211 protein-coding genes, 8 tRNA genes and 5 pseudogenes (2 of these 224 cut by a window edge) are annotated in these 230,686 nt (G+C 26.9%); 102 read left to right on the top strand and 122 right to left on the bottom strand.

What is annotated here, in order from left to right; genetic code table 11:
• The 23 genes from asnB (CKV87_RS03395) to ispG all read right to left on the bottom strand — a co-directional run.
• Positions 1-1,842, bottom strand: the 5' portion of a protein-coding gene (gene asnB / locus CKV87_RS03395; RefSeq protein WP_012012446.1) for an asparagine synthase (glutamine-hydrolyzing). It extends 57 nt beyond the left edge of the window; only the first 1,842 of its 1,899 coding nucleotides appear in the window; it begins with the start codon at positions 1,840-1,842; the stop codon falls past the left edge of the window.
• Positions 1,830-2,960 (bottom strand): glycosyltransferase, encoded by a 1,131-nt coding sequence (locus CKV87_RS03390; protein ID WP_012012445.1) that lies wholly within the window; start codon positions 2,958-2,960, stop codon positions 1,830-1,832. The genes asnB (CKV87_RS03395) and CKV87_RS03390 overlap by 13 nt, the downstream gene beginning before the upstream one ends.
• Positions 2,957-4,963, bottom strand: a complete 2,007-nt coding sequence (locus tag CKV87_RS11675) for an acyltransferase family protein (RefSeq protein ID WP_012012444.1) — start codon at positions 4,961-4,963, stop codon at positions 2,957-2,959. Before CKV87_RS11675 ends, CKV87_RS03390 begins: the two co-directional genes overlap by 4 nt.
• Positions 4,964-4,966: 3 nt before the next feature.
• Complete coding sequence (locus CKV87_RS03380) at positions 4,967-6,667, bottom strand: ABC transporter ATP-binding protein/permease (RefSeq protein ID WP_012012443.1); 1,701 nt, start codon at positions 6,665-6,667, stop codon at positions 4,967-4,969.
• Positions 6,668-6,751: 84 nt separating this feature from the next.
• Positions 6,752-7,927: a glycosyltransferase gene (locus CKV87_RS03375; protein WP_012012442.1), complete on the bottom strand. Its 1,176-nt coding sequence runs from the start codon at positions 7,925-7,927 to the stop codon at positions 6,752-6,754.
• Entirely contained in the window at positions 7,927-9,441 is a 1,515-nt protein-coding gene (locus CKV87_RS03370; RefSeq protein WP_012012441.1) for a hypothetical protein, read from the bottom strand. The genes CKV87_RS03375 and CKV87_RS03370 overlap by 1 nt, the downstream gene beginning before the upstream one ends.
• Positions 9,438-10,199, bottom strand: coding sequence for an AglZ/HisF2 family acetamidino modification protein (locus tag CKV87_RS03365; RefSeq protein WP_012012440.1), 762 nt, complete (start codon positions 10,197-10,199; stop codon positions 9,438-9,440). Before CKV87_RS03365 ends, CKV87_RS03370 begins: the two co-directional genes overlap by 4 nt.
• A 2-nt stretch (positions 10,200-10,201) precedes the next feature.
• On the bottom strand, positions 10,202-10,819 hold the full coding sequence (gene hisH, locus CKV87_RS03360) for an imidazole glycerol phosphate synthase subunit HisH (protein ID WP_012012439.1): 618 nt from the start codon (positions 10,817-10,819) through the stop codon (positions 10,202-10,204).
• Complete coding sequence (locus tag CKV87_RS03355; protein ID WP_012012438.1) at positions 10,816-11,988, bottom strand: N-acetyl sugar amidotransferase; 1,173 nt, start codon at positions 11,986-11,988, stop codon at positions 10,816-10,818. Before CKV87_RS03355 ends, hisH (CKV87_RS03360) begins: the two co-directional genes overlap by 4 nt.
• Positions 11,988-12,506, bottom strand: coding sequence for an acyltransferase (locus tag CKV87_RS03350; RefSeq protein WP_080504830.1), 519 nt, complete (start codon positions 12,504-12,506; stop codon positions 11,988-11,990). The genes CKV87_RS03355 and CKV87_RS03350 overlap by 1 nt, the downstream gene beginning before the upstream one ends.
• Entirely contained in the window at positions 12,499-14,496 is a 1,998-nt protein-coding gene (gene asnB, locus CKV87_RS03345; RefSeq protein WP_012012436.1) for an asparagine synthase (glutamine-hydrolyzing), read from the bottom strand. The genes CKV87_RS03350 and asnB (CKV87_RS03345) overlap by 8 nt, the downstream gene beginning before the upstream one ends.
• A 1-nt stretch (position 14,497) precedes the next feature.
• Positions 14,498-15,688 carry a DegT/DnrJ/EryC1/StrS family aminotransferase gene (locus CKV87_RS03340; RefSeq protein ID WP_012012435.1) on the bottom strand — a complete coding sequence of 397 codons (1,191 nt, stop codon included), beginning with the start codon at positions 15,686-15,688 and terminating at the stop codon, positions 14,498-14,500.
• 4 nt (positions 15,689-15,692) lie between these two features.
• Positions 15,693-16,676, bottom strand: coding sequence for an SDR family NAD(P)-dependent oxidoreductase (locus CKV87_RS03335; RefSeq protein ID WP_228126924.1), 984 nt, complete (start codon positions 16,674-16,676; stop codon positions 15,693-15,695).
• Entirely contained in the window at positions 16,666-17,844 is a 1,179-nt protein-coding gene (gene lhgO / locus CKV87_RS03330) for an L-2-hydroxyglutarate oxidase (protein ID WP_004510721.1), read from the bottom strand. Before lhgO ends, CKV87_RS03335 begins: the two co-directional genes overlap by 11 nt.
• Positions 17,844-18,932, bottom strand: a complete 1,089-nt coding sequence (locus CKV87_RS03325) for a DegT/DnrJ/EryC1/StrS family aminotransferase (RefSeq protein WP_012012433.1) — start codon at positions 18,930-18,932, stop codon at positions 17,844-17,846. Before CKV87_RS03325 ends, lhgO begins: the two co-directional genes overlap by 1 nt.
• Positions 18,933-18,934: 2 nt before the next feature.
• The gene (locus tag CKV87_RS03320) at positions 18,935-19,513 is read right to left on the bottom strand and encodes an acyltransferase (protein WP_004510719.1); all 579 of its coding nucleotides are present in this window, start codon (positions 19,511-19,513) and stop codon (positions 18,935-18,937) included.
• 4 nt (positions 19,514-19,517) lie between these two features.
• Positions 19,518-20,486, bottom strand: coding sequence for a Gfo/Idh/MocA family oxidoreductase (locus CKV87_RS03315; RefSeq protein ID WP_012012432.1), 969 nt, complete (start codon positions 20,484-20,486; stop codon positions 19,518-19,520).
• Between the two features lie 2 nt (positions 20,487-20,488).
• Positions 20,489-21,733 carry a Vi polysaccharide biosynthesis UDP-N-acetylglucosamine C-6 dehydrogenase TviB gene (gene tviB, locus CKV87_RS03310; protein WP_012012431.1) on the bottom strand — a complete coding sequence of 415 codons (1,245 nt, stop codon included), beginning with the start codon at positions 21,731-21,733 and terminating at the stop codon, positions 20,489-20,491.
• The gene (locus tag CKV87_RS03305) at positions 21,730-22,821 is read right to left on the bottom strand and encodes an NAD-dependent epimerase (RefSeq protein WP_012012430.1); all 1,092 of its coding nucleotides are present in this window, start codon (positions 22,819-22,821) and stop codon (positions 21,730-21,732) included. Before CKV87_RS03305 ends, tviB begins: the two co-directional genes overlap by 4 nt.
• A gap of 10 nt (positions 22,822-22,831) precedes the next feature.
• Complete coding sequence (locus tag CKV87_RS03300) at positions 22,832-23,998, bottom strand: nucleotide sugar dehydrogenase (protein ID WP_012012429.1); 1,167 nt, start codon at positions 23,996-23,998, stop codon at positions 22,832-22,834.
• A 65-nt stretch (positions 23,999-24,063) separates the two neighbouring features.
• Entirely contained in the window at positions 24,064-25,506 is a 1,443-nt protein-coding gene (locus CKV87_RS03295; protein ID WP_004510714.1) for a replicative DNA helicase, read from the bottom strand.
• A 62-nt stretch (positions 25,507-25,568) separates the two neighbouring features.
• Positions 25,569-26,870, bottom strand: a complete 1,302-nt coding sequence (locus CKV87_RS03290) for a diguanylate cyclase (protein ID WP_012012428.1) — start codon at positions 26,868-26,870, stop codon at positions 25,569-25,571.
• Positions 26,870-27,931, bottom strand: coding sequence for a flavodoxin-dependent (E)-4-hydroxy-3-methylbut-2-enyl-diphosphate synthase (ispG, locus tag CKV87_RS03285; protein WP_012012427.1), 1,062 nt, complete (start codon positions 27,929-27,931; stop codon positions 26,870-26,872). The genes CKV87_RS03290 and ispG overlap by 1 nt, the downstream gene beginning before the upstream one ends.
• 98 nt (positions 27,932-28,029) lie before the next feature.
• Between ispG and CKV87_RS03280 the strand changes: the two genes are divergently transcribed.
• From CKV87_RS03280 to CKV87_RS03215, 14 genes are read left to right on the top strand one after another with little or no spacing between them, the layout of a single operon-like run.
• Positions 28,030-28,734, top strand: a complete 705-nt coding sequence (locus CKV87_RS03280; protein ID WP_012012426.1) for a CvpA family protein — start codon at positions 28,030-28,032, stop codon at positions 28,732-28,734.
• Between the two features lie 12 nt (positions 28,735-28,746).
• Positions 28,747-30,261: a lysine--tRNA ligase gene (gene lysS / locus CKV87_RS03275; protein WP_012012425.1), complete on the top strand. Its 1,515-nt coding sequence runs from the start codon at positions 28,747-28,749 to the stop codon at positions 30,259-30,261.
• Between the two features lie 13 nt (positions 30,262-30,274).
• Entirely contained in the window at positions 30,275-31,537 is a 1,263-nt protein-coding gene (locus tag CKV87_RS03270) for a serine hydroxymethyltransferase (protein WP_012012424.1), read from the top strand.
• A gap of 25 nt (positions 31,538-31,562) precedes the next feature.
• The gene (locus CKV87_RS03265) at positions 31,563-32,591 is read left to right on the top strand and encodes an SPOR domain-containing protein (protein WP_012012423.1); all 1,029 of its coding nucleotides are present in this window, start codon (positions 31,563-31,565) and stop codon (positions 32,589-32,591) included.
• Positions 32,592-32,601: 10 nt separating this feature from the next.
• Positions 32,602-34,017: an anthranilate synthase component I family protein gene (locus CKV87_RS03260; RefSeq protein ID WP_012012422.1), complete on the top strand. Its 1,416-nt coding sequence runs from the start codon at positions 32,602-32,604 to the stop codon at positions 34,015-34,017.
• A 9-nt stretch (positions 34,018-34,026) separates the two neighbouring features.
• Positions 34,027-34,812, top strand: a complete 786-nt coding sequence (locus CKV87_RS03255) for a pyridoxine 5'-phosphate synthase (protein ID WP_004510707.1) — start codon at positions 34,027-34,029, stop codon at positions 34,810-34,812.
• Complete coding sequence (gene pdxA / locus CKV87_RS03250) at positions 34,805-35,740, top strand: 4-hydroxythreonine-4-phosphate dehydrogenase (RefSeq protein WP_012012421.1); 936 nt, start codon at positions 34,805-34,807, stop codon at positions 35,738-35,740. Before CKV87_RS03255 ends, pdxA begins: the two co-directional genes overlap by 8 nt.
• A complete protein-coding gene (locus CKV87_RS03245; protein ID WP_012012420.1) occupies positions 35,737-36,804 on the top strand; it encodes an ATP-binding protein in 1,068 nt (355 codons plus the stop codon). Before pdxA ends, CKV87_RS03245 begins: the two co-directional genes overlap by 4 nt.
• Positions 36,805-36,860: 56 nt before the next feature.
• Positions 36,861-37,568 carry a UMP kinase gene (gene pyrH / locus CKV87_RS03240; RefSeq protein WP_004510703.1) on the top strand — a complete coding sequence of 236 codons (708 nt, stop codon included), beginning with the start codon at positions 36,861-36,863 and terminating at the stop codon, positions 37,566-37,568.
• Between the two features lie 22 nt (positions 37,569-37,590).
• A complete protein-coding gene (locus CKV87_RS03235) occupies positions 37,591-37,809 on the top strand; it encodes a DNA-directed RNA polymerase subunit omega (protein WP_004510702.1) in 219 nt (72 codons plus the stop codon).
• 33 nt (positions 37,810-37,842) lie between these two features.
• Complete coding sequence (locus CKV87_RS03230) at positions 37,843-39,987, top strand: RelA/SpoT family protein (RefSeq protein ID WP_012012419.1); 2,145 nt, start codon at positions 37,843-37,845, stop codon at positions 39,985-39,987.
• Positions 39,988-40,005: 18 nt separating this feature from the next.
• On the top strand, positions 40,006-41,214 hold the full coding sequence (gene tyrS / locus CKV87_RS03225) for a tyrosine--tRNA ligase (RefSeq protein ID WP_012012418.1): 1,209 nt from the start codon (positions 40,006-40,008) through the stop codon (positions 41,212-41,214).
• A 12-nt stretch (positions 41,215-41,226) separates the two neighbouring features.
• The gene (locus tag CKV87_RS03220; protein ID WP_041644888.1) at positions 41,227-42,306 is read left to right on the top strand and encodes a nitronate monooxygenase; all 1,080 of its coding nucleotides are present in this window, start codon (positions 41,227-41,229) and stop codon (positions 42,304-42,306) included.
• Positions 42,307-42,311: 5 nt separating this feature from the next.
• The gene (locus tag CKV87_RS03215; RefSeq protein WP_012012416.1) at positions 42,312-43,772 is read left to right on the top strand and encodes an N-acetylmuramoyl-L-alanine amidase family protein; all 1,461 of its coding nucleotides are present in this window, start codon (positions 42,312-42,314) and stop codon (positions 43,770-43,772) included.
• On the opposite strand, the gene CKV87_RS03210 is transcribed toward CKV87_RS03215, so the two are convergent.
• The 4 genes from CKV87_RS03210 to CKV87_RS03195 are packed head-to-tail and all read right to left on the bottom strand — an operon-like array spanning position 43,735 to position 46,361.
• On the bottom strand, positions 43,735-44,181 hold the full coding sequence (locus tag CKV87_RS03210) for an NUDIX domain-containing protein (protein WP_012012415.1): 447 nt from the start codon (positions 44,179-44,181) through the stop codon (positions 43,735-43,737). The genes CKV87_RS03215 and CKV87_RS03210 overlap by 38 nt on opposite strands.
• A 13-nt stretch (positions 44,182-44,194) precedes the next feature.
• Positions 44,195-45,262 carry an LptF/LptG family permease gene (locus tag CKV87_RS03205; RefSeq protein ID WP_012012414.1) on the bottom strand — a complete coding sequence of 356 codons (1,068 nt, stop codon included), beginning with the start codon at positions 45,260-45,262 and terminating at the stop codon, positions 44,195-44,197.
• A gap of 2 nt (positions 45,263-45,264) precedes the next feature.
• A complete protein-coding gene (pth, locus tag CKV87_RS03200; RefSeq protein ID WP_012012413.1) occupies positions 45,265-45,816 on the bottom strand; it encodes an aminoacyl-tRNA hydrolase in 552 nt (183 codons plus the stop codon).
• 8 nt (positions 45,817-45,824) lie between these two features.
• A complete protein-coding gene (locus CKV87_RS03195) occupies positions 45,825-46,361 on the bottom strand; it encodes a 50S ribosomal protein L25/general stress protein Ctc (RefSeq protein ID WP_012012412.1) in 537 nt (178 codons plus the stop codon).
• A gap of 147 nt (positions 46,362-46,508) precedes the next feature.
• Here CKV87_RS03195 and folD point away from each other — a divergent pair, with 147 nt between their 5' ends.
• From folD to CKV87_RS03175, 4 genes are all read left to right on the top strand, one after another.
• Positions 46,509-47,372, top strand: coding sequence for a bifunctional methylenetetrahydrofolate dehydrogenase/methenyltetrahydrofolate cyclohydrolase FolD (folD, locus tag CKV87_RS03190; protein ID WP_004510693.1), 864 nt, complete (start codon positions 46,509-46,511; stop codon positions 47,370-47,372).
• Positions 47,366-48,148 carry a signal peptidase I gene (gene lepB / locus CKV87_RS03185; RefSeq protein ID WP_012012411.1) on the top strand — a complete coding sequence of 261 codons (783 nt, stop codon included), beginning with the start codon at positions 47,366-47,368 and terminating at the stop codon, positions 48,146-48,148. The genes folD and lepB overlap by 7 nt, the downstream gene beginning before the upstream one ends.
• Positions 48,148-48,603: a ribose 5-phosphate isomerase B gene (gene rpiB, locus CKV87_RS03180; protein WP_012012410.1), complete on the top strand. Its 456-nt coding sequence runs from the start codon at positions 48,148-48,150 to the stop codon at positions 48,601-48,603. The genes lepB and rpiB overlap by 1 nt, the downstream gene beginning before the upstream one ends.
• Before the next feature lie 261 nt (positions 48,604-48,864).
• Entirely contained in the window at positions 48,865-50,094 is a 1,230-nt protein-coding gene (locus tag CKV87_RS03175) for an HD domain-containing protein (protein ID WP_004510687.1), read from the top strand.
• 24 nt (positions 50,095-50,118) lie between these two features.
• Here CKV87_RS03175 and CKV87_RS11820 read toward each other — a convergent pair.
• From CKV87_RS11820 to CKV87_RS03150, 6 genes and pseudogenes are all read right to left on the bottom strand, one after another.
• Positions 50,119-51,030, bottom strand: a pseudogene (locus CKV87_RS11820) (methyl-accepting chemotaxis protein); the annotation flags it as partial.
• 567 nt (positions 51,031-51,597) lie between these two features.
• Positions 51,598-52,125: pseudogene (locus tag CKV87_RS11815) on the bottom strand (MCP four helix bundle domain-containing protein); the annotation flags it as partial.
• 113 nt (positions 52,126-52,238) lie between these two features.
• Positions 52,239-54,542, bottom strand: coding sequence for a HAMP domain-containing methyl-accepting chemotaxis protein (locus CKV87_RS03165; RefSeq protein ID WP_012012408.1), 2,304 nt, complete (start codon positions 54,540-54,542; stop codon positions 52,239-52,241).
• Between the two features lie 188 nt (positions 54,543-54,730).
• Positions 54,731-57,712 (bottom strand): PAS domain S-box protein, encoded by a 2,982-nt coding sequence (locus CKV87_RS03160; RefSeq protein ID WP_012012407.1) that lies wholly within the window; start codon positions 57,710-57,712, stop codon positions 54,731-54,733.
• 4 nt (positions 57,713-57,716) lie between these two features.
• Entirely contained in the window at positions 57,717-58,409 is a 693-nt protein-coding gene (locus CKV87_RS03155; RefSeq protein ID WP_012012406.1) for a response regulator transcription factor, read from the bottom strand.
• Positions 58,410-58,521: 112 nt separating this feature from the next.
• A complete protein-coding gene (locus tag CKV87_RS03150; RefSeq protein ID WP_004510682.1) occupies positions 58,522-58,707 on the bottom strand; it encodes a hypothetical protein in 186 nt (61 codons plus the stop codon).
• A 542-nt stretch (positions 58,708-59,249) separates the two neighbouring features.
• Here CKV87_RS03150 and CKV87_RS03145 point away from each other — a divergent pair.
• A complete protein-coding gene (locus CKV87_RS03145; protein ID WP_012012405.1) occupies positions 59,250-60,347 on the top strand; it encodes a GIY-YIG nuclease family protein in 1,098 nt (365 codons plus the stop codon).
• 92 nt (positions 60,348-60,439) lie between these two features.
• Positions 60,440-61,831 (top strand): methyl-accepting chemotaxis protein, encoded by a 1,392-nt coding sequence (locus CKV87_RS03140; RefSeq protein WP_012012404.1) that lies wholly within the window; start codon positions 60,440-60,442, stop codon positions 61,829-61,831.
• A gap of 51 nt (positions 61,832-61,882) precedes the next feature.
• On the opposite strand, the gene CKV87_RS03135 is transcribed toward CKV87_RS03140, so the two are convergent.
• A complete protein-coding gene (locus tag CKV87_RS03135; protein ID WP_041644885.1) occupies positions 61,883-64,024 on the bottom strand; it encodes a TonB-dependent copper receptor in 2,142 nt (713 codons plus the stop codon).
• 117 nt (positions 64,025-64,141) lie between these two features.
• Positions 64,142-66,124, bottom strand: a complete 1,983-nt coding sequence (locus tag CKV87_RS03130) for a TonB-dependent receptor (protein WP_012012402.1) — start codon at positions 66,122-66,124, stop codon at positions 64,142-64,144.
• Between the two features lie 160 nt (positions 66,125-66,284).
• On the opposite strand from CKV87_RS03130, the gene CKV87_RS03125 reads away from it, so the two are divergent.
• The gene (locus CKV87_RS03125; RefSeq protein WP_012012401.1) at positions 66,285-66,695 is read left to right on the top strand and encodes a hypothetical protein; all 411 of its coding nucleotides are present in this window, start codon (positions 66,285-66,287) and stop codon (positions 66,693-66,695) included.
• Positions 66,692-67,336: an endonuclease III gene (gene nth / locus CKV87_RS03120; RefSeq protein WP_012012400.1), complete on the top strand. Its 645-nt coding sequence runs from the start codon at positions 66,692-66,694 to the stop codon at positions 67,334-67,336. Before CKV87_RS03125 ends, nth begins: the two co-directional genes overlap by 4 nt.
• Positions 67,337-67,342: 6 nt before the next feature.
• Here the strand turns inward: nth and CKV87_RS03115 are convergent, their stop codons facing one another.
• From CKV87_RS03115 to greA, 4 genes are all read right to left on the bottom strand, one after another.
• Complete coding sequence (locus tag CKV87_RS03115) at positions 67,343-69,226, bottom strand: methyl-accepting chemotaxis protein (RefSeq protein WP_012012399.1); 1,884 nt, start codon at positions 69,224-69,226, stop codon at positions 67,343-67,345.
• Between the two features lie 90 nt (positions 69,227-69,316).
• Positions 69,317-71,290 (bottom strand): excinuclease ABC subunit UvrB, encoded by a 1,974-nt coding sequence (gene uvrB, locus CKV87_RS03110; protein ID WP_012012398.1) that lies wholly within the window; start codon positions 71,288-71,290, stop codon positions 69,317-69,319.
• Positions 71,291-71,301: 11 nt separating this feature from the next.
• Positions 71,302-72,000 (bottom strand): UDP-2,3-diacylglucosamine diphosphatase, encoded by a 699-nt coding sequence (locus CKV87_RS03105; protein WP_012012397.1) that lies wholly within the window; start codon positions 71,998-72,000, stop codon positions 71,302-71,304.
• A 12-nt stretch (positions 72,001-72,012) separates the two neighbouring features.
• The gene (gene greA, locus CKV87_RS03100; protein WP_004510671.1) at positions 72,013-72,498 is read right to left on the bottom strand and encodes a transcription elongation factor GreA; all 486 of its coding nucleotides are present in this window, start codon (positions 72,496-72,498) and stop codon (positions 72,013-72,015) included.
• 62 nt (positions 72,499-72,560) lie between these two features.
• Between greA and CKV87_RS03095 the strand changes: the two genes are divergently transcribed.
• A complete protein-coding gene (locus CKV87_RS03095) occupies positions 72,561-73,220 on the top strand; it encodes a tRNA threonylcarbamoyladenosine dehydratase (RefSeq protein WP_004510670.1) in 660 nt (219 codons plus the stop codon).
• Between the two features lie 50 nt (positions 73,221-73,270).
• A complete protein-coding gene (locus CKV87_RS03090; protein WP_012012396.1) occupies positions 73,271-74,179 on the top strand; it encodes a chemotaxis protein CheV in 909 nt (302 codons plus the stop codon).
• Positions 74,180-74,198: 19 nt separating this feature from the next.
• Here the strand turns inward: CKV87_RS03090 and argH are convergent, their stop codons facing one another.
• Positions 74,199-75,599: an argininosuccinate lyase gene (gene argH, locus CKV87_RS03085; RefSeq protein WP_012012395.1), complete on the bottom strand. Its 1,401-nt coding sequence runs from the start codon at positions 75,597-75,599 to the stop codon at positions 74,199-74,201.
• A 74-nt stretch (positions 75,600-75,673) separates the two neighbouring features.
• On the opposite strand from argH, the gene CKV87_RS03080 reads away from it, so the two are divergent.
• Positions 75,674-76,921, top strand: coding sequence for a GGDEF domain-containing protein (locus CKV87_RS03080; RefSeq protein ID WP_012012394.1), 1,248 nt, complete (start codon positions 75,674-75,676; stop codon positions 76,919-76,921).
• A gap of 1 nt (position 76,922) precedes the next feature.
• On the opposite strand, the gene CKV87_RS03075 is transcribed toward CKV87_RS03080, so the two are convergent.
• The 3 genes from CKV87_RS03075 to CKV87_RS03065 form a co-directional block, all read right to left on the bottom strand.
• A complete protein-coding gene (locus CKV87_RS03075) occupies positions 76,923-77,546 on the bottom strand; it encodes a CBS domain-containing protein (protein ID WP_012012393.1) in 624 nt (207 codons plus the stop codon).
• A gap of 130 nt (positions 77,547-77,676) precedes the next feature.
• Positions 77,677-78,657, bottom strand: coding sequence for an iron-sulfur cluster assembly scaffold protein NifU (locus tag CKV87_RS03070; protein WP_012012392.1), 981 nt, complete (start codon positions 78,655-78,657; stop codon positions 77,677-77,679).
• Positions 78,658-78,687: 30 nt separating this feature from the next.
• The gene (locus tag CKV87_RS03065; protein ID WP_004510664.1) at positions 78,688-79,884 is read right to left on the bottom strand and encodes a NifS family cysteine desulfurase; all 1,197 of its coding nucleotides are present in this window, start codon (positions 79,882-79,884) and stop codon (positions 78,688-78,690) included.
• A gap of 229 nt (positions 79,885-80,113) precedes the next feature.
• Between CKV87_RS03065 and sufB the strand changes: the two genes are divergently transcribed.
• The 7 genes from sufB to CKV87_RS03030 all read left to right on the top strand — a co-directional run bounded on the left by sufB (position 80,114) and on the right by CKV87_RS03030 (position 86,994).
• Positions 80,114-81,550: a Fe-S cluster assembly protein SufB gene (gene sufB / locus CKV87_RS03060; RefSeq protein ID WP_004510663.1), complete on the top strand. Its 1,437-nt coding sequence runs from the start codon at positions 80,114-80,116 to the stop codon at positions 81,548-81,550.
• A 3-nt stretch (positions 81,551-81,553) separates the two neighbouring features.
• Positions 81,554-82,324 carry a Fe-S cluster assembly ATPase SufC gene (sufC, locus tag CKV87_RS03055; protein WP_004510662.1) on the top strand — a complete coding sequence of 257 codons (771 nt, stop codon included), beginning with the start codon at positions 81,554-81,556 and terminating at the stop codon, positions 82,322-82,324.
• Positions 82,311-83,342 (top strand): SufB/SufD family protein, encoded by a 1,032-nt coding sequence (locus CKV87_RS03050; protein WP_012012390.1) that lies wholly within the window; start codon positions 82,311-82,313, stop codon positions 83,340-83,342. Before sufC ends, CKV87_RS03050 begins: the two co-directional genes overlap by 14 nt.
• Positions 83,335-84,519 carry an aminotransferase class V-fold PLP-dependent enzyme gene (locus CKV87_RS03045; protein ID WP_012012389.1) on the top strand — a complete coding sequence of 395 codons (1,185 nt, stop codon included), beginning with the start codon at positions 83,335-83,337 and terminating at the stop codon, positions 84,517-84,519. The genes CKV87_RS03050 and CKV87_RS03045 overlap by 8 nt, the downstream gene beginning before the upstream one ends.
• A gap of 1 nt (position 84,520) precedes the next feature.
• Positions 84,521-84,931, top strand: a complete 411-nt coding sequence (locus CKV87_RS03040; protein ID WP_004510659.1) for a SufE family protein — start codon at positions 84,521-84,523, stop codon at positions 84,929-84,931.
• A 9-nt stretch (positions 84,932-84,940) separates the two neighbouring features.
• Positions 84,941-85,294 (top strand): metal-sulfur cluster assembly factor, encoded by a 354-nt coding sequence (locus CKV87_RS03035; RefSeq protein ID WP_012012388.1) that lies wholly within the window; start codon positions 84,941-84,943, stop codon positions 85,292-85,294.
• 248 nt (positions 85,295-85,542) lie between these two features.
• Positions 85,543-86,994, top strand: a complete 1,452-nt coding sequence (locus CKV87_RS03030; protein WP_004510654.1) for an acetyl-CoA carboxylase biotin carboxylase subunit — start codon at positions 85,543-85,545, stop codon at positions 86,992-86,994.
• Positions 86,995-87,184: 190 nt separating this feature from the next.
• Here CKV87_RS03030 and CKV87_RS03025 read toward each other — a convergent pair whose 3' ends face one another.
• Both CKV87_RS03025 and CKV87_RS03020 read right to left on the bottom strand, forming a co-directional pair.
• A complete protein-coding gene (locus CKV87_RS03025) occupies positions 87,185-88,057 on the bottom strand; it encodes a DMT family transporter (protein WP_012012387.1) in 873 nt (290 codons plus the stop codon).
• 27 nt (positions 88,058-88,084) lie between these two features.
• On the bottom strand, positions 88,085-88,309 hold the full coding sequence (locus CKV87_RS03020) for a DUF2798 domain-containing protein (protein ID WP_004510650.1): 225 nt from the start codon (positions 88,307-88,309) through the stop codon (positions 88,085-88,087).
• 132 nt (positions 88,310-88,441) lie between these two features.
• Here CKV87_RS03020 and CKV87_RS03015 point away from each other — a divergent pair, with 132 nt between their 5' ends.
• The gene (locus CKV87_RS03015; RefSeq protein ID WP_012012386.1) at positions 88,442-89,980 is read left to right on the top strand and encodes a methyl-accepting chemotaxis protein; all 1,539 of its coding nucleotides are present in this window, start codon (positions 88,442-88,444) and stop codon (positions 89,978-89,980) included.
• Here CKV87_RS03015 and CKV87_RS03010 read toward each other — a convergent pair.
• On the bottom strand, positions 89,977-91,245 hold the full coding sequence (locus CKV87_RS03010) for a methyl-accepting chemotaxis protein (protein WP_041644883.1): 1,269 nt from the start codon (positions 91,243-91,245) through the stop codon (positions 89,977-89,979). The genes CKV87_RS03015 and CKV87_RS03010 overlap by 4 nt on opposite strands.
• A 9-nt stretch (positions 91,246-91,254) precedes the next feature.
• On the bottom strand, positions 91,255-91,638 hold the full coding sequence (locus CKV87_RS03005; RefSeq protein ID WP_041644882.1) for a PAS domain-containing protein: 384 nt from the start codon (positions 91,636-91,638) through the stop codon (positions 91,255-91,257).
• A 144-nt stretch (positions 91,639-91,782) separates the two neighbouring features.
• Here CKV87_RS03005 and CKV87_RS03000 point away from each other — a divergent pair, with 144 nt between their 5' ends.
• A complete protein-coding gene (locus CKV87_RS03000) occupies positions 91,783-92,031 on the top strand; it encodes a helix-turn-helix domain-containing protein (RefSeq protein ID WP_012012385.1) in 249 nt (82 codons plus the stop codon).
• Positions 92,032-92,094: 63 nt separating this feature from the next.
• Here the strand turns inward: CKV87_RS03000 and CKV87_RS02995 are convergent, their stop codons facing one another.
• Positions 92,095-92,418 carry a cupin domain-containing protein gene (locus tag CKV87_RS02995; protein WP_012012384.1) on the bottom strand — a complete coding sequence of 108 codons (324 nt, stop codon included), beginning with the start codon at positions 92,416-92,418 and terminating at the stop codon, positions 92,095-92,097.
• Between the two features lie 138 nt (positions 92,419-92,556).
• On the opposite strand from CKV87_RS02995, the gene CKV87_RS02990 reads away from it, so the two are divergent.
• Positions 92,557-92,988, top strand: a complete 432-nt coding sequence (locus CKV87_RS02990; protein WP_012012383.1) for a MarR family winged helix-turn-helix transcriptional regulator — start codon at positions 92,557-92,559, stop codon at positions 92,986-92,988.
• Positions 92,989-93,040: 52 nt separating this feature from the next.
• On the opposite strand, the gene CKV87_RS02985 is transcribed toward CKV87_RS02990, so the two are convergent.
• Genes CKV87_RS02985 through CKV87_RS02960 form a run of 6 tightly spaced genes read right to left on the bottom strand, consistent with a single transcriptional unit; the run spans position 93,041 to position 100,190 of the window.
• On the bottom strand, positions 93,041-94,723 hold the full coding sequence (locus tag CKV87_RS02985) for a tetratricopeptide repeat protein (protein WP_012012382.1): 1,683 nt from the start codon (positions 94,721-94,723) through the stop codon (positions 93,041-93,043).
• A gap of 2 nt (positions 94,724-94,725) precedes the next feature.
• Positions 94,726-96,015 (bottom strand): hypothetical protein, encoded by a 1,290-nt coding sequence (locus CKV87_RS02980; RefSeq protein ID WP_012012381.1) that lies wholly within the window; start codon positions 96,013-96,015, stop codon positions 94,726-94,728.
• 39 nt (positions 96,016-96,054) lie between these two features.
• Positions 96,055-96,513 carry a low molecular weight protein-tyrosine-phosphatase gene (locus CKV87_RS02975; RefSeq protein WP_012012380.1) on the bottom strand — a complete coding sequence of 153 codons (459 nt, stop codon included), beginning with the start codon at positions 96,511-96,513 and terminating at the stop codon, positions 96,055-96,057.
• The gene (locus CKV87_RS02970) at positions 96,510-97,073 is read right to left on the bottom strand and encodes a rhomboid family intramembrane serine protease (protein WP_012012379.1); all 564 of its coding nucleotides are present in this window, start codon (positions 97,071-97,073) and stop codon (positions 96,510-96,512) included. Before CKV87_RS02970 ends, CKV87_RS02975 begins: the two co-directional genes overlap by 4 nt.
• 3 nt (positions 97,074-97,076) lie before the next feature.
• On the bottom strand, positions 97,077-99,494 hold the full coding sequence (gene lon / locus CKV87_RS02965) for an endopeptidase La (RefSeq protein WP_012012378.1): 2,418 nt from the start codon (positions 99,492-99,494) through the stop codon (positions 97,077-97,079).
• A gap of 42 nt (positions 99,495-99,536) precedes the next feature.
• A complete protein-coding gene (locus CKV87_RS02960) occupies positions 99,537-100,190 on the bottom strand; it encodes an outer membrane protein assembly factor BamD (RefSeq protein ID WP_020847509.1) in 654 nt (217 codons plus the stop codon).
• A gap of 96 nt (positions 100,191-100,286) precedes the next feature.
• Here CKV87_RS02960 and CKV87_RS02955 point away from each other — a divergent pair, with 96 nt between their 5' ends.
• From CKV87_RS02955 to CKV87_RS02940, 4 genes are read left to right on the top strand one after another with little or no spacing between them, the layout of a single operon-like run.
• Positions 100,287-101,051: a pyrroline-5-carboxylate reductase gene (locus tag CKV87_RS02955; RefSeq protein ID WP_012012376.1), complete on the top strand. Its 765-nt coding sequence runs from the start codon at positions 100,287-100,289 to the stop codon at positions 101,049-101,051.
• A complete protein-coding gene (locus CKV87_RS02950) occupies positions 101,038-101,325 on the top strand; it encodes a type IV pilus modification PilV family protein (RefSeq protein ID WP_012012375.1) in 288 nt (95 codons plus the stop codon). The genes CKV87_RS02955 and CKV87_RS02950 overlap by 14 nt, the downstream gene beginning before the upstream one ends.
• On the top strand, positions 101,315-101,656 hold the full coding sequence (locus CKV87_RS02945; protein WP_012012374.1) for a hypothetical protein: 342 nt from the start codon (positions 101,315-101,317) through the stop codon (positions 101,654-101,656). Before CKV87_RS02950 ends, CKV87_RS02945 begins: the two co-directional genes overlap by 11 nt.
• On the top strand, positions 101,653-101,973 hold the full coding sequence (locus CKV87_RS02940) for a hypothetical protein (protein WP_012012373.1): 321 nt from the start codon (positions 101,653-101,655) through the stop codon (positions 101,971-101,973). Before CKV87_RS02945 ends, CKV87_RS02940 begins: the two co-directional genes overlap by 4 nt.
• Here CKV87_RS02940 and CKV87_RS02935 read toward each other — a convergent pair.
• Positions 101,963-102,562 (bottom strand): non-canonical purine NTP pyrophosphatase, encoded by a 600-nt coding sequence (locus CKV87_RS02935; RefSeq protein ID WP_012012372.1) that lies wholly within the window; start codon positions 102,560-102,562, stop codon positions 101,963-101,965. The two genes, CKV87_RS02940 and CKV87_RS02935, sit on opposite strands and share 11 nt — an antisense overlap.
• A gap of 77 nt (positions 102,563-102,639) precedes the next feature.
• On the opposite strand from CKV87_RS02935, the gene CKV87_RS02930 reads away from it, so the two are divergent.
• Complete coding sequence (locus tag CKV87_RS02930) at positions 102,640-103,953, top strand: MFS transporter (protein WP_012012371.1); 1,314 nt, start codon at positions 102,640-102,642, stop codon at positions 103,951-103,953.
• 6 nt (positions 103,954-103,959) lie between these two features.
• Positions 103,960-104,814 carry a LapD/MoxY N-terminal periplasmic domain-containing protein gene (locus tag CKV87_RS02925; RefSeq protein ID WP_012012370.1) on the top strand — a complete coding sequence of 285 codons (855 nt, stop codon included), beginning with the start codon at positions 103,960-103,962 and terminating at the stop codon, positions 104,812-104,814.
• 37 nt (positions 104,815-104,851) lie between these two features.
• Here CKV87_RS02925 and CKV87_RS02920 read toward each other — a convergent pair whose 3' ends face one another.
• From CKV87_RS02920 to CKV87_RS02910, 3 genes are all read right to left on the bottom strand, one after another.
• Positions 104,852-105,046 carry a YwbE family protein gene (locus CKV87_RS02920; RefSeq protein ID WP_012012369.1) on the bottom strand — a complete coding sequence of 65 codons (195 nt, stop codon included), beginning with the start codon at positions 105,044-105,046 and terminating at the stop codon, positions 104,852-104,854.
• Positions 105,047-105,206: 160 nt separating this feature from the next.
• Positions 105,207-106,025 carry a hypothetical protein gene (locus tag CKV87_RS02915; RefSeq protein WP_012012368.1) on the bottom strand — a complete coding sequence of 273 codons (819 nt, stop codon included), beginning with the start codon at positions 106,023-106,025 and terminating at the stop codon, positions 105,207-105,209.
• A gap of 27 nt (positions 106,026-106,052) precedes the next feature.
• A complete protein-coding gene (locus CKV87_RS02910; RefSeq protein ID WP_012012367.1) occupies positions 106,053-108,668 on the bottom strand; it encodes a valine--tRNA ligase in 2,616 nt (871 codons plus the stop codon).
• A gap of 185 nt (positions 108,669-108,853) precedes the next feature.
• Between CKV87_RS02910 and CKV87_RS02905 the strand changes: the two genes are divergently transcribed.
• A complete protein-coding gene (locus tag CKV87_RS02905) occupies positions 108,854-109,528 on the top strand; it encodes a rhodanese-like domain-containing protein (protein ID WP_012012366.1) in 675 nt (224 codons plus the stop codon).
• Positions 109,529-109,551: 23 nt separating this feature from the next.
• Here the strand turns inward: CKV87_RS02905 and CKV87_RS02900 are convergent, their stop codons facing one another.
• Positions 109,552-110,604 carry an HD-GYP domain-containing protein gene (locus tag CKV87_RS02900; RefSeq protein WP_012012365.1) on the bottom strand — a complete coding sequence of 351 codons (1,053 nt, stop codon included), beginning with the start codon at positions 110,602-110,604 and terminating at the stop codon, positions 109,552-109,554.
• A gap of 89 nt (positions 110,605-110,693) precedes the next feature.
• Between CKV87_RS02900 and CKV87_RS02895 the strand changes: the two genes are divergently transcribed.
• On the top strand, positions 110,694-111,611 hold the full coding sequence (locus CKV87_RS02895) for an MBL fold metallo-hydrolase (protein ID WP_012012364.1): 918 nt from the start codon (positions 110,694-110,696) through the stop codon (positions 111,609-111,611).
• Between the two features lie 74 nt (positions 111,612-111,685).
• Positions 111,686-112,252, top strand: a complete 567-nt coding sequence (locus tag CKV87_RS02890; RefSeq protein WP_012012363.1) for a DJ-1/PfpI family protein — start codon at positions 111,686-111,688, stop codon at positions 112,250-112,252.
• Between the two features lie 30 nt (positions 112,253-112,282).
• On the opposite strand, the gene CKV87_RS02885 is transcribed toward CKV87_RS02890, so the two are convergent.
• The 17 genes from CKV87_RS02885 to CKV87_RS02805 all read right to left on the bottom strand — a co-directional run bounded on the left by CKV87_RS02885 (position 112,283) and on the right by CKV87_RS02805 (position 128,491).
• On the bottom strand, positions 112,283-113,074 hold the full coding sequence (locus CKV87_RS02885) for an alpha/beta fold hydrolase (RefSeq protein WP_012012362.1): 792 nt from the start codon (positions 113,072-113,074) through the stop codon (positions 112,283-112,285).
• Between the two features lie 17 nt (positions 113,075-113,091).
• Positions 113,092-113,532: a DsrE family protein gene (locus CKV87_RS02880; RefSeq protein ID WP_012012361.1), complete on the bottom strand. Its 441-nt coding sequence runs from the start codon at positions 113,530-113,532 to the stop codon at positions 113,092-113,094.
• 3 nt (positions 113,533-113,535) lie between these two features.
• Positions 113,536-113,970, bottom strand: coding sequence for an MOSC domain-containing protein (locus CKV87_RS02875; RefSeq protein WP_012012360.1), 435 nt, complete (start codon positions 113,968-113,970; stop codon positions 113,536-113,538).
• A complete protein-coding gene (locus CKV87_RS02870; protein ID WP_012012359.1) occupies positions 113,967-114,761 on the bottom strand; it encodes a thioredoxin family protein in 795 nt (264 codons plus the stop codon). The genes CKV87_RS02875 and CKV87_RS02870 overlap by 4 nt, the downstream gene beginning before the upstream one ends.
• Positions 114,762-114,847: 86 nt before the next feature.
• Positions 114,848-116,614 carry a thiosulfohydrolase SoxB gene (gene soxB / locus CKV87_RS02865; RefSeq protein ID WP_012012358.1) on the bottom strand — a complete coding sequence of 589 codons (1,767 nt, stop codon included), beginning with the start codon at positions 116,612-116,614 and terminating at the stop codon, positions 114,848-114,850.
• A 131-nt stretch (positions 116,615-116,745) separates the two neighbouring features.
• Positions 116,746-117,165, bottom strand: coding sequence for a hypothetical protein (locus tag CKV87_RS02860; RefSeq protein WP_012012357.1), 420 nt, complete (start codon positions 117,163-117,165; stop codon positions 116,746-116,748).
• A gap of 13 nt (positions 117,166-117,178) precedes the next feature.
• Entirely contained in the window at positions 117,179-118,093 is a 915-nt protein-coding gene (gene soxA, locus CKV87_RS02855) for a sulfur oxidation c-type cytochrome SoxA (protein ID WP_012012356.1), read from the bottom strand.
• A 37-nt stretch (positions 118,094-118,130) separates the two neighbouring features.
• Positions 118,131-118,436 (bottom strand): thiosulfate oxidation carrier complex protein SoxZ, encoded by a 306-nt coding sequence (gene soxZ, locus CKV87_RS02850; protein ID WP_012012355.1) that lies wholly within the window; start codon positions 118,434-118,436, stop codon positions 118,131-118,133.
• Positions 118,437-118,493: 57 nt separating this feature from the next.
• On the bottom strand, positions 118,494-118,946 hold the full coding sequence (gene soxY / locus CKV87_RS02845; RefSeq protein ID WP_012012354.1) for a thiosulfate oxidation carrier protein SoxY: 453 nt from the start codon (positions 118,944-118,946) through the stop codon (positions 118,494-118,496).
• Between the two features lie 15 nt (positions 118,947-118,961).
• Positions 118,962-119,315 (bottom strand): sulfur oxidation c-type cytochrome SoxX, encoded by a 354-nt coding sequence (gene soxX, locus CKV87_RS02840; RefSeq protein ID WP_012012353.1) that lies wholly within the window; start codon positions 119,313-119,315, stop codon positions 118,962-118,964.
• Positions 119,316-119,329: 14 nt separating this feature from the next.
• Complete coding sequence (locus tag CKV87_RS02835) at positions 119,330-120,514, bottom strand: c-type cytochrome (protein ID WP_012012352.1); 1,185 nt, start codon at positions 120,512-120,514, stop codon at positions 119,330-119,332.
• On the bottom strand, positions 120,483-121,817 hold the full coding sequence (soxC, locus tag CKV87_RS02830; protein WP_012012351.1) for a sulfite dehydrogenase: 1,335 nt from the start codon (positions 121,815-121,817) through the stop codon (positions 120,483-120,485). The genes CKV87_RS02835 and soxC overlap by 32 nt, the downstream gene beginning before the upstream one ends.
• 241 nt (positions 121,818-122,058) lie before the next feature.
• Positions 122,059-123,216: a cation:proton antiporter gene (locus CKV87_RS02825; protein ID WP_012012350.1), complete on the bottom strand. Its 1,158-nt coding sequence runs from the start codon at positions 123,214-123,216 to the stop codon at positions 122,059-122,061.
• A 46-nt stretch (positions 123,217-123,262) separates the two neighbouring features.
• Positions 123,263-125,308: an ATP-dependent helicase gene (locus CKV87_RS02820; RefSeq protein ID WP_012012349.1), complete on the bottom strand. Its 2,046-nt coding sequence runs from the start codon at positions 125,306-125,308 to the stop codon at positions 123,263-123,265.
• Positions 125,309-125,557: 249 nt separating this feature from the next.
• The gene (locus CKV87_RS02815) at positions 125,558-126,124 is read right to left on the bottom strand and encodes a protein-methionine-sulfoxide reductase heme-binding subunit MsrQ (RefSeq protein WP_012012348.1); all 567 of its coding nucleotides are present in this window, start codon (positions 126,122-126,124) and stop codon (positions 125,558-125,560) included.
• Positions 126,124-127,050: a protein-methionine-sulfoxide reductase catalytic subunit MsrP gene (msrP, locus tag CKV87_RS02810; RefSeq protein ID WP_012012347.1), complete on the bottom strand. Its 927-nt coding sequence runs from the start codon at positions 127,048-127,050 to the stop codon at positions 126,124-126,126. The genes CKV87_RS02815 and msrP overlap by 1 nt, the downstream gene beginning before the upstream one ends.
• 250 nt (positions 127,051-127,300) lie before the next feature.
• Positions 127,301-128,491 (bottom strand): NnrS family protein, encoded by a 1,191-nt coding sequence (locus tag CKV87_RS02805; protein WP_012012346.1) that lies wholly within the window; start codon positions 128,489-128,491, stop codon positions 127,301-127,303.
• A gap of 82 nt (positions 128,492-128,573) precedes the next feature.
• Between CKV87_RS02805 and CKV87_RS02800 the strand changes: the two genes are divergently transcribed.
• Positions 128,574-129,551: an arsenic resistance protein gene (locus tag CKV87_RS02800; RefSeq protein WP_012012345.1), complete on the top strand. Its 978-nt coding sequence runs from the start codon at positions 128,574-128,576 to the stop codon at positions 129,549-129,551.
• Between the two features lie 19 nt (positions 129,552-129,570).
• Here CKV87_RS02800 and CKV87_RS02795 read toward each other — a convergent pair whose 3' ends face one another.
• The 6 genes from CKV87_RS02795 to CKV87_RS02770 form a co-directional block, all read right to left on the bottom strand.
• On the bottom strand, positions 129,571-130,299 hold the full coding sequence (locus CKV87_RS02795; protein WP_012012344.1) for a tetratricopeptide repeat protein: 729 nt from the start codon (positions 130,297-130,299) through the stop codon (positions 129,571-129,573).
• Positions 130,300-130,410: 111 nt separating this feature from the next.
• Positions 130,411-130,950 (bottom strand): thiol peroxidase Prx-SUH, encoded by a 540-nt coding sequence (gene prx-suh / locus CKV87_RS02790; protein ID WP_012012343.1) that lies wholly within the window; start codon positions 130,948-130,950, stop codon positions 130,411-130,413.
• A gap of 80 nt (positions 130,951-131,030) precedes the next feature.
• Positions 131,031-131,855: a CvfB family protein gene (locus CKV87_RS02785; RefSeq protein WP_012012342.1), complete on the bottom strand. Its 825-nt coding sequence runs from the start codon at positions 131,853-131,855 to the stop codon at positions 131,031-131,033.
• Between the two features lie 23 nt (positions 131,856-131,878).
• Complete coding sequence (locus tag CKV87_RS02780; RefSeq protein ID WP_012012341.1) at positions 131,879-132,679, bottom strand: metal ABC transporter permease; 801 nt, start codon at positions 132,677-132,679, stop codon at positions 131,879-131,881.
• A 13-nt stretch (positions 132,680-132,692) separates the two neighbouring features.
• Complete coding sequence (locus tag CKV87_RS02775; protein WP_012012340.1) at positions 132,693-133,433, bottom strand: metal ABC transporter ATP-binding protein; 741 nt, start codon at positions 133,431-133,433, stop codon at positions 132,693-132,695.
• Between the two features lie 56 nt (positions 133,434-133,489).
• Positions 133,490-134,236, bottom strand: a complete 747-nt coding sequence (locus CKV87_RS02770; protein WP_012012339.1) for an ElyC/SanA/YdcF family protein — start codon at positions 134,234-134,236, stop codon at positions 133,490-133,492.
• Positions 134,237-134,433: 197 nt separating this feature from the next.
• Between CKV87_RS02770 and CKV87_RS02765 the strand changes: the two genes are divergently transcribed.
• Positions 134,434-134,661 carry a FeoA family protein gene (locus tag CKV87_RS02765; RefSeq protein WP_004510618.1) on the top strand — a complete coding sequence of 76 codons (228 nt, stop codon included), beginning with the start codon at positions 134,434-134,436 and terminating at the stop codon, positions 134,659-134,661.
• On the top strand, positions 134,651-136,759 hold the full coding sequence (gene feoB, locus CKV87_RS02760) for a ferrous iron transport protein B (RefSeq protein WP_012012338.1): 2,109 nt from the start codon (positions 134,651-134,653) through the stop codon (positions 136,757-136,759). Before CKV87_RS02765 ends, feoB begins: the two co-directional genes overlap by 11 nt.
• A 27-nt stretch (positions 136,760-136,786) precedes the next feature.
• On the opposite strand, the gene hemH is transcribed toward feoB, so the two are convergent.
• Positions 136,787-137,716: a ferrochelatase gene (hemH, locus tag CKV87_RS02755; protein ID WP_012012337.1), complete on the bottom strand. Its 930-nt coding sequence runs from the start codon at positions 137,714-137,716 to the stop codon at positions 136,787-136,789.
• Positions 137,703-138,305: an ATP-binding cassette domain-containing protein gene (locus CKV87_RS02750; RefSeq protein ID WP_004510615.1), complete on the bottom strand. Its 603-nt coding sequence runs from the start codon at positions 138,303-138,305 to the stop codon at positions 137,703-137,705. The genes hemH and CKV87_RS02750 overlap by 14 nt, the downstream gene beginning before the upstream one ends.
• A gap of 199 nt (positions 138,306-138,504) precedes the next feature.
• On the opposite strand from CKV87_RS02750, the gene CKV87_RS02745 reads away from it, so the two are divergent.
• Positions 138,505-138,795 (top strand): c-type cytochrome, encoded by a 291-nt coding sequence (locus CKV87_RS02745; protein ID WP_012012336.1) that lies wholly within the window; start codon positions 138,505-138,507, stop codon positions 138,793-138,795.
• Between the two features lie 29 nt (positions 138,796-138,824).
• Here CKV87_RS02745 and ccoS read toward each other — a convergent pair whose 3' ends face one another.
• Complete coding sequence (ccoS, locus tag CKV87_RS02740) at positions 138,825-139,052, bottom strand: cbb3-type cytochrome oxidase assembly protein CcoS (RefSeq protein WP_004510613.1); 228 nt, start codon at positions 139,050-139,052, stop codon at positions 138,825-138,827.
• A 16-nt stretch (positions 139,053-139,068) separates the two neighbouring features.
• Positions 139,069-141,507 (bottom strand): heavy metal translocating P-type ATPase, encoded by a 2,439-nt coding sequence (locus CKV87_RS02735; RefSeq protein WP_012012335.1) that lies wholly within the window; start codon positions 141,505-141,507, stop codon positions 139,069-139,071.
• A gap of 96 nt (positions 141,508-141,603) precedes the next feature.
• On the opposite strand from CKV87_RS02735, the gene CKV87_RS02730 reads away from it, so the two are divergent.
• The gene (locus tag CKV87_RS02730) at positions 141,604-143,229 is read left to right on the top strand and encodes an EAL domain-containing response regulator (RefSeq protein WP_012012334.1); all 1,626 of its coding nucleotides are present in this window, start codon (positions 141,604-141,606) and stop codon (positions 143,227-143,229) included.
• Here the strand turns inward: CKV87_RS02730 and gmk are convergent, their stop codons facing one another.
• From gmk to rpsB, 5 genes are read right to left on the bottom strand one after another with little or no spacing between them, the layout of a single operon-like run.
• Positions 143,230-143,847: a guanylate kinase gene (gene gmk / locus CKV87_RS02725; RefSeq protein WP_004510609.1), complete on the bottom strand. Its 618-nt coding sequence runs from the start codon at positions 143,845-143,847 to the stop codon at positions 143,230-143,232.
• Positions 143,844-144,665, bottom strand: a complete 822-nt coding sequence (locus tag CKV87_RS02720) for a hypothetical protein (RefSeq protein WP_012012333.1) — start codon at positions 144,663-144,665, stop codon at positions 143,844-143,846. Before CKV87_RS02720 ends, gmk begins: the two co-directional genes overlap by 4 nt.
• Complete coding sequence (locus tag CKV87_RS02715) at positions 144,662-145,342, bottom strand: ABC transporter ATP-binding protein (RefSeq protein WP_004510607.1); 681 nt, start codon at positions 145,340-145,342, stop codon at positions 144,662-144,664. Before CKV87_RS02715 ends, CKV87_RS02720 begins: the two co-directional genes overlap by 4 nt.
• A gap of 45 nt (positions 145,343-145,387) precedes the next feature.
• The gene (gene tsf, locus CKV87_RS02710) at positions 145,388-146,434 is read right to left on the bottom strand and encodes a translation elongation factor Ts (protein ID WP_004510606.1); all 1,047 of its coding nucleotides are present in this window, start codon (positions 146,432-146,434) and stop codon (positions 145,388-145,390) included.
• Positions 146,434-147,231 carry a 30S ribosomal protein S2 gene (rpsB, locus tag CKV87_RS02705; protein ID WP_004510605.1) on the bottom strand — a complete coding sequence of 266 codons (798 nt, stop codon included), beginning with the start codon at positions 147,229-147,231 and terminating at the stop codon, positions 146,434-146,436. Before rpsB ends, tsf begins: the two co-directional genes overlap by 1 nt.
• 242 nt (positions 147,232-147,473) lie before the next feature.
• Here rpsB and CKV87_RS02700 point away from each other — a divergent pair, with 242 nt between their 5' ends.
• On the top strand, positions 147,474-147,971 hold the full coding sequence (locus CKV87_RS02700) for a putative metalloprotease CJM1_0395 family protein (protein WP_012012332.1): 498 nt from the start codon (positions 147,474-147,476) through the stop codon (positions 147,969-147,971).
• The gene (locus tag CKV87_RS02695; RefSeq protein ID WP_004510603.1) at positions 147,955-148,194 is read left to right on the top strand and encodes a hypothetical protein; all 240 of its coding nucleotides are present in this window, start codon (positions 147,955-147,957) and stop codon (positions 148,192-148,194) included. The genes CKV87_RS02700 and CKV87_RS02695 overlap by 17 nt, the downstream gene beginning before the upstream one ends.
• Positions 148,195-148,196: 2 nt before the next feature.
• Here CKV87_RS02695 and CKV87_RS02690 read toward each other — a convergent pair whose 3' ends face one another.
• Both CKV87_RS02690 and CKV87_RS02685 read right to left on the bottom strand, forming a co-directional pair.
• Entirely contained in the window at positions 148,197-148,697 is a 501-nt protein-coding gene (locus CKV87_RS02690; protein WP_012012331.1) for a 2-thiouracil desulfurase family protein, read from the bottom strand.
• On the bottom strand, positions 148,694-149,479 hold the full coding sequence (locus CKV87_RS02685) for a tRNA 2-thiocytidine(32) synthetase TtcA (RefSeq protein WP_004510601.1): 786 nt from the start codon (positions 149,477-149,479) through the stop codon (positions 148,694-148,696). Before CKV87_RS02685 ends, CKV87_RS02690 begins: the two co-directional genes overlap by 4 nt.
• A 107-nt stretch (positions 149,480-149,586) precedes the next feature.
• On the opposite strand from CKV87_RS02685, the gene CKV87_RS02680 reads away from it, so the two are divergent.
• The 3 genes from CKV87_RS02680 to CKV87_RS02670 are packed head-to-tail and all read left to right on the top strand — an operon-like array spanning position 149,587 to position 151,914.
• Positions 149,587-149,784, top strand: coding sequence for a hypothetical protein (locus tag CKV87_RS02680; RefSeq protein WP_012012330.1), 198 nt, complete (start codon positions 149,587-149,589; stop codon positions 149,782-149,784).
• Positions 149,785-149,794: 10 nt separating this feature from the next.
• Positions 149,795-151,015, top strand: coding sequence for a molybdopterin molybdotransferase MoeA (locus CKV87_RS02675; RefSeq protein WP_012012329.1), 1,221 nt, complete (start codon positions 149,795-149,797; stop codon positions 151,013-151,015).
• Positions 151,015-151,914 carry a DMT family transporter gene (locus tag CKV87_RS02670; RefSeq protein WP_012012328.1) on the top strand — a complete coding sequence of 300 codons (900 nt, stop codon included), beginning with the start codon at positions 151,015-151,017 and terminating at the stop codon, positions 151,912-151,914. The genes CKV87_RS02675 and CKV87_RS02670 overlap by 1 nt, the downstream gene beginning before the upstream one ends.
• Positions 151,915-151,926: 12 nt before the next feature.
• Here CKV87_RS02670 and CKV87_RS02665 read toward each other — a convergent pair whose 3' ends face one another.
• From CKV87_RS02665 to CKV87_RS02650, 4 genes are read right to left on the bottom strand one after another with little or no spacing between them, the layout of a single operon-like run.
• Positions 151,927-153,126, bottom strand: coding sequence for a DNA recombination protein RmuC (locus CKV87_RS02665; RefSeq protein ID WP_004510597.1), 1,200 nt, complete (start codon positions 153,124-153,126; stop codon positions 151,927-151,929).
• A complete protein-coding gene (locus tag CKV87_RS02660; RefSeq protein WP_012012327.1) occupies positions 153,123-154,343 on the bottom strand; it encodes a M48 family metallopeptidase in 1,221 nt (406 codons plus the stop codon). The genes CKV87_RS02665 and CKV87_RS02660 overlap by 4 nt, the downstream gene beginning before the upstream one ends.
• Before the next feature lie 39 nt (positions 154,344-154,382).
• Positions 154,383-154,853, bottom strand: coding sequence for a phospholipase D-like domain-containing protein (locus CKV87_RS02655; RefSeq protein WP_012012326.1), 471 nt, complete (start codon positions 154,851-154,853; stop codon positions 154,383-154,385).
• A gap of 9 nt (positions 154,854-154,862) precedes the next feature.
• The gene (locus CKV87_RS02650) at positions 154,863-155,225 is read right to left on the bottom strand and encodes a YbgC/FadM family acyl-CoA thioesterase (RefSeq protein ID WP_012012325.1); all 363 of its coding nucleotides are present in this window, start codon (positions 155,223-155,225) and stop codon (positions 154,863-154,865) included.
• A gap of 155 nt (positions 155,226-155,380) precedes the next feature.
• Between CKV87_RS02650 and CKV87_RS02645 the strand changes: the two genes are divergently transcribed.
• Positions 155,381-157,282, top strand: coding sequence for a methyl-accepting chemotaxis protein (locus tag CKV87_RS02645; protein ID WP_012012324.1), 1,902 nt, complete (start codon positions 155,381-155,383; stop codon positions 157,280-157,282).
• Positions 157,283-157,424: 142 nt separating this feature from the next.
• The gene (locus CKV87_RS02640; protein WP_012012323.1) at positions 157,425-157,826 is read left to right on the top strand and encodes a hypothetical protein; all 402 of its coding nucleotides are present in this window, start codon (positions 157,425-157,427) and stop codon (positions 157,824-157,826) included.
• A gap of 62 nt (positions 157,827-157,888) precedes the next feature.
• On the opposite strand, the pseudogene CKV87_RS11870 reads toward CKV87_RS02640, so the two are convergent.
• The 6 genes and pseudogenes from CKV87_RS11870 to CKV87_RS02620 all read right to left on the bottom strand — a co-directional run.
• A pseudogene (locus CKV87_RS11870) lies at positions 157,889-158,194 on the bottom strand (CZB domain-containing protein); the annotation flags it as partial.
• A 120-nt stretch (positions 158,195-158,314) separates the two neighbouring features.
• Positions 158,315-158,998: pseudogene (locus CKV87_RS11865) on the bottom strand (methyl-accepting chemotaxis protein); the annotation flags it as partial.
• A 348-nt stretch (positions 158,999-159,346) separates the two neighbouring features.
• Positions 159,347-160,363, bottom strand: a pseudogene (locus CKV87_RS11860) (cache domain-containing protein); the annotation flags it as partial.
• Positions 160,364-160,718: 355 nt separating this feature from the next.
• Positions 160,719-162,206: an inorganic phosphate transporter gene (locus CKV87_RS02630; RefSeq protein ID WP_012012321.1), complete on the bottom strand. Its 1,488-nt coding sequence runs from the start codon at positions 162,204-162,206 to the stop codon at positions 160,719-160,721.
• A gap of 69 nt (positions 162,207-162,275) precedes the next feature.
• A complete protein-coding gene (locus tag CKV87_RS02625; RefSeq protein WP_012012320.1) occupies positions 162,276-163,295 on the bottom strand; it encodes an aldo/keto reductase in 1,020 nt (339 codons plus the stop codon).
• 39 nt (positions 163,296-163,334) lie between these two features.
• On the bottom strand, positions 163,335-164,312 hold the full coding sequence (locus tag CKV87_RS02620) for an SLAC1 anion channel family protein (protein WP_012012319.1): 978 nt from the start codon (positions 164,310-164,312) through the stop codon (positions 163,335-163,337).
• Between the two features lie 47 nt (positions 164,313-164,359).
• Here CKV87_RS02620 and CKV87_RS02615 point away from each other — a divergent pair, with 47 nt between their 5' ends.
• Positions 164,360-164,569: a hypothetical protein gene (locus CKV87_RS02615; RefSeq protein ID WP_020847465.1), complete on the top strand. Its 210-nt coding sequence runs from the start codon at positions 164,360-164,362 to the stop codon at positions 164,567-164,569.
• A 74-nt stretch (positions 164,570-164,643) separates the two neighbouring features.
• Here CKV87_RS02615 and CKV87_RS02610 read toward each other — a convergent pair whose 3' ends face one another.
• The 4 genes from CKV87_RS02610 to ileS all read right to left on the bottom strand — a co-directional run bounded on the left by CKV87_RS02610 (position 164,644) and on the right by ileS (position 169,671).
• Positions 164,644-165,933 (bottom strand): UDP-N-acetylmuramoyl-L-alanyl-D-glutamate--2,6-diaminopimelate ligase, encoded by a 1,290-nt coding sequence (locus tag CKV87_RS02610; RefSeq protein WP_012012318.1) that lies wholly within the window; start codon positions 165,931-165,933, stop codon positions 164,644-164,646.
• Complete coding sequence (locus CKV87_RS02605) at positions 165,911-166,507, bottom strand: hypothetical protein (RefSeq protein WP_004510585.1); 597 nt, start codon at positions 166,505-166,507, stop codon at positions 165,911-165,913. Before CKV87_RS02605 ends, CKV87_RS02610 begins: the two co-directional genes overlap by 23 nt.
• Positions 166,508-166,509: 2 nt before the next feature.
• On the bottom strand, positions 166,510-166,788 hold the full coding sequence (locus tag CKV87_RS02600; RefSeq protein ID WP_004510584.1) for a NifU family protein: 279 nt from the start codon (positions 166,786-166,788) through the stop codon (positions 166,510-166,512).
• Between the two features lie 123 nt (positions 166,789-166,911).
• Positions 166,912-169,671 (bottom strand): isoleucine--tRNA ligase, encoded by a 2,760-nt coding sequence (ileS, locus tag CKV87_RS02595; protein ID WP_012012317.1) that lies wholly within the window; start codon positions 169,669-169,671, stop codon positions 166,912-166,914.
• Between the two features lie 267 nt (positions 169,672-169,938).
• Between ileS and CKV87_RS02590 the strand changes: the two genes are divergently transcribed.
• The 28 genes from CKV87_RS02590 (at position 169,939) to CKV87_RS02455 (ending at position 193,282) form a co-directional block, all read left to right on the top strand.
• The gene (locus tag CKV87_RS02590) at positions 169,939-171,297 is read left to right on the top strand and encodes an FAD-dependent oxidoreductase (RefSeq protein WP_012012316.1); all 1,359 of its coding nucleotides are present in this window, start codon (positions 169,939-169,941) and stop codon (positions 171,295-171,297) included.
• A gap of 96 nt (positions 171,298-171,393) precedes the next feature.
• Positions 171,394-171,900 (top strand): CinA family protein, encoded by a 507-nt coding sequence (locus CKV87_RS02585; RefSeq protein WP_012012315.1) that lies wholly within the window; start codon positions 171,394-171,396, stop codon positions 171,898-171,900.
• Positions 171,901-171,964: 64 nt separating this feature from the next.
• Positions 171,965-172,040 (top strand) — tRNA-Lys (locus CKV87_RS02580).
• A 22-nt stretch (positions 172,041-172,062) separates the two neighbouring features.
• Positions 172,063-172,137 (top strand) — tRNA-Glu (locus CKV87_RS02575).
• 19 nt (positions 172,138-172,156) lie between these two features.
• A tRNA-Val gene (locus tag CKV87_RS02570) sits at positions 172,157-172,232 on the top strand.
• 63 nt (positions 172,233-172,295) lie between these two features.
• A tRNA-Asp gene (locus tag CKV87_RS02565) sits at positions 172,296-172,372 on the top strand.
• 17 nt (positions 172,373-172,389) lie between these two features.
• Positions 172,390-172,465: transfer RNA gene (locus CKV87_RS02560), tRNA-Lys, on the top strand.
• 22 nt (positions 172,466-172,487) lie between these two features.
• Positions 172,488-172,562, top strand: a tRNA-Glu gene (locus CKV87_RS02555).
• A 19-nt stretch (positions 172,563-172,581) separates the two neighbouring features.
• Positions 172,582-172,657 (top strand) — tRNA-Val (locus tag CKV87_RS02550).
• 20 nt (positions 172,658-172,677) lie between these two features.
• Positions 172,678-172,754, top strand: a tRNA-Asp gene (locus tag CKV87_RS02545).
• Positions 172,755-172,829: 75 nt separating this feature from the next.
• Positions 172,830-174,413, top strand: coding sequence for a sensor histidine kinase (locus tag CKV87_RS02540; RefSeq protein WP_012012314.1), 1,584 nt, complete (start codon positions 172,830-172,832; stop codon positions 174,411-174,413).
• Positions 174,394-175,056 (top strand): response regulator transcription factor, encoded by a 663-nt coding sequence (locus tag CKV87_RS02535; protein WP_012012313.1) that lies wholly within the window; start codon positions 174,394-174,396, stop codon positions 175,054-175,056. The genes CKV87_RS02540 and CKV87_RS02535 overlap by 20 nt, the downstream gene beginning before the upstream one ends.
• Before the next feature lie 75 nt (positions 175,057-175,131).
• Entirely contained in the window at positions 175,132-175,386 is a 255-nt protein-coding gene (locus CKV87_RS02530) for a DUF4212 domain-containing protein (RefSeq protein WP_004510577.1), read from the top strand.
• Between the two features lie 5 nt (positions 175,387-175,391).
• Complete coding sequence (locus CKV87_RS02525) at positions 175,392-177,161, top strand: VC_2705 family sodium/solute symporter (RefSeq protein WP_012012312.1); 1,770 nt, start codon at positions 175,392-175,394, stop codon at positions 177,159-177,161.
• Positions 177,162-177,180: 19 nt separating this feature from the next.
• Positions 177,181-179,001 carry a DUF294 nucleotidyltransferase-like domain-containing protein gene (locus tag CKV87_RS02520; protein ID WP_012012311.1) on the top strand — a complete coding sequence of 607 codons (1,821 nt, stop codon included), beginning with the start codon at positions 177,181-177,183 and terminating at the stop codon, positions 178,999-179,001.
• Complete coding sequence (locus CKV87_RS02515) at positions 179,001-179,612, top strand: 3'-5' exonuclease (protein ID WP_004510573.1); 612 nt, start codon at positions 179,001-179,003, stop codon at positions 179,610-179,612. The genes CKV87_RS02520 and CKV87_RS02515 overlap by 1 nt, the downstream gene beginning before the upstream one ends.
• 128 nt (positions 179,613-179,740) lie before the next feature.
• Positions 179,741-180,052, top strand: a complete 312-nt coding sequence (locus CKV87_RS02510; RefSeq protein ID WP_020847456.1) for a DUF485 domain-containing protein — start codon at positions 179,741-179,743, stop codon at positions 180,050-180,052.
• A complete protein-coding gene (locus CKV87_RS02505) occupies positions 180,052-181,701 on the top strand; it encodes a cation acetate symporter (protein ID WP_012012309.1) in 1,650 nt (549 codons plus the stop codon). The genes CKV87_RS02510 and CKV87_RS02505 overlap by 1 nt, the downstream gene beginning before the upstream one ends.
• 226 nt (positions 181,702-181,927) lie before the next feature.
• Positions 181,928-182,242, top strand: a complete 315-nt coding sequence (locus tag CKV87_RS02500) for a DUF485 domain-containing protein (protein WP_004510570.1) — start codon at positions 181,928-181,930, stop codon at positions 182,240-182,242.
• Entirely contained in the window at positions 182,242-183,909 is a 1,668-nt protein-coding gene (locus CKV87_RS02495; RefSeq protein ID WP_012012308.1) for a cation acetate symporter, read from the top strand. The genes CKV87_RS02500 and CKV87_RS02495 overlap by 1 nt, the downstream gene beginning before the upstream one ends.
• 50 nt (positions 183,910-183,959) lie before the next feature.
• On the top strand, positions 183,960-185,801 hold the full coding sequence (locus CKV87_RS02490) for a putative nucleotidyltransferase substrate binding domain-containing protein (RefSeq protein ID WP_012012307.1): 1,842 nt from the start codon (positions 183,960-183,962) through the stop codon (positions 185,799-185,801).
• On the top strand, positions 185,794-186,402 hold the full coding sequence (locus CKV87_RS02485; protein WP_004510567.1) for a 3'-5' exonuclease: 609 nt from the start codon (positions 185,794-185,796) through the stop codon (positions 186,400-186,402). The genes CKV87_RS02490 and CKV87_RS02485 overlap by 8 nt, the downstream gene beginning before the upstream one ends.
• A gap of 20 nt (positions 186,403-186,422) precedes the next feature.
• Positions 186,423-187,613 (top strand): acetate/propionate family kinase, encoded by a 1,191-nt coding sequence (locus CKV87_RS02480; RefSeq protein ID WP_012012306.1) that lies wholly within the window; start codon positions 186,423-186,425, stop codon positions 187,611-187,613.
• A gap of 57 nt (positions 187,614-187,670) precedes the next feature.
• Positions 187,671-188,609 carry a cation diffusion facilitator family transporter gene (locus tag CKV87_RS02475; RefSeq protein ID WP_012012305.1) on the top strand — a complete coding sequence of 313 codons (939 nt, stop codon included), beginning with the start codon at positions 187,671-187,673 and terminating at the stop codon, positions 188,607-188,609.
• A 103-nt stretch (positions 188,610-188,712) separates the two neighbouring features.
• Positions 188,713-189,903: an acetate/propionate family kinase gene (locus CKV87_RS02470; RefSeq protein ID WP_004510564.1), complete on the top strand. Its 1,191-nt coding sequence runs from the start codon at positions 188,713-188,715 to the stop codon at positions 189,901-189,903.
• Positions 189,904-190,146: 243 nt separating this feature from the next.
• Complete coding sequence (pta, locus tag CKV87_RS02465) at positions 190,147-191,142, top strand: phosphate acetyltransferase (RefSeq protein WP_012012304.1); 996 nt, start codon at positions 190,147-190,149, stop codon at positions 191,140-191,142.
• A gap of 26 nt (positions 191,143-191,168) precedes the next feature.
• On the top strand, positions 191,169-192,383 hold the full coding sequence (locus CKV87_RS02460) for an acetate/propionate family kinase (protein WP_004510562.1): 1,215 nt from the start codon (positions 191,169-191,171) through the stop codon (positions 192,381-192,383).
• A 236-nt stretch (positions 192,384-192,619) separates the two neighbouring features.
• Positions 192,620-193,282 (top strand): hypothetical protein, encoded by a 663-nt coding sequence (locus tag CKV87_RS02455; protein WP_012012303.1) that lies wholly within the window; start codon positions 192,620-192,622, stop codon positions 193,280-193,282.
• Between the two features lie 82 nt (positions 193,283-193,364).
• Here the strand turns inward: CKV87_RS02455 and sppA are convergent, their stop codons facing one another.
• Genes sppA through aroQ form a run of 3 tightly spaced genes read right to left on the bottom strand, consistent with a single transcriptional unit; the run spans position 193,365 to position 195,964 of the window.
• The gene (gene sppA / locus CKV87_RS02450) at positions 193,365-194,249 is read right to left on the bottom strand and encodes a signal peptide peptidase SppA (RefSeq protein ID WP_012012302.1); all 885 of its coding nucleotides are present in this window, start codon (positions 194,247-194,249) and stop codon (positions 193,365-193,367) included.
• Entirely contained in the window at positions 194,242-195,465 is a 1,224-nt protein-coding gene (mqnF, locus tag CKV87_RS02445; RefSeq protein ID WP_041644876.1) for an aminofutalosine deaminase family hydrolase, read from the bottom strand. Before mqnF ends, sppA begins: the two co-directional genes overlap by 8 nt.
• Before the next feature lie 4 nt (positions 195,466-195,469).
• Positions 195,470-195,964 (bottom strand): type II 3-dehydroquinate dehydratase, encoded by a 495-nt coding sequence (gene aroQ, locus CKV87_RS02440; protein ID WP_012012300.1) that lies wholly within the window; start codon positions 195,962-195,964, stop codon positions 195,470-195,472.
• Between the two features lie 77 nt (positions 195,965-196,041).
• Here aroQ and CKV87_RS02435 point away from each other — a divergent pair, with 77 nt between their 5' ends.
• The 4 genes from CKV87_RS02435 to mnmA (CKV87_RS02420) are packed head-to-tail and all read left to right on the top strand — an operon-like array spanning position 196,042 to position 199,783.
• Entirely contained in the window at positions 196,042-197,067 is a 1,026-nt protein-coding gene (locus tag CKV87_RS02435; protein ID WP_012012299.1) for a M24 family metallopeptidase, read from the top strand.
• Between the two features lie 30 nt (positions 197,068-197,097).
• On the top strand, positions 197,098-197,583 hold the full coding sequence (folK, locus tag CKV87_RS02430; protein WP_012012298.1) for a 2-amino-4-hydroxy-6-hydroxymethyldihydropteridine diphosphokinase: 486 nt from the start codon (positions 197,098-197,100) through the stop codon (positions 197,581-197,583).
• A 47-nt stretch (positions 197,584-197,630) separates the two neighbouring features.
• On the top strand, positions 197,631-198,734 hold the full coding sequence (gene mnmA, locus CKV87_RS02425; RefSeq protein WP_012012297.1) for a tRNA 2-thiouridine(34) synthase MnmA: 1,104 nt from the start codon (positions 197,631-197,633) through the stop codon (positions 198,732-198,734).
• An 11-nt stretch (positions 198,735-198,745) separates the two neighbouring features.
• Positions 198,746-199,783, top strand: coding sequence for a tRNA 2-thiouridine(34) synthase MnmA (gene mnmA / locus CKV87_RS02420; RefSeq protein WP_012012296.1), 1,038 nt, complete (start codon positions 198,746-198,748; stop codon positions 199,781-199,783).
• 45 nt (positions 199,784-199,828) lie between these two features.
• Here the strand turns inward: mnmA (CKV87_RS02420) and CKV87_RS02415 are convergent, their stop codons facing one another.
• Positions 199,829-201,010: an Opr family porin gene (locus tag CKV87_RS02415; protein ID WP_012012295.1), complete on the bottom strand. Its 1,182-nt coding sequence runs from the start codon at positions 201,008-201,010 to the stop codon at positions 199,829-199,831.
• A 263-nt stretch (positions 201,011-201,273) separates the two neighbouring features.
• Between CKV87_RS02415 and CKV87_RS02410 the strand changes: the two genes are divergently transcribed.
• Together CKV87_RS02410 and CKV87_RS02405 are read left to right on the top strand one after the other, a co-directional pair.
• Positions 201,274-202,206: a ribose-phosphate pyrophosphokinase gene (locus CKV87_RS02410; RefSeq protein ID WP_004510552.1), complete on the top strand. Its 933-nt coding sequence runs from the start codon at positions 201,274-201,276 to the stop codon at positions 202,204-202,206.
• Between the two features lie 79 nt (positions 202,207-202,285).
• Positions 202,286-203,302: an OmpA family protein gene (locus tag CKV87_RS02405; RefSeq protein ID WP_012012294.1), complete on the top strand. Its 1,017-nt coding sequence runs from the start codon at positions 202,286-202,288 to the stop codon at positions 203,300-203,302.
• A 65-nt stretch (positions 203,303-203,367) separates the two neighbouring features.
• On the opposite strand, the gene CKV87_RS02400 is transcribed toward CKV87_RS02405, so the two are convergent.
• Together CKV87_RS02400 and CKV87_RS02395 are read right to left on the bottom strand one after the other, a co-directional pair.
• Positions 203,368-205,887, bottom strand: a complete 2,520-nt coding sequence (locus CKV87_RS02400; RefSeq protein WP_012012293.1) for a heavy metal translocating P-type ATPase — start codon at positions 205,885-205,887, stop codon at positions 203,368-203,370.
• Between the two features lie 11 nt (positions 205,888-205,898).
• Positions 205,899-206,165, bottom strand: coding sequence for a metal-sensing transcriptional repressor (locus tag CKV87_RS02395; protein ID WP_004510548.1), 267 nt, complete (start codon positions 206,163-206,165; stop codon positions 205,899-205,901).
• Between the two features lie 174 nt (positions 206,166-206,339).
• On the opposite strand from CKV87_RS02395, the gene lepA reads away from it, so the two are divergent.
• Positions 206,340-208,127: a translation elongation factor 4 gene (gene lepA, locus CKV87_RS02390; protein ID WP_012012292.1), complete on the top strand. Its 1,788-nt coding sequence runs from the start codon at positions 206,340-206,342 to the stop codon at positions 208,125-208,127.
• A 141-nt stretch (positions 208,128-208,268) separates the two neighbouring features.
• Here lepA and CKV87_RS02385 read toward each other — a convergent pair whose 3' ends face one another.
• Positions 208,269-208,676, bottom strand: coding sequence for a hypothetical protein (locus CKV87_RS02385; RefSeq protein ID WP_012012291.1), 408 nt, complete (start codon positions 208,674-208,676; stop codon positions 208,269-208,271).
• Positions 208,677-208,825: 149 nt separating this feature from the next.
• Here CKV87_RS02385 and CKV87_RS02380 point away from each other — a divergent pair, with 149 nt between their 5' ends.
• The 5 genes from CKV87_RS02380 (at position 208,826) to CKV87_RS02360 (ending at position 213,570) form a co-directional block, all read left to right on the top strand.
• Positions 208,826-209,398 carry a phosphoribosyltransferase family protein gene (locus CKV87_RS02380; RefSeq protein ID WP_012012290.1) on the top strand — a complete coding sequence of 191 codons (573 nt, stop codon included), beginning with the start codon at positions 208,826-208,828 and terminating at the stop codon, positions 209,396-209,398.
• A gap of 42 nt (positions 209,399-209,440) precedes the next feature.
• The gene (gene hisH, locus CKV87_RS02375; RefSeq protein ID WP_012012289.1) at positions 209,441-210,049 is read left to right on the top strand and encodes an imidazole glycerol phosphate synthase subunit HisH; all 609 of its coding nucleotides are present in this window, start codon (positions 209,441-209,443) and stop codon (positions 210,047-210,049) included.
• A gap of 20 nt (positions 210,050-210,069) precedes the next feature.
• On the top strand, positions 210,070-210,921 hold the full coding sequence (locus CKV87_RS02370) for a TIGR01777 family oxidoreductase (protein WP_012012288.1): 852 nt from the start codon (positions 210,070-210,072) through the stop codon (positions 210,919-210,921).
• 11 nt (positions 210,922-210,932) lie between these two features.
• Entirely contained in the window at positions 210,933-211,640 is a 708-nt protein-coding gene (hisA, locus tag CKV87_RS02365) for a 1-(5-phosphoribosyl)-5-[(5-phosphoribosylamino)methylideneamino]imidazole-4-carboxamide isomerase (protein ID WP_004510542.1), read from the top strand.
• A gap of 70 nt (positions 211,641-211,710) precedes the next feature.
• Positions 211,711-213,570, top strand: coding sequence for a GGDEF domain-containing protein (locus CKV87_RS02360; protein ID WP_012012287.1), 1,860 nt, complete (start codon positions 211,711-211,713; stop codon positions 213,568-213,570).
• A gap of 8 nt (positions 213,571-213,578) precedes the next feature.
• Here CKV87_RS02360 and qhpG read toward each other — a convergent pair whose 3' ends face one another.
• From qhpG to peaA, 7 genes are read right to left on the bottom strand one after another with little or no spacing between them, the layout of a single operon-like run.
• Complete coding sequence (gene qhpG / locus CKV87_RS02355; RefSeq protein WP_012012286.1) at positions 213,579-214,904, bottom strand: flavin-dependent monooxygenase QhpG; 1,326 nt, start codon at positions 214,902-214,904, stop codon at positions 213,579-213,581.
• Complete coding sequence (qhpE, locus tag CKV87_RS02350) at positions 214,901-215,530, bottom strand: subtilisin-like serine protease QhpE (protein ID WP_012012285.1); 630 nt, start codon at positions 215,528-215,530, stop codon at positions 214,901-214,903. Before qhpE ends, qhpG begins: the two co-directional genes overlap by 4 nt.
• Positions 215,523-217,160 carry an ABC transporter ATP-binding protein gene (locus tag CKV87_RS02345; protein ID WP_012012284.1) on the bottom strand — a complete coding sequence of 546 codons (1,638 nt, stop codon included), beginning with the start codon at positions 217,158-217,160 and terminating at the stop codon, positions 215,523-215,525. Before CKV87_RS02345 ends, qhpE begins: the two co-directional genes overlap by 8 nt.
• A 14-nt stretch (positions 217,161-217,174) precedes the next feature.
• Positions 217,175-218,308 carry a quinohemoprotein amine dehydrogenase subunit beta gene (gene peaD, locus CKV87_RS02340; RefSeq protein ID WP_012012283.1) on the bottom strand — a complete coding sequence of 378 codons (1,134 nt, stop codon included), beginning with the start codon at positions 218,306-218,308 and terminating at the stop codon, positions 217,175-217,177.
• Between the two features lie 17 nt (positions 218,309-218,325).
• Entirely contained in the window at positions 218,326-218,646 is a 321-nt protein-coding gene (qhpC, locus tag CKV87_RS02335) for a quinohemoprotein amine dehydrogenase subunit gamma (protein ID WP_004510536.1), read from the bottom strand.
• 10 nt (positions 218,647-218,656) lie between these two features.
• The gene (gene peaB / locus CKV87_RS02330) at positions 218,657-220,030 is read right to left on the bottom strand and encodes a quinohemoprotein amine dehydrogenase maturation protein (RefSeq protein WP_012012282.1); all 1,374 of its coding nucleotides are present in this window, start codon (positions 220,028-220,030) and stop codon (positions 218,657-218,659) included.
• Positions 220,031-220,039: 9 nt separating this feature from the next.
• Positions 220,040-221,647: a quinohemoprotein amine dehydrogenase subunit alpha gene (gene peaA, locus CKV87_RS02325; protein ID WP_012012281.1), complete on the bottom strand. Its 1,608-nt coding sequence runs from the start codon at positions 221,645-221,647 to the stop codon at positions 220,040-220,042.
• 181 nt (positions 221,648-221,828) lie between these two features.
• On the opposite strand from peaA, the gene CKV87_RS02320 reads away from it, so the two are divergent.
• From CKV87_RS02320 to CKV87_RS02300, 5 genes are all read left to right on the top strand, one after another.
• Complete coding sequence (locus tag CKV87_RS02320) at positions 221,829-222,641, top strand: DUF6597 domain-containing transcriptional factor (RefSeq protein WP_012012280.1); 813 nt, start codon at positions 221,829-221,831, stop codon at positions 222,639-222,641.
• A gap of 90 nt (positions 222,642-222,731) precedes the next feature.
• Positions 222,732-223,328 carry a TetR/AcrR family transcriptional regulator gene (locus CKV87_RS02315; RefSeq protein ID WP_012012279.1) on the top strand — a complete coding sequence of 199 codons (597 nt, stop codon included), beginning with the start codon at positions 222,732-222,734 and terminating at the stop codon, positions 223,326-223,328.
• A 10-nt stretch (positions 223,329-223,338) separates the two neighbouring features.
• Entirely contained in the window at positions 223,339-224,559 is a 1,221-nt protein-coding gene (locus CKV87_RS02310) for a TolC family protein (protein ID WP_012012278.1), read from the top strand.
• A gap of 1 nt (position 224,560) precedes the next feature.
• Positions 224,561-225,253: an efflux RND transporter periplasmic adaptor subunit gene (locus tag CKV87_RS02305; RefSeq protein ID WP_012012277.1), complete on the top strand. Its 693-nt coding sequence runs from the start codon at positions 224,561-224,563 to the stop codon at positions 225,251-225,253.
• Position 225,254: 1 nt separating this feature from the next.
• A complete protein-coding gene (locus CKV87_RS02300; RefSeq protein ID WP_012012276.1) occupies positions 225,255-228,281 on the top strand; it encodes an efflux RND transporter permease subunit in 3,027 nt (1,008 codons plus the stop codon).
• Positions 228,282-228,320: 39 nt separating this feature from the next.
• Here CKV87_RS02300 and CKV87_RS02295 read toward each other — a convergent pair whose 3' ends face one another.
• Positions 228,321-230,686, bottom strand: the 3' portion of a protein-coding gene (locus tag CKV87_RS02295) for a MutS-related protein (protein WP_041644871.1). 592 nt of this gene lie beyond the right edge of the window; only the last 2,366 of its 2,958 coding nucleotides appear in the window; its start codon lies off the right edge, out of view — the gene reads right to left on this strand; it ends in the stop codon at positions 228,321-228,323.

Here is a 230,686-nt window from a genome sequence, read left to right as displayed (position 1 = left end):
ACCTAAATCTTCTTCTTCAAAAAATCTTTTTTTCAAAATATTAATTTCTTTTATATCAAAAATATTTTCATCAAGTTTTGTATCATCTAAATATTTTAATACTAAAGGTTTAAGCTCGCCCCTAAGCCATTCATTTAGAGGTATTTGAAATCCTGATTTAGGTTTATCAACCATTTCTTTTGGAAGGTACTTATAAAGGATTTGTCTTAATAGATATTTTCCTTGCTTATTTCTATATTTTATATCTAACGGTACTCTTGCCATATATTCAATAATTCTATGATCTAATAAAGGTTCACGTCCTTCTAAACTAACACTCATTGTAGCACGATCTACTTTTGTAAGTACATCATCATTCATAAAAAGTTTATAATCAATTGCCATCATTTGATCTAAAAATTCAATATTTTCTATTTTATTCCACTTTTTGAATAAATCTTCATTTTTATTAATTTTCAAAAACTTTACTATTTCTTTTTTATCCACATAACTACTTGCATTTTGGAACATCTCTTCCAAACTTTTACTATTTATAGCTCTTTGAAATTTTATGTATTTATCTTTAATATTTGTTTGTTTTAGATTTTTTGGTAATTTATTATTTATATAGTCAAGTATATTTGGATTAAAAAAATTTAAACCAATTTTCAAAAGTTCTTTTTTTAAAGTATTTGAAAAAATATTTTGAAATTTATTTAAAAAAAAGTATTTGCTATATCCACAAAAAGCTTCATCTCCACCATCTGCACTAAGCGCTACTGTTACACTCTTTCTAGCTAATTTTGATACTATCATCGTTGGTAATGCTGAGCTGTCTCCAAATGGTTCGTCATAATAAAAAGGTAAACTTTCAACTAAATCTAACATATCGCTATTTCTCATGTAATATTCAGTATGATTTGTTCCTAAATATTCAGCTATAGTTTTAGCATGTTCTGCTTCATTATATTTCTTATCATCAAAACCTATAGTAAAAGTATTGATTTTCTTACCTTGTTTTTTAGCCAATATTGAAGCTACTAAAGAACTATCATATCCTCCGCTTAAAAATACTCCAACAGGTACATCAGATACCATTCTTAAATCAATTGCATTATCAAGTATTTTTTCTATTTCTTCTAAAATCTCATTTTCATTTTTATTAAATTTATCTTCTAAATAAAAATCATTTACATCCCAATACTTAACTATTTTAAATTCAGAGTTCTCAATATAATATTCTAGATAATGTCCAGCTTCAAGTTTAAAACAATTTTTAAATATTGTATATGGAGCAGGAATATATCCAAATTGAAAAAAACAAGGTAAGACACTTAAATTTTGCTCTTTTCTAAAAATAGGATGTTTATGAAAAGATTTAATTTCAGATGAAAACATAAATTGATTTCCAACTTTATAGTAATATAGTGGTTTAACTCCTGCCCTATCTCTAACTAAAAAAAGTTTATTATTTAGTTTATCTAAGATAGAAAAAGCGAACATACCTATAAATTTATGAATACAATCTATACCCCATTGTTTATAACTGTAAAGTATAACTTCTGTATCACTATTAGAAATAAAGTTATAACCTAAATTTTGAAGTTCAGTTTTAATAATCTTAAAATTATAAACTTCACCATTAAATACTATAATATAATTTCCACAATCACTTACAAAAGGTTGATGTCCATGAGAAGTTAAATCTTGAATAGATAAACGATTGTGACCAAGATGAATACCACTTTTTTCATCAAAATAAACCCCACTATCATCAGGACCTCTGTATGATTGAATTTTAAGCATATCATTTAGAGTATCTATATTTTTATTTTTGTCTATAAATCCAACTATTCCGCACATAAAATTCTCTCATATTGTTTTATTATTTTTTCAATTTTAAAATCATTAGCTCTAAAATTTCCTTTTTCTTCATAATCTTTTCTTAAATTTTTATCATTTATAAGTAAATTCATAGCTTCTTTTAACTTTTCAACATTCTTTATTGGTACCAAAATGCCATACTCGGCAAACTCTATTTTATCTTTTAATTGAAAGGAAATATTACTAGTTGGGGCTAGTATTTCCCTTGGTCCACTTTGACAATCAGTACTTATAATAGGCAGCCCACAAGCTAAAGCCTCAACTAATACATTGGGAAAACCTTCATAATTTGAAGAAAATACAAAACAATCCGCTTTTGATAAAAATGAGAAAGGATTTTCTTTTTTACCAAGCAAATATACTTTATCATTTAAATTTAATTCGTTTATATATTTTTGAAGTCCTTCTTTTAATTCACCATCTCCAATTATCCATAAATCCGCATTAAAATCTTTTACAGCTTCAATAAGAAGCTTATGATTTTTCCCACTATCAAGTCTTCCGACTGTAACAAATGTAAATCTTTTTTTTTGAAATTCGATATCTTTTTTAGATAACTCTTCAATTGTCTCAATATCAAATAGATTATGAATATACTCTATTTTCACAACATTAAAATTATTCTTTAAATCCATCATATTCCCATAAGAGTTTGATAAACATAAACATGCTCTTGGGTATAAAGTTTTTATTAAAATTTTGTTTATTTTTCCATTTATACCATATTCATATTGAAGTGACGGCATTGCTCTTTCATTTATTATAGTTTCATGCTTAATTAAAATATTTGATAATATATTTATATAATTTGATCTACTAAGAAAACTAATCACTTGATCAAATTTATATTCTTTGATTAATTTACTCAACTTATAAGCCAAAATAGGAAGTCTTAAAAACTTTTTAATTCCTAATAAATTTTTTTGTTCATTTAAATTTAAAATCTTTACTCTACTATCTAAAGTATAAAAAATATTTTTGTGAATAAGGATTAAATAACAATCATATCTATCTACAAAATCATTTAATAAATTGCTTACAACTCTTTCTGCGCCACCACTTTCAAGAGAATTTATTAAAATTACTATTTTTCTCATTTTTTATTAATAATCTCCAATATTTCAGATTTAAAACCTTCAATTACCTCAATTGAACCATATTTACTTAGATGACTTGAATCTGAATAAATTAGATATTTTCTTTTATCTAGATTTCTACAAATATTATCTTTACATAAAATATCAGAAGGATTAAGAAAAATAAACTTTTCACTTTCTAATGATGCTTTTTCTAAATAACTATTAAATTCTTTTATTTCTTCTTTTAAATTTGAAGTAAAATTTTTTTCTAATTCTTTATTGTCACCAAAAATAGGATTGGGTCTAGTAAAAACATCATACAAATTATTATCAGCTCCAGGTACTTGTCCGATTATAATCAATTTTTTTTCTCCAATTATTTTTTTTAGCTCAAAAATAGCTTTTAAGATATCTTCTCTATTTACACTTACATTCTTTCTCTTAGCATTTTCATCTAATAAATCAGCTCTACTCATTTGACTAATCCACGAGGCAGAAACTATCAAAATCGAATTTTTATTTCCTTGATCTAAATATTGTAACCCTTTATTAAGTTGTTCTACACATATTTTATCCCAATTATTTCCCTCAGTAATTCTTGTAAAGTTAGGTAATGTTATACAACTAGTACCAGAACTACTATATAAATTTAAATTGTACGGTTTTGCTATAACTTTATAAATACCTTCCAAATAATGACTACCATGAGAATCTCCTATTAAAACAATATCTGCAGGATTTTGTGTATTAATAGCCCCAGAAGAGTATCCCTCTCCTCCATAAAACTTTTTATGGAAATTTTTGCTATCTCCTACATTTTCAAAATTAACGATACTATTAACTCTCCAAGTCCATCCATTTGAGAAGTACATACTCAAACCAACAATATTTATAATTAAAAATAATGATATTAAAATATTTTTTATTCTTTTTTTACTCATATCAATAGTTTTATTTCTAAATGGCTGTTCTATATATTTATAGCTTAACATTGCTAAAAATAAACAAATTATTAAAATAGCAAAATTATCAGATATTGTCACATTATCTGATAAATAGTTCCAAATCACAATCACAGGCCAATGAACAAGATAAAGAGAGTAACTGATTAAACCAACTTTTATAAATAACTTATTTTCCAAAACAAAATTAAATCTGCTATGTATAGATGAATATATTACAAGAAAAGTTCCTAAAGTAGGAATAATAGCATTATAATAAGGGAAAATCATATTTTCATCGAAAAAGAAAATCGAATATAAAATAAAAATTAATCCTATAAAAAAGATCATATCATAATAAAATCTTTTTGATAATCTATAATGAATAAACCAAACTAAAATAGCACCAAATAGAAATTCGAAAAATCTAAAAGGAAGCAAAAAGAATATTGTTGATTTTCCATCTGAAAATAAATCTTTTGCAAATGGGGAAAAATGATTTATTAATGCAATTTGTCCATCTTTAAAAATATAAGTAAGAATAAGTGTGATCAAAATAGTCAAAATAAATAAAATAAAAATTCTTGATTTTCTTTTTATCTTTACTAAAAAAAGTAAAGTAATTGGCCAAATTAAATAAAATTGTTCTTCAATACTCAAAGTCCATGTATGAAGTAAAGGTTTAACTTTAGATGAAACATCAAAATAATCAGACTCTACCCAGAAAAAAAAGTTTGAAACACTTAATAAAGAAGTAACTAATGAACCACCATAACTGCTTAAATGAGTAGGAGAAAAAATAAAAGCAACTATAATTGTAGTTATAGCTAAAGTAACAAATAAAGCAGGAAACAATCTTCTTATCCTACGAATATAAAAATTTTTAAAATCAAAAGAAGAAGTTTCTTCTATCTCTTTTTTTATAATACTTGTAATGAGAAAACCACTTATTACAAAAAATATATCAACACCTACAAAACCACCACTAAGATATTTTGCATCCAAATGAAAAATTAAAACGCTTAAAATTGCAATAGCTCTTAAACCATCTATATCTGCTCTATATTTAATTTTACTCAACTATTACCTACTATTAACTATTTCTATTTTTTTATTATTGATTCTATAGACTTTTTCACATCCATTTATAGTACTTAACCTATGTGCTATTATAATCAAAGTTTTATTTTCGCTTATTTCATATATTTCATCCATTATCTCTTTTTCTATTGCTTCATCTAAGGCAGATGTTGCTTCATCTAAAATTAAAATTTCTGGTTCTTGATATAAAGCTCTTGCGATAGCTATTCTTTGTTTTTGTCCACCACTTAATTTTATACCACCTTCACCTACAAAAGTATGAATACCTTCTTGATGTATTTCTAAAAAATCTAATATTTTAGCTTTTTTTAATACCTCAATAACTTTTTGTTCGTTGTAAGAACAACCAAAAGAAATATTTTCTGCGACTGTACCATCAAAAAGATAAACTTGTTGAGGAATGTACCCTATTTTTTTCCGCCATTTTTTAATATTTTTTAATGATAACAAACAACCATCCACTAACAATTGTCCTGATGTAGGTAAATATAACCCAATAATAATATCTACCAAAGTACTTTTACCACTACCACTAGGACCAATAAAAGCAATTTTTTCATTTTTCTTAATTTTTAAATCTAAATTATCTATGATAGATTTATCATTATAAGAAAATGATATGTTTTTTAACATTATTTCATTCTGAAATGTAATACTATTTTCACTAAGAGTTTCTATTTTATGACTTAATTTGTCATAAATTAAATCCAGTGCTTTGTGATAATACATTATTTGATTATAACTAGTTAATAATCTATTTGCAGAAGGCATTAAACGATATAAACCTAATATAAACATAGATAAAATGCTCATTACACTTGAAATATCATTATTCTGTATGTATATCAAATAAACAATAATTAAAGTCACAATAGAAAAACCTAAAGTTTCTAAAAAAACTTTAGGAAAATAATATAAAGATTCAAAAATTACTGCACTTTTTTTAAAACCTTCACTAGCTTCAGTAAATTTATCCACAACTATATTATCATTCGATTGTAACTTGATTATTTTATAATTTCCAAAAGAACTATTTAAAATTTCATAAAATTTCTTTTGATATTCTTCTCTTTTTATTCCCTGTTTTTTTATAACTTTTGAAATTTTTTTAATTAAAAAAAATCCATTTAATAATAAAAAAATTGTAATTACTAATGTTATTTGATAATTCATATAAATCATAACTGTATAAATAAAAATTATTACAAACACCTCACTTATCAATAATAATACTGCATTGATTAAGACAGCTAGATTATGAGTTTCATTAATTAAAATTTTTGATAATTCACTACTATTTTTATTAACATAATCCTTATAACTAAAGCCTAAAAAGTTTTTAAATAGTTGAATACTTATACTGTGAATTAGTCCTTTAGAAAATTTTGCAAGTAAATATAAATAAAATAGATTAAAAAAAGCTCTTATAAAATAAAAAATTACTAATCCTATTCCTAAAAATAAAACAAATTCTAAAGGAGTATTAAAATTAAAAATATTATATATATAGTTATAATATTTATTTGATATAACTAAATCAAAATTACTTGCAACCGAAATAAAAGGCATTAATGCAGTAACACCTATAGTTTCTATTATTGCAATGAATATGGAAAAAAGGATTAATAAAAAAAGGTTTCTTTTATCTTTTTGTTTTAATAAGTAACTAATTTTTTTATACATAATTTACCTTTCAATAATTGAATATTCAAATAAAAGTAAACCACAAACATTACTGGCAAAAATATAAATATAAATTCATAACTATTAAAGAGCATTAATAACTTTCATATATATCTCAACTATTTCTTTAGAATGCTCTTCAATTGTTGGAAATTCTTTTTCAACAAATTTTCTACCTTCTATTCCTATGTTATGTAATTTTTCTCTTTTATAAAATGATTCTATTAATTTATCTTTTAATTCTTTTTTAATCTGATTTTCTTCTGTATTTGACAAATTAGTAGATTTCTTTATATTTTTTGCCAAAACGAAAACTGCTGGACAATCTTTAAAAATACTATTTACTTCTCCATATTCATATGTAATTACAGGAACTTCATTTTGTAAAGATTCAATTATTGGATTATATGCAGTCAAAGAAATTGATAAATCTGAATTGTGTAACTTTTCTTCTATTTCAGAATATTGTAGATTTTGTTCAATAAATACATGATTTTCTAATCCATAAAGATTAATATTATTAACTAAATTCATTTCATAATCTTTGTCATCTATTATACCAATTATATCAAATTGAATTAATTCAAAAATATCTGGTCTTTCCTTCTTTATATCAATAATTACATCAATAACTAAATGTATTTTTTTCCATGAATTAATCCTTCCAATTTGAACTATATTAAATGTCTGTCTTTCTTTACAATTTGTTTTTTTTAAATTAATATTTTCAGTTCTTTGGTTCTTAACTATATAAAATTTATTTTTAAGAATTTTTAATTTATCTAAAAATAAAGTACTATTTGCACAGCCGTCTTCAGTACAAACTATTGCTTTACAACCATTCGAACTTGCAATTAGCTTATGTAATAATAGCTTTAATAAAATTTTAGGATTAAAATAATTTTTAAAATTTAAATCATCATTAAATGTAGTTCCAAATTGTCTCCAAATAAATGGTGTTCTCCTGAATAAATAATATAAATATGCAGCAATTGAAGCATTAAAAGTTTCAGCTATTAACAAATCATATTTACTATTTACTTTGATTAAAAAAAGAAATGCTTTGATAGGATTCGAATTTGCATCTTTATTTAAATAATTTATATGAGGAACATTTAATTTAGCATCCCTTAATTTATAATAATTAAGAAAGCATTCCTTTTGATAGTGTAAAATTTCAAAAATCTTTCTCATTCTCAAATTAGTTGAGTTATTTTTTTCATCTAATCCTGTATTGCCTAAAATAAGTAATTTAATCATTATTTTTTCCTTATATATGCAATATATTCATTATTTTCATACAATACTTCAAATTTATCAAAATTGTATTTCATGTCACTATATAGGTATTTTTTATTAGCTACAATAATATTAACTCCATATTCATTATATAAATATTCAAAATCGTTTGTATATATTCTGTCATTTGGCATAATTTTTTTATTCATTGCTAAATCAAATACATAGTTAGTCTCTATTGCTAAAGATTTTAAACCAGTTAAAACAGATAAAGGATAGTTTATATATGCCCCTAAAATTCCATGGATAACGTAATCATTTTTATTTTTAATATTATCTTTAATGAAGTTCATAATTTCAATAAAATCTTTTCCATAATTATCTGATGAATTAAAAAATATATATAAAGTAAATAAATATAATACTACTTGGAAAAGAATGATTATATAAAGATAACTTGTAGGCAGATACGTTATCATTATAAAAACTGAAAAAACAACTAGATAATCTAAATATCTATCTGATTCTCCTAAAAAAAGAAATGGTTTAAAAGAAGTTAAAATAAAAATTATAAAAAATGCTACAAATATTGAGAAAATAAATATATCTACATTTTTAGCAAATATCAAGACAAAAAACGCCACTAAAATATCTATATTTTTATAAAAAATGTTTATAAATGTTAAATCTGACATAAAAACTGAATATGCCAATTTAAACTCCCTATTTTTCAAATATTTAGAAAATAATACATATTGTTTAATCTTATTTCTATTTTTTACTGCAGGATGATTAAATTGACCATATGTTGCATACTTATAACTATATTTTAATTGTTGCAATAGTATATTTTTATAATGCCCAAAACTCATAATATATGCAAAAACAATGCTTAATATAAAAGAAAGGAAAGGAATAAAAGAACTTAGTAATATACTCAATAAACAAGAAGAAAGAATTAAAACTTGAGAACCAAAAGTTGATGTATTTAACGCCAATGCCGAAAATAAAATTGCTAAAAAAATAAAATATACATTATTAGTAATAAAATATAAATGGATAGAAATAAAAAAAATAAAAATAAATAATTCACCAAAAATTCTTGGAGTAAAACTATATATTCTTGGTCCAGTTGAAATTTTAATCATAGATAATGAAAAAATCATCAATAAAAAATATTTAAATGTAAAATTGTCAATTTCAATTGAATAAAAATTTATCACAAATTTCAAATAAAAAAAACCAATTGTTATATAGATAGTATCAACTAAAGGTGAAATATATTTTTCTAATTTTAATATTTTTGAACCTACAAATAAAGATGTTAACCAATGTGCAAAAAAAGGATAATCATAGTTACCACCCAAAATAAAACCAAAATTACATTTAGGAATTTTATATTTATTTTTAATAATAGAATTAACAGAAGATATATGATACCAAGTATCTGTATCTATTTTTAGTGGTCTAATTAATCGTGGGAAAAGCCTAATAAAAAAAGTTATAAAAATAAAAAAGAATATTTCAAAAATCAAGATATTATCCTTTTCAATTCTTTTTTATCTGGAAAATTTACTAAAACTCCCATCCCTTTTTTCTGATACACAACCATACTACCAACTGCACAGGCAGAAGCATTAGCTTTTTTTACAACTTCACTTATATGTTCTATTTTACCACATCCACCATTTGCTATTATGGGTACTTGAACATTTTTTGTAATACTTTTTATAAGTTCCACATCATACCCTTCCCAACTACCTTCTTTATCAATAGAAGTAATAAGCAGTTCTCCTACTCCAGCATTTTCAAGTTGTTTTGCCCATGATATAACATCTAAATTTTGCTTTTTTTTACCATGATGTGAATAAACTTTTTGTCCACCAAAAAAAGATTTTTTAACATCAATAGAACCTACTATACTTTGGTTTCCAAAGTATTTTGCTATCTCTTCAATCAATTTTAAATTATTAAAAGCATTTGAGTTTATAACAACTTTTTCAAAACCTATCTCGAATATTTTTTTTGCATCTTCTAAGCTTCTTATATTTCCACCATAACTAAGAGGCATAAAACACTCATTTGATATATCTTTTAGTATTTTAATATTTATATTTCTATTTTCTTTTGAAGCAAAAATATCTAAAAACATCAGTTCATCTACTTCAAGTTCATTAAATATTCTTACAGTATTTATAGGATCTCCTATGTAGTTATATTCTTTGAATTTTACTGTTTTTACAAGGCTTTCATTTTTTAAAAGTAAACATGGTATTACTCTAGTTCTTAACATCTCTATATCCTTGCAAAGTTTTCAAAAAGTTTCATACCAAATTTGTGGCTTTTTTCGGGATGAAACTGAGCACCAAAAATATTATCTCTTTGTATAGCACTATCAAACTCTACACCATAATTTGTTTTTAGTATAGAGTTTTTTTCATCTTCCACTTTTACAAAATATGAATGTACAAAATAAAATATTACCTCATCAAAATTATCAAAATCTTTTGTAAGTAAACTATCATTTGACTTATTTACAAGATTCCAACCCATATGAGGAACTCTATAGTTTTTATCAATTCTATCTTTAAAACTCATAGTTTGAGCTTCTATCCATCCAAGTCCAGATATACTTCCTTCTTCACTACTTTTTGTCAAAAGTTGCATTCCAAGGCAAATACCTAAAACTGGAACTTGCTCTTTCAAAGCTTTTTCATTTAGTACTTCTTTTAAATCACTTTCATTTATCTTTTTCATAGCAGTATCAAAAGAACCAACACCTGGAAGAAGTATTTTTGAAGCATTTTTTATCTTATCTACATCACTTTCTATAGTAGTTTCTATTCCTATATATTTAAACATATTTTTTATAGAACCTAAATTTCCCATCCCATAATCTACAATTGTAATCATTTTTTATCATCCTTTGGCATTGGAAAACAATATTTTAAATAAAAACTCATAGGTACTAAATTTGCTTTAGCTAAAATTTTAAAAAGAGGTCTTAAAAGCTCAAATGTTTTTTTATATGTAGGATATTCTGTCCAAGATTTTGGTTTTCTTGCCATGATTTTTTCATACTCTTCATCACTTAGTTCAAGTCTTTTTTTAAAGTATTCTAACAAGTCTTTTTCTATGTGGGGAGGTGTGTTATACTCTTTCCAAGCTTCTAATCTATCCCTTTTACCATTTCTTACAAGTGCAGATAAGGTATTATTTCTCATATCCGTATTAAACTTTTGAGGTAAATAAATACTATGAAAAAAAGCAGTCATCCTATTTTCAAGATGATGACCACCATAATACTTCCAATCATATTCTTTTTCTAAAAACTTTTTTGCATCATCTTTATTATAATCAATATACCAAAATGGTCTTATTTTCTGAATTTTTGCAAACATACTCCAAAATAAAAATCTAGTTATTGTCATAAGTGGATATGATTTCATAGGAAGTTTTCCAAACATTTTATGAATAGATTTTATATATTTCCCATCAAAATAGTTTCGTCCAACAGGAGTTATACCTTCTTCCATAAAAGAATGTCCTTCTAGTACATACTTTACTTTATATTTCCATGCAGCTCTATACATTACTTCTGCAAGTGCTAAATCTGTAGAAGCTTCTATTTCTGCCACATCTGCATAAAAAAAAGAACGGAAAATATCATCTGCTTCCTTATTATCAGTTACATGTGTATAAAGGTCTATATCAAGAGCAGTCAATACCTTTCTTATATTTTCTGTTGCTATTGCACTATTCCAAGTATTATCATAGTGAACAGCAAGTGGTCTTAATCCCCATTGTTTAGCAAGATATAACATATATGAAGAATCCGTACCACCACTTACGCCTATGATACAATCATATTTTTTATTTTTACCATCTTTTTTAATTTGTTCAATTATTTTTATAAATTGTTTTTCACCTTTTGTAGTGGCTGTTCCATAATCATTCTTTAAGTTTTCAAGTTGATGACAGTAATTGCAAACACCATTTTCATCAAAAGATATATAAGAAACTCTTTCATCATAAATACACTTTGAACAAATTTTTACTTCTATATCTAATTCCTTTTTCATTAAATTATTTTTCCTTTAATCTCGATGGGTGTTCCAAAAGCTTTACTTTTTTCTGGTATATTCTTATTTACAAAACTATTTGTTCCAATTATAGAACCTTTGCCAATAGTTATTCCTTTTTGAATAATTACATTTGGAGCTATATAACAATTATCTTCAATAATTGTTTTAGCATATTCATAAGATTCTTTTCCACCACTTATGGCCCAATTTACACTGTCATGTGAATATATTTGTACACCTGCTGAAATAGAACAATTAGATCCAATTTCTAGCCCTCCACTACCATCTAATACTACATTTGGACCTATCCATGTATTTTTACCAACTTTTACATCTCCTAAGATTAAAACACTATCGTAAACACTTGTACCTTCTCCAAATCCTAAATATTTAGCCTTTTCCCATCTATCACTAAAGTAATCACCAAAAGGAAGTACTCTTTTAAATTTTATATATGTCTCATTTCTTTTTTTATGAAATGCACAAATAATTTCTGAAATAATATTTTTAATCATAGATACTACTCCATTCTTCAAAATTAAGTAAACTCCAAACAAATAATCTTCTATTCTGTTTACCTTCTAAATGTTCATTTATAAGTTTTTGGGTAGCAGCTTTATCCATATATTTGTATATATTTGCATCAGAGTTTAAAAGTTTTGCTTTTACAAAATCTATACTTTCACCTTTAAACCAGCTATTATCAGGAGAACTAAAACCTTGTTTTACAGCTTTATGAATATCTTCTGGAATATATTTACTCATAGCTTTTCGCAAAATAACTTTTCCATCATTTGTTTTTTGCATTTTACCTATTTCATTCTCATCCATTTTTATAACTTTATTTAAATTTGCTAATTTAAACTTAACTGGTATTTTTTGAGCGAAATCTACTAAATCATTGTCTAAAAAAGGAACTCTTGTCTCTAAACTATGTGCCATAGAAAGTTTATCATCTACTACAAGTAAACCATGTAAAAATGTCTTTGCTTCAAAGTATAAAGAGTGATTTATATATTCTTCTGGTGTTTGAACATTAACTGGAGTTTTAAATACACTTGCAAAAATATCTTTTGTCCATACTTTTGTATCTTTTAAAATTGGAGAAAATACATTTTGAATATCTTTATTTGGAATAAGTCTTTTCCAAAATCCATAATATTTATCTATATAATTATCAAAACTATCATTATTTACAGCTTTATAGTATCTCCAAGGATAACCAGCAAAAAGCTCATCTCCTCCTGCACCACTAAGAACTACTTTTACAAACTTACTAGCAAGTTTTGAAGCATAATAGTTTGGATAACTCTGTCCTACTCGTGGTTCTTCTAAATGATATGCAAAATTATTCATACATCTTTCCATATCACCAGATTTTAAAACCATTTCATAATGCTCTGTTTTAAACATATATGACATATATTCAGACTTTGCTCTTTCATCAAAGCTAAGCTCCATACCACTAGCACTAGATAAATCAAAACCTACAGTAAAAGTTTTTAGAAAATCATTTGATTTTTGAAAGTGATTTGAAGCTATAGCAGTTATTGAACCACTATCCATTCCTCCACTTAAATAACTTCCAACTGGTACATCAGATATTAATTGTCTTTGTACAGCTTGAGTAAAAAGTCTATCAAGTTCTTCAATATATTCTCTTTCATCTTTAATAGTTTCAGGCTGACTAAAATCAAAATCCCAATATTGTTTTTTTTCTATTTCTTTACTTAATAAATCAATTTCAAAATAGTGTCCAGCTTCAAGTATTTGAATATCTTTATGTAGTGTTTTATTTGTAAATATATTCTGAAATGTAAAATATTCCAGTAAAGCTTCTTTATCTACTTCACTTTTATAATCTTTATACTCCAAAATAGATTTTATTTCACTAGCATATATAAATGTTTTATCTTGTGTAATATGATAATAAACTGGCTTTATACCATATCTATCTCGACATAAATAAAATTTCTTATTAAAGTTATCATAAAGAGAAAAAGCAAACATACCATTAAATCTTTTGATACACTCTATTCCCCATTCTATATATGCATATATTATTACTTCTGTATCTGTTTGACTTTTAAATCTATGTCCAAGTTCTTCTAACTCTATCTTTAACTCTTTGAAGTTATATATTTCACCATTGTAAGCTATCCAAATATTTTTAGATAAATCACTCATTGGTTGATGACCTGCATAACTTACATCCAAAATCGACAATCTTCTATGCCCCATATAAAGGTCATAATCATGAGAATGTAACTCTCTTTGAGCCGAATTTGATTCAATAGTAGGAAGCATATCTTCTATATTTTTAAATTTTTCATCTGTTAAATTTTGATAAAAAGATATTTTTTCATTATGTCTAGCACCAGTATGAAAACAAAGATAACCTGCATCATCTGGTCCTCTATGAGCAATTTTATCAGCCATAGATTTAATATAATTTACATTTATAGTTGGTCTATTTAGAGATAAGGCTCCTACTATTCCACACATATTATTTCAATGCTTCTTTAATATTTGAAATAACATAATCAAACTCTTCATTTGTCATTCCCGCATATAATGGAAGAGCAATAGATAATCTATCTGCTGCATAACTCATTAAAAAATCTTCATCTTTAAAATTATTTTTATTTTTGTAGTAACCTAAAGTATGGACAGCATGAGTTCCTTGTCTTGTAGCTATTGTCATTTCTTCGAGTTTTTCCATAAAAATATTTCTTTTTATATTAATTCTATCTATCTGCTCTTTTGTTAGATTTGATATATCTTCCCCATCTGTAAATATACAAACATAAGATTGGTATCCGTGTCTATAATTTTCTGGAATATACGGTGTTATAAGCTGTGCTATTTCTTTAAGTGCGATATCGTATTTATTAGCTACTTCTCTTCTACCATTCATAATATAATCTTTTTTATTCATTTGACAAACTCCAAGAGCTCCTTGCATATCTGTCATTCGATAGTTATATCCTCTCATTGTAAAATCAGGAAGTAAAGAACCTCCTTTTTCTTTATGTCTTTGAAGATCAGATTTGCTAGCTCCATGATCTTTTAATTGAGATACTTTAGAAGCTATATTTTCATCATCTGTGATAAGCATTCCACCTTCACCTGTACAAATAGATTTTCTAGGATGAAAAGAAAAGCATCCACAATCTCCAAAAGTACCAGAGTGTTTATCTCCAATCCATCCATCAAATCCGCATGCACTATCTTCTATAACTTTCAGATTATATTTTTTAGCCAATTCCATAATATATGGCATATTTGCACATAATCCAAAAAGATTTACAGGCATAATTCCTTTTATTGAACTATCTTTTTTAATCATTTCTTCAAGTTTCGTTTCATCAATATTAAAAGTTTTTAAATCTATATCACAAAAAACTACTTCAGCACCTGTATATTCAACAGCATTTGCGCTTGCTACATAGGTAAAAGAAGGCACTATTACTTTATCACCTTTTGTAATACCCATAGCTTCAAGACCAAGATGAAGTGCTGTAGTACAATTACTTGATGCATGAGCATATTTACTTCCTGTAAAATCTGCAAACATAGTTTGAAATTTTGCTACATTTGGACCTTGTACCACCCAACCTGTTTCAAGAGGTTTAACTATAGCTTCTTTTTCTTCATCACCAAAAATTGTTTTTGTAATAGGTATATTCAGTTTCATGGTATTATCCTCTAATCCCTTTTTCTTCTCTCCATGCAATCAACTTTTTAAGTCCATCTTCCAAAGAATATTTATATTTAAATCCTAGTTCTTTTTCTGCTCTTTCTCTTGAACCTATTCTATTTTGAACTAATTGTCTTGCATCATCTGCACTATATGGAACGTAATTAATTTTTAAATCAGAATTTTTTAGTTTTAGCATAGTGTCGCAAAGTTGTTTTATACTTGTTTGTATTTCCGTACCTACATTATAATAACCAAGTTTTACATCTGATTTTGCAGCTGCAATATTACATCTTGCAATATCTTCAACATATATAAAATCATAAGCTTGACTTCCATCTCCATTTACACTTGGTGCTTCATTTCTATCAATTTTATTTAAAACAATTGGTACTACTCCACTATAAACCGCATGTTGGTCTTGTCCTGGTCCATATACATTCATATATCTAAGACCTACTATCTCCAAACCATATCTATCATTGTATGCTGTACACATAGCTTCACCTGCTATTTTTGTGGCACCATAAAAATTCTTATTGTTAAAAGGATGATCTTCTGTCATAGGTACTTGAACTGCATCTCCGTAAACTGAAGCAGATGAACTATATATAAGTTTTTTAACTTTATGTTTAACACAAGCCTCAAGTACATTAAAAGTACCTGATATATTCACATCAAAAGCTGTTCTAGGAAAATCTTTACAATGCAAAAGCCACATAGCAGCAAGATGAAATACATAATCTACACCTTCCATTGCTTTATCCAAAACATCAATTTCTCTTACATCTCCACCATAAGGAAAAATTGAGCATCTTGGATCTTTTAGACTATCTTCAATATTTTCCATTTTTCCACGAGTAAAATTATCATAGATAATCACTTCTTTAACCTGTTCTTTTAATAATTCACTTACTACGAAACCACCAATAAATCCAGCTGCACCAATTACTAAAACTCTTGCATTCTCTAATTTATTTGACATTATTATTTTCCTTCTTATTTTCATTTATTTCATTAACTACATATTTTGCAAATGCAAAACTACATGTAAATGCAGGACTTACTGCATTTAACACATGTGTTGAATTTACTCCATGCTCTATTACAAAATCTTGAACTAACTCATTTGTTTTTGTATTTAAAAGTTGGGCTCTAATTCCAGCTGGAATTGGTTTAAAATCATTTCCAATATTCTTTACCATATTTTTTGCTTTTTGTATAAATATTTTAGAACTATAGTTTTTAATTTCCTCTATTGCTAAATTTCTAAAATTAAAACTATTAAATAAAAAAAGTTTTACTTCATAATAAAGTATTTCTATCATCTCTTGCAAATTGAAATTTCTAAAATTTTCATAATTCTCTCTCCAAAAAGCAGGTATTGCTGTTGGTCCTATTTTTATACTTCCATCACTTGTAATAGTATAATGTACTCCTAAAAAAGGATTTGCTAAATTTGGTACTGGATATATATTCGTCTTTATGTCAGTTTTATTTGTCATATATTTAAGATATATACCCTTAAATGGAAGCATTGTGTAATTTTTTGCTAAACCAAATTTTTGCGCAATCTTATCAGCATAAGCTCCTGCACTATTTATAAGATATTTATACTCTAACTTACAATCTTCAAATGAAGTATTAAAGAAAAATTTAACACTTTTTTCTTTTAGAATATCTCTTAATTTATAACAAACTTCTTTAGGATCTACACTTGCTGTATTTGGTGAAAAAAGTGCTTTTTTATATGTTTTTATATTTGAATCTATTTTTAAAACTTCTTCTTCCCCAATAACTTTCGTATCAACTCCATTGATTTCTGCTCTTTTTTGAAGTTCATAGATTCCCTCTAATTCTTTTTCATCTTTAGCCACTACTATTTTTTGCGTTGATTTAACTGCTATATCATAATTGCTACAAAATTCTTTCATAAATTTATTACCATCTACTGTAAATTTTGCTTTTAAACTATTTGCTGTATAATAAAAACCTGCATGTAAAACTCCACTATTTCTTCCACTTGCATGTTTTGCAACATTGTCTTCTTTATCAATAATTGCTATTTTTAAAGAATTGTTTTGATTTATTAGTTCATACGCTATAGTCATACCTATGATTCCAGAACCAACTATTAAATAATCATATTCCATTATAACTGTTCACTAATATAATTTATTTCTTCGTCTGTTACATAAGGATTCATAGGTAAACTCATAATTTCTTCTGATACTATCTCAGAAATAGGAAAATCACCTTTTTTATATCCAAGATATTTAAAACACTCTTGAAGATGAAGTGGCATAGGATAGTGAACTGCAGTTGGAATTCCAGCTTCTTTTAATCTATTTTGAACTTCATCTCTATTTTTTACTCTTATAGAGTATTGAGCCCAAGCTGATGTTGCTTTTTTATCCACAAAAGGAAGTACCAATCCTGATTTATTCTCTAAAGCTTTTGTATATTTTGAAGCTACTTCAGCTCTTTTTGCCAAGTCTTTTGGATAATATTTTAGTTTTACATTAAGCACAGCTGCTTGTATAGTATCAAGTCTTCCACCCATACCAATATATTTATGATGATATCTTTTTGATTGACCATGAAGTCGTAAACTTTTCATTTTATTTGCTATTTCTTCATCATTTGTGAAAACAGCTCCTCCATCTCCATAACAACCAAGTGGTTTTGCAGGGAAAAATGAAGTTGTTGAAATATCAGCAAGTGCAGAATCTGTAATGCCATCATAAGTAGAACCAAAACTTTGTGCACCATCTATAATTACTTTTAAGTTATACATTTTGGCTATTTGGTTTACTTTATCCATATCAGCAGGTTGTCCATAAAGTGATACAGGAATGATAGCTTTTGTTTTTGAAGTGATTTTTTCTTCTATTAAATCAGGATTAATATTATAAGTTTTTTCATCAATATCTACAAATACAGGAATTGCACCTAAAAATGCTATCATTTCAGCTGTTGCTATAAAAGTAAAAGGAGTAGTTATTACTTCATCGCCTGGTTTTATATCAAGTGCCATCATAGCAAGAAGTAATGCATCTGTTCCATTACTACAAGATACAGCGTATTTTGCACCAGTAAATTCTTCAAGACTTTTTTCAAGTTCTTGTACTTCATTTCCCATGATAAAGTTGCAATTTCTTGTCACTTTTAAAATAGCATTTTCTATTTCATCTTTGTATAATTGATGTTGATATTGTAAGTTTGCAAAATCTATCTTCATTTTTACTCTTCTATTAAAATTAAATTATTATTTTGGATTTTATATTTACTATTATCAAAAGTATCAACTGCTTCATCATTTTCATCAAATTTCAGTGTATTTCCAGCTTTTGATACCCATCCAATTTGCTTTGCAGGGACTCCAACCATAAGTGCATACGGTTTTACATCCTTATTTACAACAGCTCCTGAACCAATTAATGCAAATTCTCCAATAGTTACACCACAAACAACAGTAGCATTTGCTCCAATGCTACAGCCTTTTTTAAGAACTGTTTTTTTGAATTCTTCACGTCGAACTATAAAAGCTCTTGGATTTATAACATTTGTAAATACCATAGAAGGACCAAGAAAAACATCATCTTCTACTTCAACACCTTCATAAATAGAGATATTATTTTGAACTTTTACGCCATTTCCTATATTTACTTTTGGTCCAACTACACAATTCTGCCCAAATGAACAATTATTCCCGATATTTGAACCACTTAAAATATGCGAAAAATGCCAGATTTTCGTATTCTCACCTATAGTTACATTTTCATCAACATAGCAAGATTCATGTGCAAAAAAAGAAGCCATAACTTTAACCTAATATTTTTTTACAAAAAGGATGATAGTCTCCTACTAGTCCAATAGGATTAAGTTTTCTTATTTCAGAAACTATATTGATTGAATTTCTAGCTTCTTTTAATCCAAAACCTTCACCATTTAATATATGTTGGTAACTTTTTGTATGTAAATCAGTAAAACCATCACTAAATTCAAACTCCTCACCATCAACTATTATACTTCTAAATGTTCTTTTTCCTGTATCTTTTATTTCATCTGGAATATAATCATAATTCACCGATAAAAACCATCTAACATTAGCATTTTTTAGTTTCATATAACCGGCATTTGCATCTGCTTGTTTTAAATGAACAATATTTTCTTCTATTGGACCAAATATCCAAGATAACATATCAAAAAAATGAACTCCAATATTTGAAGCTATTCCACCAGATTTTGATTCATCACCTTTCCACGATACAAAATACCATTTCCCACGGCTTGTTAAATATGTCAAATCAATATCATATATTTTATTTGGATCTTTTTCTAACTCTTTAGAAATTTTTTCTTTTAATGCAATTATAGAATCATGAAGTCTTAACTGCAATATATTATAAACTTTTTTGCCAGTCTCTTTTTCAATTATTTCAAGCTGATCTATATTATGAGGATTTAATACTAAAGGTTTTTCACAAATTGCATGAGCTCCACTTTTTAATGCAAATCTTATATGACTATCATGTAAATAGTTTGGTGTAGTAATAGCCATATATTCTATTTTTTTATTTCCATCTCTATGCCATTTGTCAACAAATCTGTCAAATCTTTCAAATTCAGTAAAAAAAGAAGCTTCTGGAAAATTACTATCCATAATACCAATGCCATCATAAGGATCAAGTGCTGCTACAAGTTCATTACCTGTATCTTTAATAGCCTTCATATGTCTTGGTGCGATATAACCACTTGCCCCAATAAGTGCAAAATTCTTTTTATTTGACATATTTATAATCTCCCGTCTGTTTCATCCAAAATAGATTTAATATCAAATACTACATTATTATCTGTCTTAAGTTTTAATTCTTTAAATTCATTGTGAGCTACAGCTAAAACTATTGCTTCATATTTAGCTATGTTTAACTCTTTTATTAGTTTTAAATTATATTCATGTTCCACTTCTTTTGCATCTGCCCATGGATCATAAATATCTATATTACATCCAAACTCTTGTAATTCTTCTATTACATCTATTACTCTACTATTTCTTATATCTGGACAATTTTCTTTAAAAGTAATTCCAAGTACTAATACTTTTGAACCTTCTATTTTGTGACCTTTTTTTATCATAAGTTTTATTACTTGATTAGCTACATAGATTCCCATATTATCATTTAGTCTTCTTCCTGCTAGTATGATTTCAGGGTTGTAACCTATACTTTGAGCTTTATGAGTAAGATAGTATGGATCTACACCAATACAATGTCCTCCAACTAATCCCGGTCTAAATGGTAAAAAATTCCATTTAGTTCCAGCAGCTGCTAAAACATCATTTGTATTGATACCAAGTTTATTAAAAATAATTGCTAATTCATTTACAAAAGCTATATTTATGTCTCTTTGAGAGTTTTCTATAACTTTTGCAGCTTCGGCAACTTTTATTGTAGGTGCGAGATGAGTACCAGCTGTTATGATACTAGCATATAGTTCATTTACTTTTTTAGCAATTTCAGGAGTACTTCCTGAAGTTACTTTTAATATTTTAGTAACAGTATGCTCTTTATCTCCAGGATTGATTCTTTCTGGGCTATATCCACAGAAGAAATCAACATTAAATTTTAAATTTGAGAATTTCTCAAGCACAGGAACACAGTCTTCTTCTGTTGCACCTGGATAAACTGTTGATTCATAGATAACTATATCATCTTTTTTAAGAACTTTTCCTACTGTTTCGCTAGCTTTTATTAAAGGAGTTAAGTCAGGTCTTTTGTTTTTATCTATTGGCGTCGGAACCGTTACAATATAAATATTACAATCTTTTATATCATTTATATCTAATGAAAATTTCATACCATTTTTTATTGCTTCTTTTACTTGATTCTCTGTTAGTTCTAATGTTCTATCATATCCAGTCGAAAGTTCGTCTATTCTCCATTTTGATATATCAAAACCTACCACTTCATATTTAGCACTAAAAGCATGAGCTAAAGGAAGCCCTACATATCCAAGACCAATTACACAAATTTTACTCATTTTATTTTATTTCCTTTCTTATCATATCCAAAAAATTCCAAATACCAATCCACAAAATTATCTACTCCTTTTTGTATAGGAGTAGCTGGTTTATATCCTAAGTTTTCAACTAAATCACTAACATCTGCATAAGTTGCAGGAACATCTCCTGCTTGTATTGGCATCATATTTTTTTCTATAATTTTACCTAATTTATTTTCAATAGCATTTATAAAGTCCATAAGTTTAACAGGATTATTATTTCCTATATTATAGATTTTATATGGAGCAGATGAAGTTGAAGTTTCTCCAGTTTTTCCATTCCAATTTTTGTCAGATTTTGCAGGATTATCTATAACTCTTATTACACCTTCAACAATATCATCTATATAAGTAAAATCTCTTAACATTTCACCATTATTAAATACATCTATTTTATTTCCTTCTAGTGCAGCTTTTGTAAATAAAAATAGTGCCATATCAGGTCTTCCCCATGGTCCATAAACAGTAAAAAATCTCAAACCTGTTGTAGATATTCCAAAAAGATGGCTATAAGTGTGAGCCATAAGTTCATTTGATTTTTTACTGGCTGCATAAAGACTAATAGGATGATCTACATTGTGATTTGTTGAAAAAGGAAGTTCTTCATTTAATCCATAAACAGATGAACTACTTGCATAAGATAAATTTTTTACATTATTATGTCGACAGGCTTCTAAAATATTCATAAATCCTATAATATTACTATCCATATACGCATCAGGATTTGTTAAACTATATCTTACTCCTGCTTGAGCTGCTAAGTTACAAACCGCATCAAATTTTTCTGTTTCAAAAAGTTTCATCATAGAATTTTTATCTTCAAGATTTATTTTGATAAATTTATATTTAGGATTTGTTATAGAAGTTATTAGTTTTCCATAAGGTATATTTTTACCATCTTCTATATTATTTATTATCCCAGTCCTTTGAAGTCTTCCATATTTTACATTTTGATCGTAGTAATCGTTTATATTATCAAGCCCTACTACTTCATCTCCTCTTTCAAGTAATTTTATAGCTAGATGGCTTCCTATAAATCCGGCTGTTCCTGTAACTAATATCTTCAATTATTTCCCCTTAATCATTTCCAAAAATGTCTCTAGTATAAACTTTGTCTTGTACATCTTTTAAAATATCACTTAGTCTATTTGCTACTATTACATCCGATATCTTTTTAAACTCACTTAAATCTTTTATTACTCTTGAATTAAAAAATGTATCTTCATTTAATACTGGCTCATATACTACTACTTCTATACCTTTTGCTTTTATTCTTTTCATTATTCCTTGTATTGCAGAACTTCTAAAATTATCACTTCCAGTTTTCATCACAAGTCTATAAATACCAACTATTTTTGGATTTTTTCTAATAATACTATCTGCTATAAAATCTTTTCTTGTAGAGTTTGATTTTACAATAGCTTCTATTAGATTACTTGGTACTTCACTATAATTTGCTAAAAGTTGTTTTGTATCTTTTGGCAAACAATATCCACCATATCCAAAACTAGGATTGTTATAATGCGTTCCTATTCTTGGATCAAGTCCAACACCATCAATTATCTGTTTTGTATCAAGATTATGAGCAGACGCATAAGAGTCAAGTTCATTAAAATATGCAACTCTCATCGCAAGATAAGTATTTGAAAATAGTTTTATAGCTTCAGCTTCAGTTGAATCTGTAAATAATACTGGAATATCTTTTTTTATAGCACCTTGCTCTAATAATTTTGCAAAAGTTTCAGCTCTTTTTGATTGTTCACCTACGATTATTCTGCTTGGATATAAGTTGTCATATAAAGCTTTTCCCTCTCGTAAAAATTCTGGTGAAAAAATAATATTAGAAGTTTCAAATCTTTCTCTTACTTCTTTTGTATATCCAACTGGCACTGTTGATTTGATAACCATTGTAGCATTTGGATTTATTTCAAGTACATCTTTTATAACTGCTTCAACAGATTTTGTATTAAAATAGTTAGTCTTTTCATCATAATCAGTTGGTGTTGCGATAATTATAAAATCAGCATCTTTATAAGCTTCATTTTTATCTAAAGTTGCTTTAAAATTTATATGATCTTTTTTTAGATACTCTTCTATCTCTTTATCTTCTATTGGTGACATTTTATTATTTAGCATTTCAACTTTTTGTGGAACTATATCAAGTGCTATTACTTCATTGTATTGAGATAGAAGTAAGCCATTTGATAAACCTACATAACCTGTTCCTGCTATTGCTATTTTCATACTTATCCTAAATAAATTAATAACTTTTATTTTACTACAAATTAGCTTATAATTATTACAAATAATTATAAAATATTTGGTATATCTATATTTGTTTCTTTTTCTATATCTGCTACATTTTCAAAGATAACTTCTATTGGAGCAGCACCATGTTCATTTTCTTTATCCAAAAACTTAGTTAAGTTTTTATGGAAATCAAGTTTTACAGTACCTATTGGTCCATTTCTTTGTTTTCCTATTATTATTTCAGCTTCTTCTATTGGTTTATTTATAAATTTTGATTTATAATCTTCACCTTTATCTTTTGCTTCTTTCTCTTTTCTTGCTTCATCTCTTTCTTTATAAACATCATCTCTATAAACAAACATGATAATATCAGCATCTTGTTCAATAGCTCCAGACTCCCTTAAGTCACTTAACATTGGTCTTTTATCAGGTCTACTTTCAAGTCCACGATTTAGCTGAGATAAAGCAATAATAGGGATTTTAAGTTCCCTTGCAAGCATCTTAAGACCTCTTGAGATATCTGAAACTTCTTGATGTCTATCTTTTGTACCAATTCCTTGCATAAGTTGAAGATAATCGATAATTACAAGTTTTATATTATTATCTTCATTTTGAGCTAGTTTTCTCACTCTTGCTCGAAGTTGATTAATATTTACACTTCCACCATCATCAACAAAAAGTTTTTTTGTATTTAAGCTATCAAAAGCTGAACTCAAATTTGACCATTGAGCATCATCCATATCACCTTTTCTTAAGTTTTGTAATGGAATAGAAGTTTTAACAGATAACATCCTAAGCATTAGTTGCTCTGCTGGCATCTCAAGAGAGAAAAATATTACACCTTTTCCTCTTTCTACATTTTTTAATGCCATATTTAAAACAAGGGCCGTTTTCCCCATTGCAGGACGCGCTGCAATTATTACTAAATCCCCTTCATTAAAACCTGTTGTTCTTCTATCAAGTGCATCAAACCCAGTTGTTTCACCAATTAAGTGTTTATTACCAAGTTTTTTCATTTTTTCAATATAAGATAGAGTTGAATGAGTAATTGATTGCATATCTTTTAGTTCAGAAGTTGCACTATCAGTTGAGATTTTATATAACTCACCTTGAATAGTATCTAGTGCTTCATTTGCACTTACTTCATCTTCAATAGCAACTTTTTTTATAGTTGTTGCCAATGAAGCTAGTTCTCTTTTAACTGAACTATCTTTTATTTCTCTTACATAGGCTAAAGTATTTGTAATTGGATTTGCAGATAGTATTTCAAGAAGTATAGAATCATCTACATCTTTTGAATTTACTTTATTTCTAATAAAATCTTCGTCAATTGGCATACCTTCATCATGAAGTTTAACCATTACTTCAAAGATTTTTTTATGTGCAGGTAGATAAAAATCTTTTGGTTTTAAAATTCCTAAAATATCTTCTAACTCTTCAGGATTAAAAAAAATCGAACTTAAAACAGCTCTTTCTATATTTATACTATAAACACTATCCATTTTTACTCCCAATAATAAAAGATGGATATTTTAGCCAAAACTAAGTTAGGGCTAAATAAATATCAACAAATAGTATTTCTTCCGCTATTTTTTGCTTCATATAATTTTTTATCTACCAATGAAATAGTATTTTCAAAATCTTTGAAATAACTATTATTTCCATTTTCTGGATAGATTTCTATCATTCCGATACTAATAGTTGCTGATATTTTATTTCCGTCCAAGTTTAAAACAAAATTAGCAATATCTTCTCTAATTTTATTTAAAATATCTTTTGCCTTTTTTGTATTTATTGCAGGAAGAATTATCATAAACTCTTCACCACCATATCTTATGATTATATCTGAAGTTCTTAGATGTTTTTTTGCAATATGTACAAAGCTTTTTAACATTTTATCACCAGCTAAATGTCCAAAAGTATCATTTATATTTTTGAAGTGGTCAAAATCACACATTGCAATAACAAAAGGCTCAAAAGTTGCAAATGAGATTTCTAATTGATTTTGATACAACTGACTTAATCTTTGTCTATTTAAAGCTCCAGTTAATGGATCTTTTGAAGCTTCAGAATTTATCAAAGTATTATCTATTAATGCAAGTTCTGTTCCTAAAGATAAAGATATCATTTCACATTTTTCTAAATAAATCAAAATAATATGATTATTACCTTGCGTTTCAATAAGACAATTTTTAATCTGTTTTGCAAAAAAGTGTAAATTTTCATGAAGTTTAGAAATATTTTTATACTTAGAACTATTTTTTATAATTTCTAAACCTTCTTTATCTAACCACTTTCCAAAAGTACATAAATTATGATTTATTTCTGGAAAAATATTTATATCTGCTAAAACAATAGCTTTAGCTAAATCTTCCAACCACTCTAAATGCATTTTGTAGTAATAAATTATATTGCTTTGAGAAATTCCACTTAAATTTGATAAGCTAAAATTATTTTTTTTATTCAAATCAACTATATATTTATTTAGATATGTTTTTGCTATCATATCTTCAAAAAACAAATGTAGTTTATATAACTGCATAAGTTCATCTCTTACATCTTTATAAATTAATTTTTCCATTATAATTTTTTTAAGATTTATAAGTTCATAAGTTAGCATTATATAAGGTATATCTAGTTCAATATTATAATCTATCAAATCTTTATAAATTGAAGTGGCACTTTTTATATCACCACTACAAATTGATTTGATGATTAAAGTAAAGAAATTTTCTATTTTTTGTGATTCTTCATCTTCTATTTTTCTAAAATTTATAATATATTTTCTCAAAAATTCATCAATTATTATCTCTTCTTCATCTTTTAAAAATTTTTGAAAATTTGATATATCTAAAATAGAATCCATTAACTTCTCTTTTTGGCCTCAAATTCAACTTCTTCAATAAATTTATTTATTAAAGCTTCGCCAGAAAGTTTTTCTATAATTTCACCTTTTTTCATCACTAATCCACTACCTTTTCCAAAAGCTATTGCAACATCTGCACTTTTAGCTTCTCCAATAGCATTTACAACACATCCCATAACTGAAACATCAAGTGGAGTTTTTATGTGTGCTGTTCTTTTTTCTATTTCAGATACTGCACTTACTAAATCCGCTTCAATTCTTCCACATGTTGGACAAGAAATAATATTTAAACCCTCTTTTGCAATTCCAACATCTTTAAGTATTGCTCGCCCTACTTTTATCTCTTCTTCTAACTCACCTGTCATAGAAACTCTTAAAGTATCACCTATTCCATCAAGTAATAAAGCACCTAAAGCAATAGAAGATTTTATAGTTGAATGAAATTGTGTTCCAGCTTCAGTAACTCCTAAATGGAAAGGATAATTATTCATCGGTCTTAATTTTCTATAAGCTTCAACAGTCCTTTGAACATCACTTGCTTTTAGTGAGACTTTAATATCTGTAAACCCTAAATCTTCAAGATATTTGATATTATAATCCGCACTTGCAACCATACCTTCTGGTGTTTGCCCATATTTATCTTCAAACTCTTTTTCAAGCGACCCAGAATTTACTCCAATTCTAATAGGTATATTTCGCTGTTGACAAGCACGAACAACTTCTTGAACTCTTTTTTTATCACCAATATTTCCTGGATTTATTCGTATACAATCCACAACTTCAGCCGCAATTAAAGCTAATTTGTAATGAAAATGTATATCAGCAACAAGTGGTAATTGAACTTGTGATTTTATCTCTTTTAATGCATCAGCAGCTTCTTTATTTGGAACTGCAACTCTTACTATGTCTGCTCCTGCAAAGTGCAATCTTGTGATTTGATCAACTGTTGCTTTGACATCTGATGTTTTAGAAAATGTCATTGATTGTACTGGGATTGGTGCATCACCACCAATAGGAATATTTCCTACGTATATCTGTTTTGTTGGGTATCTTTTTATCATAAACAAAATTTTATCCAAAAGAATATTTAATTTACTTAAACTTCTATTTTGAAAAAATTCGGTAAAATTCACGGATTATTGAAAAAAGGATTATCTTTATGCAAAATATTGCAATTTTTGATTTAGTTATAATTACTATTACTCTTTTATTAGGATTAAAAGGACTTTTTAGAGGAATTATCAAAGAAATATTTGGAATTATAGGCATAATCGGAGCAATTTTTGTAGCTTCAAGAATTTCTACACAAACAGGAGAATTAATCGCTCCTGTATTGGTTTTAGAAAATCAAGCTACTATTAAACTTATTGGATTTGTAATTGCTTTAGTTATTGTTTGGCTTATTGCTTATAGTGCTGGAGTTGTTGTAAGCAAAATATTTTCAGCTAGTGGATTAGGAATAATCGATAGATTTTTTGGGTTTTTATTTGGAATGGCAAAAATATTTTTAATATTTTCTGTTATTGCTTATGCACTTTATCAAGTTAATTCATTTAAAAAAGTTATTGATGAACAATTTAAAACTTCTATTTTGATGCCTTACTTGCTTGATGTTGGTTCTGTTATCATTAAACTTGACACAACTGCTTTGACAAATAATATTGATAAGGCAATTGAAACAGTTACTGATACTCCTTCAACTATTCAAAATACAACTCAAGAGATAAAACAAGAAGTTGATTCAACTTTAAACAATGTTCAAGAAGTTGTTGAAGATGGTGTAAAAGATGCAGTTGAAGAAGAAGTGAAAACAACAAAAGATAAACTAAAAGATATTGCAAATAAAAATGAAAATAATCAATAAAGGATTTTAAAATTGTTTGAGAATATATACATACAACAAAGAATAGAAAAAGCAAATAAATTAAGAGAAGATGGAATTAATCCATACTCAAATGAAAGCTCAAGAAACTGTACTATTTCAAAATATCTAAATGTAAATAGTGATATTTTTCAATTAGAAGAAAAAAGAGATGAAAATCGAAACTACACAGTTGCAGGTAGAATTAAATTTTTTAGATTAATGGGAAAAGCAAGTTTTTTAAAAATTGAAGATGAAAGCGGAATGCTTCAAATTTATGTAGCAAGAGATAACTTGCCAGAAAATTTTTATAATGAAGTTTTCAAAAAAAATATTGAAGTTGGTGATATTATAGAAATTTCTGGTTATCCATTTGTAACTGGACACGGTGAGCTTTCACTTCATGCTGATAGTTTAAAAATCCTTACAAAAGCAATCTCTCCACTTCCTGAAAAATTCCATGGAATTCAAGATAAAGAGTTAAGATATAGACAAAGATATTTAGACTTAATTATGAATAGTGAAGTGAGAAAAACTTTTCATATTAGAAGTAAAGTTATAAGTTTAACTAGAAGATTTTTTGAAAACAAAGGTTTCTTAGAAGTTGAAACTCCAATGATGCACCCAATTGCAGGTGGAGCAAATGCTAAACCATTTGTTACTCATTTCAATGCTTTAGGTGTTGATAGATTTTTAAGAATTGCACCAGAACTTTATTTAAAAAGATTAATAGTTGGTGGATTTGAAGCAGTTTTTGAAATAAATAGAAACTTTAGAAATGAAGGAATGGATGCTACACACAATCCTGAATTTACTTCAATTGAATTTTATTGGGCATATAAAACTTATAAAGATTTAATTGTTTTAACAAAAGAGTATTTTGAATATTTATTTGAAAATTTAAATTTACCAACAATTCTTCCTTATGGAGAATTTAAAATTGATTTTAATAAATTTAGTGAAATTCCACTAATTCAATCTTTATATGAAATTGGTGGTGTTCCACAAGATATAGTTGAAGATAAAGATAAAATTCTTGCTTTCTTAAAAGCTAATAATCTTGAAGCTAATGCTAATTTAAATCTTGGTCAACTTCAAGGTGAATTGTTTGATGAGTTTGTTGAAGCAAAACTTATAAATCCAACATTTATTACAGAGTATCCAGTTGAAATTTCACCACTAGCAAGAAGAAGTGATGAAAAACCTCATTTAACAGATAGATTTGAGTTATTTATTGCAGGAAAAGAGATTGCTAATGCTTTCAGTGAGTTAAATGATCCAATAGATCAACTTCAAAGATTTGAAGGACAAATTGCTGCTAAAGAAGCTGGTGATGATGAAGCACATGAAATGGATGAAGATTTTGTAAATGCTTTATCTTATGGTATGGCTCCAACAGCTGGTCAAGGAATAGGTATTGATAGACTTGTAATGATGCTAACAAATGAACACTCAATTAGAGATGTTTTATTGTTTCCAGCAATGAAACCAATAAAACAAGAAATAGATTTATATTCAGAAGAAAAATAAAAAGGAGAAAGAGATGAGATATATAACAGAAGCGAAGTTAAAAGAGGCAGATGTAGAAGTATATAATATCATAGAAGAGGAGTTGAAAAGACAAACAACTCACTTAGAGATGATAGCAAGTGAGAATTTCACATCTCCAGCAGTAATGGAAGCAATGGGAAGTGTATTTACAAATAAATATGCAGAAGGTTATCCATATAAAAGATATTATGGAGGATGTGAACAAGCTGATAAAGTAGAACAATTAGCAATTGATAGAGCTTGTGAAATATTTGGATGTAAATATGCAAATGTTCAACCACACTCAGGAAGCCAAGCAAATGGAGCAGTATATGCTGCATTAATAAAAGCTGGTGATAAAATCTTAGGTATGGATTTATCTCATGGTGGACATTTAACTCATGGTTCTAAACCATCATTCTCTGGACAAAATTATCAAGCATTCTATTATGGAGTTGAACTTGATGGAAGAATTAATTATGATAAAGTTGAAGAGATAGCAAAAATAGTTCAACCAAAAATAATCGTTTGTGGTGCTTCTGCATATGCAAGAGAAATTGATTTCAAAAGATTTAGAGAAATAGCAGATTTGGTTGGTGCTATTTTATTTGCAGATATTGCACATATTGCAGGTCTTGTAGCAGCTAATGAACATCCAAGTCCATTTCCTCATGCACATATAGTTACAACTACTACTCATAAGACTTTAAGAGGTCCAAGAGGTGGTATGATAATGACAAATGATGAAGAGATAGCTAAAAAAATAAACTCAGCTATTTTCCCAGGACTTCAAGGTGGACCACTTGTTCATGTAATAGCAGCAAAAGCAGTAGCATTTAAAGAGATACTTGATCCAAAATGGAAAGACTATGCAAAACAAGTAAAAGCAAATGCAAGAGTGTTAGGAGAAGTTCTAACAAAAAGAGGATATGATATAGTAAGTGGTGGAACAGATAATCACTTAGTATTAGTAAGTTTTTTAAATAAACCATTTTCAGGGAAAGATGCAGATGCAGCTTTAGGAAATGCTGGTATTACAGTAAATAAGAATACAGTACCAGGAGAGACAAGAAGTCCATTTGTAACATCAGGGATTAGAATAGGATCTCCAGCATTAACAGCACGAGGGATGAAAGAAAAAGAGTTTGAATTAATAGCAAACAAAATATGTGATGTATTAGATGACATAAATAACACTAGTTTACAAGCTAAGATTAGCAAAGAGTTAGAGGAATTATCTAGCAATTTTGTTATTTATAATCAAGCTTCATATTAAAGGCTTTAACAAATAAGGATATATTATGCAAATAAAAGGTGAAGATTTTTTAAAGAAAGTTCAACTTCAACAAGAAAAAGAAGAATTAGAACGAAAATTAACAGAACTTGATGAATCAAGAATATCGATTAATAGCATTAATTTGGGAAATAATCTTAATAACGCGTATAGAAATATTGAAGAAGAGACTCCTTCAATTAACCTAAATAGAAATTCTATGAATAATCAATTTGAAGATGAACCTCATGAATTTGATAATATTATGCTAGAAAACCCAACTTTTGGAACAACAGGCGAAGATAATAAGAAAAAATACCTAATTTTAGGTATTTTACTTGTTGTATTATTTTTATTAACTATTATTATAATCCGTCTTTTAACAAGCGATTCAAAAAAAGAAGATCAATTTACATCAAATAATAACTCTTCAGAAATGAGAACATTATCTGAGAATAGTAATGCAATTGATGCAAATTATCAAAAAATAGTTGATACAGATAGAGCAAGAAAAGAGTCAAATGAAACTATGGTTCCATTACCAAATGCTACTTCAACTGATAGTAAATTAAATGCAATTGCTGAAACAAATCAAGCAAATACTCCTTCAGTAAATGAAACTTATCAAGCTGAAGCAAAAAACTCTATTTCAAATCAAGAAATGGATGATACTATCAAAAAAATCGAAGAAAAAAAAGCAAATAAAAAAGAGGAAACTGTTCAAAAAACTCCTACTGCAAAAACTGAATCAAAAAAATCTATAAAAGATTTAGTTGAAGGAAATTCAACTTCATCATCAACTGCTCAAAACTTTTCATCAGGAGCAAATGGTTATTTTGTACAAATTGGTGCTTTTTCTAAAAGACCAAGTGAAAGTTATTTAAATAGCATTACAAAAGAAGGATTTAAGTATAAAGTTATTCAAGAAGAGGTAAAAGGTACAATGTACAATAAACTTCTAATTGGTCCTTATTCATCAAGTTCAACAGCAGCTTCTAGTGTTTCTTCTATAAAAGAGAAACTAAATGTAACAAGTGCTTTTGTAGTTAAATATTAAAAGAGAAATTATGAATTTTTATAGCAAAGAGCTTTTTTTAGACCAATTTACTCCAGTTTCAATTTATGAAAGAATAAAATCTATTTATAAAGATGAGATTACTTTTTTATTTGAAAGTACAATAAATTCGAGTGCAAGCGATGGAAATTATTCTTATATAATTATTGGTGCAAGAGAAAGAGTTTGGTATGAAAATGAGACTTGCTATTTTAAAAATGAACTAGGAAAAGTTGAAGTTGTAGAGTCTAATCCTTTGAGATTTCTACAAAAATATTATAAAAATTTTGACAAAAAAATATATAAAGAAAAAGCTTTAGAATTAGGTATTGGATTAATTGATGGATTTATAGGTAATGTTGGTTATGACATGGCTAAAGAGTTTGAACCTAAATTAAATGCCTATATGAAAAATCTAAAAGATCAAATTGAAATTCCTGATTTAGATTTGATTCGTCCAAATATTATTTTAGCTTTTTCACATAAAACATCAAAACTTGTTTTACTAACATCTGTTGAATCAAAAAAAGATGAATTAAAAACAATTGAAGATTTATTAATTGGCTCTTACAACTATTTACCAATTAAAAAAGCTACTATTTTAGATGAAGGAAAATTTAACTTTACAAAAGAAGAATTTTTTGAAAAAGTTGCTAAATCAAAAGAGATGATAAAAGCTGGTGATATATTTCAAATTCTAATTTCAAATAGATTTATTCAAAAAGCAATTGTTGATAATCTTAGTTTTTATAGAGTTTTAAGAAGTAAAAATCCAAGTCCTTATTTATATTTATTAGAATTTGAAGAGTTCTGTATTGCAGGAAGTTCACCAGAAGTTATGGTAAGACTTATAGATGGTCATATTCTATTAAGACCAATTGCAGGTACAAGAAAAAGAGGAAAAACTTTAGAAAAAGATTTACAGATGGAAAATGAGCTATCAAATGATGTAAAAGAAAAAGCGGAACATTTGATGCTTGTTGATTTAGGAAGAAATGATGTAGGTCGTGTTGCACATCCAGGAAGTGTAAAAGTAACTGATTTAATGCGAGTTGAAAGATATTCTCATGTTATGCATATGGTTTCAGATGTTGAAGCAATTATTGATAATAAATACGATATGTTTGATCTATTTATGGCAACATTTACTGCTGGAACTATGACAGGAGCTCCAAAAATTAGAGCTATGGAATTAATTGCTTATTATGAAGGTATTAAACGAAGTTTTTATTCAGGAAGTATCGCTTATTTTGGATTTGATGGAAATATGGATAGCGCAATTACGATTAGAACAACTATGATTAAAAAAGATAGTGTTATTTTCCAAGCAGGAGCGGGTGTTGTTGCTGATTCAATACCAGAACTTGAATATTTAGAAGTTCAAAATAAATTGGCTGCAAACATTGCAACATTAAAAGATTTATCATAAAGGATTACTTTGTTACTTGGTGTAAATATTGATCATATAGCTGTTTTAAGAGAAGCTAGAAAGATAAATGATCCAAATCCATTAGATGCTTTAAGTATTTGTAAATTAAGTGGTGCAGAGCAAATAACTATTCACTTAAGAGAAGATAGACGTCATATCCATGATAATGATGCAAAAGCAATTATAGAACAATCATCACTTCCAGTAAATTTAGAATGTTCAATAAATAGTGATATTATTGATATTGTTTGTAAATTAAAACCTTCAAGAGCAACTTTAGTTCCTGAAAATAGAAATGAAGTAACAACAGAAGGTGGTCTTGATATAAAAGGAAACTTTGAAAAACTTCAAAAAGTAATAGATAAACTTCATGCAAATGAAATTGAAGTTTCACTTTTTATTGACCCAAAAGATGAAATAATTGAACTTTCAAAAGAACTTGAAGTTGAATGGATAGAACTTCATACAGGAACATTTGCTAATATTTATGCAATGCTTTATTCAAATTTAGCTTCAACTCACCATTCTATAAAAGAGTTAGAACTAAGTAAAAGTGAACTAAAAACAAAACTTTCTAAATCAATAAAACAGATAGAAACTTCTTCAAAACTTGCAAAAAAGTTAGGACTTAAAGTCGCTGCTGGTCATGGACTAAATTATCAAAATGTTACACTTATTTCAAAAATTCCTGAAATTGAAGAGTTAAATATTGGTCAAAGTATTATCGCTCGTTCAGTATTTACAGGTTTAAAACAAGCTATTATTGATATGAAAGAGTTAATAAAAAATGATTAAAGAATTACCAAAAATAGCTATAAGCATTGGTGATTTAAATGGTATTGGAATAGAAATTGCTCTAAAATGTCATAATCAAATTTCTAAAATTTGCCAACCAATTTATTGTATAAATAATAAAATGCTAACTCAAGCTTCAAGCTTATTAAAAATAAGAATTCCAGAAAATTTTGAATTATTTAAAACAAAAGGTGATTTTGAAATCAAACCTGGAACAGTTTCAAAAAAATCAGGGAAATACTCATTCAATTCTTTTATGGATGCAATAAATTTAGCTAATAAAAAAGAAGTAGATGCTATTTGTACACTTCCTATAAATAAAGAGTCTTGGAATAAAGCAGATATAAAATACAAAGGTCATACTGAAGTTTTAAGAGATTATTTTGGAAAACATGCAATTATGATGTTAGGATGTGAAAAAATGTTTGTAGCGCTTTTCACTGAACACATCGCATTAAAAAAAGTTCCAAAAAAAATAAATGAAGAAGATTTAACAAAGTTTTTAATTGATTTTTATAAAAATGTAAAATCTGAAAATATTGCTGTACTTGGATTAAATCCGCATGCAAGTGATAATGGTGTTTTAGGAGATGAAGAAGTTGAAATATTTAAAGCAATAAAAAAAGCAAATAAATATTTTCAAAAAGACATTTTCAAAGGTCCAATGGTTCCAGATACTGTTTTTTCACCGCTTTCAAGAAAAAACTTTAAATATTTTGTTGCTATGTATCATGATCAAGGACTTGCTCCTTTAAAAGCTTTATATTTTGAAGAAAGCATTAATGTAAGTTTAAATTTACCTATTATTAGAACTTCTGTTGACCATGGAACAGCATTTAATATAGCTTATAAAAATGAAAATGTAAACACTCAAAGTTACATAAATGCAATAAAAGAAGCAATAAATTTAATACAAAATAAAAAATGAATATTTTAGAATCTTGTTATGAAATACACTTTTCTAAAATAAATTTTATTGAAAGAAAAGTAAAAATTACAAATCCAAAAACCATACTATATGGTGCTCCCAAAACTGGTAAAAGTTTCTTAATTTATGATTTCTTATCAAATTTTAAAAGTGAAGAGTATCTGTATATTGACTTTTCTGATTTAAGAAATGATGAAAACTTAACATCACATGACTTAGAAGAATTTATAAAAAATAACCAAATTAAAACTCTAGTTTTAGAAAATTTTGACTTCCAATTTTTGATTCCTAAATGTGAAAACATTATAATATCAACAATGTATCCAAAAGAGATTCAAGGTTTTGAAACTATAAATCTAACAGCTTTAGATTTTGAAGAATATTTACTTCATGATAATAAATACCAAAATATCACTCAAAGCTTTAATAACTATCTTAAATTTGGTAATCTACCTGAAATTATCCATTTAGATGAATACAAAAAAATCCATAGATTACAAGAAATTATAAAATTATCTTGTAAAGATGAAACAATTTATGAAATACTAAAAATAATAATAGAAAATATTGACGAAAAGAAGTCTCTTTTTCAATTATTTAACTCTTTGAAAACTAAAATAAAAGTTTCAAAAGATAAATTCTATGAAGTTTGCAAAAATTTTGAAGAGAATAAAATAATATATTTTTTACCAAAATATAACCAAGAAAAATCTGCTAAAAAAATTTTTTGTTACAATTTTTCATTTTTTAAATCGATTACTCACACAAAAAAATTTAAAAATGAATTTTCAAATATGATTTTTTTGGAATTAATCAATAAATATGAAGATATTTACTATCTTGATAATATTGATTTTTATATAAAATCAAAAAAACTTGCCATTATATCTATTCCTTTTTTTAACTCATTTTTAAATGCCTCTTTAATCAAAAAGATTATAAAAAATGCACTTGAATTTGATATTGAAGAAATTAATATAATCACTATTTCAAATAATGAAAAAATTTCTGACCCAAAAATCAAAATAATTGCTACTCCTTTTTATGAATGGGCATTAAGCTAAGTTTTTGTTAATACTTTTTTAGATAAAATCCAAAAATTATTGAAGGAAAAAAGTAGATGAACAAACGAGTACTTGTTAAATTTTCTGGTGAGGCATTAGCTGGTGCAGAGGGTTATGGTATTGATACAAAAATATTAGATTATATAGCTGAAGAGATAAAAAGTTTAGTTGAAAATGGTATTGAAGTTGCCATTGTTATTGGTGGGGGAAACATAATCAGAGGTGTTACAGCTGCTGCTGATGGTGTTATAAAAAGAACAAGTGCAGATTATATGGGAATGCTTGGAACAGTAATCAATGGTGTTGCTATGCAAGAAGCCTTAGAGTATAAAGGTCTTAGTGCAAGATTACAAACTGCCATAAAAATGGAACAAATTGCAGAACCATTCATAGTTAGAAAAGCTATGAGACACTTTGAAAAAGGAAGAGTTGTAATATTTGGAGCAGGAACTGGAAATCCTTATTTTACAACAGATACTGGTGCAACTTTAAGAGCAACAGAAATTGGTGCTTCAATGTTAATAAAAGCTACAAAAGTAAATGGTGTTTATGATAAAGACCCAATGAAATATCCTGATGCACAAAAACTTGAAACTTTATCTTATGATAGAGCATTAGAAGATCAAATCAAAGTTATGGATGATACGGCAATTGCTTTAGCAAAAGACAATAAACTTCCAATAGCTGTTACAAACATGAATGAAAAAGGTAATCTTTTACGAATTGTAAAAGGTGATTATAGTAAGTGTTCTATAGTAAAATAGATATTTAATTAAAGGAAAAATTATGATTAGATTAGAAGAAAGAATTTCAAAAGCTTTAAAACAAGTTGACAATGATAGATATATTTTAGCAATTGCAGTAGGTCAAAGAGCAGATGAATTAAGTAAAGGTGCAAAACCACTTTTAGAGCAAAACACTCAAAAAATGAAATATACAGATATCGCAATAGATGAAATTGCTGCTGGTCTTTTAAAAATTGAAGGTTTAGTTGATAAAAAATAAGTTTGCTAATTTAATATTTTTATCTGAAAATTTATGAATCAATTTTTTAAAGAAATTCAACATATAAACAGTGTTGAAGATGCTATAAACAAATTAAAAACTCTGATTGATATTTCACCAAAACTTTATGAAATAATAAATTTTATAATAGAAGCACATGAAGGTCAATTTAGAAAAAGCGGTGAACCTTACTGTGTTCATCCAATATTGGTTGCTTGTGTAACTGCTAGTTTTTCAAAAGATGAAGCAGTTATTGCAACTGCCCTACTTCATGATGTTGTAGAAGACACTTCTTACACTTTAGATTTTGTAAAAGACAAATGGGGTAGCGATATAGCCCATATGGTTGATGGTCTTACAAAAATAGTTGAAATACGAGAACACGAATTTGTAACTCCCAAAGATGCAACTAACTCAAAAATAATCTCTTCAGCTTTAACTTTTAGAAAAATGTTAATTGCGTCTATTGATGATGCAAGAGTTTTAATAGTAAAACTTTGTGATAGACTTCATAATATGCTAACACTTAGTGTTTTACCAGACCATAAACAAAGAAGAATAGCTGAAGAAACTTTAGTAGTTTATGTTCCTATTGCAAATAGACTAGGAATTTCAACTTTAAAAAATGAACTTGAAGATTTAGCATTTTTTTATATTTACCCTGATGAATACAAAAAAATTGACGATTTTTTAAAGCAACATGAACACTCTATGCAACTTAGCTTTAATAATTTTATAGCAACAACAAAAAATCTTTTAGAAAAAAATGGCTTTGAAGCAGACAAAATAAAAATTTACTCAAGAATAAAACACCATTACTCAATCTACTTAAAAATGCAAAGAAAAGGTATTTCTATTGACGAAGTTTTAGACCTTTTTGCTATTAGAATTTTAGTTGAAACTCCAATAGATTGTTATAAAGTTTTAGGATTTATGCATCTTGAATTTAAACCTTTAGTTTCAAGATTTAAAGATTATATTGCAACACCTAAAGAAAATGGTTATCAAACAATTCATACAACAGTATTTTATAACTCTAAAATTTATGAAATACAAATTCGTTCATTTGATATGAATAGCGTTGCAGAATATGGAATTGCGGCTCATTGGCAATATAAATCTGGTGTGAAAAACTCAACAAATCTTAATTGGTTAAAATCACTAGAATTTTCAAATGAAAATATCGAAGAATTTTACGCTGATGCAAAAGAAAATTTATTTAATGATGAAATAATAGTATATTCACCAAAAGGTGAAGTTTTTATTCTTCCTGTTGGTTCAACTGCTTATGACTTTGCTTTTGCAGTACATACAAACATAGGTAAAAAAGCTATTTCTTGTTATATAAATAAAATTAAAAAACCTCTATTAACTGTTTTAAAAAGTACAGATATCGTGCAAATTGAACTTGGAGAAGAAGTGGTTGTAAGATGTTCTTGGATGGAAATGGTAAAAACTTCAAGAGCAAAAAAACAGATAAAAATACTTTGTACTCAAAGACAAAAAGAGATAGATGAATTATCAGGGAAAAATATAATAAATACTGTTTTTTCAAGATATTATGAAAGTATAACTGACACTTTTCCTATTGGAAATTTATATAAAGTTCCAACTGTCTTAAGCTTTTTTAAACACACAAAATTATTACTTGAAAAAAAGATAGCAAAAGATAAAGGTTTGATGGCTAGATTTAAAATTTTAACAAGTAAAATAAAAGAATTTAAATTTGATAATATGCTAATATACTCTAATTTCAGTATAAATTCTGTATCATTTGACCATTGTTGTCATCCAAAATTTGGAGATGATATTGTTGCGTTTAGAAATGGTCACGAAGCCATTATTCATCACAAAATGTGTGATAAAGCTTACAATAGAATAAAAACAAATCAACAAATGCTCTTTTGTACATGGACTAAAAATAGTGTTTATCAGTACAAAATGCTAATAAGTATCCCAAATACTAGAGGTGAATTAGCAAGAATATTCACTTATCTTTCTCAAAATGAGTTTTATATTTTGGGAGTATCATTTGGAAGACAAAAGCATACATATATTCAATACTGTGAAATAGAGTTTGAAACAAATAAATCAAATATTGATGAAGTAAAAAAAATTGTAGAAAAAAGAATAAAAGTTATAGAGTTCTTTTCAAAAAAAGATGCTTATAACAAATAATTTAAAGGTTAAAAAACAATGGATAATAGAGTTTTAGAAGCATTAAATGAGATAAAAAGAGGAGTTGCAGAAATTATCGATTTTGAAGCAATAGAAAAATTAATAAAAAGATATTTTGAAACTGGTGAAAATTTTTATGTAAAAGCAGGATTTGATCCAACTGCACCAGATATTCACTTAGGACATACAGTTTTAATTCAAAAGCTTGCACTTTTCCAAAAATTTGGTGGAATTGTACAGTTTTTAATTGGTGACTTTACTGCAACAATTGGTGATCCAACAGGAAAAAGTGAAACTAGAAAAGTATTAAGTAGAGAACAAGTTTTAAATAATGCAGAAACATATAAACAACAAGTATTTAAAATTTTAGATGAAAATAAAACACAAGTAGTATTTAATAGCTCATGGTTAAATGAATTAGGAACTGCTGGACTTATAGCTTTAGCTTCAAATTTAACAGTTGCTAGAATGTTAGAACGAGATGATTTTTCAAAAAGATATAGTTCAAATACTCCAATAGCAGTAAGTGAATTTTTATATCCATTACTTCAAGGGTATGATTCAATTGCATTAAATTCAGATGTTGAGTTAGGTGGAACAGACCAAAAATTCAATTTATTAATGGGAAGAACTTTACAAAAAGCATATAACTCTAAAAAGCAACAAGCTGTTTTAATGATGCCAATTTTAGAAGGATTGGATGGTGTTCAAAAAATGTCTAAATCTTTAGGTAACTATATTGGTGTTACAGATGAACCTTTTGATATGTTTGGAAAGATTTTATCAATTTCTGATGAACTTATGTGGAGATATTATGAACTACTTTCATCAAAATCTTTAAAAGAGATTGAAGAATTAAAAATTAATGTAGAAAATGGTTCAAAACATCCTAAAAAAGTAAAAGAAGAACTTGCAATGGAAATTGTTGATAGATTTCATGGAGCAGGATTTGGAGAAAAAGCTAAAGATGAATTTGAAAAAGTATTTGCAAAAAAAGATATTCCAACAGAGATAGAAGAGTTTCACTTTGAAAAAGAGATTTGGATTTGTCAAGCTTTAGTTGATTCAAAATTAGTAGATTCAACTTCTCAAGCAAGACGAGATATTAAAGCAAATGCAGTTTCTATAAATCAAGAAAAAATAAATGATGATAAACTAATTTTAGAAAAAGGTGAATATATTTTACAAAAAGGTAAAAAAAGTTTCGCTAAGATATTAATAAAATAAGAAGGGCTAATTGTGAAAATAGGAAAATATGAAATAAGGCATCCAATTATTCAAGGTGGAATGGGTGTAGGAATAAGTTGGGATCAATTAGCTGGAACTGTTAGTTTAGAAGGTGGTCTTGGTGTAATCTCTGCTGTTGGTACTGGTTATTACAAAAATTTAAGTGAAAAAGTTCACATAATTACAAAAAGAGATAAACCTAAAGATGTAATAAACTTTTATAGTAAAGATGCATTAAAAGAGATTTTTGATAATGCAAGAAAAATCTGTGGAAAACTTCCTCTAGCATGTAATATTTTATATGCAATAAATGATTATGGAAGAGTAGTAAAAGATGCTTGTGAAGCAGGAGCAAATATCATAATTACAGGAGCTGGAATTCCTACAAATATGCCTGAATTTACAAAAGATTTTCCAGACGTTGCACTTGTTCCAATTGTTTCAAGCGCAAGAGCTTTAAAACTTATTTGTAAAAAATGGCAAAGATACAATAAAATTCCTGATGCAGTAATCGTTGAAGGACCTTTAAGTGGTGGGCATCAAGGATTTAAGTATGAAGATTGTTATAAAGAAGAGTTTCAATTAGAAAATATTGTTCCTCCTGTTATTGAAGAAGCTAAAAATTGGGGAGATATTCCAGTTATTGCAGCTGGTGGAATTTGGGACAAAAAAGATATTGATAAATTCTTAGGTCTTGGTTGTGTTGGTGTTCAAATGGCAACTAGATTTATAGGAACATTTGAATGTGATGCAGATGCAAAATTTAAACAAGTTTTATTAAACGCAAAAAAAGATGATATTCAACTAATGAAATCTCCGGTTGGTCTTCCAGCACGAGGAGTTAGAACAAATCTACAATTTTCAATAGAAAACCACACAGCTCCAAAAGTTCAATGTGTTTCTAATTGTGTTGCACCTTGTAACAGAGGACATGAAGCAAAAATCGTTGGTTACTGTATAGCAGATAGATTGGGTGCAGCATATCAAGGTGATGTTGAAACTGGTTTATTCTTTTCTGGTTCAAATGGCTATAAAATAGATAAAATAATTTCTGTAAAAGAACTAATGGAAAAATTAGTTAAAGGAGAGTAAAAATTTTGAGATTTTTTTTTCTCCTTATCTTTTCTTTTAATTTACTCTTCTCAGCGGCTAATACTAGTCTTGAGCAGCAGTACCGTGATGCAAAAATAGATTTTCTAAAAGCATCACTAAAAGATAATGATGATGAAAAAATAACAGAACTACAAAAAATCATAGATTTAGGTAAAAAACTAAAAAAAGATACTCGTCCTGATGAAAAAAAACTTGAAGTTTTAAGATCTAAAAATTTAGGGAAACCTATTACAAAGAATAGTACAAAATCAAATCAAACTCAAAATGTACAATCACAAACAAAATCTGAAGAGAAAAAAAACTCACAAAATGTTTTATATTCTATAAAATCTGTTTATACTTCAAATAACACAGTTGTAATTGATTTTAATGTTGATATTAGCCAGAACGATGTGAAATACTTTAAACTAAATCCTAACCCATCTTATAGAGATGTTTTTGATATAAATGGTTATTTTAAAGATGCTGTTAATACAAAATTATCATTAGATGAAGTCGAAAATATTGTTGTAGGACAAAATCAACCAAATGTTTTAAGAATTGTTTTTTCTAATAAAACAAGCCCAAATATAACATATACAATAAGTAAAAGACAAATTATAATAATAGTAAATGGAAATAGCTCAAATAAAAAAGTTTCTAAACAAGAAATAAAAAATGAACCTAAACAAACTTCATCTCAAAATAAAACAAATTCAAAACAAAATTCTGAAGTAACTACTAAAACAACAACTCCCACAAAAGTTACAACTCCAAAAAATAGTATAAATAAAACTATAGTTATAGATGCTGGTCATGGTGGTGATGATGTTGGTGCAGTAGGACCAAATAAAAGATATGAAAAAGTTATAAATTTAAATGTAGCAAAATATTTAGAATCAATTTTAAAACAAAGAGGTTACAAAGTATATCTTACAAGAAGTACAGACGTTTTTATTAAAGTTATGGATAGAACAGTTTTAGCAAATGAAAAAAATGCAGACCTTTTCATCTCTATTCACACAAACTCTATGCCAAAAGAAAAAGCGAATAGTACAAGCGGTATTGAGACATTTTTCTTAAGTCCTGCTAGAAGTGAAAGAGCAAAAAAAGTTGCTGCTTTAGAAAATAAAGATGATATTAGAGAGATGAATGAATCATCAAAAAGTGCATTTTTAGAAAGCCTTAATCGTCCAAGAATAACAGCTTCTCATAAGTTTGCAATAGATGTTCAATCTGGTTTGTTACAAGCAGCTAGAACAAAGTATAAAGATGTAAATGATTCAGGAGTAAAAGAAGGACCTTTTTGGGTTTTAGTTGGAGCTCAAATGCCATCAATTTTAATAGAAGTTGGATTTATTTCTCACCCTGAAGAGAGTAGAAGACTTTATGAAAAAGATTATCAACAACTTTTAGCAAATGGTATTGCTAATGGTGTAGATTCTTACTTTTCAAAAAATCCTTAATTTCATTTATTAAATCTTGCTGTTTCTTTTTTATTTTAGGAAGATTATTTAAAGAAAAGAATTTTACTTTTGAATTTTCCCAAGATAAATATTGTTCTTTTAAAGTATCATTTATAAAATATTTTTCTATATTTTCTATATTTTTAAAATTTACTAACCAAACTCCAACATCTTTATCATCATTTAATTGTTCAAAATACTCTTCAAATAGTGCGACATCAACACTTATTGAACTCTCTTCAAAGAATTCTCTTTTTGCACACTCATATGCAGTTTCATTTCTAGTTTTTGTACCTTTTAAGCAGCCCCATCTATCTTTACTTGCTACAGATTTGCACAATAATATCTTTATATCATCCCCTTTTACATAATAAGGAACGATTCCATAAGCTTTAACCAAAGATGCCATATTTTTTAGCCTTTTAAGAATTTATCTTTTTATTATAAAAGTAAATAGAAAAAATTACCCAAATAAACATAGTTAAAAGCATAGATATTTCAGGAATAACAGTACCAGAACTTGTAAGTCTAAATACTAAAAAGAAAAATCCCCATACAATCAATGTTCCAAAAATTGAAAAGGATACAAATTTTGCCATATTAAAAAATCTACTATTTAATGAAGCAAATGAATAGACTAAAATAAGGATAGGAATTACAAAAAATGGAATAATTAATTGATTATATAAAATAGTTCTTATTTTTTGAGTATTCATGCCTTGATCTTTTAATAAAATTAAAGCTGATACTGCATCCATAATAGAAAAATCTGATTTACTTTCATATACATTATCTAAAATTTTTGGTTTAAAACCTTCTAATGTATGTAAAAATTTTTCATATCTAACATCAAGTTTTGAGTTATTAATATCTATATTTTCAGGTTTATTTATAACTTTTACATCAACAACATACCATTTATCATTTTGAAAGTATGCTTTTTCACCAATAATTGTTTCAACTAAATTATCGCCCTTAACTTTGTAAATATGAATGTTTTCTGCCTTTTTTTCTAAAGGTAATAATTTTTGAAAATATACATAGTATTCATTATATTTTAAAAAAATATCACTTTTTGTATTTGAGAAATATTCATCATTTAATATTTTTCTTTTTTGTTCGTAAGAGTAAGCTAACGGTGTCATTTGTAAAAAAATCAAAGTAATTAATAAAGATATTGAGACAATAACAACTGGCATAAAAATATTTTTTCTTGTTGCACCAAGCGCATTAAAAGCTACAAATTCATTATTTTTAATAAATAAAACTAAAGTTACAATCCAGCCAAAAACTATCGATAAAGGCAAGGCTAAAGTTAAAGTAAAAAAGCTATTATATAAAATATAAAGTAACTGTAAGTTTGCAGAAGCAGGAATATTTTTAAAATTTTGTAAATAATCTATTCCAACAAAAAAAAGTTCTAATGAAATTAAAACTATTATAAAGTTAATTAAATATTTTTTTAAAATGTACTTGCTTAATATACTCATGATTACTTCAATGTGAATTTAGATTTTACTTCATCAATGTCAGCAGTTTTAAGTGCTTCAATTGCATTTATAGTATGTTTTATTATATCTTCTAATTTATTTAACTCTTCTTTTGAAAAATCACTTAATACAAAATTTGCAACATCATCTTTATTTTGTGGCTTTCCAATACCAATTCTTACACGAATATAATCTTTTCCAATGTGAGAATCTAAAGATTTTAAACCATTATGTCCACCATGACCACCACCAATTTTAAACTTAACTGTTCCAAATGGTAAATCTAAATCATCATGAATTACAATAATATTTTCTAAATCAATTTTATAATACTCTTTTATACTATGAACTGCAACACCAGAATTATTCATATATGTTGTTGGTTTTGCAAAAAGGTTATAACCAGATTTAAGTAATGTTGATTGAAAGTTTGAATTATTTACGTTTGAAGTTTGTAAGTTTTTAGCCATCTCATCGATAACTAAAAAACCTACATTATGTCTTGTATATTGATATTTTTCACCAATATTTCCAAGACCAACAATTAAATACATAGTTTTAATTATTTAGCTTTAATAACACCAACAACTGGTACTCTTGGGTCTAAATAACAATCTACATTTGCAGGGAATTGAATATCTCTAATTAAAATATTGTCACCTGTATCTAAATTTGTAACATCTAAAACTATTTCATTTGGTAAATTTTCAATAGTTGATTTTACAGGAATTCTTCTTGTATGAACCATTAAAAGACCTTTATTTTTAAGACCTTTTGCAGTTCCAACAGCTTTAACTGGAATACTATAAGAAGTTCTAACTCCAGCTTGTGCAACCATTAAATCAACGTGTAATAACTCTGAAGTTAATGGACATTTTTGATACTCTTTTACTACAACTTTTAATACATTTCCACCTAATTTAACATCAAATGCTAAAGTTTCTTTGTTTCTTAAAAATTTGATAAACTCATTTTTTTTGAATGCTGCAGCAACGTTTTCTAAACCTTTACCATAGATATTTGCGATTAAATATCCTTCTCTTCTTAAAGTTTTAGTAGCTTGTTTTGTCATACTATCTCTGATGATACCCTCTAACATAACGATTCCTTTGTTTTAATTTTAAATTGAGTCGGGATTATATTTTAATTTAACTAAATATTTGTTGAAGTTTTTATTTAACTCTTGATTAATTCAAATTTAGCTATTATATTAACCTTAATTAATCAAAAATATAAGGTAAATCCAATGATATTATTAGATGGAAAAGCATTATCTGAAAAAATCAAAGCAGAAGTAAAACTAGAAGTTGAAGAAATAGTAAAAGAAAAAGAGATAACTCCAGGGCTTGCAGTTATTTTAGTTGGAAATGACCCAGCAAGTGCAACTTATGTAGCTAGCAAAGCAAAATCATGTGAAAATGCTGGAATTTATTCAGTAGTTCATAAAATGCCAGAAACTATTACTCAAGAAGAACTACTTCAAACAATAGCAATGATGAATAAAAATCCAAAACTTGATGGTATTTTAGTTCAATTACCTCTTCCAAAACAAATTGACACAACTGTTGTTTTAGAAGCTATTGATCCATTAAAAGATGTTGATGGATTTCATCCATATAATGTAGGAAGAATGGTTTCAAATCTTGATGCATTTTTACCTGCAACTCCATTTGGTGTTATGAGAATGTTCGAAGAGTATGGTATAGAACTTAGTGGAAAAAATGTAGTTGTTATTGGAAGTAGCGATATTGTTGGAAAACCAATGGCTTCACTTTTAATAAACGCAAAAGCAACAGTTACAGTATGTAATAGTAGAACAAAAGATTTAAAAGCTCATACATTAGCAGCTGATATAGTTGTAATTGCTGTTGGTGTTCCTTTCCTTTTAAAAGAAGATATGGTAAAAGATGGAGCAATAGTAATTGATGTTGGTATAAATAGACTTGATACAGGAAAACTTGTTGGTGATGCTGATTTTGAAGGATTAAAAAATAAATGTTCTTTTTTAACTCCAGTTCCAGGTGGTGTTGGTCCAATGACAATAGCAATGCTTTTAAAAAATACAATAAAAGCTTCTAAATTAAGAGAAAAAAGAGAAAATAGATGTTAAAAAAAGTTTATAACTGGTCATCTTCTTGGACTGGTACAATAGTAATTGTTCTTGCAATTATCTTCTTTATCGCACAAGCATTTGTAATTCCTAGTGGAAGTATGAAAAATACGCTTTTAGTTGGAGATATGCTTTTTGTAAAAAAATTTTCTTATGGAATACCAACACCAAGAATTCCTTGGTTAGAAGTTAAAGTTCTTCCAGATTTTAATGATAATGGACATTTAATAGAAGGAGAAAGACCAAAACGTGGTGATATCGTAGTATTTAGATATCCGCATAATGAGTCAATTCACTATGTAAAAAGAGCAGTTGCGACTGGTGGAGATATTGTTGCACTTAAAGATAAACACTTATATTTACATCCTAAAGAAGGAAATGAGTTTGTAAAAGCTAATTATCCTGCTGAAAATATTGTAGAAATTGATGATAAACTTTGGGTTGTTGATCCATATAAAAAAGAGCATCCAGGAATTCACACAGATCCAAGTGTTACAAACAATGGATATAATCCAAAAGAGTTATTTAACATGCATCCAATTGTTATTCCAGAAGATGAAACATTTATGATGGGGGATAATAGAGATCACTCAAATGATTCAAGATTTTGGGGAACAGTTCCATATAAATATATAGTTGGGAAACCTTGGTTTATCTATTTTTCATGGGATGATGATTATAAAATTAGATGGGATAGAGTATTCAAATCTGTTGATAGTCTAGAAAAAAATATTGATGCAAACACTCAAATTAATCATGAAGAAGGAATCTACTAATGAAATATTTTATAGGTGCAGATCATGCAGGAATTGAGATTAAAGCTTTTGTAAAAGATTTATTTGAGCAAAGAGGACATCAAGTAGAAGATTTAGGACCATTTAATAAAGATAGAGTTGATTATCCAGATTATGCATCAAAAGTATGTAAAAAAGTTCTTGAAAATGAAGGAACTATGGGAATTCTAATTTGCGGTTCAGGTTTGGGAATGAGTATGGCTGCAAATAAATTTGATGGGATAAGAGCAGCACTTTGCCACAATGAATATAGTGCAAGAATGGCTAGAAAACACAATGATGCAAATGTTATTTGCTTAGGTGAAAGAGTAAGTGGCGAAGGTATGATTGAAGCTATTATAAAAGCTTGGGATAAAGCAGAATTTGAAGGTGGAAGACACGAAGGTCGAGTTGCTAAAATAAATGCTTTAGGAAAAATGGGAAGTTGTAGAGCATAATTTTATGCTCCACTTTATCATCAATATAAATTACTAAAAAATCATCTTCTATCCATAATAATTATTTATCAATCTTTTTTCATAAAAAATGCCATTCATATTATAAGTGCCTATTTATCAATATTATGAGATAATCAAAACAAATTTAAAAGGCATATTTATGAGTGATTGGCAAGTATATTTAATGATGTTAGTTATTGTAGGATTAATGCTACTTGGTAAAAAAATGATGTTTTTTGATGACAATAAAAAGGATAAAAATTGATAAATCCAAAGATTATAGATTATATTTTTTCAAGTGCTTCTATTCAAAGATGGAATGACTATCCAAGAATGGTAGATTTAGTAGAGCTTGATAAACAAGCTCATAAATTCATCATCGCATACTTTATAGCAAAATTTGAAAATGATATAAATTTTACACACTTAATAGAGGCTGGTATTTTTGAGTTTTTAAGACGAGTAGTTGTAACTGATATAAGACCAGATGTTTTTAGAAAAGCTTTACAAAAAAAATCAAAAGAGATAAATTCGTGGGTTATTTCAAAATTAAAGCCATCAATTGAAACTATTGACAATGGTGTATTTTTACAAAAATTTGAAGAGTTTTTAAACAATCCTGAAATTTATAAAAAAGAGAGATTTATCTTAAAAGCAGCTTCATATCTTGCTACAAAATGGGAATTTTCAATAGTTTATCAAACAAGTCAATTTTTAAGTGATATTGAAGATGTAAAAAAAAGTGTAGATGAAGAACTTGAAGATTATTATGAATTAATTGCTGTTAGAAAAATAGCTTTAAATAAAAAACTATCAAAAATTGTAGATTTAAGTGGAAGATTAAGATTTCAAAAAAGATGGGCACAAACTCCAAGGATTCCCGAAACTTCAGTTTTAGGACATATGTTAACAGTTGCTATTTTTTCATATTTTTTTAGTCTTGAAGTAAAAGCTTGTGATAAAAGACTACAAAACAACTTCTTTACAGCTTTATTTCACGATTTACCTGAAGCTTTAACAAGAGATATAATAAGTCCTGTAAAATATAGTGTTGATGAGTTATCTGAAATTATTGCAGAGTATGAAGTTGAAAAAATAGAAGATGCTATTTTACCAAATATTCCTGAAAATATAAGAGATGAATTTTCATATATTTTAGGTATTTATGATGGAATAAAAGAAGAGTTTGCAAATAAAATAAAAATTGATGGAAAAATAGAAATAGTTGATGATATTTCAAAATATAATATTGATAAATATGAAGCGATTGATGGTCTTGCATTAAAACAATGTGATAAACTTTCTGCTTTTGTAGAAGCTAGTTTATCTATCTCTCATGGAATAAAATCAAAAGAATTAATAAGTGGTAAAAAAGAGATTTTAAAAAGCCTAAAAGAAGTTCAAGGAGTTGATTTTAAAACTATTGCAAATTTAATAGATAATGAATTTGGAACAACAGGACAAACTCAAGCTAGAATGGATTTTGAATAAACTTATTCAAATAGAAGAGAAAGCCTAAAAGCTTTCCCATTCATTGTCGTTAGTTTTAGATGATACTACTTTTGTATCTTTTTTTGTTGGTGTTACAGTTCTTTTCTCTACTTCATGTATTTGTTTATTATTAGTTCCAACATTTACATTTTTAGCTTTAACATCATGTTTACCAACAAACTCTTTTGAATCTGCATCACTTACTATTAGTTTTGATATCTCATCTGTTATCAATGCTACATCATGTGTTTGACTTGCTATCATTGCATTTTGTTGTGTTTGTCTATCTAATTGTGTTACTGCATCATTTATTTGTTCAATTCCAAGCAATTGTTCTTTACTTGCGTTTTGTATATCACTTATCAAGCTTATTGTTTGAGAGATATTTTGATTTAACTCTTTATATCCTTCTATCATATTTGTTGCGATACTTTTACCTTGATTTGCTTTACTTGTTGCATTTTCAACTATTGTTTTTATTTCTCTTGCTGCTTCAGCGCTCCTAGATGCTAGATTTCTTACTTCTCCTGCAACAACTGCAAATCCTTTTCCTGCTTCACCTGCTGTTGCTGCTTCAACAGCTGCGTTTAAAGAAAGGATATTTGTTTGGAATGCTATATTATCAATAACACCTATTGCTTCATTAATCAAATTAACTTGATTATTTATTTCATCCATAGCAACTGTTGTTTCATTTGCTAATTTCTCACCTTGACTTGCAGAAGCTGTTACTTCTGTTGATAGTTTTGCCATTTGTGCTATATTTTGTGTATTATTTCTTACATTTGAAGTTACTTCTTCTAATGCTGCTGCTGTCTCTTCTAAACTTGCTGCTGCTTCATTTGAGCTTAGGTTTAATTTATCTACATTTGCTAATAATACATTTGAGCTTTTATCCAATGTTAATCCATTTGTTTTATTCTCTACTAGCATTTGTGTCAATGTTTGTTGTAAAGTATTTAATCCATTTACTAAAGTTTCAAATACTCCACCTCTTTCATCATTTGCTTCCATTTTTAAAACTGGTATAAAATTATTTTTAGAATAACTAGTTAATACTTCATTTACATGTACAAATCTATTTTTTGTATTATCTATCATTTTATTTACATTATTTTTAAACTCTTCTAATGAAGCATTTGAAGTTGATTTCTCTATAAACTGTCCATACCATCCATTATTTACTCTACTCATTACTACTTTTGCATCTTCTATTAATGCTACATCTTCTTCTATTAATTTTTTAGTTTTTGCAATATTCTCATTTATAACTATTGCCATCTCTCCAAACTCATCTTTTGAGTTTATATCTAGTAAAGTTACATCATTTTTCTCTTTATTTAAGAATGAGAAGAAGTTAAGTAATTCTGTTTTTACTTTATCTAATTTTTTAATAATATCTGAGATAATTGAATATGATAAAAGAGTAAGAACTACAAATGAAATGACAATTGTTAAGATTATAGTTGTTTTACTTGAAGAGTAAATCTCTGCTGCAACATCAGTTTCATTTTTTGCAACATCTAGTTGAAGTTTTATTAATTCTGATACTTTTTCACTAATTGGATCAATATTTGGATAAAGTTCTTCTATTGTTATTTTTGTGATACTATCTATATCTTTATTTTTACATGATTGTTTTATTTTATTTGTTACTTCATCACCTTTTGCTACAAATGATTTTAAGCTATCAACTAAAACTTTCTCCTCTTTTGTTAACTCTGTTGATAAGTATTTTTCTAAATTTAATTTAATTTTAGTTTGAGCTTCATCAATATTTGAAACACATTTATCAAAATTAAAATTTCCATTTCTTGTTTGGTGTGTTGTATCAACTATATTAACTGCATATTCATCTGCAATAATTTTTAATTGTTCTAATGGAAGAACTCTATCATTATATACTCTTACTAATCCATTATTTACTTGTTTTAATTGAACTGTACCTAATATTCCTAATATTAATATTGCTAATAAGGCTATAAAAGAAAGTATTGATAACTTCGCTTTTGTTTTTAGATTTTGTAACATCTCTTATTCCCTGAATTATATTTTATATTGTAATTTTACGACATTTTATATTCAAAAGAAATAATAGCTTAAAAAAGAGGAAGAAGAAGGAAGAGGATATCTCTTCCTTCTTCCTAGAAGTTCTCCCATTCATCAGATTGCTCTGATCTTTTTGAACTCTTTTTATTTATAAATGGTGAATCTAACGATTTCTCTTTTTGATTATTATTCAACTCTTTATTTTTATTAATATCTTTACCTTTTACTTTATCTTTCCCTACAAACTCTTTTGCATCAACATCACTTACTACTAATTTTGCTATCTCATCTGCTACTATTGCTATATCTTGTGTTTGTGTTGCGATACTTGCATTTTGTTGTGTTTGTCTATCTAATTGTGTTACTGCATCATTTATTTGTTCTATTCCTGACAGTTGTTCTTTACTTGCGTTTTGTATATCATTTATTAAGTTTATTGTTTGAGATATACTATGATTTAACTCTTTATATCCTCCTATCATATTTGTTGCAATACTTTTACCTTGATTTGCTTTTATTGTTGCGTTTTCAACTATTGTTTTTATATCTTGTGCAGCTTCTGCGCTTCTTGATGCTAGGTTTCGCACTTCTTGTGCAACAACTGCAAATCCTTTTCCTGCTTCACCTGCTGTTGCTGCTTCAACTGCTGCGTTTAAAGAAAGGATATTTGTTTGGAATGCTATATTATCTATTATACTTATTGCTTCATTTACTAAGTTTACTTGATTATTTATTTCATCCATTGCAACTGTTGTTTGATTTGCAAAGTTTTCTCCATCATTTGCCAATTTTGTTACTTCACTTGACAGTTTTGCCATTTGTGCTATATTTTGAGTATTATTTCTTACATTTGAAGTTATCTCTTCTAAGGCTGCTGCTGTTTCTTCTAAAGATGCTGCTGCTTCATTTGAGCTTAAGTTTAATTTATCTACATTTAGAAGTAATTCACTTGAACTTTTACCTAAAGTCAATCCATTTGTTTTATTATCGATTAACATTTGTGTTATTGAATCACCTAAGCTATTTACACCACTTGCTAGTTTTAAAAGGTGTTCTTTTAAACCTTTTTGGTCTATTTTATTTAAGTAATTATAATTTGAATATTGTTCTAATACTTTTAATACATTATCTATATTATTTTCTAAATTAGAAGCCATATTATTTAAAACTTCTTTTAACTGCATCAATGCTGGGTTTGAAACACTTAGGTTTAATCTTTGGCACAAGTCACCTTGTTCAAATTCACCTAATACTGCTATTGTTTCATCTATTAGTTTTCTATCTTCTTCTATTCCTTTTTGTGTTTTTACTATATTTTCATTTACCACTTTTGCCATTTGTCCAAATTCATCTTTTGAATCTAGATTTATTAATTCTGCTTTTGTTGATTCTCGGTTTAGGTACGCAAAGAAACTAAATAGTCCATCTTGGAATGTATTTAGAAGATTATTTATATTTCTTGGAAGAATAATAGCTATAAAAATACAAATTACTAAAATAATTATAGAAATAATCGATACTAATGATTTTATATTATTATTTAGCTCAGATACTTTTGGTCCAAGTGCATTTTGATCTTCTTTTATTGATATTATCATTTCTTCTGATAAATCGCCAATTTTAGGACCAATTTTATAAAGCTCCCCTTCAACAATACTATTTCTTTCATTAATTGTTGTATGAATCTCCTTTATAGCACTTTTGTATATATTCAAATATTCTAAAACTTCTTTTAATTCTGAAGAATCTGTTGTTTTTAATATTTTTATTTTTTCTTCAAGATTTGAAAACTCTTTATTTACTCTGTTATAATGTTCTTCATTTTCAGACTCTATAAACTTCATAACATAAATTCTTGCTAGAAGAAAATCTTTTAGAAATTTTGAATATTGTAAAGAAATATCTGATTTGCCATTTTCTTGATTTCTATTTATAAAAGTAGAAAGTTTATTATCAACCTCTTTTCCGTTTTTATCTATTTGCTCTTCTAAAATCTGATTCTCTTTTTTCATAAGATTTACAACATTAAAAAAAGACTCTTTATATTTTGGAAGTAAAGAGTTAATCTCTTCTATTAAACGAATTCTCTGGGGATCAGTTATATTAGCTTTTGACTCTTTTGCTAAAGATTCAGTTTCTAAATAAAATTTATTAAAGCTATCTATATATTTTGATTCCTCAAGATTTAAAAAGTTTGCAATACTTAATCTCATCATAAACATACTATTTTCAAGACTCGAAATTATAAGAGAATTTTTTGCAATTCTTCGATAATCACTAAAACCATCTGCTGATTTACTAATCGAATAGTTACTGTATATTGATAACATTACAATAAGTAAAGTAATCACTGAAAAAGATAAAATCAACTTAAATCTTATAGATAAATTTTTATACATATTTTCCCCTTTTTTATAAATAATTTTATTATTGTTATTGTATTGAAGTATGGGTCAGGAATTGGTCAAATAATTTTTTATAAAAGTGACTATAAAACGACTTATTAATTATTAATATTAACAAATTACCAATTATTTGTTATTTTAAAGATTATTTATGTGATATTTGAATTTTAAAAAAGAAGGTGTTAGATTTTTTTTACAATAGATAATCTTAAATCCATATCATTATAAGTAAATTTTGTGATAGTTACTTCGATATCTAAAATATCTCCATATTTTGTTTGATGTTTAGTAAAAAAAGTTCTTTTACCAAATTTTTCAACATCTTCTCTAATTCTTTTTAGTTTTTCTAAAGATGTATGTTTATCAATTTCTTTCATATTTTTAGACAATAATTCTTCATAGTTATATCCTAACATTTCACAAGAAGTTGTATTTATATACTTTATATTTAACTCATCATCAATTACATAAATTGCTTCTTTTGAACTATCTATTGCTTTTTGTAATACAGTTAATTTTTCTTGCATTTTATATTGATTTGTTAAATCTCTTATAAGATATAAAATATACTCTTTATCATCATATAAAAAATAATTTGCAACAATTTCTGCTGGAAATAAAGTCTCATCTTTTTTTACTAAATTTGATTCAAATAAAAAAATTCTTTTTTCTTTTATTTTTTCCCAATGTATATTCCAATTTCCAAATTGATTTGGAATATTGTGGGTATCACCAAAATTCTCTAAAGCTATTAAATTTCTAAAGACTACTTTATTTTCTTTATCAACTAGAAAAATAGCTTCACTAATATGATTAATCATAAATTGTTTTAAATGAAGTCTATTTTTTATCTTTTCTTGTTCACTTATATCTTTTATATTTGCAACATAATAAAGAATTTCATTGTTTTCATTTTTTATAACATTTATATCTATTTGTACAGGAAAAGTTGTACTATCTTTTTTTATACTTATTATTTCAGTTGAAGAGAAGCTTTTTTCAAAAGCTTCTCTTCTTTTAAGTTCAAACTCAAGTTTTGAATCTTTAAAAAAAAGATTGTCTATATCTATTTTATCTATCTCATCAGTCATATAACCATACATTTTGTGAAAAGCTGGATTTACCATCTTTATATTTGAAGTCATACCAAAAAAAACTATTACTGTCCAATAAGTTTGATTAAAAATGTTTTCCCAATGCTTTATATTATTTTCTAATTCTTCTTGTTTTTCAACTTTTTTTTCTAAAATTGATATTCTTTCTAAAGTTGATTTTTCCAATTCATAAAATGATTTATTTTCATTATTTAAAATATATTCTTCATTAAAAAACTCGATTATAAAAAGAGCTCCATTTACACTATTCTCAACTGAAATCTTTCCTTTCATTCTCTCTTCAATTATTCTTTTTGTAATAAATAATCCTAATCCAATATTATTCTTTTTTGATGATACTCCAAAATCAAAAATTTTAGAAATAGGAGTTTGTTTTATTCCTTTTGCATTATCTTCAATATAGATTTTAAAACTATTTTTATTCGATGATGTTTTGATTTTTATCCAAGGATTTTTTATTTTTCTTTTTATTAAAGTATCTTTTGCATTTAAAACTATATTTAACAAAGCATTTATAAACTCATTTTTATCACCTAAAATAAAAATATTTTCATCTACTTCACAATCAAACCTAATATTTTCAGTTTTAAAAATATAAAAAACTAATTTTTCAATATTTTCTATCTCTTTTTTTAAATTAAATTTTGAATTAATACTATCTTCATTTTCTAAAATTCTATAAAAAACATCGATTGTACTTGAAAGATATTGGATAATACTATTATTTTGTTCCAACAAATCTAAAAGTTTATTTTTATTTAAATTTGGTTCTAAAAGAAGTGAAGCTTTCATATTAGTTTGAATTGCAGCAACTTCAGAAAGCGGTTCTCTCCATTGATGAGTAACATTTCCAACTAATTCTCCCAAAGACAGCTTTTTAGATTGGAAAAACAAAATTTTTTCTTGAATTTTAGATTTTAAGGTAATTTCATTTTTTTCTAAAACAATTTTTTTGATAATATCATTTAAAGTAATAGCTAGAAAAATCATCAACCAAATTCCTCCAAAAACATAAGCATTTTTAAAAAAGAAATTAATTGGTAGTAAATTTTCATACATCAAATAACTTATAAGTGCACCTAAAATATAACCAATTAATGCAATAAAATAAGGAATTGATGGAGAATAATTTTTAAAGATATTTGTATTTATTATAAAAAAATATAAAATAATCAATAAAAAAAGAAAAAATATTTTTAACCAAAAATTATCAGTATTAATAACTATATTTAAAAAAATGTAAAATAAAACAAATATTAAAAAAAGTGTCCAAAAAGAGAGTTTACTTTTTGAGTTATTTTTATTATAAAAGTGCAGATTAAATAGATTTAAAAATAAAAATGCACTACTAAAAATAAATACTTTTACTAAAGGTAAAAAGACTTTATTTATTTCAATAAAGCCATCAATAATAATCTCCAAAATTAATATAATCAATAAAGTTAGTGAATAAAAAATATATGCTTTTTCTTTAATTTGGAAATATTGTATTGTGCTATAAATAAATAAAGATAAGAAAATCCCAAAATATACACAAGAAAGTAGAATATTTGGTAAGTATTGAATTAGTATTTCATCTTTTTGCAATATTAGAAATGATGTAATGTAAGGGATAAAAGAGTCAATGCTGATAAGATAAGTAATTGGTGTATCATTTTTTTCTAAAAAAATGTGAGGAGTAAATCTATCTAAATAATCATTTCTTTCTTTAGAAATATTTATTAATTCATTTTCTTTATATTTATAAAAATCTATTTTGCTATCTGATATATTTATAAAACTCAAATATAAATTTTGTTCATTTTGATTTTTGATTTCAAAACAAAACCAAGTTACTTCAGGATCTTGTTCTGAACTCATAGCTTTAGATGGAAGGATAGAAAACTGATTATTTTTGCATTTTGAATATGCTTCTTGTGCAGATAAATCAGCTTTGTAAAAACTTGGTTGTTTTGTCATTTCTATTTTATAATCTGATTTTGATATTAGTGTATCATAAGCAAATAAATTGCTAAAAAGAATCAAAAAGATAAAAATCGTTTTTATCATATATTTAATTATTTAGAATTTCTAATCTATAACCTAAACCTCGAACAGAAACTATTATCTCTTGTTCAATTTTTTTTCTAATTCTCAATATTAGATTTTTTATTGATGATTCAGAAATTTCATCATAAGACCAAAGTGCAGAATATATCTCATCTTTTGTTACAGTTTTAGGATAATTCTCGATTAATAATTTTAAAAGCTCTAACTCTTTAACACCTAAATGTACAACACAATTTTTATAATATAGTTCTGAAGTTGTAAAGTTAAAGAATAAATCTTCTGCAAGGAAAAATTGCTCACTATTTTTTAAGTTTCTTTGTAAAGATTTTTTTATAGTAGTAATAAAATTATTAAATTCAAAAGGTTTTAAAATATATCCATCAACAGATAAATTTGCAGCATTTAATAAATACTCTTTTTCATTAAAATTTGTTAATAAAATTATTGGTGTATTATAATCATCATTTCGTATTTTTTCAGCTAAAGATAATCCATCCATTATTGGCATTTTTATATCTGAGATTATTAAATCTGGTGAATGAAGTTTATATAATTCTAATCCATCTTTACCGTTATCTGAAGTAAAAACCTCATCAAATAGCATTGATAAAACTTCACTAATCTGATTTTTGATAATATTGTCATCTTCTATAAACAAAACAGTTTTTTGTTTAAAAAGCATTAAATCTTTAGTCAAATGTAAAATCCTAAGTTGATTTTTATAAAAAGTAGTTCAAAAGCTTTCGATTATATCTTAGAAATTGTAAAAAAGGATTTAAAGATTTTATATAAAATATTTTAGAACTATTTTAGATGTTATTTTTTTCTTTTTCATTTAAATTTTCATGTACTTGCCTTCTTATTTCATGCAAGTGAGTCAAAATATCTTTTAATAACCTTTTTTTTAAAAGATACTCTTTTTTATTTTTATGTTTATCACATTCTACTTCTATATTTTTTATACTTATAACCAACAAATCATAAATATTATTCATTCTTCTTCCTTGTTATAATACATTTTTATTTAAATACAAATTATTTATTTTATATTTTTATATCATTTTTTTTTAATTAAATAAAAATATTTTCTTCAAAATAAATAAAATCTCTAACCCCTAATTATATCTAACATCATTTATTTTTTATACAAATAAAAAATTATTTATTAAATATATATTTTTCTGTAATTATAATAAATCTTATTTTATGGTAAACTTAATGCAAATACAAATGATAATAATTTATTATTTTTAAAAAACTGATTATTTTAAAAACATACATTTAAAATATTCTTTCATAATTATTAATTCTAAAATATATAAATTTTTTAAATATTTATATATTAATTTTAATTTATATTTATTAGACGATAAAAATTATTTTATAAAAAAAATTATTTATTAAATATTTTCATTATTAATATTATCTATTTTTATAAAAATTATTTTTTAAGATTTTTTAATGTATTTTTTGATATACTTCGAGCCTTGTGTTTATTTAGCAATTTATATCACTTATATTTTTATCAAAATGAAAAATGAAAAAAATCCCATTTTATTTACTTACAAACAAACTTTATACAATGAGTTTTAAAAATTATTTAAACTATTTAAAAGAAGATATTTTATCTAGTAGTTGGTTTAAAGAAAACTGCAAAAACAAGAATATTAAGGTAAAAATCTTATCTAAAGATTATTGTTCTAAAGAGACAAAAAATTGTTATTTTATATACAAAGAAGAGAAAGTTTATTTTTATAAACTTTTTTTATTGAAGTTTGAATATAAAAAAGAGATAAAAAACAATTATCACTTGAAGTTACTAAATATAAATATTAAACATGAAACTTTATTTAATCTAATAACAATGTTATTCTCTTCACAAAAATTATTTTTAGATACTGGACACTATCCAAATATAAATTTTTTGGATAGAAAAGTGTTTATTGAAACTTATGTAAAAGAATACAACTCTTATTTAGATTTATCGGTTTTATCAAAGATTTTGAATAATACTCACTATGAACAAGATGGTTATATTTATAAATTGAGTCATTTATTTCCTAAAAAAACTTTTATTTATTCTTTATACATAAAAATCTTATTAAGTACTAAAATTGATTTGAAAAATGACTTAGAAATAGCAAAACAACTATTTGAAATATATAATGTAAAAATATCAAGAAGAACAGTTTGCGATATTAGAAATAAATATTTAATTCCCAATATAAAAAAAATTGAAGAAAAAAATCTCACCTTGTACTTTAATAATTTTAACAATAATAGAAGACTTTTAAATAAAGAGAATATTTCTACAATAGAAAATAATCTAAAAGGCGTATATGAATTATCTTCAAATGAGAAGATTTTTTACCCTTTTGCAGAGAACAAAGTCATATATATTGGTTCATCAAATAACTTAAAAAAAAGACTAAAAACATATACTTCAAAAACTGCACATACAAACGATATTAAAAATTTTATAAAAGACAATGAAAAAATATATTTTAGAATAATCAAAACTTTTGATTATCAAGAGTATGAAAAAAAGCTAATTGATACTTTTATAAATCTTTATGGTGATTTACCAAGGCTTAATACTCAAAGAATTTTAAAAGAATTTATTATCGCAAAATAGCCTCTTCATAGGATAAAATAGTATTGACCATAATCAAGATAATATTTATCCTATTTTAATATACTTCGATTTTAAAATTATTAAGGAAAAGAATGTTTAATTTAAAATCATTATATTTTAGGATGACAATAGTGCATTATTTGGGAATAATAATACTTCCTTTAAATGCTATTTTATTTACAACCTCCACTATTTCTCAAATTGTTCAAATTATTATTACTTTAGCTTTAATTGTGCATGAATTAGATGAGAGAAAAAATGGAAAATTATTATCAAAAGAGTTGGTTAATTTTTTAAAAAATATGGATAATAAAAATGTTAGTTTTGAAATAAATACTTCAATGGCAAGTGAATATTCTGAAATCAAAGATGTTATTGATAAAAGAGAAAAAGAGCTTTTACAAAAAGAGAAAGAAGAATCACTTTTAATTGAAGAGGCTAAAATAGTAATGACTCAAGTAAAACACGGGATTTATTCTCAAATAATAACTTCTATTAGCTCAAATAATTCACTTGAAGAGTTTAAAAAAAGTGTTAATGAAATGATAGTTGAAACAAGAGAACACTTTTTAAATATCAATTCTATTTTGGAAAAATATACAAATTATGATTATAAAAAAAAGTTAGAACTAAAAAGAATCTCAAGTAATGGAGAATTTCAACATTTAGTTGATGCTATAAATAAACTAAAAGAGGCGATTACTCAAATGTTGGTTGAAAATAAAATAAATGGTATAACTCTTCAAAATTCATCTAAAATTTTATTAACAAATGTTGATAAATTAAATTTATCTTCAAATGAAGCAGCAAATAGTTTGAAAAATACATCAACAGTTTTAAGTGAAATAACTCAAAATGTTGATAAAACTTCAACTCAAACTATTCAAATGTCAAGTCTTGCAAATGCAGTTATTGGTTATTCAAAAGAGGGATTAAATTTAGCGCAGAAAACAACAACTGCAATGGATGAAATAAATGAAAAAGTAAGTGCAATTAACGAATCAATAACAATCATCGACCAAATAGCTTTTCAAACAAATATCTTAAGCCTAAATGCAGCAGTTGAAGCTGCAACTGCTGGAGAAGCTGGACGTGGATTTGCTGTTGTTGCACAAGAGGTGCGAAATCTTGCAAATAGAAGTACACAAGCTGCATATGAGATAAAAAAACTTGTTGAATCAGCAAATATAAAAGCAAATAATGGAAAAACTATCGCAAATGAGATGATAGAAGGTTATACAGTTTTAAATACAAATATTGATAAAACAATAGAGTTAATAAGTAGTGTTGCAGATATTTCAAAAGAACAACAAGTTGGAATTGTACAAATAAATAGTGCAATAAATATTTTAGAACAACAAATAAAAGCAAATGCTGAAGTTTCATCTCAAGCAAATAATATAGCAATAAAAACTTCAAATATTGCAAATACAATCGTAGATACAGCAAATCAAAAAGAGTTTGAAGGAAAAGAAAATATTTAAAAAAGAACCCAAGAAAACTAAAAATATTTAGTTTTCTTGGGATAATATATTTTAGAATTTAGTTTTTAATTCAAACCAAAAATTTCTACCTGGTTCATATATTCTTTCTTGAGCCATAAAAGTTGTAGCACTTGAAACATCTGAATTACTTAAGTGTTCCATATATGCTTTATCAAATAAGTTATCAACTCCAAAATTAAGTGAAACATTTTTATTATATTTATATCCACCATTTATAGAGAAGATTGAAGCACCTGGAGTTTCACCTTTGTCAACACCATTCATAACTATACTTCCTGCTCCAATATCATATCTGTCTTGTTTTGAAATAAATCTTGCAAGAATTCCAGCTGAATATTTTCCATTATCATACATAGCAGATATTTTACCTTCAAGTGGTGGTTGTTGTGCTAAAGGTTTATCATCTGTATCATTTTTCCCAATAACATGTGTTAATGATCCTATAATTTTATAATCGCTTGTTATTTGATAACTTGCACTTAATTCTCCACCATAAATAGTTGCATCAATATTAGATACTGTTGTATATGATGTTCTACCCATTCCATATGGAACAGTCATTGTATTTCCATTTTCATCAAACCATCTATTTAAAATATAGTCATCAACTTTACTATAAAACATAGAAGCTGAAGTTGTTAAATCACCATTTGTCCAACTAGCACCAATATCAATTTGATTTGTTTTTTCAGGTTCTGGAATATCTATTGAAGTTATCGCATTTGGATTTGCTTTATTTGAATTATTTATACCTTCAAGGTTATATTTTGTTCTTTCCCAATAATCAGCAAATCTTTCAGAGTGTCCAAATCCGATATATGTTTTTAAACCATAATCTGGAATATCTTTTTCATATCTTAAAAATCCACTTGGCAAAGTCTCTTTATCTGTTTGATTATAATTTGGATTGTTATAAATTAACATTCCTAGTTTTGTTCTTTTATCAATTACTTCATGTTTATCTAATCTAAGTCCAGCAACAATTCTATTATCTTCATTTATATCAATAGTAGATTCATTAAAAAATCCAACTTGAGAAAAATCAAAATCTGTTTGTCTTGGAGCAGAACGCATATCACTATCCGCTATTGAAGAAGATGTTTTCATCATAGCACTTCTTGCTGTATGTTCATCTTCTTTAAAATCTATACCAGATACATTTGTCAATAAAAGAGATGGTATTTCAGTAGTAACTTTTAGATTTCCTCCAATTGTTGTTCTATCTGGATTCATACCTGAATATACTTTTTTACCTGTCATAGAACTAATAGGAGCTTCTCTTAGTGAGTAATTATCCATGATATGGTCAACATAGTTTCTATAAACTTGCATTTCAACTTTTTCTACATTTTTTGCAAGATTATATTTTATTACTTTTAATGAAATATTTTCTCTAAGTAATTTTGAAGCATCCATTGTTCTATCAGCATATTTTGCTTCACCATCACCTTTTGAACCTGAAATTTCAAAAGTAGTATCATCTGTAGGTGTATATCCTAAAGTAAGACTTGTATTCCATCTTGTATATTCAGAATTTACAATATCACCTTTACCATCTTTATAATCATTTGAATGTGAACGAGTTGCAATTAACTGAGCATATCCTAAAGGTCCACCACCACTAACATCAAGAAATTGATCACTTCTTCCAAAACTTCCTTGTTTAAAAGAAGAATATATATCATAATCAGGTGTAGAATAATATTTAGGATTTTTTTCAAATTGCACTACACCAGCAGAAAAACCAGAACCTGCTAATACAGTTTGAGGACCTTTTGTAATAACTACACTATCGTATGATTCAGGGAAAATATATGCAGTAGGTGGATCCATTCTTCCTCCACATCCTCCATATACCTCTTGTCCATCTGAGAATATTCCAAGTTTAGAACCAGACATTCCTCTAAATATTGGATCTCCATCTGTTCCACCTTTTCTTTTAACAGAAAAACCTGGTATATTTTTCAAAAAATCAGCTCCATCACTAGCTGGAATTGGTTGAATTGGATTTTTAGGGTCCGTTATAACTTTTAATGGATTGTCAGATTCAACAATAGAAACAACTTCTATTTTTTCTAAAACAGATGTCTCTTTTTTTTCAGTAGCTTTCTCTTCTGATAAGAGTAAACTTGTACATAAAGATAAACATAAAATAATCCTCTTTCTATTCACAATAAATTCCTTCACTAAAAATTTGACTTATTTTAGGAAAGAGGTGTTAATTTTCTGTTAATTTATTATTAATTTTTATATTTTTTATTAACTAATCTAATAATTTAAAATATAGCCTTAAAAGCTATATTTTAAATTTACGTATCCATATCTTCCTGGATCATTAAATAAAACTCTATCTCCAGCAACTTCAACATATGTAATATCTTGGTAAGTATTTGTAGAGTTATAAACTTTATCAAATAAATTATCAACTCCTAAAGTTACTTCAAAATGTTTAAACAATGCTTGAGTATATTTTAAATTTACTACTGCATATCCAGCAAGTTCTTGTTCTTTTGCACTTGCATCATAACTATCCCATCTATCAACAGCAATTACTTCTGCTTTAAATTTAGATTTTGCATATTCATAATTTACTGCAAAATTTGCTTTTAATGGTGTAATTTCTGCTAAATCTTTATCATTTCCTGTATATTTCCCATCTTTTTTACCTTTTAAGTAAGCAACTCCATAATCAAAAGATAAATCTTCAGTTAAATAATAAAATCCACTAACATCTAATCCATAAATTTTTGCATCAATATTTTCAAATGAACCACTGTTATAAATATAATCTTTTAACTCTGAATAAAATATTTTTGGTTTTATAAAGAAACTTCCAATCGTTTTTTCAAATCCTAAATCTGCTTCATAGTTTTTTGTATCTTCTAAATTTGGATTTGAAGCTGTTGTTTGTTGATAAAGTTCTCTTGCATCTGGAACTCTTGAAGATTTTCCAATACCAGCAAAAACTTTACTTTCATCATCTATGTTATATGCACCAAAAACATATCCATTTAAACTTGAATATTTATTATCATCAACATTTGGTCTTTGAGTTTCTACATCTGTGTAGTCATATCTCATTCCTGCTTCTAAATCTAAAGCACCAAATGATTTTTCAATTTTTGTAAATACAGCTTTATTTGTTGTATCTGTAGAGTACATACGATTAGTATCACTTGGCGTAGTCACACCAGTATTTATATTTGTACTATACATACCTCCTCGCCAATTTCTAACACTCGTATCAAGTCCAACTGTAACTAAAGAGTCTCCAACATCTAAAGAGTTTTTAACTGTTGTTCCCCAAACAGAAGTTTTTAATTGATTTGTCATATACATATTTCTCATCATAGCATTCGAATTTAAGAAAAAGTTTCTCTCTTTTGTGCTCATAGGATGATCAACTTTTGAATAATAGTAGTCTAAATCAAGCTGTTTTGATAAACTTCCTAATTCTCTAATTGTATATCCTAAAGTATAAATATCACTATCATCATAATCAGCATCCATTGGACCTGCTGGATATAAAATACCATCACTTCTATTTGCTGTATATGATAGTTTTAAATCTTGGTCATCTGTAAGATTAAATTGAAGTTTTGATAAAACACTCTTTTTTTCAAAACCATCTAAGTCTTTATTCTTATATTGTTGTACTTTTGGAACTCCTCTTTTTATTTGTTGTTGTAAGAAGTTATCGCCATTTCCATCTTTGTATTGTTCACCTTTTTCAGTTGATGCTGAAATTAAAGCTTTAACAAAATTATTTCCTCCACTGATTGTTGTACTAGCTTTTTTATATCCAAAACTACCCGCATTTAGATTTATTTCCCCATTAAATCCCTCTTTTGGTTCAACTGTATCAACTTTTACTAATCCACTTAAAGTTCCAAAATTTTCGACATCATAAGGACCTTCAATGATTTTTACACTCTCTATATTATTTGTAACAATATGAGAAGTTGGTGGATCCATTCTATTTGGACAAGCTCCATAAATTTTTGCACCATCAATTAAAATATTGATATTATCCTTTTTTTGCCCTCTTAAAATAATATCATTTGCTATACCATTTCTTCTTACTATTGAAATATTAGGAGAATTTTTCATCAAAGCATCAGCTAAATCTGCACTTTTTAATTCTTCATTACTAATATCTTTTATAAGCTCTGAATTTGCTTTTTCAACTACATTTATGTCTTTTAAAGTTGTAGTTTCATTTGCACCTAATATAGCAGTTGCAATAAGAGACAAAGAGATGATTTTCTTCATAAATTTTCCTTCTACATATAAAATTTATATAAGTATTGCAAAGAGGTGTTAATTTAGTGTTAAATAAAAAAAGAGATTTTGCCAAACTATTGATTTTAGAAGCTTTTTGTAAAGCTTTGATATAATAAAAACAGATGAATTAATAAGGAATAAAAAATATATGCAAGTTATTATTAGTATTGCCATTTTTATTGTAGTTGTTACAGTAATAATTTATAAAATAAATGACCGATTTGAGAAAAGAGAGTTTATAATCTTTTTATTAATCATAATCTTTACAACTATTGGTTTTATATATTATGAAAATTCTGTTAATAACTTCTTTCCAAAAATGTTTAAAGAAAAATATGAAAAAGAAAAAAATACTCAAATTGAAAGTTTAGAAGCCCAACTTTTAAATAATAAAGTTGTTAGTTCAAAAGATAAGTTTATTTACAAATTTACATATTTGGTAAAAAAAGATAATAAAGAGTTTTTATGTACGATGAATAATGTTGAAATAAATAAAATCCAAAAAGAGTTTATTTTTAAAGATTTTGCAAATTTACAAGAAGAATGTATTGAAAAATGAAAAAAGCAACAAAAGAAGATATACAAATAATCAAAGAAGCTTTTTTAGAACATTATAAAGAAGCTGTTACAGAGTTAAATTATAAAAATGATTATGAACTATTAATAGCAATTATTTTAAGTGCACAATGCACAGATAAAAGAGTAAATATCATAACACCTGCTTTATTTGAAAAATATCCAAGTGTAAAAGAGTTAGCGGTTGCCGATTTAGGAGATGTTAAAGAGTTACTAAAAAGTTGTTCTTTTTTTAATAATAAAGCACAAAATATTGTAAAAATGGCACAAAGTGTTGTGATGAATTATGATGGAAATATTCCTCACAATCAAAAAGAGTTGATGAAACTAGCAGGTGTTGGAAATAAAACTGCAAACGTTTTTATGATTGAATTTGAAGGTGCCAATCTTATGGCTGTTGATACACATGTTTTTAGAGTTTCTCATAGATTAGGACTTAGTGATGCTAAAAATGTAACATTAACAGAAGCTGATTTAGTAAAAAAATTAAAAGGGGATTTACATATCTTTCACCAAGCTATGGTTTTATTTGGAAGATATATTTGTAAAGCTGTAAAACCTGAATGTGATAAATGCTATTTCCCTCAAGTTTGTAAAAGTAAAAGTGGATTTAAACCAGCTTAGTTTAAACTAAGCTCCACTTTTAATATTTTCTTTTCCAATAAACTCTTTATTGTTTGCATCTTCTACTATAAGTTTTGCTATTTTATCAGTATTAATTGCAATTTCTTGAGTTTTATTAGCTACAGTAGCATTTTGTTGAGTCTGTTTATCTAAAGATGATATAGAATTATTTATCTGTTCAATTCCTTGTAATTGCTCTTTACTAGAATTTTGAACATCATTTATCAAAGAGATAGTTGAAGTTATATCTTGATTTAATTTAACATATCCATTTATCATCTCATCTGCTACATCTTTACCTTCTGATGTAATTTCTTTTGCTTTTTCTACAATATCTTTTATCTCTTTTGCAGCTTGAGCACTTCTATTTGCAAGATTTCTCACCTCACCAGCAACAACAGCAAATCCTCGCCCTGCTTCTCCAGCAGTTGCAGCTTCAACAGCTGCATTTAAACTTAAGATATTTGTTTGGAAAGCTATTTGATCTATAACACTTATTGCTTCATTTATTAAATCTACTTGATTGTTTATATTTGACATTGAATTTGTAGTTTTATGAGCTAGTTTTTCACCATCATTAGAAGATTTTTCTAAATTTGAAGCTAAACAGGACATATCTGATATATTTTGAGTTGATTGTCTAATATTATTTGTAATCTCTTCTAATGCTCCTGCTGTTTCTTCTAAGGCAACTGCTGCTTCATTTGAAGATTTGTTTAAAAGATTTACATTATTTAAAAGAATATTTGAACTTTTTTCTAAACTCAATCCATTTTTCATACTATTTGATAACATATTTGTTATTTCAGAGCCTAAATTGTTTATTCCTAAAACAAGTTTTCCAATCTCTCCTTGTAAATCTTTATTTTTTATATTATTAGTAAAATCATATTTTGAATATTTTTCTAAAATCTCTAAAATGCTTGTTATATTTGTATTTAGCATAAAAACCATTTTATTAAATACATTTTTTAGTTCACTAAGTTGTGGATTTGATGCTTCTAAATTTATTTTGCCATTTAAGTTTCCTGATTGAATCTGATTAGAAATATTTACAAACTCATTTACAATATTATTATCAGCAATTATCCCTTTTTCTATAAAATCAATATTTTCATTTATAGTTTTTGCCATTATTCCAAATTCATCAAGCTGTTTTATTTCAAGATAACTTGCTTTTTGTCTTTTCCTTGATAAAAAATCAAAGAAATCTAAAATTCCCTTTTGTGTAGAATTTATCTTTTTACCAATTGAATTACTCATTAAATATGCAAATATTATTGCAATTGCCTGAATTAAAAGTGTAATTAAAACAGTATCAATCAAAATACTATTTAAAGCTTTTTGAATAAAACTTAATTCTATATCTGCACCAATTAAATATATTTTACCAGTTGGCGACTCTTTTGATATAATTAGTGTATAAAAATGCCCATATTTATCAATAGTATTTTCAAAAAATTCATTATTCTTTTTAAATCCATTTTGCACCATCTCGCTAGCATCGTATTCAATCATAAATTCATCATATTCACCACTTTTTAGTTCTTCATCTGTTGCACTAGATATTGCTGTATGAACTTTATTATCTGATTCTTTTGTCATTACATAGATATATTCTAAATTGATTTTTTTAGCAAACTCACTCAATTTTTTGATGTAATTTAAATGTAAATCAGCATCTATAGGATTATCAAGTGTATATTTATCAACAAAATCTTCCCCTAGATATAAAGATGTTGCGTTGATTCCTGCTCTTAACTGATTTTGCATAGAATCATAAAAAGTATTCTTTTGACTATAATATATGAATATCCCAAAAGAGATACTTGCAAATAAAGATATAGTCATTAAAGAGATAAATATCTTCTGTTTTACACTAATAACCATTTTGTTTCCTACTTAAAAATTTTTTTATTTTACTTAATAAATTCTTAATTTAATAATAATTATAAATATTTATTATAAGAAACTTTTATCTTAGATATCTTTTATTTTTGCGATTTCATCTCTTAATCGTATTGCTTCTTCAAAGTTCAAATCACTCGCAGCTTTTTTCATCTGTTTATTTAACTCTATTAAGATTTTTTTACGCTCACTTGCTGGCATTTTTTCTAGTTTTTGTTTTTTCCAAGCAACATCATCATACTCCTCAAGTTTTAGATTTTCATCAAGTTTTCTTTTTGTAGATTTTGGAGTAATATTGTGCTCTTTATTAAACTCTTCTTGAAGTTTTCTTCTTCTATTTGTCTCATCAATTGCAAATTGCATTGAGGCTGTAATTCTTTTAGCAAATAAAATAACTCTTCCATTTTCATTTCTAGCAGCTCTTCCAATTGTTTGAATAAGAGAAGTTTTACTTCTTAGAAATCCTTCTTTATCAGCATCTAGAATTGCAACAAGTGAAGTTTCTGGAATATCTAAACCTTCTCTTAAAAGATTGATACCAATTAATACATCAAATGTTCCAAGTCTCAACTCTCTTATGATTTGATTTCTTTCAATTGCATCAATTTCAGAGTGCATATATTTTACTTTTATTCCTAAATCAGCATAATAAGAAGCAAGTTCTTCTGCCATTTTTTTAGTTAAAACTGTTACTAAAACTCTTTCATTTTTTGCTATTACTTTTTTTATCTCATCATGTAGTTTTTCAACTTGAAATTCACTATCTATTATGTCGATAATTGGGTCAAGTAATCCTGTTGGTCTTATAATTTGTTCAGCAACAACTGAACTCATTTCAAGTTCAAGTTCATTTGGAGTTGCACTTACAAATACATAATGTGGTGCTTTGTTGATAAATTCATCAAATTTAAGTGGTCTATTATCAAGTGCGCTTGGAAGTCTAAATCCATACTCAACTAAAACTTCTTTTCGGCTTCTATCAGCTGCATGCATTCCACGAAATTGTGGTAAAGATACGTGTGATTCATCAACAACAAGTAAAAAATCTTCATCCATTTGTTCAAAATAATCTAAAAGAGAGTATGGAGTTTCTCCAGCTTTTTGACCTGTTAAATGTCGTGCATAGTTTTCTATTCCTTTACACATTCCAGTTCCTTCAATCATCTCTAAATCAAACTCAACTCTTTGTTTAAGTCTTTGATACTCAACAAGTTTTTGCTCTTTTTGGAAAAAATCAAGTCTTCGCTCTAACTCTTCTTCGATTTCTTTTACAGCACGACCAAGATTTTCTTGTGTTACAACGAAAGGATTTACTGAATAAATAATTACTTCATTTAAATCTTTTGTTTTTGTATTTGTTATATATTCGTGTTTTGTAATAGATTCAACCTCATCACCAAAAAACTCAACCCTTATAAATTCATCTTCAAAATATGCTGGAAAAATATCTATTACATCTCCATTTACTCTAAAATCTGCTCTATCAAAAAATTTATCATTTCTTTTATATCCCATTTCTATTAGTTTTAATAAAAACTCTTTTTGAGAATAATTAAATCCAACTTCAACTCTTTGAACCATCGCTTTATATTCGCTTGGATTTCCCAAACCATAATTTGCTGATACTGAAGCAATTACAATTACATCATCAAATGATAAAAGTGAAGCAGTTGCACTAAGTCTTAATCTTTCAAGTTCATCATTTATTGAACTATCTTTTTCTATAAACAAATCGCTTCTTGGAATATAAGCTTCTGGTTGATAATAATCGTAGTAAGATATAAAATATTCAACATGATTATTTGGGAAAAATTGTTTAAACTCTGAGTATAACTGAGCAGCCAAAGTTTTATTATGTGTCATAATCAAAGTTGGCTTTTGAACTTTTTCTATAACTTTTGCAATAGTATAAGTTTTACCACTTCCAGTTACTCCTAAAAGTGTGTTGTATTGATTACCAGCTTTTATTGAGCTACTTAATGCTTCTATAGCTTTTGGTTGATCTCCACTTGGTTCATAATCACTTACTACTTTAAATTTTGCCAAAAATTATCCTTTTAAATCATTTCTTTTATAAATTCATCATTTTTAAATCTTAAATACTCTTTTTGACAACAAAGAGATGCAATATTTATATATTTTTGATTTTTAAAAATTAGAGTTTTACCTTGATGATAATGTCCTTCGATAATAATATCATCACTATAATTTTTTACTCTTTTTTCTACAATATTCTCGAAGTTTAAAATATTATGACAAATGTTTTTGTTTAATAAAGCTTGTTCAAGTTTTTTTGAAATAAAAAAATTTATATCTATAAAATTCATAAACTTTAAAAATATACTATTTCTTATTAGTTTACAAAATAGTTCATATTTCCAATCTAAAAAATTATCTCCATGAGATAAAGCAACTTTTTTTTCTTCTATTTTTACAAAAAAAGGTTGATTCTCTCTTTTTATTACTTTTATATTTGAAAAAAGATTTTGTAGATTAAAATCGTGGTTTCCTTCTAAGTAAATAATTTCTATATCATTAGATAATTTATTCAAAAGAGTTATAACTTCAATATTTTGTTTTATAAAATATTTACATTCACATGATAAGAAATCAAAAATATCACCCATTAAAAAAAGTTGCGAAATATTTATCTCTTTATTTTCAATTTTTTTTAATAATTGTAAAAACTCTTGATTTTTTTGATTGAAGTGAGAATCAGCTACAAAAATAGCCTCATCTTTAATTTGAAGATTCATCGGCTATTTTCTTTATAAACTTATCTCTTTGTAGTAAACTTTTAAGATTTCAAAAGTTTTAGCTCCGCCAGGAAGTGTTGCGTTTAATTCATCACCTGCTTCTTTTCCCATAAGTTGTTTTGCTAAAGGTGAATTAAAAGATATCATTCCTTTTTCAGCACTTGATTCTACTCCACCAACTATTGTGTAAGTAAATTCTTCATCTGTATCGACATCAACTAAGTCAATAGTTGACCCAAAACTTACTCTATCATGAGGTAAAGTTGTTGGATCAATAATAACTGCCTTTGAAATTACTGCATTTAACTCTGCAATTTGAATGTCAATTAACTTTAATTTTTCTTTTGCAGAGTGATATTCGGCATTTTCTTTTAAATCGCCTAACTGTCTAGCTTCATCTAATGCAATTACAGTTTCAGGTCTTTCTGTTTTTTTCAAAAAATCTAATTCTGCTGTTACTTTATTATAACCTGCTAGGGTCATTGGTTCCTTTTCCATCACATCTCCAATAAATATATTTGTGATATAATAGCCAAAAATTTGTAAAGAAGAAGTTTAGTATGAAATATGATAGAACAATAAAACTATTTGGACAAGAAACATTTGATAAGTTTAAAGATGTAAAGTTAATATTATTTGGTGTTGGGGGAATTGGAAGTTTTGCTCTTGATGCACTTTACAATACTGGAATTACAAATATCACAATAGTTGATTTTGATACTTATGAAGATTCAAATATGAATAGACAATTGGGAAGCCACGGAAATATAGGAAGAATAAAAGTTGAAGTTTTAAAAGAAAAATATCCAGAAGTTACTCCAATTCATGTAAAAGTTACTCCTGAATGGATTGATAACTTCGATTTTTCATCTTATGATTATATTTTAGATGCAATTGATGATATAAAACCTAAAGTTCATTTGATTAAAAAGCATTTTACAAAAGTTATAAGTACAAGTGGAGGAGCAAAAAGAATAGATGCTACTAAACTTGAATATATATCTATTTGGGATACTTATAACGACCAATTTATAAAAAAAGTAAGAACTGAATTAAAAAATCAAGGCTTTAAAAAGAAGTTTAAAGTTGTCTTTTCATCAGAAGTTCCTTTATGTGTAGAAAAAGGAAGTTTTGAAGGAGTTACTGCTTCTTTTGGGTTAATGATGGCATCTGTAACAGTTCAGAAACTATTAAAAAAAATGAAAAAAGCTAAAGATTAGTTAAAGTTTTAAAATTATATAATAATTAACTTACACGATAAAGGATTTTCATGAGCGGTATTAGTGGTAGTGTTGAACAAATGACACAAGGACATTTGAGAAATGTTCAGCAATTAGCAGTATTTTACACTGGTCATAATAATATTTACGCAATTAATATAGCAAAAGTTAAAGCTTTTATAATAACTGAAGAGGTGGCGATAAATGATACACCTAAAGATTCAGATATAATCGCAGGAATTGCGACAATTAGAGGTGAACCTGTAACGTTAATCAATCTTGACGCTTGGCTTGGATTAAAAGCTTTAGATGTTAGAGATTACAAACTAATTATTTTTTGTGAATTCAATCATAAAAAAATTGGTTTTTTAGTTAAAGATATGCTTGATATAGTTGAAAAAACAACTCAAGATTTAAGACATACAGAAGAAACAAACTCTAAAATCACATATACAACTTATGTTAAAGTAAATAACAAAGATGAGTTATGTACTGTATTTAATGCTGAACAACTTTTAAGAGACATTAAATGGACAGATGATGGAGATGATGATGTTAGAAAATATGTCGGAGAAGAACTACACTCAAATAAAGTAGTTTTAGCTGCTGAAGACTCTGGAGTTGCAAGAGAAGTTTTAACTAAATTCTTCCAAAAAACTGGAGTTAAATATGAAGTTTATGCAAATGGTGGACTTTTAATTTCAAGATTAGAAGAGTTAAATCCTTCTGAAGTTGGGATGGTAGTTACAGATATTGAAATGCCTGGAACTGATGGTTATCAAGTAGCTTCATTTATCAAAAATAACAGTAAATATTCTCACATTCCTGTAGTTGTAAATTCATCTATGACAACAGATGCAGTAAGAGGGAAAATGAACCAAATTGGAGTTGATGGATTTGTTGGGAAAACTGACATTTCAACTTTATATGACCTAACAAAAAGATTTCTTATAAGATGAGTTTTTTCTCATCTTATTTCTATTTATTCTCTAGCCACTTTTTAAAATATTCTATTTGACTTTCTGTTTGTTTTGTTGATGTTCCCCCAAAAGAGTTTCTAGCATTCATTGAATTTTTTAAATCTAAATATAAAACGATATCTTCATTTATATTTTTTAACTCATCATTTGCTTTTCTAATTTCATCAATTGAAAGTTCACTAATATCTTTATTTAAACTATTTGCAAGAGCAACAACATCTTTTGTAATATAATAAGCAGTTCTAAATGGCATATTTTGTTTTTGAACTAAATAATCAGCTAAATCAGTCGCTGTTAAGTGACCTATTTTGCAAGCATTTTGCATTTTATCTACATTTACTATCATTGTTTTGATAACTTCATTTAAAATTGAAATAGAAATTTCAACAGTTTTAACTGAATCAAAAACCCCTTCTTTATCCTCTTGCGTATCTTTATTATAAGCTAATGGTAAACCTTTCATTACTGTTAAAAGTGAAATTAAATTTCCATAAACTCGACCTGTTTTTCCTCTTAATAATTCAGGAACATCTGGATTTTTCTTTTGTGGCATAATAGAGCTTGTAGTTGCGTATTGGTCACTCATTCTTACAAATTGGAATTCATAAGATGACCATAAAATAAGTTCTTCTGAAATTCTACTAATATGCATCATAGTTGTACTTATATTAAATAAAATTTCAAGTGCAAAATCTCTATTTGAAACTGTATCCATAGCATTTAAAGTTGGAGCAGTAAATCCTAAAGTTTGTGCAGTTAGTTCTCTATTTATATTATGAGGAGTTCCAGCAAGTGCTGCACTTCCTAAAGGAGAATAGTTATTTCTTTCAAAAGAACTTTCAAATCTTTCATAATCTCTTTTAAACATATTTGCATAAGCTAATAAATGAAATCCAAAATTAAGCGGTTGTGCATGTTGTAAATGTGTCATTCCCGGAATTAGCGTAGTTGTATGAAGACTAGCAATATCAACAAAAGTTGCTACCAACTCTTTTAATTGTTCTTTGATGCTCAAAGTTTTATCTTGAACATATAATGTAAAATCTGTACAAACTTGGTCATTTCTACTTCGTGCTGTATGAAGTTTTTTTCCAGGCTCTCCAATAATTTCAGTAAGTCTAGTTTCAACTGCCATATGAATATCTTCATAAGCTAAAGAAAATTTAAATTCACCACTTTCAATTTCACTTTTAACTTGAAAAAGTCCTTTTTCTATAGCTTTTTGTTCTTCATTTGTTAAGATACCTTGAGAAGCTAACATTTTTGAATGAGCAATAGAACCTTTTATATCTTGTGCATAAAGTTCTTTATCAAACATAATTGAAGCATTAAATTCATCTAAGATTTGTGCATTTGTATTTTTTAAAATTTGATTATTTTGATTATTTTGATTTGACATTCGCTTTCCTAATAAAAATTAAGTTATCATTATAACACAAGTTTATAATATAAATTTAAAGGCTAAATTGCTTTATGGAAAATATTAAAGAGATAACAAAAAATACGCTTTCCGAATTAAAAAATCAGGATTTAGAGACAACTCCTGAAAATTATTTTATAGAATTTAAAAAGCAAGCTGATATTCTAGATATAAAATTAGATGAATTTAAACTTTTTGATAAAATTAAAAACTCTTTAACAACAGATGAAAAAAGCCAATTAAAAGTTGATTCATTCAATAAATTATCTAGTATTTTAACAAAAAGAACAACTGCGGAAGAACTAAAAGCATTAATTGAAGTTTTTAATGATATTTTAACTCCTTCTATAAATTTTGATTACATAGAAAATATAGAAGATTTTATTTGTGAAATTATGAAAAATCCTAAAAAACTTACAAATAAAAATACTATTTTTAAACTAAAAGAGTTTGCAAGTCAAAGAATTGATGCTGATAGAAAAGTTTTAAAAGATAAAACAAACGATATTGTAAAATTAACTTCTTTGATGAGTAGATATTTTGATAAAACTTTAAATGATAGTGATTCTTCAACAGATGAAATTGTAAGAATAAAAGATGATTTAATAAATCTAAATATTTCAAACTCTTCGCATAGAGAGTTAAGAGTTGTTCAAAAAAAACTTATAGATACAATATATAAAATAGAAAATTCAATAAAAGAAAATAATAAAATTCTTTCAAATAATATAGAAAAATTTAAATTTTTAAATAGACAAATAGAAGAGTTACAAAAAGAACTTATTTTAGTAAAAGAAGAGCAACAATTTGATTTTTTAACTTCATTACTAAATAGAAGAGCTTATCAAGAAGAAGTGAAAAAAGTAGAAAAACAGTTCACTATTTTTGGTTCAGATTTTGCGATAGTTTTTATTGATATTGACCATTTTAAAAATATAAATGATGTTTATGGTCATGCTTGTGGTGATGCAATATTAAAAAATTTTGCAACAATTTTAAAAGATTTAACTAGAAAAGAAGATATCATATCACGATATGGTGGGGAAGAGTTTGTTGCACTTGTAAATTATCAAAGTGAAACAGAAATCCAAAGATATATAAAAAGAGTAAAAACTGCTTTACAAAATCATGTTTTTATATATAAAACTCAACAATTACAAATAGAATTTTCAGCTGGAGTGGCTTTTAGAAATAAGTACCACTCATTTGCTGAAGCAGAAGCTAGTGCAGATAAATTACTTTATAAAGCGAAAAATAAAGGTAGAAATAAAGTAATTTTTGATGATGAAATAGAGTTGTAATTTATGACCAAAGTTGCAATTTTGGAAGATGGGAAACTGCTTTTAAAATATCTGTTTTAGAAACAATACCCATCAAAACATCATTTTCATCAACTATTGGAATAGCATCAAGTTTTAAATCAAGCATAATTTGAACAACTTTTCTAACATCAGATTCTGGTTCTGCTGTTAAAATCTCAGGAAGATAAATGTCTTCTATTTTTCTTTTCAAAATCTCTTGAGCGTTTTCAATATCATTCATTAAAAGATTTAATATAACTTTTTTGTTTACAATTCCGATTATTTTTTTGCCAAAAGCTGTAATAGGGATTTGATGAACTTTTTTACTTCTAATAGTATTATATACATCTTCAACCGTTGATTTATTGTCCATATAAATTACATCTTTAGTCATAATATCTTTTATTTGATAAACTGGTTCTAAAGTATCAAGATTTGCTATCTTTTTATAAGACTCTAAAAAATCTTGTTTATGTTGTTTATTTAACTCATTTGAAAAATCTTGAACTAATCCATCTTTTGGTTCAAATCTAACAGGTTCAGCTTCTTCAACAGTTTGTAAATTATATAAATTGTCTGATGTACTTCTAAATCCAACTGTACCATTATTGTATATAGTAAACACATAAAATCCTTTTTTGAAGATTATTGAATATGATAATATAAATTACTTAATCTACAATTAATAATACAAAAACAATAAAAAAGGGAAGCTACAAATGTAACTTCCCTTTCTAAACTAAGACATAATCTACTTAAATTGGTAAAACTCTTATATTATCATCAATTTTTTGTTGTAAAATTGACTCGATTGCATATAAAGTTCCAGTACTTCCAGAAGCACAACCAGAACAAGAACCTAAATATCTAATATATAAATCATAATGTGGTAAATTTTCTTTTATATCAATAATTTCCATATTTCCACCATCCATTACAAGCATAGGTCTAATATCTTCATCAAGAACACTATCAATTGCTTTTATTCTTTGAACTAATGTCATTTCACTAAAAGATATAGTTCCAGCAGCACTTGCATTTGCAGCATTTTTAAGTTTTTCTTGTTCCATTTCTGCTCTTACATCTCTTAAAACATCAACTAAATATATATCTTTTTCTTCATGTCCACCAGGTCTAATACATGATTTACAAAATGCTCCAGCTTTTGTGTAATCAGTTATTTCTTCAACTGTTTTTAAATCATTTATTCTAATAACTTCTTTTAATGTTGCTAATGAAACTCTTGCACACTCACAAACAATTTGTTCTTCTTCAAAAGAGTCAATATCAACACCTTTATATTCTGCTGCTGCTTTTTTAATAACATCATAAGCCATAACGGAACAGTGCATTTTTTGAGGTGGAACAGCTGGTGTTTCTGGATTATCTCTTAAAGCAAATTCAACATCAATATTTGTAATTTTTACAGCTTCATCAACAGTTTTTCCAATACAAAGTTCAGCCATAACATCACTTGAAGCAATAGCAGTACCACATCCAAAAGATTTAAATTTTGATTCTAATATTTTGTGCGTTTTTTCATCTACTGCCCAATAAAGTCTAACTGCATCACCACATGATTCTGCTCCAAAATCTGCAACAATTAATCTTGCACCAAGTTCAGCCGCTCTTTCTTCTGTAATTTCACCTTGGTGTTTTGGATTATTCATTCTATTTACTACTTGATTTGAGTATTCATCCCAAATTGAACCACTAATTAAACTATTTTTTGCCATTTTATTTTCCTTTAAATATTCTTCAAATTTTTATAAACCAGATTTATGACATGATGGAGTATACGCATAAGAACTTGATATTTGTCTAAGTCTAGTAACTGCTTTTTTAATAACATCTATTGCATAATCTATTTGTTCTTCTGTATTAAATCTGCTTAAACTAAATCTAACTCCTGTATGAGCTAATTCGCTATCACTTCCAAATGCATTCATAACTGGATTTGCTTCTAAATCTTCACTAGCACATGCACTTCCAGTACTTGCTCCAATTCCTGCTTGATTTAAATCCCAAAGCATTGATTCACCTTCAACACCTCGAATAGAAATTAAAGTTGTATTTGGAGTACGATTTTCTTTTCCACCAATTACTACTGTTTCAGGAAGTTCTAAAATTGCACTTTCTAATTTATCTCTTAATTTTGAAACATGATTTTTTTCATAAGCTAATGCCATTGTTGAAGTTGCTAGTTTCATAGCCCATCCCATACCAACCATTGAAGCTACATCAACTGTTCCTGCTCTATTTCCACCCATTTGTTCACCACCATGTAATAAAGGAGTTAAAGCATAACCTTTTCTTATATACAATCCACCAACACCTTTTGGCCCATGAAATTTGTGCGCAGAAAAAGATAAATAATCTACATTTACATCTTGAACATCAACTACAATTTTTCCAATAGCTTGAGTTGCATCAGTATGAAAAGCAACACCCGCTTCTTTACAAATTGCACCTATTTCTTTTATTGGGAAAATTTTTCCTGTTTCATTATTTGCCCACATAATTGAAACTAAAGCTGTATCTTCTTTTATAGCATTTTTTATTGCATTTGCTTCTAAAACGCCCTCTTCATTTACTTTTAAATAAGTAACTTTAACGCCTTGTTTTTCTAAAAATCTACAAACAGCTGTGATTGATGGATGTTCAACTTCACTAGTTATAATATGTTTTTTATCACCATTTAAAATCTTATCTATCCAAATACCTTTTAAAACAGCATTATTACTCTCTGTTGCATTGGCAGTAATAATAACATCATCTTCATCAGCAGCATTTATACCCTCGTACAAAAAGTTTAAAGCTTCAACCATTTTAGGATGAGTTCCTGCTCCAAATTTATGTAAAGAGTTTGGATTTCCATAAATATCGCAAAAAAATGGTTTCATCTCCTCATAAACTTTTGGATCAACCATTGTTGTTGCATTATTATCTAAATAAACTTCCATTATTATAATTCCTAATATACTATTTAATAAAAAATTTCTGTATTCTATTTAAAATAGGATAAAATTTGTCTTAATTAATCACTAAATAAAAATAAGATATTATTTTATCATCAATAGTATTAAATTTTAGGATTTATTGAATTATATGCCTTTACATTGTATACTAAATATGATAATATTCTAAATAGGATATAAATTGTCCTATTTAAAAAAGAAATATGGAGTAGTCATGAGTGACAATCAGCAAATACATGACGTAATAAACAAAGAGTATAAATTAGGATTTGAAACTTTAGTTCAAAGTGATACATTTGAAAAAGGTTTAAATGAGGATGTTATAAGAGCAATTAGTGCTAAAAAAGATGAGCCTTCTTGGCTTTTAGATTTTAGATTAAAAGCTTATGAAAAATGGTTAAAAATGGAAGAGCCAACTTGGGCGAATTTAAAATATCCAAAAATTGATTACCAAGATATAGCTTATTATTCAGCACCTAAAAAAGCTTTGAATTCACTTGATGAAGTTGACCCAGAAATTTTAAAAACTTATGAAAAACTTGGAATTCCACTTGAAGAGCAAAAACAGTTAGCTGGTGTTGCAGTTGATGCAGTATTTGATTCAGTTTCTGTAAAAACAACTTATCAAGAAGAACTTGAAAAATTAGGAATTATATTTTGTTCAATTAGTGAAGCAGCACACAAATATCCAGAACTTGTAAAAAATTATTTAGCAAGTGTTGTTCCAACTGTTGACAATTATTTTTCCTGTTTAAATAGTGCAGTATTTACAGATGGAAGTTTTGTATATATTCCACCAAATACAAGATGTCCAATGGAACTTTCAACTTATTTTAGAATAAATGCTTTAAATACAGGACAATTTGAAAGAACTTTAATAATCTGTGATGAAAATAGTTATGTATCTTACAATGAAGGTTGTTCTGCTCCAACAAGAGATGAAAGACAACTTCACGCAGCAGTTGTTGAATTATGTGCATTAAAAAATGCTCATATAAAATATTCAACTATTCAAAACTGGTTTCCAGGAGATGATAAAGGAAAAGGTGGAATCTTAAACTTTGTTACTAAAAGAGGTTTGTGTAAAGGAGATAATTCAAAAATCTCTTGGACACAAGTTGAAACTGGAAGTGCTATAACTTGGAAATATCCATCTTGTGTACTTCAAGGAGATAATAGTGTTGGAGAATTTTATTCAGTTGCAATTGCTTCAAAATCTCAACAAGCAGATACTGGAACAAAAATGATTCATCTTGGAAAAAATACAAAATCAACTATTATTTCAAAAGGTATTTCAGCAATGCATGGAGTAAATGCATATAGAGGACTTGTAAAAGTTGGAAAAAATGCACAAAATGCAAGAAATATATCTGAGTGTGACTCACTTTTAATAGGACACAAATGTCAAGCTCATACATATCCATATCATGAAATAAGAAATAGTAGTGCAAATATAGAGCATGAAGCAACAACTTCAAAAATATCTGATGAACAACTTTTTTACTTAAATCAAAGAGGAATTGATGAAGAAAATGCAATAGCTATGATAGTAAATGGTTTTTGTAAAGAGGTTTTAAAAGAGTTACCAATGGAGTTTGCTGCGGAGGCAAAAGAGTTATTAAATATATCACTTGAAGGAAGTGTGGGGTAAATTATGAGTAAAAAATTATTATTAAAAATTGAAGATTTAAAAGTTAGTATAAAAGATAAAGAGATTTTAAAAGGTCTAAATTTAGAGATAAATGAAGGTGAAGTTCATGTTCTTATGGGAACAAATGGTGCAGGAAAATCAACTTTAGTAAAAACTTTAAGTGCTCATTATGACTGTGTTGTAAATGAAGGAAAAATCACTTATAAAAATAAAAACTTACTTGAAATGGATGTTGCACAAAGAGCAAATGAAGGTATTTTTATGAGTTTTCAAAGTCCAGTTGAAGTTCCAGGAGTAAATAATAGCTATTTTTTAAAAACAGCTTTAAATGAAAAAAGAGTTTACCAAGGACTAGAACCAATTGATGCAATGGAATTTTTAAAACATATAAAAGAAGAAACAGCAAAATTTAATATTGATAGAAAACTTCTACAAAGAGATTTAAATGATGGTTTTAGTGGAGGAGAAAAGAAAAGAAATGAACTAGTTCAGCTTCTTATGTTGCAACCTGATTTGATTATGCTTGATGAAATCGATAGTGGACTTGATGTTGATGCTATTAAAACTGTTGCAAATGTTATAAATTCTATGCTTGATGGAAAACGTTCTATTTTGATGATTACTCACTATGATAGATTAATTGAATTAATAAAACCAGATTTTGTTCATATTTTAAATGATGGAAAAATAGCAAAAACAGGAGATTATAACTTAGCTTTAGAACTAGATGAAAAAGGTTATGAAGCAATAGGAATAAAAGATGAAAATAGATGAAATAAAAACAATCACTCTTCCGAAAAAAAGAGATGAAGAGTTTTTAAAAATAAATTTTGAAGCCCTATTCTCTTATGATTTTAAAAATGTTAAAAGTTTTGAATTTGATAAAAATCTAAAGACAATAAAAGATGAAAACTCTTATGAATCAATTTTATTTTCTATTGTAAAAAACTTTGATGAAAACCAAAAAGTTTTAGTTATAGACAAAGATATAAATGAACCAATTATTTTAATTCAGAATATGAAAGAAGATGAAACTTTTTTTACAAATTCTCTTAGAATCGAAGTAAAAGAAAATATCAAAGCTTCTATTATTGAGCTTTTTGTAAATAGTTCAAATAACTCTTGTTTTGCAGTTAATAGAAATATAGTTTTAGAAAAAAATGCTTCTTTAGAGTATGTAAAAATCCAAGATATAGATTTATCAAATTCTATGATTTTTGCTACTTCTTGTGAGCAAAATGAAAATTCAAATCTTGAAATCTCAAATTTTGAGTTTGGTGAAGGATTTATAGTAAATAGCTTTGAAAATATCATAAATAAAGAGTTTATAAATTATGAATTAAATGGTTTAACAAAACTAAAAGATAGTTCTAATACTTCAACTTTAGTAAAAACTATTCACAATGAGAAAAATTCAACAAGCTTTGTAAATTATAAAAATAGTTTAAAAGATAAATCAAGAGCTGTTATAAAAATAAAATCTATTGTAAATCAAAATGCACAATTTACGAAAGCATTTCAAAATTGTAATACAATTTTATTAAGTGATGATGCAACTATTTTTGCACAACCTCATCTTGAAATATATATAGATGAACTAGAAGCAAGTCATGGAACAACAACTGGAACTTTAAATGAAGAACAACTTTTATATCTTCAATCAAGAGGAATTAGAAAAGAAAAAGCTTATGATATGCTTCTTAACGCATTTGAAAGTTCAATCAAAGATAATATAAAAGATGAAAAAATAAAAGAGTTTATAGAAAACTATAAAAAGGAAAAATATGTTTAAAAATGATTTTCCATATTTTCAAAATTCTAAAACTACATATTTAGACAATGGAGCAACAACACAAAAACCTAAAAGTGTTATTGATTCGCAAGTTGAGTATTATGAGCACTATTGTTCAAATACACATAGAAGTAACTTTGGTGATGCAAACAAAGCAACTTTAGAGTTTGAAAAAACTAGAAAAATATTAAAAGAGTTTATTAATGCTTCTAAAAAAGAAGAAATCATCTTCACAAAAGGTGTTACAGAATCTTTAAATTTTATAGCAACTTCATTTGCAAAAGATTTTAAAACTGTAATAATTTCAAGTTTAGAGCACCACTCAAATATTGTTCCTTGGCATATGCAAGGAAGAACTTTAGGTTTGGGACTAGAAGTTGTAAATTGTGATGATAACTTAAATTTTGATATGAATCATTTTGAAGAACTTTTAAAAGCAAACCCAAATGCTTTTGTAAGTATCACACATATTTCAAATGCTTTTGGAAAAATCCATGATATAGAAGCTATTACGAAACTTGCACACTCTTATGGTGCAATAGTTATGATTGATGGTGCTCAAAGTTTAGCCCATACAAGTATTGATGTACAAGCACTTGATGTTGATTTTTTTGCAATTTCAGGACACAAAACTTTTGCACCAACAGGAGTTGGAGCAATTTATATAAAAGAAAAATATTTAAAAAGTGTAAAACCATATCAAACAGGAGGAGCAACTATTCACGAAGTTGATTTTAGTGGTTCAACTTTACTTGATTCTCCTTATAAATTTGAAGCAGGAACTCAAAATATAGCTGGTGTTATAGGATTTGGAAAAGCTTTAGAATACTTAAATTATGTAAAATATGAAAATATACAAAGCATAGAACACAATGTTTTTAAATATTTAGATGAAGAGCTAGCAAAACTTCCTGATATTGTATTTTATAATGATTTAGAAAATTGTGTAGGAAGTAGAAGTTTCAATTTCAAAGGTATAGTTCACGATGATATTGGAATACTTTTAGATAAGATGAAAGTTGCAGTAAGAGTTGGTCATCACTGTGCTCAACCAATTATGAAAAAACTTGGAATAAAAGGAACAATAAGAGTTAGTATCTCTTTTTATAATGATTATGTAGATGTTGATAATCTTATAACTGCACTAAAAAAAGCTTTGAATATGTTAAGGGATTGATATGAGTACAATAGAACAAAGAGTTGAAGAGATAAAAGATGATTTAGATTTTTTTGATGATGAACTAGCAAAATATGAATATATTATAGATTTAGGTAAAAAGTTAGAAGAGTTTGATGAAAAAGATAAAACTCCTGAAAATATAGTTCATGGTTGTACTTCTCAAGTTTGGTTAACTTGTGAAAATAAAGATGGAAAATTGTATTTTTACGGAACAAGTGATGCAATAATAGTAAAAGGTTTAGTTTATATGATACTTCAAATTTTTTCTGGTTCAACTATACAAGAATTAAAAGATGTTGATATGGACATAGTTCATGAACTAAATTTAAGTGAAGTTATAACTCCAAATAGACAAAGTGGAGTTATTGGAATGATAAAAAAAATAAAAGAGTATGCTTTAAAAGCTTAAGGATTTAAAATGGAAGATAAAGTTTTTGATTTAGAAAATGTAAAAGAAAAAATAATAGAAAATTTAAAAAAAGTATATGACCCAGAAATTCCAGCAGATGTTTACAATCTTGGATTAATATATGAAATAAATCTTGAAGAGAGAAGTAATTATTTATATTGCGAGATAGATATGACACTTACAAGTCCAACTTGTCCTGTTGCAGATAGTTTACTAGAACAAGTAAGATATGTAACAATGGCTGTTGATGAAGTAGATGAAGTAAAAGTAAATCTTGTATTTGAACCTGTTTGGGACCCTTCAATGATGAGTGAAGATGCAAAAGAGATAATGGGAGTTAGTGGAGCTGCAATAGGTTTTTAAACTTATTGTAGCTTTATGTCTCATATTATCTAAGCTAATAATTCTACACTTAAAATCACTTTTTTACTAACATAATTACACTTCATTTTTTTACTTTTAAATAACTCAAAATAAAAATTTTTATTCTAGTTAATAAGATAAAAATTATAAATTAGCAATATCCAACTATAAAATTAGCAATAATTAAAAAGAAATTATTTAAAAAAAACTCTACAATTTCAAATATTAAAAATTAAGGGTATAGATAAATGAAAAAAATTCAAAAAGTACTTATTGCAAATAGAGGAGAGATTGCACTAAGAATTATTAGAGCTTGTAAAGAGCTTGAGATAAAGAGTGTTGCGATATTTTCAGAAGTTGATGTTGAAGGAATTTGGGTAAGAAAAGCAGACGAATGTTACCCAATTATGGGAGATGTTGTTCAAGCATACCTTGATTACAGTAAGATTATCTCAATTGCAAAAAAAGCAGAATGTGATGCAATTCACCCAGGATATGGTTTCTTAAGTGAAAATGCAGATTTTGCAAGAGCTTGTGAAGAAAATGGAATTATTTTTATTGGTCCAAAACCTGAACACATAGAACTTTTTGGTGATAAAATGGCATCAAAAGTAGCTATGAAAAAAGTTGGTGTTCCTGTTCTTGAAGGTACTGATGAACCAATTATTGATATTGAAGAAGGTGCTAAAATAGCAAAACAAATTGGTTTCCCAGTTATCATCAAAGCTGCATTTGGTGGTGGAGGAAGAGGAATGAGAATAGTAAGAGAAGAAAAAGACTTCAAAGAGCTATTTGAAAGTGCCTCAAATGAAGCTAAAAAATATTTTGGTCGAGGGGAAGCATTTATTGAAAAATATGTTGAAAATCCAAGACATATAGAAATTCAAGTTATTGCAGATAAATATGGAAATGTTCTTCACTTAGGTGAAAGAGATTGTTCTATTCAAAGAAGACACCAAAAAGTTATTGAAATTGCTCCTTCTCCAAGATTAAATAATGAAGCTAGAAAAGAGTTATATAGAATCGCTACAAAAGCTATGTTCAAACTTGGTTATGAAAGTGTTGGAACAGTTGAGTTTTTACTTGATCCAGATGACAACATCTATTTTATTGAGATGAATACAAGAGTTCAAGTTGAGCATCCAGTAACTGAAACTATCACAGGAGTTGATATTATTCAAAGAATGATTCAAATTGCTGAAGGTGATAAGATGATATTCTTACAAGAAGAGATTAACTTTAGAGGATATTCAATAGAATTCAGAATAAATGCTGAAAATCCACAAAAAGGGTTTATGCCATCAGTTGGAACAGTTAGTAAATATTTAACTCCAGGTGGTCCAGGAGTAAGACTTGACTCTGCACTTTATACAGGATACAAAGTTCCACCAAACTATGATTCTATGGTTGGAAAACTAATTGTTTGGGCTTTAGATTGGGAAGGTGCTGTTAAAAAAGCAAAAAGAGCTTTAGATGAGTTTTACATTGAAGGTTTCCCTACAAATATTCCTTTACATAGAGAAATAGTAAGAGATCAAGATTTTAAAGATGGTGTATTTACTACAAATTATCTTGATACAAAAATGGAACTTTTCACACTTCATAGTGAAGATAATATCAAAGAAGAAGAAGAAAAAGTTGCTAAACTTACTCAATTAATTGATACTATCAATAAAAATAACATCAAAGCAAGAATCTAAATTATAAAAACTAAGAACTTTTTTGTTCTTAGTTTTACTCTAATAAACTAGCATTGATATTTTAGACTTTGATATGAAAAGTTCGTACTTAGCTTTTACACAAAAATGTTCAACGCTACATGAAAATAAATCTTATTCTGATGTAAATATAGAATTTACAATCCCTTTTAAATAATATAGCCTTTTTAGGCTATATTTTTTTCTTGTATAAAGCTATAAATATTCCTAAAAGGATAATAATAGTTGAAAAGAATAGCTCAAAACTTAGAGTTTCACCTAAAAATATAATACTTAAAAATATAGCAATTATTGGTACTAATAACTGGATAATACTTGCTGTCATAATCTGTATTTTTGGTAAAACTGTATACCAAATAAAAACTCCAAAAGCAGTTGTTATTGAACCTGAAATAGTTGCAATAAAAAAAGTAGTAGAATTTATTTTAAAACTATTTCCAAAAAAAGTTAAATAAAAAATAGCAAAGATTATAGTAAAAATAAAAGCTTTGAAAAAACTATCTGTTGTATTTAAAGTTGCGCTTTTTGATTTTTTTCCAAGAACACTAAAAACTGCCCAACCAATTCCTGATAAAAACATCAAAAACGTATGAAAATATGAGACTGTAAAATCACTTTTTGGATATAAAAGATATATTAATCCACCAAAAGCTATGAATATTCCAACAATTTTATTAAAAGTTAATTTCTCATTAAAAAACAAAGCCAAAATAATCATAGTTAATTGAACAACTGCAAATAAAATCAAAGTTCCTACACCAGCAAGCATATTTATGTAAGAATATGAAAAACAAATTGAATATAAAAAAAACATAAATCCGCTAAGATAGTTAGATTTCAAATCTATTTTTAGATTTTTATTTTTATAAAAGTAAATAACTAAAAGAACTATCATAGCAGATATTATTCTTAAAAAAGTAAAAGAAAAAGCATCAATATCTTGTGTATTAATTGCCATTCTAGCTAAAATAGAATTTGAAGCAAAAAATAGTAAAACTACAAAAACTAATCCTATAAGTTTTAAATCAAAACTCAAACTTTTCATAGTCCACCTTTAAATTTTATAACTTTTTTAATCTCTTATTACTTTTACAACAACTTTTTTTACTAATGGTGCAACAACTGATATTATCGGAATAGCACAAACAGCTGCTTTAAAAAATGCCTCCATCCATTTAAAGAAAAAACCATCAACTAAACCTAAATTTATAAATGAAATTATAAAGCTCATTATAAAACTCATAATTGTTCCCATGAAAAAAGCAAAAACATATTTTTCATACTTTTTATCTATCATTCTTAACCTCTTTTATACTATTTAAAATAATTATTTTTTAATATTAATTCATCAAATTTTATAATTCTTTTATTAACATTAATTTAATTCTATACTAGATAGAATCTTAAAATAATTATTATAGGAGAATTTATGTTTTTTTCAAATAAAGAGGATAAACTTCAACTAAAAGCTATCGATCAAAATTATGCAGTAATAAAATTCAAACCAGATGGAACAATAATAGAAGCTAATAAAAATTTTCTTGATATTATGGGATATACATTAAATGAAATAATAGGAAAACATCATAAAATATTTTGTGAGAAAAAATTTGTTGAAAGTAAAGATTATCAAGAGGCTTGGAACACTTTAAATGCAGGTGAATCTATAACAGCAGAATTTAAAAGAATAAAAAAAGATGGTGAAGCTGTTTTTTTACGAGCATCTTATTTACCAATAACTGATAACAACGGAAGAGTTAAAGAAGTTATTAAACTTGCACAAGACGTAACAAAAAGAAGATTAAAAGATTTATATTATCTTGGACAAGTAAATGCTATAAATAAATCTCAAGCGGTTATAGAGTTTGATATGAATGGTATAGTTGTAAATGCAAATAAAAACTTTTTAGATACTTTAGGTTATTCGTTAAATGAAATTGTTGGAAAACATCATAGTATTTTTTGTGAAGAATCATATAGAAATTCAAATGCTTATAAAGAGTTTTGGCAAAAATTAAATAGAGGTGAATATGACGCAGGAGAATACCTAAGAATAGGAAAAGATGGAAGAAGAGTTTGGATACAAGCAAGTTATAATCCTATTTTAGATTTAGATGGAGATCCTTTTAAAGTTGTAAAATATGCTACTGATATAACTTTGAAAAAAAATACAATGAATCAAATAGGAAAAGAGATTGAAGATTTAACAAAATCTTTAACTCTTTTAAAAAATGCTTCAAATACAATGGTAAAAGAAGCAAAAGTAAGTATGGGAAGCTCTCAAGAAACAACAGTATCTATTGAAGAGTTAAATCAAGCTGTTCAAGAACTATCTAAAAAAATAGAGTTTGTCTTATCATCTATTACAAATATTGCTGATACAACTTTACATAGTGAAAGAATTGCTTTAGAAGCAAAAGAACAATCAAAAAGTACAGCACTTGCAATAGTTAAATTGAATGAAGAATCAACAAAAATTGGTGAAACAATCAACATAATCACACAAATAGCATTTCAAACAAATATTTTATCATTAAATGCAGCTGTTGAAGCTGCAACTGCTGGTGAAGCTGGAAAAGGATTTGCAGTTGTTGCACAAGAGGTACGAAATCTTGCTACTAGATCAAATGATGCAGCAAAAGATATAACAGCTGCTATTGAATATATTCAATCTTTAGTAAAAAATTCTCTTGATTCTATTCATCAAATTGATAATATAGTTGAAAAAATAAGTTCAATGTCATCAGATATATCAGGTGCAGTAAAAGAACAAAAAAATATTACAAATGAGTTAGCAAGTACAGCAAATGAAACAAGTCATACTTTAAATCAAATTACAAATAATATGGTAAGAGTTTCAACTAGTGCAAGTAATACAGAAAAAGAAGCTGAAAAAACAAAAGAAAATTCTAATGAACTAATAGAAATCTCAAATAAACTTATTGATACCCTAAAAGTGCTTAATTAATTTAAGCACTCTTTAGGTTGAACTTCCATTTTTCCAATAAATTCTTTAGAATTAGCATTATTTACAACTAATTTTGCTATTTCATCAGTAATTAAAGCTATATCATGTGTTTTAGAAGCTATTTGTGCATTTTGTTGTGTTTGATAATCAAGTTGATTTATAGCTTTATTTATTTGCTCTATACTTTTTAATTGCTCTTTACTTGAGCTTTCTATATTTTGAATTAAATTCATAGTATTTGTTACATTTTCATTTAATTCTTTATATCCTTCTATCATCATATTTGATATATTTTTCCCTTGATTTGCTTTATCTTTTGCATTTTCTACTATTATTTTTATATTTTTTGCTACATCTAATGAACGGTTTGCAAGACTTCTTACTTCTTGAGCAACAACAGCAAAACCTTTTCCAGCTTCTCCAGCAGTTGCAGCTTCAACAGCTGCATTTAAAGACAAAATATTTGTTTGAAATGCTATTTGATCAATTGCACTAATTGATTGGGTTATTAAATTTACTTGTGTATTTATTTCATCCATTGCCTGAGTTGTTTGATTTGCAAAAATCTCACCCTCTTTTACAGATTCTTTAAGATTTGAAGAATAATCAGCCATTTCTATAATACTTCTTGTATTATTTTTAATATTTAAAGCTATTTCTTCAATTGATGATGCTGTTTGTTCTAAAGATACTGCAGCTTCATTTGAACTCAAATTTAGTTTGTCAACATTTGAAAGAAGAATATTTGAGCTTTTATCTAACGTTAATCCATTTGATTTATTTTCCACTAACATAACAGTTATTGTTTCTTGCAGTTTATTAATTCCACTAAATACTCGCTCAAAATCATTAGATATTGAATTTGTACTAAGTTTATTCAAATAATTATAATTAGAATAGTCATTTAAAGTACTAATTATTTGTTCTATTACATTTTTTAAATTATCCACTAAAATATTTATAGTTTTAGCTATGTAATTCAATTTTTCATTTGAAGTATTAACATGAAAAATTTTATCACCAATTAATCCATTAGTTATTTTTTCACAAACTAACATTAGTTCACCATAAATCATAAATTCTTCATTATTTTTTTTATTCAGCAAAGAAAAGATTGAATCTAATTTATTTTTTATTTCTTTATTTTTCTCTTTTACTTCAAAATTTATATCTGGTAAATAATTTATATCATTTTTTAAATATTTTTCTATATTATCTAATGCCATTAAAATATTTTGATTATCTTTTTTTTTACTAAAAAACATTTTACACTCTCATTTCATATTTAAATAAAGTTTAGTCGCAGTATCTATTTCTTCTTGAGTTGGTTTTACTCTAACAGAAATGTATCTTTTTCTTCCATCAACTGTTTTTGAAGGATAAACAGTTGCATTTACCCAATAAAACTCCCCTTGTTTAGTTTTATTTTTCACTATTCCTTTCCAAATATTTCCATTATTTATTGTTTTCCATAAATCTCCAAACGCATCTTTTGGCATATCAGAGTGTCTAACTAAATTATGAGGTTTTCCAATTAGTTCCTCTCTTGAAAAACCAGCAATTTTACAAAAATCAGCATTTGCATACAGAATATTGCCTTTTTCGTCTGTTTCTGAGACTATCATTACATCTTTAGTTAATATAATTTCCTTGTTCATAAATAACCTTTTATAATATAAAATTAATAAGTAAAATAAATACTCTTATTCTACTTTAGAGTTTATTAATAGAAACTTATAAGTGTTTGTAAAAAATTATTATTTATTACTATAATACCCATAAAAAACTTATAGGTGTTTTTCTTGTTTGAAGAAAATCCAGAGCTCTTTTTAGATGAAATTGTAAAAAATGTAAAGAAAGAGAGAATTCAAAGAAAAATTAGTCAATTAAAATTAGCAAATATTTTAGATTTTTCTTCTCCAAATTATATTGCAAAGATTGAAACAAGAAAACATGGTTCAAGTTATAATTTAATACATTTATGTAAAATTGCAAAAGCTTTTGATATCGAAGTTGTTGAATTATTACCACAAAAAAAGAAAAAAAGTTAAACTACTTTTACTACAATAAATCAAAAATGCTTAAATTTATTAAGCACTTTTAGTTTTAAATCATTATTCATTTGTTACTAAAATAGTACATCCTTCTTCTGATTGAGGAATGTGAGAAGTTCCTTTAGGATTTATTATAAATGAACCCTCTTTATATTTTTTGTTACCATCATTAAAAACTCCCGATATTACAAAAATATGTTCATCAAATAAGTTATGTTCATCAAGAAATGGTAATTTACTATTTTTTTCAAATTTATAAATAGCTGTTAATTTTCCATCATTGTTTTTCCAAAGTATGTATTGGCTCACGCCTTTTGTAATTTCTACAGGAGTAATATTATCTAATAAATTTGAGACTATTCCATTGAAGTTTGCTAATTGCATATTTATCCTTTTATATTTATTTTGTTAACTAATATTTTGTACACAAAGCAATATTAACAAAAATCTATTTATTTGTCAATTAGTTTGTACACAAGATATGTTTTGTTATAATTATTCATAAAGTTTCAAAGGTAAAATATGAAAAATAAAGAATTTGATTTCTCTAAAATGATTTGCTTTTTATTGAATTCAACATCAAACGCAATGATTAGAGAGTATAGACCTCATTTGGAAGAATTTCAACTAACTTATCCTCAATATTTGGTGATGATGACACTTTGGAACAATGACAATATACTAATAAAAGATATAAGCAAAGAGACATTTTTTGATTCGGCTACACTAACACCTATTTTAAAAAGGTTAGAAGAAAAATCGTATATTATCAGAACGCAATCATTAAGCGATGAACGAGGGAAAATAATAAAATTAACAAAAGAAGGGAAAGATTTGAAAGATAAAACAGCTCATATTTTCAAAAATATGGAGTGTAAAATTGAACTAAGTAGCGAAGAGCAAGAAGATATTATTAAAATTTGTAACAAAATATTATCTAAATTAGGTAATTAAATTTTGTCTTTTATTAAGTTCTTAAGAGAAGTTTCAATAGAAAGTAAAAATTCTAAATATCTTTACAAAATCTTCCTTTTTTATTGAAAGGAAGTTTATTCTCTTTTTTTATATTTAATTCAATCTCTTTTATAAATTTTTTAGCATTAGCTAATTCTTTATAATAATATTCATACTCCTGCCAAATATCAATTGCTTTTTGAATATACCCTTTTGCTTTTAAACACTCTTTTAAATCTTTATAAATTGCTGATATATTATTATAACTTATTGCTAAATCAGGATGTTTATCTCCTAAAATTTCTTCTCCTAATTTTAAGGCTTTCTCTTGATATCCCAAAGCTTTTTTTAACTCTCCCATATCTTGATAAATTAACGATATATTGTTATAACAGCTTATTAAAAGAGGGTGTTTCCACCCTAAAATATCTTCTCTTAATTTTAAGGCTTTTTCTTGATATTCCAATGCTTTTTTTAACTCTCCCATACTTTTGTAAATCGTAGAAATGTTATTATAACTTGTTGCTAAATCAGGATGCCTATATCCCAAAATTTCTTCTCTTAATTTTAGAGCTTTTTCTTGGTATTCTAATGCTTTTTTTAAGTCTCCTATTTCTTGATAAATTATTGAAATATTACTATATGATGTAGCTAAATTAGGATGATTTTCTTCTAAAATTTCTTCAAATATCTTTAAAGCTTTTTGTTGATATTCTAAAGCCTTATTTAAGTTTCCTATATTTTTATAAATTACCGAAATATTATTATATGATGTAGCTAAATCTGATTTTCCAACTTCTGAAAACTTTTCTCTAATTTCTAAAGCTTTTTGTTGGTATTCTAACGCCTTTTTTAAATCTCCCATATCTTGGTAAATCATAGAAATATTATTATAACTTATTGCCAAATCAGGATAGTTCTTTTTTAAAATGGCTTCTTTTAAATCTATTGCTTTTTTTTGATATTCTAATGCTTTTTCTAACTCTTCCATTTCATGATAAATTGTGGAAATATTATTGTAAGTTGATGCTAAATTAGGATGATTTTTTTCTAAATTCTCTTCTTCTAATTTTAAAATTTTTTCTTGATATTCTAAAGCTTTTTTAAATTCTCCTACATCTCTATATATTGTCGTTATTTGAGAAAATAAATTTAATTTTTCTACAACGTTTTCTACGTCATTAAGTTTTAGAAGTAATCTTTGAAGTTCTTCTTTTTTACTTTGTGTTGTTAATCCACCCAAAGAGCTATATGAACTACTTAAAACTTCTTTTAATATTAATCTGTTTTCATAATTATTTGGTGTTTCTATTTCAAAAATAGCATTTTTAAATTCAATTAAATCAGGAATATATTCTATTGATGTTTGGAAAAACTTCTCTTTAAAATTTGAATTCACAAAACAAATAAGATTTATATTTTTAGACGCTATTTTATCTCTTCTTTGATTGAATCCATTATATAAATCAGCATTATCTAATACATCAAAAAAATCATCTATGAAAATAAAACTTTTATCATTTTCATAGAGTATTGGTGCAATATCTTGATAAGTATTATCTTTTAGGTTAAGAGTTATTTGATTTGAAGAAGTAAAACTTTCGCAAATATGATTTTTTATCTCTTCTCTTAAATTTTCATTTGGATAAAAAATAAAAATAAATCTAAATCTATTTGTATTTAAAACTTTTTTTAGTTTTTTTTGTAACTCTTCAAACTTTAACTCACTACTCAAAATCAAGCCTTTATTAGATTAATAAAATCTTGATTATCTAATAAAATTGGATTTATTTTTCTTTCAAGTCCATCTTCATAATCTAAAAGCACTTTTTTAATGAGTAGTTTTGCAAGTTCATCACTAAAAGGTATTTTAGTTTTAGTATATACTTGTTTTAAAAGTGAAATTTCTTTTTCATCAAGATATTTCATCAACTCTTCACTTATAGATTTTTGAGCATCTTGTACACTTTTTAAATCTATAATTTCTCCTTCTGCTTGAACATAAGCTTCTAAAATTATTTTTAATGTTTCTCTTGGAGACCCAGCACCATAATAAATGATTTTTTCAACTGTTTGTTCGCTATCAAAGAGACTTTTTTCTATTCTTTTATATATAAACTCTTTAAATCTCTCTTTTGAATTATTATCTAAAGAAATTAGGGGAAAAGAAATATGACTAGCAAACTCTTTTAATCTTGAAACCTCTGAAAAAAGCTCAATTGGCAAAGTAATAATCATATTTGCTTTTATTTCAACAAATTTATTTGAATTATCAATTAATATTTTTTTCCTATCTTCTAAACTTCCAATTTTTTCAAAACCATCAATAATAAAAAGTAAATCTTTTGAAATTTCATTTTTTAGTAAATAACCTTTTATATCTAAAATAAACTCATTAAATTTTAAACTAAAATCTGAAAATTTATTTTTAAATACTTTTCTAATAGTCTCTTTTGTACTATTTGAACCAGATAATTTACCTTTTGTTTTACTTACTAATGAGAATAAAGAAAATAAATCTATTCCAGCTTTTCCCTCAACTTCAATAGAAGCTGATTCATCAGTTTGATTATTTATTTCAGTAATTCTTTGTTCATACCAATCATAAAAAGGTTCTATATTTGCTTTTGGAATATCAATCTTTTTATCATCTAATGTTTTAGTTAATTTTTCTAGAATTAGAATAATAATATCTATAAAATCAATATTATTTACATCTAGTTCCTCATCACTTAAATCACAAAATACTGAAAAAAAGCAAGTTGTTTCATCAATTTCATTTTTTAATTTTAATAATTCTGTTGTTTTTCCCGTACCTCTATGTCCACTTAAAAAAAGTTTTAATGTTTGAGATATTTTATTACACTCTTTTGTTGTAGGCTTGATATTTAGATATTTAAAAATCTTTTTTTCGTTAAAGCCTTTTCTAAATCCTGAGAAATCTGTATAAAACTCATTTTTTTCATCTATTGGGTTATTAAATGCTACTGCATCTTGTATTTCATAAAAAGTAGTTGCTTTATTCATCTTTATCCCTATAACGTTTTTCCGTAATTGTAGCTAATATTATGCTATATCATTATTAATTAAGTCATCAATCAAATTTTTAACACAAGTTTCAATCATAGAATAAACATTTTTAAAATCTTCAAAATCTCTAAAGTAGTATGGGTCAGGAACACAAGCTCCTTCATATCCAAAATCTCCAAGTTTTAGAGGATTTTTACAACCTAAATTCTTCAAATCTTTTAAGTTATTATCATCAAGTGCAATAACAAAATCAAACTTTTGAAAATCATCTTTTTTTACTTGCCTTGCTTTTTGCTTTGATATATCAACACCATTTAACAATGCAACTTTTATTGAATTTTCACAAGGAGCTTCACCAATATGCCAAGAGCCCGTTCCAGCACTATCTACTAAAATATCAAGCTGTTCTTTGTTTATATATTCTTGTGCAATACCATGAGCTAAAGGAGAACGACAAATGTTTCCTAAGCATACAAATAAAATTGATCTCTTCATCTTTTATATTTTTTTAAAAGTATAGATTTATCAATTATTGCATAAATAAATCCAATAGCTAGTCCAATAAAGTGAGCATACCAAGCAATAGGAAGTCCAATAAGTAAAGGAGCAACAGAAATTAATAAAATCCAAGTTATAATTCCACTTCTTTGAACTTTATCAAAATATGCAACATATCCTAAAATAGCACAAATTGCTCCACTTGCTCCTACTAAATTTACAGTAATATCTAAAAAAAAGATATATAAAAATGAGAAAAGAGAGGTTAAAACTCCTGTTATTAAATACAATAAAACAAAAGCTTTTGCACCTCTTGATCTTTCTACATAATTACCAAATTGCCAAAGTACAAACATATTCATAGCTAAGTGAGCGATTCCACCGTGAGAAAAGATAGAAGTTAGTGGTTGCCAATAAAAACCACCAATTAAAAAGTATAAATTTAATCCAAATAATAAACTTCCTTGTTGTACATTTATTTGGATTAAATAAAATAAAACTGTAATTATAATAATTACATTTGTTGCTGTAAAATCTTTTTTACTAAAGTTTAGCATCTATTAAACTAAAGCCTCTTTTAAAACATCTTCTATTGTATCAACAGCTTTTATTTCCATTGCATTTTTTACTTCATCTGGAATTTCATCCAAATCTCTATCAAAATTTTTTCTAGGAACTAAAGCTTTTTTCATTTTTGCTTTATATGCTGCAATTAGTTTCTCTTTTAATCCACCAATTGGTAAAACTTTACCAGAAAGTGTAAGTTCTCCTGTCATTGCAACATCTGCTTTTATAGCTTTATCACTTAAAATTGAAGCTATTGCAAGTGCCATAGTTATACCTGCACTTGGTCCATCTTTTGGTGTTGCACCTTCTGGAATATGTAAATGAATATCATATCTTTTATATATTTCACTACAATCAAGCTTTTCATTTTCCTCTTCTTCTTTTACAGATTTAGGAATAATCTTTTCATCAATTTTTAGAACTTTATTATCTATTAAAACTTTTACAACAGAATATGAAATTCTTGAAGACTCTTTCATTACATCACCAAGATTTCCTGTAACAGTTAGATTTCCTTTTCCTTTTAGCTTAATTGCTTCGATTTTTAAAACATCCCCACCAACTGCTGTCCAAGCCAATCCATTTGCAATTCCAATAGAGTTTTTCTTTTCTGCTGGATCAATTTCAAAAATTGGATTATCTAAATAAGCTTTTAAATCTTTTGTTCCAATAGTTACTTTTTCTATTGTTGGGTCATTTAAAATTTGTTTTACAACTTTTCTAAATAGTTTTGAGAAAACTCGTCTTAAATTTCTTACCCCAGCTTCTCTTGTATATTTTGATATGATTAATTCAATAGTTGCTTTATTGATACTTACTTCACTTTTTTGAAGTCCGTGTTTTTCTAACTCTTGAGGAATCAAATAATCTTTTGCAATATGATACTTTTCTTCTGGAGTATAAGAAGATATCTCTATAAATTCCATTCTATCTCTTAAAGGTGCAGGAATTCTTCTAGCATCATTTGCTGTTGATACAAATATAACTTGAGATAAATCAACTGGAAAGTTTAAATATAAATCTCTAAATTCATGGTTTTGTTCTGGGTCTAAAATCTCTAACATTACAGCTGTTGGATCACCTCTATGATTAGAGCCAAGTTTATCAATCTCATCTAAAACCATAACTGGATTCATTTTTTTTGCATCAATTAATCCTTTGATTAATCTTCCTGGCATTGCTCCAACATAAGTTCTTCTATGTCCTCTTAACTCGTTTACATCTTCCATTCCACCTAAAGCTACTCTTATTAAAGGTCGTTTTAGTGCTTGAGAAATAGAGTTTGCTAAAGAAGTTTTACCAACTCCTGGAGGTCCTACAAAACATAAAACAGTACCTTTAGATTTTAAATCTTCTAAATTTCTTTGTTCAAGTAGTTGTTTTACTGCAAAATATTCACTAATTCTCTCTTTTGCTTTAATTAATGAATAATGATCTTTATTTAGTTGTTCTTCTACATTCTTTACAGAAATCTTTTCGTTTGCATATTCTCCAAAAGGAATATCTAAAACTTGTTCTACATAAGTTTGAAGTAAAGAAGCATCAGGAGAATCAGGGTTCATTCTGCTTAATTTTTCAAGTTGTTTTTTTGTCTCTTTATAAGCTTCTTTTGACATAAACTCTTTTTTGGCTTTCAATCTCTTTTTATAAGATTTTATCTCTATTTCTTTTTGATTATCTGTTCCAAGTTCTTTTTGAATAGCTTTTATTTGCTCTTTTAAAAAATAATCTTTGTGTGTTTTTTCTATTTTTGAGTTTACTTTTTGAGTAATCTCTTTTTGGATTTTAAATGATTCTATCTCTTTTTTAATAACTTCTATAATATCAAATAATCTTTGTTCAATATTTGTTTGAGAAAATAGTTTATAAGCTTCTTCTTTTTTTACTTTTAAAACAGATGATATTAAATCTGCAATTCTTACAGGATCATCATTTTCTTCTATAGTTTTTACTAAATCAGCAGGAAATTTAATATTCAATTTTGATAATTTTTTTACATTTTCTATCAATACTTCAATTACAGATTTTATATTCTCTTCATTTGATTCTTCATTTTTTAAAGTATCAACATTTACAAATAATGGTTGTTCACTTGCAAAATCTAAAATTTTTCCTTTAGTTAAACCTTGGAAAAGTACTTTTATTTTACCATCAGGTAAAGATACTTTTCTCATAATGTTTCCTACAACTCCAACATCATAAAAAGAGTCTTTTTCTCTTTTACCTTCTTTTGCTGGTTTTGAAACTGTAACCATAACTAGTTTATTATGGTCTATTGCATATTCAACAGCTTTTACATTTTGCTCATTACTTAAAAATAAAGGAGCAATCATAAAAGGGTATAAAAATATATCATCTTCAATAATTAGTGGTATAGTTTGTGGAAATTCTTCATAATTTTTTAATTCCATATTTTAATTTAACTCCTAAAATTTATAAATCGTATTAAATTTTTATTCGAAAAGAGCTCTATAAAATGGTACTTTTACAGGTTCAATTTCAGAACTATCAACCCAAGAACCTCTTACTTTTTCTTCATAGAACTCTGTTCCAAGAGGTTTATCTCTTCTTGTATAAAGTTCAGATATTTCTTGGTCAAAACTAGCTTTTGACATATATAATCTTGAATTTATAGTGTCAACTAAAGGCATGTATGGTGAGTTTTTATATTTTTCTTTAAACTCTTGGATTTGACTTAAAGTATCATCTATTAGTTGTTGATCTCTAAATTGATATTTAAATCCTAAAAAATTTGCTTTGATTTTTAAATATCTTGCATAATCAATATCTTTGCTCAATCCAAATTTTTTGATATATTCATCCAAATAAAAATTTGCTAAAGCATACTCTTCTTCCTCAATATGCGCATTTACTAAAATCATAATTGCTGTTGGAATATATGGTGAATTTCTATGTTCACTCTCTAATGATGTATATGTATCATCAGCTTCATCTAAATCTCCCGATGCTATTTGCTTCATCATCTTGTTATACCAATAAAGTGCTGGTTTATTATATTCCTGCTCACTTTTTGAAGAACAACCTGTAAATACAAAAGTAGCACAAGTAACTAATAACAAACCCTTTAGCTTCAAACTTTTTATCATTCTAATATCCTTTATCATAAAAAACACATTTTATCTAATTACAGCTTAGGAATTATCTGCTATAATAAATCAAACTAGTTCAAGAAAGGAATATAGATGAAACTTACACTAATAGGTAATGGTATTATGGCTCAAGCACTAGCTAAAGGACTTATAAAAAAGTACGAAGTTGAGATGATTGGAAGAGATATTGAGAAATTAAAACTTATACAGGAAAAAATACCTCAAATAACAATAAAACAATTAGAAGATAAAGAAGATATCACAGATAAAATTGTTATATTTTGCGTAAAACCTTATGCTTTAGAGAGTGTTTCTGTAAGACTTATTGGAAGTGCAAATGTATTATTATCTATTTTAGCTGGAACAAAACTTGATTTTCTAAAAAAACAGATAAAAGCAACCCACTATATCAGAACTATGCCAAATATTGCAGCAAGTGTGCATAACTCTATGACAACAATAACTGGTGATATTGAATCAAAAGCTGTTGCTATGGAGATTTTTTCTTGTATTGGAGAAGCTCTTTGGGTAAATACAGAAACTCAACTTGATATTGCAAGTGCAATTACAGGTTCTGGTCCTGCATTTTTAGCATTAATCGCTGAAAGTTTAGCTGATGGTGCAGTAAAAGCTGGATTAGAAAGACATTTAAGTGCTCATTTAGTTCAAGGATTATTTAGTGGAACTGCTTCACTTTTAAGACACTCTCATCCAGCAGTTATAAAAGATTCTGTTATGAGTCCAGGGGGAACAACAGCAGCAGGATTTGCTCAACTTGAAGAAGCTGGAGTAAGAAGTGCTATGATAAAAGCGGTTGAAAGCTCTTTTAACAAAGCATTAAAACTTGCAGAAAAATAGTTTTACTTTAATTGAAACATTAGTTAGTATCACTCTTTTGCTTATCGTAATAATTGGGTTTAAATACTCAACTTATTATGATGAAAATTCTTCAAAAAACTTTATGTTGTTAAATAATTTAGAAAATCTATTTGATACAAAAAATTATGGAAGTTTTCAAAACTCAGCTAAAACTTTACAACTTATAAAAAATAAAGAAATTATTGAAAATATAACTGTTACAAAATATCAATTTGAAAATGAAAGTATAAAACTTTTTAAGTATGAAAAATAGTTTTTCTCTTCTTGAAATAATCATAACTTTAATAATCTCTTCGATAGTTATAATATATTCAACACTTTTTACAAAAGAATTGAGTTTAGAAAATAAATACAATCAAGAGTTAGAAATTGATAAAATAAATTTTTTAGCAACAAAAGTTTTTATAGAAAAAAACAAATACAATATCTCAAATCTACAATTTTCAAATGGTAATTTATATTTTGAAAATAATCTTTTATTAAAAGATGTAAAAGAGTTTAATATTATGAAAACTTCAAAACAAATCACAATTTATATAAATTTTAAAGATAAGATTATGCAAACTTGGGAATTTAGTTTATGAAAAAAGCTTATACACTTTTGATTACTATTGTACTAATCTCTACTTTTTCATATTTAGGTGTTTTGATTTTAGAGACAAAAGCCTTAAAAAATCAAAATTTATCAAACCAATATTTATATATTCAAGCAAAAAATCATCTAAATTTTTTTGAAGATTTTGTAAAGAATTATGATTTAAAAGATATAACTCACCTTCAAATTGAAGATGAATTATTTGATATTTATGCTACTAAACTTATTGATTCAAATATTGTAGATATTTTCGTAAAAGCAAAAGATTTTGATATTTCAATCCATAAACAAATTACTAAAGAATAACTTCTAAAACTTTCATTGCAAGTTTTAAAGCTTTACTTCTATGAGAAAACTCTTTTTTAACTCCTTCATCTAATTCACCTAACGTTTTATCATATCCATTTGGAATAAACATAGGATCATATCCAAAACCATTTGTTCCTATCTCTTTATTTAAAACTTCACCATACATCCAACCATGAACTGTATAAACTTCATTTTTATAAACTATTGCAATACAAGCTGTATAAAAAGCAGGAGTTTTTTCTAAACCTAATTTATTTAATTCAGCTTTTAATTTTTCGTTATTTTCTTTATCACTTGCATTAAGTCCTGCATATCTAGCACTATAAACTCCTGGAGCATTTCCTAAAACTGGTACACTAATTCCTGAATCATCTGAAATCACAACAACATCACCAAAATTAATTTTTTGAAGTTCATCATAGATTGTTTGTGCTTTTTTTATAGCGTTACCTTTAAAAGTATCTTTATCTTCATCAATTTCAATTTTTCCTAAAATTTCACTAAATGCTACTATTTCATCATTTGGAAGAAGTCTTTCGAACTCTTTTATTTTTCCCTTATTTGCTGAGGCTAAAACGATTTTCAATCTTTGTCCTTTTTATACTAGTTATTATCGAATTTTTTATATAATAAACCAAAATTATAATATATTTAGGATTATTAATGATTAAATCTGTAATGCCTTTGAGTTTTATCATAGCCCTTAGATTCTTTGGACTTTTTATTGTATTACCAGTTATTTCTGTATATGCTTTATCTTTAGATGGTGCAAATGCAACTTTAGTTGGTATCGTTGTTGGTGGTTATGCTTTAACACAAGTTGTTTTTCAAGTTCCTTTTGGAGTAATGAGTGATAAATTAGGAAGAAAAGGTACAATCATCACTGGACTTTTACTTTTTGCAATTGGTTCTCTTATTTGCGCTATTGCAACTGATATTTATACTTTGATGTTAGGTCGACTTTTACAAGGTTCTGGTGCTATTGGAGCAGTTGTAACTGCTATGATAAGTGATTTAGTAAAAGAACACGAAAGATCAAAAGCTATGGCTTTAATGGGTTCTTTTATAGGACTTGCTTTTGCAATAGCAATGTTAGCTGGACCGTTAATTGGTGGATTTATAGGTGTTCCAGTTTTATTTTATATTACAATGTTTTTAGCTCTTATTTCTATTTACATTTTAGTAAAAAAAGTTCCAAATCCTCCAATAATAACTCATACATATAATGACAAATTAAGATTATCAGATGTTTTAGGAAATACAAATATAAATAGAATGAATATCACAAACTTTTTACAAAAAGCTTTGATGACATTTGCATTTTTAGTAATTCCTATCATCTTAACAAAAACTTATGGTTGGGAGAAAAAAGAGCTTTGGTATGTTTATCTTCCTGCTATGATATTTGGACTTTTATCTATGGCACCTGCTGCTATTATTGCAGAAAAGAAAGGTAAGTTCAAAGAGATTTTAGCTCTTGGAATTTTATTTTTTATAATTTCATATTTAGTTATAGGATTTAGTTCTAGTTCCGTTGTTTTTGTAATTGGTGTAGTTATATTTTTTATTGGTTTTAATATGCACGAACCAATCATGCAATCACTTGCTTCAAAATTTGCAAAAGTTCATCAAAGAGGAAGTGTTTTAGGAGTATTTAATTCATTTGGATATTTAGGAACATTTGTTGGTGGACTTTTGGGTGGAATAATGCTTGATAACCTTAATTTATCAACATTTTCTATTATCATCGCTGTTATTTGTGTTTTATGGGGGATTTTGATTTTGACTATGCCAAATCCATCAAAAACAAAATCTGTTTATTTAAATTTAGATGAATACAAACTTGAAAATAGTGGAAAACTAAATCAAAATGATGCAATCGATGAGTGGTATATAAATAATACAGAAAATATTATAGCTATAAAATATGATGATGAAAAGATTAGTGAAGAAGAGATAAGAGCTCTTTTAAAGTGATAAAATATGCTTAAATCAAAACTTTTATATATAATTTTATCTATTTTTTCTCTTACATTTTTTGTATGGGATTTTTGGATAAATTTTGAAAAGATGAAAGAAGATACTATCTCTTCATCTTTACTAAAAACAAAAACTACTTCGATTTATCTACAAGAAAATCTAAAAAAATTTTTAGAAGATAAAACAAATCCTGAAATTTTATCTATTATAAATCAAACTTTTAATAGCGATTTTAAAAGTATTAAAGTTGATAATAGTACATTTGAAATAAAAGAAGAAGATTTAGTAAAAACTTCAAACGACTTGGATAAAAGTCAACTTTGGGAAGTTACAAATGCTATTATCGATGAAACTCTTGGAAGATTTGTAGTTATTACTCAAAGTGATGATTTTGAAAAAGAGTTATTAACTTTAAATGGTTCTATTCCAAATGAAGATAATAAATCTATCGTTCCAAGTCAAGATATATATACTTTTTTACCAAATAAAAATTTCAAAAATCAAAATAGCCTTACGATAAAATTTAAAGCAACAAATCAATTTGAAAAAGTTGTAGATACACAAGCAACAATATATTTTGACAAAACTTTAGCACAAGTTTCTAATGATAATGTAAATTATACAACTCCTTTATGGTTTAAAGAGTTAGTTCCAATATATCTTGAAGAACAAGCAAATGACATAAGTAATAGTTGGAAATCAAATGCTACAATCTATGTAAATACAAACATAGAAAAAGTATATTTTGAACTTTATGAAAAAGCAAAAGAGAAGTTTTTTGATAATCTTTTATGGTTTTTTGTAACTATTTTAGGATTGTTTGGTTTTAGGTTTTTATATAGGGTTTTAGTTAAATAGGTTTGATTTTGTTTATAGCCCAAATCTTACCAATTTACTATAAGATTTCCTGAACTCTTCCAACTTGTCCATCTTGAAGTCGCACTTTTATTCCATGTGGATGAGTTGGTGAATTTGTAAGTATATCTTTTACAATTCCACTTGTAAGTTTACCTGTTATTTGGTCTTGTTTTAGTACAACATTTACTTTTAAACCAGCTTTTATATTTATTCTTTTTTTATTATCGAGCATTTTTTTCCTTTTCTATTTCTTTAATTAAATTTTTATTTTTTGTATCCATCTTTAGATTTTTGTATAAAGTATTGATGAAATAAGTTTAATTTCGATTTTACAAAGATCTAAATATAAATATTTTTCCCCAATATGCACATTGGAAAAGTAAAAAATTTACTTATTTCTGATTTGCATTAGTTTTTAAAGTAACTTTATTAACTTTAATTTGTTGTAAATTATACTCTTTTGGTATCGAGTTAAAAGTCTGTTCTTGCAATAATTTATAAACTTTTGAACTTATATTTTCATCTTTCGGTATTGTAGTTATAATTGTATTTAAAATTTTTCCATCAGCTGAAATTTCTGTATCTACTTCTATGGTCGGATAGATTTTATTTAATCTTATTTGAACTATTAAAGCTTTACGTATAATATTATATATTTCATATTGTAAAGATTTAATATAATATACTTCGGATAGCTTAATATTTTGTTGTATTTTATCAGTTCCTTTCAATAAAATTTGACTCATATTAAAAAATATTTGTTTTGAATATATTTCTTGTTCAAAAAGTATAGATTGATATTTCAAAGAATCTTCATAATATTCATATGCTTTTGTGAGGTCATTACTCTCAAAATAATAATCTGCAACATAAATTAATTTACTTTTTGTTCCACTATTTCTATATTCTTTTTTATCTTTTAATATTTCAGCTTCTTTTATACAACTATGGATATCTTCTCTAATTACACGTTTTTTATTTATAAATCCTATTTCATAATAACCATCACAACCTTTTGAATAGTATGTTAATGCAAGATTCATATCATTGTTTTTAAAATACTCTTTTCCTAATCTAAAACAAGATTTGAATTCATCTTTTCCATTACAATCTTTTTTCATCTCATCAGTAGTCATATTTCGGAAATCTTTTTTTGAAGCACAACCTGTTAAAATAAATATTACAAACATTCCTAAAAATAGACTCTTCATTTTATATTTCCTTTTCTCTAGAAATTTTTAACTCAAACTTTTAAGTTCAGCTTCAATCTTTTCAAGTCTAGTTTTTACTTCTTCTAATGCTTTTTTATTCTCTTCTATTACATTTGCAGGAGCATTTGCTACAAATCTTTCATTTGATAACATACCATTTAGTTTATCAAACTCTTTTTGAGCTTTTTCTTGTTGTTTAGTTAATTTATCAATGATTGGTTTCATATCAATTTCACTTGTTGGAAGATAAACTTCTAAGTTATTTGAAACGTCAGTGATACTGTTTTCAACTTTTGCATTTACAAACTCAATATCTTCAACTTTTGCTAATTTTTCAATAAATGGTTTTGCAACAGCTGTATCAATTGATTTATCAAGTTTGATATATGCTTTTGCAATTTTTGAGTTACCCATATCTATGATAACTTTAGCACGTCTTATTGCAGTAATTGCTTCTTCGATAATAGAAAACATCTCTTCGATTTTTTCATCTTTTTTAACATTTTTAGGGAAGTTCATAATCATTAAAGATTCACCCTCTTCTAAAGAAGTTCCACTTAATTTATGATATAAGAAATCCGAAATAAATGGCATAAAAGGAGAAACCATTTTTAAAGTCTCTTTGAAAATTGCCCCAAGTTCAACAATACTATCTTTACTAGCTTTTGAGTACTCAATTCCCCAATCACAAAATTCAGTCCACACAAATCTATATAAAACTGAAGCTGCTTCATTAAATTTATAAGATTCTAATGCACCTCTTACTTCATCAATAGCATCACTTAGTCTGCTTTGCATATATAATCCAAGAGGAGATTTAATCTCAATATCTTTTAAATCAGGGAAAGTATCAACATTAAGTGCCAAGAAATTAGAAGCATTATAAAGTTTATTTGTAAAGTTTCTAAATTGCTCTAAATTTTTTGCACCAAGCTTAATATCTCTTCCTTGAACTGCTAAATAAGCTAACGTAAATCTTATAATATCAGCACTATGCTCTTCAACCATATCAAGTGGGTCGATTACATTTCCTTTTGATTTAGACATTTTTGCACCATGTTCATCACGTACAAGTGCGTGCATATAAATATCTTTAAATGGTAATTCACCTCTAAAATGTTCACCCATCATCATCATTCTAGCTACCCAAAAGAACATAATATCAAAACCAGTAATTAGTAAAGAGTTTGGATAAAAATCTTTTAAATCTGATTCATTAAATGTTCCATTCATTTGTCCATTATTTCCCCAACCAAGTGGTGAAAATGCCCAAAGAGCAGAACTAAACCAAGTATCAAGAACATCTGGGTCTTGAGTAAAGTTTTTAGATGCACATTTTGGACAAGAGTGAGGAACATCTGCTTTATCAGCCCATTGATGTCCACAATCATCACAATAAAATACTGGAATTCTATGTCCCCACCAAAGTTGTCTTGAAATACACCAATCTCTTAATTCATCCATCCAAGCTCTATAAGAGTTTAACCAATGACTTGGGTGGAATTTTGCTTCTCCCGCGTAAGTTTTTTCAATTGATTTTGCTGCTACTTCTTTTCTTACAAACCATTGTTTAGAGATATATGGTTCAACGATATTTTTACATCTATAACAATGCCCTACTTGATGAACATGCTCTTCAATTTTTATTATAAAACCTTCATCTTGAAGTTTTTTTACTATCAAAGGTCGAGCTTCTAATCTCTCAAGTCCTGCAAACTCTCCACAATAGTCATTTAAAATACCTTTTTCATCAAAACAAGTAATAAACTCTAAATCGTGACGTTTACCTACTTCGTAGTCATTTTGGTCATGAGCTGGTGTAACTTTTACAACACCTGTTCCAAATTCCATATCAACATGTTCATCTGTAATTACTTTGATTTTTCGTGTCGTTAATGGTAAAATTACTTCTTTTCCAACTATTGAAGAGTATCTAACATCTTCTGGATGAACCATAATAGCTGTATCTCCAAAGTATGTTTCAGGTCTTGTTGTTGCAACTGTTACATATCCAGAACCATCAGCAAAATGATAATTCATATGATAAAATTTACCTTGAACTTCATCATGTTCAACTTCGATATCTGATAATGCACCATCATGTGTACACCAGTTAACCATATAGTTATTTTGAACAATCATTCCCTCGTTGTACAAATGAACAAAAGCCTCTTTAACTGCTTCTTTAAGTCCTTCATCCATAGTAAATCTCTCTCTACTCCAAGCAGGACTTACTCCTAATTTTCTCATTTGATGAACGATTGTACCACCTGAAAACTCTTTCCATTTCCAAACTCTTTCTAGAAATTTCTCACGTCCTAGTTCTTCTTTTGTAGTGCCTTCAGCTAAAAGTTGTTTTTCAACAACGTTTTGTGTTGCAATTCCTGCGTGGTCAGTTCCTGGTTGCCAAAGAGTTTTAAATCCATCCATTCTTTTGTATCTTGTGATTATGTCTTGAAGAGTGAATGTAAGTGCATGACCAATATGTAAGCTACCTGTTACATTTGGTGGAGGCATCATAATAGCGAAGTTTTTTCCTTCTTCTTGAATTGATTTATTTCCATCAATTTCAAAATATCCTCTGCTTTCCCAAATTTTATAAAATTTATCTTCTACCTTTGATGGTTCGTATTTTTCGCTCATTAAAAATCCTATAATTTTTTGAAATAAGTTAGATTATATCTAGTTTTTACTTATGATGAAATTTTGCAATTTTCCCAAAATACCCATTATAAATTTCTAAAATAGCTATGCTATATAAAAATGTTATTTTTTATTAATTTTTGTTATAATCTAACTATTCCACATTTTATTATTAAGGAGAGATAATGATTAAAATAGTTTTAGGAAGTACAGTGCTAGCAAGTCTTATATTTGCTGCTGATTTACAAACAAGTGGTGTAGAAGTAACTTATAAAAATTCAAAAGATGAGAATAAAACAGTTACAATAAAAAGAGAAAAAAAAGAAGAGTGCAAAGATGTAGGTTTTGACCCAAAAGTTGTATATGGGGGAGAACATCAAGCCTCTGAGAGTGTAAATGCAAATTGTAAAAGAGCATTTGTAACATATATGGGTAAAATTTCACCTATGAAATATTCTGATAAAGTTGAAACTTTTGGAGAAGTTGAAGTTTTAGAGTTTATAGAAAAAGCTAAAACAAATAAAAATATGATGTTAGTAGATTCAAGAACTGAAAATTGGTTTTACCATGAAACTATTCCAAGTGCTGTAAATATCCCTTATATTTACATGAAACAATCTCAATATCCAGATGAGTTTGAAGAGTATGTAGAGATGTTAGGTGTAAAAAAAGTAAATGGAAAATATGACTTTTCAAATGCAAAAACTATCCTAATGTTTTGTAATGGAGCTTGGTGTGGACAATCACCTGAATCTATGAAAGCTTTAACAGCTATTGGTTATCCAGAAGAAAAGTTAAAATGGTATAGAGGCGGAATGCAGTCTTGGTTAAGTTTAGGGCTTACAACTGTAAAACCTTAATAAAATTGGAGTTTCCTCCAATTTTATTTAAAAACATTATCAAAAATTCCAATCAAACTTTCATCAATTTTGCCTATTTTTGCTTCATTTTCCATAATTTTTATTGCTTCTTCGTGACTAAAAGCATTTCTATAACTTCTATCTTCTCTTAAAGCATTATAAATTACTAAAGAAATTAATAACCTATCTTTTAAACTTAAACTTTTAGCTTCAAATCCATAAATATAACCACTTCCATCTAATCTTTCTTGTACTTTTATTACAAGAGATAAAATATCTGTAAATCCCATAATTGAACTTAAAACTCTTTTTGTATGGTAAGGATATGATTTTATAATTTCTAACTCACTTGAAGATAGTTTCTCTTTTTTATTTAAAATGGAACTTGGAATCATCATTTTTCCAATATTTTGTAAAGATGTAGCTATTAAAAATATTTGTTTATCTTTATGTTCAAAATTAAATTCATCTGTTATTATATTTGCTCTTTGAAGAAGTTGTGAGTTTTTATTTTCTAATTTATGAAATATAGTTGTTAAATTTAAAATTTCTTCAAAATCTGAAACCGTCGTAAAATCGTGTAAAGATGAATAAATATACATCAAAATCTCATTTTCATATTGTAAATCCAACCAAAAAGATATTTGTGATGAAACTTCTAAAAAATTATTTATTAATTCATTTGAAAAATTTTCTTTATTCTCTTTTACAAATTCTATTGCTTTAACTCTATTTTCTATTTGATTATCATCTAAATTAAACATCTTGTCTAACTTTGAAGAGAAATCTATAATCTCTTTTATCAAACTATTTTCTAAAAATTCTTTTCCATTTAAAAAAGGTAATTTCTCTAAATCATTTTTTTTTAAAGTATAAACCAAAGTTAAAGAGCATAAATCTGCCATTATTTTAGGTTCAAAATTAAATTTTATTCCTAAATTTAGAGCTATATAAGAAACTCTTTTAAAATGATTTAATTTAGTATTTTTTAAATCAAACTCTTTAAAATCTAAGATATTACTCATTGCTAAAAGAAAATTGTTTAAATTAAATACCATCTGTTTTTTCTTATCCATTTTATCTCACCTCTTTAAAGTTAAAACTATTACTTATACAAAGAGACATTATAATATAATATTTTATTATGTCGTAAAAAAGGAGTTGTATGCTAAAAAATATTCTAGTTTTAATTCTTGTATCAAATTACATTTTTGCTTTTGACTATAATCTAAAAGCTACAAAAGTTTCTTCTGATATTTGGTGTTTTTTTGGAAAACTTGAAGCTCCCTCAAAAGAAAATGGTGGATTTATGTCTAATAGTTGTTATATAAAAACAAAAGATAGTTATACACTAATTGATTCAGGTGTTAGTTATGACTTTGCAAAACAAGCATATGAAACTATGAAAAAAATAGAAAATCTTCCAGTAAAAAATGTAATAATTACGCACAGCCACGATGATCACTGGTTAGGAAATAGTTTTTACAAAGAAAAATTTAATGCAACAATTTATGGTCCAAAATCAATAAATATAGAGTTTAATACAACTTCTCAAATTAGAGGATTAAATGTACTTTCTGAAGAAAATAAAATAAAAACAAAATTTGTTCCTATAGATAAAGTTATAAATGAAACAACTACTTTAAAAATAGGAAATAAAGAAATTAATATTATTCCAACTGGTTTAAAAGCTCATACTTCAGACGATTTGTTTGTTTATTTACCAAATGAAAAAGTTTTATTTTCTGGTGATTTAGTAATGAATGGTAGAGTAACGTCAAATAGAGATGGTTCAGTTATTGGTGCTTTAAAAGCTATTGAAATGATAAACTCTAAAAAATGGGATATTTTGATTCCAGGACATGGACTAGATACCTCAAAAACTGCAACAGATGAAATGGTAAAATATTTCACTCTTTTAAAACAAAGAGTAATGCAAGCAATTGAAAATGAAGTAACAGGAAATGAAATAGCAAAAGTTGTTACGATGGAAGAGTTTAAAGACAAAGCTTTGTATGATGAATTAAATAGCAGAAATGTTTATGATGCATACAGAGAATTAGAGTTTTATGAAGAGGATTAATTTCTTTTTTAAATAAATATTATTTTAATTCATTTTCATATAAAATCTTCCTAAATTCAAATAAAGGAAAAATTATGTCAAAAAAAATTCTGATTTTAGCTGGAGATTTTGTTGAAGATTATGAACTTATGGTTCCTTATCAATGTTTAAAAATGTTAGGTTATAGTGTAGATGTTGTTTGTCCTAATAAAAAAGCAGGAGAACAAATAAAAACTGCAATTCATGATTTTGAAGGTGACCAAACTTATACTGAAAAACCTGGTCATAATTTTACTTTAAATGCAACTTTTGATGATATTAATGAATTTGTTTATGATGGTTTATTAATACCTGGAGGACGAGCTCCTGAATATATTAGGCTAAATTCAAGAGTTATTGAAATTGTTCAGAATTTTAATAAAATAAATAAACCTATTGCTTCAGTTTGTCATGGAATTTTACTTTTAACAGCTGCAAAGATTATTGAAAATAAAACATGCTCTTGTTATCCAGCTTGTTCTCCTGATGTTGACTTAAGTGGTGGGAAATGGGCAGATATTGGATTTGAAAGTGCCATTGTTGATGGAAATTTAGTTACAGCTGCCGCTTGGCCAGCACATCCTGAGTGGTTAGCTAAATTCCACGAGTTATTATCAAAATAGAGTAAAAATAGGTTTTAAAACCTATTTTTATCAATCATCTGTAACAATCTCTTCTATTGAATCTTTTGCTTCTGTTGTCATATCTAAATCAATATGAACAGCATCTTTTGCTTCTACAAGTTTTACATCAAAGCCTTTATTTTTTGCTAAGTTATAGAAATCTTTTGTAACTTGAGGTTTTGATATGTCATCAGCTGTTCCATAAAGAAGTACAAATTTTGTATTTTTTGATACATTATCTAAAACATCAACTATTGAGATTAAATCTTTTTCTTTACTCTTTTCGTGGATATTATAAACTCCACCAGCACAAACAAGATTATTTATTAAATCTGGTTTTAAACCTGTTATTGTTGCACCCATCATACAACCTGCACTATGCCCAATATATGTAATTTTATTTGCTTTAAATTTCTCTTTTAAAGCCTCAACTAAAGAAGCAACAAACTCTACATACTCTTTTTTAGCACCTAAGTTTTCTACACCTTTACTTGAAAGTGATGGAAAATTATTTGTAGAACTTTGAGAATATCCTGGAAGTGCAACTGCAATTGTTGTTATATCTGTTCTCATAGCTAAATCTTCTACAAATGGTGAATATCTTGCTAAAGTATCTGTTCCTTCGTTCCAAGTTCCATGAACAATAATATTTAAAGCACCCTCTTCTTCACCTAAAAATTTTTTATATTGGATACATTCATTTCCAGCATAAATAAAACTTTCGCCTTTTTTTGAACAATCATCTTTAGAGATTTTTGCTGCATTTAAAGATAGATTTGAAACCAAAATTAAACTTGATATTATTAAAGTTTTTTTTAACATTTTATTCTCCTTTTATTTTAATAAGCAGTTATTCCAATATACCCTTCTTGTTGTTTTTCAATAACCTCAACAATTCCAGCTTGAGTATAAGAAATACCATCTATAAAATCTTTTTCAGTCCATTTCATAGTCTCCATTGTATTTCTGCAAGCTACAAACTCTACATCATATTCCATCAAAGATTTGATTCTATCAAGAGTTTTTTTGTCATAATCTTTTTTTAAAGTTCGTAAACCTTTTCCATAAGCAACAACAACTATTTTTAAACTCTCACTTGGATACTCTTTTAGAATATTATACATAGAACCAATTGTATGATTAACTGTTTCTAAATCACCAACATATAAAGAGTAAACTACTTTTCTTGGATTTTCAAAAGTTGGTTGAGGATCACTAAATTTTGATTCGGCAAATGAAAATATTGCCAACAAAGAAATTAATACAAATTTTTTAATCATTATTTATCCTTTTATTTTTATTTCCATATTTTTATGTATAAAACCACTTTTAATTATCTTACAATAAACTCCCCTATGAGCTTTTAACAATTGTGGCAAAGTTTTATCAAAAACACTCAAATGACTACAAACGCTACAAACTTGAGTTATTTCAATAATTGCATCACCAATTATGAAATTTGTTCCGATTTCAAAATCATGTGGATCAAAATCCAATAAAATGTTTTCTCCTAAACTCCCAAACTCTAAATTTATATTTTGTTGACGTGCTATTTCATAAGATTTTAATCCAACTATCATAACAGTTTGTTCAAGTTTTTTCCCTGCAAATTTATCATTTTCTATTCCAAAATTCTCTATTAAATTTAGTTCTTTTACTTTTGGTCTTATAAAACCATGTGCTTCTTTTGTAGCACTAAAAGTTTCTAAAACTTTCATTTGTTATTCTCTTTTAAAATTTCTAAAAAATCACTTTTTATCCAAGCACCTGGATACTGTTTTATATAAGTTCCATCTTTTGATAAAATAAAAAATGTTGGTGTAATTTTTTTATAAACCTTTTGTAAATCAAAAGGTAAAGTTGATTCATCCATATCATTTTTTACAAAGATATAATGTTTATTCATCTCTTTTTTTACTTCATCTAAATTTAAAACATCTCTATCCATTCTTTTACAAAAAAAACAAGATTTTGAACTTGCATAAACTATTATTTTTTTATTCTCTTTTTTTGCTTTTTCTATAATCTCTTTTTCATTTGTAGAAGAAAAAGATTTTTCAATCTCTTTATTTGATATTGTTAAATTATCTTTATATAGCATAAAATAGTTTGTTAAATTTTTATAATCTTCATCTTTTAACTCCCCTTTCATACTCATTTTATTATCATAAAAAGGTAAAATATGTTCATCACAAATAGAGTTAAATCTATCAGGATTTTCTAAATATGATTTTAAATAGTTTTCTATTTCCATCTCTTGCATTTCTATATCATTAGAATCACCTATTTTTTTAGGACTGTCCATAATTGCATAAACAATCATATTTACAGTTGGTGCTTTAAGATTTAGTAACTTATTATTTTTTTCAAAGAAATTTTCTTTTAAAACATTCATAAAAATATAATCAATATGACACGATGAACATTTGCTTTTAAAAAGAGTTTCTCCCTCTTTAAAATCTGCAAAAAGATTTAAAATAAATAAAAGAGATAAAAATATAATTTTCATTGTTTTCCTTTCAACTTAAAAAATATTTCAATAAAATATCTATTAAATTGAAAAAAGTATAAAGAAAGTTCTTTATACTTTTAAAATTAGATAATTCCAGGATTACCTTTTACTCCAATAATATCAGGAGTATCTATTTTAACTTTACTAATATGTTTTATATTTTTTAAATATGTTTCAACTGTTTCCCAAATAGGTTCACCATCACTTTGAGCTCCAACAGTTGACCAACCAGCAACTTTATATGCTTTTGAAGCATCAAGTTTTTCTCCTGTTTTTGTAAGAACAATATCAGAAATTCTTTCACCCATTTTTGCTTTTGGATTGATTTTATATGAAATTCCACCTGTTCTTACCATATCTCCACCTTGTTGATAAAATGGATCTTCATTAAATAAGTTATCAGCAACATCTTCTAAAATATCTTTTATATCTTTTCCACTTATATCTCTTGCATAAGTTTCGGGATATGTCATAGCTGTTTGTGTCATCAAATCATCAAAAGTAATTGCTTGTCCTGGCATAACAGAAGTTCCCCATCTAAATCCTGGACTTAGCGAAATTTGTGCTTCTTTAACTTCTAGAAGTGCATCACAAATAATTTGATCCCAAGAACCATTGAAATTTCCTCTTCTAAATAAAGTCTGTTCTGTTGTCGCAATTTCTCTTGTAAGTTCTTTTAAATATGGAAGTCTTACATCTTCGATATATTTTTTCATAGCTTTATCTTCAGCTATTAAATCAGAAAAAATTGGTAATAACGTAAATTTAAAATCTTTGATTTTTCCATTTTGAATATCTAAATCTAAAACGTTTAAAAATTTACCATTACTTCCAGCGTTACAAACATAAGTTGTTCCACTTGCATTTTTAACTGGTACTGCTTCAGGAACACCATCATGAGTATGTCCACCCATAATAAAATCTATTCCTGTACAAATTTCTGCCATTTTTTTATCTGTATCAAAACCATTATGAGATAAAACAATGATTGCATCTGGTTTTTCTTCTGCTTTGATTTTATTTACAAGCTCTTGCATTTTGTCATCTTTAATTCCAAATGTCCAATCAGGAATAAATCTTTGTGGATTTGCAATAGTCGTATAAGGAAATGCTTGTCCAATAATTGCAACTCTTGATTTACCTAATTCTTTAATTGTATAAGGTTTAAATGCTAATCCACTATCTTCATCATAAGCTTCTACCCCATTCATTAAAGAATCTTCTTTAACAAAAATATTTTGAGCTAAAAATTCAGCTTTAAGTTCTTTTACATTTGCTAAAACTTCTTCAGCTTTATATGTAAATTCCCAATGTCCAACAGCAACATCAACACCAAGTAAATTCATTGCACCAACCATATCTTTTCCTCTTGTCCAAAGAGCTGTTGCTGTTCCTTGCCAAGTATCTCCACCATCTAATAAAAGAGTTTTATCTTTTCCAAAACTATCTCTTAGAAAATCTACAACTGTTTTAATTTGAGCAAAACCACCAGTTTTTCCCATGGCTTTTGCATGTTTTTCAAAATTTACACATGAATATGCATATTCAAGCCTTTTATTACCTTTGATTCCATAATAATCAAGAAATGTTTCACCAACTATATGAGGTGGTTTTCCAAAATTACTAAAAAATCCAAGATTAACACTTGGTTCTCTAAAATATACAGGAAGTAGTTGTGCATGAGAATCTGTCATATGCAATAATCTTGCATTTCCAAATGGTTTTAATTTATAATAATCTTCTAATTTAGCACTCGTTCCTACCATTCTTGTATGCGAATTTGCAAATACTGGAGCAGCACCAAGTACAGCCATCATGTAAATAAATTCTCTTCGACTTAATTTACTCATTTTCTTACCTTTTTATAGATTTGTATATAAACATAAACTCAAAAAGCTTTAATATACATATTATTTTGATAATAAAAAAAGCCAAGAAACACAATCTTGACTTTTTCAAAAACAATAACTATTAAATATCTCTAATATTTATAGCCATCACTAGGACTTGCTAATTTCCAAGTAGTTTTAGCTTCTTCTTCTTGAACTACTGCACCAATTGCAAAAGAACAAGCTCGCCAAGCTCCAAACTCAATCGTTGCTTCTTCAGTTTTTTTACCTTTTGCATCAACAATATCAATAGTTTTTAATCCATTTTTCAATGAATTGTTAACTGCTTCAATATATTGACTAGCTTTCATCCCCAGTCTCATAAATTCAACTTGATGTTTAACTGCTATTTCATTATATTTTGCTGCTGTTGCAATAACTTTTTCAACACCATTTGCTTCAACATTACACTCTTTTTTAACATCTAATTTAGATAATTCCGAAGCACCTAAAGTTGTTAGTCCTAGAACTAATGCTGTAACTGTTGCGAATTTTAAAACACTATTTTTCATTTTCTTCACCTCATTACTTTCTTATATCTGGACCATCAATATTCATACCATTTGACATATAAGCTAAGAAATAAGCAAGTTGTTTCATCTCTTTACTTTCATCTTTTGGTGCAACTTGTCCTTGGTCAACAATACAACCTGATAATCTTCGCTCTAATGTACCTAATTCTTCCCATCTTAGTCTATGCACTGGAAATTGAGTAATTTGTCCTGTTAAAGTTGAAAGTTTTTCATTTCTAACTCTTTGTCCAGCACCTTGAACGTGACAAGTAGCACAAGACATTTTTAAATAACCTCTTTGTGAATAATAGAACTCTTTTCCAGCTTCATAAGCTTTTTTTGCAGCTTCACTTTGGATTTTAATATCAAATTTTTTTCCAGCTTCTTTAGTTTGGTTTACTAAATAAGCTTGTAAATTTGCCATATCACCTTTTTGTGTATTCCACTCTTTTTCACCATTATCTCTTAAACAATCATTAACAGCAGATGTTAAAGTTACAACATCATTTTTCTTTTCATTATAATAAGGAAAAAGATTCATAGCTGTCGTATCAGGAAAACATGAAGCAAATGATTTACCATTTGCAAATGTTTTTTTATATAATTCTTCTCCAGCATCAATAGCATCTTCATATGGTGGCATCTCTTTTATTGCTTCATATTGAGCTTTTGCATCTTTTGAAAAAGCATATGTTCCAATATTAAAATCGTGATGCTTTAGATTTTTTTCATAATCATTTTTTAACTCTTCTTGTGTTGAATAAGGGAAAAATCTATTACTATTTTTTTCTGGATCAGCAAATTTAGATTCAAAATATTTAATTAATGCAAGTCTATCTTTTTCTGCTCCTGCATTATAATTAGCGGCATTTAATGAATATGCCGCTAATACTAAAAGAGCTGTTGATTTTACTACTTTTGATAACATGGTCTCTCCTTTAAAAATTAATCACTTTTTTAAGCAATTATTTGATTTGTTCGCTACTTACGTCTGTATTACCTTTTAAATCTTTCCATGTTAGTTCAATTGTATCACCTACATTTGCACCCTTAAATGAAAATTTCAAATATGGGTCTTTTGATAAAAACTGAGAAGTAGATGCTTCATAAACAACTTTATCTCCAACTTTCGCAATAACGTAAGTAATAAAGTTAGGTTCTTTTTTAGCTCTTTCTGCTTCTTGATAACTTAACATTGGGTGAGTAGCTAATGCTTTAACTTCAACTATTCCATCTTTTAATTTTGCTTTAATTTTTGTAGTACCTGCCATTTTATTTCCTTTATATTATTTTTTATTTGTTATTTTATTTGTTTAGTTGAAATTAAATCAACCACCGCATCCACCAATTGTAACTTTTACTAATTTAGAAGCCGAATGTAATTTTCCATCTGCTTCTGCAACAACTGTTACAGTTCCTGTTTTTGCCATTTTAATTCTTATTGCAAAATCAGGAACACTAAATTCATTTAGATTAAATACAGCAACTGCACTTTCAGGATTTGCATCTTGAAATACTGCAATTTTTGTAGCTTTTAACTCTGTACTAAAAGATACTGGAATAACTGCACCATTTTCAGCAATATCAGGAGCACTTAAGTTAATTCCACCATCAACTAAAGTAGATGATCCAAAAAGTTCTTTTATTGCATCATCAACTTTTGTAGCTGTCCAAGCTTTTGGTTTTGTCTCTCTAAAATCAATAGCACTTAATCTACCAGGAACTGCAGCTATTGCTAATGCAGCTAATCCTAAACCTAAAAAATTTCTTCTGTTAATCATTTTTTTTCCTTTTTATTAATTTATTGTTTTTAAATAAGCAACTAGTGCTTTAATTTCATCATCACTTAACCAACCATTCTTTCCAAATGCTGGCATGGCAGAAATTGGATTAGAAATGTATGGGTCATAAATTTTATCATACAACGCTTCTTCAGGCCACAAAGACAAATACTGTAAAACAGGTCCCATGCTACCAGGTCCATCTAAAGTTTTACCATTTATTGCATGACATGCTATACAATTACCTTGTGTATTAGTTGTGAAAATCTTTTCACCTTTTTTAACTAAATCAGCATCTATTGCAAAGCTACTAATTGCTATAACTGCACTTACTGCTATTGCTTTTACTAAATTCTTGATTAGACTCATAATACTCTCCTTTATTATTTACTAGAATTAATCATATAATCGATTATTTCTTTTATTTTTTCGTCACTAAAATCAGTTCCTCCCTTAGGAGGCATAGCATTTACACCATTTATTGCATTAAAATAAACTTTATCAACTCCTTTCTCAAGTACTTTAGTCCAAGCAACTTTATCTCCTAAAACAGGTGCTCCAATAGCAGCATTTTCATGACAAACAGAACAACTTGATTGATAATCAACTTGCCCAGGTTTTACAGAATCAGCTTTGATGTTAGGTAAACTTCTTTCAACTGACATTGCTTGATTTGCATTTGCTGTTAAATCAATATTTATTTTCATTAAAAGATTGTTTGTATCTTCTTTTATACAATCTTTCATACATCTTGTTCCAGTTCCATATATTTTTGGATTAGATAATAATGCTGTCATATTTTTAACGCCATCTCTTGGATTTTTTGTATCAACTTCTGGATAGAACCCATCATGATTTGGCATTATTACTTTCATAAGTTTTTCTTTATCTAAAACATACTCATCATCAAGTTCTTCACCATCAATAGTAATATTATTTACAGACAATAAATAAGCCGTTATCGCATAAGTTTCACTATTTGTTAAACTTTTTGGATGAGTAAATGGCATAGAATCCTGAACATACCAATAAAGCGTACTTGCATATGGCCAATATGAACCAATTGTTCTTACTGGTGTATCTGGATTTGGATGTTCATCTGCTGGGTTTAATCTTTGAACCTTTAATGATTCTTTAGAACCACCAGCAAGCATAGGATAACCTTTTCCTCCTGAACCAAAATCACCATGACACATAACACATTGCGCATCATAAAGTTCATTTCCTAACTCAACAGAACCTTCTGCTTTTTTAGGTTTTCCATCTTCACCAAGAACTATTTCACCATTTTTCATATCAAATTCAGGTAAACCTGTTCCATCAGGTCTAACATCTACGTCCCATGCTTTAACTTCTTTAATAGTTGGTATTCTTCCAATATTTGAATCTTTTACTGTTTGCGTATTAACATAATAAGATGAATATTTCCCATCTTTAAGAGGATACTTAACAGCACCATCAACTGAAGTTTCTTTAGAAGCCGCTATTGCAGTTGTTGCTAAAAAACTTACTAAACTTATACCAAGAAGAGTATTTTTAAGCTTTTTTGTGTTTTCTAATTTGAACATTGTTACACTCTCCTTTTTCAGTAATTTCCCAAGTTACAATTGCATTTCTGTGATAAACTGATTCAACACCAACTGCGCTTGTTTCTTGATCAATTGTTGGTTGAATATTTCCAAAATCATCATAAGACCTACTTGCTAATATTAAAGGTTTGCCTTCCCATCTAATCATATAACTAAATCTAGTCCAAGATTTTGGTAAAACTAAACCTTTAAGTTTTGCTTCAACCCAATTATCTCCACCATCAAAAGAAATATCAACACCTTTAATAGTTCCATGACCAGACCAAGCAAGACCTTCAATTTCCACTAACTCACCTTTTTTAAGGTTTGTCCATGGCTTTTCTGGACAGGGACTAGTGATTACTGAATTTACCTCATTTACCCAAAAATATCGAATAGCTTTTCCAGATTTTTGAAGCATTGTATATTTTGAAGTTTCTTCTTTTGAATGCCAAGGTTTATCACTAAATTCTAATCTTCTTAACCATTTAGTATTTAAATTACCTTCCCATCCTGGAACAATAAGTCTTACAGGATAACCTTGTTCAGGTCTTAAAGCTTCACCATTTTGAGCCCAAACAACCATAACATCATCAAGTGCTTTTTCAACTGGAATTGTTCTAGGATTTGAGGCATTATCACTTCCTTCAGCTAACATCCAAACTGCATCTTTTTCTAGTCCTAAGTCATCTAGAATTGTTTTTAACATAACTCCAGTCCATTGTGCAGCACTCATAAGACCTTTCATAAATTGTAAACTATTAAATTGTGGACCTCTCCACTCTGGACTTCCATTTGCAGGACACTCAATAAAATAAATTCTTGTTTCACTTGGATATTTTTTTAAATCATCTAAAGTTAAAACTATCTCTTTTTTAACTTTTCCATGAATCATTAATCTCCATTCATTTGGATCAACATGAGCTGTTCCACCATGATTTCTTGTGAAAAATAATCCATTTGGAGTAATAATTCCTTCAGATTCGTGGATTGGACACATAGATACAGATGCATATGGATCTCCTGATGAAAATAAATCATGAGTTCTTCTAATATTATTATGCTCATAAGGTGATGGTACACCATATAAATTTTTGTCTACAGGATCACCCAATTTTTGTCCCCAAGGCGCCTCATTAATAATCGCAGGGTCATCAGCTTTTAGAGAAACTGGCGACAATACTGAACTTACACTTAAGGCTCCAGCAGAATAAATTGCAGTTTTTTTGAAGAATTCTCTCCTACTTGTTTGAATAACAAAATCTGAGTCTTTTTTAATATCCAAAACATCGCTCTTTTTCAACTTTCACCTCCTAAAATATAAAAATCTTTATATTAATTTCTTAATAAAATCATTATAGATATTAAAATATAAAATGAAACTTAAATTATTAAGTTTTCTTATAAAAAAATAGCGAATTTTAGGGCTTTAGTAGCATTAGAATAGCATTGATACATGGGGCTTATAGAAGATATTTAATTTTATAAAAAGAATCCAAATAATGAATAAATATTCATTATTTGTTTAGAAAAATTTTAGAAATTTAAGTGTGAGGAATAAAATATTTGTATAGTTTTCTGATTAAAATCATAAGAAATAGACCATCTATTATACTTGCAATTATAAATGAAAAATATTCATCTTGAGATATAAGTCCATAGTTATATGAAAGCATTGCAATTGCAACCATAAAAGTTAATGGCATTGAATCACTAAGAGCAAAAAGCATAGTTTGTTTAAATTTTAAATAATTATAAAAAACTAAATATGAACTAATTAATCTAATAGTTATAATTGCACACATAATAAAAATAGCATGATGTAAAATCTCTAAAGTTACCATATCAAGTTTTACAGTTGAACCTGTATAGATAAAAAATATTGGTGCAAAAAAACCATATCCAAAAGACTCTATTTTTTCTAATAATTCATGTTTTTGGTTAAAAAACATCTTAAAAAATAGTCCAGTTGTAAATGCTCCTAAAACAACATCAATTTTTAGTATTAACATAATAGAAACAAAAATTAATAATAAAGATAAAGAAAATCTTATATCTTGGTCATGTTTATCATCTTGATTTTCTGGAATAATAAAATTTCTTATCTCAGGGAACCACCAAAAAAGAACATAAGAAACTCTTAAAAGTAAAATAATAGCTACAATAACTAATGCAATAGTTAAAATTGAGTAGAAGAAATTACTTGTAAATCCATACTCTGTCCAACCACTAAATAAGGTTAAAGCTAAAATACTAATAATTTCTCCAACAACCCCAATTGATAAGGCAAGATTTAGCCAAGGTTGTTCTTTTCCATACTCTTTTAAAAGCATCATTATCATACCCAAAGAGAAAATTGGAAGAGCTACAAAATAAGTAAGTCCTAAACCAAATAACCAACAAACAAGTCCAGAGATTGTGTACAATAAAATAAAATATAGTATTACATTTACAGCCAAAGTTGCTTTTATAATTTTTACAAGCTTAAAGTTTATCTCAAGCCCTGCTAGAAACATCAAATATACAAATCCAAATTTAGCAACTAATTTTAAAGTTTCATCACTGTAAATTAAGCCCAAATATCCACAAAGTAATCCCAATGTTATCTCTATAACAACAACTGGTGTTTTTATCATTTTTGAGATAATTGGAGCTGCCATAATTATCATACATACTGTTATTATTAAAATAATTTTTTCCATTTTCTACCTAAAAAAATATTTATATTCTATTATAATTGACTTAAAGTTAAGAATCCTCTTCTTCATTTATAGCCATTCCTGCTTCTTTTAAAAAGGGACTTGCTACAAATGTCATCTTTTTTATTTTGTCATATTTTGCATAAGATAAATACAAAATATCTTTCGCACGCGTCACTGCAACATAAAAAAGCCTTCGTTCTTCTTCTAAGCTTCCACCTTTACTCATAAGTTTTCTATTTGGAAATCTTCCATCCATCAAATCTATTACATAAACTTCTTTAAACTCTAAACCTTTACTTGCGTGAATAGAAAGTAGATTTACACCCTCACCTTCACTCATTTCGCTTCCACCTAAAATCATAGAGTTTATAAACTTCGATAAATCATTAAAATTTCTTGCTAGATTTTTTAAAAGCATCGCTTTTCTATTTATTTTTGCTAATGCTTTTGTTTTTTGAATATCGTTTATTGTTCCATCTTTTTGTGTTGCTCTTTTTGTTGCTAAAAAATCTTTTAGTTTTGAATATGCCATCGAAGAAGATATACTTGCAACTAATGTTTCAGGAATTTTTGTTCTTCTTAAATGTTTTAAAAGTAAATAAATATCATAAAGATATTTTCCACCATCAACGCTTAACTTTGGATGTTTTAATATAGGATTACTTAAAAATGTCTCTTCAAAGTTACAATCTTTAAATTTTGAAATTGAACCTAACTCTATAAAATCATCAAAAAGCCCTAATTGTTGATTTTTTACTTTTGTTTCATAAGGATTTGAGATATCAATTCTAGGTTGAAATAATCCTCTTATAATATCTCCATCACCAAGTTTAATTAAAGCATCAAAAATATCTTTTGCAATAGCTTTTCCTATTCCTTTTCCATGTTCAACTATATGAATAAATGCCATCATATCATTGTGAGAAACTTGCATCACTAAAATATCAAGTATAAATTTTACTTCAACTGAGTCAAAAAAACTCATTCCACCTTTTCTTTTAGCAGCAATTCCAAATTCTCTTAAATTTGCTTCTATTCCATCTGCACTTGAGTTGTTTCTGTATATTATTGCTATTTCACTATGAGGTGTTTGACTTTTTGAAATAAGCTCTGAAATATATTCATATTGTGAAAAAAGTTCATTAAAAGCCAAAAGTTTTGGTTTATAAATATCTTCTTTTCTTACAACTTCGAGTTTTTTTTCATAAACTCTTTCATTAAACTCTATAACTTTTGTTGCTAAATCCAAAATAGGTTTTGTTGAACGATAGTTTTTTCTTAAAGTAAAAACATTTGCATCTTTGTATCTTGTTGAGAATGTAGAGATTATTCCTATATCAGAGCCATTAAAAGCATAAATACTTTGGTCATAATCTCCAACACAAAAAAGTGATTTTGGTCTAAAAGAATCAAGAAGTCTTCCTTGAAGAGGATTTGTATCTTGGTACTCATCAACAAGTATCTCTTTAAAATCAAAATCTTTCTCTTTTAAAATTTTAAGCATAGTTGTAAGTAAATCATCAAAATTTACATAACCATATTTTGTTTTTAGTTCGTTAAATTCATCAACAACATCTTCATAAATCAAAGTATATATTTCATGAGAAGAGTTTTTTGATACTATCCAAGAAGCAAAATCTTCTCCATCATTTGAATTTAAATATAAAGAGTACATATCATATAAATATCCACCATCATAAGGTGAAACCTCATCACTTCTATCAAAAAAAACTCTTTTTTCATAAATTGATTTGAAAAGTGTTTTTAGTTCATTTGGTTGTTTTAAAGTAATATTTACATTTAGTTCTTTTAGAAGTTTATATGAAACAGAGTGAAAAGTTCCTGCCATAATCTCTTTTGCTATATCTTTTCCAAAAAATTTAGCAACTCTATTTATCATCTCTGCTGCTGCTTTATTTGTGAAAGTTAAAAGTAAAATCTCTTTTGGATTTATCCCACTATTTAATAAATAAGCAATTCTTCCAACAATTGTTGAAGTTTTTCCTGTTCCTGCACTCGCAATTATTAGATTAAATCCTTGATGGCAAGTTGCTGCTTGTAATTGTTCTTGATTTAAATTTGATAAAGGCATAAAAATTATTCGTTTGTGTGTTTAAAAAGTGAAATCATTTGGGAATAGTAACATAAAAGGGGTTAAAAAGATAGAAAAAAAAAGGACGCCTAGGGGAAGCGCCCTTTTACACAAGGAAACATAAAAAATTATCTATTTAAGAAATCTCATCTTAAAATACTCATATGAATAAGTTGCTCAATTACTTATCCATAAAAAAATTATAGTAACTCACGATTAACTAAAATTCAACCATAAATTAATGGAGAGTTAACTTAAACTATTTATTTTAATATTTTTTATAACTTGTTGAAATAATTTTGAAAAACCTATAAAAATTATAATTAGAATGTAAATATATTGGGGAATATTTACTGATTTTTGTGCCATTATCCAGTGAATTGTTATTAAAATCAAAGCTAAATATATTAGTTTATGATATTTATTATATTTCCTAAAAAGTTGTTTTGTTGAAGTTATTGACATAAATAAAACTATAAAAAAAGCAATCATTCCAAGATATATAAATGGTTTTTCAATAGTCTCTTTTATAATAAAATCTAAATCAAAAGAAGCATCTAAAACTACAAAATTTAAAAGATGTAATAAAGCATAAAAAAATCCTAAAAGTCCTACTTCTTTTCTATATTTTATTAGGTTTATTCTATCTCTTATGAGAGAAATCGAGATTGTAAGAAATAGTATTAATGTTGCTGTTGCACCTGTTATTGTATAGATGTACTTAATTGGGTCATTTACATTATCAAATATAAATAAGCTAATATTTAAGTAAACAAGAGGAGCTAAACTTAATAAATATATAAAAAATCGTGCCACTAAAAATACTTTGTTAAATCCATATTTTTATACAAACTTGCTACTTCATTTTCGTAACCATTAAACATTAAAGTATTTTGTTTTAAAAAACTTCCTAAAACTCTCTCTTTTTTTTGAGACCATCTTGGATGGTCAACATTTGGATTTACATTTGCATAAAAACCATACTCTTTTGGATTTTGTATTTGCCAAGTATTAAGTGGTTCTTTTTCTACAAATGAGATTCTTACAATTGATTTAATTGACTTAAATCCATATTTCCAAGGTACAACAAGTCTTATTGGAGCACCATTTTGTTTTGGTAAATTTTGTCCATAAAGTCCAGTAGCTAAAAAAGATAAATCATTCATAGCTTCATCCATTCGTAATCCTTCAACATAAGGATAATCAAGGGTTGAAAATACGCCTCTGTTTTGATCTGGAAAACTATCTTTATCAACTAATGTTTCAAATCTTAAATATTTTGCACTTGAAAGTGGTTTTACTTTTTTTATTAAACTAGAAAGTGCAAATCCATTCCACGGAACAACCATAGACCAACCTTCAACACATCTAAATCTATAAATTCTCTCTTCAATATCAAACATTTTTTTCAAATCATCTAAATCAATTTCCATCGTTTTTTCAACTAAACCATCAATTGTTACTTTCCAGTTTTTAGTTTTCAAAGTGTGTGCCATATCTTTAACTGCACTTTGATTTGTAGTAAATTCATAAAAATTATTATGAGAAGTTATTTGCTCAAAACTATTTAGTTTTAAAGGTGGCAAAGAGTCTTTTTCATTTGCTAAAAGTTCTAATATCATTCCACTTGAGACTAATGATGCTGCTCCAAGTTTTATAAAACTTCTTCTTTTTTCAAAAAACTCTTGAGGCGTTACAAGATTTTCATTTATTTGCCAAGATTTTTTTCTTATCATTTTCATAAACATACCCTTTTAATCCATAGTAGCATTATAAATTTCATTCTAATATTTATAAATAAATTAATTTTAATTCTAAATCAAATTTTTAATTACATTTCACGTAAAAATAACACTAATCTTTTTTCCAACTATTTTTTATAGATATTTTAGATTTGAACAATTCTTTGCTATTATAAATTATTTTATAATGAAACTACATAAAAAATTCTCCTTTCATTTTATATTATTAATTCTTAAATGTTATTGTTTGTTATTTACCTTCTATTAGAATAGTAACATATCTACTTGACCATAAAAATAATAGTATAAGTAATAAAAATACTGTCAAATTTATAAAGAACACATAATCAAATCCAAAATTTGTGCTAATAGAAGAAAAAATTCTAAGTAATACAACAAATTGCATAACAATAAATATAAAAGTTGCAAATTTATTTGCGATGATTACTTTTCCAGAATGTCCTAAAATAACTCTTGTTCCAAAACCAAGAAGCAATGTTACAAAATATCCTAAAGCTAAAGTATGAATAACTGCTTTTTCAAAATAAAAATTTGGAGCAATAAATGCAAATACACTTTCTATAATAGAAATAAAAAAAGCAACAACTATCCAATAAAGTCCAAGATATAAAACCCAAACAATAGAAGGAACTTTAAATAATGGTAATTTCCATCTTATCAACTCTTTTGTTATCACGTATAAAAGTGGAATATCAGCAATAAGATTTAATTTTGCATTTTCAAAAGACAATAAAAAAACTTTTAAAATTAATAATAAAAAGATTGTTTGAACTATTTTTGGGCTTTTATTTATCACATAATTTGGAGCTTTTGCCGTTGTAAAAAAAGGAATCATTCTTTGAGCAATAGTAAAAATAATCATAAATAAAAAAAGATAAAATCCACTATTAATCGAAAGTTTTGAGAAAAAATATGAATTTATAAAATCTAAATTTGAAACCAAAAACACAAAATGAGAAATAAGTCCTACGAAAAAAGATATTAAAACCCATTTAGTATCTTCTTTTACTTTAATAACACTTTTTTTATGAATATTATAAAGAAGATTAAAACTAAGAATTTGTGCAATTAAAAGTAAAACTTGAAAAACAATAGTGATTTTAGAATAAAAGATTAAACTTAAAAATATTCCCAAACTTGAAATAAAATATATATAAAATAGTCGCATATAATCTTTTGAAGCAATTTCACTTTGCATCAAGAATTTTGGAAAAACAACAAATAAAAAGCCTAAAAAGAACTGAATAAAAACAACAAATACCAAACTATAAGCATGATATACAAGTAATGGCGCTTGAACATTTAAAAGATTTGAATAAATCAAAATAAATAGCATCATAAAAAGAGCAAAAAATAAAACACCATTTACAAAAAAAGGTTGATGTGGCTGTGAGGTAAATTTTTTGTACCAAGAAAACATAAATTCTCCTAAATTTTTTATTTGATTTTAGCTATTATAAATATCAGTATCATTGATTCAAAACAAGAAAATAAGGATATATATGAATTTTTCAAAGATAAAAGAACTATTAGAAAATCAGCAAATTATAATATATTTTATAGCTATTAGTATTAGTATATTAATTACTTTTTTTATTCCAAATACATCATATTTTGAAACAGCAATCAATCCAGCTTTAGCGCTAATGCTATTTGTAACTTTTTTACAAGTTCCTATATCAGAGCTAACTTCGGTGTTTAAAAATATTAAATTTATTTTTGCTTTGCTTTTTTCAAATTTTATTATTATTCCAATTATTGTTTTTAGTCTTATACAATTTTTACCAGATAATCCACTTTTAAAATTGGGAGTTTTGTTTGTTTTATTAACTCCTTGTATTGATTATGTTGTTACATTTTCACATCTAGGAAAAGCAAATGCAAAACTTCTTCTTAGCTCAACTCCGATTTTATTAATAGTTCAAATGTCATTATTACCAATTTATCTAAACATCTTTTTAGGAAAAGAAGCTTCTTTGCTTGTAGAAATTTCACCATTTATTGAAGCATTTATTTTTTTGATTTTAATTCCATTTTCTCTTGCAACTATATTTCAAATTTGGTCTAAGAAAAGTAATTTTGGAGAAAAAATCGTAGATGTATTTAATATTTTACCAGTTCCATCAACTGCTTTAGTTCTATTTATTGTTATTTTAGCTGTTGTTCCAAGGTTAAGTTTAGCAATAAATGATATTTTATATGTTATTCCTATTTATGTGGCATTTGCAATTATTGCTCCAATGGTTGGATTAAGTGTAGGAAAACTATTTAAATTAAAAAAAGAGGAAAAAGTTTCAATAGCTTTTAGTTCATCAACAAGAAACTCTTTAGTTATTTTACCTTTAGCATTAGCCGTACCAAATGCTTTGCCACTACTTCCAGCAGTTATTGTAACTCAAACATTTATAGAACTAATAGCTGAGATAATTTATATTCGTATTTTTACAAAATTAGATAAAAAAGCAATTTCAACTAAATAGTTGAATTGCCTTTTTTAATTTATTTATTGAGATTATTGTAAGCTTTACAAGCTTCATCAAAATTCATATCACAAGCTCTTCTAAAATACTCTTTTGCATTTGCACTATTTTTTGCAAAAAATTTACCATCGCTATACATAATTCCAAGATTATAACAAGCTGATGCATTTCCTAAATCACAAGATTTTATATATAAGTTTGCAGCTTTTAAAGGTGCTTTTTCAACTCCATCTTCATTTTGGTATTTTACAGCTAGGTTATAACAAGCTTTTGCATGATTCAAATCACAAGCTTTTGTTAAAAATTCAACCGCTTTAAAAGTGTGTCTTTCAACTCCATCACCAGTTTCATACATAGTTCCAAGATTATAACAAGCTGCACTAATTCCTTGATTACAAAGTTTTTCATATAGTTCAACAGCTTTAAAAGAGTCTTTTACTTCTTGTGCATTTTCATACATATAAGCCAAATTGTAACAAGCATTTGTATGTCCTAAATCACAAGCTTTTGAAAAAAGTTGTACTGCTTTTGGATAATTTTTCGCAATTTTATCACCTTTGTAATACATAAGTCCTAGATTATAACAACCAGAACTTGCACCTTCATTACAACTGTTTTGAAAAATATTTGCAGCTTCTAAAACATTTCCTTTTTCTAACTCTTCAAATCCATCATTTACAACTGAAGCATTTAACGTTAAAAATCCTAAACTCAATAAAAGCATCGTTTTAAATAAATTTTTGAACATAATTTCTCCTTTATAAAAAATTATTATTGTACATATTATAACTATTTTTGGTTAATCGAAAGAAAAAAAGAAGAATATGGAAGTTTAAAGCCACAAAAGTGGCTTTAAAAATTAGTGACAACTTCCACAACAAGAAGTTGATGTAGCACCTTTTGCAGCTTCTAAAACTGCTTCATAATCTGGTTCAGCCGTAATTTCTGGAACTATTTGTTTATAAACAATTTTTCCAGAAGCATTTATGATAAATACTGCTCGAGCTGTAAGTCCTGCCAATGGTCCATTTGCTTGTAAAACACCATAAGATTTAGCAAAAGCTTTTGCTCTAAAATCTGAACCAACTTTTAAGTTTTCTATTCCTTCAGTTGTACAAAATCTTTTCATAGCAAATGGTAAATCCATAGAAACTACAATAACTTCTGCATTTTCAATTTTTGCTGCTTCGCTATTAAATCTTCTAGTTTCAGTTGCACAAACACCTGTATCTAAAGAAGGAACAACTACAATAACTTGAGCTTTTCCATTTTGTCCACCAATAGTAATATCACTTAAATCTTGTCCTACAACTGTAACAACTGGAGCAATATCACCAACATTTAATTCTGTACCATTTAAAGTTACTTCAAGTTCACCTTTAAATTTTACTGTTGCCATTTATAAATCCTTTATTAATATATTTTTGAAATTATAGTGAAATCGGATAAAAATACTCTTATTCTAAATCAAGATATTTTTTATTTTATCCTTATGCAATTTTCTTCTAAAATTATTTTGTTTTCACTTAAAAGTTTTGTTAAAGATGCTTTAAAAGATTTTTTACTTATTCCAAAAACTTCTTTTATATCTTCTGCTTCACTTTTATATGTAAAATTCAGTTTTCCATCATTTTTTTCTAAAACTTCAAAAACTTTATCATCTACTATTTTTTGACCTATTTTTTGTAAAGATATATCAAGTTTATTGTCTTCTCTCACATTTTTTACATAAGCTCTTTTTTTGTCACCAATTTTTAAATTTTCAAAAACTTCACTATGGAAAATCATACCTTCATAACGATTATTTACAATTACTTTATAACCTAATGGTGTTTTAGAATAAAGGATTATTTCTACTTCATCATTTTTTTCTAAGTTTCTTATTTTTTTTAATAAATCATATTTTTCAGAAGCTATAAGTCTATTTGTTTTTTCATCTAGTTGTAATTGTAAAACTTTGTATGAACCAACAAAAAAACTACTTTTTTGTCTATTTTTTGGAACTAAAATATCTTTTGGTAAACCAATATCAACAAATGCTCCAAATTTTGCAGTATCTACAACTTTTAAAAAAGCAAATTCATGTAGGTATAAATATGGCTTTAAAGTAGTTGCTACAAGTCTATCCTCACTATCTGTATAAATAAACACATCTAACAAACTATCAACTAACATTGATTTTTCAACATAAGCATTTGGCAATAAAACTTCTGTTTCATCGCCACTTATCAAATATATTCCTGGTTCACTTACTCTATTTACTTTTAAAGTATTTATTTTTCCTATTTCTATTTTTTCATTCATTTTGGTCTTTCCGATTTTATTTTTTATTTTTTTAATTTCAAAAGTTTCACAACTCCTAAAATCACAACTGCCACCATAATAATACTTGCACCTGAACTAATATCATAAAGATATGAAACAACAAGTCCAATAATAGTGAATATTGTAGCTAAAATAGCGCTAATTATCATCATATTTGAAAGTCTACTTGCAAAAGTTTCTGCTAAATAAGTTGGAATTGTAAGAAGTGCAATAACAAGTATAAGTCCAACTGCTTTAATTGCAGCAACAACACAAAGTGCTGATAGAATCAAAATCAGTGTATAAAAAAACTCTACATTTATTCCTCTAAGACTTGCAAATTCACTATCATATGAAACTGCAAGTATTTGTTTATAAAAAAATACAACAATTGCAATTATAAAAACATCTAAAAGAGTCATATAAATAATATCTTGATGAGAAACTGCAATAATACTTCCAAACAAATAACTCATTAAATCTACATTATAGCCAGGAGTTAAATCGACAAAAATAATTCCTATTGCCATACCACTTGCCCACATCATACCAATAATTGCATCTATTCTTGTTCTATTTTTTAAAGTTATAAAAGCTATTAAAATAGCTGTAATCACCGCAAAAATTGTTGCTCCCAAAAGTACAGGAATTCCTAAATAAATAGCAAGCCCAATTCCACCATAAGAGCTATGAGCTATTCCACCTGTTAGAAATGTAACTTTATTTACAACTACAAGAGAACCTATAATTCCTGCAGCAATAGAGATAAGAATCCCTGATATCAAAGCATTTTGAATAAAATCATATTGTAAAATTTCAAACATTATATTTTTACCTTTAGTGAGTATGATTACAACAAATTTGAGTTTTACCTAAAGCCGAAAGAAGTTCAACTTCGCATAAATGTTCATTTTGTGTTGTTAAATTTTTTTGAATATTTTCTAAAGAGTGATAAACTATATTTTTATTTATATGTGCTACATTTTTAGCATAATTTAATAAAACCGAAATATCGTGACTTACAACAACAACACATATTTGTTTATTTAGCTCTTGTAATAAATCATATATCTCTTGTTGTCCTTTTACATCAATACTTGCCGTTGGTTCATCTAAAAGCATAATTTTTGGATTAGAACAAAGTGCTCGTGCTATAAAAACTCTTTGTCTTTGTCCTCCACTTAAATCTCCAATTTTAGAGTTTGCGTATGCACTCATTCCAACTTGTTCTAAAGATAATTTAGCACAAGCAATATCCTCTTTTGAGTAACCAAATATTTTTCTTTTTGAAGTTGTATGTCCCATCAAAACAATCTCAAGTGCAGTTATTGGAAAATCCATATTTAAGTTTGTATTTTGAGGAACATATCCCATTTGGCTTGTTTTAATATTTTTTATTATTGTTCCACTTTGAGGTTCTAATAAACCTAAAATGAGTTTTAAAAGAGTTGATTTTCCACCACCATTTGGTCCAATAATAGCCAAAAAATCATCACTTTTGATAGATAAATTTATATTTTCTAATACATTTGTTTTTTGATATTTAAAAGATAGATTACTTATATTTATTAATTCCACTAAAAACCTCTATTTGCAACTTTGTTGCAATTTTATCTAAATGTGGATTAATCTTTCTAGATTTCACCTTTTACATAAGAATAAACCATTCCTAAATATTCGTGAAATGCCAACTCAACTTTTTTGATATTTGTTGCATTAAAATATGAAGTTGGATAAGTGCTTGTAAAAAATTTATGATTTGTAGGACTAGCAATTATATTTAAGTCTTCTTTTTCAAACAACATAACAGCTCTTTTCATATGACTTGCTGTTGTTACAAGAATAAGTTTTTGATTTCCTACTATTTTTTTAGCTTCTATTGCTTCTTCTTTTGTATCTTTTGGAGTATCAAGAGTAATAATATCTGCTTCATTTACTCCTAAACTTATTGCTAATTTTTTTTGCATTTGAGCATGAGAATTTACATCATCAAAACTATAACCAGAAACTATTAGTTTTGAATTTTCTAAGTTTTTATAGTGTCTTATACCTTCAATAAGTCTATTTATAGCTGTTGTATTTAGTTCAGATGTTATAGGAAAATTATCATTTGTTTTATGTCCGTTTCCTAAAACTAAAATATATTTTATATCTTTTGGTGTCTCTTTTAGTGCTGGATAAGCATTTTCAAGAGGAGATATAATCATATTTGAAATAGTTTGATTTGATAAAAGGGCAAACCACAAAAATCCTAAAACTAAAAATATTTTTGCTTTTTTATATGAGTTTTTTAGTAAAAAAAATAAAGCTAAAAAAAGTAAAATAATTCCTATTGGAACGGGAAGTAAAAAAGCTGAAATAATCTTTTTTAGTAGAAACATATAATATCCTAACTCTATTTTTATAGTCTTGAAAATTTAAATTATCTTCGAATATTTTAGATACTAATATAAACTTTATAAAAAATAAATTAACTCATATAATAGTTATTCTTAAAATTAAAATTATTCTAATATTATGAGTACTATAATACTTCTTGTAGATAATTTTAAAGGGAATAAAAAGGAGGAAGGAATTAATGTCATTAAATGATTTAGAATTAGAACAAATTGCAAAAATTAAAAATATAAATTGTAATAATATACTAAAAAACAGGCTATATTCTTTGGGAATCACAAAAGGTGCTTTAATAAAAGTGGAGAAAAAAACACTTACAAATAGTACATTAAAAATTAATATTAATGATTCAAAAATAGCAATAAGGGCAAATGAAGCCTCTCAAATTGAGGTGGAGTATGAAAAATAACGTCATTAAAATAGCTTTAGTAGGACAACCAAATGTTGGTAAGTCTATGCTTATTAACTCTATTTCAGGTGCAAAGTTAAAAGTTGGTAATTTCCCAGGAGTTACTGTTTCAAAAGAAGAAGTTTTTTTTAAATATAAAGATTATGAATTTCAAATTATTGATTTACCTGGTTCTTATTCATTAAATAACTATTCAATCGAAGAAAAAATCACAAAAGACTTTTTGTATAACTCAACTTATGATCTTATTTTAAATGTTGTTGATTCAACAAATTTACAAAGAAATCTTCTATTAACAACTGAGCTTTTATTATTGAATAAAAAAATGATAATAGCATTAAATATGATTGATGAAGCAAATGATGAATTAATTGAAATAAATGATGCTGAACTTGGTTCAATATTAGGAAGACCATGCGTAAAAACAAGTGCTTCAAAAAAAATTGGTATTCAAACTCTTTTAGAAGAAATTATTAATCAATATGAAAGTGAAAAAACATTATCAAAGCTTATTTTTTCAAATCCAATAGAAACTGAAATAAAATCAATTACTCAAATTTTTGAAGATTTTAATTTTGAAACAGATTTAACATATAGAGAAGTTGCTATTAAACTTTTACAAGAAGATAAAAAAACATTCGAATTATTACATAGTCAACCAATTTGGCTTAAACTGCAAGATACATTAAATAATTCATTTGAGCATTTATACTTACACTATCAAACAAAAAATATTGATGATATTTTTAATGATGAAAAATTTGCCTTTGTAAAAGGTGTTATCACAAAAACTGTTCATCAAAAAAATAAAAAAGATACTACTCTTACAGAAAAAATAGATTCACTTTTAATTCATAAATTTTTTGGTTTACCTATATTTTTTCTTTTGATGTGGGCACTTTTTCAATTAACATTTGTTTTAGGAAATATTCCTATGGATATTATTGATAGCTTTTTTGCACAATTAATTGATCAAACAAAAGAGATATTAGGAGATAATCAAATCTCTTCTATCATAGGAGATGGTATTATTGCTGGAGTAGGAGCTGTAGTTTTATTTTTACCAAATATCATCATACTTTTCTTTGGTATTGCATTATTAGAAACAACAGGTTATATGAGTAGAGTTGCATATTTATTAGATGGTTTTTTTCATAAATTTGGATTACACGGAAAATCATTTATTCCTTTAATTACTGGTTTTGGTTGTTCAGTACCAGCTTATATGGCAGCAAGAACTTTAAAAAATGAAAGAGATAGATTATTAACTCTTTTTATTATAGGATTTATGTCTTGTGGAGCAAGACTTCCAATTTACGTACTTTTTATAGGAGCATTTTTTAGCCAATATAACGAAGGAAATGTACTATTTTTAATCTATATTTGTGGAGCATTTATTGGATTAATTAGTGCAAAAGTCTTAAAAGTTGTTGTTTTTAAAGGAGAAGAAGAACCTTTTGTTATGGAAATCCCAAAATATCGATTACCTTCTTTGAAACTTATTTGGTTTACAGTTTATAATCAAGCTATGATGTATTTAAAAAAAGCAGGAACATTTATATTAGCTGCATCTATACTAATTTGGGTTGCGAGTAATTATCCAAAACATGAAGATGTTGAAGAAATGTATCAGCAAAAAATTGAATTAGCTACAACAGATGAAGAAAAAACTAATTTGGAAAATGAATTAAGTTTATACAATCTTGAAAATTCATATCTTGGATATGTTGGAAAGTTTTCTGAACCATTATTTAGACCTTTAGGTTTTGATTGGAAAATGTCTGTTGCTCTTGAAACAGGACTTGCAGCAAAAGAAGTAGTAGTTTCAACATTATCAATACTCTATGGATTAGGTGATGAGGCAGATGAAACTTCAAGTACATTAATTGAAAAAATACGAAATAATATACCTTTTGCATCTGCTATATCATTTATCGTTTTTGTTATGATATATCTTCCTTGTTTAGCTGCAACAATGGTATTTGTTAGGGAAGCTGGTAAATGGAAATATTTATTATATTTATTTGTATTTACAACAACGACAGCTTGGATTCTATCATTTATTGCATACAATGTAACAAGTTTTTTTGTAAGTTAAGCTTTTTTGCTTAACTTACATATATTTTTATTTTATAATATCTTTAATAGCTTCAATAAATTCATCACTATCATTAACACAACTACAAACTTTATACTCTTTTATTCCTATTTCGTGTGCTATTTCTTTATATTCAATATCAAGCTCAAAAACTGTTTCAGAATTATCAACAATAAATGATAATGGATAAATAATCACATTTTCATTTTTAAAATTTTTTAGCATATTTTCAAGTGATGGTTCTAACCACTTTAAAGGTCCAACTTTAGACTGATATGCTAAATTTATAGATTTAAAATTTTTTCCTCTTTTTTGTAATTCTTCGCTCAAGATTTTCACATGCTCATTCATCTGTTTTTCATAAGGATCACCTGCATTAACTATTTTTTGAGGAAGTCCGTGAGCTGAAAATACAAGATTGTAAGAAGTTTCATCTTCTACATTATTTAAAATTTCATTTACAATACACTCATTAAATTTATCATTTTTATAAAAAGTTTCAATAGAACTTATGTTAAAACTATTTTTTGCAAATTTTATAAAATCTTCCAAAGATGATTTTGTTGTTGTTGTAGAATATTGAGGATATAAAGGAAGTAACAAAACTTCTTTTATTCCATCTTTTTTCATTTGAGATATTATCTCTTTAGCAAAAGGTGGAGTATATCTCATAACTTGGTAAGTTTTATAATTTTCTATTTTATCATTACATTTATTTACCAATTGTTCTGTCAAAGGATTAATTGGAGAATGATTTCCAATTTTTTCGTAGTTTTTCCAAGCACTTTCTAATCTTGAATTAGTAATAAAACTAGCCACCATTTTTCTAATAAAAGCATTTTTAATTGTCAAAATATTTTCATCATTGAACATATTTGTCAAAAACATTTTTAATTCACTTTTATCTCTAGCTCCGCCCATATTTAATAACACTAAAGCTTTTTTATTTTCTTGCATCAGTTTCCAACCTTATAATTTTATCGCTACACCATTTTGCCATATCCAAATCATGAGTTACAAGCAAAATAGCGCTATCTTCTAAAAAAGTAATTAATAATTTCATCACATCATAAGCTATTATATTGTCCAAAGCAGATGTTGGTTCATCTATTAAAAGTAACTTTGGTTTCATTAATATTGCTCTTAAAATAGAACATCTTTGAAGCTGTCCACCACTTAACTGATATGAATATTTATCTAAAATATCTTTTGATAAGTTAAGTTTTTTTAATAAACTATCCAACTCAGTTGTAAAATCTCTTTGTACAACATCTTTTATCTGTTCTATTATTTTATATGTTGGATGAAAAGAATTAAATGGATCTTGAAATATCATAGATACATCTAATTTATCTATAGTTCCTTTTATTGGTTTTAAACTTCCAATAATTAATTCAAAAAGTGTAGTTTTTCCACTTCCACTTTTCCCAAAAATCGTCACTAACTGACCTTTTTGTAATTTTAAAGAAAAATCTTTATAAATAGGATTCTCTTTTTTATAATAAAAAGTTAAATCATTTATGTCTAACACTAAATCTTTATCCAAATTTTTTGCCTTTAACTTAAATATTAAGAGTATTACTATATTAAAAATATGCTTTATTTTATGTTTTATGAAACTTTTTTTAACTTCACAAATTTTGCACAATTTTAAGTGAAAATTTTACGATTAAGAAAAAATTATTAAGCTTAAAAATATAAAAAAAAAGCTAGAATTTTTCTCTTAAATTTCAAAGGAGAAAAAAATGAAAAAAATCGTTCTTACAACTTTAGCAGTTGCTGCTTTTGCTTTTGCAGATGCTCCAGCGGCTTACGCAACATGTAAAGCATGTCACGGTGCAAAAGGTGAAATCAATATAACTACAAAAAGTGCTTCTCACGTTCCAGCTAATTTAACAAAAGCTGAAATTGAAAAAGCATTACATGGTTATAAAGATGGAACTTATGGTGGACCTATGAAAGCGTTAATGAAAGGTCAAGTTGCTAAATTATCTGATGCAGACATCAAGGCTTTAGCTGACTATATGGGTAAATAATTTTATCTTCTTAAAAAGAGTAGAACTTTCTACTCTTTTTTTTGTTTCTCTTCTTTTGCTTCTTTTTCCTCTTTTATTTTTTGTTCTTTTCTAATAGCATCATTTAAATCATCAACGCTATCATATAAAGGATTATTCAACATTCTATCTGCATCATCGAACTGACCAGTTTTTGCAGCCCAAACAAATAATAAAAGAAGTCCAGCAGATATTATTATCCCAACTATTAACATAAATAAAAGTGTGTCATTTATCATAAAATATTATTTTCCTTTATTTCATTTTGATTCTAAGAGAGTTTAATACTACTATTAAAGAACTTAAACTCATTGAAAGTGCAGCAATAAGCGGTATTACAAAACCTGCCATTGCTAAAGGTACAGTCGTTGCATTATAAAGTAATGAAAAGCCTAAATTTTGTTTGATATGTTTATATGTTTTATTTGAAATAAGAAAAGCCTCTTTTAAAGATTTTAAAGTTGAATTTAATAAAACTACATCAGAAACCGCTAAAGATATATCAGCAGAATTTCCCATAGCAATAGCTACATCACTACTACTTAAAGCTACACTATCATTTACACCATCACCAACCATAACAACAACTTTATTTTGTTTTTTTAGCTCTTTTATAAAATCTGCTTTTGAAACTGGAGTTTGATGTGATAAATATTTTTTTATACCTAATTCTTTTGCAATTCTTGAAGCAACTTGTTCATTATCACCTGTTAGCATTATTACTTCAATATTCTTATTTTGTAGATAATTTATTAACTCTTTTGAACCATCTTTTATCTCATCTTCAAGTTCAAATGTAGCAATTACTCTTTTATTAATAGCAAATAAATAGACAGTTCTTGAAGAATCAAATTTATAATAAATTCCAAATTCTCTAAGAAGTTCTACATTTCCACCAAGAATCTCAAACTCTTTTTCATCAACATTTTTATATGTTGCACTCATCCCTTTTGCTTCAATATTTTTTACATTTTCAAGTTTTTTTAACTCTAAATTATAGTTTTTTTCTAAATATCTTTTAATAGAAAGACTTACTGGATGAGTTGAACTATCTATTAGTGAATACAAAAGATTTAATTTATGAATATTATCATCTAAGATTCTTGCTTTTACGACATTTAATTCACCTTTTGTTAAAGTTCCCGTTTTATCAAAAACTACACTAGAAGCAACAGCTAAAGTTTCTATAAACTTTGCTTCTTTGAAAAGTAAACCTTTTTTAGCAAGTTCTGAAATACCAACTAAACTTGCCATTGGAGTTGCAAGAGCCAATGCACAAGGACAAGCAATAACAATAACAGAAACAGCAACTATAAAAGATCTTTCAAATTGATTTGTCCCTTCATAAATAAAACCTAAGTCTAAACCAAAAAAATACCAAACTAAAAAAGTAGCAAATGCCAGAGACAAAATAGTAGCACTAAATCCTCTTGAAATTTTATTTGCTTTAATCTGAATAGAAGGTTTTGAATTTAAAGAGTCTTCAAGTAAAGAAACGATAGAAGAAAAAGTTGAATTTTTAAAGTTCTTTGTTACTTCAAAATGTATCAAAGAATCTAAATTTATAGTTCCACTAAAAACAGCATCTCCAACTTTTTTATATACAGGAATTGATTCTCCTGTGATTGTTGATTCATCAAAAGAACCATTTCCAGAGATTACTTTTCCATCAACAGGAACTTTATCTCCTGCTTTTATCTCTACAATATCACCAATATTTACACTATTTAAAGCTACAACTTTTTTTTCATTTCCATTTATAATAACTGCTTCTAAAGGCAAAGTTGATTTTATTTTATCTAAAGTATCAACAGCTGATTTTTTACCAATAACTTCTAAATATTTTCCAACTAAAACAAAAGTAATAATCATCGCAACAGAATCAAAATAACTATCTCCTTTTGCTCCAAGCAAAATAGTCAAAGAGTAAATATAACTCAATGTTGCTCCAGTAGAAACAGCTAAATCCATAGTTACCATTTTATTTTTTAGACCGTAATACGCACCTTTATAAAAAACCCAACCACTATAAAATAAAACAGGTGTTGAAAGAATAAACTCTCCTAAATGAATCATTTGCATAACTTCAGGAGTAATTCCTGTAAAAAATCCTGTATATTTTGCAACACTTAACATCATAATATTCATAGTACAAACAACAGCAACCATAATACGTACAAAATAGTCTTGTTTTGCTTTTGAAGCTGCAATATCAGCAACACTTGAATCATAAGCATAAGCGTTATAACCAATAGACCTAATTTTTAGAATTATTTGAGATAACTTCAATATGTCATCATCCCAAATAATTCTTGCTTTATTTGTCGTAAAATTAATATTTGCTTCAACAATACCTTTTGTATCAAAAAGAATTTTTTCATTTAGCCAAACACATGCAGCACAATGAATACCCTCTATAATTAAATCAATTTGATTAAAACCTTCTTTTGTTTTACTTACATAGTTGTCATAAAAATTTAAAGAATCAAATTTAGTGATGTCGTCATTAAAAACTTCTATTGGTGGAGCTATTGTTTTATTTCCAAGTTTTTCGTAAAAAGATTCCAATCCATCACTTTTTAGTAAATGATAAACACCTTGGCATCCTTTACAACAAAAATTTAAATCATTGTCTTTTATCATTATATTTTTATCAAATTCTAAATGACAATGATTACATTTTATTTTTGACAAGATAGCTCCTATGAATTGTGATTGTTTTGATAGATTTTTACTTAAATATCAAGTTATTTTTTGTATTATATCTTAATAAATTTGCAGGGATACTTAATGATAAATAATATTTCTATATTGAAAAATATGTCTATTTTATATGTTGAAGATGAAAAAGACTTACGAGAAGTTACTCACGAAATACTAAAATCTTTTACAAAGAACCAATATATTGCTGAAAATGGACAAGAAGGTCTAGAATTATTTAAAAAATACGAAAAAAATATTGATTTAATCGTTACAGATATCAATATGCCAATTCTAAATGGTTTAGAAATGGCAAAAGAGATAAAAAATATAAATCCTAATATCCCTATCATAATCACAACAGCATTTTCAAATAAAGAGTATTTGCTTGAAAGTATCGATATTGGAATTGATAAATATGTTCTAAAACCTATTGATATTGCAAAACTTCTACAAGCAATGTCTCAATCTATAATATATTATGAGTTAAAAGAGTTATTTGTAGATAAACTAACAAATCTTCCAAATAGAAATAGATTAAAAAAAGATTTAAATCAAACAGATGATGTACTAATGGCGTTTTTTGATATAGATGGTTTTTTAACATTAAATGATTTATTTGGAGAAGAGATTGGTGATGGAATTTTAGTTGAGTTATCTTACAAGTTAAAAGAACATTTCCCTGCGAATGAATACTCTGTTTATAAATTAGATGTTGATAAGTTCGTAGTTGTAGCAGTAAATAGTGGAAAAAGTGTAGAAGAATTTTATAAATATACAAAATCTTTTATTAGTAAAATAGAAAATCAATCATTTTTAGTAAATGAAAATGAGATTGATATCAATCTTACAGTTGGTGTTTCACATGCAAATGGAGCATTAGCATATAAATATGCTCAAAGAACAATAACTTATGCAAGAACAAAACTTAGAAAAATTATGATTTATAATGACTCATTTAATATTCATCAATCATTTGAAAATAATATAAAATGGTTAAAACAACTAAAAAATGGCTTTAAAGAAAATAAATTTCAAGCATATTTTCAACCAATTGTAGATACTCAAACAAAAGAGATTTATAAATACGAAGCGCTAATTAGATATATAGATGAAAATGGAAATGAAGTTGGTCCTTATAATTTCCTTGATATCGCAAAAAAGACAAAACAGTATCCAAATATCATAAAAGTTATTTTAAAAGATGCATTAAAATTAATAAAAGAAAAAAATAAAAAAGTATCTATAAATATCTCATATGCTGATATTTCAAATAAAAATACTACAAAATATATATATGATTTTTTAACAGCACAAAGTATTGAGCATACAAAACTTTTGAGTTTTGAAATTTTAGAATCAGAAGAAATCGTAGATTTTGAAGAAGTTTCAAGATTTATTTCAGAAGTTAAAAAATTTGAATGTATAGTTGGAATAGATGATTTTGGTGCTGGATATTCAAATTTTCATCTATTATCAAAACTAAAAATTAGTTTTATTAAAATCGATGGTTCATTAATCCAAAATATTCATAATTCTAAAGATTTAGAAATTATTGTAAGAACAATTTCAAATATTGCAAAAGAGTTCAATGTTAAAACAGTAGCTGAATTTGTAGCAAATGAAGAAATTTATAATAAAGTAAAAGAGTTAAATATAGATTATTCTCAAGGTTTTTACTTTGATAAACCTATAAGTTATGACTGTATCAAATAGTTAATTAAGCCAGTTTGATACTATTTTTTCTTTATCAAAAAGTTTGGCTTTAGCTCTTGCAATATTCGCGATAGAAACTAGCTCATTTGAAGCACTTTCTAAGTTGTCATTTACTATAAAATAATCATACTCATCAAAAAATTCAATCTCTTTTTTTGCGTTTTTCACTCTTTTTTCAATAACTTCTAAACTATCGCTATTTCTATTATTTAATCTTTCTTCTAAAACTTTTAATGACGGAGTTGTAATAAAAACTGAAGTTACAGAATCATTCATTTTTTTTCTTACTAAATGATGTCCTTGAACATCTATATCAAAAATTACTAATTTACCTTCATTTAAAGCATTAATTATTGGTTTTAAAGATGTTCCATAGTAATTATCATGAACTTTTGCATATTCTAAGAAATTACCATTTTTTATATCTTCTTCAAACTCTTCTTTAGAAACAAAAAAATAATCAACGCCATTTACTTCACCAACTCTAGGTTCCCTTGTAGTTGTAGAAATTGAAAAATAGTAATCAGAAATATTTTTATAAACTTCTTTTAATAAAGTAGATTTTCCACAACCGCTTGGTCCTGAAATGATTAAAATTGCGCCTTTTTTATCATTCATCTATTTGTATCCCTTAAACTCACTCGCAAATCTATAGTTTGACCACTTGCAATTTTATCTATAATAGTTTGATCAAATTTCTCTAATAAAGGTCTTAACTCATCAATTCCATACTTACTTAATACTAAATTATAAGTTTTCATAGGTTCATTTTTTAAATCAAACTCATACTCTTTAACTTCTTCTAAAGCATCGTCAATAATTGAAGAGATATCTTTCCAATCACGTTTTTCTAAAGTTATACCATTATAAATTTCATCTTCATGTAAAATATCATTTATTTTATTTAATTCCGAAGAGTCCAAAACGCCACCAGCATTTAATTTTGATAAACTTACGATACTTTCATCATCTTCTTCATATTCATTTTGAACAATTTTCTCAGGAGATTTTGGAATATTTTCATTTAAACCTTCTTCTAAATAATCAATAACTGGTAATATATCAATATCATCTTCAGGAGCGTATTCAAAAACTTCTTCTTTATAAGGTTCTTTTTGTGTTAAATCTTCTTTTATATAAGTTATTTGCTCAATAAGTAAAGTTTCTAATTTTGTAGGTAAAAATGGTCTTGGAATGATAAAATCTCTTAATCTCTCCATAGGTAATTCCTCTGAAGAAATAGCACCTATTCTTTTACAAAAGTTTTTTATTTTATTAAATTTACTATCAACAAAATTCTGATCAATTACAATTAAATCATAATTCTTATTTACTTTATTGTTTTTTTGAATTGTTAAATCAATCTTCATTTTTTTACAAACTAAAGTAAATATATGTTCTATAATTGGTGTTTCGCAAACTAATAGTAAATTCATCTCATATCCTTTAGTTCCAAATTATCCAATTTATAAACTTTATCACATCTTAAAGCTAATTCATTTTCATGAGTAACCAAAATCAATCCTGCATTATTCTTTTTAATATAATTAAACAAAGTATTCATAACAACATTTGCTGTATCTTTGTCTAAATTTCCAGTTGGTTCATCAGCAAATATTATTTTTGGTTTTTTTGTTAAAACTCTTGCTATTGATAATCTTTGCTGTTGTCCACCACTTAATTCACCAACACCTTGATTTATAACATGTTCAATATTTAACTCTTTTAAAAGATTTTTATCTATTTTTTCACCACTTAAAAATTCAGCAATTTCAAGATTTTCATTTGCACTAAAACCTCGAAACAGATAGTGAGCTTGGAAAATTATTCCAAAATCATCTCTTCTTATTTTTAATAAATCATTTTGTGATAAAGAATATATATCTTTTCTTTGAAAAACAACATTTCCACTTGTTGGCTTTAAAAGGGAAGATAATATATTTAAAAGTGTAGATTTACCACTTCCACTAGTTCCAATTATTGCTATTGATTCTTGTTTTTGAAGTGATAAGTTAATATTTTTGAAAAGTTCATAATCAAACTTATGAGATAAATTTTTAGCTTCCAATAAAAGGCTTCCAATGAGTCCATTTTTATTTTCTAATTCGCTCATTGCAATTCCTTTTATTTTTATATAGTAGTTTTAACTAACTATAAATTATTTACCCATTTGTTTTGCAACTTCTGCTGCAAAGTCTTCTTCTTTTTTCTCAATACCTTCACCAAGTTCAAATCTAATGTACTCAGTAATTACAATTGATGAATCAACTTCAGCAATAGCTTGCTCAACAGTTTTTTTATCATCCATTACGTAAGGTTGAGATAATAATGCAAATCTTCCATCTAATTGTGTGTTATCTGCAATAAATCTTTCGATTTGTCCAGGAATAATATTTGCCCAAATTTTTTCAGGTTTACCTTGAGCTTTTAATTCATCTTCAAATCTAGCTTTTGCAGCAGCAATTGCTTCATCTGTTAATTGAGATTTAGAAACAAATTCAGGAATTCTTTTTTGAGGTTTTCCTAATCTTCTTAATTCATCATTTTCAGCTTCAATTTCTGCTCTAATAGCTTTGTTTTCAGATTCAACAAATGCTGGATCTAAATCTTTGTATGAAATAACAGTTGGTTTCATAGCACTTGCATGCATTGCAATATTTCTTAATAATGCAGCAGCTTTATCTTTAACCGCATCATTACAAGTAGCAGCTAAAACAACTCCTACTCTTCCTGTTGCATGAACATAACCATTTACAACTTGTCCTGAAACTAAAGAAAGTTTTCTAGCAACTAAGTTTTCACCAATTGTTGCAATTTTTTCATTTAAATAAGTTTGGAACTCTTCTCCATTGATTTTTGAACTTGCTAAAGTTTGTGCATCAGCAATTCCATTATTTAAAGCATGAGTTGTAATCTCTTTTGTTAAATTAACAAAATTTTCATTTTTAGCAACGAAATCTGTTTGAGAGTTTAACTCTAATAAAACAGCTTTTGTATTATCACTATTTACTAAAACAGAAATTAATCCTTCAGCAGCAACATTTCCAGCTTTTTTAGCAGCTTTTCCAAGTCCTGCTTCTCTTAAAGCTTGAACTGCTTTATCTAAATCACCATTTGTTTCATTTAGTGCATTTTTGCAGTCCATCATTCCTGCACCAGTCATCTCTCTTAATTCTTTAATTAGTTGTGGAGTAACTCCTGCCATTATGCGTTTTCTCCTTCTTCAGCAAAATTAAATTCTTCACCTTCTGCTACTGCTTCAGCAATTAATTCTTCTTTTTCTTCAGCAGAAATTGGCTCAACTTCTACACCAGTTTCATCAGCTAATGCAGCTTTACCTTCATTCATAGCTGCAGCCATTTCGTTGCAGAATAAGTGAATTGATCTAATAGCATCATCATTTCCTGGAATTGGTAAATCTACAACATCAGGGTCACAATTTGTATCTAAAGGAGCAACAACTGTAATTCCTAATCTTCTAGCTTCTTGAATAGCAATTTTTTCTTTAACAGCATCAAGTACAAACATCATATCTGGTAATTTGTTCATTTCTTTGATACCACCAAGGTATAATTCTAATTTTTCTTCTTTTCTAGTAAGCATTAAAGCTTCTTTTTTAGTTAAAAGATCTAATTGACCTTCTTCTCTCATTTTTTTAATAATTTCTAATTTTCTAATTGATTTTTTGATTGTTCCGAAGTTAGTTAACATTCCACCTAACCATCTGTGGTTAACATATGGCATTCCACAAGAAATAGCAGCTTTTTTAATAGTTTCGCTAGCTTGTTTTTTTGTTCCTACGAAAATCATTGTTTGACCTTCAGCAGCTCTGTCTCTAACAACGTTGTATGTATATCTGAAATATCTTAACGTTTTTTGTAAATCTATAATATAGATATTTTTTCTAACACCGAAAATGAATTTTTTCATTTTTGGATTCCATCTTCTTGTTTGGTGTCCGAAGTGTACACCACACTCTAATAGGTCTTTCATAGTAACCATGTAATTCTCCTTGAATTATTTTTTGTATTTTTTTGTATGGGTTTAGCCTCTGTGTCCCTTAATAACTACTGTTACAACCCAACCAAGGATTGACACATGTGAGGTTCTAATATAAAATTAGAATGGAGATTATAGCGAAATTTTTTTAATATTTGTTTAATTAATTATTTGAAAAAACTTAAGTAATAAAAAATAGCTTTAAATAAATTTATGCTAATATAAAGAAAAAAATAGGAGTTTTTATGGAAATAAGTGACAATGTTTTAAATACTTCTTCTATTTATCAAGAATTAGCTTTAAAAAAAAGTGAGTTATCAAATTTAGACAAAAAAGAGCTTCAAAAATCAAGTTTTGAAAAAAATGATGAAGTTGTTTTAGGTGAAAACTACGATGAAAATGACTATCAAAGAGTTTTAAATAAATTTAAAAATAAAGATAGTGAAGTAAAAACTCATGAACAAACTCACGCTTCAGGTGCGACAACAACAAGTGCAATAAACTATAATTATCAAGTTGGACCTGATGGAAAACTATATGCAATTGGAGGAAGTGTTAGATTTGATACTTCAATTCCCAAAGACCCACAAAGTGCAAAAGTAAAAATGGATCAATTACAAAGTGCATCAAGTTCTGTTAGTTCTTTAAGTGGAGCAGATGCGAGTATTGCTCAAACTGCAAGTTTAAATAAAATGTTATTAGAAAGTATAAAAGAAGGATTCAACTATGACAATCAACAATAACTTAAACGCTATGGTAGCTTCTGAGTTACAATTTCAAGATATGGCTACAAATTTAGCAACTGTTGCGAACACTGTTGCCGAACCTGAATTTCAAGAAGTAACTTCTGATTTAATAGATTCTATTGCAGGACAAATACCTCAAATTATTTCATATAGTGCAAATGCACAAAATATTGAACTGCAAGGTGAAATGTTAAATACTCTTTTAAACATAAAGGCTTAAATTTATAAAGATTTATTTTTCTTTATAAATTTTGCTAACTCTTTTAGTTCATTTTCATTAAAAACTTTTATTCCATTTTCTTCTAATAATCTTGCTGTAAGTCCTTGTCCTTGAACTAAATTATTAGAAAAAGTTCCATCATAAATCTCTTTATTACTACAAGATGGTGATTTTGACTTTAAAAGTGCCACTAAAATATTTTCATTTTTGCATGTATCTAAAGCTTTTTTTGCACCTAATAAAAAATTTATTGTTACATCATTTTGTTCATTATCTAGAATTTTAAATGGTTTTTCATTTTTTACAATCTCAGCAGGATTTCTTGGAATTCCTAATCCTCCTGCAACTTCTGGACAAAAAGAGTAAATTTCATTTTCGCATAAAATATCCATAAAAAGTTCTTTTAAAGAAAATGGAAACTTAGGGTTAAATGCAACTGATGAATTTAATCCATCATATCTTACATCTTCTCCTAAAAGACAAGATGAAACTAATATTTTCATATATTTTCATCTTCTTGCAAATTTAATTTTATATCTTTTAAATCTTTATAAAAAAATGTTGGCAGTTGAATATTACTAAAAGCAGCTTTCATAGATACAAAAATCTTTGGATTTTCTTCTTCAAGTTTTGCTAATAGTTCTTTTGTAGTTGCTCTTGCATGTGGCATTTTTACATCAAATCTAAGTCCTGGACAAGCTTCATCACCAATAACTCTTATTTCATTTGTATTTGCAAATGCTCTTAGTTGTCTTTCTCGACAAAAGATCAAAGGTCGAATAACTTCTAATCCATTTTCAGCTTTGTAAATTGGTGGCATTGTTCTCATCGTACCATTGTAAAAAAAGTTCATAAAAAATGACTCCATTGCATCATCTAAATGATGCCCAAGAGCAACTTTATTGTATCCTTGTTCAAGTGCAGTTGAGTATAAATAACCTCTTCTCATTCTTGAAAAAAACGAACAAAAAGATGAATTTTTTCTTATTTTTTCTCCTGCAAGTTCAAAAATCTCTGTATTTATTATCTCATGTTCTATACCATGTTCTTTACAATGATTACTTAAAAATTCAACTTGTTCTCCCATTCCATATGTAACAGTTACTGCTTTAAATTCAAAATTATATGGAACTACTTTTTTTAATCTATTTAATGAATGAATTAATGTTAAAGAGTCTTTCCCCCCAGAAAAACCAACTAATACTTTATCACCTTCTTTTATTAATCCATATTCTGCATTTGTTCTACCAACGATTGTAGATATTTTTTTACTCAATTCAACCAATACGATTTCCTAATTATTTTTTGCGATTATATCAAAAAAGTTTTAATAAACTATTTTAGATAAAGAATATATAATTTCAAAAAATTTAACGAATAAAAAGATTTAGAATGACAATCGAAGAACAAGAAATATTTTTTAACAAAATTAAAGAGACTATTTTACCATTAGCTATAAATATGCAAGATGAACAAATAAAAAAGATAATCCAAACTGTTGAAGAAACAAATGAAAACCTACCAACTGGTTTTAGTGCCTTTTTGTTTGAACAAATAATTATTCATAAATACAATAGAACAATTAAATAAAGTACAAAATATGAGAAATTTTATAAGCTACGAAAAATCTCTTGAGATTTTAAATAATATTAAACTAAATAAAGGTGTTACTCAAAAACTTTTTATTATAGATGCTATTGGAAAAGTTTTAGCAAAAGATATCATAGCAAATCATAATAGCCCAGAATTTCCAACTTCAGGAATGGATGGTTACGCAATAAAATATGAAGATATAAATAGTGATTTTTTAGAAATAATAGACAAAAATCCAGCAGGTTTTGTAGTATCTTCAGAAGTTTCAAAAGGAAAATGTATAAAAACATTTACTGGTTCGCTTATGCCAAAAGGAAGTAATACTTTAGTTCCTATTGAAAATGTTCAAGTAATAGATAATAAAATAAAAATTACTCAAGAAGTTCCTTTTTCATTTGCTGTAAGAAATGTAGGAGAAAATTACAAAAAAGATGAAGTTCTGATTAAAGAAGGAACGATTATTGGTTTTGCTGAAATTGGTGTTTTATCATCACTAAATATCTCTTTAGTTGAAGTTTTTGTAAATCCTACTATTGCAGTTGCAAGTACAGGAAGTGAGATTTTAGAACTGGGAGAGACTCAAACAAATGATTCACAAATAAGAAGTTCAAATCATCTAACTTTGGAAGCTTTATTTAAAAGTGCTGGTGCAAATGTACTTCAAATGGGAACAATCAAAGATGATATACAAACTATAACAAACTTTTTTGAAAATGCTTTACAAAAAGCAGATATAGTTGTAACAACAGGTGGTGTTTCTGTTGGAGATTACGATTTTGTACAAGATGTTGTAAAAGATAGATTAAAAGCTGAAGTTTTATTTCATGGAGTTTCTATAAAACCTGGTATGCATATACTTGTTGCTTTAAAAGATGGAAAAATAATAGTTGCACTTCCAGGTTTTGCTTATTCTTCAACTGTTTGTGCAATACTTTATGTTTTACCTTTGATTTATAGATTGAAAAATTCAAATGAAAAACTACCAATTGTAAAAGCTAAAATAAGTTGTGATTTTCCAAAAAAAATGAAAAAAACTATATTTGCAGCTTGTAATGTATCTTATGAAAATGGTGAATATATCATAAACTTTGAAGGCAAAAAATCAGGAACAAGTGCAATTTTGACAAATATGCTTGAAAATCCAGCTTTACTTATTCAAAATGAAGATAGTTGCGATATAAAAAATGGTGATTTAGTAGATATTTTATTGCTAAATAATCTTAAATAATGAACAAAAATATATTTTATATATTAATTGTTCTTGCTATGATTTCATGGGGAACTTCTTGGATAAGTACAAAAGTTCTTACAAATTATATTAATGCATATGAGTTAGTATTTCTTAGAATGGGAATTTGTTTTGTTACTATGATTCCTATTATTTACTTTTTAAAACTATCTTTTAAAGTTAATTTAAAATCTTTTATTTTAATTTTAATAGCTTCACTACTTTTAGTTTTATATAGTATTTCTATGTTTTGGGGAGTTGAACATGGAACTGGAAGTTTTGGAGGAGCACTTGTTCCAACATTAATTCCAATAAATACTTTTATCCTATTAGCAATAATAAATAAAAAAACTATAAGTTTAAAACACTCTTTTGCCTTAGTTTTAGGTGCTTTTGGTGTTTTAAATATGCTAAATGTTTGGAATTTTAATTTAAATGAAATACTTTCAAAAGATAATGTATATTTTATTTTGGCTTCACTTTTATGGGCAATTTTAACTATTGTTACAGCAAAAGCTACAAAAGTAAATGCTTTTGTTTTTACATTTTATACTTACATAATTTCAACTTTTGTACTTTATATATTTTATATTGATAACTCTTTATTTGAAAGAGTTTATGACTATGATTTTATATTTTGGTTCAATATCTTTGTAATTACGATTTTAAGTACAACATTTGGAACATCAATATATTTTATAGGAGCTACAAAATTAGGCACAAAAGAGGTTTCATCTTTTGTATTTTTAGTTCCAGCTTCAGCTATGGCAACAGGAAGTATATTCTTAGGAGAAAAGATTACTTTAAATATGATTATTGGAACAATTTTTGCAATAATCGCAATTTATATCTTAAATAATTTAAACTTATTTCAGATATTTAAAAAGCAGAAATCTTAAAATCTCTGCTTTTTATTCTTCAACACTTAAATATCTATTTGGTAACTGTTTTTTAGGTTTTACACCAAGTTCTAAAAACTCTTCTGTTCTTCTTATTAAATTACCATTTCCACTACTTAACTTATTCATAGCTCCATCATAAGCTTTTTGTGTTCTAGTAATATTTGTTCCAATATCTTCAATATCACCTACAAAAGCAACAAACTTATCATATAAATCAGCTGCTTTTTTTGAAATCAATTGAGCATTTTCATTTTGATGTTCGTTTCGCCAAATATTTTCAATAGTTCTAAGTGTCACATATAAAGTAGAAGGAGAAACTAACATGATATTGTTATCAAATGCTAATTTAAAAAGATTATCATCACTTGAAGTAGCAAGTAAAAATGCTCCTTCAATAGGAATAAACATTAAAACAAAATCTAAAGTTCTAACACCATCAATATTTTCATAACTTTTTGAACTCAAATCTTTTATATGTGAAGTTATAGATTTAACTAACTCTTTTGAAGCTTGTTGTTTTTCATCTTCATTTTCAGCTTTACTATAATTTATATAAGCATTTAATGATACTTTTGAATCTATAACTATATCTTTATTTGAAGGTAAATGAACTATTACATCAGGTCTTAATCTTTTTCCTTCAGCTGATGTAAAAGAACCTTGAATTGTATACTCTTTTCCTTCTCTAAGTCCAGTTTGATCTAAAATTGAAGACAAAATCATCTCTCCCCAATCACCTTGAGTTTTATTTTGTCCTTTTAAAGCTTTTGTTAGATTTATAGCATCATTTGAGATTTGATTATTTAGCTCTTTTAGATTTTTTATCTCTGTTAAAAGAGAACTTCTTTGTTTTGTTTCATCATTATAAATATCATTTACTCTTTTAGAAAAAGAGTCTAACTGCTCTTTAAATGAACTCAAAACAAAAGTTAAATTTGTAGTAGATTTTTTCTCTTTTTCATCAAAAAGTTTATTTGCTAGATTTTCAAACTCTAATTTCATTTGTTGTTTATTGTTTTCTAAAAAGTTTATTTTTTCTTTTAGATTCTCTTTTTCTACTTTTGATAACTCTTCTAATGTTGATATTTTAAGTAAATATGAGTTTATAATATTTTGATATTTTTGCTTTAAAGTAAAAATAATCGCAAAAAATATCACAAATATTATTAAAAAAATAGCTATTAAAACAAGATAGTCAATAGTTATCATTTTTTAAACTCTTTTGTATGAACATCGTATCCCAACTCTTTAAATCTCTCAATTAGTGGAGGATGAGAGTAGTAGAAAAAAATGTACAAAGGATGAGATAAAGGAAATGATTTATTTTCATTTGCAAGTTTTAATAAAGCAGTTACTAAATCCTCTTTTGTTGCTAAGTTTGAACCAAAACTATCAGCTGCATATTCATTGTGTCTTGAAATAAGAGAGATTAATGGCATTAAGAAAAATGATAAAATAGGAGAAAATATCAAAAATACAGTTATGATTGCATAAGGTTCATTTTGTAAATTTAGTCCTAAAAATAGTTCATCACTTAAATTTCCAAAAATAGCAAAAAATACAAACATTACAAATCCCATAATCCCAATATTTTTTAAAATATCACCATTTTTAAAGTGTCCTAACTCATGTCCTAAAACAGCAAGTAATTCATTGTGAGTTAATTTTTCAACTAAAGTATCAAATAAAACAACTCTTTTTGTACTTCCTAATCCACCAAAATAAGCATTTAATCTATTATCTCTTTTACTTGCATCAACACTAAAAACTCCACTACTTTTAAAACCTACTTCATCTAAAAGTTTTTCTATTTTTTCTTCAAGTTCTTTATCTTTTAGTTTTTCAAATTTATCAAACATTTTGTCACGAATCACTGGATAAAGCATATTTATAAGTATGATTACAGCAAAAATAAATACAAATCCAAAAATCCACCAAGAAGGAAAGTTATTGATAATAAATGAAATTCCTGCAATTACAAGTGAACCAAAAACTAAAAATAAAACTCCAGTTTTTATAGTATCTTTTATAAAAAGTGCTGGTGTAATATTTGAAAATTCATATTTTTTATTTAGTTTAAAAGTTGAATAAAGTTCAAATGGTAAAGTCAAAATCCAATTTATAATAATAAATAAATCCACAAAAACAATAGCTTTTAACCAGTATGAATCAATTTGAACTAAAGAATCTAAATATGATAAACCAAAACCAATCCATAAAATAAATAAAACAAAATCATAAAATGTTGAAGCAAGCGCAAGTTTTTCTTTTTCAATTGCATAATCAGCAGCTTCAAGATATTTATTTGAATCTAAAATAATAGCTTTTAAATTTCTTGCCTCTTTTATAAAACCTATTTGCATAAATGAAGTATAAATATTGAATGCAAAGTAAATACAAAATGCTATAACAAATATTTCTAACACTAAAAATCCTTTATATTTTTATTAAAAGTGGTATTCTAGTCAAATTTTGCTCACAAACTCTTTTAATTTTAAAATAAGCTTTTTATCATCAGTTATATAAATTAAATCGTAATTTTCTTCAAAAGACTCTTTTGTCCAGTTTGTACTTCCAATTATTGCAGTTTTTGAATCAATCAAAACAACTTTTAGATGCATTTTGTTTTTATCTTTATTTACAACAGTTTTTATACCATTTTCTCTTAATAAATCAAGTATTTCATCATCTTTTTTTGTCTTTTTTTGATCAAATAATACTGTAATTCTTACACCATGTTTTGAAGCTTCAATCAAATCATCTGCAAACTTTTTATATGAAAAATTGTACATTGCTATAAATATCTCTGAGTTGGCTTCTTGTATAAGCTCACTTATTTTACTTTCTGCATCATCAGACTGTTTTGGAAGTAAATAAACTTCACTCGAATATAAATTTATGACAAACAAAAAAGATATTAGTATTATTTTTAACATATTTTTTCCTTACTCTAAAATTTCAAAAATCTCTAAAGGAATTTTTGCTGGTTTAAAGTTTTTTAAAAAAGCTAGTTTAAAAGTAGCTTTAAAAATCACCTCATCATTTCGCAATATCTCTTGATACATTACAATAGAAGCTGATTTTTTCTCAATTAGTTTTGTTTTAACTTCTAATAAATCACCAAAAACAGCTGGTTTTATCCAGTCAATTGTTGCACTTCTTACAACAAAAAACTCATCATTGTTGTGAGGACTTAAACCTTTTTGAAAAAAAAGTTCACTTCTTGCTCGTTCGCAAAAATTTAAATAGTTTGAGTGATAAACAACTCCACCAAAATCAGTATATTCATAATAGACTCTTAAATCCATAAAAACTCCATATTAACAATAATTTATTTTACAGAATCATAACTTTATTACATATTGGAAAATAATTATCTTTTAATAATAATTTAAAATTAATTTCTATTTAAATTCTTTTTAACTAGAATTTCAAACTAAATTTTTAAAAAGAAAGGTCAAATATGTTCGCTAGAATGAACATCGCACAAAGATTATATAGTGGTTTTGGTATTATTATTTTATTAATAGTGATTATTACGATAGTTGGTATAAATAGAGTTAATAAGATTGACAATACTTTACAAGAGATTGTTGAAGTTAACTCAGTAAAACAAAGATATGCAATGAATTTTAGAGGAAGTGTACACGATAGAGCTATTGCAATAAGAGATGTTGTTTTATCTGAAAATTCAAATAGTGATTTATTCAAAATATCTACACAACATATATCAAGCTTAGAAAAATATTATGAAGAATCTGCAAAACCTATGGATCAGATTTTTGCAAAAAAAGAGAATATTGATAATAAAGAGATTGAAATATTAAATAACATCAAAGAAATTGAAAAGAAAACTCTTCCTTTAGTTAAAGAGATTATAAAACTAAAGAATGAAAACAATTCTATTCAAGCATCAAAAATATTATTAGATGAAGCTAGTCCAGCATTTACATCTTGGTTAAAAGTTATAAATGAATTTATTGATTATCAAGAAGCAAAAAATTTAAAAGCTACTCCAATAGCTAGAGAAATAGCAAAAAGTTTTTCATTTTCTATGATTTCTATATTAGTTATATCTTTAATCATCGGAATTGTTACTGCATATCTTATCTCAAGTTCATTATCAAAAGCAGCTAATGAAGTAAGTAAAGGATTAGAAGGTTTTTTTGCATTTGTTAATAAACAAACAAATAAATCAACAACTATTGAGTTATATTCACAAGATGAATTTGGAAAAATGGCTAAAATAATAAATGAAAACATTCATCAAACAGAAGAAAATTTGAAAAAAGATGAAGAGTTTGTAAAAGATGTTTCAAGATTTATAAATGAATTAAAATCAGGTAATATGCTTGCAAAACTTGAAAAAGATTCAAATACTCCAAGTTTACAAGAACTAAAAAATCTATTATCTCAATTACAAGATTATTTAGAACATACAATTGCAAGAGATTTAAATAATTTACTTGGAGTTTTAGAAAGTTATAAACACCAAGATTTTACAAAAAGATTTGATAAACCTTATGCAAAAGTTGCTGTAACGATAAATGAATTAGGAGATGTAATTTCTAATCTTTTAAAACAATCTTTAGAAGTTGGTATTACTTTAGAAAGTTCATCAAATAAATTAATCCAAAATGTAAACTCTTTAAATTCAAGTGCAACAAACGCAGCTGCAAGTCTTGAAGAAACAGCATCAGCATTAGAAGAGATTACTTCAACTGTTATAAATAATGCAAATAATGTTGTGCAAATGAGTAAATATTCAAATGAAGTTAGCTCTTCTGCTAAAAAAGGTCAAGAGTTAGCAAGAAGTACAACAAATGCAATGGATGATATAACAAAACAAGTAAATGCAATAAATGAAGCAATAGGTGTAATAGATAATATAGCCTTTCAAACAAATATTCTTTCACTTAATGCGGCTGTTGAAGCAGCAACTGCTGGAGAAGCAGGAAAAGGATTTGCAGTTGTTGCGCAAGAAGTAAGAAACTTAGCCACTAGAAGTGCAGAAGCAGCAAGAGAGATAAAAAATATAGTAGAAAATGCAACAAGTAAAGCAAATGAAGGTAAACAAATCAGTAATGAGATGATAAAAGGTTATGAAGAATTACTTGAAAATATTACAAAAACAACTCAAATGATTGATGAAATTTCGAGAGCTTCAAAAGAGCAAGAAAAAGGAATTACACAAATAAATGATGCGGTTACAGGATTAGATCAACAAACTCAACAAAATGCTTCTATTGCAAATCAAACAAGAGAAATAGCTCTTCAAACAGATAATATTGCAAAAGAGATTGTATCAAATGCTATGGATAAAGAGTTTATAGGAAAAGATAAAATTGTTCGAATGACAGTTTAAAAAGGTAGTCTAAAAATAAGTGTGTAAATTAAAAAATGTGAATCTGTTAGATGATACAATTTATTTCATATTTTAATTTATTTTACACTCTTATATGTTAGAATTCATTTTCATAATTGTATATATTTAAAGGTATTTTTTTGTGTCTATTTTTGCTTTACAATCAATAGCAGGTGGTTTTTTAGATGAAGACTTACAACATTTTAATAAAAAATTTGATGACTGGTGTATTCAATTTAATACATATGAAGAAGCTATAAATATAGCAAAAACTCTTGAGAATCCAGAAAATATTGATGTTGTTGAAATTACACCATTAAGTTATCCAAAATACTTTTTTCCAAATCTTCAAGGTACTATTTATGTAACAAGGCAAATTGAAAATAAAATCATTTGTGTTGTAGAACCCTTTATAGGTTCAAGTTTTAGAATTGCAATATGTGATTTAAAAACAAAAGATGTAAGGCTAACACAAACTCATTATAAGAATATTCCAAGTATTGAGAGTGCTTTCGCAAATTTTAAAGATATAATTTTATCTTAACCTACTTTTCAAATTAAGTTTTGATGATTAATTAAAATATAAAAAAGAGTAAAGAAATATCTTTACTCTTCCTCACAGTTGATTTCTCTAATTTTATTTAATAAATCAAAAACTGTTTCAATATTTTCTTCTATCTCTTTTGTTACTTCAAAGATTTGTTTATTATCACTTTTTTGTGCATATAAATTTACTACTTCTTGAACTAAATTATGCACATTTTTATGAGCTAGTTTTAAATCTTCCCACTCTTTTGATTTTGCAAATTTTTTATCTTGATTTTCATCTATCCATTTACCTAAATTACACTCATGGTGATTTTTAACTGTAAATTTAAATCCCTCTTTTGCTTGAGAAAAATTCATATTTTTAAAGTTAATATGATCTGATTTTAATTTATTTATATCAATAATCATAGTTGTATCACAGATTCGTTTATGTGCATTTCTATCAAAACTTGTTTGTTTTATAGTATCATCAAGATGAACCACAAGTTGAGAAGTTTTATTTGCCATTTCACTAATAGTAGAAGCTAAGTTAGCATTTTGTTGAGTTGCTTTATCTAAAGAGTTTACAGTATCGTTTATTTGAGTCATTGCAAGTTGTTGTTCTTTTGATGCAGTTGCAACATCTTCAATCAATTTAATTGTAATATCAATATTTTCATTTAACTCATTATATCCTTCAATCATTTCAGAAGTAATATTTTTTCCTTCATTTGCTTTTATTGTTGCATTTTCTACTATTGCTTTTATTTCATGAGCTGCTTCTGCACTTCTACTTGCTAAATTTCGCACCTCTTGAGCAACAACTGCAAATCCTTTTCCTGCTTCTCCAGCAGTTGCAGCTTCAACAGCCGCATTAAGTGAAAGAATATTTGTTTGAAATGCTATATTATCTATAACTCCTATTGCTTCATTTATTAATCTTACTTGATTATTTATCTCATCCATAGAAGTTGCTGTTTTTAAAGCTAACTCTTTTCCTGTATTTGTTGATTTTGTTACATTTTGAGCATACTTAGCCATTTTAGAGGCATTTTCTGTACTTCTTGAAACGGTTGCAGATATCTCTTCTATTGCTGCTGCTGTTTCTTCTAAAGATGCAGCTTGAATATTTGAAGAATTACTCAATTTTTTTGAAGCTTCTGCTAATTCAGTTGAACTTGAATTTAACTCAATATTTGATTTTTCAATTAAACACATGATTTCATTTATTGAAGATTGAGTAACTTTTGTACCACTTAACAAAGAAGCCATAACACCAGTAAGCCCTTGTATATTTGGAATATTGTAGTCAAATCTAGCATTTGATAAACCAACTAAAACATCACTTAAAACTAAAAGATTTTTTTGAGTTGTTGTAATCATATTATTTATTTCAGAAATTAAAGAATTAACTCTATTTGAATTTGCTTTTTGTTTAATAGTATCATTAAACAATCCTGCATTTACTTTTTCTATAACAATTTGAGCCTCTTCTATTACTTTTTGATCTTGAATCAATCCTTTTTCAATAGAATCCAAATAATTATTGAAGCTATGTACTAAATCACCAATTTCATCTTTTGAAGTTATTTCAATTTTTTTAGTTTCAGATAAATTGTTTGAAATATTTTCAATTGAATTTTTTAAATTAAAAATTGGTTTTAAAATATTGTTTTTCATATTTAATAATGAAATTATCATAATTAATACAACAGCAAAAACCAAAATTGTTAATGAAACCCAAATAATATTAGAAGCATGTTTAATTGCATTGTTTACATAACTTATTGGTTCAGCAACAAGCGCAATTCCAAGTTTTTTACCATTAAAATCTGTAATATCATTAAAAGTATAAAAGTACTTATTAGTTATCAAATATTTCTCTTTTAAAAGTTTGCTAAAATCTATTTTTTTAGCATCTTCTAAAAAATCTTTATTGATAAACTTTTGAGAAATAAGATATTTATCCAACTTATTTTCATCTTTTACATTTTCTACTGTCAAAGATAAATCCATAAGCAATAAAAATGCTCTTTTTTCTTCATCAAAAGATATTGCAACAGAGTTCAATCCTTGCATAAACTCTAAAGAACCAATATGATTTTTATTTGAATCAAAAATAGGAACAACAGCTCTCAAGCTAAGCCCATCTTTTCCTATTTCAAAACCATTAACTGCTTTTTTCTCAGCATTAACTTTTACAACACTTGGTCTAAAAGGACTTAAATCATCACCAAATTTATCAGCTTGCCAAGATCTAAAAAAAGAGCGATTATCTTTTGTATGTAAATGAATTTGAATATTTTGAAAAGGTGTTGATTCTTTCATGCTTGAAGATAAATTAGCTAAAGTTTTAATAGCTAATTCTCTATCATTGTTAGCTAAAGATTCTTTAATCGCAGAATCATTTGCAATAGATATTGCATTTGAAATTCCAACTTCTAATTTTGCTTTAATTCTTTGTTCACTCAAAGATTTCAAATTTGCAATTACATCATTGTGAACTTCATCAACCAAATCATTTTTATATTTATTTAATACAAAATAACCCATAATCAAAACTAATAATGTAACTATTAAGTTTATCAAAGTGAATTTTTTACTGATATTCAAGTCTTTCATCCCTATCCTTTTATGAAAATAAGGTATATTCTATTTAAAATCATATTAAGAAAAATTAAATATTAAAAAACAAACTATATTATTAAAGATAAAACTAATATTTTTTCTAATTTAAATCGAGAATTTCATACTTTAATGCAATTTTATAAAAATACACATATTAAAAAATTAGTTATATTTTGAAATAAAATTTTAAAGAAACTTAGCAGTGATATTATAAAAATATCTATCAAGTTAGAAAATAAAAAGGTTTAAAAGATTTTATCTTTCAAACCTTTTTATAAAATTAAGCAATTTTTGTTATATAACTTAAAGCTACATAAATAGCTGCTCCCATTATAGCTGTAACAGGTAAAGTAAAAATCCATGCAATTAAAATTGTATTAATAGTCTTTTTTTGTACTCCACCATCTGGTTCAGCAACCATAGTTCCAGCAACAGCACTAGAAACAATATGAGTTGTACTAACAGGAGCATGAGCAAAGTTTGCTAATAAAATAGTTATCATTGCCATTGCTTGAGATACTGTACCTTGCATATGGTTGATTGGTTTAGAGCCAATTTTTTCTCCAATAGTATGCACTACTCTTTTGTAACCTATCATAGTTCCAATTCCTAGCATTAAAGCAACTGCAAAAATTACCCAAAATGGAACATATTCAGTTGAAGTAATCATTTGTTTTCTTTGATCTGCTATATAATCAGATTTATCTTTATCTATTAATTTATAAGCTCGTTCAACTTGACCAAAGAAGTTATCAGAACATAAAACAGCTGTATGGATTTTCCATCTATCTTCTTTTGAAAGTTCAGAGTACGATTTTAATCCATCTAATTTTTTAGAAATTTCTAATGTTGTGTTATATACTTGGTTAACATTACACTCTGCAATTTTATTTTCTATTTTTAGTGCACTGATAAGTCTTTTTTCTTCTAGAAGTTTTGTAAGAGTATCATTATTATCTGCATAGAATTTTGCTAGATTTGCAGCACTATCTCTAGTTTGCATAATTTTATATTGATGAGCTTCCATATTTAAAGCATAATAAGTTGGTAAAATCCCAATAAGAATAATCATAATAAGACCAATTCCTTTTTGACCATCATTTGAACCATGTGCAAAACTAACTCCTGCACCAGTTGCTATGATTCCAGTTCTCATCCAGAAATTTGGTTTCTTTTTTTTATCTCCAGTTGGTGTTTTAAAAAACTTTGGATTTTTAACAAATTTTCTTGATAGTTTCATAATCAAAAAAGCAAAACCAAAACCTAATAAAGGAGAAACAGCTAATGCTGTTAAAATACCATAAACAACTTTCCAATTTACACTTTGAGAGAAAGTAAATCCATTCATCATACCAAAAGCGATACTAACACCTACGATTGAACCTATTAAAGAGTGTGAACTAGAAACTGGTAAACCAAAATACCATGTTCCTAAATTCCAAACAACAGCAGATATCAATAATGAGAAAACCATTACTAAAGTAGCATTTTGATTTGAAGAAACCATTATATCAAGCGGTAACAAATGCACAATAACATAAGCAACACCAATTCCCCCTAAAACAACTCCTATAAAGTTCATAATTCCAGCCATGATAACAGAATATCCTGCTTTCATAGAATTAGTATATATAATCATTGCAACAGCATTTGCAGTATCATGAAAACCATTAATCATCTCATAAAATAATGCGATACTTAATGACAAAAGTAATAAAACTATTGCAAAGTTATCAATATTATTTAAAGCATCCCACAAGACAGACATTTATGTATTCCTTAATATTTAGTTTTAGCTAAAAAGTTTGTTATTATATTCTAGTTTTACTTTAATCTATTATCCCATTGGATATAAAATCTCTTTTTGTATTATTTCTATTTTTGATAAAAGTTCATCATCTATTTTAAAAACAAAAGCTTTTAGGCTATCATCTAGCTGAGATAATACTCTAGCTCCAATTATAGTTGATGCTACAAAATCGAAGTGTTTTGAATATGAGATAGCTAAAGTTACTGGTGAAACATTATATTCTTTTGCTAATTCAAGATATTTTGCTGTTGCTTTTAGTGTTTTATCATTTACAAATCTATCAGCCATAAGTCTAACTCTTTTGCTTTCATTATTTAAATAACTTGTAAATCTTGCATCTTGAGGATAAAAGTTTCCATTATATTTTCCACTTAAAACTCCTCCTGCCATCGGAGAGTATGGTAAAAGTGAAATATTTTCTTTTCGACAAACAGTTGCTAATTCATCAAAAAACCTTGGATTTAACAAAGAAAAATTATTTTGAATTGATTCAAATCTTGATAAATTTTTATTTTTTGAAGTTTCATTTGCTTTTGTAAGTCCATAAGCACTATCATTTGACGTTCCAATATATCTTACTTTTCCTTCTTTAACTAATTCATCAAAAGCTTTTAGCGATTCTTCAATTGGCACGATAGTATCTGGCCAATGCATCTGATAAAGATCTATATAATCAGTTTGAAGTCTTTTTAAACTTCCTTCAATTGCTTTTTTTATATGAAAAGAGTCAATTGCAGTAAGTCCATGTCTTACAGGTGGAACAAACCAACCAGAAGCTGCACCAGCAACTTTAGTTGCTAAGATGATAGAATCTCTTTGTTTTGTTTTTAACCATTTTCCTACTATATTTTCAGTAATTCCAACCGTATTTGCTTTAGGAGGTACTGGATAAATCTCAGCTGTATCAAAAAAATTTATTCCATTTTCATAAGCTTTATCCATAATATTAAAAGCTTCTTTTTCATCTGTTGTTGAACCAAATGTCATAGTTCCTAAACAAATACTTGAAACTCTTAACCCACTTTTTCCAATATATCTAAATTCCATAATAAATCCTTTTTACATTTTTAAAAAGTCTATTATATCTTATTCCATTATACAAATTTCTTTTTTCTTCATATGCTTTATAGTGGCAATTGCAACTAAAAGAACAATTATTGTAGTAATAAAAGTTAAAACATAAGCAAATATTGCATAAATATCATTTTTTGTTAATTCATACATTAAAACAGTACTTAAAGTAACCGCTGCCATTGGAAATGTAAATGCCCACCATGAAATAAAAAACTTTATTTTTACAAAATTTTTATACATAACAAAAACTAAGATTGTGAAAAATATTCCTAAATTAAATAAAATTTGAGCAAAAAAATCTAAACTTCCAGTCAATTTTATGTAAGAGATAAATCCAATAGCAGGAGGCGCTATTAAAATAAAAAGTGTTGGCATAAATTTTGGAGCAAATTGATTGTGAAAAATTATTCTATTCAAAATAATAGCAAACAAAATTATCCAAAAAAATATTCCTATTGAAAAATAAAAATATAATATTGTATTATCAACTATCCCAACTCCAGCAATTGGAACTATCAAATTTCCAACAATAGGAATAAACCAAGCTGGATTTGAGTGTTGTATTTCAAGATTGTTATTTATCCAAAATTTGATTGTATAGTAAGTAAAGAATATATGAAAAAGTGCACCTATAATAAAAAAGATTTCTGAAATTTCTATAGAAAAAACTCTAAAATCTATTGATAAAATAAGCATAGAAATAGAAAAAGCTGCAAAAAAATTAATTCTTATTGGATGAGAAAACTCTTTTTTTACTTCTTCTTTAAACCTAATAATTTTTAATATATAAAAAAATAAAACTAAAAAAAACAGACTAACAGTAACAACTAGTATTGCCATAGCAACAGATATTGGAAAGAAAAAAACCGAAGTCATTCTTTCATAAACTAAAGTTAAACCACCTAATCCCATAATCACTGCAAACATCATTATAGGGAAAAATTGCAATCTATTTGAAGGAATTGCTTTTATATGCTCTTGTTCTTGCATTATTAAATCCTAGTAAGATATAATTTATAAAATTTTTGGAGTTTATTTTGGCAAAAAGTAAAATAATAGTAGATTTAAGTAAAGAAAATCTTTTTTTTGAAGAAAAAAATCAAACAATAAAACTACTAAATTTTAGATTAGATAATATGAGTTTAGATATAGCAATTTATGAAAAAGATAAACTTATTAAAAATAGTTCTATGGTTTTTGCACATCTTCCTAAAAAACTCAAAGCAAAATTAAATCCAAAGAAATAATTATATCGTATAATAAATAAATTTAATTAATTTTTAATAAGTAAATATTATAAGTTAATTAAAACTAAAACTTATTATATTTTAGAATTTAATATTTTTAAAACTTCATCTTTATCAGAGAATTCAAATTTTTTATCACCAATTATTTGCGTTGCTTCATCACCTTTTCCAAGAACTAAAATAACACTTTTTTCATTTGCTAAAGATATAGCTTTTTTCAAAGCTTCTTTTCTATCGATTAAAACTTCAACATTTGATTTATCGTTTATTCCAGCTAAAATATCTTCAATTATCATTTTTGGTTCTTCAAATCTTGGATTATCGCTAGTTACAATAATATGTTTTGAATATTTTTTTGCAACTTCTCCCATAAGTGGTCGTTTTGCACTATCTCTATTTCCACCTGCACCAAAAACACAAATAATATCTTTATTTGGGAAGCTTTTTAAAACTTCATCCATTCCATCAGGAGTATGAGCAAAATCCACAATTACAAGTGGATTTAAACTAACTATTTCCATTCGTCCACTAACACAAGAAAAGTTTTTTAATGTTTGACAAATATCTTCAAGAGATTTTTGTGTTGTAATATGAACAGCAGCAATACTTGCCATAAGATTATAAATATTAAAAATTCCCATCATCATAGAAGTAAAAGTATAAGTTTTTTCTTTGTATGAAAACTCAACTTTCATACCATGTTCAAACTCATATTTAGTTACTTTATAATCAGAAAGATTTTTTAAAGAATATGTAAAAGCATTTGTAAAATTATATTTCATTACATTATCATCTATATTTACTAGTTTTACAGATTCATCACTTAAAAATGAATTTTTAACTCTTATATATTCTTCAATAGTTTTATGATAATCAAGATGGTCTCTTGTAATATTTGTATGAATTTTTAAAGCAAAAGTTAAACCTTCAATTCTATTTTGTTCTATCGCATGAGAACTTACTTCCATAACAAAAAATTGACAACCATTTTGAATAGCTTTTTGAATATGTACAAAATTTCCAAGTTGAATTGGAGTTGTCAAAGAATAATCTTCAACTTGAGTTTCATTTATAAAAAACCCACGAGTTCCTTGAAGTGCAACTTTAAAACCTAAACTTAAAAGTATTTTATAAATTGTTGTTGCAGTTGTTGTTTTACCATTTGTTCCAGTTATTCCAATGATTTTTATAGAACTCATATCTAAATGATTTTTTAACTCACTTGAGTTTAAAAACTCAATACAACCATTTTCTTTGGCATTTTGTAAATATTTTTCATTATGTTTTGAAACAACAAAAATTGAATTTTTGTCAGCTTCAGCTGAATTGTCTGTATATGTTTTATCGTTTATGATTAGTTTCAAGTTTTTTCTCTTCTAATTTTTTATATAGTTTTTCTATCTCTTTATCATAAGTAAAATATTCATTAAAACCATCAAGATAAGAGTATGCTGTACTATTAAAATCGTTATCTATCAACTTTGTTACAAAATCATAAAAATCATCTTTATTTTCAATTGCAACTTTTGTTGAAAACATAATATCTTCAAAAGCAATTCTAAAAGAACCTCTAACTTCTATTAATTTTTTAAAATCTTCATATCTTATTGCATCTAAAGATTCAACTGTTGAAGTGCTTAAATCTTTTAAAATTTCCATCATTTTATCAATATCACCATCATAAGCATTTACTATGTCTTCTACATATCTTATTGCTTCATCTAAACTATCATCTTTAATTACCGTAAAATAATCATATAAAGATAAAGCTTTTGATACATCTTCACTAGCAATATCACAAAAAAGTGCATAAATAGGATATTCTTTATTATCTGGAAAATTTGATGATAACTGTGAATATAAAAATAAAGCTTCCTCAAATCTTTTTTGTAGAAATAAAGAATTTGCTTCATTTAATAATCTATCTTCATTTATCATTATTATAATTCCTCTAAGTTGTTTTCCATACCTTGTGGTACATTAATAATCTCTAAATCAGGGTGAATTGCAGATTTTAACTCTTTTTCTACAATATATTTTAAAGTGCTACTACTTGCGCTACAGCCAACACATGCACCTTGTAATTGCACAAAAATTCTAGCATTTTTTATAGCTAAAAGCTTAATTGCGCCACCATCACGTGCTAGCATTGGTGAAATTTTATTTTCAATTATAGAACTTACTGGATTTTGTAAATCTTCATCAGTAAATGGCATCATTTATTTTTTACCTCATTTGCTTTTTTCTTTACATAAAATATTCCAATAGCTGTAATTACTAAAATTATAGCTATTGTTTGAAATATAAAGCTCAAAGTTACTTCTTCTTGAAACATTTTTTTCCTATTTTATTACTTCTTCACATCTTTTACAAAGTGATTCTTCAGCATTTGCTGTAAATTTCCAACATCTTGGACATTTATGAGCAGTTGCTTTATAAACTTCAAAATCTTTTCCATCAATTTGGAAACTTCCTAATATATCAGAGTTTTGTTTATCTTTACTTACTTGACTAACTAAAAACCAGTCGCTAGCTTCTACTTCATCTAAAGCTAAAATATCTTCACTATTTGTATAAAGCATCAATTCTAAAGTTGATTTAATCACTTTTTCTTTACTTAAAGCATCTTTTATTTCAGAGAATTTTTCTTTTGCACTTAATAAAATACTTTCATCTAAAGATGATTCTACAACTGGTAATTCAACTTTTTTAAAGTCAAAAATATCTTCACAACCATCTTTTATAAATGCTGGTGCAAACTCTAATAATTCATCCATTGTATATGTTAAAATACAAGCTAAAGTTGAAATAAGTTTTTTAGCAATCAGTGCCATTGCACTTTGACTTGCAAGTCTATGAATATCTTTTTTATCATCACAATATAATCTATCTTTACAAACATCAAGATAAATTCCAGATAAATCAACAACTAAGAAGTTATTTAATTTATTTAAACCTTTTGAAAATTCATAAACATTAAATGCAGCTTCAATTTCATCAAATACTTTTTTAGCTTTATTTAAAATCCATTTATCTAATGGCCCCATTTTAGAAACATCAATAATCTCTTCTAAATCATCAATGTTTGCAAGTAAAAATCTTGCTGTGTTTCTTATTTTTCTATATAACTCGCCATTTTGTTTTAAGATATTATCAGAAATTTTTAAATCACTTTGATAATCACTCATTGCAACCCAAAGTCTTAAAATTTCACTTCCATACTCTTTTATAACTTTATCAGGAGCAACAACATTTCCTTTTGATTTAGACATTTTTTCACCTTTTTCATCAACAGTGAATCCATGTGTTAAAATCGATTTATAAGGAGCAATTTCACTTGAAGCTAAAGTTGTTAAAAGTGAAGATTGGAACCAACCTCTATGTTGATCACTTCCCTCTAAATACATATCAGCAGGGAAAGTTCCAGCATCATAATTTCTACTTCTTAAAACTGCATTTTGTGTTGAACCACTATCAAACCAAACATCTAAAATATCTAAAGTTTTTTCTAAATCATCAGGATTTAAGCCACTTCCTGGATACAATAACTCTTTTATTTCAAGGTCATACCAAGCATCACAACCTTTTTGCTCAAAAATCATAGCTGTATAATTTAAAACTTTTTCATCAAAAATGATTTCATCAGTTTTTTTATTTCTAAAAAATGCAATTGGAACTCCCCAATCTCTTTGTCTTGAAATACACCAGTCAGGTCTTCCTTCAAGCATTGCTTTTAATCTATTTCTTCCCCATTCTGGATAGAATTTTAGATTTTCTACAACTTCTAAAGCATTTTCTCTTAATGTATTATTTTTATTTCCATATTTATCATCTATTGAGATAAACCATTGTTTTGTTGCTCTAAAAATAATTGGTGTATGTGTTCTCCAACAATGTGGATATGAGTGTCTAATATCTACTCTTTTTAATAAAGCACTTCCTAACTCTTCTAAAATTAACTCATTTGCTTTAAATACATTTAATCCTAAATATTTATTAGTATCTTTAAATAGTTTTTCTCTAACTATTGTCTCATCATATTTACCATAAGCATCAACTGGCATAATTACATCTAAGTTATATCTTAATCCAACTTTATAGTCATCTTCTCCATGCCCAGGTGCTGTGTGAACTGCTCCAGTTCCACTATCCATCATAACATGATCACCTAAAACAATTTTAGAAGTTCTTCCATTTAATGGATTTATAGCAATATTCGATTCAAACATAAAAGGCTCAAATTCTGTTACAATTTCTCCATTTATTACTGCTTCTTCTTTTAATTTTGAATATAAAGCTTTTGCAACGATATATCCATCAGAAGTTAAAACATACATTTCTACAGGATGCAAAGATATTCCCGTATTAGCAGGAAGTGTCCAAGGTGTTGTAGTCCAAATTACAAAAGCAGCTTTTTTATTTTCTAAACCATGAATTGCTTTAGATTCATTACTCATTTCAAATGCTACATAAATTGATGGAGATGTTTTATCTTCATATTCAACTTCAGCTTCAGCTAACGCAGTTTGAGCAGCCCAAGACCAATATACTGGTTTGCTTCTTTGAATTAGTAAACCTTGTTTTGCAATTGCACATAACTCTCTATAAATATTTGCTTCAAATTTAAAATCCATTGTTAAATAAGGATTTTCCCAATCAGCAATTACACCTAATTTTTTGAATTCATCTTTTTGAATTTCAACAAATTTAGTTGCATGATCACGACAAAGTTGTCTTAATTTTGATTTTGGAAGCTCTTTTTTCTTTTCACTTCCTATTTTTTCTTCAACTTTTTGTTCAATTGGTAATCCATGACAATCCCATCCTGGAACATATCTAATTGATTTTCCTTCAAAATAATGAAATTTGTTAATAATATCTTTTAGAATTTTATTTAAAGCATGACCAATATGAATATTCCCATTTGCATAAGGAGGTCCATCGTGAAGTGTAAATGATGGACACCCCACTCTATTTTTTTTCATTTTTTCGTAAACTTTTTTTTCATCCCATTGCTTATATTTTACAGGTTCATTTTGAGGAAGGTTCCCTCTCATTGGAAAATCTGTTTTTGGAAGCAATAAACTCTCTTTATAATCCATTATCAACACCTTCATTTTCAATTATTTATTGTTTTATTAAAACATAGATTATATCTAAATATATTTTAAAACTCATATTTAATGAATTTTAAGTAAAAAACAACCTAAACGCAAGAAAATTTTAGTTGAATAGTAAATTATATTTTACCCTATTCTTAAATTTAAAAAAATAAAATAATTACTCTCTACTATTTATCTAAAATAAAAAATTTATATGTTAGAATCCCTAAATTTTTATGACAAAATATTTGGAAGAAGGAAAGAAAAATGAATGAGAAACACTATGAAGTAGTAATTGTTGGTGGGGGTATTTCTGGAGCAGCTTTATTTTTTGAATTAGCAAAATATTCTGATGTAAATAGCATCTGTTTATTAGAAAAATATGAAGACCTTGCAACTTTAAACTCAAAAGGTACAAGTAACTCTCAAACAATTCACGTAGGTGATATCGAAACAAACTATACATTTGAAAAAGCAAAAATTACAAAAAGAACTGCAAAAATGATTGAAAAATTCAATCTTATGTATGACTTACAAGATAAGATTATGTTTAAACATCAAAAAATGGCTTTAGGTGTTGGAGAAAAAGAAGTTCAATTTATTACTGACAGATATAATAAATTTAAAGAAATTTTCCCTTATTTAGAGTTATGGGATAAAGAAGCTTTAAGAGAAAAAGAGCCTTTATTAGTTTATGCAGATAAAGAAAGAACAAAAGATAGACCAGAGCCAATCGTTGCAATGGGAACAAACGACCAATATACGACAGTTGATTTTGGAGCAATGACTAAAGAATTAGTTAAAGCTGGACAAAATGCAGATTCATCTAAAACAACTGATGTTTTCTTTAACTCTGAAGTAGAAGAAATTGAACAAGTTGGTAAAAAATTCAAACTAACAACTGTTCATGGTACAGTTTATACAGCAGACTTTGTTGTTGTTGATGCAGGTGCTCACTCATTATTCTTAGCACATAAAATGGGTTATGGAAAACATATGGGTTCTTTATCTATGGCAGGATCATTCTATATTACAAGTGGTCATTTCTTAAATGGTAAAGTTTATATGGTACAAAATGATAAATTACCATTTGCTGCACTTCATGGAGATCCAGATATCTTATGTGAAGGTAAAACTAGATTTGGACCAACTGCTCTTGCATTATTAGTATTAGAAAGATATAAAGGTGGAAAATCATTCTTCCAATGTCTAAAAACTATGAATTTTGATGGAAGTATTATGAAAATTTTCTGGGACTTATTAAAAGATTCAGATATAAGAAATTATGTATTCAAAAACTTCTTATTTGAAGTTCCTGGTATCAATAAAGGTCTTTTTGTTAAAGATGCAAGAAAAATTGTTCCATCTTTAAGTGTAGAAGATATTGAATATGCAAAAGGATTTGGAGGAGTTAGACCACAAGTACTTAATAAAGATGAGAAAAAATTAATGCTTGGAGAAGCTTCAATTACTGAGCTAGATGGAATTATCTTTAATATGACTCCATCACCAGGTGCAACATCTTGTTTAGGAAATGCAGAAAGAGATATTAAAAAAGTATGCCAATACTTAGGTAAAACTTTCTATGAAGATAAATTCTTAAGCGATTTTACTGACGATAAATAATAAAAAATAGAAGAATCTTTTTCTTCTATTTTTCTTTCCTCTTAACTTTAATCAATTTATTACTAAAATACATTATTCTTAAAAAAAGGATTAGTTGTGTTTAAAAAAATATTTAATAAAAAAGATATGATTGAACTTCAAGACATTCTAAGAAATAATAAAAAAACAATAACAACAGCAGAATCTTGCACAGGTGGATTAGTTGCAAGTATGATTACAAAAGTTTCTGGTTCTTCTGATATTTTTAATGGAAGTATTGTATCTTATTCAAATAAGATAAAAAATCAAGAATTAAATGTAAATAATGAAACATTAGAAAAATTTGGAGCAGTAAGCACTGAAGTTGTAAATGAGATGCTAGATGGTGCTATAAAAAAATTTGAAGCAGATTTTGCTATTGCAATATCAGGAATTGCAGGACCAACAGGAGCAACAAAAAACAAACCAGTAGGAACAGTTGTAATTGGTATTTCAGATGCAAATAATGTAAAAACAATTGATACTTTTTACTTTAAAGGTACAAGAGAAGAGGTTCAAATACAAGCAGCAAAAACTGCTTTGAAAAAAATTTTGAAATTTGTAAAAAAAACTCTTGACAATTGATTCATTTTCCAATATAATTCCAGTCCATTTTGAGTTTAACACTTAAAAATGATTATTGTTTTGTGACCCGTTAGCTCAGCCGGTAGAGCATCTCACTTTTAATGAGGGGGCCAATGGTTCGAATCCATTACGGGTCACCACTTTTTATTGTTGCATAGTCTTGGCCCCTTCATCTAACGGTTAGGATTCATGGTTTTCATCCATGCCACAGGGGTTCGAATCCCCTAGGGGTCACCAAGCCAAAATATGCAACTTCGGTCGATTAGCTCAGTTGGTAGAGCGCTACCCTTACAAGGTAGATGTCATAAGTTCGAGTCTTATATCGACCACCACTTAAAAATCTAAAATACAGTTGGTATAGGATTTTTATTTTATTGTGACTTTGTTTATAAAGTGCGGCTGTAGTTTAGTTGGTTAGAATGCCTGCCTGTCACGCAGGAGGTCGCGAGTTCGAGTCTCGTCAGCCGCGCCACTTTTATTTTGTTTTGTGACCCGTTAGCTCAGCCGGTAGAGCATCTCACTTTTAATGAGGGGGCCAATGGTTCGAATCCATTACGGGTCACCACTTTTTATTGTTGCATAGTCTTGGCCCCTTCATCTAACGGTTAGGATTCATGGTTTTCATCCATGCCACAGGGGTTCGAATCCCCTAGGGGTCACCAAGCCAAAATATGCAACTTCGGTCGATTAGCTCAGTTGGTAGAGCGCTACCCTTACAAGGTAGATGTCATAAGTTCGAGTCTTATATCGACCACCACTTTTTATTATTTCCCAAGTGCGGCCGTAGTTTAGTTGGTTAGAATGCCTGCCTGTCACGCAGGAGGTCGCGAGTTCGAGTCTCGTCGGCCGCGCCACTTGGAAATATCACTTTCAAAGTTTATTATTACTAAAATCTAGCTATCATTTAACTTTAATTTTAAAGGTTTAAAATGTTAAAAGCAAAAAGTTTATATCACCTAATAGTTTATAGTATTTTGTTCATAATAGTTTTGATATCTTTTTTTACTTTTATAATTATAAATAATGCACATGAAGAGCTACAAGAAAAAATACATACCCTAAAAGAAGACTACACAAATAATCAAAAAGCTTTAATAAAAAATCATATTGATTATGTAATAAAATTTATAGATTACTATTATAAAGAAAATGTTGATAAAAAAGATTTAGAAACAATAAAAAAAGAAGTAATAGTTGCAATTAAAGATTTAGATTTAAGTGATAATCCAAATGAATATATCTTTATTTACGATTTTGATGGAAATTTACTTCAAAACTCAATAGATAATGTAAATGTTGGTAAGAATTTTCTAAATTTTACAGATCAAAGTGGTAGAAAAATCATAGAAGAACTTATAAATATCTCTAAAAATAAAGATGGCGGTTTTATAAACTATTTTTGGTCAAAACCAGAAATTCATAAAGAAGCAAATAAAATATCTTATGTAAAATCTTATGATAAATGGAACTGGACAATAGGGAAAGGTGTCTATTTAGATGAAATTGATAAACTAATAAAATTAAAAGAAGCTGATTATAATCAAAAAATATCTAATTACACTTTACAAGTAACTTCTCTTACGATTTTACTTATATTCTATTCAATATTTATTTATAAAAATGCAACTATTTTAATAGTAAATGATGTAAAAGAAATAGGAAAATACTTCAAAGAATCACAAAAAAATGATGAACCTTTAAATCAAAATAATATTATTTTTGGAGAATTCAAAGTTATTGCAAACTATGCAACAGATGCAATGAATAATATAAAATTAAAAACAACTATGCTTGAAGATTTAAATAAAAATTTAGAAGATAAGGTAAAAGAAAAAACTAAAGAATTAACAGATTTAGTTGATTCTCAAAAAAGTTTTATCAAAAATTCTGTACATGAAATCAATACTCCTTTAAGTATTATAAGAACAAATATAGATTTACTAAAAATGAAAATACCAAATAATAACTATATTACAAATATTGAATCTGGTTCTAAAACTATTCAATATATTTATGATGATTTATCATATTTAATAAAAAAAGATAGAGTTGTTTATGAAAAAGAGTATTTAGATTTCACTTCTATATTAAAAGAGAGATTAGAATTCTTTGATGAAATTATAAAATCAAACTCTTTATATCTTATCCAAAATTTAGAAGATGATTTATATATAAAATTCAATATCACTGAACTTCAAAGAATCATTGATAATAATTTATCAAATGCAGTAAAATACTCTTCTTCAAAATCTCCAATATTTGTAAAACTTTATTATTTAAATGATGATGAAATAGAATTTTCAATTACAACAATCTCAAAAAAAATAGAAAATGTTGATAAGATTTTTGAAGATTATTATAGAGAAAATTCTTCAAGAGGTGGTTTTGGTTTAGGATTAAAAATTGTAAAAGATATCTGTGATAAAAATTTAGTTATAATCAATATCGACTCAAATGAAAAAGAGACAAAATTTACTTATAGGTTTAAAATAAATGAAGATACTACTTCTTGAAGATGAGTTATTGCTAAATAATGCTATTAGTGAATATTTAAGAAATATTGGTCATATGGTTGAGAGTTTTCAAGATGGACAAGATGTATTAGATAATATTGATAGTTCTTTTGATTTATTAATTTTAGATATAAATGTCCCAACTGTTGATGGATTTGGAGTTTTAGCTTACTTAAATAGTAAAAAAATTCATATACCAACTATATTTATTTCTGCACTAGTTGATATTGAAGATATTACAAAAGCTTACAATTTAGGATGTAGAGAATATATTAAAAAACCTTTTCATTTAGGTGAACTTGGAATTAAAATAAATCAAATTCTAAAAAAAGAACAAAACAATACTTCACATATTCGATTTTCAGAAAATTACTCATATTCAAAAGATAAACAAACTCTTTATTTTAATGGTGAGCCACAAAATCTTACAAAAAAACAATTAGAAATTATTCATATTTTAGTCCTAAATATAAATATGATTGTCGATTTTGAGAGATTTAGAGTTGATGTTTGGGATGCTGAAAATATTGATAATCCTACAATTAGAGCTGAAATTTCAAGATTAAAAAAAGCACTAAAAGAAGATTTTATAAAAAATATTCGTGGACTTGGATACAAAATCGATAGATATTATTCTGTATAACTAATTTGTCCATAAATGCTATGCTTTTGCTATTAAATATTATTATAATTGCCCTAAATTTTATAAAGGGTCAAAGTGAATCAGAAAAAAGCAAAAGAGTATTGGAAAGAAAATGTCTTTTTAATTATTAAATTGCTTATTGTTTGGTTTGTAATCTCTTTTGGCTGTGGAATTTTATTTGTAGAACAGCTAAATCTTATCGAAATAAACGGTGTTAAACTTGGCTTCTTTATGGCACAACAAGGTGCTATTTATCTTTTTATCATTTTGATTATTATTTATATAAAAAAGATGTCTCAAATAGACAAAAAATATGACGTAAGTGAATAACTTTTATGGAATTACAATCATTAATCTATCTTTTTGGAACTATAACTTTTGCAATTTATGTTGGACTTGCATTATGGACGAAAGCTAGTTCAACAAAAGATTTTTATATTGCAAATAATAAAGTTAATCCAATTTTTATTGGTGTTTCTATTGCAACAGAGTGGATTGGAGCCGCTTCATTTATCTCAATTGCAGGAACAATCTCATATTTAGGATACAATGGAACGCCCTATATTTTAGGCTTTACAGGTGGATTTGTTTTACTTACTCTTTTAGTAGTTCCTTATTTAAAAAAATTTGGAAAATTTACAATTCCAGATTTTATTGCTCAAAGGTATTATTCAAATAAAGCTAGATTACTTACAATTATTATAATTATTTTGGCTTCATTTATTTATATATCAGCACAAATGAAAGGATTAGGAATAATTTTTTCAAGATTTTTTCAAGTTGATATGAATGTTGGTCTATTAAGTGCAATTGGTATTTTATTTTTATATGCAATTTTTACAGGAATGAGAACAAATAATTATACACAAATCGCCCAATACATAATAATTCTTTTTGCTTACACATTCTGTGCAATATTTTTATCATTGCAATTAACTAATAACTTTTTACCTCAATTAGCAATTTTTTCAACTACAACTTTTGACTTTATCACTCCAATTCAAACAATAAAAGAAGGAACACCTTTTTTAATTGCTTTAGATAAAATTTTATTAGATTTTGGATTTAATAGTTACTCTAAATCTCTTGATTTAGTAAATGTATTTATGATAACTATGGCACTTATGCTAGGAACAGCAGTACTTCCACATTTATTAATAAAGTTTTTTGCACTTACGACAGTAAAAGATGCTAAAAAATCTGCTCTTTGGGCACTAATATTTGTAGCTTTAATTTTTACTACTATTTCATCTGTTGCATCATTTTCTAAAATTAATCTTCTAAAAAATGTTCAAAACATTGATTATGAAGCTTATACTCAAGGTGAACTAATAAATTATGATGGTTCAACAAACAATGGAAAATGGCTTAAAATATGGCAAAATACTGGTTTTATATCTTGGAATGATAAAAATGAAGATAAAAAAATTCAAATAAATGGAACAGCAAATAATGAGCTATTTATAAATCCTGATATTATAACTTTAGTAAATGCAGAAATTGCAAATTTACCAAACTGGATAATTGCACTTTTAATTTCAGGAGCACTTGCAGCAATTTTAGCTACAACAACAGGACTACTTCTTATTATTGTAACAACAATTTCTTATGACTTATGGGATGAATTTATATATAAAAATAATAAAAAACATGTACTAAAAAATAGAATAAAAAAACTAACAATTATTTTAATAGTTTTTATTATTGTTGTTTTAGCTACATTTTTTACAATACCTTTTTATTCAATTGTTCAAACTGTTACCATTTCGTTCACTCTTATTGCAGCCACGATTTTTCCGGCAATTATTCTTGGAATATTTGATAGAAGGATGAATAAAGAAGGTGCATTTTTTGGAATTTTAACTGGTTTTATATTCACTTTTTGTTATATTGTGTACTTCTTATTTTTTAATAATTCGATAGAAAATATGAGTAATTATTTATTTGGAATTACTCCAGAAGGGATTGGAACAATAGGAGCAATATTAAACTTTGTAATTGCATTAATCATATCAAGATTAACGCCGCTTCCTCCAAAAAGTGTACAAAGATTAATTCATAAAATTAGAATCCCTACAAATACAAAAAAGAAAATGGAACTTTAAATCTAAAAAGGAACATAAAATGAGTATACAAGATCAAGAAAGTTTTTTATCAAACATTCATCCATTTGAAGTTCTAACTCCAAGCCAAATGGCTATGTGTATCCAACATATGGATATTGCTTATTATCCAAAAGATACAATTTTAATTAGTCCAGAAAAGATTCCTGAACATTTTTTTATAATTATAAAAGGTTCAGTTTATGAATATTCAAATGAAAATATTGTTGTAATGGATTATCAACATGAAGACTCTTTTGACTCTAACTCTTTGATTTATGGAAAATGTGATCATACATTTAAAGTAAATGAAGAACTCATCTGTTATGAAATAGAGAAAAAAACTTTTTTAAGTTTAATTGAAAAAAATCAAGAATTTAAAGATTTCTTTTTAAAAGATTTAGTAAATAAAATACAAAGTTTAAAAGACAAAGAATATACTTCTCAATTGTCATCTTTTATGATTGCAAAAGTTGGGGACACTTTAATCCATGAAGCCTGTATGGTTGATGAAAATACAAAGTTAATCGATGCAATAGAAAAATCTATGCAATTTAAAACTTCAACAATTATTGTAAAAAAAAGTGATGGAGGATATGGAATAATCACAGATTCTTTGCTAAAAGTTAAAGTATTATTACAAGGAAGGGATTTAACAATTCCAGTTCGTGATATCGCTATTTTCCCACTTTTAACAATTCAAAAAGATGATTATTTATTTGAAGCACTTACAATTTTAATAAAAAGAAATATAAAAAGAATTGGTGTTACAAATAATAAGGGAGAAATGATTGGAATATTAGAACAAATAGATATTCTTTCTCACTTTGCAAATCACACTTATGTTATAGAATCAAAAATAAAAAATGCAAATAAAGTAGAAGATTTAAAAATTGCAAGTAACGAATTTTTAAATATTATAAAAAGTTTACAAGCAAAAGGTGTAAAAATATACCATATCTCAAACTTAATTGGTCAGTTAAATACAAAAGTTTATCAAAAACTTTATAGTTTAGTCCTTCCTGAAGAGTTACAAAAAAACGCTTGTTTGATTGTTATGGGAAGTGAAGGAAGAAATGAACAAATAATAAAAACAGACCAAGATAATGCACTTGTTATAAAAAATGGTATTGATGTAGAACAATATAGACCATATATGCAACAATTAACTAATCATTTAGTTGATTTAGGTTATCCACCTTGTGAAGGTAATATTATGGTTTCAAATCCTTATTGGTGTAAAACTGCAGATGAATATAAAACTGATATTACAAAATGGATAAATTCTCCAGATATGAAAAGTTATCTTGATTTAGCAATTTTTATTGATGCTTTTGCAGTTGCAGGAGATAAAGAGTTATTAATAAACTTAAAAGAGTATTTGTACAACAAAATTCAAAGTAAAGATATATTTATGGCATATTTTGCAAAATCAACTCTTGCTTTTGATACTCCAACAACATTTTCAAGTTTTATGGCAAAAGATGATTTAATCAATATAAAAAAAGCTGCAATATTTCCAATCGTTCAAGGTATTAGAAGTTTAGCTTTAAAAGAAAAAATAAAAGAGACAACAACAATAAAAAGAATAAAAATACTTGAAGCAAGAAATATTTTAGAAAAAACAAAAGCTGCTGAATTGATTGAAGCATTTGAAATAGCAAGTACACTAAGACTAAAAAACCAATTAGATTGTATTCAAGAAGGAGTTGCTTTAACAAATGAAATTAATACAAATGATTTAGGAAAAATAGAAAGAGACTTACTAAAAGAGTCTTTTAAAATCGTTGTTGAATTCAAAAAATTCATAAATTATATATTTAAATTAGATAAGATTTACTAATGCTAAAAAATATTTTAAGAAATTGGAATAGAAAACAGTTAAAAAATAAAAAATATGATTTTTTATTTGAAACTCCACCCCAAAACGAATATGTAAGTTTAGATTGTGAAACAACAGGCTTAAATCCTAAAAAAGATGAAATATTATCTATTGGGGCAGTTTTAATAAAAGATAATAAAATATTGATGAGAAAAACATTTAATATTTTTCTAAAACCTTCAAAAGATATCAATATTGAATCTATAAAAGTACATCACTTAAGACAAATAGATTTAAATGACGCATTAGAACCAGAAATTGGTATTTATCAATTATTGGATTTTATTGGTTCAAGACCAATAGTTGGATACTATATAGAGTTTGATATGGCAATTATTTCTAAATACACAAAAAAATATCTTGGTATTAAACTTCCTAATACACCTATTGAAGTATCTTCTATATATTACGATAGTAGAAAATCTACAAGTAACTACGGATTTATAGATTTGAAATTTGATACTATTATGAAAAATCTAAATATTCCAGTTCTTGGAAAACATGACGCTTTAAATGATGCAATTATGACATCTATGATCTTTTTAAAACTAAAACAATTTATAAATCAATAACTCTTCAAATACCTAAAAATCAATATTTTCACAAAAAGTTTAAACTTTTTCTTAAACTTTTTTGAAATGCTATGTTTTTGCAACTAAAATATTTTACTATTTCAATGAATCTTATTTTAGGAGAAAAAATGGATAACAAATTAGTAGAAAGGATTAAAGCTAATCCTAAATATGCTGAACTTGTTTCAAAACGAAGTTCTTTTGCTGTTAAATTAGCAATCTTTATGTTAGTAATTTACTACGGTTTCGTTTTAACTATCGCATTTGATAAAGAGTTTTTTGCTACAAAAGTTGGTGAAGTTATGACTGTTGCATGGCCTATTGCTGCTACGATTATTGTGATTTCATTTATTACAACTTTAATTTACGTTGTAAGAGCAAATGGAGAGTTTGAAGATTTAGAAACTTCTATAAAAAATGATGTAAAGGATATCTTATAATGTTAAAAATACTTACTTTATTAGGTTTATCATCATTAGCATTATTTGCAGCTGATGGTGCGGGTGCCGTTAATATTAACGCTGTTATCATGTTCTTCGTATTTATTGTAGGAACTATGGGTATTACAAAATGGGCTGCAAGTAAAACAAAATCTGCTTCAGATTTTTATACTGCTGGTGGAGGAATCACAGGATTCCAAAATGGTCTAGCAATTGCTGGAGATTATATGTCTGCTGCATCATTCCTTGGTATTTCGGGAATGATTTTCCTACACGGATTTGATGGTATGATTTATGCTATTGGATTTTTAGTTGGTTGGCCAATTATTTTATTCTTAATGGCTGAAAAATTAAGAAACTTAGGTAAATTCAACTTTACAGATATTGCTGCTTATAGACTTGATCAACAAAAAATCAGAATTCTTGCTGCATTTGGTTCTTTAACAGTTGTAACTTTCTATTTAATTGCTCAAATGGTTGGAGCTGGAAAATTAATCGAATTATTATTCCACATTCCTTATGGTTGGTCAGTTGTAATAGTTGGTGCTTTAATGATTATTTATGTAACTTTTGGTGGTATGCTTGCAACTACTTGGGTACAAATTATTAAAGCTGTATTACTTCTATCAGGAGTAACATTTATTGCTATTATGGTTCTTTCTCATTATGGTTTCTCGTTTGGAGAATTAGCAGCTCAAGCTGTTAGTATGCACCCAAAAGCTGATGCTATATTAAAACCAGGACCATTCGTTGCTGATCCAGTTTCGGCTGTATCATTAGGACTAGCATTAATGCTTGGAACTGCTGGATTACCTCATATTCTTATGAGATTCTTTACAGTTGGTAATGCAAAAGAAGCTAGAAAATCTGTTGTTTACGCAACTGCATTTATTGGTTACTTCTATTTAATCATTGGTGTTGTTGGTTTAGGTGCAATTGTTTTCTTATTAAGCCCTGAAGGTGCTGCTTACTTTAAAGATGGTGTAATCGATCTTAAAGGTATAATCGGTGGAAATAACATGGCTGCTGTTCACTTATCACAAGCTGTTGGTGGAGATATTTTCTTAGGATTTATTGCTGCTGTATCATTTGCTACAATCTTAGCGGTTGTTGCAGGACTTACATTAGCTGCTTCTAACTCTATTGCACACGACTTATATGCAATCGTTATTAGAAAAGGTCAAGCTACAGATGCTGAAGAGATGAAAGTTTCTAAAAGAACAGTTTTAGTTATTGGTATCGTTGCGATTTTACTAGGGTTTGCATTTGAAAAACAAAATATTGCATTCATGGTTGGTCTTGCTTTTGCTATTGCTGCATCAGCTAACTTCCCAATATTAATTTTATCAATCTATTGGTCAAAATTAACAACAAGAGGTGCATTTATTGGTGGATTCTTAGGTCTTCTTACAGCTATCGTTCTAGTTGTATTAAGTAAAACTGTATGGGTTGATATCTTTGGATTTGAAAAAGCAATATTCCCTTATACACAACCTGCATTATTCTCTATACTTGCAGCATTTATTGGTATTTGGTTCTTCTCTATTACTGATAGTTCAGCTAGAGCAGAAGAAGATAAATCTGGATTTGAAGCTCAAAAAATTAGAGCTGAAACTGGGATTGGTGCTGACGGAGCTGTTTCTCACTAATCTTAATACTAAAGAGATTTTCTCTTTAGTATTTTTATTCTTTAAAAATACCTTAATAATTATAATTAAATATAATAATTAAAATATTATTTTTTTGTTACATTTCTACCATTTTTATATTTTTTTGATTCTATTTTTTTGTTTTAATAAATACAAATCTAAATTTAGTTTGTATAATCAAATTATCTTTTTATTTATATTTTAAATAAAAAACTAAGGAGAAGGAATGAATGAAAAATTAATTGAAAGGATTGAATCTAACCCAAAATATATAGAGTTAGTTTCAAAAAGAAATAGTCTAGCACTTAAACTTGGCTTTTTTGTGTTAATAATGTTTTATGGTTATATATCAATCGTTGCATTTGACAAAGAGTTATTTGCTACAAAGATTGGAGATGGTGTAACAACTATAGCAATTCCTATTGCATTCGCAATATTAATAATAAGTTTTTTAACAACTCTAATTTATGTAAGACGAGCAAATACAGAATTTGAAGATTTAACAACTCAAATTAAAAAAGATGTAAAGGATTTATTATAATGTTGAAAGTTTTAGCACTAATTTCTATCTTTGCAATATCGCTTTTTGCAGCGGGTGATGCAACTTTCGAGGGGAAAAGAGATTTAAATATTCCTGCAATTATTATGTTTTTTGTATTTATTGCTGGAACTTTAGGAATTACTTATTGGGCAGCAAGAAAAACTAAATCTGCTTCAGATTTTTATACAGCTGGTGGAGGAATAAGTGGTTTCCAAAATGGTTTAGCAATTGCAGGTGATTATATGTCTGCTGCTGCATTTTTAGGAGTATCTGGACTTATTTATATGAGTGGATATGATGGTGTTATTTATGCTGTTTCGTTTTTAGTTGGTTGGCCTGTAATTTTATTTTTTATGGCTGAAAAATTAAGAAATTTAGGTAAATTTACTTTTGCAGATATCGCTGCTTATAGATTAGGTCAAAAAGAGATAAGAACTTTAGCGGCATTTGGTTCACTTTCTGTTGTTGTTTTATACTTAATCGCACAAATGGTAGGAGCAGGTAAACTTATCCAAATTTTATTTGGAATGGAATATGAATATGCTGTATTTATGGTTGGAGCATTGATGATTATTTATGTAACATTTGGTGGAATGCTTGCTACTACTTGGGTACAAATTATCAAAGCTATTTTACTATTATCTGGTGTTTCGTTTATGGCCGTTATGATTTTATATCACTTCGACTTCTCTTTTGAGTCTTTAGCTGTTCAAGCTGTTGAACATCATAAGAATGGTGAAGCTATTTTAAAACCAGGTGGATTTTTATCAGACCCAATTTCAGCAATTTCTTTAGGTATGGCTTTAATGCTTGGAACTGCTGGTCTTCCTCACGTTTTAATGAGATTTTTTACAGTTGGAAATGCAAAAGAAGCAAGAAAATCTGTTGTTTATGCAACTGGTTTCGTAGCATATTTTTGGATTATTATTACTATTGTTGGATTTGGAGCAATTGCTTTTTTAAATACAGCAGAAGGTGCTCAATATTTTGACGGAGCAAAAGCATATCTTGATGGTGGGAAATTATTTGGTGGAAGTAATATGGCTTCTGTTCACTTATCACATATGTTAGGAGGAAATGCTTTCTTAGGATTTATCTCTGCAGTTGCATTTGCTACTATTTTAGCGGTTGTTTCAGGTTTAACACTTGCAGGAGCAAGTGCTATTTCACATGATATTTATGCAAATGTTATAAATCCTAATGCAACAGATGAACAAGTTGTAAAAATATCTAAAATCACAGTTATTATTGTAGGAATTGTTGGTGTTACTTTAGGTATCGCATTTGAATCACAAAATATTGCATATATGGTTGGTCTTGCTTTTGGTATTGCAGCAAGTGCTAATTTTCCTATTTTATTTTTATCAATTTATTGGAGCCAATTAACTACAAGAGGCGCATTTATTGGTGGATTTATGGGATTAATTACTGCTGTTGTACTTGTAATTTTGGGACCAAATGTTTGGGTTCAAATTTTAGGAAATGAAAAAGCAATATTTCCTTATGCACACCCTGCACTATTTTCTGTAACAGTAGCATTTGTTTCTATTTGGTTCTTCTCTAAAATTGATAACTCTGAAAAAGCTATAAAAGAAAGAGCTTTATTTAGAGGTCAAAATATTAGAGCTAATACAGGTATTGGTGCGGCAGGAGCTGTTTCACACTAATATTTTTATCAAAGGATTTTATCCTTTGATTTTCTTTAAAAAGGACATTTATGAGTATCTTAGAACAAAAAAGTTTTATTTCTTCAATTCATCCATTTGAAAATTTAACTGCTAATGAACTTGATGATTTTGTTGAAAGTCTTGATATTGTCTATTTTAAAGAAAATCAAATTATTCAAGCACAAGAAAGTTCTCCTAAATTTTTATACTTTATCCTAAAAGGTTTAGTACAAGAAAAACAAGATGATGAAGTATTGAGTGTTTATTCAAAAAATGAAATTTTTGATTCTATTTCTTTAATTGAAAGTTTTTCAAAAAATAGTTTTGTGACAGCAGAAGAGACTATTTGTTATATTTTACCAAGAGAAGTTTTTATAAAAATACTTCATGGAAATATTGAGTTAGAAAAATACTTTTTTCAATCAATTTCTGAAAAATTAAACAACAATATTTTACATGAAAAAAACAGAGAAATGGCAAATATTATGATTGCAAAAGTTAAAGATGCAAGAATACATAAAGCTGTTATTATCGATACTGAAAAGACAATTTTTGAAGCTGCTTCAATAATAAAAAAAGAGAAAATCCCAACTATTTTATTAAAAGATGAAAATGACGAAATGTACATAGTTACAGATTCTGATTTTAGACAAAAAGTTATTTTAAATAGAATGGATTTTGATGATAAAGTAGTAAAAATAGCTACAAAAGGTCTTATTTATATAGATGAAAATGATTTTTTATTTAATGCTCAACTTATGATGGCAAAACATGGATTAAAAAGAGTTGTAGTAAAAAATGATAAAAATCAAATTATTGGAATACTTGACCAAATCTCTTTATCTTCATTCTTTGCTACAAATATCTTTTCTGTATCAAATCAAATAGTAAAAGCTGAAACAGTTGAAGAGTTAAAAGAAGCCTCTTTATCTTTTATAAAAATTATTAAATCACTAAATGCAAAAGGTGTAAAGATTGATTTCGTATCAAGATTGATAAATCAATTAAATAAAAAACTTTTAGATAAGTTATACAAAATCTTAGCACCAAAAGAGTTAAGTGAAAAATCATGTTTAGTTGTAATGGGAAGTGAAGGAAGAGGTGAACAAATCTTAAGAACTGACCAAGATAATGCTTTAATCATTTCAGATGATTGCACAATAAGCGATGAAGAGTTAAAAAATTTCACACAAAATTTCACTGAAACATTAGTAGATTTTGGTTTTCCTAGATGTGAAGGAAATATTATGATTTCAAATCCTTATTGGTGTAGAAAAATTTCTGATTTTAAAGAACTTATTTTTACTTGGGTAAACGAACCAAGTGGAGATAATTTTATGAATATTGCAATTTTCTATGATGCACTTTGTGTATCTGGAGACATAAAAATGATAAAAGAGTTAAAAGAGTATCTATTTAAAGTATCTTCTAATTCTCAAACTTTTTATGCTCATTTTGCAAAAGTAATATCAAGTTTTGATGTTCCTTTAGGATTTTTTGATGGTTTTGTTTTTAATAGTAAAGATGAAAAACACAAAGATGAGATTGATATAAAAAGAGGTGGAATATTTATTCTTGTTCAAGGAATAAGGTCTTTATGTTTAGAAAATAGAGTTTTAAACACAAATACAATAAAAAGAATAAATAAACTTCAAGAATTAGGTGTTCTTGAAAATGAGATGGCAAAAGAGTTAATTATGGCTTTTAACTTCTTATTAAACTTAAAACTAAAATCAAACTTAGCAAAATTAGACAAAAATTTAGCTATTGATAACTATATAAATCCAAACAATTTAAACAAGATGGAAAAAGAGTTATTAAAAGACTCTTTTAAAATAATAAATAAATTAAAGAAAAATTTAGAATTTCATTTCAAGTTAAACTATGTTTAGAAATATAAAAAACTATTTTAATAAAAAAAATCTAAAAGATAAAAAATATTTATATCTATTTGAAGATTCACAAATAAAGGATGAATATGTTTGTTTTGACTGTGAAACTACAGGTCTTAATCCTAAAAAAGACGATATTATCTCCATAGGCGCGGTGATAATAAAAGATAATACTATTATATCTAGTAAAAAATTTGTCAAGTTTATAAAACCAAAAACTAAACTTCAAGCTGAAGCTATAAAAGTTCATCATATTAGAGAATGTGATTTAAATAACGCAAATGATATAGATTTGGTTATTGAAGAATTTTTAGAATTTATAGGTAATAGAACTTTAGTTGGATATTTTTTAGAGTTTGATATCTCTATGATAAACAAATATCTTAAACCAAAACTTGGAATAACTCTTCCTAATAAAACTCTTGAAGTCTCAGAAATATACCACGATTATAAAATAGAAATAATTCCTCAAGGGCATATAGATTTAAGATTTAATTCGATTATGGAAGAACTAGAAATACCAAGTCTTGGTAAACATGATGCATTTAATGATGCATTAATGACTGCTATGATTTTTATAAAACTAAAAAATATAGCATAATAAACGAAGGAAAAATAATAATGTTAGTATTTGTATTAAATGCAGGGTCTTCCTCATTAAAATATCAATTGATAGATGCAAAAACACAAGAATTAAAAGCAAGTGGCTTAGTTGAAAGAATTGGAATTGATGGTATTTTAAAACAAGTTATTGATGAAAATAGAAAATTAACAATGGAAGCTCCTATTCCAACACATAAAGAAGCAATTGAACTTATTTTAGAAACTTTAACAAAAGGTGATACAAAAGTAATAAATTCTATTGATGAAATTCAAGCTATTGGACATAGAGTTGCTCATGGAGGAGAATACTTTAAAGAATCTACTTTAGTTACAGAAAAAGTTATAAAAAAAATTGAAGAAGCTATTCCTCTTGCACCTTTACATAATCCTGCAAATATTTTAGGAATGAAAATCTGTATGCAATTATTACCAAAAGTTCCAAATGTAGCTGTATTTGATACTGCATTTCACCAAACAATGCCTGAAATACATTTTCTATTCCCAGTTCCACATGAAGATTATACTGAACATCATTTAAGAAAATATGGATTTCATGGGACAAGTCACTTTTTTGTTTCTCAACAAGCTATAAAACTTTTAGGAAATAAAAAAGATTCAAAAATTATAGTTTGTCATTTAGGAAATGGCTCTTCTGTATGTGCAATAAAAGATGGAAAATCTGTAAATACAACTATGGGATTAACTCCACTTGGAGGCTTAATGATGGGAACAAGAAGTGGAGATATAGACCCAGGAATAATTCCATATCTAATGGATAAAAAAGATATGAATACTCATCAAATAATTGATTATTTAAATAAAAAATCAGGAATATTAGGAGTTTCTGGTATTAGTTCAGATTTAAGAGAAATTATAAGCGCGGCAAATGATGGAGATCAAAGAGCACAAGTTACAATAGATATGATGTGTAATAGAGTAAAAAAATATGTATGCTCTTATGCTGGATTACTTGGAGGAGTTGATGCTATTTGCTTTACTGCTGGAATAGGAGAAAATTCTGACATAGTAAGAGAAAAAGTCTGTCATAACTTAGAGTTTATGGGAGTAGAAATTGATAAAGATAAAAATCAAATAAAAAACCATCAAATTAGAGAAATTAATAAAGAGAGTTCAAAAACGAAAATTTTTGTAATTCCTACAAATGAAGAATTAGTTATTGCTCAAGATACATTTAATCTTGTAAAATAACTTTTTTTATGTGTTATAATATAGCGTAACTATAATCTAAATAGATAAGAGTATTTTATGAATTTATATTTGAAAAATGAACAAAATTTACTTCGTATCTCTATATTTAGCACAATATTACTTGCAGGTATTGGAATAATATTTGGTTTACTTGCAAGTTCTTCTACGATAATTTTTGATAGTATTTATGCAATGATAGATGCAGTAATGACAACTCTTGCTTTAATTGTAGCTAGATTAATTACTTCATCTACATCAAAAGATTTTATTCACAATAAGCTAGAAAAACATTTTACTATGGGATTTTGGCATCTTGAACCTATTGTTTTAGGAGTAAATGGAATACTACTTATTGGTGCTGCAACTTACGCTTTTATAAATGCAATTGATAGTTTATTATTAGGAGGAAGAGAGATTTTATTTGGATATGCAATAGTTATTACTTTAATATCTATTGTAGTTGAGTTGAGTTTGGGAATTTTTATAAAAAAAGCAAATAAATCGATTAACTCAGAGTTCTTAACTTTAGATTCAATTAGTTGGCTAATATCAGCATCTATGTCTTTGGGGTATCTTTTTGCTTTTAGTTTTGGATATATTGCAAAAAACACTAGTTTAGATTGGATAACGCCTTATATAGACCCTTCAGTTTTGATTTTTGTTTGTATATTTATAATTCCTATGCCATTTAAAACAGTTAAAAAAGCACTTGCAGATATTTTACTTGTTACACCTTTGGAATTAAAACAACAAGTAGATAAAATAGCAGAGAATATAGTGAAAAAATATGGTTTTGATTCTTTTAGAGCTTATGTTGCAAGAGTTGGAAGAGGAAGACAAATAGAACTTTATTTTATAGTTCCTAAAAGTTGGCCAGCTAAAAAACTTGAAGAGTGGGATTTGCTAAGAGATGAAATTGAAAAAGAACTAGGGAAAGAGGATCCAGACCTTTGGTTAACTATTGTATTTACAACGGATTGTGAATGGGCTGAATAATAGTCTATAAAATTTTTAAGTTTTAATAAGATATTATTTTAAATAATTAAATTTATTTCTTAAATCTTATTTAAGCTTAAATCAAAATATAAGGAAAAAATATATGTTAGTATTTGTATTAAATGCAGGTTCGTCATCTTTAAAATATCAGTTAATAAACGCAAAAACACATGAGCTAAAAGCAAGTGGTTTAGTTGAAAGAATCGGAATTGATGGTATTTTAAAACATGAAATAGGTGAAAACAAAAAATTAACTTTTGAAACACCAATTCCAACACATAAAGAGGCTATTGAATTAGTTTTAAGAATTTTAACAAATGATGAAACAAAAGTAATAAATTCTATTGATGAAATTCAAGCTATTGGACATAGAGTTGTTCATGGTGGAGAACACTTCAAAGGTTCTGTAATAGTTAATGATGATGTTCTTAAAAAAATAGAAGAACTTATTCCTCTTGCACCTTTACATAATCCTGCAAACATTTTAGGAATTAAAATTTGTATGCAAATATTACCAAAAGTTCCAAATGTTACAACATTTGATACAGCATTTCACCAAACAATGCCAATTGAAAACTTTTTATATGCTGTTCCTTACAGTGATTACACAGAACATCATTTAAGAAAATATGGATTCCACGGAACAAGTCACTACTACGTTTCAAATGAAGCTGTAAAAATTTTAAATAAAAAAGATTCAAAAATAATCGTTTGCCACTTAGGAAATGGTTCTTCTGTATGTGCAGTTAGAGATGGAAAATCTATTAGTACTTCTATGGGATTAACTCCTCTTGAAGGTTTAGTTATGGGAACAAGAAGTGGAGATATTGATGCTGGAGTAATACCTTATTTAATGGAGAAAAAAGGTTTAAGTCATACTCAAATTATTGATTACCTAAACAAAAAATCTGGAATATTAGGAGTTTCTGGTATTAGTTCTGATTTAAGAGAAGTTATAAAAGCTGCAAATGATGGAGATAAAAGATCAAAAATAGCTATTATTATGTTATGTGACAGAATTAAAAAATATCTTTGTTCTTACGCTGGATTAATGCATGGAGTTGATGCTATTTGCTTTACTGCAGGAATTGGTGAAAACTCTGATTTAATTAGAGAAAAAGTTTGTGAAGGTCTTCAATTTATGGGAATTGAAATAGATACTGAAAAAAATAAAGTTAGAGAAAAAGGTATTAGAGAGATAAATACAAAAGCTTCAAAAACTAAAATTTTTGTAATTCCTACAAATGAAGAGTTGGTTATTGCTCAAGATACTTTCAATCTTGTAAAAAAATAGTCAAATTGTTACAAATTATAAAATTTAAAAAAATTGAGTATTATGTATAATTATTGTACATAATACTTCTTTTACTCAATACTACTGAAATAAGAAAGCTACATTTCGCCACTTTTAGGTGAAATCAATTTTTCTAATCCCCTCTTTTTTCCTCAATTTTGATAAATTATTGCTATACAAATGCTATGTTTTTCAATTATAATCCCTTCTGAAAAGTTTAAAATTGGAAAGGATAACTTAGAAATGGGTTTAATTGAAACTATTAAAGAAAAAGCAAAATTAAAATTAAGAACAATTGTTCTACCTGAGCCAGAAGACGAAAGAGTTCTAAAAGCTACAGAACAAGTTTTAAAAGATAAAACTGCAAACGTTGTTTTAATTGGAAATGCTGATACTATAAAAGCAGATGCTGCTAAACATGGTGCAAATATTGATGGAGCAACAATCATTGATCCTAAAAAATTTGATAATATCAATAAATATATTGATGAGTTAGTTGAATTAAGAAAAAATAAAAACCTTTCAAGAGATGAAGCAACTGAAATTATGTTAAATGAACCAAGATTTTTTGGTTGTATGATGGTAAGACTTGGTGATGCTGATGGTTTAGTTGCGGGTTCAAATTCTCCAACAGCTGATGTATTAAAAGCTGCTATTCAAGTTATCAAAACTGCACCTGGAATAAATACTGTTTCATCTACATTCATTATGGAAACAGCTGATGGTAAATTTGGTGATAATGGATTAATCTTATTTGCAGATTGTGCTGTTATTCCTGAACCAAATGCAGAACAATTAGCTGATATTGCTTGTGCAACTGCTGCAACTGCTGCTAGCGTTGTTGGATTAAATCCAAGAGTTGCTATGTTATCTTTTTCTACAAAAGGAAGTGCTGCACATCCACTAGTAGACAAAGTACAATCAGCTTGTAAAATTTTAGGTGAAAGAAATGTTAATTTCTCATTTGATGGTGAGCTTCAAGCTGATGCTGCTATCGTTGAATCTATTGGTGCAAAAAAAGCTCCTGGTTCAAAAGTTGCTGGACATGCAAATATTTTAGTTTTCCCTGATTTACAATCTGGAAATATTGGATATAAACTTGTTCAAAGATTTGCAGGAGCAGAAGCTCACGGACCAATCGTTCAAGGTTTAAATAAACCAGTAAACGATCTTTCAAGAGGTTGTTCTGTTGAAGATATTGCAAATTTAGTTGCTATTACAGCTACACAAATTAAATAACTATTTACTAAACTAAGGAGAGAAAAATGTTAGTATTCGTTTTAAATGCAGGGAGTTCATCATTAAAATACCAATTAATGAATCCAGTTATTAAAAAAGTTCTTGCATCAGGATTATGCGAAAGAATCGGGATTGATGGTGTTTTAAAGCATGAATATGGTGAAAATGGTCAAAAATTAACTTTAAATGTTCCAATGCCAACTCACAAAGAAGCTATCGAAGCTGTTTTAACAACTTTAACTGCTGGTGAAGGAAAAGTTATTAATTCAATAAATGATATTGATGCAATCGGACATAGAACAGTTCATGGAGGAGAAGAGTTTTCAGGTTCAGTAATGATTACTCCAGAAGTAATTGATACTATGAAAAAATTATCACCATTAGCACCTTTACATAACCCTGCAAATATCTTAGGTATTGAAATTTGCCAACAATTAATGCCAGGAAAACCAAATGTTGGTGTATTTGATACAGCATTCCACCAAACTATGCCTGATTACGCTTATATGTATGCTTTACCATATGAAATGTACACTAAACATGGTATTAGAAAATATGGTTTCCACGGAACAAGTCACTTTTTTGTTTCAAATGAAGCTAGAGGAATGTTAGATAAAAAACATAATACTAGAATTATTGTTTGTCACTTAGGAAATGGTTCTTCTGTTAGTGCTGTTTTAAATGGAAGATGTATTGATACTTCTATGGGACTTACTCCTATTCAAGGTCTAATGATGGGAACAAGAAGTGGAGATGTAGGAGCAGGAGCATTACAATATATGATGAGCCAAGAAAATCTTACTATTGACCAAGCTATTGATATCATGAATAAAAAATCTGGTATTTTAGGAATTTCTGGAAAATCTTCTGATTTAAGAGAAGTTTTACAAGGTATGCAAGATGGTGATGAAAGATGTAGATTAGCAGTTGATATGGTTGCTTATAACATCAAAAAATATGTAGGTTCTTATGTTGCAGCACTTGATGGTATCGATGCTCTTTGCTTTACAGGTGGAATAGGAGAAAATGCAGCACTAATTAGAGAAAAAGTTTGTGCAGGACTTGACTCTATGGGACTTGTAATCGACCCAGTTAAAAATAATAAAAGATCAAATGTTGCAAGAGATATTGCTACAAATGGTTCTGCTTCAAGAATCTTTGTCATTCCTACAAATGAAGAATATGTTATTGCAAATGATACTTATAAAATCGTTTCAGGACAAGCTAGTACTTGCCAATAAATTAAAAGGTGAATTTTCTTCACCTTTTAAACTCCTCTTTTATACCTCAAATTATTAAAAAATTCTTATAATTAATCCTTATAAAACAAATAAAAATTATCATTAATATAAACTTTTACTTTTTTATCAATAAAAAATAAAATTGTGACGCAAACTGTGACAATTTTTTGATATAGTTATATATCAAAATGATAATTGATTTCAAAGTAAGATTTTAAAAAAGGACATAAGTATAAATGGATGATAAAAACCTAGAACTACTACCAGATAAAGATGGATTTTTATTTGAAATAGATGATCATTCTTTGATAATAGAACAAATAGTAATTATAATAATAGGAATATTATTTTTAATAATGATGTGGGGATTTGGGATAGGAGAAGGATTAAAATCCTCAGATGGACATATGTTTAATAGGATTACTGGAACAGTGATATGTGTATTAAGTATTATTTATGGTCTAGTTAAAATTTTAATTTTGAAAAAACAAGTTAAAAAAATTATTTTTTATACAAATAAAATTACTAAAACAATTAATGACAAAAATGTAAGTATTTATTTTTTTAATGAAATTTATAAATGCAATACTATCGGAGTAGGAATGCAAAAATTAAGAAGATATAGCAAATTAAAAAAATATTTTACAATGATATTTATGCCAATTGGTATATTAATTATATACTTTATTCTCATATTAAATTATATTGTTGTAATTGCTTATTATAGAAAAATTATTTTTCCTATTTATAGCATAATTTTAATTGAAAATAGTGATTTAGAAATGATAGTTATTCCTTTTTTAGAAAAGCAACAAAATATAAAAAACTATTTTTCTAAGTATCATAATATAGATATAAAAAAATTAAAAATAACTTGGTTTATACCTGAAAAAAATTAAGAAATAGTAATATAGATAGTATTCATTCCTAAACTAAAAAAGTTAGGAATGAAATTTAAAACTAATAGAATTTATCTTTATATCAATAAGCTTTCAATCCAGTTACAAAATTCATACTGATTTGAGAAACAGCTTCACTTACAAGTTTATCCATAAATTTCTCAAATTTATCCTCTTTTTTCCAAACAGGATTTTCAACTTTTGATAACTCTGCCAAAGTTTTTTGAGCAACTGTGATATTTGCAACCTCATCTACTAAACCTACATCTTTTGCTTGTTTTGAAGTGAAGATTTTTGCATCAGCAAATGAAGTATAATTTTTTATATCAAGATTTCTAGCTGTTGCAACATCAGTTATAAACATATTATAAGTATCATCTATCACACTTTGAAGTTGTTTTTCTTCAAACTCTGTCCATTTCCGTGTTGGAGTCCCTGATTCTTTATATTTTCCAGCTTTTACTGTTTGTGTTTGAATTCCTATTTTATCCATAAGCTCTTTAGTGTTTACTCCTTGCATAATAACACCAATAGAACCAACCATACTTCCATGATTTGCGATAATTTTGTCTGCCCAAATAGAAGCGTAATAACTTCCACTTGCTATTACTCCACTTGCATAAACAACTACTGGTTTAATCTGCTTTAACTCTTTTATAGCATAAGCTACTTCAACTGAAGGAGCAACTGCACCGCCAGGACTATCAACAACGAATAAAACACCTTTTATATTTGTATCAGTTTTTGCTTTTTCTATATTTTCTAAAGTTTTAGATACATCTATTATTGGACCAACTAACTCTATTTTTTGCAAATTTGCAGTACTTTTAGTACTAATTCTTTCTTCATCAGAATTAAAAAACACTACATAAATAATAGTTAGAAAAACTATTGTCTTAAAATATTTAGTTATAAAATCCAATATTGCTATAACTGGTGAAAACAGTTTTCTAAAAAACTCAAACATACTCTCCTCCTATAATTACATCATCAACAAATTTTGTATGTAGTATTATTTGCATACAAATATCATTTATATCTTCTATTTTATTTGGTAATTTGAAACTTATCATATCAGCATCAAAACTCTCTTTTAATACACCTTTATTTAGTCCCAATGCCCTACTTCCATTAAAAGTTGCAGCTTTTAAAAGTATTTTTGAAAACTCTACAACATTTTTATCATAATGAGCCATCAAAGCATTTCTTAACTCATCAAACATAGACAAAGAGTTATTTGAACTAAGACCATCAGTTCCAATAGTAAAAGGAATATCTTTTAATCTATCTAAATCCAGTTTTGTATTATTTAAAAGCCTATTTGAAGTAACACAATGATTTATACTTGCACCCAAATCTTTTATTTTTTCTAAGTCGTCATCACTTGCTTCAACACAATGAGTAAAAGATAGGTTTTTAACTTTTGAAAACAAACCTAAAAATTCCATAGGTTTTGAAGTAGCTTTTTCTTGATTTAAAAAGTTTTTAAAAAATTCCAAAAAAGAACCTTCATCTTTATGCAACCACTCAAACTCTTCTTGTGATTCTAAAAAGTGAGAACTAACAGCTAAATTTTCATCTCTTGCTACATTTAAAGCTTCTCTTACTAAAAAAGGATGAACAGAATATGGTGAGTGTATTGCAATTGCAGGAATAAAGTTTTTTGATGCAAATTTTTTTGCATTATTTAATCTACTTCTAAAATCAGCAAAAAGTGTATCAACCATATCAGCTTTTGAACCAATGACCTCACAAAAGAAAACTGTATTAATTGGAGATTTTATACAAGCTTCCATATCAAATGAATATGATGAAATTGCTCCAATTGTTGTAGTTCCAGTTTTTTTTATTTTATTTAATTTTGTTGAAATTAGTTCATTTGTAGCTTTATTTATCAAATCTTCTCTATGTTTTATAACTGAATTTAACCATGAATAAAAATTACCATATTTAAGTGTTGTTGTATTTGCACTAAATTCCAAGTGAATATGAGAGTTTACAAGTCCTGGCATCAATATAGAGTTTTCTTCTAGTTCTTTTATCTCTAAATTGGGATATTTATTTTTTATTTCAAAAAGAGTATCAATTTCTATAAGTTTATCATCAAAAACAACAGCACCATCTTTTATGATTCTGTTATTTTCATCGCAAGTTACTACATAAGAAGCACTTATTGCTTTCATAAAATTATTTGTTTTCTTCTGTTTGAGCTTGAATTTGTGCATTTCTAGCTTGTGCAATAGCTTTTAATTCATTTATCATTTGCATTAAAGCGATTAATCCCATATGATAACCAAATGCACCAAATCCAGAAATAACTCCTGTACTTGCAGCTGCAGTAATTGATTTTTGTCTAAACTCTTCTCTTTTATAAATATTTGAAATATGTACTTCAACAACTGGCATATTAACTGCACTTAAAGCATCTTTTATAGCAATTGAAGTATGAGAATAAGCCGCTGGATTTATCATAATTCCATCAACTGTTCCTAAACATTCTTGAACTCTATCTACAATTTCACCTTCAAAATTTGATTGGAAAAATTCTAATTCAACTCCATTTTGTTCTGCTGCTGTTTGAAGTTGTTGATGAATTTGTTCTAAACTCATATTTCCATAAATATGTTGTTCTCTAATTCCTAACATATTTAAGTTTGGTCCTTGAATTACCGCAATTTTCATAATTATATTCCTTTTATAAATTTTTGGTAAGATTATAATTAAATTATTGTTAAACAATCCATAAAAAGGGAATTTTAGTGAAAAATTTTATTTTAAAAAATGAGAATGCTATATATTTTGAGTGTAAATTTTCTTGTGACAATGTAATTTTTATAAACCTAGAAAAAGATAAATATTTTATTACAGATGCAAGATATACAACAGAAGCAAAAGAGTATGCAAAAAAATGTGAAGTTATTGAATCTTCAAATCCAATAGAAACAGCAAAAGAGATTTTAAAAAAAAATAAAGTTAAAAAAATCGTATTTGATCCAAATGATTTTAGTTTTGCTTCTTATACAAAATTAACTGAAAATTTAAAAACACAGTTTATACAAAAAGAGAACTTTTCAAAATTAAAAAGAATCATAAAAAGTGATAAAGAGATAACTTTACTTAAAAAGGCAGCTGTTGCTGGACGTGAAGGTTTCAAAGAACTTGCAAAATATATAAGAAAAAATGGTTTTAATCAAACTGAACAATTTTTATATTTTAAAGCATTTGAAAAGATGAGTCAAACAGGAAAACTAGATATCTCTTTTGAGCCAATAGTTGCAATAAATGAAAATGCAGCAAAACCTCACGCACTTCCAACTTCAAAAAAATTAAAACTTCATGATTTATTATTGGTTGATGCAGGAATAAAATATAAAAGATATTGTTCAGATAGAACTTGTACAAGTCATGTTGATTTTGAAAATTTCAATTTTAAAAGAGAGCAAAAGTTTAAAAATGCTAAACATCAAAAAGTCTATGATATTGTTTTAAAAGCTCAACTAAATGCTATTACAAATGCTAGAAGTGGTATGAAAGCAAGTGAAATTGATAAATTAACTAGAGATGTTATAGAAAAAGCTGGTTTTGGAAAATATTTTATTCACAGCACTGGTCATGGTGTTGGTCTTGATATTCACGAGTTTCCAAATATAAATTCAAAATCTGATGTAATAATTGAAGATAATATGGTATTTACAATAGAACCTGGGATTTATCTTCCAAATGAATTTGGAGTTAGAATAGAAGATACAGTTGTAATGCAAAATGGTAAAGCTGTAATACTTTAAAATCAAAAAATAGTATAAAATGAGAGAAATTTGAAAAAGAAATTGAGCCCTACTTTAACACTTTTTTATTATTCTAATTTTCCTAAAAAATTCAATAATTCTTCAAAAAAGAAATATTGCGTAACAATCGGTATTGGTGGAAATATTGGAAACACAAAAAAAATATTTGATAAATTAATCTTATGTTTAAAAAAAGATGTAAGATTTACTTTACTTATGACTTCACCACTTCTTAAAAATCCTCCTTTTGGATTTTTGGAACAAAGTGATTTTTTAAATGGTATAATTCGCCTCAAAACAAATCTTTGTCCTAATGCTTTTTTAAAAGCAATGCAAAGATATGAAAAGAAATTCGGAAGAAAGCGATCCTTTCAAGATGCGCCTAGAACCTTAGATATAGATATTATATTTTTTGATAATAAGAAAATAGATACAAAAAATCTTATTATCCCTCACAAAAATTGGGCAAATAGAGAGTCAGTGATTATTCCTTTAAAACATATGCAAAACAACTAAATTGTTGTAAATACAGTTCTAAAAAAGAACTTTTTAAAGGTAAAAAGATGAACAAAAATAAAAAAATCGTTGTAGGAATGTCAGGTGGAGTTGATTCATCTGTTACTGCGTTATTATTAAAACAACAAGGATACGATGTTGTTGGACTATTTATGCGTAACTGGGAGTATGGAATTAAAGGTAGCCAATGTCCTAATCGTATAGAATTTGAAGATGCAAAAAAAGTTGGTGCATTAATAGGGATTGAAGTAAGAGGAAAAGACTTCGTAAAAGAGTACAGAGATAGAGTTTTTGATGTATTTTTAGAAGGTTTAAAACAAGGTCTAACACCAAATCCTGATATTTTATGTAACAAAGAAATAAAATTTAATGTATTTTTAAATGAAGCAAAAAGTATGGGTGCAGATATGATTGCAACTGGGCATTATGCAAAAATTGCAAAATATAAAGATCATTTTGTGCTAGACACTCCAAAAGATAATACAAAAGACCAAAGTTATTTTTTACACGCATTATCAAGTGAACAATTATCACACGCTATGTTTCCACTTGGAGATTTAACAAAAAAAGAAGTTAGAGAAATAGCAAGAGCTCATAATCTTCCAGTTAGTGATAAAAAAGATAGTACAGGAATTTGTTTTATTGGAAATCAAAAATTTGATGAATTTATTACTCAACACTTACAAGCAATTCCAGGTGATATTTTAGATGAAAATGGAAAAGTTATAGGAAAACACAAAGGTCTTGTTTGTTATACATTAGGTCAAAGAAAAGGTATTGGTCTTGGTGGTATCAAAGGCAATGAAAGTGAAAACAATACGCACAAACCTTGGTTTGTAGCTTCTAAAGATGTAGTAAATAATACATTAACTATTGTTCAAGATACAAATCATCCACTACTTATGAGTAAAACTGTAGAAGCAAGCCATATGCATTGGGTACTTGAAGAAGCACCTAAAGTTGGTGATAAATTAATGGCACAAGTTAGATATAGACAACAAAAACAAGCTTGTACAGTGGTTGAAGCAAATGAGGAAAAAGTAGTAGTTGAGTTTGATAATCCTCAAAGAGCTGTAACATTAGGACAAAGTCTTGTTTTATATTCAGGTGATTACTGTCTTGGTGGTGGCTTTATAAGTTTCTACAAATAAAAAGGCAAAGAATGAGCAAAAAAAAAGTAATGGTTGGAATGAGTGGGGGAATTGATTCTTCAGTTACTGCTTATATGTTACAAAATGAAGGATATGAAGTTGAAGGAATTTATCTAAAACTTCATAATCGAACTGACGGTTACCATGAAAAAAATTTAGGTTATATTGAAGATGTAGCTAAATTTTTAAATATCAAATACTATATATTAGACTTAGCTGATAAGTTTTCAAAAGAAGTTTATGACTATTTTGTTGATTCTTATCTAACTGGAACAACTCCAAATCCATGTGTAAAATGCAATCGTCAAATAAAATTTGGAGCTATGCTTGATTTTGCAAAACAACATGGAGCTTCATATTTAGCAACTGGACATTACGCAAAAACTGATGGTAAGTTTTTTTATGAAGCTGATGATAAAACAAAAGACCAAAGCTATTTTTTATCACAAGTAGATAAAGATGCCCTAAAATATATGATGTTTCCTTTAAGTACTTATAAAAAAGAAGATATTGTAAAATTTGGTGCAAAGCTTGATGTTGCTTACAAAAAAATTACTGAAAAAAGTGAATCTCAAGAAATCTGTTTTGTTGAGACAGTTTACACTGATGTTGTAAAAAAACATGCAAACATTGACCAAGAAGGTGATGTTTTAGATGAAAATGGAAAAGTTGTTGGAAAACATAAAGGTTTTGCACACTATACAATTGGAAAAAGAAGAGGATTTACAGTTAAAGGTGCTCAAGAGCCACACTTTGTTACAAAACTAAATCCAAAAGATAATACTATTGTTGTTGGTAAAAAAGAAGCTTTAGAAGTAAATGAAGTTGTTGGAAATAATCTAAATATGTTTATTGATGATACTAAATTTTCATGTAATGTAAAACTAAGATATCGTTCAGTTTCAACACCTTGTGAAGTGCAAATAAAAGATGAAAAAGCTTATATCACTTTAAAAGAACCAGTTTATGGAGTTGCAAAGGGGCAACTTGCTGTTTTTTATCATGAAGAGAAAGTAATTGGAAGTGCTTGGATAGAGAGTACCAAGTAGCTTTTTAAGTTAATAATTTAGGAGAATCTCCTAAATTATTTTATATTAGAATGTGTATTCTATAGTTGCAATCCATTTATCGTAATCAGGTTCATCATTAAGGCTAGTTTCTGTATCAACATTTACATATAAAAGTGAAGTTGCTAAAGATTCACTAAATGCATAACTTGCAGATAAGTTTAACTCATTTTCTTTGATTCTATTAGTATCATATTTTGTTTGTCCGTATAATGCTCCAAAAGTAACATCAGATATTGTATATCCTAAACTTCCATATACAGTTTTAGCATCAGGATCATAATTGTGATTTCCATCTTCAAATGGAGAGATATTATCTCCTGCTAAGTCCATTCCTCCTGCACCAGCATCTTTATCAGTTTTTATATATCCAACAGCAGCAGTAAATCCATCAATTTCAGTATTTAACTCAATATGAGCAATAGAACCATCTTCCATTTGAGTATCTGTAATATTATCATCATCTGTATCTATTAAAAATTTGCTATCAGCATTTGTTTGAGCATAATGAGCAATTAAACCAAAATAATCTGTACTAAATGTAGTTTTTAAACCATACCAATCAACTAAATCTGGAGCAGAATAATAATATGGATTTAATTCAACACCTGTAAATCCTGTATATTTGATGTCCGCTACATAAGCACCTTTATTTTCATTAATTTTCCAGAAATCTTCGCTTAATTCAGATGTTGATTCAGCTTTTCTTTTTGTCCATCCTAATACTATTGTTGTATCAGGAACTGCAGTAATTCCTGCAACAACTGCTTCATGGTAATCACTTAACCATTCAAGATCAATTGCTTGTCTACCAGCACTTACGAAAAAGGCATCATTTGCATATTTTAAATACCCTTCTGTCATTAAAGCATTATTTTCAAAAGGTGCAATACCAGATTTTCTATCATCGTTATTGATTTCACCTAAATCTAAATTACCTTTGAATTCCGCTTTTGCACTAAATCCATATAAAGATGCAGTTTCATATCCAATAGTAGCATTACCATTTAAATATCCAGCTTTTCCTACTTGTTTAGTTGGGTCATAGCTAGGTTGTGTACCACTATAATCAATATGTTTACCATATAATCCTAAACTTCCTGAAGCTTTCCCACTTTTAAAAGCATCATCAAAAGTTTTTACTTCATTTGCAAATACAAATGAAGAACTTAAAACTAATCCACAAGTAATTAAACTTAATCTTTTCATTCTGTGTTTCCTTTTAATTAGAATTTTTTTGTTTTAGAAGAACAATCAAATTATATTATCAATTAAACAATTTTTCTTAGTTTTTCTGTATAAAAAATATACTTCATCAAAAAAATACTAATAATTGATAAGCATTATCATTGTATAAGCTATTTGCTTAAGATTAAATTAATTTTTAGTTAATTATTCATTAATCTTTAAAATAAATTTATTAAGTACATTTTCGATAATATTTCTTCTTAATCAAATGTAAGGAAATTTTTATGTCAAATTTTAAACTTTTTAGTGGTTCAGCTAACCCTGAATTTGCAAAAAAAGTGGGTGAATACTTAGGTATGCCTGTATCTGATGCCACTTTAAATAAATTTAGTGATGGTGAGATATCTGTTCAAATCACGGAAAGTGTTAGAGGACAAGATGTATTTATAATCCAACCAACATGTGCACCAACTAATGATAATTTAATGGAATTATTAATAATGGTAGATGCACTTAAACGTTCAAGTGCGAAATCTATCTCTGCTGTTGTTCCATATTATGGTTATGCAAGACAAGATAGAAAAGCAGCTCCAAGAGTTCCAATTAGTGCAAAACTAGTTGCAGATTTACTTGAGGCAGCAGGAATTACAAGAGTTGTAACTATCGATTTACACGCAGCACAAATACAAGGATTTTTTAATATTCCAGCTGATAACTTATTTGGTTCAATTTTATTTGTAAACTATATAAGAAGTAAAAATTTAAAAAATCCAATCATTGCAAGTCCTGACATTGGAGGAGTTGCTAGAGCTAGATTATATGCAGATAAATTAGGTTATGATTTAGTAATAGTTGATAAAAAAAGAGAAAAAGCAAATGTTGCTGAAGTTATGAATATCATTGGTGAAGTAAAAGGTAAAGATGTTATTTTAGTAGATGATATGGTTGATACTGCTGGAACTTTAGTAAAAGCTGCAGAAGTATTGAAAAAAAGAGGTGCAACTTCTGTTATGGCTTGTTGTACGCATGGAGTTTTAAGTGGTCCTGCTTATGATAGAATTGAAAAAGGTGAACTTGATGAGCTTGTAATTTCAGATACTATCCCTGCAAAAAAAGAGATAAAAAAAATAACAGTATTAACAGCTTCTGCAATAATAGGAGAAGCAATTAGACGAATTCATAATAATGAATCTGTTAATTCTATTTTTAACAATTAACTATTCGTTAATATTCTTCTAATAAAAATTATCATAAAATTATTATTAGAAATAAAATTTTTTAAAGAAAGGAAAGTTTATGAAAAAAGTATTATTATCAACAATTGCTTGTGCTTCTTTAGCATTAGCTGCAAATAGTGATTACAAATATGAAATTACTCCATTAATCGGTGGAGTTTTAACTGAAGGAAATACAGGTTTAGAGAAAAACTATGCTAACGCTGGTTTATCTTTTGGATTTAATCAATTTGATTCATTTATCGATCAAGTAGAATTAGGGTTTTTAAGAACTCTTGAAGACGTTGATGGAAAAGGAAACTTTAGTAATAGAGATACAGGAGTAACAAGAGTATTTGCTAACTTAGTAAAAGACTATGATTTAACTTCTGATTTATCTTTATATACATTAGTTGGAGCTGGAGTTGAGTTCTTTGATAATGAATTTGAAGACAATAAAAATGGTTTATTTGGTAACTACGGTGTAGGAGTAAAATATAATTTAGCTGAAAGACTAGCTTTAAAATTCGATGTTAGACATTTAATTGAAGTTGATCATGGAGATAATACATTATTATACACAGTAGGATTATCAGTTCCATTTGGAGAAGTTTCAAAACCAGCTCCAGTTGCTGAAAAACCAGCTCCAGTTGCTACTCCAGTTGCTGCTCCAAAAGATTCTGATGGTGATGGTGTTATTGATAATTTAGATGAATGCCCAAATACAATGAAAGGTGCAAAAGTTGACAATATTGGTTGTATGACTTTAGTTAACTTAAATATCAACTTCGATACTGATAAATCAGTAATTAAAGACTCTTACAATTCAAGAATTAATGAATTTGCAAAAGTTATGAAAGCTGATCCAAAATTAAAAGCAAACATTGAAGCTCATACAGATTCAGTTGGAACAGATGCTTATAATCAAAAATTATCAGAAAGAAGAGCTACATCTGCTGTTAATGCTTTAGTTGCAGCTGGTGTTGAAAAAGATAGAATTAAAGCTGTTGGATATGGTGAGTCTAGACCAATCGCTTCTAATGATACAGTTGAAGGTAGAGCTGAAAACAGAAGAGTTGAAGCTGTAATGGTTAAATAATTTAACTGTTTTTCTTTTTTAAAGGGTTAGAAAATATTTTCTAACCCTTTTTTATTGCCTAATTTTTATTTGATAACTTCGTATCCAGCATCTACTATTACATCAGATAAAGTTTGTTCTGATATATCTTTTGACATTTTAACTGTAACATTTTTAGAAGCTAAATCAACTTCAACACTATCAACACCATCAATTGCACTAACCACTTTTTCAACTCTTGCTTTACAATGTCCGCAAGTCATTCCATCAACTTTTAAAATTTTTTCCATTTTATCTCCTTTTGAAATATTGTTTTTTTCTAATAAATTTTTACTAATTCTTGGTTCAAATAACTTTAATCTTAAAGCATTTAAAACAACCGTCACACTACTTAAACTCATAGCTGCACCTGCAAACATTGGACTTAATTTCCAACCAAATATTGTATAAAATACTCCTGCAGCTAAAGGAATACCTATTATATTATAAAAAAATGCCCAAAATAGATTTTGTTTTATATTTTTTATAACTGCATTACTTAATTGTATTGCTTTTACGGCATCTAATAAATCACTTTTTACAAGTACAATATTTGCAGATTCTATTGCTATATCAGTTCCAGCTCCTATTGCGATTCCTACATCTGCTCGAACTAAAGCTGGTGCATCATTTATTCCATCACCAATCATTGCAACTTTTTTACCTAAACTTTGAAGTTTTTGTATCTCTTTTTCTTTATCTTGAGGTAAAACTTCTGCTATTACATTATTTATATTTATTTGTTTTGCTATTGCATTTGCTGTTTTATAATTGTCACCTGTTAGCATTATTACTTCTAAGCCCATTTTTTCAAACTCTAAAATAGCATCTTTGCTTGTTAGTTTTACAACATCAGAAATAGCAATCAATCCTAAAACTTCATTCTCATCTGCAATAAATATTGGTGTTTTAGCTTCATTTGCCAGCTTTTCACTCTTTTCATAAAATAAATCTAAAGAGATATTTTTGCTATCTAATAATTTTTTATTTCCAATATAAAAAACTCTATCTTCAACTTTTGCTTTTATTCCTAAACCATTAAGTGCTTCAAAATCAGTTGCGTTTAAAAGTTCGATTGCTTTTTCTTGTGCTTTTTTCAATATTGCATCAGCTAAAGGGTGTTCTGAGTTTTTTTCAATTGTTGCACATAATTGAAGTAATTTATCTTGAGTAATTTTTTCACTTGTAAAAATATCAGTTATTTGAGTTTTTCCTTCAGTTATAGTTCCTGTTTTGTCAATAACAACTGTATTTATAGTGTGAGCTATCTCTAAAGATTCTGCACTTTTAATTAATATTCCATTTTGAGCACCTTTTCCTGTTCCAACCATAATAGCTGTTGGTGTAGCAAGTCCTAAAGCACAAGGACAAGAAATAACTAAAATAGCAATACCAATAGATAAAGCAAATTCAAATGAATATCCTAAAAACAACCATGTAACAGTTGCAAGTATTGATATAACTATAACTGTTGGTACAAAAATAGCACTTATTCTATCTGCAAGTTTTGAAATAGGAGCTTTTGAAGAACTTGCTTCTTCAATCAATTTTATAATTTGTGATAAAACTGTATCTTCTCCCAGTTTTGTAACTTCAAATTTGAAAGAACCAGATTTATTTATACTTGCACCTATTACTTTATCTCCAACTTTTTTAGAGACTGGCAAACTCTCACCTGTTAACATTGACTCATCAATAGAACTATTTCCAAAGATAATAACACCATCTGTTGGAACGATATTTCCAGGTTTTACAATAACTATATCTTTTAAAACAAGTTCATCAACAGGAATTTCAATCTCTTGATTATTTCTTAAAACTAAAGCTGTTTTTGGAGTTAAATTTATAAGTTTGTTTATAGCTTCGCTAGTATTTTCTTTTGCTCTTGCTTCTAAAAACTTTCCAAGTGTTATTAAAGTTAAAACAATAGCTGCTGATTCAAAATATAAATCATGAGAATATTGTATCACCATATCTATATCATTATTTCCTAAACCATAACCTATTTTATAGATTGAAAATACTCCATAAATCATAGCTGCACTTGTTCCAATAGCTATCAAAGAGTCCATATTAGGAGAACCTTTATATAAGGTTTTAAATCCTACTTTATAATATTTGATGTTTATAAAAACTATTGGTAAAGCTAATAAAAATTGAGTAAAAGCAAAAATTATAGCATTTGAATATCCATGAAATAAATGAGGAAGATACCAATTTAACATATGTCCCATTGATATATAAAATAATGGTATCGCAAAAATAAAAGATATAATTAATCTATTTTTCAATTCATTAGTTTCTATTTTACCAAGATTATCTTCTGTTGAATTTTTTTGAGTTTTTTTACCATTTTCAACTAAAAATGCTTCATAACCTGCATCTTGAACTTTTTTGATAATTGTTTCATTATTAAGTATATTTTCATCATATTTTACAATCATACTATTATTTAGTAAGTTGACATTAACTTCATTTATTCCTTCTAATTTTTTTACATTTCTATCAACAGCAGTAGAACAAGCAGAGCAAGTCATACCCTTTATGTCAAATTTTTGTGATTTCATAAATATCCTTATTATTTATCAAGAATTTTTGATAATACTTGGGTGATTTCATCAATTTTATTATTAGCATCACCACTATTTACTGCTTCTAAAACACAATGATTCATATGTTGTTTCAATATTAATAAATTTGCTTTTTTTACCAAAGAAGAAACTGCAAAAATTTGATTTGATACATCAATACAATATCTTCCATCTTCAAGCATCTTTATAATACCTTCTATTTGTCCTTTTGCTGTTTTAAGAGCCTGAACAGCTTTTTGTTTTTCTTCATTCACTTTTAACTCCTAAGTTACATATACCCTACCCCTAGTGGGCAGGGTATATGGAATTGTAAATCACTTTAGTTAAAATGTCAATATAACAATAAATTTTTTTAACAAAAAACTTACTATAAATTAGATATAATCGCTAAATTTTAAGAAAACAAGAAACAATTAATAGGAAAAAACTTGCAAAAAAATATTAGAAATTTTAGTATTATTGCACATATTGACCATGGTAAATCAACACTAGCTGATAGAATCATTCAAGAGTGTGGAGCGATTGCTGATAGAGAAATGACTTCACAAGTTATGGATACAATGGATATCGAAAAAGAAAGAGGTATCACAATAAAAGCTCAAAGTGTTAGACTTGATTATATAAAAGATGGTCAAAAATATGTTTTAAACTTAATTGACACTCCAGGTCACGTTGATTTTTCATATGAAGTTAGTCGTTCTTTAGCTTCATCAGAAGGTGCTTTACTTATAGTTGATTCAACGCAAGGTGTTGAAGCACAAACTATTGCAAATGTTTATATTGCTATGGATAATGATTTAGAGTTACTTCCAGTAGTTAATAAAATAGATTTACCAAGTGCTGATCCTATAAGAGTTTTAGAAGAAGTTGAAGAAGCTATTGGACTTGATTGTACTTTACACAATTTAATTTCTGCAAAAACTGGTCTTGGAGTAAAAGACTTGATTGATTCAATAGTTGATAGAGTTCCAGCACCAACAGGAGATGAAGATGCTCCAACAAAAGCACTTATTTATGACTCTTGGTTTGATAACTATCTTGGAGCTTTAGCACTTGTAAGAGTTTACGATGGAAGTATCAAAAAAGGTCAAAAAATAAAACTTATGAATACAAAAGTTGAACATCAAGTATTAAGTTTGATGTATCCACACCCAATAAGAAGACAAGATGCAAATGAGATAAAAACTGGTGAAATAGGTATTGTTGTACTTGGTCTTAAAACTCTTGATGGAATAGCAGTTGGTGATACGATGACTGATGCAAAAACACCAACACAAGAGCCAATTGATGGATTTGAACCAGCTAAACCTTTTGTATTTGCAGGAATTTATCCAATAGAAACTGATAAATTTGAAGATTTAAGAGAAGCTTTAAATAAATTAAAATTAAATGACTCTTCTATCTCTTTTGAACCTGAAAGTTCAGCGGCACTTGGAAGTGGTTTTAGAACAGGATTCTTAGGTATGCTTCATATGGAAGTTATCAAAGAAAGATTAGAAAGAGAGTTTGATTTAGACTTGATAGCAACTGCACCAACTGTTATTTACCAAGTTGAAAAAAGCAATGGTGAAACAATAGAGATTCAAAATCCTAGTGAATTACCTGAGCCAAATTATATAAAAACAATATTTGAGCCTTATGTAAAAGCTACTATTTTAGTTCCTGATGAGTTTTTAGGAAATGTTATCAAACTTCTAAATGATAAAAGAGGAATCCAAATAAAAATGGATTATATTGGAAAAAGAGTATTACTAGAATATGATTTACCAATGAATGAAATCGTAATGGATTTTTATGATAAACTAAAATCAACTACAAAAGGTTATGCTTCATTTGATTATGAGCCAGTTGGATTTAGACCAGGAAACTTAAAAAAACTTGATGTTAGAGTTGCAGGAGATGTTGTTGATGCTTTATCAATAATAGTTCCTGAAGATAAAGCTGTTTCAAAAGGAAGAGAGTTTGTAAAAGCACTAAAAGAACTTATTCCTAGACAACTTTTTGAAGTTGCAATACAAGCAAGTATTGGAAGTACGATTATTGCAAGAGAAACTGTAAAATCTATGGGGAAAAACGTAACTGCAAAATGTTATGGTGGAGATATTACAAGAAAAAGAAAACTTCTTGAAAAACAAAAAGCTGGTAAAAAAAGAATGAAAGCCATTGGAAAAGTTAATGTACCTCAAGAAGCATTTATGGCAGTTTTAAAAATATAATTTCATCTTTTGGCAAATTTCTTTGTCAAATTAATAATTTAAATGCTCACGTACTTTTAGTACGTTGCGCTTTAAATTCTCTCTTTTTCTTGAACTTCACTCAAAATCTAAAACTCTATTTTAAAAATTTATCTATTATATCTATTCTTCTATATAATATTTTGTCTTACACACTTCACATTCTTGATATTTTCCATATCCATAATGATTTCTTAATATTAAATGAATTGATTTTTTACTTGATTCCCAACAAATTGGACAAAATGGAATATTATCACCTTCTTTTAAATAAAACTTACCATCAAAAGATAAAGATTCTTTTTCTTTTAATCTTTCATTTAATTCTCTAATTGCTTCATCTTTATCAATTAAATCCACTTTAATATCTGCAAGTTCCATTTTTAAATCTGCCAAAGAACTAATTAATTCTGCCAATTTCAATTTCGTTTCTGCTTCACCTAAAGAACTAGCACTATCGCTAATAAGTTTTGCAATATCCATTGATGTTTTTAAATGAGAAAATGCTGTTCCAATTATTGTTAAATCCATAAGTTTCCTTCTAAATAATTTCAATCATTATATCAAAATCTGAACTACGCTCTTAAAATGTGAGCATTTTAAAAATAGCGAACGCTTTTCTTTTGTTTCTTTTCTTTACTAAAAAGAAAAGATACATAATATATGATACTATTTATCTCATGATTTGCCTAACTTGTAAAAACCTATCATTTGAAATTATTTGCAAAGATTGTCAAAAAAATCTTTTAGTACCATCTTTTCATAAAAGAGAAATAGAAGATGGATTTTTCAACTACTCTTTTTACTCTTTATCCGAACTTGAAGATTTGATAAACTCAAAATACTATTTTTATGGAGATAGAGTTTTTAATATTTTGGCAAAACTCTCTTTTGCTAAATTTGCATTAAATTTTGATTTTCCTTCTGAAGTTTTAGCCATTCCTATTGATGACCATACAAGACATGATTTTTCGCACTGCGCAATCTTGGCAAAACATCTAAAATCAAAAATAATCAAACCAAAATACAACTCATTAAAAGCTACAAATATAGTTAAATATGCAGGAAAAAATTTGGAATTTAGACAAAAAAACTCAAGAAAATTTCAAATAAATAACCTCTCAGATAAATTTGTAATTTTATGTGATGACTTAATCACAACGGGAACTACAATAATTCAAGCAAAAAAAGCTTTGGAGAAAAAAAATAATCAAATATTATTTTCTTTAACCCTAGCTGATGCAAAACTTTAGTATAATTTATTGAAATTGGAACTAAGTTAAAGGACTAAAATAGTGATTGGAATAATAGATTATAATATGGGAAATTTGGCAAGTGTTTACAATGCCTGTCATTTACTTGATGCAAAGGCAACTATTGTTAAAAAACCTGAAGATTTAAAAAATTTTAATCGAGTTATTTTACCTGGTGTTGGAGCATATAAAGATGCAATGGAACATCTAATCAAAACAGGTATGAACGAAGCTATTTTAGAATTTGCAAAAAGTGGAAAACCAATGATTGGAATTTGTCTTGGAATGCAACTTTTATTTGAAAGTTCACAAGAATTTGGTCATACAGATGGTTTGGGTTTAATTGATGGAGTTGTAGTAAAATTTGATAAATCAAAAATGAATGAAGACTTCAAAATCCCACACATGGGTTGGAATACAATTGTAAATAAAGAACACCTTTTATTTGAAGGACTTCATAATCCATATTTATATTTTGTTCACTCTTATCACGCCGTAACGAACGAAAAAAATATAATTGGTAAAACAACTTATGGATATGAATTTGCAAGTGCAGTAAACAAAGATAACATTTATGGTTTTCAACCACATCCTGAAAAATCTCACGATAATGGATTGAAAATTTTGAAGAATTTTATGAGCCTTAATTAATTTAAAAAAAAGGATTTTGTATGAAAACTATTGCAATTAGTGGTGCTAATGGATTTGTAGGAACAAGTTTAACAAACTTTTTCTCAAGCTTTGGGTATAAAATCGTACCTTTATCAAGAGATATTTTAAACAATAAAAGTAAATTAGAAGAAGTACTAAATTCTACTGATATTGTGATAAATCTTGCAGGTGCAAATATCATAAATAGATGGAGTGAAACTTATAAAAAACTTCTTTATTCTAGCCGAATTGATACAACTTCAAAAATAGTAAATGCAATAAGTAGTATTTCAAACAAACCAAAATTACTTATTTCAACTTCTGCTGTTGGAATCTATGATAATAAATCAATTTATGATGAAAATGGCTCTTTTTCAAATGATTTTTTATCAAATCTTTGTCAAGATTGGGAAAAAGGAGCTTTAAAAGCAAAAAGTGAGGCAACAAAAGTTGCTATTTTTAGATTTGGGATTGTTATGGGAAAAGATGGTGGAGCATTACAAAAAATGATTACTCCATTTAAATTTGGTCTTGGTGGAACAATAGGAAGTGGAAAACAAGCTTTTTCTTTTATTCATATAAATGATTTATTAAATGCTTACAAATTCGTTATAGAAAACGATTATCATGGAGTATTTAACCTAACAGCACCAACACCAACAACAAATAAAGGTCTAACTCTTGCTTTAGGAAAAACACTAAAAAGACCTACTATACTTCCAGTACCAGAGTTTGTTTTAAAACTTATTTTTAGTGAAGGAGCACGTGTTTTAACAGATGGACAAAGTGCAATTCCAAAAAAATTATTGGATTTAGGATTTGAATTCAAATTTAAAACAATAGAAGAAACAATAGAAAATTTATGTAGTTAAGGATTTTGTTAATGGATATATTACCAGCGATTGATTTAAAAGATGGAAAAGCAGTAAGACTAAGTAAAGGTTTAATGGATAGCGCAAAAATCTATTCTGATGAGCCTTGGCAAGTGGCACTTAGATTTGAAGAATTAGGTTCAAAATGGGTTCATATTGTTGATTTAAATGGAGCATTTGCTGGAAAACCTGCAAACTTAGAGCAAATCAAAAAAATTAGAGAAAATTGCAATTTAAAAATTGAACTTGGTGGTGGAATAAGAGATGAAGAAACTATCAAAATGTACCTTGAACTTGGTGTTGATAGACTGATTCTTGGTTCAATTGCAGTAAAAGATCCAATTTTTGTAAAAAAAATGGCTTCAAAATATCCAATTGCTGTTGGAATTGATGCGATGAATGGAATGGTTGCAGTTGAAGGTTGGGCAGAAGTTTCAACTATGAAAGCAACTGATCTTGCACGTGAGTTTGCAAATGCAGGTGTTCAAGCGATTATTTGTACAGATATTAGTAAAGATGGAATGCTTTGTGGAGTAAATGTTGAATTTACGGAGTCTATTGCTCTTGCAAGTAGTGTTGACACAATTGCTAGTGGTGGAGTAAAAGATATTCAAGACATCATAAATTGTAAAGCAAATGGAAATATTTCTGGTGTTATTGTAGGTAAAGCATTTTATGAAGGAACTTTAGATTTAGAAGAAGCTTTCAAAATTTTATAAATATATATAAAAATTATTAAAACAAAAATAATTTTATGCTATTATATTTTAGAAATAAGAAGGGGAAAATATGAGCTCGAATAAAAAAATTACTCTTATAATTTTTACTATGATTTCGATACTTGCTGTAATTATAATAATATTAGTTGCACTTGGCTCGAGACATAGTGGATATGACGGAGCAAAAAAAAGAGCCTATTTAACTGCCCAGTTAGTAAAAAATTCTTTAACTAGCCATATGATAAATGGTACTATGCATCAAAGAGATACTTTTTTAAGTAGCTTAAATAACTTACAAGGAATTAAAGAACTTTGGGTTGTGAGGTCAAAAAGTGTTAGTGAACAATTTGGAAATTCTTTATTAGCAACAGAAAAAGCAAGAGATAATATCGATTTAGATGTACTAAAAAATGGTAAAGAAAAGGTTATTGTAAATGAGACTTTTAAAGATGCTACTTTAAGAATCACTATTCCATATACAGCTTCATCTCTTGATAAACCTAATTGTATGTCATGTCATAATGCACAAGAAGGGCAAGTTTTAGGTGCTATTTCTTTAACTTTTGATATTCAAGAAGATAGAATTTCAAATATTGTTATATTGATAAATGTTGTTGCGACAATCTCAGTTTTCTTAATCCTTATTTTAATATATTTAAGAAAAAAGATAACTCCTTTTACAAACTCATTTGATTCTATAACTGAAACTTTAAAACAAGTTCATGAAGGTGATTATTCAGTTAGAGTTAAAGAAGGTGTATTAAAAGAGGATAAAGAAGCTTCAATCTGGTTAAATGAATTAATCGAAAAACTTGAAACAGTCTTAACAGGTATTGAAAAAAATCTTACATCATTTGTTCATAATAGAGCTACAATTTTTAGTAATGATAAACTTTTAACAGCAAAAGAGATTATTGAAGATATAACTGAAATTTACAACTATAAAAAAACTATCGAAACAGATTTAACAAAAGAAGATATTTTTTATAGATTAATTCAAGTTTTGAAAAATAAACTAAATATTGAATCTTTTTATATTTTTGAAACAGATTTAATAAAAGATGAAAGAAAAACAATATATCCACTAATAGAAGTAGAAAAACCTTGTTGCGTTATTTCAAAAGGTATAAAATCTGGTTGTAGAGCTGAAAGAACAAATACGATTGTCTCTTCAGAAAACTTCCCTGAGATTTGTAGAATTGCAAAATGTTCAGGTGAAACAAATCATATTTGTATTCCATTTTTAATAAATGAGCAAAAAAATATTGTTATTCATATAGTTTGTAAAGATAAAGATAGTTTACAAAATACTAAATATCAAATAGGAATAATCAAAAAATATTTAGAAGAGACAAAACCTATTTTAGAAAGTAAACTTTTAATGGATGCATTAAGAGAAAAAAATTTAGTTGATGGATTAACAGGACTTTATAATCGTAGATATTTAGACGAATTTATTGAGAAGAAATTGCCTCACGAATCTCAAGATGGTTCAAAATTTGCAATTATGTTTTTAGATATTGACTACTTCAAAATGATAAACGATACTTATGGACATGATGCAGGTGATGCAATATTACAAAAATTATCAGATACGATGAAAGCTTCTATTTCTGAAAATGAGTTTATTGTTAGATTTGGGGGAGAAGAATTTTTAATTATTATGAAAAACCCAACTGAAAGTAGTGCAAGAGAACTTGCAACAAAAATAAATCAAGAGTTTGCAAAACTTGTATTTAATTATAATGGGCAAGCATTTAGTAAAACTGTAAGTATTGGATACTCTTTCTTCCCTGATGATGCTGACCAAATTTGGAAATGTATCAAATATGCAGATATATCTTTATATGAAGCAAAAGAAACAGGAAGAAACAAAATAGTAAGATTCCAAAAAGAGTTCTTAAAAAGTGCGGATAAAAAGAGTTATTAATACTCTTTTTATCCTAAGATTTCTTCTTTTATACACCAATTTTTTAAAGAATTGCCTACTTGAAGTGGGACGTTTCTTTCTTTACAAAAAATATCAAAATAATCCAAAGATTTTTCAAAGCTGTTTTCTAAACAATATTTAGCTAAATCTATAATTTCAATATTTCCAAAATAGCAAGCACCAAAAGGGTTATCTTTTGTGATTACTACCTCACTTTCATTTACAAAACCATCTTTTACAACTGCTTTTTTTTCTATTCTTGGAACTTTTTTTTCTAATTCATTTTTATCTTGAGGCCAAGTTTGTCTATTTTGCCAAAAAAGAGTATTAAATCTTTTTTCTAATATATAAAACTCTTTTCCAACTTTTGTAAACTTATCAAAGATAAACTCTACTCTACTTTTATAAAAATCAATTGCAACTTTTTGTTCTATTTCACTTTTATTTAAAATTGTGTTTATTACAAATGGAGCAATACTTGACATACTCATAGCTTGAAAAGCACCATTTCCAGAAAGTGGGTCAATACTTGATGCACTATCTCCAACTAACATCATCTTATTATTTATTATCTTTTTATGAATTTTACAAAATGAGTCTCTTTTTACTAATTTTCCAACAACTTTATAGTTATTTAAACTCCAAAGTTCTATATTTTGTTCTTGCAAAATTTTTAGCATATCCTCAAAACAATTAACTTTATTTGCTAGTTCTTCATCACAAGAAAACTGAATATATCCTCTTTTATTTCCAACATAAGCTTGCCAAATCCAACCATCTTTTACTGAATCAATAGAAGTTTGATTTTCATTTATATCTTCAAGTTCTAACTCTTGTAAAAGAGAAAAACTTTTTGGACCACAAATATATTCATCTTTAAAAGGTGTAAATCTTCCTCTTGCATCAACAACAAAATCTGCAATTAAGTCGTATTTCTTTTCATCTATTTTATAAACGATTTTTGGCTTTTCATCTAAATAATCAACTGAACCAATAACTTTTGCTTCAATGATTTTTATTTGATACTCTTTTAAATCTTCCAATAAACTTTTATCAAATATACTTCTATTTACAACAAATTCATAATTTACTTTATGTGTTTTACTTGCCCAATTTGAGTTTCGTAAAGATTGTTCAACTAAAAGTTTTGAAGCTTTTATACAACCTAATGAGATAAGTCCCTCTTTTGTTTTTTGGCTAAATCCTTCGTAAGCGGTAAATGGTCTTTTTTTATAAATAACAGTTACATCAAAACCTAATTTTTTAAGTCCAATAGCAGTAGAACTACCTGCAATTCCAGCACCAAGTACAACTATTTTTTTATTACTATTCACTTAATAATCCTTTTTGAAAACTCTTCGATTATTTCAATTTTGCTAAAACCCTTTTTTATATAAGAGCAAAACTCTTTTGTAAATTTTGCAACTGCAACACTTGAACCTGCAACATTTTTTACAGTTGAAAAAGGATTTGCACCAAAAAATAGTTTTTCTTTATCTAAAACAACTACTTTATCATCCATACATTTTCCTTCTGAAGTTACTTTTATAACATTTTCATAAGAAGCTGGATAAACAAATTCTTGCCCAGATTTTGGATAAGAAGAGATGATTACAACACCTTTTTTTATAAATTCACGACATAACTCTTCAATCTCTTTATAGTTTGTTTTTAGACCTAAACTCATACTTATTACATCAACTTTTTTATCTTTTAGATAATTTAATGCACCAAAAATATGATGAGGAGTTGTTGATAAATTTTCATTAAAAACTTGAATGTCATAAATATTTATGTTTTCATCTTTTATGATGTTTCCAATAACATTTCCATGTTCAAAATTTATATTATTTTGGTTTTTAATTTTTATTCTATTGTTTTCTATATGTATGGCAATTTTTTCATAAGTTTCAAAATTGCAACCACTATCTATTAGTGCAACAAAAACTTCTTTAGACATTTTTGTACTCCTTTAAAGTTTTATTTTCAAGTAAATAAACCTTATCAAAATGGCTCAACATATTTAAGTTGTGTGTTATTGCAATAATAGTTGAGTTTGGAAAAATTGTTGAAATGTTTTCATAAAACCAAATAGTATCTTTTTCATCAATTGAGGAAGTAAATTCATCTAAAATTATGATTTTAGGATTTAGTAAAATCAATCTTGAAAGAGCTAATCTTTGTTTTTGACCACCTGAAAGATTTCCTCCTGATTCTAAAAGATTTGTATTTAAACCTTTTTGCAAATTTCTAAACCACTTACACATACCTGTTTTTTTCAAACAATCTATTAACTCCTCTTCCTTTGCACTGTTTTTAGCTAAAAGAAGATTGTTTTTTAAAGTATCATCAAAAATAATTGGAGTTTGTTCTAACTTTACTAAATATGAAGAGAAATTTATATAATCATTCTCTCCTATTTTTTCATTTTCTATAAAAATATCTCCATTATTAGCTTTTAAAAATCCACAAAGTAAATCAGCAAAGGTAGTTTTACCTGTACCATTTTTTCCAATAATTGCGATTTTGCTTTTCTCTTTTATAAAAAGATTTAAATTTTCAAATATTTTATTGTTTGAATAAGAAAACTCTAAATTTTTTATAACTAAATCAAAATTTGTTGTTTTTAATTCTATATTATCTTTCTCTTTTGGTAATATTTCAAGCACTCTATTAAGACTTACTTTTACTTTTGGAAAATTATTTATAACTCCTAATATCGTATGAACAGGAGCTAAAATCATAGTAAAATATGTCAAAAATGCAAAAAGTTCCCCAATTTTTAGTTCACCTTTAATCGTCAAATATCCACCATAAGATACAATGATAGTTTTTCCAAGAAGTGAAATAAATGCTGGGATTTGAGAAAAAAGTAGATTAATTTTTTTATTTTTTATTACAACATTTTTATAATCATCTTGAATAAAATCAAGTTTTTCTAAAGTTTGTTCTTTTGCTCCAAGATTTTTTATAGTTAACATATATCTAAAATTTTCTATAAAAAATTTGCCAATATTTGAAGTTGATTCTCTCATAGTTTTTGTACTATTTTGAATATGTGGATATAGAGGTTTTAGACAAAAAAACTCTATTGGCAAAAATATAAGTATAAGTATCATTAGTTTTATATTATATGAATAGACAATAAAACAGATAAATACAAGACTAATGATAGTTGAAAATAGTGAGAAAACACTATCAGTATAAAACCTTTGAAGTTCACTAATATCACCTTGAACTCGTGACATCAAATCTGCTGAATGATATTTGTTTAAAAAAGTTTTATCATGTAAAAATAGTTTATTAAAAACTATTTTTCTAAATTCAAATAAAATATTCATTGAATTTTTTGTGTAATAAATCTCATTTATATAACTTATTATCATAACAAAAATAGTAAGAAAGAATGAGATAGAAACTAAAAAAATAAGCTGATTTATATTTGAAGCTAAAATAGCATTATCAATTATGTGTTGCATAATATATGGTTGAACTGCTCCACCAAGAGAGACAAGAATGGAAAAAAAGAAGATGACAAAAAACCCTCTCTTATTTTTCTTTAAGAGAGGATATATAATATTTTTAAACATACTAAAAAGTTTGCCTATTTTGTTTTAAATACTTGAAGAGCAGCTGAACCCATATCTCCAGATAATTTAATATTTCCAAGTTTTTCTAAACTATTTGCATCATAAATTGCAATATCATTTAAACAACCACCAAGATATAATTTTTCACCATCTACTGATGGAACAACACTATAATATGTATGATCTGTTATAACTCTTTTTAACACTTTTTGTTCTTTTATATCAAACTTTGTTAAATCATTTAAAACTCCGTATAAGATATTTTGATCTTTTGGACTTCTAATTGCTGTAAACATCAAAGTTTCATATTCTGAAATTTCTTGTTGAATTATCTCCCCTGTATTTAAATCAACACTTGTAATTCCCCAATATGTAGTTCCTTCTTCCTCTGATGGATTTTTTGGGTCATCATATTTTACTGTCGCATATAAAGCTGTTAAATCTCCTGTTTGTTGTCCTATTATATAGTTTGCAGCAGAATCAAGGTCACTAAACCCTTCTTTCCCCCATTTAACTATTTTTTTTGCAACATTTATTTCAGCACTTTTTGGATTTACTTTATATAAATCAGAACCAACTACATAAACTGTTCCATCTTTTCCAGTTGAAACAACTGTTGTTTGTCTTGGCATCTCAAAACTTTTAACTGGTTTTGCATTCAATCCATCAGCTACATTATAAACTGAAAAATATGGAGGTAAAACTTTATATCTATCATTTAACATCTCTGTTCTATTATAAATTGCATAAACTTTTGTTCCATCTTCATTAACTGATAAACCAAACAGAGATTTTGCTCTAATATTTCCTTGAGTTAAAGAAGTATGAAATACTTTTTTACAAGTTTCTATTTCATAACCAGCAACTTCTTCTCCATATTCACCTAAAATAAATGCAACTTTATTATTTGGAGATAATACTATTGCTCCTGGAGAGAAAGCTTCATCTATTTTACACTCATTTATCATCTCATTTTTTTCTAAATCAACTAAAGCAATATTATTTGGTCTTGTAACTGTAACCAAATAATCGTGATTTGATTTTAATTTAACATTTGCTGCATTTAAGTTTGTACTTAAGCTTGATGATAAAATTAATGAAAAGCTTAATAATCCTAAACCACTTTTTATAAATTTTTTATTTAACATACTAACAACCTTTCTATTTACATTTTTGGATATACATTTTCTAATTCTCGCCAGTCATCTTTTGTTGCAGGAGCTTTTTCACTCCATTTTTTATAACTAGAAGAAGTATCAGGAACTTGAGTTGGCCACCAACAAGGATCTGAACATCCATATAAATCTGCTTCCATTGGTTGACAAAGACTAGCAACTCCACCATCACTATCTACTTCCCAACCTGGATCAAATGTTGTAACACATCCCACAACACTTGACATTGCAACTACTTCATTTGCATTTCCCTCTTTTAAAGCCTCTTCTAAAAGTTTAGCTTTTGGTGTAATTGGTTTTAAATGTTTCATTTTCTTTTCCTTATTTAAAATATTTTGTAAAAAATTCTGGATTTTTTGCTTTTATTCTTATATATGCTTCTACTGCAAAATCAATCCAATTTCTCATATCATCACAATAATGTAACACTGATTTTTCAGGTGTTCCATATTTGATATAACTTTCATGATAACAACCACCTGCACATAGATTTCTAATTCTACATGTTTGGCAACTTGTATCTTTTTCATTTGCTCTTTTTTCTAAAAAACTCCCTAAAGCTTTTTTATCAAGACCTTTTTCTATATTTCCAAAAGATGGATAATCAGAACCTGTAAATCTATGACACAAATCTATATCACCTTTATATGAAACAGAAAGTAATCCAACTCCAGCTCCACAAGGTAATTTTTTCTTTCTTCCTTCATGAATATCAATTACTGTTCGATGAAGATTTGAAAAACCATTAAAATTACCCTTAATTGCCTCATTAATATAATCTTCACCTAACTCTTTAAATCCTGCAAAAACTTTTTTCAAATCACTATCACTTAAATTAAAAAAGTCATTATCGCCTGAAGTTGCAGGAGCAAAACCAACCTCTTTGAATTTTAAGTCATATCTTAAGTGATTCCAAATTGTTTTTACATCTGTTACTCCTCTTGTTAAAGTAACTCTTGCACCTACTGTTCTATTTTTATAAATATCCAATAGTTTTGCCACATTTTTAGCTACTTTTTCATAACTTCCTTTTCCATTTTCATATACTCTTGTTTTGTTATGAAGAGATTCTGGACCATCAATACTAATAGTTAAATCAACTTTGCTTTCATGTAAATATCTAATAACCTCATCAGTTAAAAGTGTTGCATTTGATGTCATTGAATAACCAATTTTTAAACCTTTACTTTCAAAAAAATCATTTGCATAAGCAATAATTTGTTTGATTAAAGGTAAGTTACTCAAAGGTTCACCTCCAAAAAAAGTAATTGAATACTCTTTTAAATATGGAGATTCTTTATAAAACATATCAATAGCATCTTTTGCAATTTCAAAAGTCATTTGACCACTATTTTTTAAAGATGTTAAATCTGCTTTATAGCAATATGTACAACTAAGATTACATCCTGAAGTTACATTTAAAACTAGAGCTTTTGCAGGAAAATGTTCTATTTTTGTCTCTTCTTCTTTTACAAAAAATCTGCTTCCTACAATATTTAGCTCTTTAAACTCTTCAACTATCTCTTCTTCATCTTTTGTTATCTCTTCTTTATTTTCCATCTTTCTTAAAAGATTTGCACTTTCAGTTGATAACTCAAAAACTGAAGAAGTTGGTATATGAAATAAGAACTCTTTTGAATCTATTTCTAAAATATGATAATTTGTTTTTATTAAATTATAGTTATTGATACTCATGATAAATTCTTAATTAATTGGTGGGTTCACAAATTTAGGAACTGTTACAATCATATGAGATTTTTCACTCAACTCTTTTTTTCCATCTTTATATGTTGCAACAACACTTATATTTCCAGCATTATTTGTCATCAATTTTCTTTGTTCATTTGGTCCAGCTACACTTGGAGTAAATTTTCCTGTATTAGCATCTATTTGACCAACATATTCTAAATCTTTATCCTCTTGCGCTTGTTCATCGTAAGCTTCTAAACTCCATGTTGCAGGTAATACACCTAATTCAATATCATCTGCTGTCTCTTTTTTGCCATCTTTCCCATTTAAATACCCAATTGCTTCAAAAGTTGCATACTCTTTTAAGATTTTATCTTTACCTTCTTCTCCACCAATTCTTGAAATTGCATAATCAGGAGTAACTTTTATATAATCAACTTTGTCATATACAACTAAACTATTTTTAAATGTTTTTGCACCAATTGAAATATTTCTATCAAAAGTTTTTACATTTTTATGCGCAATAACATCTAATACAATTTCATTATTTGTGTGTTTAATGGTTTTTAAAACTTTTAAACTACTTGGTAATTTAACATCCCCAACTAAATTTGTACCAACAATTGAAATAGTAGATTTTTCTCCAGCTTTTACAGCTTTTGGATAAACCGCTACTAATGTTGTCTCTTTTGAATCTTTTTCTTTTCCTACTAAAGTAGAACCATTTTCAGAATGAAGTACTTCAAACATTCTTCCTTCAAGAGTATTTGTTTTTGGGTCAATATGTAAAATTTGTCTATATTTAACTCCATCTACTTCAAAAGAAGCTCTAAGTTCTGTTTTTCCATAAACTATTGCAACACCAGTTGTTTTATACTCTTTTCCATTTGCATATTTATAATCAATAAGCATTCCATAAGATTCATCTGCACTTTTCATTAGTGTTAAATTAGCTGTAAAATCACCAATTATTGGAGTATGTCCAGACATTATCCATTTTTTAGGTAATTCATAATTTTTTAATGATTTTTTATATTTCTCAAATTTTTCTTTATCTTTTCCAAAATTTTCTTCTAAATAAGGTACTACTTCATTTTGAGCTACACCAAACCAATCTCTATCTCTTGCTTGTGCTTGAACTTCAAAAGAAGGAAATTGTGCAACGTGATAATTTACTAAACTATTCCATTCATTTGCAGTTCTTCTTTGAAGACCAATTCTTGCTTCTGAGTGACATCTAACACACATTTGAGTTAATAATTCATCTTTACCCTCTTCTTGAACATTTGGTTTTTTATCTAAAACATAAGAGTAAGGTTTTATTTCATCAGGAGTCAAACCTTGATAATCTGCAAGGTATTTAATAACATCTGTTTCTTCAGCTTTTGTGATAGATAAGCCATGTTCCCTTTGCATTCTTTTTACTGTCATATACCAACCTTCTGGTGTTTTTCTTTGATCAGAAATACGACTTAAGCCATCTTTTAAATCACCTGTATGACAGGCAATACATTTACTTTCAATAACTTCTTTACCTTTTTGTGCATCAACTGCAAATAAAGGTAAAGCTGCTAATAAAACTAAAGATTTCATCCCAAATTTTGATAATCTTTTGTAATTCAACTTTTGCTCCTCAAATAAAATTATTTAACTAAAAACCTATTATTTAGTTTCAGTGAAATTATAAATAATCACCCAGTTACTTGTATAGTATTAAAACGACATTTGTGTATATAAAATATACAAATTAAAAAGCTAAAGAGAAATGAAAAGTATTAAAATTCTTTTTTATAAAGGATGAAATTTGTTTCAATTTAAAACTTTTAAACCAAATATAAAACTACAAAAATGGATAAAATCTTATTGGTTTGTTGATTACAACGAAACGTTAGATGTAATAGAGAAAGAAAAAATTATTCTACCTTATGACAATGTATGTTTACTAATGATTATAGATATACAAAAAAATATCTCTTATTCAGATGTAACTTTAAAAAAAGGTATTTATGTATGTCCTCCAACATTAAATAGACACAATCTAAACTTAGAATCAAATATTTATTATGTTGATATTTCTTTGTATCCTGGAGTTTTTTATAAACTTTTTGGAATACCTGTTTGTGAACTTGAAGATAGAATTTATGAAATAAAAGAGTTGTCTTTAAATTTTGATGTTTCAATTATTGATTTATTATTTGAATTAAAAGGTAGTACTTTATCTTCTTTAAACACTCTTGATGAATATTTATTTAAAATATTTGAAAATATGCAAGAAGATAGTTTGTTATCAAATCTTTATGAACTTACAAAAAATCCAAATTTGGAAAACTTTTATAATCAAAATAGATTATCTATTAGACAAATTCAAAGAAAAGTAAAAGATTTTACAGGACTTGCTCCGAAATCAATAGAAAGAGTAAATAGATTCTACAATACATTAAAACTAATAAAATCTAATGAAAACAACATCAACTTTAAAAATATTATTTTTGAAAACAACTTCTATGACCAATCATCTTTCATCAAAGAGTTTAAATTCTTTTCAGGAACAACTCCTAGTTTATTTATCTTAAATTGTGAAAATTTTCTGCAATATAAATGTACTATTTTTTGTTAAATGCAAAAAATTTATTTTAATTTAAATTTTTTATAGTTAAAATAGACTGATAGTTTAAAAAACTATCAGTCCATATAAAAAGATTAAAAAATGCCAAAAATTATTAATGCAGAAGAAAAAAGATTAGAAATATGTGCCTTAGCTTATGAAAGGCTTGTAGAAGAAGGTATTGTCGAATTTTCTTTAAATAAATTTATAGAAGAATTGAATATGTCAAAGGGACAATTCTACTACTATTTTAAATCCAAAGAGAAACTAATATTTGAAACTCTAAAAATAAAAGATATTGAATTTGTAGAAATAATAAAAGAAAATATTGCAAAAAAAAGTAATTTCTTAGAAAAATTGGTTGAATATTTTGCTTTGATTTTAAATGAAGAAGAAAAAATATTTATTGACGCTAGAAAGATTATGTTTGAATCAATACATTTATATCTTCATCCTAAATATAAAGAAGAGATGAAAAGTTGTGAAAATACCTATATAAATATGTATGAAATTATTGAAAATATTTTTGATGAAGAGATAGAAAAAGGATTTTTAAAAAAAGACTCAAAAAAAACTATAAAAGTAATTCTTGCAACAATTGATGGAATGTACTACCACTCTTTAATAATAGATGACTATAACTTAAAAGAGACAATTATGGACTATCTTATTGAAACAACAAATCAGCTAAAAAGATAAAAGGATTTTTATGTTTAAAAATATATTTATATTTTTTTTAATATCTACTTCATTATATGCTATATCATTAAAAGAACTTTTAAATAGTGTAGAAGTAACAAATGAAAATTATCAAGCCCAACAAGCTTTGCAAGAAATGTCAAAAAAACAGTATGAATCTGCAACAAAAGATAATTATCCAACATTTAATCTAATTGGTGCTTATGAAAATAATTCAAAAGTTTTGAAAACAGAACCAGAAGATATAGCTTATGCAGAATTAAAAGCATCATACATTTTATATGATGGTGAAAGAATAAGAAATAATGAGTTATCTAAAAAAAGTTTACACGAATCTCAACAGCTAAAAACTCAATATTTAAAGCAAGAGATTATGTTAGAAGTAATAAAACAATATTTTTCATATCAAAATACAAAATCTGCTATTGATGTTATAAATTACAAAATAAATGAATTAAATGGTCAAATAAAAAAATTTGAAATTTTAGTAAAAAATGACCTTGAAACAAAAGATAAACTTCAAGCTTTAATTGCTTCAAAAAAAGAAGCTTTATATGATATTGAAACTTTAAAAATTGATTTAGAAAACTCTATTTTACAACTATCTCTTTTAACAGGTTTTGACATTTTGCCACAAGATAATGATAAGTTGATAGAACCAACTTATGATGAAAAAGATAGGTTTGATATTGAAGCAAAAAAACTTGAGGCAAAAAGTGTAAAATATACTTCTGAAGGTTTTAACTATTTACCAACAATCTCAATAAATAACTCTTTAAAAAAACAAGAATATTATCATTATGATGAAACATATAATAATAAATTCAATAATCAAATAATGCTACAAATCAACTTTCCAATCTTTGATTTTGGAAAAATTTCAAAAGATAAAGAAGCTAGTCAATTAGAAGCTTTAGCTTTAAATAAAGAGATTGCTTATAAAGAAAAATCTATTCAAATTGAAAGAAAACTAGCTTTAAAATCACTAGAATCTTCAAAAGTTAAATTAGATAGTGCAATATCAGGGCTTGAAGCTACAAATACAACTTATGAATTTAGTAAAAAAAGATTTGATGCAAATTTGATAAGTTACACTGAATATTTAACTGAACTTACAAAAAAACAAGATGCAAACTATCGAGTAATCTTAGCCAAAAATGATATTGAACTAAAAAAAGCCAATCTTGCTTTCGCACTTGGAATTGATTTATTAACACTTATAAAGGAATAAAATGAAAAAAATACAACTTATGATAATACTTCTAACAAATATTTTATTTGCTGATGTTTATGCAACTTATGAAGTAAAAGCATTAAATGAAGCCTCTTTAAATGTTTCAACATCTGGAATTGTTTCTAAAATAAATACAGATATAGGAAATCAAGTAAAAAAAGGTGAAGTTTTACTTTCACTAAATGATTCAGAAGAAAAAGCAAATCTTGAAATCTCAAAAAATGAATATAAATTTTTATTAACTCAATATGAAAGATATAAAAAAAGTGCAGAAGTTTTTGATAAAAATAGCTTAGATAAATTGGAATCAGAGTTAAAAAGTGCAAAAGATTTAATAACTTTAAATGAAGCAAAACTATCAAAAATGAAAATAATCGCTCCATTTTCTGGTGTAATTTCTGAAAAAAATATAGAAGTTGGTGATATGTCAAATAACAATGAAAAAGCTTTATTAAAACTTGTTTCAAATGAAAAAAAACTTTTATTAGCATTTGATTCAAAATTCGCTCAAGATGTAAAAGCTGGTGATATATTTTGTTTAAATTCAAATAAAGAAGAAAATAAAACTTGTGTTGAAATCTATAAAGTTTATCCAGCATTAAATAATGAAAAAAAATTAAATGCAGAAGCTTATGGAGTTGATTTAAAAATTGGCAATTTTGGTGATGGATTAATAATAAAAGGAAACTAATATGTACAAAATTGCTATTTCAAGACCAATTACAACTTTGATGTTTGTATTTGCTTTAGTTTTCTTTGGATATACACAAATTCAAAAAATGCCAATTGCATTTTTGCCAAATGTTGATTATCCTGTTGTTAGTGTAATAACTACATATGACCAAGGTTCAACTGAAATTATTGAAAGTAAAATAACTGATAAAATAGAAGAAGCAATAAGCGGTATTTCTGGAATTGATATAATAAGATCAGATACTTCAAAAAATCAATCAATTGTAATTGCTCAATTTGAGTTAAGTAAACCTGTTGAAGAAGCTGCAAATGATGTAAGAGACAAGGTTTCAACAGTAGATTTACCAAAAGAAGCTGATAAACCTATAATCGAGAAATTCTCAAGTAGCTCTGCACCTATAATAACTCTTTTTTTATCAACAAAACTTGATAATCTTGATAAATTAATGCTTCATGCAAATGAAGTAGTAAAACCTATTTTACAAAGTATTGAAGGTGTTGGGAAAGTTGAAATTGCAGGTTTTAGAGACAAAATAATAAAAATATATCCAAATACAACTCTTTTGAGTAAATATAATCTTGATTTAAATGAACTAGCTTTAAAAATTGATGAAGAAAATATCAAAAAAGATGGAGGAAGAGTAGTTCAAGAAAAAGAAGAATTAAATATTTCAATTGACTCAGATGCAATAAATGTTGAACAACTAGAAAATATAAAAATAAAAGATGGAGTAAGATTAAAAGATGTAGCAACAGTTCAAGAAACAATAAAAGATGAAAGAACTTTTGCAAACTATAATCAACAAAAAGGTGTTTTATTACAAGTTAAAAAAATTTCAGGGGCAAATGAAGTAAATATAGCAAATGTAGTAAAAGAAAAAATTCCTTATATAAAAAGTTTATCAAATGATTTTGATATAAATTTACTATTTGATACAACAACATTTATAGAATCAACTTATAAAAGTGTTCAATTTGACTTAATTTTAGGTTGTTTTTTAGCTTCTTTAATCGTATTTGTATTTTTAAGAAATTTCACTTTTACAATCATTGCAGCGATTTCTCTTCCTATTTCAATCTTAGGTGTTCTAGCAATAATGGGTTGGAGTAATCAAACTTTAAATATTTTGACACTTACAGCTTTAACTTTATCAATAGGAATTATCATTGATGATGCAATTGTTGTAATAGAAAATATTTATAAAAAACTTGAACTAGGGAAAAGTAGATATGAAGCAGCTTTAGAGGGAGTAAAAGAGATATCTTTTTCTGTTTTAGCTATTTCAGCTATGCTTTTAGCTATTTTTATTCCTATTGCAAATATGAGTGGAATTGTAGGAAAATTCTTTAAAAGTTTTGGTATAACTATTGTTGCTTCGGTAATAATCTCTTATATTATTGCAATTACAGTTATTCCTATGATTAGTTCACTTTTAGTAAATTCTAAACATTCAAAATTTTATTTAATGACCGAATCGATATTTTTATCAATGGATAAAATATATAAAAATCTTTTAATAAAAGCCATAAACTTTAAACTTACAACTTTAATTGTTGCATTTACAATATTTGTTATTTCAATAATACTCTCTTCAAATCTAGGAATGGTTTTTATGCCCAAAGAAGATAGAAGTCAATTTACAATTTCTATTAAAGCAAATGCTGATATTTCTATGGATGAGATGAAAAAAACCACAATGAATATTCAAGAAGATTTACTTTCAATAAATGAAGTTGATTACTCTTCTTTGACTATTGGATTAGATGGAAATATTTATGAAAGTTCAATCTATGTAAGATTAGTTCCCATAGATAAAAGAACTAAAAATCAAGATGAAATTATGGAAGAAATTAGAGAAAAATCAAAAAAATTTAGAAATCTTGAAATAAATGTAAACCAAACTGATGATATGAACTCAGGTGCTGAAATCATGACTCCTTTTCAACTTATCTTAAAAGCAAATGATTCAAAACTTGCTGAAGAATCTGCTAATAAATTGATTGATTATTTGAAATCCATAGAAGGAACAACAAATATTCAGAATAATATTCAGCCTAAAAAAACAGAAATCTCAATTGAAATATTAAAACAAAACTCTTCAAAATTTGGAGTAAAAAGTAGTGATATTGCAAAAGTAATTGCAATGGCATATTCAGGGGAAATTGCAATAAGTAATTTTAATAAAAATGGTAAAGAGTATGATATTGTAATGAGAATATCAGATGATTTAAGAATGAACAAAGATGTTATAAATCAATTAAATGTAAAAAATGATAAAGAAGAACTTATTGCATTATCAAGTTTGATTAATATAAATAGCAAAGAATTAGCTTCTGTGATAAAAAGATATGATAGACAAAAACAAGTTACAATTGGAAGTGATATAACAAATGGTTTAGCGCTTGATGTTTTAGTAAACCTTGTAGTTGAAAATCAAGAGAAATGGCTTTTAGATGGAGTAACTTATACTTTTGAAGGAGATGCAAAAGATATGCAAGATACAGCAAATGCTTTTGGCGTTGCAATAGTAGCTGCTCTTATAATGATATATTTAATTCTTGCTTCATTATATGAATCACCTCTTCAACCAGTTATCATCATGAGTGCAATGCCACTTAGTTTTACAGGAGCTTTTCTAGGACTTTATTTAGCAAATATGAATATGAGTTTATTTAGTATGATGGGATTATTTTTACTTCTAGGTTTAGTTGGTAAAAACTCAACTTTAATAGTTGATGCTGCAAATAGAAATAGAGAAAATAGTATAAACTTAGATGAAGCAATTATTCAAGCAGGAATATCAAGACTACGACCAATCTTGATGACAACTATTTCTATGTGTTTAGGTATGCTTCCTCTTGCACTTTCTGTTGGTGAAGGTTCAAGTATCAAAGCTCCTATGGCTATTAGTGTTATAAGTGGTTTAATAATATCTACAATGTTAAGTCTATTTGTAGTTCCAGCTTTATATAAATTAATAGCTCCACTTGATGATAAAATCAGAAAACTTTATACTCATAAATAGATATTTTCCAAGCATTTGCTTGGAAATATTTAAAAAGATTTACTTTTGCTCAACCATTGTATAATGTAATTCTAAACCTTTAGAAGTTGCAACAAAACCATTTATATTAATAGTTCCATCATGTACCATTTTATGATGTTCTTTACAAAGTGGAATTAGGTTGTATTTATGGTTTGCATTTATATGACCTATAAAACCATCTTTATTTGCTCGTGCTTGTTCTTTTATATGATGTACATCATCACAAGCTCGTCCACAAATTACACAGTTTGAAGCAAAAACACTATTGTTATATTTTGAAGTTTTCTTTTGAGATAGTCTTTCTAAAGGATTATAATCGTCAGTTAATTTTTTTCGTATTTCATTTGCAATATTTAAAAACTCTTTATCCATATGAAGTGATTTTGCATACTCTAATCCATACATAGAAGAACCACTTCCATAAGCTAATTTCCTATCAAAAATAAGTTTATCTTCATCATCTTTATAAAAAACAGATAAATGTAAAGAGATGATATTTTTTAGTTTTTGTATCTCTTCAATTTCAGGAAGTTGATGTAAATGTGTAGCAAAAACAAATAAAGCTTCAAGTTTTGCTAATTTTAAAATAGCACTTGCAACGATACTTAATCCACTCATAGTTTCTGTGCTATGAGAGATTTCATCACCCAAAATAAGTGAATTTTTACTAGCTCTATTAAAGATATTTTTTAACTCCAACATCTCAACTGCAAAAGATGATAAACCTTTTGCAATATTATCAGCTCCACTGATTCTTGTATAAACAGCATCAAAAATAGAAAATCTCATAGATTTACAAGGTACATAGAATCCAGCTTGTGCTAAAACAACTGCAATTCCAATCGATTTCATCAAAGATGATTTTCCAGAAGAGTTTATTCCATAAAGTAAAACTCCATGCATTTTATTATTGTACATATTTACTGGATTTGAATTTTTTATAATTATATTATCTTTGTATTCTTGAGAAGCAAGACTTAGTTCTCCCAAAATAATATCATTTGGTACATAAATTCCTTGTTCTTCATTTGCTTCAATTATTGGATGTCTTAAATCAATAAGTTCTAAAAAGTTTTCATTCTCTTTTGTTTTTACAATCTTTGGACAAGTATAGTTATATTTTTTTGCTGTTTTTATATTTGAAACTGTTAAATCAACCTCAGCTATAAACTGTACTAATTCTTGAAGTAAAGTAGCAAATTTCTTTTCAAATTCGTGAATTTTTTCTTTAAATACAAGCTTATTTAACTCTACAATTTTTCGTAAATTATGAACATATTTATCTGAAATATCTTCAGTTAATTTACAAAAAATCTTTACTGAATTTGTTTGAACTTTTATATTAAAATCTTTAAATAAGTACAATTCATCATCAACTATTAAATGAGAATTTAATAGCTCTTTTTTAACTAAGTTAAATCTATTTTTTGTCAAAGTGATAAAAAATCCCTCTTTATCAAGTCTATTTATACTTACAAAATTTGAATCATCACTTTTCATAAATGAAAAAATATGTGTTCTTAACAATTCTAATTTAGAATATAAAATCTCATTTTGAGCATTTAATTCATCAATCTGAGTATTTATTCCAAAACTTATCATGTTGCTATCAACATCTTTTAGCATAAATTTACCACTAACATTTAAATCAAAAGTTGAATCAATAGATTGTATAAATAAAGTTAAATCAGCGCTACTACAAGGCGGAGTTATAAATTTATAATTCTCCATAAAAGCTACAACTTCTTTGATACTTAAAAGTGAATCATAAAGATAATTTAACTCAAAAGGATGAAGACGATTAAGTTTTATTCTTCTTGTTAATCTTTCAATATCATAGATATTTGCTAATTCATTTTCTATTGGAGAGTGATAATCATATAACTCTTTTGATAAAGCATATCGTCTAAGTAACTCTTTACTATCTTTAACTGGATGAGTAAGTCTCTCTTTTAAAAGTCTTTTCCCCATTGCTGTTGAAGTGTTATTTATCAGTTTTATCAAACTTGGATTATGAGTTGTTTCAATTATATTTAGTTGCTCAAGTGCATTATTTCCAAGATATATATATCTGCTAATATCAAGTTTTTGAGGAGTTGAGAGTTTTTGGATAATATTAGAGTCATGTCCTATTACAAAATCAATCAAAACAGCAAGAGATTCAGTGCTTAAAGGAACTCTTTCCATATCAAGATGTTCAATAGAAGTTAGCAAAGACTCAATATTAAATACATTTTTAAAAAGTTCATTTTGATAAGAGATTTTTGGTCTAAAATTTCCAATATGAAAAGTCTTAAGATTTAACTCTAAATAATCAATAACCTCTTTTTGATTTATATTTTTATCTGCAAATGTTATAACTACTTCGTTTGTTTTATGCATAT

The organism is Aliarcobacter butzleri (assembly GCF_900187115.1).
GTDB lineage: Bacteria > Campylobacterota > Campylobacteria > Campylobacterales > Arcobacteraceae > Aliarcobacter > Aliarcobacter butzleri.
This window is presented reverse-complemented; position numbering and strand designations above follow the sequence as displayed.

Bases quoted from the DNA above. Each gene is read 5' to 3' on its own strand.
- CKV87_RS03390 (WP_012012445.1), bottom strand. From the start codon at position 2,960: ATGAGAAAAATAGTAATTTTAATAAATTCTCTTGAAAGTGGTGGCGCA.
- CKV87_RS03380 (WP_012012443.1), bottom strand. From the start codon at position 6,667: ATGTATAAAAAAATTAGTTACTTATTAAAACAAAAAGATAAAAGAAAC.
- CKV87_RS03375 (WP_012012442.1), bottom strand. From the start codon at position 7,927: ATGATTAAATTACTTATTTTAGGCAATACAGGATTAGATGAAAAAAAT.
- CKV87_RS03365 (WP_012012440.1), bottom strand. From the start codon at position 10,199: ATGTTAAGAACTAGAGTAATACCATGTTTACTTTTAAAAAATGAAAGC.
- hisH (WP_012012439.1), bottom strand. From the start codon at position 10,819: ATGATTACAATTGTAGATTATGGGATGGGAAATTTAGGTTCTATAAAA.
- CKV87_RS03355 (WP_012012438.1), bottom strand. From the start codon at position 11,988: ATGAAAAAGGAATTAGATATAGAAGTAAAAATTTGTTCAAAGTGTATT.
- CKV87_RS03350 (WP_080504830.1), bottom strand. From the start codon at position 12,506: ATGATTAAAAATATTATTTCAGAAATTATTTGTGCATTTCATAAAAAA.
- asnB (WP_012012436.1), bottom strand. From the start codon at position 14,496: ATGTGTGGAATAGTAGGAGCCTTATCTCTAAATAGACCAACTATAAAT.
- CKV87_RS03340 (WP_012012435.1), bottom strand. From the start codon at position 15,688: ATGAAACTGAATATACCTATTACAAAAACAATTTTTGGTGATGAAGAA.
- CKV87_RS03335 (WP_228126924.1), bottom strand. From the start codon at position 16,676: ATGTCAAATAAATTAGAGAATGCAAGAGTTTTAGTAATTGGTGCAGCT.
- lhgO (WP_004510721.1), bottom strand. From the start codon at position 17,844: ATGGAATATGATTATTTAATAGTTGGTTCTGGAATCATAGGTATGACT.
- CKV87_RS03325 (WP_012012433.1), bottom strand. From the start codon at position 18,932: ATGAAGATAGATTTTGCAAACTTACAATATCAACATCAATTATACAAA.
- CKV87_RS03320 (WP_004510719.1), bottom strand. From the start codon at position 19,513: ATGGCTTCTTTTTTTGCACATGAATCTTGCTATGTTGATGAAAATGTA.
- CKV87_RS03315 (WP_012012432.1), bottom strand. From the start codon at position 20,486: ATGTCAAATAAAAAGAATTTTGCACTTATTGGGGCAAGTGGTTATATC.
- tviB (WP_012012431.1), bottom strand. From the start codon at position 21,733: ATGAGTAAAATTTGTGTAATTGGTCTTGGATATGTAGGGCTTCCTTTA.
- CKV87_RS03300 (WP_012012429.1), bottom strand. From the start codon at position 23,998: ATGAAAATAGCAATAGCAGGAACAGGTTATGTAGGTTTATCAAATGGC.
- CKV87_RS03295 (WP_004510714.1), bottom strand. From the start codon at position 25,506: ATGGATAGTGTTTATAGTATAAATATAGAAAGAGCTGTTTTAAGTTCG.
- CKV87_RS03290 (WP_012012428.1), bottom strand. From the start codon at position 26,870: ATGGATTCTATTTTAGATATATCAAATTTTCAAAAATTTTTAAAAGAT.
- ispG (WP_012012427.1), bottom strand. From the start codon at position 27,931: ATGATAAAAAGATACCCAACAAAACAGATATACGTAGGAAATATTCCT.
- CKV87_RS03280 (WP_012012426.1), top strand. From the start codon at position 28,030: ATGCAAAATATTGCAATTTTTGATTTAGTTATAATTACTATTACTCTT.
- CKV87_RS03270 (WP_012012424.1), top strand. From the start codon at position 30,275: ATGAGATATATAACAGAAGCGAAGTTAAAAGAGGCAGATGTAGAAGTA.
- CKV87_RS03265 (WP_012012423.1), top strand. From the start codon at position 31,563: ATGCAAATAAAAGGTGAAGATTTTTTAAAGAAAGTTCAACTTCAACAA.
- CKV87_RS03260 (WP_012012422.1), top strand. From the start codon at position 32,602: ATGAATTTTTATAGCAAAGAGCTTTTTTTAGACCAATTTACTCCAGTT.
- pdxA (WP_012012421.1), top strand. From the start codon at position 34,805: ATGATTAAAGAATTACCAAAAATAGCTATAAGCATTGGTGATTTAAAT.
- CKV87_RS03245 (WP_012012420.1), top strand. From the start codon at position 35,737: ATGAATATTTTAGAATCTTGTTATGAAATACACTTTTCTAAAATAAAT.
- pyrH (WP_004510703.1), top strand. From the start codon at position 36,861: ATGAACAAACGAGTACTTGTTAAATTTTCTGGTGAGGCATTAGCTGGT.
- CKV87_RS03235 (WP_004510702.1), top strand. From the start codon at position 37,591: ATGATTAGATTAGAAGAAAGAATTTCAAAAGCTTTAAAACAAGTTGAC.
- CKV87_RS03230 (WP_012012419.1), top strand. From the start codon at position 37,843: ATGAATCAATTTTTTAAAGAAATTCAACATATAAACAGTGTTGAAGAT.
- tyrS (WP_012012418.1), top strand. From the start codon at position 40,006: ATGGATAATAGAGTTTTAGAAGCATTAAATGAGATAAAAAGAGGAGTT.
- CKV87_RS03210 (WP_012012415.1), bottom strand. From the start codon at position 44,181: ATGGCATCTTTGGTTAAAGCTTATGGAATCGTTCCTTATTATGTAAAA.
- CKV87_RS03205 (WP_012012414.1), bottom strand. From the start codon at position 45,262: ATGAGTATATTAAGCAAGTACATTTTAAAAAAATATTTAATTAACTTT.
- pth (WP_012012413.1), bottom strand. From the start codon at position 45,816: ATGTATTTAATTGTTGGTCTTGGAAATATTGGTGAAAAATATCAATAT.
- CKV87_RS03195 (WP_012012412.1), bottom strand. From the start codon at position 46,361: ATGTTAGAGGGTATCATCAGAGATAGTATGACAAAACAAGCTACTAAA.
- folD (WP_004510693.1), top strand. From the start codon at position 46,509: ATGATATTATTAGATGGAAAAGCATTATCTGAAAAAATCAAAGCAGAA.
- lepB (WP_012012411.1), top strand. From the start codon at position 47,366: ATGTTAAAAAAAGTTTATAACTGGTCATCTTCTTGGACTGGTACAATA.
- rpiB (WP_012012410.1), top strand. From the start codon at position 48,148: ATGAAATATTTTATAGGTGCAGATCATGCAGGAATTGAGATTAAAGCT.
- CKV87_RS03165 (WP_012012408.1), bottom strand. From the start codon at position 54,542: ATGTATAAAAATTTATCTATAAGATTTAAGTTGATTTTATCTTTTTCA.
- CKV87_RS03160 (WP_012012407.1), bottom strand. From the start codon at position 57,712: ATGATAAAAACGATTTTTATCTTTTTGATTCTTTTTAGCAATTTATTT.
- CKV87_RS03150 (WP_004510682.1), bottom strand. From the start codon at position 58,707: ATGAATAATATTTATGATTTGTTGGTTATAAGTATAAAAAATATAGAA.
- CKV87_RS03145 (WP_012012405.1), top strand. From the start codon at position 59,250: ATGAAAAAAATCCCATTTTATTTACTTACAAACAAACTTTATACAATG.
- CKV87_RS03140 (WP_012012404.1), top strand. From the start codon at position 60,440: ATGTTTAATTTAAAATCATTATATTTTAGGATGACAATAGTGCATTAT.
- CKV87_RS03130 (WP_012012402.1), bottom strand. From the start codon at position 66,124: ATGAAGAAAATCATCTCTTTGTCTCTTATTGCAACTGCTATATTAGGT.
- CKV87_RS03125 (WP_012012401.1), top strand. From the start codon at position 66,285: ATGCAAGTTATTATTAGTATTGCCATTTTTATTGTAGTTGTTACAGTA.
- nth (WP_012012400.1), top strand. From the start codon at position 66,692: ATGAAAAAAGCAACAAAAGAAGATATACAAATAATCAAAGAAGCTTTT.
- CKV87_RS03115 (WP_012012399.1), bottom strand. From the start codon at position 69,226: ATGGTTATTAGTGTAAAACAGAAGATATTTATCTCTTTAATGACTATA.
- CKV87_RS03105 (WP_012012397.1), bottom strand. From the start codon at position 72,000: ATGAATCTTCAAATTAAAGATGAGGCTATTTTTGTAGCTGATTCTCAC.
- greA (WP_004510671.1), bottom strand. From the start codon at position 72,498: ATGGAAAAGGAACCAATGACCCTAGCAGGTTATAATAAAGTAACAGCA.
- CKV87_RS03095 (WP_004510670.1), top strand. From the start codon at position 72,561: ATGAAATATGATAGAACAATAAAACTATTTGGACAAGAAACATTTGAT.
- CKV87_RS03090 (WP_012012396.1), top strand. From the start codon at position 73,271: ATGAGCGGTATTAGTGGTAGTGTTGAACAAATGACACAAGGACATTTG.
- argH (WP_012012395.1), bottom strand. From the start codon at position 75,599: ATGTCAAATCAAAATAATCAAAATAATCAAATTTTAAAAAATACAAAT.
- CKV87_RS03080 (WP_012012394.1), top strand. From the start codon at position 75,674: ATGGAAAATATTAAAGAGATAACAAAAAATACGCTTTCCGAATTAAAA.
- CKV87_RS03070 (WP_012012392.1), bottom strand. From the start codon at position 78,657: ATGGCAAAAAATAGTTTAATTAGTGGTTCAATTTGGGATGAATACTCA.
- CKV87_RS03065 (WP_004510664.1), bottom strand. From the start codon at position 79,884: ATGGAAGTTTATTTAGATAATAATGCAACAACAATGGTTGATCCAAAA.
- sufB (WP_004510663.1), top strand. From the start codon at position 80,114: ATGAGTGACAATCAGCAAATACATGACGTAATAAACAAAGAGTATAAA.
- sufC (WP_004510662.1), top strand. From the start codon at position 81,554: ATGAGTAAAAAATTATTATTAAAAATTGAAGATTTAAAAGTTAGTATA.
- CKV87_RS03050 (WP_012012390.1), top strand. From the start codon at position 82,311: ATGAAAATAGATGAAATAAAAACAATCACTCTTCCGAAAAAAAGAGAT.
- CKV87_RS03045 (WP_012012389.1), top strand. From the start codon at position 83,335: ATGTTTAAAAATGATTTTCCATATTTTCAAAATTCTAAAACTACATAT.
- CKV87_RS03040 (WP_004510659.1), top strand. From the start codon at position 84,521: ATGAGTACAATAGAACAAAGAGTTGAAGAGATAAAAGATGATTTAGAT.
- CKV87_RS03035 (WP_012012388.1), top strand. From the start codon at position 84,941: ATGGAAGATAAAGTTTTTGATTTAGAAAATGTAAAAGAAAAAATAATA.
- CKV87_RS03030 (WP_004510654.1), top strand. From the start codon at position 85,543: ATGAAAAAAATTCAAAAAGTACTTATTGCAAATAGAGGAGAGATTGCA.
- CKV87_RS03025 (WP_012012387.1), bottom strand. From the start codon at position 88,057: ATGAAAAGTTTGAGTTTTGATTTAAAACTTATAGGATTAGTTTTTGTA.
- CKV87_RS03020 (WP_004510650.1), bottom strand. From the start codon at position 88,309: ATGATAGATAAAAAGTATGAAAAATATGTTTTTGCTTTTTTCATGGGA.
- CKV87_RS03015 (WP_012012386.1), top strand. From the start codon at position 88,442: ATGTTTTTTTCAAATAAAGAGGATAAACTTCAACTAAAAGCTATCGAT.
- CKV87_RS03010 (WP_041644883.1), bottom strand. From the start codon at position 91,245: ATGTTTTTTAGTAAAAAAAAAGATAATCAAAATATTTTAATGGCATTA.
- CKV87_RS03005 (WP_041644882.1), bottom strand. From the start codon at position 91,638: ATGAACAAGGAAATTATATTAACTAAAGATGTAATGATAGTCTCAGAA.
- CKV87_RS02995 (WP_012012384.1), bottom strand. From the start codon at position 92,418: ATGCAATTAGCAAACTTCAATGGAATAGTCTCAAATTTATTAGATAAT.
- CKV87_RS02990 (WP_012012383.1), top strand. From the start codon at position 92,557: ATGAAAAATAAAGAATTTGATTTCTCTAAAATGATTTGCTTTTTATTG.
- CKV87_RS02980 (WP_012012381.1), bottom strand. From the start codon at position 96,015: ATGAATAAAGCAACTACTTTTTATGAAATACAAGATGCAGTAGCATTT.
- CKV87_RS02975 (WP_012012380.1), bottom strand. From the start codon at position 96,513: ATGAAGAGATCAATTTTATTTGTATGCTTAGGAAACATTTGTCGTTCT.
- CKV87_RS02970 (WP_012012379.1), bottom strand. From the start codon at position 97,073: ATGCTAAACTTTAGTAAAAAAGATTTTACAGCAACAAATGTAATTATT.
- lon (WP_012012378.1), bottom strand. From the start codon at position 99,494: ATGGAATTAAAAAATTATGAAGAATTTCCACAAACTATACCACTAATT.
- CKV87_RS02960 (WP_020847509.1), bottom strand. From the start codon at position 100,190: ATGATAAAAAGTTTGAAGCTAAAGGGTTTGTTATTAGTTACTTGTGCT.
- CKV87_RS02955 (WP_012012376.1), top strand. From the start codon at position 100,287: ATGAAACTTACACTAATAGGTAATGGTATTATGGCTCAAGCACTAGCT.
- CKV87_RS02945 (WP_012012374.1), top strand. From the start codon at position 101,315: ATGAAAAATAGTTTTTCTCTTCTTGAAATAATCATAACTTTAATAATC.
- CKV87_RS02940 (WP_012012373.1), top strand. From the start codon at position 101,653: ATGAAAAAAGCTTATACACTTTTGATTACTATTGTACTAATCTCTACT.
- CKV87_RS02930 (WP_012012371.1), top strand. From the start codon at position 102,640: ATGATTAAATCTGTAATGCCTTTGAGTTTTATCATAGCCCTTAGATTC.
- CKV87_RS02925 (WP_012012370.1), top strand. From the start codon at position 103,960: ATGCTTAAATCAAAACTTTTATATATAATTTTATCTATTTTTTCTCTT.
- CKV87_RS02920 (WP_012012369.1), bottom strand. From the start codon at position 105,046: ATGCTCGATAATAAAAAAAGAATAAATATAAAAGCTGGTTTAAAAGTA.
- CKV87_RS02915 (WP_012012368.1), bottom strand. From the start codon at position 106,025: ATGAAGAGTCTATTTTTAGGAATGTTTGTAATATTTATTTTAACAGGT.
- CKV87_RS02910 (WP_012012367.1), bottom strand. From the start codon at position 108,668: ATGAGCGAAAAATACGAACCATCAAAGGTAGAAGATAAATTTTATAAA.
- CKV87_RS02905 (WP_012012366.1), top strand. From the start codon at position 108,854: ATGATTAAAATAGTTTTAGGAAGTACAGTGCTAGCAAGTCTTATATTT.
- CKV87_RS02900 (WP_012012365.1), bottom strand. From the start codon at position 110,604: ATGGATAAGAAAAAACAGATGGTATTTAATTTAAACAATTTTCTTTTA.
- CKV87_RS02895 (WP_012012364.1), top strand. From the start codon at position 110,694: ATGCTAAAAAATATTCTAGTTTTAATTCTTGTATCAAATTACATTTTT.
- CKV87_RS02890 (WP_012012363.1), top strand. From the start codon at position 111,686: ATGTCAAAAAAAATTCTGATTTTAGCTGGAGATTTTGTTGAAGATTAT.
- CKV87_RS02885 (WP_012012362.1), bottom strand. From the start codon at position 113,074: ATGTTAAAAAAAACTTTAATAATATCAAGTTTAATTTTGGTTTCAAAT.
- CKV87_RS02880 (WP_012012361.1), bottom strand. From the start codon at position 113,532: ATGATTAAAAAATTTGTATTAATTTCTTTGTTGGCAATATTTTCATTT.
- CKV87_RS02875 (WP_012012360.1), bottom strand. From the start codon at position 113,970: ATGAAAGTTTTAGAAACTTTTAGTGCTACAAAAGAAGCACATGGTTTT.
- CKV87_RS02870 (WP_012012359.1), bottom strand. From the start codon at position 114,761: ATGAAAATTATATTTTTATCTCTTTTATTTATTTTAAATCTTTTTGCA.
- soxB (WP_012012358.1), bottom strand. From the start codon at position 116,614: ATGAGTAAATTAAGTCGAAGAGAATTTATTTACATGATGGCTGTACTT.
- CKV87_RS02860 (WP_012012357.1), bottom strand. From the start codon at position 117,165: ATGAAAAATAGTGTTTTAAAATTCGCAACAGTTACAGCATTAGTTCTA.
- soxA (WP_012012356.1), bottom strand. From the start codon at position 118,093: ATGTTATCAAAAGTAGTAAAATCAACAGCTCTTTTAGTATTAGCGGCA.
- soxZ (WP_012012355.1), bottom strand. From the start codon at position 118,436: ATGGCAGGTACTACAAAAATTAAAGCAAAATTAAAAGATGGAATAGTT.
- soxY (WP_012012354.1), bottom strand. From the start codon at position 118,946: ATGATTAACAGAAGAAATTTTTTAGGTTTAGGATTAGCTGCATTAGCA.
- soxX (WP_012012353.1), bottom strand. From the start codon at position 119,315: ATGAGTCTAATCAAGAATTTAGTAAAAGCAATAGCAGTAAGTGCAGTT.
- CKV87_RS02835 (WP_012012352.1), bottom strand. From the start codon at position 120,514: ATGTTCAAATTAGAAAACACAAAAAAGCTTAAAAATACTCTTCTTGGT.
- CKV87_RS02825 (WP_012012350.1), bottom strand. From the start codon at position 123,216: ATGGAAAAAATTATTTTAATAATAACAGTATGTATGATAATTATGGCA.
- CKV87_RS02820 (WP_012012349.1), bottom strand. From the start codon at position 125,308: ATGCCTTTATCAAATTTAAATCAAGAACAATTACAAGCAGCAACTTGC.
- msrP (WP_012012347.1), bottom strand. From the start codon at position 127,050: ATGAAAATGATAAGAAAAAAATCTTGGCAAATAAATGAAAATCTTGTA.
- CKV87_RS02805 (WP_012012346.1), bottom strand. From the start codon at position 128,491: ATGTTTTCTTGGTACAAAAAATTTACCTCACAGCCACATCAACCTTTT.
- CKV87_RS02800 (WP_012012345.1), top strand. From the start codon at position 128,574: ATGAATTTTTCAAAGATAAAAGAACTATTAGAAAATCAGCAAATTATA.
- CKV87_RS02795 (WP_012012344.1), bottom strand. From the start codon at position 130,299: ATGTTCAAAAATTTATTTAAAACGATGCTTTTATTGAGTTTAGGATTT.
- prx-suh (WP_012012343.1), bottom strand. From the start codon at position 130,950: ATGGCAACAGTAAAATTTAAAGGTGAACTTGAAGTAACTTTAAATGGT.
- CKV87_RS02785 (WP_012012342.1), bottom strand. From the start codon at position 131,855: ATGAATGAAAAAATAGAAATAGGAAAAATAAATACTTTAAAAGTAAAT.
- CKV87_RS02780 (WP_012012341.1), bottom strand. From the start codon at position 132,679: ATGTTTGAAATTTTACAATATGATTTTATTCAAAATGCTTTGATATCA.
- CKV87_RS02770 (WP_012012339.1), bottom strand. From the start codon at position 134,236: ATGTTTCTACTAAAAAAGATTATTTCAGCTTTTTTACTTCCCGTTCCA.
- CKV87_RS02765 (WP_004510618.1), top strand. From the start codon at position 134,434: ATGTCATTAAATGATTTAGAATTAGAACAAATTGCAAAAATTAAAAAT.
- feoB (WP_012012338.1), top strand. From the start codon at position 134,651: ATGAAAAATAACGTCATTAAAATAGCTTTAGTAGGACAACCAAATGTT.
- hemH (WP_012012337.1), bottom strand. From the start codon at position 137,716: ATGCAAGAAAATAAAAAAGCTTTAGTGTTATTAAATATGGGCGGAGCT.
- CKV87_RS02745 (WP_012012336.1), top strand. From the start codon at position 138,505: ATGAAAAAAATCGTTCTTACAACTTTAGCAGTTGCTGCTTTTGCTTTT.
- ccoS (WP_004510613.1), bottom strand. From the start codon at position 139,052: ATGATAAATGACACACTTTTATTTATGTTAATAGTTGGGATAATAATA.
- CKV87_RS02730 (WP_012012334.1), top strand. From the start codon at position 141,604: ATGATAAATAATATTTCTATATTGAAAAATATGTCTATTTTATATGTT.
- gmk (WP_004510609.1), bottom strand. From the start codon at position 143,847: ATGAATGATAAAAAAGGCGCAATTTTAATCATTTCAGGACCAAGCGGT.
- CKV87_RS02720 (WP_012012333.1), bottom strand. From the start codon at position 144,665: ATGAATTTACTATTAGTTTGCGAAACACCAATTATAGAACATATATTT.
- CKV87_RS02715 (WP_004510607.1), bottom strand. From the start codon at position 145,342: ATGAGCGAATTAGAAAATAAAAATGGACTCATTGGAAGCCTTTTATTG.
- tsf (WP_004510606.1), bottom strand. From the start codon at position 146,434: ATGGCAGGAGTTACTCCACAACTAATTAAAGAATTAAGAGAGATGACT.
- rpsB (WP_004510605.1), bottom strand. From the start codon at position 147,231: ATGGTTACTATGAAAGACCTATTAGAGTGTGGTGTACACTTCGGACAC.
- CKV87_RS02700 (WP_012012332.1), top strand. From the start codon at position 147,474: ATGGAAATAAGTGACAATGTTTTAAATACTTCTTCTATTTATCAAGAA.
- CKV87_RS02695 (WP_004510603.1), top strand. From the start codon at position 147,955: ATGACAATCAACAATAACTTAAACGCTATGGTAGCTTCTGAGTTACAA.
- CKV87_RS02690 (WP_012012331.1), bottom strand. From the start codon at position 148,697: ATGAAAATATTAGTTTCATCTTGTCTTTTAGGAGAAGATGTAAGATAT.
- CKV87_RS02680 (WP_012012330.1), top strand. From the start codon at position 149,587: ATGACAATCGAAGAACAAGAAATATTTTTTAACAAAATTAAAGAGACT.
- CKV87_RS02675 (WP_012012329.1), top strand. From the start codon at position 149,795: ATGAGAAATTTTATAAGCTACGAAAAATCTCTTGAGATTTTAAATAAT.
- CKV87_RS02670 (WP_012012328.1), top strand. From the start codon at position 151,015: ATGAACAAAAATATATTTTATATATTAATTGTTCTTGCTATGATTTCA.
- CKV87_RS02665 (WP_004510597.1), bottom strand. From the start codon at position 153,126: ATGATAACTATTGACTATCTTGTTTTAATAGCTATTTTTTTAATAATA.
- CKV87_RS02655 (WP_012012326.1), bottom strand. From the start codon at position 154,853: ATGTTAAAAATAATACTAATATCTTTTTTGTTTGTCATAAATTTATAT.
- CKV87_RS02650 (WP_012012325.1), bottom strand. From the start codon at position 155,225: ATGGATTTAAGAGTCTATTATGAATATACTGATTTTGGTGGAGTTGTT.
- CKV87_RS02645 (WP_012012324.1), top strand. From the start codon at position 155,381: ATGTTCGCTAGAATGAACATCGCACAAAGATTATATAGTGGTTTTGGT.
- CKV87_RS02630 (WP_012012321.1), bottom strand. From the start codon at position 162,206: ATGTCTGTCTTGTGGGATGCTTTAAATAATATTGATAACTTTGCAATA.
- CKV87_RS02625 (WP_012012320.1), bottom strand. From the start codon at position 163,295: ATGGAATTTAGATATATTGGAAAAAGTGGGTTAAGAGTTTCAAGTATT.
- CKV87_RS02620 (WP_012012319.1), bottom strand. From the start codon at position 164,312: ATGCAAGAACAAGAGCATATAAAAGCAATTCCTTCAAATAGATTGCAA.
- CKV87_RS02605 (WP_004510585.1), bottom strand. From the start codon at position 166,507: ATGATAAATGAAGATAGATTATTAAATGAAGCAAATTCTTTATTTCTA.
- CKV87_RS02600 (WP_004510584.1), bottom strand. From the start codon at position 166,788: ATGATGCCATTTACTGATGAAGATTTACAAAATCCAGTAAGTTCTATA.
- ileS (WP_012012317.1), bottom strand. From the start codon at position 169,671: ATGGATTATAAAGAGAGTTTATTGCTTCCAAAAACAGATTTTCCAATG.
- CKV87_RS02590 (WP_012012316.1), top strand. From the start codon at position 169,939: ATGAATGAGAAACACTATGAAGTAGTAATTGTTGGTGGGGGTATTTCT.
- CKV87_RS02540 (WP_012012314.1), top strand. From the start codon at position 172,830: ATGTTAAAAGCAAAAAGTTTATATCACCTAATAGTTTATAGTATTTTG.
- CKV87_RS02535 (WP_012012313.1), top strand. From the start codon at position 174,394: ATGAAGATACTACTTCTTGAAGATGAGTTATTGCTAAATAATGCTATT.
- CKV87_RS02525 (WP_012012312.1), top strand. From the start codon at position 175,392: ATGGAATTACAATCATTAATCTATCTTTTTGGAACTATAACTTTTGCA.
- CKV87_RS02520 (WP_012012311.1), top strand. From the start codon at position 177,181: ATGAGTATACAAGATCAAGAAAGTTTTTTATCAAACATTCATCCATTT.
- CKV87_RS02515 (WP_004510573.1), top strand. From the start codon at position 179,001: ATGCTAAAAAATATTTTAAGAAATTGGAATAGAAAACAGTTAAAAAAT.
- CKV87_RS02510 (WP_020847456.1), top strand. From the start codon at position 179,741: ATGGATAACAAATTAGTAGAAAGGATTAAAGCTAATCCTAAATATGCT.
- CKV87_RS02505 (WP_012012309.1), top strand. From the start codon at position 180,052: ATGTTAAAAATACTTACTTTATTAGGTTTATCATCATTAGCATTATTT.
- CKV87_RS02500 (WP_004510570.1), top strand. From the start codon at position 181,928: ATGAATGAAAAATTAATTGAAAGGATTGAATCTAACCCAAAATATATA.
- CKV87_RS02495 (WP_012012308.1), top strand. From the start codon at position 182,242: ATGTTGAAAGTTTTAGCACTAATTTCTATCTTTGCAATATCGCTTTTT.
- CKV87_RS02490 (WP_012012307.1), top strand. From the start codon at position 183,960: ATGAGTATCTTAGAACAAAAAAGTTTTATTTCTTCAATTCATCCATTT.
- CKV87_RS02485 (WP_004510567.1), top strand. From the start codon at position 185,794: ATGTTTAGAAATATAAAAAACTATTTTAATAAAAAAAATCTAAAAGAT.
- CKV87_RS02480 (WP_012012306.1), top strand. From the start codon at position 186,423: ATGTTAGTATTTGTATTAAATGCAGGGTCTTCCTCATTAAAATATCAA.
- CKV87_RS02475 (WP_012012305.1), top strand. From the start codon at position 187,671: ATGAATTTATATTTGAAAAATGAACAAAATTTACTTCGTATCTCTATA.
- CKV87_RS02470 (WP_004510564.1), top strand. From the start codon at position 188,713: ATGTTAGTATTTGTATTAAATGCAGGTTCGTCATCTTTAAAATATCAG.
- pta (WP_012012304.1), top strand. From the start codon at position 190,147: ATGGGTTTAATTGAAACTATTAAAGAAAAAGCAAAATTAAAATTAAGA.
- CKV87_RS02460 (WP_004510562.1), top strand. From the start codon at position 191,169: ATGTTAGTATTCGTTTTAAATGCAGGGAGTTCATCATTAAAATACCAA.
- CKV87_RS02455 (WP_012012303.1), top strand. From the start codon at position 192,620: ATGGATGATAAAAACCTAGAACTACTACCAGATAAAGATGGATTTTTA.
- sppA (WP_012012302.1), bottom strand. From the start codon at position 194,249: ATGTTTGAGTTTTTTAGAAAACTGTTTTCACCAGTTATAGCAATATTG.
- mqnF (WP_041644876.1), bottom strand. From the start codon at position 195,465: ATGAAAGCAATAAGTGCTTCTTATGTAGTAACTTGCGATGAAAATAAC.
- aroQ (WP_012012300.1), bottom strand. From the start codon at position 195,964: ATGAAAATTGCGGTAATTCAAGGACCAAACTTAAATATGTTAGGAATT.
- mnmA (WP_012012297.1), top strand. From the start codon at position 197,631: ATGAACAAAAATAAAAAAATCGTTGTAGGAATGTCAGGTGGAGTTGAT.
- mnmA (WP_012012296.1), top strand. From the start codon at position 198,746: ATGAGCAAAAAAAAAGTAATGGTTGGAATGAGTGGGGGAATTGATTCT.
- CKV87_RS02415 (WP_012012295.1), bottom strand. From the start codon at position 201,010: ATGAAAAGATTAAGTTTAATTACTTGTGGATTAGTTTTAAGTTCTTCA.
- CKV87_RS02410 (WP_004510552.1), top strand. From the start codon at position 201,274: ATGTCAAATTTTAAACTTTTTAGTGGTTCAGCTAACCCTGAATTTGCA.
- CKV87_RS02405 (WP_012012294.1), top strand. From the start codon at position 202,286: ATGAAAAAAGTATTATTATCAACAATTGCTTGTGCTTCTTTAGCATTA.
- CKV87_RS02400 (WP_012012293.1), bottom strand. From the start codon at position 205,887: ATGAAATCACAAAAATTTGACATAAAGGGTATGACTTGCTCTGCTTGT.
- CKV87_RS02385 (WP_012012291.1), bottom strand. From the start codon at position 208,676: ATGGATTTAACAATAATTGGAACAGCATTTTCTCATTTAAAAACATCA.
- CKV87_RS02380 (WP_012012290.1), top strand. From the start codon at position 208,826: ATGATTTGCCTAACTTGTAAAAACCTATCATTTGAAATTATTTGCAAA.
- CKV87_RS02370 (WP_012012288.1), top strand. From the start codon at position 210,070: ATGAAAACTATTGCAATTAGTGGTGCTAATGGATTTGTAGGAACAAGT.
- hisA (WP_004510542.1), top strand. From the start codon at position 210,933: ATGGATATATTACCAGCGATTGATTTAAAAGATGGAAAAGCAGTAAGA.
- CKV87_RS02360 (WP_012012287.1), top strand. From the start codon at position 211,711: ATGAGCTCGAATAAAAAAATTACTCTTATAATTTTTACTATGATTTCG.
- qhpE (WP_012012285.1), bottom strand. From the start codon at position 215,530: ATGTCTAAAGAAGTTTTTGTTGCACTAATAGATAGTGGTTGCAATTTT.
- CKV87_RS02345 (WP_012012284.1), bottom strand. From the start codon at position 217,160: ATGTTTAAAAATATTATATATCCTCTCTTAAAGAAAAATAAGAGAGGG.
- peaD (WP_012012283.1), bottom strand. From the start codon at position 218,308: ATGTTAAATAAAAAATTTATAAAAAGTGGTTTAGGATTATTAAGCTTT.
- qhpC (WP_004510536.1), bottom strand. From the start codon at position 218,646: ATGAAACATTTAAAACCAATTACACCAAAAGCTAAACTTTTAGAAGAG.
- peaB (WP_012012282.1), bottom strand. From the start codon at position 220,030: ATGAGTATCAATAACTATAATTTAATAAAAACAAATTATCATATTTTA.
- CKV87_RS02315 (WP_012012279.1), top strand. From the start codon at position 222,732: ATGCCAAAAATTATTAATGCAGAAGAAAAAAGATTAGAAATATGTGCC.
- CKV87_RS02310 (WP_012012278.1), top strand. From the start codon at position 223,339: ATGTTTAAAAATATATTTATATTTTTTTTAATATCTACTTCATTATAT.
- CKV87_RS02305 (WP_012012277.1), top strand. From the start codon at position 224,561: ATGAAAAAAATACAACTTATGATAATACTTCTAACAAATATTTTATTT.
- CKV87_RS02300 (WP_012012276.1), top strand. From the start codon at position 225,255: ATGTACAAAATTGCTATTTCAAGACCAATTACAACTTTGATGTTTGTA.